At 71.8% G+C, this 219021-nt stretch carries 220 protein-coding genes, 1 tRNA gene and 2 pseudogenes; 91 read left to right on the forward strand and 132 right to left on the reverse strand.

Annotated features, from left to right (window positions below):
- The coding region (locus AB0J72_RS18130; protein WP_363400048.1) for a cellulose binding domain-containing protein at window positions 1-858 on the forward strand (858 nt) is incomplete at its 5' end.
- A gap of 110 nt (window positions 859-968) precedes the next feature.
- Window positions 969-1664, forward strand: coding sequence for a hypothetical protein (locus tag AB0J72_RS18135; protein WP_363400050.1), 696 nt, complete (start codon window positions 969-971; stop codon window positions 1662-1664).
- A 44-nt stretch (window positions 1665-1708) separates the two neighbouring features.
- Here the strand turns inward: AB0J72_RS18135 and AB0J72_RS18140 are convergent, their stop codons facing one another.
- Window positions 1709-2548 carry an immunity 49 family protein gene (locus tag AB0J72_RS18140; protein WP_363400052.1) on the reverse strand — a complete coding sequence of 280 codons (840 nt, stop codon included), beginning with the start codon at window positions 2546-2548 and terminating at the stop codon, window positions 1709-1711.
- Between the two features lie 154 nt (window positions 2549-2702).
- On the opposite strand from AB0J72_RS18140, the gene AB0J72_RS18145 reads away from it, so the two are divergent.
- Window positions 2703-4208 (forward strand): cellulose binding domain-containing protein, encoded by a 1506-nt coding sequence (locus AB0J72_RS18145; protein WP_363400054.1) that lies wholly within the window; start codon window positions 2703-2705, stop codon window positions 4206-4208.
- A gap of 32 nt (window positions 4209-4240) precedes the next feature.
- On the forward strand, window positions 4241-4693 hold the full coding sequence (locus AB0J72_RS18150; RefSeq protein WP_363400056.1) for a tetratricopeptide repeat protein: 453 nt from the start codon (window positions 4241-4243) through the stop codon (window positions 4691-4693).
- An 11-nt stretch (window positions 4694-4704) separates the two neighbouring features.
- Here the strand turns inward: AB0J72_RS18150 and AB0J72_RS18155 are convergent, their stop codons facing one another.
- From AB0J72_RS18155 to AB0J72_RS18165, 3 genes are all read right to left on the reverse strand, one after another.
- Window positions 4705-5493 (reverse strand): oxidoreductase, encoded by a 789-nt coding sequence (locus AB0J72_RS18155; RefSeq protein WP_363400058.1) that lies wholly within the window; start codon window positions 5491-5493, stop codon window positions 4705-4707.
- A 110-nt stretch (window positions 5494-5603) separates the two neighbouring features.
- Window positions 5604-6401, reverse strand: a complete 798-nt coding sequence (locus AB0J72_RS18160) for an alpha/beta hydrolase (protein WP_363400060.1) — start codon at window positions 6399-6401, stop codon at window positions 5604-5606.
- A 10-nt stretch (window positions 6402-6411) separates the two neighbouring features.
- Window positions 6412-6681: a hypothetical protein gene (locus tag AB0J72_RS18165; RefSeq protein WP_363400062.1), complete on the reverse strand. Its 270-nt coding sequence runs from the start codon at window positions 6679-6681 to the stop codon at window positions 6412-6414.
- A 359-nt stretch (window positions 6682-7040) separates the two neighbouring features.
- Between AB0J72_RS18165 and AB0J72_RS18170 the strand changes: the two genes are divergently transcribed.
- Window positions 7041-8297 (forward strand): MFS transporter, encoded by a 1257-nt coding sequence (locus tag AB0J72_RS18170; RefSeq protein WP_363400064.1) that lies wholly within the window; start codon window positions 7041-7043, stop codon window positions 8295-8297.
- A gap of 108 nt (window positions 8298-8405) precedes the next feature.
- Here the strand turns inward: AB0J72_RS18170 and AB0J72_RS18175 are convergent, their stop codons facing one another.
- Window positions 8406-8558, reverse strand: coding sequence for a hypothetical protein (locus AB0J72_RS18175; RefSeq protein WP_363400066.1), 153 nt, complete (start codon window positions 8556-8558; stop codon window positions 8406-8408).
- Between the two features lie 74 nt (window positions 8559-8632).
- Here AB0J72_RS18175 and AB0J72_RS18180 point away from each other — a divergent pair, with 74 nt between their 5' ends.
- The 4 genes from AB0J72_RS18180 to AB0J72_RS18195 all read left to right on the forward strand — a co-directional run bounded on the left by AB0J72_RS18180 (window position 8633) and on the right by AB0J72_RS18195 (window position 16841).
- Window positions 8633-9037, forward strand: coding sequence for a helix-turn-helix domain-containing protein (locus AB0J72_RS18180; RefSeq protein WP_363400068.1), 405 nt, complete (start codon window positions 8633-8635; stop codon window positions 9035-9037).
- 6 nt (window positions 9038-9043) lie between these two features.
- Window positions 9044-10555 (forward strand): hypothetical protein, encoded by a 1512-nt coding sequence (locus tag AB0J72_RS18185; protein WP_363400070.1) that lies wholly within the window; start codon window positions 9044-9046, stop codon window positions 10553-10555.
- Window positions 10556-10800: 245 nt separating this feature from the next.
- Window positions 10801-16161 carry an AAA family ATPase gene (locus AB0J72_RS18190; RefSeq protein ID WP_363400072.1) on the forward strand — a complete coding sequence of 1787 codons (5361 nt, stop codon included), beginning with the start codon at window positions 10801-10803 and terminating at the stop codon, window positions 16159-16161.
- Window positions 16162-16274: 113 nt separating this feature from the next.
- A complete protein-coding gene (locus AB0J72_RS18195) occupies window positions 16275-16841 on the forward strand; it encodes a HEAT repeat domain-containing protein (protein ID WP_363400074.1) in 567 nt (188 codons plus the stop codon).
- A gap of 86 nt (window positions 16842-16927) precedes the next feature.
- Here AB0J72_RS18195 and AB0J72_RS18200 read toward each other — a convergent pair whose 3' ends face one another.
- Together AB0J72_RS18200 and AB0J72_RS18205 are read right to left on the reverse strand one after the other, a co-directional pair.
- Complete coding sequence (locus AB0J72_RS18200; RefSeq protein ID WP_363400076.1) at window positions 16928-17197, reverse strand: transposase; 270 nt, start codon at window positions 17195-17197, stop codon at window positions 16928-16930.
- Window positions 17173-18156 (reverse strand): LysR family transcriptional regulator, encoded by a 984-nt coding sequence (locus tag AB0J72_RS18205; protein WP_363400078.1) that lies wholly within the window; start codon window positions 18154-18156, stop codon window positions 17173-17175. Before AB0J72_RS18205 ends, AB0J72_RS18200 begins: the two co-directional genes overlap by 25 nt.
- Before the next feature lie 93 nt (window positions 18157-18249).
- On the opposite strand from AB0J72_RS18205, the gene AB0J72_RS18210 reads away from it, so the two are divergent.
- The 3 genes from AB0J72_RS18210 (at window position 18250) to AB0J72_RS18220 (ending at window position 19961) form a co-directional block, all read left to right on the forward strand.
- The gene (locus tag AB0J72_RS18210) at window positions 18250-18684 is read left to right on the forward strand and encodes a VOC family protein (RefSeq protein WP_363400080.1); all 435 of its coding nucleotides are present in this window, start codon (window positions 18250-18252) and stop codon (window positions 18682-18684) included.
- Window positions 18685-18856: 172 nt separating this feature from the next.
- A complete protein-coding gene (locus AB0J72_RS18215) occupies window positions 18857-19291 on the forward strand; it encodes a YdeI/OmpD-associated family protein (RefSeq protein ID WP_363400082.1) in 435 nt (144 codons plus the stop codon).
- A 223-nt stretch (window positions 19292-19514) separates the two neighbouring features.
- Window positions 19515-19961: a DUF6082 family protein gene (locus AB0J72_RS18220; protein WP_363400084.1), complete on the forward strand. Its 447-nt coding sequence runs from the start codon at window positions 19515-19517 to the stop codon at window positions 19959-19961.
- A gap of 316 nt (window positions 19962-20277) precedes the next feature.
- Here the strand turns inward: AB0J72_RS18220 and AB0J72_RS18225 are convergent, their stop codons facing one another.
- The 4 genes from AB0J72_RS18225 to AB0J72_RS18240 all read right to left on the reverse strand — a co-directional run bounded on the left by AB0J72_RS18225 (window position 20278) and on the right by AB0J72_RS18240 (window position 25465).
- Window positions 20278-20628: a hypothetical protein gene (locus AB0J72_RS18225; protein WP_363400086.1), complete on the reverse strand. Its 351-nt coding sequence runs from the start codon at window positions 20626-20628 to the stop codon at window positions 20278-20280.
- A gap of 205 nt (window positions 20629-20833) precedes the next feature.
- Window positions 20834-21187 carry a hypothetical protein gene (locus AB0J72_RS18230; protein ID WP_363400088.1) on the reverse strand — a complete coding sequence of 118 codons (354 nt, stop codon included), beginning with the start codon at window positions 21185-21187 and terminating at the stop codon, window positions 20834-20836.
- A gap of 68 nt (window positions 21188-21255) precedes the next feature.
- Window positions 21256-24972, reverse strand: coding sequence for an FHA domain-containing protein (locus tag AB0J72_RS18235; protein WP_363400090.1), 3717 nt, complete (start codon window positions 24970-24972; stop codon window positions 21256-21258).
- A 49-nt stretch (window positions 24973-25021) separates the two neighbouring features.
- A complete protein-coding gene (locus AB0J72_RS18240) occupies window positions 25022-25465 on the reverse strand; it encodes a CBS domain-containing protein (RefSeq protein ID WP_363400092.1) in 444 nt (147 codons plus the stop codon).
- Between the two features lie 186 nt (window positions 25466-25651).
- Here AB0J72_RS18240 and AB0J72_RS18245 point away from each other — a divergent pair, with 186 nt between their 5' ends.
- Entirely contained in the window at window positions 25652-26098 is a 447-nt protein-coding gene (locus AB0J72_RS18245; RefSeq protein ID WP_363400094.1) for a GNAT family N-acetyltransferase, read from the forward strand.
- On the opposite strand, the gene AB0J72_RS18250 is transcribed toward AB0J72_RS18245, so the two are convergent.
- Window positions 26029-26481, reverse strand: coding sequence for a hypothetical protein (locus AB0J72_RS18250; RefSeq protein ID WP_363400096.1), 453 nt, complete (start codon window positions 26479-26481; stop codon window positions 26029-26031). The two genes, AB0J72_RS18245 and AB0J72_RS18250, sit on opposite strands and share 70 nt — an antisense overlap.
- On the opposite strand from AB0J72_RS18250, the pseudogene AB0J72_RS18255 reads away from it, so the two are divergent.
- Window positions 26465-26560 (forward strand): annotated as a pseudogene (locus AB0J72_RS18255) (DNA-binding response regulator); the annotation flags it as partial. The gene AB0J72_RS18250 and the pseudogene AB0J72_RS18255 sit on opposite strands and share 17 nt — an antisense overlap.
- 27 nt (window positions 26561-26587) lie before the next feature.
- Here the strand turns inward: AB0J72_RS18255 and AB0J72_RS18260 are convergent.
- The 6 genes from AB0J72_RS18260 to AB0J72_RS18285 all read right to left on the reverse strand — a co-directional run bounded on the left by AB0J72_RS18260 (window position 26588) and on the right by AB0J72_RS18285 (window position 31408).
- Window positions 26588-27328, reverse strand: coding sequence for an SDR family oxidoreductase (locus AB0J72_RS18260; protein ID WP_363400098.1), 741 nt, complete (start codon window positions 27326-27328; stop codon window positions 26588-26590).
- The gene (locus tag AB0J72_RS18265; RefSeq protein ID WP_363400100.1) at window positions 27325-27990 is read right to left on the reverse strand and encodes a type 1 glutamine amidotransferase domain-containing protein; all 666 of its coding nucleotides are present in this window, start codon (window positions 27988-27990) and stop codon (window positions 27325-27327) included. The genes AB0J72_RS18260 and AB0J72_RS18265 overlap by 4 nt, the downstream gene beginning before the upstream one ends.
- Before the next feature lie 11 nt (window positions 27991-28001).
- Complete coding sequence (locus tag AB0J72_RS18270) at window positions 28002-29042, reverse strand: hypothetical protein (protein WP_344509835.1); 1041 nt, start codon at window positions 29040-29042, stop codon at window positions 28002-28004.
- 33 nt (window positions 29043-29075) lie between these two features.
- Window positions 29076-29504, reverse strand: a complete 429-nt coding sequence (locus AB0J72_RS18275; protein ID WP_354898377.1) for a DJ-1/PfpI family protein — start codon at window positions 29502-29504, stop codon at window positions 29076-29078.
- A gap of 106 nt (window positions 29505-29610) precedes the next feature.
- Window positions 29611-30567 carry an ROK family protein gene (locus AB0J72_RS18280; protein ID WP_363400103.1) on the reverse strand — a complete coding sequence of 319 codons (957 nt, stop codon included), beginning with the start codon at window positions 30565-30567 and terminating at the stop codon, window positions 29611-29613.
- A complete protein-coding gene (locus AB0J72_RS18285; RefSeq protein WP_360572164.1) occupies window positions 30560-31408 on the reverse strand; it encodes a cupin domain-containing protein in 849 nt (282 codons plus the stop codon). Before AB0J72_RS18285 ends, AB0J72_RS18280 begins: the two co-directional genes overlap by 8 nt.
- 139 nt (window positions 31409-31547) lie before the next feature.
- On the opposite strand from AB0J72_RS18285, the gene AB0J72_RS18290 reads away from it, so the two are divergent.
- A complete protein-coding gene (locus tag AB0J72_RS18290) occupies window positions 31548-32303 on the forward strand; it encodes a GntR family transcriptional regulator (protein WP_363400105.1) in 756 nt (251 codons plus the stop codon).
- On the opposite strand, the gene AB0J72_RS18295 is transcribed toward AB0J72_RS18290, so the two are convergent.
- Genes AB0J72_RS18295 through AB0J72_RS18305 form a run of 3 tightly spaced genes read right to left on the reverse strand, consistent with a single transcriptional unit; the run spans window position 32300 to window position 35350 of the window.
- Window positions 32300-33124: a carbohydrate ABC transporter permease gene (locus AB0J72_RS18295; RefSeq protein ID WP_360572160.1), complete on the reverse strand. Its 825-nt coding sequence runs from the start codon at window positions 33122-33124 to the stop codon at window positions 32300-32302. The two genes, AB0J72_RS18290 and AB0J72_RS18295, sit on opposite strands and share 4 nt — an antisense overlap.
- Complete coding sequence (locus AB0J72_RS18300; RefSeq protein ID WP_363400107.1) at window positions 33121-34080, reverse strand: sugar ABC transporter permease; 960 nt, start codon at window positions 34078-34080, stop codon at window positions 33121-33123. The genes AB0J72_RS18295 and AB0J72_RS18300 overlap by 4 nt, the downstream gene beginning before the upstream one ends.
- A 4-nt stretch (window positions 34081-34084) precedes the next feature.
- Window positions 34085-35350 carry an extracellular solute-binding protein gene (locus tag AB0J72_RS18305; protein ID WP_363400109.1) on the reverse strand — a complete coding sequence of 422 codons (1266 nt, stop codon included), beginning with the start codon at window positions 35348-35350 and terminating at the stop codon, window positions 34085-34087.
- 376 nt (window positions 35351-35726) lie between these two features.
- Between AB0J72_RS18305 and AB0J72_RS18310 the strand changes: the two genes are divergently transcribed.
- Window positions 35727-37331, forward strand: a complete 1605-nt coding sequence (locus AB0J72_RS18310) for a hypothetical protein (RefSeq protein ID WP_363400111.1) — start codon at window positions 35727-35729, stop codon at window positions 37329-37331.
- Here the strand turns inward: AB0J72_RS18310 and AB0J72_RS18315 are convergent.
- Complete coding sequence (locus AB0J72_RS18315; protein WP_363400113.1) at window positions 37282-38226, reverse strand: amidohydrolase family protein; 945 nt, start codon at window positions 38224-38226, stop codon at window positions 37282-37284. The genes AB0J72_RS18310 and AB0J72_RS18315 overlap by 50 nt on opposite strands.
- On the reverse strand, window positions 38223-39185 hold the full coding sequence (locus AB0J72_RS18320; RefSeq protein WP_363400115.1) for an acetylxylan esterase: 963 nt from the start codon (window positions 39183-39185) through the stop codon (window positions 38223-38225). The genes AB0J72_RS18315 and AB0J72_RS18320 overlap by 4 nt, the downstream gene beginning before the upstream one ends.
- Before the next feature lie 134 nt (window positions 39186-39319).
- Here AB0J72_RS18320 and AB0J72_RS18325 point away from each other — a divergent pair, with 134 nt between their 5' ends.
- Both AB0J72_RS18325 and AB0J72_RS18330 read left to right on the forward strand, forming a co-directional pair.
- Window positions 39320-40432, forward strand: a complete 1113-nt coding sequence (locus AB0J72_RS18325) for a C45 family peptidase (RefSeq protein WP_363400117.1) — start codon at window positions 39320-39322, stop codon at window positions 40430-40432.
- A gap of 43 nt (window positions 40433-40475) precedes the next feature.
- Window positions 40476-41153 (forward strand): FadR/GntR family transcriptional regulator, encoded by a 678-nt coding sequence (locus AB0J72_RS18330; protein WP_363400119.1) that lies wholly within the window; start codon window positions 40476-40478, stop codon window positions 41151-41153.
- Between the two features lie 58 nt (window positions 41154-41211).
- Here AB0J72_RS18330 and AB0J72_RS18335 read toward each other — a convergent pair whose 3' ends face one another.
- The 5 genes from AB0J72_RS18335 to AB0J72_RS18355 all read right to left on the reverse strand — a co-directional run bounded on the left by AB0J72_RS18335 (window position 41212) and on the right by AB0J72_RS18355 (window position 45877).
- Entirely contained in the window at window positions 41212-41928 is a 717-nt protein-coding gene (locus AB0J72_RS18335; protein ID WP_363400120.1) for a hypothetical protein, read from the reverse strand.
- A 149-nt stretch (window positions 41929-42077) separates the two neighbouring features.
- Entirely contained in the window at window positions 42078-42443 is a 366-nt protein-coding gene (locus tag AB0J72_RS18340; RefSeq protein WP_363400122.1) for a DUF4288 domain-containing protein, read from the reverse strand.
- A 109-nt stretch (window positions 42444-42552) separates the two neighbouring features.
- Window positions 42553-43980 (reverse strand): hypothetical protein, encoded by a 1428-nt coding sequence (locus AB0J72_RS18345; RefSeq protein ID WP_363400124.1) that lies wholly within the window; start codon window positions 43978-43980, stop codon window positions 42553-42555.
- Window positions 43981-44047: 67 nt separating this feature from the next.
- Window positions 44048-44713: a response regulator transcription factor gene (locus AB0J72_RS18350; RefSeq protein WP_360568937.1), complete on the reverse strand. Its 666-nt coding sequence runs from the start codon at window positions 44711-44713 to the stop codon at window positions 44048-44050.
- A 54-nt stretch (window positions 44714-44767) separates the two neighbouring features.
- Window positions 44768-45877 carry a histidine kinase gene (locus AB0J72_RS18355; protein ID WP_363400126.1) on the reverse strand — a complete coding sequence of 370 codons (1110 nt, stop codon included), beginning with the start codon at window positions 45875-45877 and terminating at the stop codon, window positions 44768-44770.
- A 170-nt stretch (window positions 45878-46047) separates the two neighbouring features.
- On the opposite strand from AB0J72_RS18355, the gene AB0J72_RS18360 reads away from it, so the two are divergent.
- The 3 genes from AB0J72_RS18360 to AB0J72_RS18370 all read left to right on the forward strand — a co-directional run bounded on the left by AB0J72_RS18360 (window position 46048) and on the right by AB0J72_RS18370 (window position 47052).
- Window positions 46048-46254 carry a hypothetical protein gene (locus AB0J72_RS18360; protein ID WP_363400128.1) on the forward strand — a complete coding sequence of 69 codons (207 nt, stop codon included), beginning with the start codon at window positions 46048-46050 and terminating at the stop codon, window positions 46252-46254.
- A gap of 203 nt (window positions 46255-46457) precedes the next feature.
- Window positions 46458-46640: a hypothetical protein gene (locus AB0J72_RS18365; protein ID WP_363400129.1), complete on the forward strand. Its 183-nt coding sequence runs from the start codon at window positions 46458-46460 to the stop codon at window positions 46638-46640.
- A gap of 16 nt (window positions 46641-46656) precedes the next feature.
- Window positions 46657-47052: a hypothetical protein gene (locus tag AB0J72_RS18370; protein ID WP_363400131.1), complete on the forward strand. Its 396-nt coding sequence runs from the start codon at window positions 46657-46659 to the stop codon at window positions 47050-47052.
- A 222-nt stretch (window positions 47053-47274) separates the two neighbouring features.
- Here AB0J72_RS18370 and AB0J72_RS18375 read toward each other — a convergent pair whose 3' ends face one another.
- Both AB0J72_RS18375 and AB0J72_RS18380 read right to left on the reverse strand, forming a co-directional pair.
- A complete protein-coding gene (locus AB0J72_RS18375; protein WP_363400133.1) occupies window positions 47275-48030 on the reverse strand; it encodes an SDR family oxidoreductase in 756 nt (251 codons plus the stop codon).
- Between the two features lie 250 nt (window positions 48031-48280).
- Window positions 48281-48736 (reverse strand): helix-turn-helix domain-containing protein, encoded by a 456-nt coding sequence (locus AB0J72_RS18380; protein ID WP_363400135.1) that lies wholly within the window; start codon window positions 48734-48736, stop codon window positions 48281-48283.
- A 74-nt stretch (window positions 48737-48810) separates the two neighbouring features.
- On the opposite strand from AB0J72_RS18380, the gene AB0J72_RS18385 reads away from it, so the two are divergent.
- Entirely contained in the window at window positions 48811-49494 is a 684-nt protein-coding gene (locus AB0J72_RS18385) for a DUF899 domain-containing protein (protein WP_363400137.1), read from the forward strand.
- A complete protein-coding gene (locus AB0J72_RS18390; RefSeq protein ID WP_363400139.1) occupies window positions 49487-49879 on the forward strand; it encodes a PPOX class F420-dependent oxidoreductase in 393 nt (130 codons plus the stop codon). The genes AB0J72_RS18385 and AB0J72_RS18390 overlap by 8 nt, the downstream gene beginning before the upstream one ends.
- A 1-nt stretch (window position 49880) precedes the next feature.
- Here the strand turns inward: AB0J72_RS18390 and AB0J72_RS18395 are convergent, their stop codons facing one another.
- Complete coding sequence (locus tag AB0J72_RS18395) at window positions 49881-50189, reverse strand: hypothetical protein (protein WP_363400141.1); 309 nt, start codon at window positions 50187-50189, stop codon at window positions 49881-49883.
- Window positions 50190-50299: 110 nt separating this feature from the next.
- Between AB0J72_RS18395 and AB0J72_RS18400 the strand changes: the two genes are divergently transcribed.
- Together AB0J72_RS18400 and AB0J72_RS18405 are read left to right on the forward strand one after the other, a co-directional pair.
- On the forward strand, window positions 50300-50974 hold the full coding sequence (locus AB0J72_RS18400; RefSeq protein WP_363400143.1) for a hypothetical protein: 675 nt from the start codon (window positions 50300-50302) through the stop codon (window positions 50972-50974).
- 136 nt (window positions 50975-51110) lie between these two features.
- Window positions 51111-53069, forward strand: coding sequence for a translation factor GTPase family protein (locus AB0J72_RS18405; RefSeq protein WP_363400145.1), 1959 nt, complete (start codon window positions 51111-51113; stop codon window positions 53067-53069).
- Window positions 53070-53094: 25 nt separating this feature from the next.
- Here the strand turns inward: AB0J72_RS18405 and AB0J72_RS18410 are convergent, their stop codons facing one another.
- Complete coding sequence (locus AB0J72_RS18410; RefSeq protein WP_363400147.1) at window positions 53095-53712, reverse strand: hypothetical protein; 618 nt, start codon at window positions 53710-53712, stop codon at window positions 53095-53097.
- A gap of 40 nt (window positions 53713-53752) precedes the next feature.
- Here AB0J72_RS18410 and AB0J72_RS18415 point away from each other — a divergent pair, with 40 nt between their 5' ends.
- Window positions 53753-54511: a class I SAM-dependent methyltransferase gene (locus tag AB0J72_RS18415; protein WP_363400149.1), complete on the forward strand. Its 759-nt coding sequence runs from the start codon at window positions 53753-53755 to the stop codon at window positions 54509-54511.
- A gap of 280 nt (window positions 54512-54791) precedes the next feature.
- Here AB0J72_RS18415 and AB0J72_RS18420 read toward each other — a convergent pair whose 3' ends face one another.
- Window positions 54792-55196, reverse strand: a complete 405-nt coding sequence (locus AB0J72_RS18420) for a hypothetical protein (RefSeq protein WP_363400151.1) — start codon at window positions 55194-55196, stop codon at window positions 54792-54794.
- 216 nt (window positions 55197-55412) lie between these two features.
- Here AB0J72_RS18420 and AB0J72_RS18425 point away from each other — a divergent pair, with 216 nt between their 5' ends.
- Together AB0J72_RS18425 and AB0J72_RS18430 are read left to right on the forward strand one after the other, a co-directional pair.
- On the forward strand, window positions 55413-56000 hold the full coding sequence (locus AB0J72_RS18425) for a hypothetical protein (protein ID WP_363400153.1): 588 nt from the start codon (window positions 55413-55415) through the stop codon (window positions 55998-56000).
- A 30-nt stretch (window positions 56001-56030) separates the two neighbouring features.
- The gene (locus AB0J72_RS18430) at window positions 56031-56615 is read left to right on the forward strand and encodes a hypothetical protein (RefSeq protein ID WP_363400155.1); all 585 of its coding nucleotides are present in this window, start codon (window positions 56031-56033) and stop codon (window positions 56613-56615) included.
- Here AB0J72_RS18430 and AB0J72_RS18435 read toward each other — a convergent pair.
- From AB0J72_RS18435 to AB0J72_RS18445, 3 genes are all read right to left on the reverse strand, one after another.
- Window positions 56519-57142 carry an SMI1/KNR4 family protein gene (locus tag AB0J72_RS18435; RefSeq protein WP_363400157.1) on the reverse strand — a complete coding sequence of 208 codons (624 nt, stop codon included), beginning with the start codon at window positions 57140-57142 and terminating at the stop codon, window positions 56519-56521. The two genes, AB0J72_RS18430 and AB0J72_RS18435, sit on opposite strands and share 97 nt — an antisense overlap.
- Window positions 57143-57189: 47 nt before the next feature.
- Window positions 57190-57645: a hypothetical protein gene (locus AB0J72_RS18440; protein ID WP_363400159.1), complete on the reverse strand. Its 456-nt coding sequence runs from the start codon at window positions 57643-57645 to the stop codon at window positions 57190-57192.
- 531 nt (window positions 57646-58176) lie between these two features.
- Complete coding sequence (locus AB0J72_RS18445; RefSeq protein WP_363400161.1) at window positions 58177-58401, reverse strand: hypothetical protein; 225 nt, start codon at window positions 58399-58401, stop codon at window positions 58177-58179.
- Between the two features lie 129 nt (window positions 58402-58530).
- Here AB0J72_RS18445 and AB0J72_RS18450 point away from each other — a divergent pair, with 129 nt between their 5' ends.
- On the forward strand, window positions 58531-59250 hold the full coding sequence (locus AB0J72_RS18450) for a hypothetical protein (RefSeq protein WP_363400163.1): 720 nt from the start codon (window positions 58531-58533) through the stop codon (window positions 59248-59250).
- 23 nt (window positions 59251-59273) lie between these two features.
- On the opposite strand, the gene AB0J72_RS18455 is transcribed toward AB0J72_RS18450, so the two are convergent.
- The 5 genes from AB0J72_RS18455 to AB0J72_RS18475 all read right to left on the reverse strand — a co-directional run bounded on the left by AB0J72_RS18455 (window position 59274) and on the right by AB0J72_RS18475 (window position 62495).
- Window positions 59274-59573: a hypothetical protein gene (locus tag AB0J72_RS18455; protein WP_363400165.1), complete on the reverse strand. Its 300-nt coding sequence runs from the start codon at window positions 59571-59573 to the stop codon at window positions 59274-59276.
- Between the two features lie 202 nt (window positions 59574-59775).
- The gene (locus tag AB0J72_RS18460) at window positions 59776-60462 is read right to left on the reverse strand and encodes a DUF4304 domain-containing protein (protein ID WP_363400167.1); all 687 of its coding nucleotides are present in this window, start codon (window positions 60460-60462) and stop codon (window positions 59776-59778) included.
- Window positions 60463-60516: 54 nt separating this feature from the next.
- A complete protein-coding gene (locus AB0J72_RS18465) occupies window positions 60517-60963 on the reverse strand; it encodes a hypothetical protein (RefSeq protein ID WP_363400169.1) in 447 nt (148 codons plus the stop codon).
- Between the two features lie 21 nt (window positions 60964-60984).
- Window positions 60985-61887 (reverse strand): SMI1/KNR4 family protein, encoded by a 903-nt coding sequence (locus tag AB0J72_RS18470; protein ID WP_363400171.1) that lies wholly within the window; start codon window positions 61885-61887, stop codon window positions 60985-60987.
- Between the two features lie 92 nt (window positions 61888-61979).
- Complete coding sequence (locus tag AB0J72_RS18475) at window positions 61980-62495, reverse strand: SUKH-4 family immunity protein (protein ID WP_363400173.1); 516 nt, start codon at window positions 62493-62495, stop codon at window positions 61980-61982.
- Between the two features lie 109 nt (window positions 62496-62604).
- Between AB0J72_RS18475 and AB0J72_RS18480 the strand changes: the two genes are divergently transcribed.
- Window positions 62605-63333 (forward strand): hypothetical protein, encoded by a 729-nt coding sequence (locus AB0J72_RS18480; RefSeq protein ID WP_363400175.1) that lies wholly within the window; start codon window positions 62605-62607, stop codon window positions 63331-63333.
- A gap of 9 nt (window positions 63334-63342) precedes the next feature.
- Here AB0J72_RS18480 and AB0J72_RS18485 read toward each other — a convergent pair whose 3' ends face one another.
- The 8 genes from AB0J72_RS18485 to AB0J72_RS18520 all read right to left on the reverse strand — a co-directional run bounded on the left by AB0J72_RS18485 (window position 63343) and on the right by AB0J72_RS18520 (window position 69123).
- Window positions 63343-63558, reverse strand: coding sequence for a hypothetical protein (locus AB0J72_RS18485; RefSeq protein ID WP_363400177.1), 216 nt, complete (start codon window positions 63556-63558; stop codon window positions 63343-63345).
- Window positions 63559-63697: 139 nt separating this feature from the next.
- The gene (locus AB0J72_RS18490; RefSeq protein WP_363400179.1) at window positions 63698-64177 is read right to left on the reverse strand and encodes a nuclear transport factor 2 family protein; all 480 of its coding nucleotides are present in this window, start codon (window positions 64175-64177) and stop codon (window positions 63698-63700) included.
- Window positions 64178-64269: 92 nt separating this feature from the next.
- Window positions 64270-64785 carry an MmcQ/YjbR family DNA-binding protein gene (locus AB0J72_RS18495; protein ID WP_363400181.1) on the reverse strand — a complete coding sequence of 172 codons (516 nt, stop codon included), beginning with the start codon at window positions 64783-64785 and terminating at the stop codon, window positions 64270-64272.
- A 388-nt stretch (window positions 64786-65173) separates the two neighbouring features.
- Window positions 65174-65743, reverse strand: a complete 570-nt coding sequence (locus tag AB0J72_RS18500) for a DUF6461 domain-containing protein (RefSeq protein WP_363400183.1) — start codon at window positions 65741-65743, stop codon at window positions 65174-65176.
- 358 nt (window positions 65744-66101) lie between these two features.
- Window positions 66102-66572: a hypothetical protein gene (locus AB0J72_RS18505; protein WP_363400185.1), complete on the reverse strand. Its 471-nt coding sequence runs from the start codon at window positions 66570-66572 to the stop codon at window positions 66102-66104.
- A 638-nt stretch (window positions 66573-67210) separates the two neighbouring features.
- Window positions 67211-67816 carry a hypothetical protein gene (locus tag AB0J72_RS18510; RefSeq protein ID WP_363400187.1) on the reverse strand — a complete coding sequence of 202 codons (606 nt, stop codon included), beginning with the start codon at window positions 67814-67816 and terminating at the stop codon, window positions 67211-67213.
- Window positions 67817-67965: 149 nt separating this feature from the next.
- The gene (locus AB0J72_RS18515) at window positions 67966-68649 is read right to left on the reverse strand and encodes a DUF6766 family protein (RefSeq protein WP_363400189.1); all 684 of its coding nucleotides are present in this window, start codon (window positions 68647-68649) and stop codon (window positions 67966-67968) included.
- A gap of 81 nt (window positions 68650-68730) precedes the next feature.
- Window positions 68731-69123 carry a hypothetical protein gene (locus AB0J72_RS18520; RefSeq protein ID WP_360572123.1) on the reverse strand — a complete coding sequence of 131 codons (393 nt, stop codon included), beginning with the start codon at window positions 69121-69123 and terminating at the stop codon, window positions 68731-68733.
- Window positions 69124-69189: 66 nt separating this feature from the next.
- On the opposite strand from AB0J72_RS18520, the gene AB0J72_RS18525 reads away from it, so the two are divergent.
- On the forward strand, window positions 69190-69813 hold the full coding sequence (locus AB0J72_RS18525; RefSeq protein ID WP_363400191.1) for an SGNH/GDSL hydrolase family protein: 624 nt from the start codon (window positions 69190-69192) through the stop codon (window positions 69811-69813).
- Window positions 69814-69925: 112 nt separating this feature from the next.
- Here AB0J72_RS18525 and AB0J72_RS18530 read toward each other — a convergent pair whose 3' ends face one another.
- Window positions 69926-70738, reverse strand: coding sequence for a hypothetical protein (locus tag AB0J72_RS18530; RefSeq protein ID WP_363400193.1), 813 nt, complete (start codon window positions 70736-70738; stop codon window positions 69926-69928).
- An 86-nt stretch (window positions 70739-70824) separates the two neighbouring features.
- Here AB0J72_RS18530 and AB0J72_RS18535 point away from each other — a divergent pair, with 86 nt between their 5' ends.
- Window positions 70825-72234 (forward strand): lectin, encoded by a 1410-nt coding sequence (locus AB0J72_RS18535; RefSeq protein ID WP_363400195.1) that lies wholly within the window; start codon window positions 70825-70827, stop codon window positions 72232-72234.
- A 21-nt stretch (window positions 72235-72255) separates the two neighbouring features.
- The gene (locus AB0J72_RS18540) at window positions 72256-73671 is read left to right on the forward strand and encodes a beta-N-acetylhexosaminidase (protein WP_363400197.1); all 1416 of its coding nucleotides are present in this window, start codon (window positions 72256-72258) and stop codon (window positions 73669-73671) included.
- On the opposite strand, the gene AB0J72_RS18545 is transcribed toward AB0J72_RS18540, so the two are convergent.
- The 5 genes from AB0J72_RS18545 to AB0J72_RS18565 all read right to left on the reverse strand — a co-directional run bounded on the left by AB0J72_RS18545 (window position 73634) and on the right by AB0J72_RS18565 (window position 78872).
- Entirely contained in the window at window positions 73634-75847 is a 2214-nt protein-coding gene (locus AB0J72_RS18545; protein WP_363400199.1) for an MMPL family transporter, read from the reverse strand. The genes AB0J72_RS18540 and AB0J72_RS18545 overlap by 38 nt on opposite strands.
- Before the next feature lie 150 nt (window positions 75848-75997).
- Window positions 75998-76663: an alpha/beta hydrolase gene (locus tag AB0J72_RS18550; RefSeq protein ID WP_363400201.1), complete on the reverse strand. Its 666-nt coding sequence runs from the start codon at window positions 76661-76663 to the stop codon at window positions 75998-76000.
- Window positions 76660-77955 carry a phenylacetate--CoA ligase PaaK gene (gene paaK, locus AB0J72_RS18555; protein WP_363400203.1) on the reverse strand — a complete coding sequence of 432 codons (1296 nt, stop codon included), beginning with the start codon at window positions 77953-77955 and terminating at the stop codon, window positions 76660-76662. Before paaK ends, AB0J72_RS18550 begins: the two co-directional genes overlap by 4 nt.
- Window positions 77952-78389, reverse strand: coding sequence for a hydroxyphenylacetyl-CoA thioesterase PaaI (gene paaI / locus AB0J72_RS18560; protein ID WP_363400205.1), 438 nt, complete (start codon window positions 78387-78389; stop codon window positions 77952-77954). The genes paaK and paaI overlap by 4 nt, the downstream gene beginning before the upstream one ends.
- 21 nt (window positions 78390-78410) lie before the next feature.
- On the reverse strand, window positions 78411-78872 hold the full coding sequence (locus AB0J72_RS18565) for a hypothetical protein (RefSeq protein WP_363400207.1): 462 nt from the start codon (window positions 78870-78872) through the stop codon (window positions 78411-78413).
- 81 nt (window positions 78873-78953) lie between these two features.
- Between AB0J72_RS18565 and AB0J72_RS18570 the strand changes: the two genes are divergently transcribed.
- Both AB0J72_RS18570 and AB0J72_RS18575 read left to right on the forward strand, forming a co-directional pair.
- Window positions 78954-79616, forward strand: a complete 663-nt coding sequence (locus tag AB0J72_RS18570) for a TetR/AcrR family transcriptional regulator C-terminal domain-containing protein (protein ID WP_363400209.1) — start codon at window positions 78954-78956, stop codon at window positions 79614-79616.
- A gap of 27 nt (window positions 79617-79643) precedes the next feature.
- Window positions 79644-80108, forward strand: coding sequence for a DinB family protein (locus AB0J72_RS18575; RefSeq protein WP_363400211.1), 465 nt, complete (start codon window positions 79644-79646; stop codon window positions 80106-80108).
- Between the two features lie 9 nt (window positions 80109-80117).
- Here the strand turns inward: AB0J72_RS18575 and AB0J72_RS18580 are convergent, their stop codons facing one another.
- Window positions 80118-80810: a uridine kinase gene (locus AB0J72_RS18580; protein WP_363400213.1), complete on the reverse strand. Its 693-nt coding sequence runs from the start codon at window positions 80808-80810 to the stop codon at window positions 80118-80120.
- Window positions 80811-81145: 335 nt separating this feature from the next.
- Here AB0J72_RS18580 and AB0J72_RS18585 point away from each other — a divergent pair, with 335 nt between their 5' ends.
- Window positions 81146-82468 (forward strand): hypothetical protein, encoded by a 1323-nt coding sequence (locus tag AB0J72_RS18585; protein ID WP_363400215.1) that lies wholly within the window; start codon window positions 81146-81148, stop codon window positions 82466-82468.
- Window positions 82469-82495: 27 nt separating this feature from the next.
- On the opposite strand, the gene AB0J72_RS18590 is transcribed toward AB0J72_RS18585, so the two are convergent.
- On the reverse strand, window positions 82496-82906 hold the full coding sequence (locus tag AB0J72_RS18590; protein ID WP_363400217.1) for an organic hydroperoxide resistance protein: 411 nt from the start codon (window positions 82904-82906) through the stop codon (window positions 82496-82498).
- A 138-nt stretch (window positions 82907-83044) separates the two neighbouring features.
- On the opposite strand from AB0J72_RS18590, the gene AB0J72_RS18595 reads away from it, so the two are divergent.
- The gene (locus AB0J72_RS18595; RefSeq protein WP_363400219.1) at window positions 83045-83959 is read left to right on the forward strand and encodes an AraC family transcriptional regulator; all 915 of its coding nucleotides are present in this window, start codon (window positions 83045-83047) and stop codon (window positions 83957-83959) included.
- Window positions 83960-84039: 80 nt separating this feature from the next.
- Here the strand turns inward: AB0J72_RS18595 and AB0J72_RS18600 are convergent, their stop codons facing one another.
- The 3 genes from AB0J72_RS18600 to AB0J72_RS18610 all read right to left on the reverse strand — a co-directional run bounded on the left by AB0J72_RS18600 (window position 84040) and on the right by AB0J72_RS18610 (window position 86093).
- Window positions 84040-84831 (reverse strand): SMI1/KNR4 family protein, encoded by a 792-nt coding sequence (locus tag AB0J72_RS18600; protein ID WP_363400221.1) that lies wholly within the window; start codon window positions 84829-84831, stop codon window positions 84040-84042.
- 96 nt (window positions 84832-84927) lie between these two features.
- Window positions 84928-85770, reverse strand: coding sequence for an SDR family NAD(P)-dependent oxidoreductase (locus AB0J72_RS18605; protein WP_363400223.1), 843 nt, complete (start codon window positions 85768-85770; stop codon window positions 84928-84930).
- Window positions 85767-86093, reverse strand: coding sequence for a nuclear transport factor 2 family protein (locus AB0J72_RS18610; RefSeq protein ID WP_363400225.1), 327 nt, complete (start codon window positions 86091-86093; stop codon window positions 85767-85769). The genes AB0J72_RS18605 and AB0J72_RS18610 overlap by 4 nt, the downstream gene beginning before the upstream one ends.
- 48 nt (window positions 86094-86141) lie before the next feature.
- On the opposite strand from AB0J72_RS18610, the gene AB0J72_RS18615 reads away from it, so the two are divergent.
- Window positions 86142-86957 (forward strand): MerR family transcriptional regulator, encoded by an 816-nt coding sequence (locus tag AB0J72_RS18615; protein WP_363400227.1) that lies wholly within the window; start codon window positions 86142-86144, stop codon window positions 86955-86957.
- Here the strand turns inward: AB0J72_RS18615 and AB0J72_RS18620 are convergent.
- Window positions 86941-87135, reverse strand: a complete 195-nt coding sequence (locus tag AB0J72_RS18620) for a hypothetical protein (RefSeq protein ID WP_363400229.1) — start codon at window positions 87133-87135, stop codon at window positions 86941-86943. The genes AB0J72_RS18615 and AB0J72_RS18620 overlap by 17 nt on opposite strands.
- 16 nt (window positions 87136-87151) lie before the next feature.
- Here AB0J72_RS18620 and AB0J72_RS18625 point away from each other — a divergent pair, with 16 nt between their 5' ends.
- Entirely contained in the window at window positions 87152-87568 is a 417-nt protein-coding gene (locus tag AB0J72_RS18625; protein WP_363400231.1) for an NUDIX domain-containing protein, read from the forward strand.
- Between the two features lie 30 nt (window positions 87569-87598).
- Window positions 87599-88615, forward strand: a complete 1017-nt coding sequence (locus AB0J72_RS18630) for an endonuclease/exonuclease/phosphatase family protein (protein WP_363400233.1) — start codon at window positions 87599-87601, stop codon at window positions 88613-88615.
- Window positions 88616-88640: 25 nt separating this feature from the next.
- Here AB0J72_RS18630 and AB0J72_RS18635 read toward each other — a convergent pair whose 3' ends face one another.
- A complete protein-coding gene (locus AB0J72_RS18635) occupies window positions 88641-90182 on the reverse strand; it encodes a hypothetical protein (protein WP_363400235.1) in 1542 nt (513 codons plus the stop codon).
- On the reverse strand, window positions 90179-90637 hold the full coding sequence (locus tag AB0J72_RS18640) for a hypothetical protein (RefSeq protein ID WP_363400237.1): 459 nt from the start codon (window positions 90635-90637) through the stop codon (window positions 90179-90181). The genes AB0J72_RS18635 and AB0J72_RS18640 overlap by 4 nt, the downstream gene beginning before the upstream one ends.
- Window positions 90638-90842: 205 nt before the next feature.
- Between AB0J72_RS18640 and AB0J72_RS18645 the strand changes: the two genes are divergently transcribed.
- Window positions 90843-91508 (forward strand): HAD-IA family hydrolase, encoded by a 666-nt coding sequence (locus AB0J72_RS18645; protein ID WP_363400239.1) that lies wholly within the window; start codon window positions 90843-90845, stop codon window positions 91506-91508.
- A 331-nt stretch (window positions 91509-91839) separates the two neighbouring features.
- Here the strand turns inward: AB0J72_RS18645 and AB0J72_RS18650 are convergent, their stop codons facing one another.
- The 3 genes from AB0J72_RS18650 to AB0J72_RS18660 all read right to left on the reverse strand — a co-directional run bounded on the left by AB0J72_RS18650 (window position 91840) and on the right by AB0J72_RS18660 (window position 94145).
- The gene (locus AB0J72_RS18650; protein WP_363400241.1) at window positions 91840-93186 is read right to left on the reverse strand and encodes a hypothetical protein; all 1347 of its coding nucleotides are present in this window, start codon (window positions 93184-93186) and stop codon (window positions 91840-91842) included.
- 63 nt (window positions 93187-93249) lie between these two features.
- Window positions 93250-93591, reverse strand: a complete 342-nt coding sequence (locus AB0J72_RS18655; RefSeq protein WP_363400243.1) for a hypothetical protein — start codon at window positions 93589-93591, stop codon at window positions 93250-93252.
- Between the two features lie 269 nt (window positions 93592-93860).
- A complete protein-coding gene (locus tag AB0J72_RS18660; protein ID WP_363400245.1) occupies window positions 93861-94145 on the reverse strand; it encodes a hypothetical protein in 285 nt (94 codons plus the stop codon).
- 120 nt (window positions 94146-94265) lie between these two features.
- Between AB0J72_RS18660 and AB0J72_RS18665 the strand changes: the two genes are divergently transcribed.
- Both AB0J72_RS18665 and AB0J72_RS18670 read left to right on the forward strand, forming a co-directional pair.
- The gene (locus AB0J72_RS18665) at window positions 94266-94553 is read left to right on the forward strand and encodes a hypothetical protein (protein ID WP_363400247.1); all 288 of its coding nucleotides are present in this window, start codon (window positions 94266-94268) and stop codon (window positions 94551-94553) included.
- Window positions 94554-94620: 67 nt separating this feature from the next.
- Window positions 94621-95310 carry a hypothetical protein gene (locus AB0J72_RS18670; RefSeq protein WP_363400249.1) on the forward strand — a complete coding sequence of 230 codons (690 nt, stop codon included), beginning with the start codon at window positions 94621-94623 and terminating at the stop codon, window positions 95308-95310.
- Between the two features lie 26 nt (window positions 95311-95336).
- Here the strand turns inward: AB0J72_RS18670 and AB0J72_RS18675 are convergent, their stop codons facing one another.
- From AB0J72_RS18675 to AB0J72_RS18685, 3 genes are all read right to left on the reverse strand, one after another.
- Window positions 95337-95681 carry a VOC family protein gene (locus AB0J72_RS18675; RefSeq protein WP_363400251.1) on the reverse strand — a complete coding sequence of 115 codons (345 nt, stop codon included), beginning with the start codon at window positions 95679-95681 and terminating at the stop codon, window positions 95337-95339.
- Between the two features lie 96 nt (window positions 95682-95777).
- Window positions 95778-95963: a hypothetical protein gene (locus tag AB0J72_RS18680; RefSeq protein ID WP_363400253.1), complete on the reverse strand. Its 186-nt coding sequence runs from the start codon at window positions 95961-95963 to the stop codon at window positions 95778-95780.
- A gap of 121 nt (window positions 95964-96084) precedes the next feature.
- On the reverse strand, window positions 96085-97359 hold the full coding sequence (locus tag AB0J72_RS18685; protein WP_363400255.1) for a barstar family protein: 1275 nt from the start codon (window positions 97357-97359) through the stop codon (window positions 96085-96087).
- Window positions 97360-97465: 106 nt separating this feature from the next.
- On the opposite strand from AB0J72_RS18685, the pseudogene AB0J72_RS18690 reads away from it, so the two are divergent.
- A pseudogene (locus AB0J72_RS18690) lies at window positions 97466-97771 on the forward strand (ADP-ribosylglycohydrolase family protein); the annotation flags it as partial.
- Here AB0J72_RS18690 and AB0J72_RS18695 read toward each other — a convergent pair.
- Window positions 97702-98148, reverse strand: coding sequence for a GNAT family N-acetyltransferase (locus AB0J72_RS18695; protein WP_363400257.1), 447 nt, complete (start codon window positions 98146-98148; stop codon window positions 97702-97704). The pseudogene AB0J72_RS18690 and the gene AB0J72_RS18695 overlap by 70 nt on opposite strands.
- 88 nt (window positions 98149-98236) lie before the next feature.
- Here AB0J72_RS18695 and AB0J72_RS18700 point away from each other — a divergent pair, with 88 nt between their 5' ends.
- Both AB0J72_RS18700 and AB0J72_RS18705 read left to right on the forward strand, forming a co-directional pair.
- Window positions 98237-99196, forward strand: a complete 960-nt coding sequence (locus AB0J72_RS18700; RefSeq protein ID WP_363400259.1) for a hypothetical protein — start codon at window positions 98237-98239, stop codon at window positions 99194-99196.
- A 10-nt stretch (window positions 99197-99206) separates the two neighbouring features.
- The gene (locus AB0J72_RS18705) at window positions 99207-100634 is read left to right on the forward strand and encodes a hypothetical protein (protein WP_363400261.1); all 1428 of its coding nucleotides are present in this window, start codon (window positions 99207-99209) and stop codon (window positions 100632-100634) included.
- On the opposite strand, the gene AB0J72_RS18710 is transcribed toward AB0J72_RS18705, so the two are convergent.
- Window positions 100631-100921 (reverse strand): hypothetical protein, encoded by a 291-nt coding sequence (locus AB0J72_RS18710; RefSeq protein ID WP_363400263.1) that lies wholly within the window; start codon window positions 100919-100921, stop codon window positions 100631-100633. The genes AB0J72_RS18705 and AB0J72_RS18710 overlap by 4 nt on opposite strands.
- Before the next feature lie 114 nt (window positions 100922-101035).
- Here AB0J72_RS18710 and AB0J72_RS18715 point away from each other — a divergent pair, with 114 nt between their 5' ends.
- A complete protein-coding gene (locus AB0J72_RS18715; protein WP_363400265.1) occupies window positions 101036-101617 on the forward strand; it encodes a dihydrofolate reductase family protein in 582 nt (193 codons plus the stop codon).
- Window positions 101618-101620: 3 nt separating this feature from the next.
- Here AB0J72_RS18715 and AB0J72_RS18720 read toward each other — a convergent pair whose 3' ends face one another.
- The 5 genes from AB0J72_RS18720 to AB0J72_RS18740 all read right to left on the reverse strand — a co-directional run bounded on the left by AB0J72_RS18720 (window position 101621) and on the right by AB0J72_RS18740 (window position 106586).
- On the reverse strand, window positions 101621-102589 hold the full coding sequence (locus AB0J72_RS18720; protein ID WP_363400267.1) for a hypothetical protein: 969 nt from the start codon (window positions 102587-102589) through the stop codon (window positions 101621-101623).
- A 54-nt stretch (window positions 102590-102643) separates the two neighbouring features.
- Window positions 102644-103519: a hypothetical protein gene (locus AB0J72_RS18725; protein ID WP_363400268.1), complete on the reverse strand. Its 876-nt coding sequence runs from the start codon at window positions 103517-103519 to the stop codon at window positions 102644-102646.
- Window positions 103498-103626 carry a hypothetical protein gene (locus tag AB0J72_RS18730; protein ID WP_363400269.1) on the reverse strand — a complete coding sequence of 43 codons (129 nt, stop codon included), beginning with the start codon at window positions 103624-103626 and terminating at the stop codon, window positions 103498-103500. Before AB0J72_RS18730 ends, AB0J72_RS18725 begins: the two co-directional genes overlap by 22 nt.
- Window positions 103627-103754: 128 nt before the next feature.
- Window positions 103755-106001 carry a catalase gene (locus AB0J72_RS18735; RefSeq protein ID WP_363400271.1) on the reverse strand — a complete coding sequence of 749 codons (2247 nt, stop codon included), beginning with the start codon at window positions 105999-106001 and terminating at the stop codon, window positions 103755-103757.
- Between the two features lie 93 nt (window positions 106002-106094).
- Entirely contained in the window at window positions 106095-106586 is a 492-nt protein-coding gene (locus AB0J72_RS18740) for a quercetin 2,3-dioxygenase (RefSeq protein WP_363400273.1), read from the reverse strand.
- A gap of 58 nt (window positions 106587-106644) precedes the next feature.
- Here AB0J72_RS18740 and AB0J72_RS18745 point away from each other — a divergent pair, with 58 nt between their 5' ends.
- Window positions 106645-107298: a helix-turn-helix domain-containing protein gene (locus AB0J72_RS18745; RefSeq protein ID WP_363400275.1), complete on the forward strand. Its 654-nt coding sequence runs from the start codon at window positions 106645-106647 to the stop codon at window positions 107296-107298.
- Between the two features lie 44 nt (window positions 107299-107342).
- Here AB0J72_RS18745 and AB0J72_RS18750 read toward each other — a convergent pair whose 3' ends face one another.
- Together AB0J72_RS18750 and AB0J72_RS18755 are read right to left on the reverse strand one after the other, a co-directional pair.
- A complete protein-coding gene (locus AB0J72_RS18750) occupies window positions 107343-107942 on the reverse strand; it encodes a sugar O-acetyltransferase (RefSeq protein ID WP_363400277.1) in 600 nt (199 codons plus the stop codon).
- Between the two features lie 5 nt (window positions 107943-107947).
- A complete protein-coding gene (locus AB0J72_RS18755) occupies window positions 107948-111997 on the reverse strand; it encodes a hypothetical protein (protein ID WP_363400279.1) in 4050 nt (1349 codons plus the stop codon).
- 238 nt (window positions 111998-112235) lie between these two features.
- Here AB0J72_RS18755 and AB0J72_RS18760 point away from each other — a divergent pair, with 238 nt between their 5' ends.
- The 4 genes from AB0J72_RS18760 to AB0J72_RS18775 all read left to right on the forward strand — a co-directional run bounded on the left by AB0J72_RS18760 (window position 112236) and on the right by AB0J72_RS18775 (window position 115861).
- A complete protein-coding gene (locus AB0J72_RS18760) occupies window positions 112236-113285 on the forward strand; it encodes an aldo/keto reductase (protein ID WP_363400281.1) in 1050 nt (349 codons plus the stop codon).
- Window positions 113286-113347: 62 nt separating this feature from the next.
- On the forward strand, window positions 113348-114511 hold the full coding sequence (locus AB0J72_RS18765; RefSeq protein WP_363400283.1) for a hypothetical protein: 1164 nt from the start codon (window positions 113348-113350) through the stop codon (window positions 114509-114511).
- The gene (locus AB0J72_RS18770; protein WP_363400285.1) at window positions 114498-115142 is read left to right on the forward strand and encodes a hypothetical protein; all 645 of its coding nucleotides are present in this window, start codon (window positions 114498-114500) and stop codon (window positions 115140-115142) included. Before AB0J72_RS18765 ends, AB0J72_RS18770 begins: the two co-directional genes overlap by 14 nt.
- 47 nt (window positions 115143-115189) lie before the next feature.
- Window positions 115190-115861: a GPP34 family phosphoprotein gene (locus tag AB0J72_RS18775; RefSeq protein WP_363400287.1), complete on the forward strand. Its 672-nt coding sequence runs from the start codon at window positions 115190-115192 to the stop codon at window positions 115859-115861.
- A 67-nt stretch (window positions 115862-115928) separates the two neighbouring features.
- On the opposite strand, the gene AB0J72_RS18780 is transcribed toward AB0J72_RS18775, so the two are convergent.
- Window positions 115929-117188, reverse strand: coding sequence for a hypothetical protein (locus AB0J72_RS18780; protein ID WP_363400289.1), 1260 nt, complete (start codon window positions 117186-117188; stop codon window positions 115929-115931).
- A gap of 53 nt (window positions 117189-117241) precedes the next feature.
- On the reverse strand, window positions 117242-118141 hold the full coding sequence (locus AB0J72_RS18785; RefSeq protein WP_363400291.1) for a septum formation family protein: 900 nt from the start codon (window positions 118139-118141) through the stop codon (window positions 117242-117244).
- Between the two features lie 88 nt (window positions 118142-118229).
- Between AB0J72_RS18785 and AB0J72_RS18790 the strand changes: the two genes are divergently transcribed.
- A complete protein-coding gene (locus AB0J72_RS18790; RefSeq protein ID WP_363400293.1) occupies window positions 118230-118577 on the forward strand; it encodes a hypothetical protein in 348 nt (115 codons plus the stop codon).
- Window positions 118578-118594: 17 nt separating this feature from the next.
- On the opposite strand, the gene AB0J72_RS18795 is transcribed toward AB0J72_RS18790, so the two are convergent.
- The 7 genes from AB0J72_RS18795 to AB0J72_RS18825 all read right to left on the reverse strand — a co-directional run bounded on the left by AB0J72_RS18795 (window position 118595) and on the right by AB0J72_RS18825 (window position 124649).
- Entirely contained in the window at window positions 118595-119041 is a 447-nt protein-coding gene (locus AB0J72_RS18795) for an SMI1/KNR4 family protein (RefSeq protein ID WP_363400295.1), read from the reverse strand.
- 3 nt (window positions 119042-119044) lie between these two features.
- Window positions 119045-119503 carry a hypothetical protein gene (locus tag AB0J72_RS18800; protein WP_363400297.1) on the reverse strand — a complete coding sequence of 153 codons (459 nt, stop codon included), beginning with the start codon at window positions 119501-119503 and terminating at the stop codon, window positions 119045-119047.
- Window positions 119504-119687: 184 nt separating this feature from the next.
- Window positions 119688-120500 carry an LppX_LprAFG lipoprotein gene (locus AB0J72_RS18805; RefSeq protein ID WP_363400299.1) on the reverse strand — a complete coding sequence of 271 codons (813 nt, stop codon included), beginning with the start codon at window positions 120498-120500 and terminating at the stop codon, window positions 119688-119690.
- 213 nt (window positions 120501-120713) lie between these two features.
- Window positions 120714-121280: a putative immunity protein gene (locus AB0J72_RS18810; RefSeq protein WP_363400301.1), complete on the reverse strand. Its 567-nt coding sequence runs from the start codon at window positions 121278-121280 to the stop codon at window positions 120714-120716.
- Window positions 121281-121739: 459 nt separating this feature from the next.
- A complete protein-coding gene (locus AB0J72_RS18815) occupies window positions 121740-122414 on the reverse strand; it encodes a hypothetical protein (RefSeq protein WP_363400303.1) in 675 nt (224 codons plus the stop codon).
- A 205-nt stretch (window positions 122415-122619) separates the two neighbouring features.
- A complete protein-coding gene (locus AB0J72_RS18820) occupies window positions 122620-123129 on the reverse strand; it encodes a hypothetical protein (RefSeq protein WP_363400305.1) in 510 nt (169 codons plus the stop codon).
- 290 nt (window positions 123130-123419) lie between these two features.
- The gene (locus AB0J72_RS18825) at window positions 123420-124649 is read right to left on the reverse strand and encodes an MFS transporter (protein ID WP_363400307.1); all 1230 of its coding nucleotides are present in this window, start codon (window positions 124647-124649) and stop codon (window positions 123420-123422) included.
- Between the two features lie 179 nt (window positions 124650-124828).
- On the opposite strand from AB0J72_RS18825, the gene AB0J72_RS18830 reads away from it, so the two are divergent.
- On the forward strand, window positions 124829-126055 hold the full coding sequence (locus tag AB0J72_RS18830; protein ID WP_363400309.1) for a proprotein convertase P-domain-containing protein: 1227 nt from the start codon (window positions 124829-124831) through the stop codon (window positions 126053-126055).
- A 37-nt stretch (window positions 126056-126092) separates the two neighbouring features.
- Here the strand turns inward: AB0J72_RS18830 and AB0J72_RS18835 are convergent, their stop codons facing one another.
- Both AB0J72_RS18835 and AB0J72_RS18840 read right to left on the reverse strand, forming a co-directional pair.
- Window positions 126093-126947 (reverse strand): DUF4253 domain-containing protein, encoded by an 855-nt coding sequence (locus AB0J72_RS18835; RefSeq protein ID WP_363400311.1) that lies wholly within the window; start codon window positions 126945-126947, stop codon window positions 126093-126095.
- A gap of 81 nt (window positions 126948-127028) precedes the next feature.
- Window positions 127029-129137: an MMPL family transporter gene (locus AB0J72_RS18840; RefSeq protein ID WP_363400313.1), complete on the reverse strand. Its 2109-nt coding sequence runs from the start codon at window positions 129135-129137 to the stop codon at window positions 127029-127031.
- A gap of 134 nt (window positions 129138-129271) precedes the next feature.
- Between AB0J72_RS18840 and AB0J72_RS18845 the strand changes: the two genes are divergently transcribed.
- The 3 genes from AB0J72_RS18845 to AB0J72_RS18855 are packed head-to-tail and all read left to right on the forward strand — an operon-like array spanning window position 129272 to window position 131772.
- The gene (locus AB0J72_RS18845) at window positions 129272-130555 is read left to right on the forward strand and encodes a sensor histidine kinase (RefSeq protein WP_363400315.1); all 1284 of its coding nucleotides are present in this window, start codon (window positions 129272-129274) and stop codon (window positions 130553-130555) included.
- Window positions 130507-131157, forward strand: coding sequence for a response regulator transcription factor (locus tag AB0J72_RS18850; RefSeq protein WP_363400316.1), 651 nt, complete (start codon window positions 130507-130509; stop codon window positions 131155-131157). The genes AB0J72_RS18845 and AB0J72_RS18850 overlap by 49 nt, the downstream gene beginning before the upstream one ends.
- Before the next feature lie 45 nt (window positions 131158-131202).
- Window positions 131203-131772, forward strand: coding sequence for a hypothetical protein (locus AB0J72_RS18855; RefSeq protein WP_363400317.1), 570 nt, complete (start codon window positions 131203-131205; stop codon window positions 131770-131772).
- An 8-nt stretch (window positions 131773-131780) separates the two neighbouring features.
- On the opposite strand, the gene AB0J72_RS18860 is transcribed toward AB0J72_RS18855, so the two are convergent.
- Entirely contained in the window at window positions 131781-132548 is a 768-nt protein-coding gene (locus AB0J72_RS18860; RefSeq protein ID WP_363400319.1) for a helix-turn-helix transcriptional regulator, read from the reverse strand.
- Window positions 132549-132633: 85 nt separating this feature from the next.
- Between AB0J72_RS18860 and AB0J72_RS18865 the strand changes: the two genes are divergently transcribed.
- The gene (locus AB0J72_RS18865) at window positions 132634-133056 is read left to right on the forward strand and encodes a hypothetical protein (protein WP_363400321.1); all 423 of its coding nucleotides are present in this window, start codon (window positions 132634-132636) and stop codon (window positions 133054-133056) included.
- A gap of 114 nt (window positions 133057-133170) precedes the next feature.
- On the opposite strand, the gene AB0J72_RS18870 is transcribed toward AB0J72_RS18865, so the two are convergent.
- On the reverse strand, window positions 133171-133872 hold the full coding sequence (locus AB0J72_RS18870; RefSeq protein ID WP_363400323.1) for a Clp protease N-terminal domain-containing protein: 702 nt from the start codon (window positions 133870-133872) through the stop codon (window positions 133171-133173).
- A gap of 75 nt (window positions 133873-133947) precedes the next feature.
- Between AB0J72_RS18870 and AB0J72_RS18875 the strand changes: the two genes are divergently transcribed.
- Complete coding sequence (locus AB0J72_RS18875) at window positions 133948-135060, forward strand: hypothetical protein (protein WP_363400325.1); 1113 nt, start codon at window positions 133948-133950, stop codon at window positions 135058-135060.
- 7 nt (window positions 135061-135067) lie between these two features.
- On the opposite strand, the gene AB0J72_RS18880 is transcribed toward AB0J72_RS18875, so the two are convergent.
- From AB0J72_RS18880 to AB0J72_RS18935, 12 genes are all read right to left on the reverse strand, one after another.
- Window positions 135068-136642 carry an ABC transporter ATP-binding protein gene (locus AB0J72_RS18880; protein WP_363400459.1) on the reverse strand — a complete coding sequence of 525 codons (1575 nt, stop codon included), beginning with the start codon at window positions 136640-136642 and terminating at the stop codon, window positions 135068-135070.
- Between the two features lie 5 nt (window positions 136643-136647).
- Window positions 136648-139620, reverse strand: coding sequence for a cysteine peptidase family C39 domain-containing protein (locus tag AB0J72_RS18885; RefSeq protein WP_363400327.1), 2973 nt, complete (start codon window positions 139618-139620; stop codon window positions 136648-136650).
- A 2-nt stretch (window positions 139621-139622) separates the two neighbouring features.
- Window positions 139623-140717, reverse strand: coding sequence for a tetratricopeptide repeat protein (locus AB0J72_RS18890; protein ID WP_363400329.1), 1095 nt, complete (start codon window positions 140715-140717; stop codon window positions 139623-139625).
- Between the two features lie 122 nt (window positions 140718-140839).
- Entirely contained in the window at window positions 140840-141190 is a 351-nt protein-coding gene (locus tag AB0J72_RS18895; RefSeq protein WP_363400331.1) for a hypothetical protein, read from the reverse strand.
- 324 nt (window positions 141191-141514) lie between these two features.
- Entirely contained in the window at window positions 141515-142543 is a 1029-nt protein-coding gene (locus AB0J72_RS18900) for a hypothetical protein (RefSeq protein WP_363400333.1), read from the reverse strand.
- A gap of 22 nt (window positions 142544-142565) precedes the next feature.
- Window positions 142566-149519, reverse strand: coding sequence for a polymorphic toxin-type HINT domain-containing protein (locus AB0J72_RS18905; protein WP_363400335.1), 6954 nt, complete (start codon window positions 149517-149519; stop codon window positions 142566-142568).
- A 747-nt stretch (window positions 149520-150266) separates the two neighbouring features.
- The gene (locus AB0J72_RS18910) at window positions 150267-151880 is read right to left on the reverse strand and encodes a hypothetical protein (RefSeq protein WP_363400337.1); all 1614 of its coding nucleotides are present in this window, start codon (window positions 151878-151880) and stop codon (window positions 150267-150269) included.
- A 183-nt stretch (window positions 151881-152063) separates the two neighbouring features.
- Complete coding sequence (locus AB0J72_RS18915) at window positions 152064-153131, reverse strand: hypothetical protein (RefSeq protein WP_363400339.1); 1068 nt, start codon at window positions 153129-153131, stop codon at window positions 152064-152066.
- A 3-nt stretch (window positions 153132-153134) separates the two neighbouring features.
- A complete protein-coding gene (locus AB0J72_RS18920; RefSeq protein WP_363400341.1) occupies window positions 153135-154244 on the reverse strand; it encodes an SPFH domain-containing protein in 1110 nt (369 codons plus the stop codon).
- Window positions 154245-154404: 160 nt separating this feature from the next.
- Window positions 154405-155355 carry a glycosyltransferase family 2 protein gene (locus tag AB0J72_RS18925; protein WP_363400343.1) on the reverse strand — a complete coding sequence of 317 codons (951 nt, stop codon included), beginning with the start codon at window positions 155353-155355 and terminating at the stop codon, window positions 154405-154407.
- A 190-nt stretch (window positions 155356-155545) separates the two neighbouring features.
- The gene (locus tag AB0J72_RS18930; RefSeq protein ID WP_363400345.1) at window positions 155546-156346 is read right to left on the reverse strand and encodes a class I SAM-dependent methyltransferase; all 801 of its coding nucleotides are present in this window, start codon (window positions 156344-156346) and stop codon (window positions 155546-155548) included.
- The gene (locus tag AB0J72_RS18935) at window positions 156343-157479 is read right to left on the reverse strand and encodes a glycosyltransferase (protein WP_363400347.1); all 1137 of its coding nucleotides are present in this window, start codon (window positions 157477-157479) and stop codon (window positions 156343-156345) included. The genes AB0J72_RS18930 and AB0J72_RS18935 overlap by 4 nt, the downstream gene beginning before the upstream one ends.
- Before the next feature lie 94 nt (window positions 157480-157573).
- On the opposite strand from AB0J72_RS18935, the gene AB0J72_RS18940 reads away from it, so the two are divergent.
- On the forward strand, window positions 157574-158572 hold the full coding sequence (locus tag AB0J72_RS18940; RefSeq protein ID WP_363400349.1) for a lysylphosphatidylglycerol synthase domain-containing protein: 999 nt from the start codon (window positions 157574-157576) through the stop codon (window positions 158570-158572).
- Window positions 158573-158590: 18 nt separating this feature from the next.
- On the opposite strand, the gene AB0J72_RS18945 is transcribed toward AB0J72_RS18940, so the two are convergent.
- The 3 genes from AB0J72_RS18945 to AB0J72_RS18955 form a co-directional block, all read right to left on the reverse strand.
- Window positions 158591-160756 (reverse strand): hypothetical protein, encoded by a 2166-nt coding sequence (locus tag AB0J72_RS18945; protein ID WP_363400351.1) that lies wholly within the window; start codon window positions 160754-160756, stop codon window positions 158591-158593.
- 114 nt (window positions 160757-160870) lie between these two features.
- Window positions 160871-162436 carry a hypothetical protein gene (locus AB0J72_RS18950; RefSeq protein WP_363400353.1) on the reverse strand — a complete coding sequence of 522 codons (1566 nt, stop codon included), beginning with the start codon at window positions 162434-162436 and terminating at the stop codon, window positions 160871-160873.
- Window positions 162433-163983, reverse strand: coding sequence for a DUF2079 domain-containing protein (locus tag AB0J72_RS18955; protein WP_363400355.1), 1551 nt, complete (start codon window positions 163981-163983; stop codon window positions 162433-162435). Before AB0J72_RS18955 ends, AB0J72_RS18950 begins: the two co-directional genes overlap by 4 nt.
- Before the next feature lie 125 nt (window positions 163984-164108).
- Between AB0J72_RS18955 and AB0J72_RS18960 the strand changes: the two genes are divergently transcribed.
- The 3 genes from AB0J72_RS18960 to AB0J72_RS18970 all read left to right on the forward strand — a co-directional run bounded on the left by AB0J72_RS18960 (window position 164109) and on the right by AB0J72_RS18970 (window position 165487).
- A complete protein-coding gene (locus tag AB0J72_RS18960; protein ID WP_344500596.1) occupies window positions 164109-164423 on the forward strand; it encodes a PadR family transcriptional regulator in 315 nt (104 codons plus the stop codon).
- Window positions 164420-165274 (forward strand): hypothetical protein, encoded by an 855-nt coding sequence (locus AB0J72_RS18965; protein WP_363400357.1) that lies wholly within the window; start codon window positions 164420-164422, stop codon window positions 165272-165274. The genes AB0J72_RS18960 and AB0J72_RS18965 overlap by 4 nt, the downstream gene beginning before the upstream one ends.
- An 85-nt stretch (window positions 165275-165359) precedes the next feature.
- Window positions 165360-165487: transfer RNA gene (locus tag AB0J72_RS18970), tRNA-OTHER, on the forward strand.
- Between the two features lie 62 nt (window positions 165488-165549).
- On the opposite strand, the gene AB0J72_RS18975 is transcribed toward AB0J72_RS18970, so the two are convergent.
- Window positions 165550-165867, reverse strand: coding sequence for a hypothetical protein (locus AB0J72_RS18975; protein ID WP_363400359.1), 318 nt, complete (start codon window positions 165865-165867; stop codon window positions 165550-165552).
- 162 nt (window positions 165868-166029) lie between these two features.
- On the opposite strand from AB0J72_RS18975, the gene AB0J72_RS18980 reads away from it, so the two are divergent.
- Window positions 166030-166872 carry a MarR family transcriptional regulator gene (locus AB0J72_RS18980; RefSeq protein WP_363400361.1) on the forward strand — a complete coding sequence of 281 codons (843 nt, stop codon included), beginning with the start codon at window positions 166030-166032 and terminating at the stop codon, window positions 166870-166872.
- A gap of 12 nt (window positions 166873-166884) precedes the next feature.
- Here the strand turns inward: AB0J72_RS18980 and AB0J72_RS18985 are convergent, their stop codons facing one another.
- Complete coding sequence (locus tag AB0J72_RS18985; protein ID WP_363400363.1) at window positions 166885-167448, reverse strand: helix-turn-helix domain-containing protein; 564 nt, start codon at window positions 167446-167448, stop codon at window positions 166885-166887.
- A 59-nt stretch (window positions 167449-167507) separates the two neighbouring features.
- On the opposite strand from AB0J72_RS18985, the gene AB0J72_RS18990 reads away from it, so the two are divergent.
- Window positions 167508-167906 carry a nuclear transport factor 2 family protein gene (locus tag AB0J72_RS18990; RefSeq protein WP_363400365.1) on the forward strand — a complete coding sequence of 133 codons (399 nt, stop codon included), beginning with the start codon at window positions 167508-167510 and terminating at the stop codon, window positions 167904-167906.
- A 65-nt stretch (window positions 167907-167971) separates the two neighbouring features.
- Here AB0J72_RS18990 and AB0J72_RS18995 read toward each other — a convergent pair whose 3' ends face one another.
- Both AB0J72_RS18995 and AB0J72_RS19000 read right to left on the reverse strand, forming a co-directional pair.
- Window positions 167972-168319 carry a hypothetical protein gene (locus AB0J72_RS18995; RefSeq protein ID WP_363400367.1) on the reverse strand — a complete coding sequence of 116 codons (348 nt, stop codon included), beginning with the start codon at window positions 168317-168319 and terminating at the stop codon, window positions 167972-167974.
- Complete coding sequence (locus tag AB0J72_RS19000; RefSeq protein ID WP_363400369.1) at window positions 168313-169782, reverse strand: SGNH/GDSL hydrolase family protein; 1470 nt, start codon at window positions 169780-169782, stop codon at window positions 168313-168315. The genes AB0J72_RS18995 and AB0J72_RS19000 overlap by 7 nt, the downstream gene beginning before the upstream one ends.
- A 115-nt stretch (window positions 169783-169897) precedes the next feature.
- On the opposite strand from AB0J72_RS19000, the gene AB0J72_RS19005 reads away from it, so the two are divergent.
- From AB0J72_RS19005 to AB0J72_RS19015, 3 genes are read left to right on the forward strand one after another with little or no spacing between them, the layout of a single operon-like run.
- A complete protein-coding gene (locus tag AB0J72_RS19005; protein ID WP_363400371.1) occupies window positions 169898-171028 on the forward strand; it encodes an ATP-binding protein in 1131 nt (376 codons plus the stop codon).
- Window positions 171025-172170, forward strand: a complete 1146-nt coding sequence (locus AB0J72_RS19010; protein ID WP_363400373.1) for a hypothetical protein — start codon at window positions 171025-171027, stop codon at window positions 172168-172170. The genes AB0J72_RS19005 and AB0J72_RS19010 overlap by 4 nt, the downstream gene beginning before the upstream one ends.
- Entirely contained in the window at window positions 172110-172802 is a 693-nt protein-coding gene (locus AB0J72_RS19015) for a response regulator transcription factor (protein ID WP_363400375.1), read from the forward strand. The genes AB0J72_RS19010 and AB0J72_RS19015 overlap by 61 nt, the downstream gene beginning before the upstream one ends.
- Before the next feature lie 134 nt (window positions 172803-172936).
- Here AB0J72_RS19015 and AB0J72_RS19020 read toward each other — a convergent pair whose 3' ends face one another.
- The 3 genes from AB0J72_RS19020 to AB0J72_RS19030 form a co-directional block, all read right to left on the reverse strand.
- Entirely contained in the window at window positions 172937-173644 is a 708-nt protein-coding gene (locus tag AB0J72_RS19020; RefSeq protein ID WP_363400377.1) for a DUF4386 domain-containing protein, read from the reverse strand.
- Window positions 173645-173742: 98 nt separating this feature from the next.
- Window positions 173743-173967, reverse strand: a complete 225-nt coding sequence (locus AB0J72_RS19025) for a helix-turn-helix transcriptional regulator (protein ID WP_363400379.1) — start codon at window positions 173965-173967, stop codon at window positions 173743-173745.
- Window positions 173968-173969: 2 nt separating this feature from the next.
- Window positions 173970-174389 (reverse strand): hypothetical protein, encoded by a 420-nt coding sequence (locus AB0J72_RS19030; RefSeq protein ID WP_363400381.1) that lies wholly within the window; start codon window positions 174387-174389, stop codon window positions 173970-173972.
- A gap of 138 nt (window positions 174390-174527) precedes the next feature.
- Between AB0J72_RS19030 and AB0J72_RS19035 the strand changes: the two genes are divergently transcribed.
- Both AB0J72_RS19035 and AB0J72_RS19040 read left to right on the forward strand, forming a co-directional pair.
- Window positions 174528-174971: a hypothetical protein gene (locus AB0J72_RS19035; protein ID WP_363400383.1), complete on the forward strand. Its 444-nt coding sequence runs from the start codon at window positions 174528-174530 to the stop codon at window positions 174969-174971.
- A gap of 230 nt (window positions 174972-175201) precedes the next feature.
- Window positions 175202-176689: an arabinofuranosidase catalytic domain-containing protein gene (locus AB0J72_RS19040; RefSeq protein WP_363400385.1), complete on the forward strand. Its 1488-nt coding sequence runs from the start codon at window positions 175202-175204 to the stop codon at window positions 176687-176689.
- 24 nt (window positions 176690-176713) lie between these two features.
- Here AB0J72_RS19040 and AB0J72_RS19045 read toward each other — a convergent pair whose 3' ends face one another.
- Window positions 176714-177628, reverse strand: coding sequence for an SDR family NAD(P)-dependent oxidoreductase (locus AB0J72_RS19045; protein WP_363400387.1), 915 nt, complete (start codon window positions 177626-177628; stop codon window positions 176714-176716).
- A 101-nt stretch (window positions 177629-177729) separates the two neighbouring features.
- Here AB0J72_RS19045 and AB0J72_RS19050 point away from each other — a divergent pair, with 101 nt between their 5' ends.
- The 4 genes from AB0J72_RS19050 (at window position 177730) to AB0J72_RS19065 (ending at window position 180368) form a co-directional block, all read left to right on the forward strand.
- Complete coding sequence (locus tag AB0J72_RS19050) at window positions 177730-178581, forward strand: helix-turn-helix transcriptional regulator (protein WP_363400389.1); 852 nt, start codon at window positions 177730-177732, stop codon at window positions 178579-178581.
- A gap of 25 nt (window positions 178582-178606) precedes the next feature.
- On the forward strand, window positions 178607-178876 hold the full coding sequence (locus AB0J72_RS19055; RefSeq protein WP_363400391.1) for a hypothetical protein: 270 nt from the start codon (window positions 178607-178609) through the stop codon (window positions 178874-178876).
- A gap of 218 nt (window positions 178877-179094) precedes the next feature.
- Window positions 179095-179670 (forward strand): TerD family protein, encoded by a 576-nt coding sequence (locus AB0J72_RS19060; protein ID WP_344500570.1) that lies wholly within the window; start codon window positions 179095-179097, stop codon window positions 179668-179670.
- Between the two features lie 191 nt (window positions 179671-179861).
- A complete protein-coding gene (locus AB0J72_RS19065) occupies window positions 179862-180368 on the forward strand; it encodes a hypothetical protein (RefSeq protein WP_363400393.1) in 507 nt (168 codons plus the stop codon).
- 20 nt (window positions 180369-180388) lie between these two features.
- Here the strand turns inward: AB0J72_RS19065 and AB0J72_RS19070 are convergent, their stop codons facing one another.
- The 5 genes from AB0J72_RS19070 to AB0J72_RS19090 all read right to left on the reverse strand — a co-directional run bounded on the left by AB0J72_RS19070 (window position 180389) and on the right by AB0J72_RS19090 (window position 184458).
- Complete coding sequence (locus AB0J72_RS19070; protein ID WP_363400461.1) at window positions 180389-180952, reverse strand: VTT domain-containing protein; 564 nt, start codon at window positions 180950-180952, stop codon at window positions 180389-180391.
- Between the two features lie 38 nt (window positions 180953-180990).
- Window positions 180991-181515: a phosphatase PAP2 family protein gene (locus tag AB0J72_RS19075; protein WP_363400395.1), complete on the reverse strand. Its 525-nt coding sequence runs from the start codon at window positions 181513-181515 to the stop codon at window positions 180991-180993.
- Window positions 181512-183518, reverse strand: coding sequence for an iron uptake system protein EfeO (efeO, locus tag AB0J72_RS19080; protein WP_363400397.1), 2007 nt, complete (start codon window positions 183516-183518; stop codon window positions 181512-181514). Before efeO ends, AB0J72_RS19075 begins: the two co-directional genes overlap by 4 nt.
- A gap of 85 nt (window positions 183519-183603) precedes the next feature.
- Window positions 183604-184011: a hypothetical protein gene (locus AB0J72_RS19085; RefSeq protein WP_363400399.1), complete on the reverse strand. Its 408-nt coding sequence runs from the start codon at window positions 184009-184011 to the stop codon at window positions 183604-183606.
- A gap of 48 nt (window positions 184012-184059) precedes the next feature.
- The gene (locus AB0J72_RS19090) at window positions 184060-184458 is read right to left on the reverse strand and encodes an alkaline phosphatase family protein (protein WP_363400401.1); all 399 of its coding nucleotides are present in this window, start codon (window positions 184456-184458) and stop codon (window positions 184060-184062) included.
- A 157-nt stretch (window positions 184459-184615) separates the two neighbouring features.
- On the opposite strand from AB0J72_RS19090, the gene AB0J72_RS19095 reads away from it, so the two are divergent.
- The 7 genes from AB0J72_RS19095 to AB0J72_RS19125 are packed head-to-tail and all read left to right on the forward strand — an operon-like array spanning window position 184616 to window position 190068.
- On the forward strand, window positions 184616-185302 hold the full coding sequence (locus AB0J72_RS19095) for a response regulator transcription factor (RefSeq protein ID WP_363400403.1): 687 nt from the start codon (window positions 184616-184618) through the stop codon (window positions 185300-185302).
- Window positions 185302-186063 (forward strand): phosphatase PAP2 family protein, encoded by a 762-nt coding sequence (locus AB0J72_RS19100; RefSeq protein ID WP_363400405.1) that lies wholly within the window; start codon window positions 185302-185304, stop codon window positions 186061-186063. The genes AB0J72_RS19095 and AB0J72_RS19100 overlap by 1 nt, the downstream gene beginning before the upstream one ends.
- Window positions 185979-187046 (forward strand): glycosyltransferase, encoded by a 1068-nt coding sequence (locus AB0J72_RS19105; RefSeq protein ID WP_363400407.1) that lies wholly within the window; start codon window positions 185979-185981, stop codon window positions 187044-187046. The genes AB0J72_RS19100 and AB0J72_RS19105 overlap by 85 nt, the downstream gene beginning before the upstream one ends.
- Complete coding sequence (locus AB0J72_RS19110; protein ID WP_363400409.1) at window positions 187043-187762, forward strand: polysaccharide deacetylase family protein; 720 nt, start codon at window positions 187043-187045, stop codon at window positions 187760-187762. The genes AB0J72_RS19105 and AB0J72_RS19110 overlap by 4 nt, the downstream gene beginning before the upstream one ends.
- Window positions 187759-188748 carry a UDP-glucose 4-epimerase GalE gene (gene galE, locus AB0J72_RS19115; RefSeq protein ID WP_363400411.1) on the forward strand — a complete coding sequence of 330 codons (990 nt, stop codon included), beginning with the start codon at window positions 187759-187761 and terminating at the stop codon, window positions 188746-188748. The genes AB0J72_RS19110 and galE overlap by 4 nt, the downstream gene beginning before the upstream one ends.
- A gap of 40 nt (window positions 188749-188788) precedes the next feature.
- Entirely contained in the window at window positions 188789-189166 is a 378-nt protein-coding gene (locus AB0J72_RS19120; RefSeq protein ID WP_344500552.1) for a BlaI/MecI/CopY family transcriptional regulator, read from the forward strand.
- Window positions 189163-190068 carry a M48 family metalloprotease gene (locus AB0J72_RS19125; protein WP_363400413.1) on the forward strand — a complete coding sequence of 302 codons (906 nt, stop codon included), beginning with the start codon at window positions 189163-189165 and terminating at the stop codon, window positions 190066-190068. The genes AB0J72_RS19120 and AB0J72_RS19125 overlap by 4 nt, the downstream gene beginning before the upstream one ends.
- Window positions 190069-190174: 106 nt before the next feature.
- On the opposite strand, the gene AB0J72_RS19130 is transcribed toward AB0J72_RS19125, so the two are convergent.
- Together AB0J72_RS19130 and AB0J72_RS19135 are read right to left on the reverse strand one after the other, a co-directional pair.
- A complete protein-coding gene (locus AB0J72_RS19130; RefSeq protein WP_363400415.1) occupies window positions 190175-191560 on the reverse strand; it encodes a HAMP domain-containing sensor histidine kinase in 1386 nt (461 codons plus the stop codon).
- Between the two features lie 57 nt (window positions 191561-191617).
- Entirely contained in the window at window positions 191618-192358 is a 741-nt protein-coding gene (locus AB0J72_RS19135; protein WP_363400417.1) for a methyltransferase domain-containing protein, read from the reverse strand.
- 226 nt (window positions 192359-192584) lie between these two features.
- Between AB0J72_RS19135 and AB0J72_RS19140 the strand changes: the two genes are divergently transcribed.
- From AB0J72_RS19140 to AB0J72_RS19150, 3 genes are all read left to right on the forward strand, one after another.
- Entirely contained in the window at window positions 192585-193745 is a 1161-nt protein-coding gene (locus AB0J72_RS19140) for an alkaline phosphatase PhoX (RefSeq protein ID WP_344500544.1), read from the forward strand.
- 170 nt (window positions 193746-193915) lie between these two features.
- Window positions 193916-194434: a GAF domain-containing protein gene (locus AB0J72_RS19145; protein ID WP_363400419.1), complete on the forward strand. Its 519-nt coding sequence runs from the start codon at window positions 193916-193918 to the stop codon at window positions 194432-194434.
- Window positions 194435-194632: 198 nt separating this feature from the next.
- Window positions 194633-196465 carry a DUF4118 domain-containing protein gene (locus AB0J72_RS19150; RefSeq protein WP_363400421.1) on the forward strand — a complete coding sequence of 611 codons (1833 nt, stop codon included), beginning with the start codon at window positions 194633-194635 and terminating at the stop codon, window positions 196463-196465.
- 84 nt (window positions 196466-196549) lie between these two features.
- On the opposite strand, the gene AB0J72_RS19155 is transcribed toward AB0J72_RS19150, so the two are convergent.
- Complete coding sequence (locus AB0J72_RS19155) at window positions 196550-197683, reverse strand: hypothetical protein (RefSeq protein ID WP_363400423.1); 1134 nt, start codon at window positions 197681-197683, stop codon at window positions 196550-196552.
- Between the two features lie 384 nt (window positions 197684-198067).
- On the opposite strand from AB0J72_RS19155, the gene AB0J72_RS19160 reads away from it, so the two are divergent.
- The gene (locus AB0J72_RS19160; RefSeq protein WP_363400425.1) at window positions 198068-199936 is read left to right on the forward strand and encodes a DUF4118 domain-containing protein; all 1869 of its coding nucleotides are present in this window, start codon (window positions 198068-198070) and stop codon (window positions 199934-199936) included.
- A gap of 41 nt (window positions 199937-199977) precedes the next feature.
- Here the strand turns inward: AB0J72_RS19160 and AB0J72_RS19165 are convergent, their stop codons facing one another.
- Together AB0J72_RS19165 and AB0J72_RS19170 are read right to left on the reverse strand one after the other, a co-directional pair.
- Window positions 199978-202503, reverse strand: a complete 2526-nt coding sequence (locus AB0J72_RS19165; RefSeq protein WP_363400427.1) for a cellulase family glycosylhydrolase — start codon at window positions 202501-202503, stop codon at window positions 199978-199980.
- A 119-nt stretch (window positions 202504-202622) separates the two neighbouring features.
- Complete coding sequence (locus tag AB0J72_RS19170) at window positions 202623-203654, reverse strand: glycosyl hydrolase (protein ID WP_363400429.1); 1032 nt, start codon at window positions 203652-203654, stop codon at window positions 202623-202625.
- 314 nt (window positions 203655-203968) lie between these two features.
- Here AB0J72_RS19170 and AB0J72_RS19175 point away from each other — a divergent pair, with 314 nt between their 5' ends.
- Complete coding sequence (locus tag AB0J72_RS19175; protein WP_363400431.1) at window positions 203969-204709, forward strand: glycoside hydrolase family 16 protein; 741 nt, start codon at window positions 203969-203971, stop codon at window positions 204707-204709.
- 7 nt (window positions 204710-204716) lie between these two features.
- On the opposite strand, the gene AB0J72_RS19180 is transcribed toward AB0J72_RS19175, so the two are convergent.
- On the reverse strand, window positions 204717-205730 hold the full coding sequence (locus AB0J72_RS19180) for a LacI family DNA-binding transcriptional regulator (protein WP_363400433.1): 1014 nt from the start codon (window positions 205728-205730) through the stop codon (window positions 204717-204719).
- A gap of 223 nt (window positions 205731-205953) precedes the next feature.
- On the opposite strand from AB0J72_RS19180, the gene AB0J72_RS19185 reads away from it, so the two are divergent.
- Both AB0J72_RS19185 and AB0J72_RS19190 read left to right on the forward strand, forming a co-directional pair.
- Complete coding sequence (locus tag AB0J72_RS19185) at window positions 205954-207237, forward strand: hypothetical protein (RefSeq protein ID WP_363400435.1); 1284 nt, start codon at window positions 205954-205956, stop codon at window positions 207235-207237.
- Between the two features lie 37 nt (window positions 207238-207274).
- Window positions 207275-208237, forward strand: a complete 963-nt coding sequence (locus AB0J72_RS19190; RefSeq protein ID WP_363400437.1) for a DUF4261 domain-containing protein — start codon at window positions 207275-207277, stop codon at window positions 208235-208237.
- 21 nt (window positions 208238-208258) lie between these two features.
- On the opposite strand, the gene AB0J72_RS19195 is transcribed toward AB0J72_RS19190, so the two are convergent.
- The 3 genes from AB0J72_RS19195 to AB0J72_RS19205 are packed head-to-tail and all read right to left on the reverse strand — an operon-like array spanning window position 208259 to window position 211309.
- Window positions 208259-210022, reverse strand: a complete 1764-nt coding sequence (locus AB0J72_RS19195) for an FtsX-like permease family protein (protein ID WP_363400439.1) — start codon at window positions 210020-210022, stop codon at window positions 208259-208261.
- 1 nt (window position 210023) lies between these two features.
- Window positions 210024-210746, reverse strand: coding sequence for an ABC transporter ATP-binding protein (locus AB0J72_RS19200; RefSeq protein ID WP_363400441.1), 723 nt, complete (start codon window positions 210744-210746; stop codon window positions 210024-210026).
- Complete coding sequence (locus AB0J72_RS19205; RefSeq protein WP_363400443.1) at window positions 210743-211309, reverse strand: PadR family transcriptional regulator; 567 nt, start codon at window positions 211307-211309, stop codon at window positions 210743-210745. The genes AB0J72_RS19200 and AB0J72_RS19205 overlap by 4 nt, the downstream gene beginning before the upstream one ends.
- Before the next feature lie 83 nt (window positions 211310-211392).
- On the opposite strand from AB0J72_RS19205, the gene AB0J72_RS19210 reads away from it, so the two are divergent.
- From AB0J72_RS19210 to AB0J72_RS19220, 3 genes are read left to right on the forward strand one after another with little or no spacing between them, the layout of a single operon-like run.
- A complete protein-coding gene (locus AB0J72_RS19210) occupies window positions 211393-211743 on the forward strand; it encodes a helix-turn-helix transcriptional regulator (protein WP_363400445.1) in 351 nt (116 codons plus the stop codon).
- A gap of 32 nt (window positions 211744-211775) precedes the next feature.
- Window positions 211776-212774, forward strand: coding sequence for a hypothetical protein (locus tag AB0J72_RS19215; RefSeq protein WP_363400447.1), 999 nt, complete (start codon window positions 211776-211778; stop codon window positions 212772-212774).
- Window positions 212775-212820: 46 nt separating this feature from the next.
- A complete protein-coding gene (locus AB0J72_RS19220; protein WP_363400449.1) occupies window positions 212821-213309 on the forward strand; it encodes a hypothetical protein in 489 nt (162 codons plus the stop codon).
- A gap of 60 nt (window positions 213310-213369) precedes the next feature.
- Here the strand turns inward: AB0J72_RS19220 and AB0J72_RS19225 are convergent, their stop codons facing one another.
- The 4 genes from AB0J72_RS19225 to AB0J72_RS19240 all read right to left on the reverse strand — a co-directional run.
- Window positions 213370-213762, reverse strand: coding sequence for a nuclear transport factor 2 family protein (locus AB0J72_RS19225; protein ID WP_363400451.1), 393 nt, complete (start codon window positions 213760-213762; stop codon window positions 213370-213372).
- 443 nt (window positions 213763-214205) lie between these two features.
- Window positions 214206-215675, reverse strand: a complete 1470-nt coding sequence (fumC, locus tag AB0J72_RS19230) for a class II fumarate hydratase (RefSeq protein WP_363400453.1) — start codon at window positions 215673-215675, stop codon at window positions 214206-214208.
- A gap of 4 nt (window positions 215676-215679) precedes the next feature.
- The gene (locus tag AB0J72_RS19235; protein ID WP_363400455.1) at window positions 215680-217395 is read right to left on the reverse strand and encodes an NAD-dependent malic enzyme; all 1716 of its coding nucleotides are present in this window, start codon (window positions 217393-217395) and stop codon (window positions 215680-215682) included.
- An 86-nt stretch (window positions 217396-217481) separates the two neighbouring features.
- Window positions 217482-219021, reverse strand: a 1540-nt coding sequence (locus tag AB0J72_RS19240; RefSeq protein WP_363400457.1) for a hypothetical protein, incomplete at its 5' end; no start/stop codon positions are given.

A 219021-nucleotide genomic window follows, 5' to 3' on the forward strand; every position in this document is an offset into this window, starting at 1 on the left:
ATGTTCAACGAGGGCCAGTTCGCCGCCCAGTACCCGGCCCAGGTCCGGGCGCAGGTCGACGCCGGCATGTGGGTCGGCAACCACAGCTACACCCACCCGCACCTGACCCAGCAGAGCCAGGCCCAGATCGACTCGGAGGTGTCCCGCACCCAGCAGGCCATCGCCAACGCCGGCGGCGGCACCCCGAAGCTCTTCCGGCCGCCGTACGGCGAGACCAACGCCACCGTGCAGTCGGTCCTGTCGCGCTACGGCCTGACCCAGATCATCTGGGACGTCGACTCGCAGGACTGGAACAACGCCAGCGTCGACGCGATCGTGCAGGCCGCCGGGCGGCTCACCAACGGCCAGATCATCCTCATGCACGACTGGCCGGCCAACACGGTCGCCGCCATTCCGCGCATCGCGCAGGGCCTGGCGTCGCGCAACCTGTGCGCGGGCATGATCTCCCCGCAGACCGGCCGGGCGGTCGCCCCGGACGGCGGGACCAACCCGACCACCCCGCCGCCGACCACCCCGGGCGGCGGCACCTCGCAGCCGCCGAGCTCTCCCCCGCCGGCGGGCGGCGCCTGCTCCGCGACCTACGCGGTCACCAGCTCGTGGCAGGGCGGGTTCCAGGCCTCGGTCACGGTGCGCGCCGGGAATGCCGCCATCTCACGGTGGACGGTCAAGTGGACGTTCGCCAACGGCCAGACGATCACACAGCTGTGGAACGGCACGCTGAGCACGTCCGGCTCGGCGATCACCGTGACGAACGTGTCGTACAACGGCACCGTCCCGGCCAACGGCACGACCTCGTTCGGCTTCACCGGCACCTGGAACGGCGCGAACGCCGTACCCACGCTGACCTGCACCGTATAGACGCGACTACCGGGCGGGCGCCGCACCTCGAGGCGCCCGCCTCGGCAGTGGGCCGGGTCTCAGGTCGGTCCAGTTCACCTTGACGATGTGGGCAGTCCGACGGCGATGAGGTGCTGGGGATCTGGAACGATCTTCGCGTGGCCCCTGACATCCGCCGTGCGCCCAGTCTGGACGAGGTTCGGCGCTACCACCTGGACCGCCTCAACCAAGCGTTGCGCCGGCCGAGCATGTGGGGTCGGGAGCTGTCCATCGGCTTGCTCATGGACGACGTCGCCTTTGTCGACGGTACAGGCGAGCTGTGGAAGCAGGAACAGGATGACCTTCGGGTCCGGGGTGCGTTCAACGCCCTTGGTGTGCACGGGGCGTTCACGGCGATCCTGCCCAGCTACCGGGACGACGGTGCGGCGGTGGCCTCGGTCTACGCCGACATAGCGTGGCGACTCGGCTGGCTGACCGTGGATCGAACCCTGCCCGACGACGAACACCAGCAGCTGAGCGCTGAGACTGATCGATGGAGTGGCCGGGACCGGCGACTCGATGAGATCGTCGCCGAACTCGGGCCACCGTCCGTCCTGTTCGGCGGCAGCAACCCGCGTTACGCCAAGACCCTCGCCTACGCCGCCGCGTCCGGCGCCGGAGGCTTGGTCTGCCTGCACTTCGCAAGCACCTACGACTGGAACGCGCCTCAGCCGCAGCCCGAGGCGCAGCCCGTCCTCGTGGCGGCCCGGTATGGCACCGGCGCCTTCGCAGACACGTTCACCTTCACCCCTGCGGGTTCCGCCTACCGCCACGACCGCGAGGTTTAGCAAGCTCCAAGCACCGGCAGCGTAGGCCGCGTCCGCGTGCAGGTCTATCTGGTCCAGTCTCGGGTCAGCACCGACCGGGGCAGGTAGCCGGACTCGATGTCGATGTCCCAGCCGGTGTCGTCGGCGGCCAGGCAGGCCAGCGACAGCGGGCCGACCGGCACCAGGCTCGCCGGACCGGGGTCGGCTGCCTGCGCGGCGGCCCGGTGGCGGTGCAGCAGCTCGGCCAGGTCGCGGTGGAACCCGTCCCGGTCGCGGGCGAGCAGGGACCGCAGCGCGGTCAGCTCGGCGACGAGCACCGCGTCGGCGTCCGGTGCGCCGTGCAACGCACGGTCGAGGACTGCGGCGCCTTCCGCCGGGCGCATGAACTGGTCGTGAAACATCGCCTCGGCCTGCGCCAGGTGCAGCCGCCGGTTCGGCGGGTCGCCGCTGCCTGCGTCCGGCAGCACCCGGCGCGCCTCGGTCAGCGGCACGAACGTGGACGGCCGGCAGATCCATGCCAGCTTCCACGCGGTCAGCCAGTCCATCAGCGCCGGCGGCGGGACCGGCTCCTGATCCGGGCCGTAACTGACGCCGGTGCCGGTGTACGGAACCGTCACCGCCAGCCGTTCACCGGACGGGCGGGCCGCCACCATGACGGCACCGGTCGCCGTCTCACCCGCGGACCGCAACGCCAGCCGGACGTCGAGGTCGGACAGGTCGGGGTCGTCCACGCTGCGGGCGCCGACGTAGTCGAGCAGCACGCCGGTGATGATCGACCAGCCGATGCCGCTGGGCCCGCCCTCCTGCTCGGCGTCGACCAGCGCCGCCACCCGCCGCGGGAAGTCGTCGGTCGCCGCGACGATCCGCTCATCGACGACCGTGTGCCGGTCGATCCGCATCGCCATCGCAACAGTATGGCCGTGAACGTTTCCCGGTGGCGGACCGCGTCGCCGCTGCTGAACGCCGTCCGGATGCACGATCCGGTCCCGGCGGCGTGCGCGGGCGGCGGCATCGGGGCAGCATTCGAAGCGCATCGACAACCATCGAGGAGGAGCGCCCATGCGATCAGCGCGGATGTGGTCCCGTACGACGATCGTCACGGCCGCCACGGTCATCGTCGGGTCGACCGGGGTGCTCGCGACGGCGCTGGCCGCGCACGCCGCCGCCGGATGCCGGGTCAAATACACGGTGACGAGTCAATGGCAGGGCGGCTTCGGCGCGAGCGTGGACGTCACCAACCTCGGTGATCCCGTCACCAGCTGGCGGCTGACCTGGTCGTTCACCGCCGGGCAGACCGTCACGCAGCTGTGGAACGGCACCGTGAGCCAGTCGGGGTCCACGGTGACGGTCACCAACGCCGCGTGGAACGCCGCCCTCGGCACCGGCGCCACCACGAACTTCGGCTTCGGCGGCACCTGGAACAACGCGTCCAACCCGGTGCCGGGGACCTTCGCGCTCAACGGTGTCGCCTGTACCGGAAGCACGTCACAGACGGCATCACCGACCGCCTCCGGCAGTGCCCCGTCGGGAACCGTACTGGACCAGGTCAGCACCGTGGGCCGGGTCCGAGCGGCCGGGACCGCCGCGCAGTTCACCTGGCCCGGCACATACTTCGAGGGCCGGTTCCGCGGCACCGGCGTCGGCCTGGCGCTCAACGACGCCGACAACGACTACGTCGTGCAGGTCGACGGCACCACCGTGGCGAACCTGGTGACGCCGGGCCGGACCACGTACTGGGTGCGCGGCCTGCCGGGCGGCGAGCACACCGTGCGGCTGGCGAAGCGGACCGAGAGCCCGTGGGCCGCGGGCGAGTTCGGTGGCCTGGTCGCCGACACCGGCGGCGCGATCCTGGCGAAGGCCGGCAAGCGCAGCCGGCAGATCGAGTTCATCGGCGACTCGTGGACCGCCGGCTACGGCAACATGTCGACGACCCGCGACTGCGCCGGCAACGGCGGCGTGACCCGCAACTCCAACGCCGACACGTCGTTCGGCGCGCTGACCGCGAAGGGTCTCAACGCCGACTACCAGATCATCGCCTGGTCCGGTATGGGCATGGTCCGCAACTACGGCGGCCAGAACACCGCGTACAACTTCCCGGCGAGCTACTACGACAAGGACCTGCAGGCGCTGTACAACAGCGGCGTGTGGCCGGTGCCGAGCACGTGGCGGCCGCAGGTCGTGGTGGTCGGCCTGGGCATCAACGACTTCTCCACGGCACTGACCTCCGGCGAGAAGTGGTCGACGACCGGTGCGCTCGCCGCCGACTACCGCGCGGCGTACCAGACGTTCATCGACAGGCTGCGCACCCGGTACGGCACGAGCACCCACATCGTGCTCACGTACCCGGACCTGACGTACATGACGACGGCCTTCGCCGACTCGATCCAGCAGATCGTGCAGGCCCGCAACAGCGCCGGCGACGCCCGGGTCTCAGCGCTGTACTACGACAACACCGCCCTGGGCCTGGACCTGCTGGGCTGCGACTGGCACCCGTCCCGGCACGACCACCAGGTCCTCGCCACCGCCCTGTCCCAGCACCTGTCGACCCTCCCCCTGGCCTGGTGACCGACCACTGATAGGGACGTGTGGCAAGGACCGTGTCCGGGGCGCGCGATCGCCTGCTCCAGCCGCAGCGCGTGCCGCCGCAGCTCGACCTGGGGCCGGCCGCCGGGCTCGGCTATGCCTGCGCCGGGGACCACGGCCAGGCGTTGACGAACTGCACGACGGCGCTGGGCCTCTTCGAACGGCTGGGTGACCGGCACGGTCAGGCGGCCACGCTGCACACCATCGGCTACACCCAGCACCGCATCGGCGATCACGGCACCGCCATCGGCTTCTTCACCCGGGCGTTGCAGCTGTGCCGGGAGGTCGGTGACCGGCACGGCGAGGCCGAGACGCTGACCAACCTCGGCGACGCGTGCCAGGCCGCCGCCGACGGTACCGCCGCCACCGAGCACTGGAAGGCGGCCGAGGCGATCCTGGTCGACCTCGGCCACCCCGACCTGGACGGCCTCCGGGCCAAGCTCGCCGCGGCCGGGTCATCGTCGTGACGGCGGTGTGATCACAGGCTGGTGATCAGGCCGCCGTCGATGACGACGTCGGTGCCGGTCACGTTGCCGGCCCGGTCGCTGGCCAGCAGCAGGACCAGGTCGGCGACCTCGTCCGGCCGGGTGAACCGGCCGGTCACCGAGCCGCCGGCGGCCTGTTGCGCCACCGCGTCCGGGTCGAGGCCGGTGGCGCGGGCCACGGTCGCCGCGACGCCGCCGTCCCCGAGCCACAGCGGCGTGCTGACCGGGCCCGGGCTGACGGTGTTCACCCGGATGCCGTGCGGGCCGACCTCCTTCGACAGTGCCTTGGAGAAGCTCAGCAGCGCCGCCTTGGCTGCGCTGTAGTCGATGACCAGCGGGTCGGGCAGCCACGAGTTCACCGAGGCGACGGTCACGATGGTGCCGGTGCCCCGGTCGAGCAGCAGCGGCAGGGCCGCGCGGGTGGTGCGGACCGCGGCCAGGAAGTTGATCGTCAGGGTCGAGGTCCAGTCGTCGTCGGTGACGGACAGGAACCCGCCGGTGCGCGGCTGGACCGCACCGACGTTGTTGACCAGGATGTCCAGGCCGCCGAACGCGGACGCCGCCGCCTGGATCAGCTCGGCCGGCCCGTCCGGCGTGGCCAGGTCCACCGTCACCGGATGCACCAGGCCGCCCGTGGCGAGCTCGGCCAACTCGGCGGTGATGTGGCGGGCGCCCGCCGCTACGCGGGCGCCCTCGCCGGCCAGGGCCTGCGTGATGGCCAGCCCGATGCCCTTGCCGGCTCCGGTGACGACCGCGGCCTTGCCGTTGAGGTGAAGGTCCATGACGAGTCCTCTCGTGGGCGGCCGGGCACCGGCGCGGTGTCCTCGCGCCGGTGCCCGGGCCGGTGGTGCCCGGTGTTCAGGCCAGGAAGGTCAGCGGGCGCCGCGGGCGCTCACAGCGACTGGCCCTTGAGCCAGGCCAGGCTGGCGTCGGCGACGTCGCGCCAGCCACTGTCGATCGTCAGCGAGTGCGCCCGGTCCGGGAACTCGAGGATGTCGGTCACCGCGCTGGAGTGCCGGTACTGCTTGAGGGTGGCGCGGGTGACGGCTTCGGGCACGGTGTGGTCCCGCCCTCCCATGATCAGCAGCAGCGGGCCGCGGGACTCGTTGGCCGTGTTCACCTTGGCCGGTGAGTGCGGGTCGAAGTTGGCCGCGGCCGCCTCGAAGAGCGGCTTGCCCGGTGCCGGAATCGTCCACCGCTCGTACAGCTCGTCGGACTCGGCCTCGGGGACGGCGTTGCCGAACGCGAACCGGAACTGCTCGGCGGTCAGCGAGACGGCCCGGTGCCGGTTGCCGGGGTTCTTGAACACCGGCAACGTGGCGCGCAACGCCGACAGCGGCACCGGCAGCACGCCCTTGATCTGCGCCGCGTCGATCGCGATCGCGGCGGCCGCCTGGTCCCGGCCGAGCAGCTTCTGGGCGATCATGCCGCCGAAGGAGTGTCCGATCAGGATCGGCCTGGTGTCGAGCCCGTCGATGATCTTCGCGTAGTGCTCGACGACGTCGTCGATGCCGTGGTCAGCGACGCCGTCCGGGTTGGCCCGGGTCGCCTCGACCGTGTCCGCGTCGCCGGGCCAGCCCGGCGCGCTCGGCTCGTAGCCCGCGCCGCGGAACAGGTCGATCCACGGCGCCCAGGAGGCGGCGTGCAGCCACAGCCCGTGGATGAAGATGACTGGTGTCGGGGTACTCATGCTGGACTCCTCAGATCTGCTGGGGTGGCGGGCCGACGGCCCGCGGGCTGAACGCTTCGGCGGACGCGATGAGCGCGCCGAGGTCGAACGACGCCGACGCGTCGTCCACGTGCGCGACGGGCGTGCCGTCCGCGCGGAACCACTCGTCGATGCCGGCCGGGGCGTACCCGACCGCCGTCCGGGACCGCCGCTCGGTCATGATGGGCACTCCGTGACTCAGCCGGTTGCCGTGGGGGCCGCGGCCGCCGGCGACACCCGCGGCGGCCAGGGCGGTGCTCACGGTCTTCCCTTTCAACGTAGCGTGCGGGCGGCCGTGAGGATCACGTCCGCGACGGCGGTCGGCTGGGACACCATCACGGCGTGCGAACCGGCCGTCTCGGCGATGTGCGATCCGGCGCGTTGCGCCATGAACCGCTGCGCGACTTCCGGCTGCCCGCCGCGCGCCAGGCAGACACCACGGCCCAGGAGCCCCTACCCGCCGGATGACGCCGGCCGCCTGGTCTGCCTGGCGGGTTCGGCAGGACATTGTCCGCCCGCCCCAGTAGGGTCACCGTTCGTGCGGAACCTCGCGGCCAGCGCACCACGACGGCCGGTCGCCACGGTGCCGGGATGCTGAAGCCGCGTCGCAGTGTCGCCAGCTTGACGAGTCATCCGACCGCCCTCTGGTCGCTGCTGGTCGCTCGCGGGGTGAACGAACTGGGTGCGTTCACCCTGCCGTTCCTCACCGTCATACTGGTGCGATCTCTGCACGTGTCGCCGTCGGCGGCCGGTGCGATCGTCGCCGTCTTCGGCGTCGCCACGATCCCGTCCCGGATCCTCGGCGGCTATCTGGCCGACGCCATCGGCTACCGGGCCACCATCGTCTGCGGGCTCCTCGGCACGGCCGTGGCACAGGTGGGCGTCGCGTTCGCCCGTACCCCGGTGATCGCCGTGCTGGCGGCGCTGCTGCTGGGGTTGTCCTTCGAAATCTACGAGCCGCCCTCGCAGGCCCTGATCACGCTGGTGACCGAAGACGATCAGCGGGCCCGGGCATACGGGCTGCAGTCGGTGGTAATGGGCGTGGCGGCGACGGTCGCCGGCGTCCTGGCGGCCACCGTCGGCCGAATCGAGCTGCGCTGGCTGTTCCTGATCGACGCCACGACCTGCGTGCTGGCGGCCCTCATCATCGGCATCGGGCTGCGCTCGGTCCCGCGGGCCGCTGCCGACGACCCGTCGCCCGAGCCGGCCTCGGCCGCGCGGTCGCCCTGGCGAGACCCGGCGCTGCTGGCCTTACTCGCCGCCGGCACCGTCTTCGCGTGCCTGTTCTTCCAGGTCAACATCGCCCTGCCGCTGACCCTCGCCGGTCGCGGCCTGGACCCGAGCGATGTCGGGCTGCTGATGGTGGTGTCGACGATGGTGACCGCCGGCGGTCAACTGATCCTCGCCCGGCGGGGCGGTCGACCGGACCCCTTCCGGGCGATCGCCCGCGGATACCTCGTCCTGGCCGCCGGTTACCTCGCCATCGGCCTGTCCCGGTCGTTGTGGCAGTTCCTCGGCGCCGCGGCCGTCATCGGCGTCGCGAACCTGGTCCTGATCGGCCAGACCTATGCGCTGGTCGGCGGCATCGCACCCCGGCGCGCGATCGGCCGCTACATGTCGGTGTACGGACTCAGCTGGGGCGCCGCCGCCACGATCGCGCCACTCGGCGGCACCCTCGCGCTCCAGCACTGGGGAATGACGACCACCTGGCTGAGCATCACGGCCGCGTGCGTGACGCTCGCCCTGGCGCAACCGGCGATCGCCCGCGTCGTCCGCCCTCGACTCCCCGCGCCGGACCACAAGGACACGTCGGCCGGCAGCCCGGTCACGTCGACATCCGCAGAGCGTCCGTCGGGGGCGGGACATGGACGGCCATGAGCAGGCTGCGTACGGCGTCGGGATCGCCGGTGATGGTGGAGCCGGCGGCTTCCAGCCCGCGCAGGTGGTCGTCGCCGAAGGTGGCGAGCAGCGCGTCAGTCGTGGTGCTCAGGACGGCGTCCGGCTCCGGTGACGGCAGGTGGGAGACCTCGGCCGGCCCAGCCGGTAGCGCGGCGTGAAGCAGTACAGGGCGAGCATGAACGGCAGGAAGCCGAGCGCCAGATAGGTCCGCCGGCGCTCGCGGACGTGCTGCGGGGTCACCGTGCCGACCCTGCCGGACGCGCGGACGCGTGCCGAACGATTCGAACCGGGTTGAATCCAGGTAGGTTGAGGCCGTGATCCGGCTGACGTTCGGCGTCGAGACGTTGAGCCGGACCCGGCTGTCGGTGTCGCCGGCGATGGAGGCGATGCAGTGGCTGCGGCTGGCGGCCACGGGCCGGTCGCACCCGGCGTTCGGCGCGCCCGGCCCCGCCGCCCGCGATGTGCTCGGGCACCCCGACGTGGCGCTGCGCGCGGTCCTGCTCACCGACCTGGACGTGGCCCGCTCCACCGCCGAGCTCGCCACCCGCCACGCGCTGGCCGCCAGCACGGTCTCGTACCACCTGCGGGCCCTGCACCGCGCCGCGCTCGTCACCAGGCACCGCGACGGCCGGCACGTGCTGTACCGGCGAACCGAACGCGCGGCGCGCCTGCTGGAACTTCCGCCCGACGGGAACGACCCTCGCGCGGATCGCGTCTGATCGCCCATGAGGAACGTTTCGGTGACGCTGGCGTGGCTGACACATCCCGTGTCCGCCGTCGCGGTGCTCGTGCTGCTGGTGAACGACCACCTCCTCAAGGCGGCCGCGCCGGGCGTGGTGACCGGCAAGCTCAGCGACGTCGCCGGTCTGGTCTTCGCCCCGGCACTGGTCGCGGCTCTGTGCTGCCTGCTGGTCCCCCGCCTTCCGGCGCGATGGGCGGCGGCCGGTTCGACGGTACTGGTGGGCGCGGCCTTCGCCGTGGTCAAGGCGGTGCCCGGCGGTGCCGATGTCGCGTCGGCGGCGTGGAGCGTGATCCGCCCGTCGACGATCCTCGCCGACCCCACCGACCTGCTCGCGCTGCCCGCGCTCGGGATTGCCTGGTGGGTCCGGGGCCGGACGCAGACGCCGTTGGTGTCCGCGCCGGTCGCGCGCGGTGTCCGTGCCGCCGTGGTGCTGCCGTTCGCGGTGCTGGGTGTCGCCGCGACGAGCGCGCCGGACTACCCGGCGGTGGACCGGGTCGTGGTCGTCGACGGGCAGGTGCGGGCGATGCTGTACAACGCCTTCCACGGCCTTCCCGACGGCGACGGTGACCTCCACGACGCCGCGGCGACCGTCGACGGCGCGACCTGGACCGCCCTCAAGGCGCCCATCACGCCGGACCTCCCGCCACGCGCCACGAACGCGTGCGTGCCGGACCGGCCGGACGTGTGCTACAGGGTCGTGCCCGGCCGGCTCGCCGTCGAGGAGAGCACCGACGCCGGGCGGACCTGGCGGATGTCGTGGCAGGTGACGGAGGGGCGGCGCACGTTCCTCGCCCGGAGCGACAGCGACCTGCGCTCACCCCGCGAACACCTCAGCGCCGCGGAGGTCGCGATCCTGCCCGTCGCCGGCGGCTACCGCGTGTTCGTCGCCAACCGGCGCGACGGCGTCGCGGTCCGGCAGCCGGACGGGGCATGGCAGCGCATCGGCCTGTCGTACGCCGGCAAGACCTGGCCGCCGGCGCCGCTCACCGCTCCCGGCAAACACATCTGGGCCGAGTACGCTCTCGCCGTGGCGATCGGGGCCGCGCTGTACGTCCTGGGCCTGCTGCCGGCCCTGTCCCGGCGGCGGGTGCTGGCCGGCTTCGCGGCGGGCACGACCGTCCTCGGCGCGATCGTCGTCGCGCTCGCCCAGCTGGTGGACTCGTTCCTGGGTATCGCGTTCACCCTCGTCGGCATGGGCGTCGGCGGCGCCGGCCTCGTGTGGTGGATCTCCACCGTCGTCGGCGACCCACGACCGCGGCCGTGGCTGTGGCCCACGCAGGCGGCGCTGGCGGCAGCCGCCACCGCGGGCGTCATCGCGACGTTCTACGGCTGGTCGGCGGGCCACCCCGACGCATACTCCACGGCGGCCGGCATCGCCGGCGCGGTGACCGGCGCCGCCGTGGCAGGCACCGTCGTCCTCGTCCTGTTCGGCCGTGGCCCGGCGGCCCGGCCCGAGCCCGAGCCCGAGTACGAGTGGACCATCAACGGCGGCTGACGTCAGCGCACGGGCCGCGGCCGGCGGTTTCGCCCATCGCGTCCGCGTGAATAGTCAGCTTCGCCCGTGAACAGGAGCTAAGTACGCTTTTAGGTGGATCGGATCGTGCGCGGAGGTGTCAGATGCAGAACGGCGGGATGCTGCGTGGCCGCGATCCACCCGGTCAGATCGAAGTACTGTACGAAAGCGAGCACACGCGGGTCACTCGGCTGTCCGTCGCCGGGCGCACGGTCATCCGTAAGGAATTGTCGGGACCGGACGCGCACCGGCGGGTGCGGCACGAGGTGGCGATCCTGGGGCGGCTGCGCGGCGTGGCGGGTGTCCCGCAGTTGGTGGAGGCACCTCGGTGCCCGGGGTCGATCGTGGTGGAGGATGTCGCCGGCACCAGCCTGGCCGGGTCGGCGAAGCCGCTGGCGGCGGATGGCCTGATCAGGCTCGCGGTGAAGCTGGCCCGGACGGTGGCGGGGATGCACCGCCGGGGCGTGATGCACCGCGACATCACGCCGGCGAACATCGTGGTGTCCGGCGACGGCGCCCCCTGCCTGGTGGACTTCGCGCTGGCGACGTCGATCGCCCAGCTGCGCCCCGGGTTCACGCACCACACCGAGATCGCGGGGACGTTGGCGTATCTGGCGCCGGAGCAGACCGGGCGTACCGGACGCCCTGTGGATCAGCGGGCCGATCTGTACGCATTGGGCGCGACACTGTATGAACTGGCGACGGGCACGCCGCCGTTCGGCTGGGGCGACCCGCTCCGGCTCACCCACGATCATCTGGCCCGGGTGCCGGTGCCGCCGGCACAGGTGAACCGGACCGTCCCGGCGCCGCTGTCCGAGATCATCATGCATCTGCTGGCGAAGGAGCCGGACAAGCGGTACCAGACCGCGGAGGGCGTGCTCTACGACCTGGAGCGGCTACGGGACGCCGGCCCGCGCGCGGCGACGATACGGGTCGGCGAGCGCGACGTTCCGCCGCGGCTGTTGCCGCCGTCACGGCTGGTGTGGCGCGATGCGGAAGTGGCGATGCTGACGGCGGCGTTCGAGGAGGCGCTGTCGGGCCGGTGTCATGGTGTGCTGATCAGCGGGGCGCCAGGGGTGGGAAAGACGGTGCTGGTCGACGAACTGCGGCCGGTGGTGACCGGCCGGGACGGCTGGTTCGTGGCGGGCAAGTTCGACCAGTACCGGCGGGACCTGGAATTCGACGCCGTGTACCAGGGGTTGAGGGCGGTGGGCCGGCTGTTGCTGGCCGAGTCGGAGGACGAGCTGGCCGAGGTCCGCGAGCGGATCCTGGCGGCGGCCGGCGCGAACGCGGGCCTGCTGACCGCGGTGGTGCCGGAGTTCGCGGCAATGCTGCGGGTGCCGCCCGATCCGGGGGATCCGCTGACCGCGCAGGCGCGGGCACAGCGGGTGGCGTTCGACGTGTTGCGCGCGGTCGCCTCACGGAAACGGCCCGTGGTGATGTTCGTCGACGACCTGCAGTGGGCGGGGCGGACGGCGTTGGGCTTCGTGGACCTGGTGCTGAGCGCGGAGCCGGTCGACGGCCTGCTGCTGGTGGCCGCCTACCGCGAAGGCGACGTGGACGCGATGCATCCGTTGGCGGCCGCGCGGACCCGGTGGTGTGACCGGCCGGAGGTGCGGGACCTGCGGCTGGCCAACCTGCCGGTCGCCGGCACGATCGCCATGGTGGCGGAGATGCTCCACGTGGACAGGGCCGCGGCGGCAAGCCTGGGCGAAGCGATCAGTCCGCACACGTCCGGTAATCCGTACGAGACGGTCGAGGTGCTCAACACGCTGCGCCGTGACGGTGTGCTGGCGGCGGGGGCCACGTGGCGGTGGGATGTGGCGCATGTGCGCGCTCACCTGAGCCGGCCGGACGCTGCGGGATTGCCGGCGGCGCGGGTCGATGCCATGCCGGCGCAGACGCGGCTGATGGTGGAGGCGATGGCGTGCCTCGGTGGGCGAGCCGAGCTGGGCGTGCTGCAGACCGCCGTCGGCGAGCCGGCGGAGGTGGTGGAACAGCGACTCGCGCCCGCCCTCGACGAGGGGGTGCTGGTGCTGGAGCCCGGGGTGCGGGAGGCGGTGCTGTTTCACCACGACCGGATCCGTGAGGCGGTCCTCCGCGGGGTGGAACCGCGCCGGCGGCGCGGCCTGCAGTTGGCGATGGCGCGGCGGCTGGCGGCGGAGGCGGAGTTGTTCGCGGTCGCGGCGGAACAGTACCTGCCGGTGGTCGACGCGGTCGACGACCCCGCGGAACGGCGCCGAGCGGTGGAGCTGTTCCGGCGGGCCGCCGAACAGTCGACGATGATCGGGGAATACTCGCTGGTGAACGCGCTGCTGACGGCCGCGCTGCGGCTGATCGGCCCGGACGAGACCGCCACGCTCGTCGAGGTGCACACCGGCCGGCACGCCGCCCTGTACGGCCTGGGGCTCCTGGACGAGGCGGACGAGGAGTTCCGCACGATCGAAGGGCTGTGCCCCACCGCCTTGGAATGCGCGCCCGCCATGGCGGTGCAGGTGCGCGGCCTGACCCACCGCAACCGCTACGTCGAGGCGATCGGGCTCGGCCTGGAGTCACTGCGTGAGCTGGACAGCGCCGTGCCGGCTCCGGACCGGCTCCCGGCCGAACTCGACCGCCAGTTCGACCTCATGTACCGGTGGCTGGAGCACGAGGACGCCGTGGACGAGCTGGACCGGCCGGAGGTCACCGAGCCGGTGCTGCTCGCGGTGGCCCGTCTGATCAACGCGATCCTGCCGGCGGTCTACTTCGCCGCCGACCACGCCAGGCTCGCCTGGCTGAGCCTGGAAGCGCTGCGGATCTGGATCGAGCACGGCCCCGCCGGCCCCCTCCTCGGCCCGGCGAGCCACGTCGGCTTCGCCGCCGTGTCGGTGCGCGGCGACTACGCCGCCGCATACCGGGCGATGCATCGAATCCTGGCACTGGGCGAGGCCCGCGGCTACGAGCCCGACACCTCGCAGGTGCGCTTCCTGACCACGCTGCTGAGCTGCTGGTTCGAGCCGATCGAGAACGGTGTCCGCGCGAGCCGGCGGGCCCGTGAAGGCCTGATCGCGGGGGGTGATCTGGCCAACGCCGGATACACCTACTACCTGGACATGGTCGGTCTGCTGGACTGCGTGCCGTCGCTGGACGTCTACGTCGCCGAGGTGGAGGCAGGGCTTGCCTTCGTGCGGCAGACCGGCGACGAGCACATCGGCGAATCGTACGACAGCTACCGGCGGCTGGCCGGTGTGCTGTGCGGCGAAAGCGCCACCATCGCCGGTGCGACGTCCCCCACCGACAGGTACGCCGAGAGCCCGTGGGCGCTGTTCCACCTCCAGGTCACCCGCGCGATCGCCGCCGCCATCCTCGATGACCTGGTCGGCCTGACCCGGTGCACCGCGGCGGCGATGCCCTTGCTGTCGGCGGCGGCCACCTTCTACCCGACCGCCGCGGCGCACGTGCTGCGTGGACTGGCCCTCGCCGGGCAGGCCCGAGCCGGCCACACCGGCGAGCGCGACGGTCTACTGTCCGAACTGGACGAGGTGACGCACTGGCTGGCAGCACGCGCCGCAGACGCGCCGGCCAACTTCCTGCACTGGCTGCGGTTGCTCGAGGCCGAGCGGGCCTGGGCCGTCGGCGACTTCGGTGCCGCCGTCCACGGCTTCGACGCCGCCCGGCACGAGGTCGCCCGCCACGTGCGACCGTGGCATCAGGCCCTGATCACCGAACACGCGGCCCGCTTCTACCTCGCTCACGGCGTCGAACAGGCCGGCTTCGAACTGCTCGCCGCGGCCCGTCAGGAGTACCTCGCCTGGGGCGCGACCGCGAAGGTCGACCAACTGGACTGGGCCTACCCGGCGCTGCGACCACACGACGAGCCGATCGACAAGCACAACACCCGCCACCCCGGCGACCTCCTCCAGCGTCGCCCCACCATGACGACCGGCACCGTCGACCTGCTCGGCATCCTGTCCGCGTCGCAGGCGCTGAGCTCCGAGACCAGCACCGAAGGCCTGTACTCCCGCCTGGTCCAGGTGCTCTCCGCGATGACCGGCGCCACCGCGGTGCACCTGCTGCTGTGGAGCGACGACCGGGACGAATGGATCCTGCCCGCACCCGGGGATGTCTGCAGCATCATCCCGGTCAGCGGCGCCGGCTATGAGCACACGGTGCCGATGTCCGTGCTGCGATACACCGAGCGGATGCGCGAGCTGCTGGTCGTGGGCGATGCCACCCGCGACGACCGCTTCGCCCGGGACCCGTACTTCACCGACCTCGGCTCCTGCTCCCTGCTGGCCGTGCCCATCCTCAACCGCGGCATGCTGCGGGCGGTGCTGCTGCTCGAGAACCGCCTCATCCACGGCGCGTTCACCGCCGAACGGCTCGACTGCGTCAGACTCATCGCCGGTCAGCTCGCCGTGTCACTCGACAACGCCCACCTGTACACGGCCTTCCGCCGGATCGCCGACGAGCAGGCGGCGTTGCGGCGGGTGGCGACGCTGGTCGCCCGCGGGGCGGCGCCCGACCGCGTGTTCGCCGCGGTGGCCGACGAGGTCGGCGCGCTCTTCCACGCCGACGGCACGTCGATCCTCCGATTCGAGCCGGACGGGGAGGCGACGGTGCTGGGAGGCTACGGACTCAAGCAGACCGAACCGGGTTGGCGCGGCAAGCCCGACCCCCGCACCGCCATGGCGACGGTACAGGCCACCGGCCACTCCGCCCGCCGCGACGTGGACACACCGACGCCGGCGGCGCTGCCCGGGATCGAGCCCGACATCTGCTCCATGGTCGCCAGTCCGATCGAGGTCGAGGGGCGGCTCTGGGGCGTCATGCGCGTCGGGTCGCGCCGCCAACGGCTGCCCCACGACACCGAGCAGCGGCTGGCCGACTTCACCGGGCTCATCGCGACCGCCGTCGCCAACGCCGAGAGCCGGACCGAGCTCACCGCGTCACGCGCGCGGATCGTCGCCGCCGCCGACCAGACCCGCCGGCGCATCGAGCGCGACCTGCACGACGGAGCCCAGCAGCGGCTGATCTCCCTGGCCCTGCAGCTCCGCACCGCGCAGGCGGCGCTGCCACCCGAGCTCGACACGCTCGCCGAACAACTCGACCGCGCCGTCGCCGGGGCGACGAGCGCCGTGGACGAGCTCCGCAAGATCTCCCGCGGCATCCACCCGGCCATCCTGACCGAATCCGGCCTCGGCCCGGCGCTGCGCACGCTCGCCCGCCACGCACCGATCCCCGTCGACCTCGACATCCGCATGGAGGGACGGCTGCCCGAGCACATCGAGGTCAGCGCGTACTACATCATCGCCGAGGCAGTCACCAACACGGCCAAACACGCGAGCGCCTCAGCCGTCACCGTCACCGTCGAAACCGACACCACCGACCGCGTCCTGCGCATCGTGGTCCGCGACGACGGCGTCGGCGGCGCCGACTTCACCCGCGGCACCGGCCTGGTCGGCCTCAACGACCGCGCCGAAGCGCTCGGCGGCCGGATCGTGCTCCACAGCCCACGCGGGGCCGGGACCACCCTGCGCGCGGAGCTCCCGCTCGCCCCTGCCGGATGGGACGTCGGCCGCCGATCCGCGTGCAGCCGACCTGGATGATTGGCTTCGCCGGTGAGGGGACTGTCAAGTTTCGCAAGTGGGTCTCCACCAACCTCCTCAAGAGTTCGTACCATCCACATGGCAAGGGTTTCCAACGATGGGGCGGTGATGTCGTGACCGAGTCTCAGGCACCTGATTCGCCGCTGCACCTGTCGACGGCGGAGCTGTTCGCCGCGGCGGAGGCCGAGGTCCGCGACGACGATCCGGAGTGGCACTGGAAGCACCTGGTGGCGCTGCACGAACGCGCCACGCCCGAGGTGTTCCGGACCGCCTGGACGCTCGCGGGCGACGCGAACCCACGCCGTCGGGAGCTGGGTGTGCGCGTCATGCGGGAGGCCGGCCGTGACGACCCGGCCGCCGCTGATCTGCGCCGCGGGAACTGGCCGGTGCTGCTCGACCTCCTCGACCGCGAGACGCATCCGGACGTGCTGCCGTGGGTCGTGTCGGCGACCGGCTACAACGAGGTGCCGGGCGCGTTGCCGGCGGTGCTGCGGCTGGCCGGCCACCCCGACGCGGAGGTCCGGTTCCGAGTGGCGGCGAGCATTCCGAGCCTCGTGGATCCGACGGCGCCGGAGGAGGCGGCACTCGCGGCGCTGCGGGTGCTCGCCGAGGACGCCGACGAGGACGTGCGCGGGTATGCCCGCTACGGTCTGGTCGAGGAGCTCGGCGCCGACATCTGACGACGGACGGGCGCCCCGGCCGGGGCGCCGGTGGCTCCGTCCGTGAGAACGGGGTTCTGTCCCGTGAAGAGTGATTGATCTTCGTTTCAGTGGTTCAGCAGGACTCGCTTGCGGAGCAGGTCGAAGCCGGCCCGGCCATACATCTGTCGCTTGAGCATCTTGATCCGATTGACGTTGCCTTCGACCGGCCCGGAGTTGAAGGGCAGGCTCAGTCCGGCGGCCACCGCCTCGAGGTCGCAGGTCACTCCGTTGACGAAACGGTTGATTCCGGGGAGGTCGGCCTCTTCGGCGCGGGTGAGCCATTCACCGAGGCGGTGGCCGTGCCGCTGGGTCATGATCGCGGCGAACGATCGCACCAGCTCGCAGGCGGCCCGTAGTTCGGGGCAGTTGCTGAGGATGACGGCCAGGCGGTTGAAACAGTGCTTTTCGCTCGCGGGTTGGTGGCGTCCTGGGCGGTCTGTTCGAAGGCGCGGATCAGGGGCGATTCGGTGGCTGTCCGCCAGATCGGCGCATATTGGAGGGTGTGCGTGTCCGAGATGGGCACGTAGGTGATGCCAGGCCGAGGGTGTGACGTGACCGCGTGTTGTCCGACGAGTGCAACGATCTCGCCGCCGGCGATCGCTGTGAGCGCTTCTTCGAGGGAGGCGACGACCTGCCCGCGGTGGATCGGCCGGCCGGCCGGTGTGGTGCGGGGTGTGTGCGCGTCCGTCCAGTAGTCCGGGACCGGGTTCTCTGTCACCGGGACGGTGAGGTCGGCGAGATCTTCGATCTCGGCCGTGTCCCGGGCGGCCAGTGGGTGCGTGGAGGCCACGGCGAGCACGAGCGGCTCCGTGTAGACCACCGGCCCGACGGTGAGGTCGGGCTCGCGCACCGGGAGCCAGAGCAGCGCGATGTCGACGTGGCCGGTGCGCAGCGGTCCGAACGGATCGTTGAAGGTGATCTCCCGGATGCGCAGCTCACACTGTGGATGCCGCTGCCGGAACGTGTCGATGACCGGCGCGATCTTCTCACGGTGATTTACGAACGTGCCCAGCGAGAGGGTGCCGGCCGGGCCGCGCGCGGTCGCGGCTGCGGTGTCGATGCCGTTGCGGATGAGCTGGTACGCGGTTTGCAGGTCGGCATGGAGTTGCTGGCCGATCGGGGTCAGCGCCACGTGGTGCGGTGAGCGGTCGAACAGCGGCGCGCCGACGCGGCGTTCCTGCTTCTTGATCGCCTGGCTGACCCTGGCCGGGGTTACCCGCAGCCGTTGGGCGGTGCGCCCGAAATGCAGTTCCTCGGCCAGCGTCAGGAAGATCTCGATGTCGCGCAGTTCCATAGCCGCCACCTTGTCGATGTTTAGCTTCGGGTTAACGTACCTTGCCGAGATCGGCGTTGCCGCCTGCTGGGGTTCACACCAGGCTTGGCAACTGTGAATCTTGAAACCCAAAGCATGAAAGCGCATGTCAGCTCGATCCTCCTGGGCGTCCAAGACCTGGGCAGGTCGAAGCAGTTCTACACAGAGGGGCTCGGCTGGAAGATCAAGGACGACTACGGAGTCTCCGTGTTCTTCGAATCGGACGGAGGCTCTCTTGTCGGCTTCTACGGCCGCGAAGGCCTGGCTGACTTGGCGGGCACGAGCCCGGCAGGCAGCGGCTTCAGCGGACTGGTCCTCACCTACGTCGTGCGTAGTGAGGCGCGAGTGGACGAGATCATCGCGGAGGCCGAGAAGGCCGGCGCGACAATCCTCAAGCCCGCCGCCGCCCTGCAGTGGGGTGGGTACGGCGGCTCCTTTGCGGACCCGGACGGCTACATCTGGAGTCTGGGCTACAGCGCCCAGGCAACGGACCAGCCCTACGCGGAGTAGCCGCCGGGGTAAGCCGCTTGCGTGTGTGTAAGGGGCCATTGCCGGATACACGGCTACGAGGAGAATGTCACACCTTCGCCTACGGACCCACGGGCCCCCACGCACAGTTCCTGGCCTCGCCACCCCGGCGAGGCCAGGAACCCCAGAGTTAGCAAGGTGGAGGGAGTACATCATGGAATTTAAAGCCCGCGTCGAGCCTCCGGAGCCCATGAGAGGGCTGGAAATTCCGCAAGAGATCGTGGAGGCGCTCGGCGCAGGCGGACGGCCGCCGGTGACGATCACGATCAACGGACATTCATGGAAGAGCAGAGTCGCTATCATGCGCGGCCGGCACCTGCTCGGCCTGAGCAACGCCAATCGGCAAGCCGCCGGTGTCGTGACCGGCGACGAGGTCACGGTCGAGGTAGAACTTGATACCGAGCCCCGTGTCGTGATCGAGCCCCCGGACTTCGCCGGTGCCCTGGATGCCGACCCGGTTGCCCGGGCCGCCTACGACCGTCTCGCTTACAGCCACAAGCGCGAGCACGTGCGCGCTATCGAGAGCGCGAAGAAGCCCGAAACGCGCACACGGCGGATCGAGAAGGCCATCACAACGCTGCGGGACTGACGACCCACATGTCGCCGCTTCCGTCCGAGGCGGCGTTGCGAGACCTGCTCGAGGACTGAGCGCGCGGTCCCGCTTCGCGGCCCAACGATCATCATGGATCACTCTTCATGGGACAGAACCGAGAACGGGGCTCACATGTGCGCGACTTCCAGGCCCAGGTGGACGGGTCTCCCTTGATCAATGCGATAGAGATCGGCGTGACACGGCTTGAGAGACTGGGACTATGACGGTCGAGGGTTTATCGGCACTTATCGCGTCCCTTGCCCTGCTTGGGGTGGTCATCTCGCTATTTCTGCAAGCGCGGCAGCTCAGGATCATGCGGCTACAATCTGTAAGGTCGATGCAGTTCGAGCTCGAACGCATCGTGCTCGCCGATCCAGATGTCTACCCAAGCCACCTCACCGATGGGAACTCCGACGTGCTCCGGCGTCGGATGTTTATGCAGATGTGGTTGAAGTATGTCGAGCTCGGTTACCACGTGGGCGAATTCGATGATGCGAGCGTTAGGGCAAACGCGCGGAAAATCTTCGGCGACAGCACCTATCTAGAGCACTGGCGGCGCGCCCAGGAGGCGGAGCCGTCCCGGCAAAGTACCAACAAGGCTAGCCGATTTCGCGTTTTGCTTACAGAAGAGGCCGAGCGTTCACGGCTCATGCCGCCGCCTGGATGAATGGCACGTGATGCGGCGGCACAGCACACTGTTCGGTGTGCGCTTGTGCTGCGGGTCGTGCTTGATCACGTATCCGCTCATGCGGCTGTCAGCGACGGCCGCCCTCGGCGTGGCGCACGGTTAGCCCTCGCCGCCGTGTGCGCCAGCGATCCGCCCGGGCGGCGCCGCATCGATCGCTGTTGACGCCGCGTGCCGAGACATTCTCAAGAATTCGTGGAGCGCGCCTGATCCGGTTTCCGCATCTGCCACCGAGGGCACGTGGCACGCCTTGATCACGTGCGCGCTCATTGCCGCAAGGCGGGCGGTACTGTCGCGCTCAAACGTGACGGACGAGGCCTTCAACGATGCGAACGGACTGGGCGACGATCATCATCGGTACGGTCCCGGCGGATGTCTCTGCGTCCCAGGCGTAAAGCTCGTGTCCGGCCTCGTTGATGACCTGTTGAGCGAACTCGTGCTCGGCGGGTGTCGCCGGCCGGAAAGTCGGGTGGTGGAACGTGTCGGCGGTGGCGGCCCATGCGACATCGATGAACGAGACCTCGACACTGTGGTGGTAGGTCAGGTCATTGTCCGCGACGAGCCGCAACGTCGAGGAATCCCAAAGGTCCACCCGCCAGTCCCACCACCGGCCGGTCAGGTCCATCAGTTCACGCACATGACGGATCATGCCTCAGACAGGATCGGCCGCATCCGCTCATGCCGCGATCCATGGCCTTGCGCGGACTGCGCCAGAACGCCTTAGTCACGGGGCCTAGGTCTGCCGCCGGCACCGGGGCATCAGCAAGCCGATGCCAACCTTGCGAGCAGCACGGGGCGAGCGGCAGTGCCGGGAGCCTGAACGTTCGTGTCTTCGGCATCCGGGGATCCGTCGCCTATCCCGAGCTGCCCTTGTCGCCGCTGGGCGAGTCGAACGGCGGCTCACCGAGCGCGTGTGCGAGCCGGCTGACCACCTCGTCGGGCGTGAAGTCCCATCCCGTCAGGCGCGGGCCGCTCCAGTTGATGCCGATCCGGAAGTTGTCCTTCGCGAGGTCTGGCAGCTCTCTGGTCCGCCAGGTCTCCAGTGCCATCGACACCGGACGGAACTCCGACGACCAGTATGGGAACGCCCGCTCACCCGTGGACAACAGCGGCGCGGGGCTCCCCTGGTCGTCCCGGACCCACCAGACCGTCCGATGCCGAGCGACCTCGCGGAAGAACGCCGCCGCTTGTGCCCCGCTCGCCCTCACCGGTGTCCCTCCTCGCCGGTTTCACGATAATGCTCAAGCCAACGAGCGAAGCGGTCGGCGTCCTGTGGTCACAGGGCTTTCGGGGCGGGGGTGAGTGGGGGGCCGCCGTGGCCGGGTAGGCCGCGGTCGGGTGGGATCGTCTCCTCGGACGGTGCGGCGGTGATGCCGTGGCCGCGGGTCTGGCCGGACAGGCGCCGGTAGTAGGCCGCGATCACGTCCAGCGGCGCGCGGGCGGCCTGTAGCAGGTCGGCGGCGGCGTGCTCGACGACGTCGGCCTCGTGTGTCTCGAAGGCCCGTACGCCGGTGAGCAGGGCGGTCTTCACGTCGCGCAGCAGTTGGACGTCGGCGTGGGCGTAGGTGTGGCACAGGGCCGTGACCCGCCGGTGGTCCTCGCCGGTCAGCAGCAGCTCGCGTACCGTGGGGCCGCTGTGACGGACCAGCCCGGCGTGGGTGGTGCCGGACAGGGCGGCCAGGGCGGCGTCGTACGCGCGGACGTCCTGGGCCGGGTCGCAGAAGCCGGCCGTCTGCTGCCACAGGGTCCGCAGGTCCTCCTGGAGCAGCCCGTCGAGGTAGCTGACGAGGAACCGCCGATGCGCCTCCAGCACGTACTGGGCCTTGAACGGGGTCAGCTCGGCCGGGTCCTCGCCGGCCGTTGCGGTGGCGGTGGCGAAGCCGTAGTCGGCGCTGAGGGCGTTCTCCATGCCGACGACGAGGTACACGAGGCGCACCCAGGACCGGAAGAGCTCCTCCAGGGGCAGCGAGCGCAGCCCATCCTCGGTCAGCACGACGCCCCAGCGGGAGCCGAAGCGCAGCCGGCGCAGGTGGCCGATGTGGTACATCGCGAGCTGCGCGTCGATCTCGGCGTGGGTGTGGTGCAGCACCTTGCGGTAGGCGGCGGTGGCGTCGAGGCCGGCGTGGTTGCGGATGATGTGCGGTCCGCCGACGTGCAGGTGCAGGAACTCGCCGACGTCGAACACGGCGCCGCCGATCGCCATCCAGTAGCCGGCCTCCGGGGTGTTGCGCCGGGCGAGGTCCGACACGTCGAAGCGGGGGCCCTGCTGGGCGTGGCCGAGGTACGTGGTGAAGACGTCCTCGCCGAGCCGGCCCTCGGCGACGAGGCGGCGCAGGAACTCCCGCCCGTCGCCGGGCATGATGCCGATCAGCGCCCGCACGACGGCGGCCGCGAAGTCCGCGCTGCCGCAGATGTAGACGTGCGCTCCGCCGCCGCCCTCGTCCGCCGGGCGCAGCAGCTCCTGGAGTGCCTCGGCGTCGGCTCGCACGGCGTCGTCGACCCGGTGCCGCTCACCGGCTCCGGCGACGTGGCGCCGTCCGTCGAAGGTGACGGCGGCGTCGGCGCGGGAGAACGCGACGTGCAGCCGCAGCCGGTCGGCCGCGGCCGCCGCGTCGAGCCCGTCGTGCTCGACGAACTCCGAAGGGGTCCGCAGGCCCCAGTAGAGCCGGTCGGCCGCGGCGCCGGTGCGGGCGGCGACGAACGCGAGGAACGGGGCGATGCCCGAGCCGGCCGCGAACATGAGCACCGGCCGCGCCGGGTCGGCCGGCAGCCGGAACCGGGGCGTGGGCACGATGCGCAGCGACACCTTCGCCCGGCCTTCCACGCTCGCCCGGCGCAGGAAGTGGGAGGCGGCGCCGCGCCGGTTCCGCGGGTACGACCACGGGGTGCGGGCCGACGCGTACTCCAGCCCGCCGACGACCAGGTGCAGCGCGGTGACGGGGCCGACGGGCGGCGGAGCAGAGGCGATGGAGTACAGCCGCAACGGCTCGGGCGGGATCACCGCGCAGAACGCGTCGGGCTCGCCCGGGTCCGCCTTCCAGAGCCGGGTGACGTCCCAGCCGCCGGCGTGCAGCAGGTTGAGCACGTCCCAGAGCTCCCACTGGTCCTCCATGCGGGCGTCCACGACCCGCCCCCAGGAGCCGACGGCGCTCAGCCGGGCGAGCCGCTTGGCCACGCCCCGGCCGATCGGGCGCAGCTGGGCGAAGCGCAGCAGGGTGCGCAGCGGCAGCACGTCGACGTCGCCGTCGTAGCCGGCCCGGGCGGCCACCGCCGCCTGCCAGGCCGGGGTCAGCCGGACCAGCTCGTCGCCGCCGGCCTGCAGCGCGGCGACCGTGCGGGTGACGAGGTCATCGTCGTGCTCGGCGAGGATGCCGACCCGGTCGCCGGGCTGGTGCTGCACGCCCTGGCCGGTCACGTCGAGCTCCAGGTAGCAGGTCCACGCGCCGTGCTCGGCGGTGACGACCCGGCCGCGGCGGGCGGTGCCGAACACCACCGGCGGCCCGACCGGCGGGCGCCGCTCGTCGCGGACCACGGCCAGCTCGGCGTCGACCCGGTCCCAGGTGCGGTCCTTGAACAGGCCCGTGAACCGGGCGCCGGTCGTGACCTGACGGCCGACCTTGAACGCCACCTCGAGGAAGCCGTAGGCCTTGATGCGGTGCAGCCCCATCCAGCCCCGGTCGCCGGCGTACGCGTCGAGGACCGCGTTGTAGACGCCGCGCAGCGCCTGGTTGCGGGTCTGCTCGACGTACTGCCGCACGGACACCTCGCGCAGCGCCGCCACCAGCTCGCGCCAGTGCCGCGGGAAGAACCCGGCCAGGTAGGTGCTCTGCTGGCCGACCAGCGAGCCGTAGGCGCGCCGCTCCAGGAACGCGTCGATGGCGTGGAAGTGCGGCTGCGCGGTGCCGCTGGGGCTCGGGGCGCCGTCGAAGATCGGCACGCCCGCGGTGCCGACCGTCTTGGCCCACAGCACCTGGTCGAGCGGGTGCCGGCCGCGCGGGTTCGGGTCGATCTGCGGATAGACGGCCTCGGTGACGTGGCGCAACCCGCCGAGCATGCCCAGCAGCGCGCGCTCCAGCCGGGCTGGGTCGTCGGCGGCCACGGCCTCCTGCGCGTCGAGCATCGCCGCCAGCACCGGGGTCAGCCCCATCGCGAACTCGGTGGTGACCAGGTAGAAGACCCGCTCGGCGGCGTTGTCCCAGGTCGGGACGAGCAGGTCGAGGTTGTCCAGGGCCCGCGGGCCAGACGGGTCCTTCAGCCTCCAGTTGTAGAAGAAGAGGTCGATGTACGACACGGCCGGCATCGCCTTGCCCAGCCGCCGCGACACCGTCGTCCACGGCCGCAGCAACGACTCCGGCAGCGCCTTGGGCGGGTCGACCGCCATGTACTGGTAGGCGTGCGCGAACACCCCGAGCAGGGTCGAGGCGCGCAGCAGGTACCGGTCCGGCAGCGCCTCGGGCCGCGCGTCGAGCACCGGCAGCGCGTCGAACGCCCGGCGCAGCGCCAGCCGGCGGAACAGCTCCGGCAGCCGGCCCGTCATGTCGTCCCAGGCCCGGTGCGACTCGGGGAACGCGGTGAGCGGCGGCTCGACCGGCAGGAAACCGTGCGCGAGGGACAGGAACCCGTCCAGCTCGTGCCCCACCCGCCGGTTGTGCGCCTCGGCGTTGTCGACGACCGCCCTGGCGGGGATCGTGGGCGGGCCGACCAGCCGGAGCGAGGTCCGCTCCCCCGGGTCGATGAACGCCGTCGCCTCAGGATCGATGAAGAGCCAGTGGATCTGGTACCGCCCGATGCGCAGCACCTCACCGGCGGCCAACGCCCGGCGGGTCACCCGCTCCTCACCGGCGAACGTCCCGTTGGTGCTGCCCAGGTCGGTCACCTGCAGCGTGTCGCCGGCCGCCTCCAGCCTGGCGTGGCGCCGCGACACGTCCCGGTCGTCGAGGACCACCGAGGCCACCTTGCCGTCGCGGCCGAGCGTGGCCGGCAGCGCGCACACCCGTTCGGTGCGTTCCCCGGTGTGCCGGTCGACGAGGACCAGCCGGACGTCAGGAATGGTAGATCACCGCTCGGCAGAGGTCGGCCCGCGACAGCGTGCCGACGAGCTTCCCGCCGTCGACGACGGGCAGGCGCCGGATCCCGCGGTCGACCATGACCACGGCCGCCCGGGCCAGCTCGTCGCCAGGCCGTACGGTGGCGATATCGCGCGCGACGAGGGGGTCGACGATCCGCTCGGCCAGCGCCCGCCCCTTCTCCAGGAACAGCCGGAACGCGTCGTCGAGGCTGCCCCCTCCCCCGGCGACCTCGTCGAAGCTCGGCAGCATCGCGCGGACGAGCTCGTCCTCGCCGACCGAACCGACGAACCGGCCGTCGTGGTCGAGCACCATGAGCTGGCCGACCTCCGACACGCTGACCAGCTCCGCCGCCCGCCGGATGGTGGCCCCGAGCCGGATGTACGCCGGAAACGCTGACATCACGTCGCTGACCAGCACGCCGCCTCCCGCGTGATCTGTCTCCTGCCAGTGAATGTAGCCCCGCTCCCCGTCCTCCCATGATTGGACGAACGGCTCTCAATGCCGGCCGCTGAGGCGGGTTGAGTGACGTGGTGGCGCACTCGTCAGCCGCGCGGCGACGGCGGTCTTCCGCGGGGCGGGCCGGCGAGGAGGCATGATGGATCGATGGCGACGATCAGGCGGCTCCAGGACGTCGATGCGCCCGCTGTAGCGGCGATCATCGAGCGCTGCCTCCGCGAGGTCAACAGTCGCGACTACCCGATCGAGATCATCGAGCGGATGTGCGGGCACTTCACCGAGCACCGCGTCAGGGAGCTCGCCACGCAGCGGGAGGTGTACGTCGCTGAGGCGGACGGGATCGTCGGGACGGTCTCCCGCGACGGCAACAAGGTCTACACCATGTTCGTGCACCCGAGCGTCGCCGGTCGCGGCATCGGACGGCAACTCATGCGCCACATCGAGGCGCTGGCCGTGGCCGACGGCTACGACCACATGGAGACCGGCGCGAGCATCACCGCACACGACTTCTACCGCCGGCTCGGCTACGTCGACGTCCGCTCCACCGACACGGACTTCGGGCTCAACTTCATCCTGCGCCGGAACCTGCCCTGACCCGAGCCGGCGAACCGGTCGGCGTTCCCGCGTTCGGCGGTACGGCGGCGGTACGCCCACATGGCCAGCCCCAGCGTCACGCCCCACGGCAGCCAGACGAGGTTGCCGGCCGCCCACACCGCCCGCGGCACGGCGTACACGAGCGGAAGCGCCGCGGCGAGCAACGTCACCGGCCGCCCCCACGTCGGTACCGCGGGCGACCGGGGACGACGGGCCGCCGCCGCCCACAGCACGCCTCCCGCCGCGAACCATGCCTGCGCGGCCGCGGCCGCCTCCATCCGGTCCGGCCGCAGCATCAGCAGCTCCCCGGCCGCGAGCAGCAGACGGCCGTCGGGCACGAGCAGCAGGAGCACGACGGCGGCGGGCCGGGTCGTCGTGGTCACCACGTTCGACCTCGACGAGTACGTGCACGCCGCGCTGCGCCACGGCGCGTCCGGGTTCCTGCTCAAACGGTCGGGCCCGACACTGATGAGCTGCCGAGATGAGTGCTCAGGCGGAGAGCAGGCCGCCATCGATGATCACGGACTGTCCCGTCAGATAGGCCGAGCCCGGACCGAGCAGGTACACGATGAGGGCGGCCACCTCCTCCGGATCGCCCTGCCGGCCCAGCGGCACCCGCGCGACGATGCCGTTCAGGGCGGCGTCGGTGTCGGCCTGGGCGTCCCAGTACGGATCGTTGAACGGGGTGTCGATCCACCCAGGACACACGCTGTTGACGCGAACTCCGCGACCCGCGAGCTCGACCGCCAACGAGCGAGTCAGGCTGATGAGCGCACCCTTGGACGCGGCATAGGCGAACGTGCCGGGGCTGCCGCGGTGGGCCGCGGTCGAGCCCGTGAACACGATGCTTCCGCGGGTGTCCGCCAGCGCCGCCACGGCCGCCTGGGCCAGCAGGTAGGGCGCCCGCACGTTCACCGCCATGGTCGCTTCCCACGCCTCGAACGCGAAGGCCTCCAGGGGAGCGACGACGTGCAGACCGGCGGTCACGACAACGTGGTCGAGCCGCTCGAACGCCTCCAGGGCGGCGTCCACGGCGGCCTTCGGCGCGTGCCGGTCGGCCAGGTCGTGGTGCCCCACGACGATCCGCCCCGGGGCCTCCTGCGCCGCCACTTCCCGGGCCGCCGAGTCATTGACGTCGGCCAGGTAGACGTCGGTCCCGGCGGCGCGCAGGGCCCGCACGGTTGCCCGTCCGATGCCGGTGGCGCCGCCGGCGACCAGCGCGACGGTCACTCGCCCGCCACCGCGTACGCCCGATAGTTGGCCGATCCCGGCCCGGCCGCACGGTTCTTCACCACGGCGGCCGCGCGGTAGACCGCCGAGCTCGGCGTGGCATCGCGGACGACGGCCGGGACGTCACCGCCCTTCGCGTCGCTGTCGGCCAGGGCGTCGAGGATCCGGGTGAGGAACTGGGGCAGGTCGTTGGGCAGCTGCGAGGTGATGAGGTTGCCGTCGACCACGACGGCCTCATTGCGCCAGTCGCCGCCGGCGTGAATCACGTCGTCCTTGATGACGGGGACCGACGTGACGGCCCGCCCCTTCACGATGTCCGCCGTCGCCAGCAGCCATCCCGCGTGGCAGATCGCCGCGACCGGGGCGGCCCGGTCGTTCAGGGCGCGGACGAACTCGACGAAGCGCGGTTCCCGGCGCAGGTACTCGGGCGAGAACCCGCCGGGCACGATCACCGCGTCGAAGTCGTCGGGCGACACGTCCGCGATGCCGACCTCGGCCACCGCCGGGTAGCCCAGCTTGCTGGCGTACACCTCGCCCGCGCGGGAGCCCACGATCGTGACCCGTACACCGGCCTCCCGCAGCCGCAGGACCGGATACCACAGCTCCAGCTCCTGGTACAGGTTCTCGGCCAGGACGGCGACTCGAGCCTTCTGCAGTTCCATTCAGTCCTCCGTCAGACCGCAATCGACAGGATGCGTCGGGGGTTGTGAATCATGATCTGGTCGAGCTGCTCGTCGGTGACGCCCTTGGCTTTCAGGCGCGGCACCCAGCTGGTGAACATGTAGTTGAGGTTGACCTTCTCGTTCTCCAGCTGCGGGTCGGTCTCGGTGACCGTGGCCCGGGGGTTGAAGAACCACCGGTCGAACGACAGGACGATGCGGTTCAGGTAGCCGTCCTCGATGAGCTCGATGAGGGCGTTGGCCATCGCCTCGTCCAGCTCTTCCGCGCTGCCGACGCGCCAGGGAATGCCGATGTGGTCCAGCTGGACGTTCGCGCCCATCTTGAGGACCTCGCGCATCATGTTGACCTGCGGCGGCACGAAGGCGTGGCCGATGATCACCTTGGAGAGGTCCATGCCGACCTCGTCGAGGATCTCGAGCTGCTCGCGTCCCGGGTTCGTGACCTCGAAGTCCATCGGGTCGATGTGGGTGTTGATGCCGCAGCCGGTCGCCATGGCCGCCTTGCCGGCCGCCCGGATCAGGCGGTCCTCCACCTCGTGGACGTGGCGGCCGTACGCGCCCACCGGGCTCGGCTTGGGAAAGACGCTCTCCTGACCAGTGGCGATCTTGATGGCGCCGGCCTTGTACGGCGTCTGCTGCCAGGCGAACACCATGCCCTCGGTGAGGTCACGCACGAAGAAGTCGGTCAGCTCCTCGACGGTCTGCCGGCGCCAGTAGTACGGCACGCCCATGCGTTCCGGGAAGAACCCGGTGATCGCCACGACGTTGATGCCGGTGCGCTTGGCGACGTCCACCATGAACTGCGGGTGGCGGCCGACCTCGGCCGGGGTCATGTCGATGAGGGTGTTGTAGCCGTTGGGGATCATGCCGGTGACGATCTGGTCGCTGACCCGCTCGACGGCGGCGGGGTGGTCGAACACGGTCCGGTGGTCCAGTTCGGCCCCGGGGTAGCCGTAGAGCAGGTGCTCGTGGGTGAGGATGCGGCCCGACTCCTCGGCCGGGACGTCACCGAGCACGGTACGGAAGATCTGCATGACGAACGCTCCTTCGACGTCGGCGAGCGGGGCTCAGCCGGCCAGCTCGGTCCGCAGCCGGGTGAACAGGGAGGGAAGGGCGTCGGCGTCCACCGCGACGCGGTCGGGATCGACGTCGAGGACGAGCTCCCGGACCAGGTGGGCGCCGGAGCCGCTGGCGAAGATGGGCACCTCAGCGGCGCGCAACCGGCGCAGGAGCGCCACCTGCTCGTCGCTGGCCGCCGGGCGGCCGGTCACCGTCCCCGGCACGACCAGTGCGTCCACGTCCTCGGACACGACCTCGCCCGGGACCGTGTCCCCGAGGATCGGGTAGCCCAGGTGGCTCTCACACGGGCCGTCCCCCGGACCGACGACCTTGACCTCCGCCCCCTCCTCCCGGGCGCGCAGGACCGGGTACCAGAACTCGAGCTCCTGGTAGCCGTCGAACGCGAAGACGACGATCGAACGGTTGGACAACGTCATGGGGATTGACCTGGCCTCTCAAGAGAACTGGTCTAGTACATGAACCAGTTGCAGTTTGCCACACGATGGATCGGCTGGGAAGTTCGTCAGGAGCCGGGCTGAGCCACTACAAAGCCGCGGTGAGCCTGTCGAGTGCGTGCGACGCCGCCCCGAGCAGTGCCGCCTCCTCGTCGTCGCCCACGTGGTGCAGCTCCGTGCGGGCCCAGCGCGGCCGGGCGCGGTCCCAGTAAGTTCGCACCGCCCGGCCGAACCACGTGTCCGGGGCCAGGGGCGCCCCGGCAAGGACGATGCGCTGCGGATCGTGCGTCGCGACGATCGTGCGCAGGCCGGCGGACAGGGCGAACGCGGACCGGTCGAGCACGCCGGCCGCCTGGCCGTCGCCGCTCTCGGCGGCGTCCTGCAGGTCTCCCGCATGCAGGGCGCGTCCGAGCAGTGCGCGGGCGGCGAGCGGAGGACTCAACCCGTCCTCCGCGAGCGCGACCGCGGCTTCGGCCAGGACCCGTCCGGAGACCAGCGCCTCGAGGCAGCCAGTGCCGCCGCAGGGGCAGCGGGGGCCGTACACATCGACCACCACATGGCCGAAGTCGCCGGCACTGCCGAGCCCGGGGTCCAGCGAGCCGTCCCTGATCACCGCTCCGCCGATGCCGGTGCCCATGGTCAGAACGGCGGTCGTGCCGTGCGGCCAGCGCGCCGCCACACCCAGCGCGGTCGCCTGCGCGTCGTTGAGCAGATAGGTGGGCAGCGGCAGGTGCGGGCGCAGTGCCGCCGCGACGTCGGTCCCGTCGGTGAAACCGAGGTTGACGGCGGTGCCGACGATGCCTTCCTGCACCACGCCCGCGAGTCCCACGCCCACCGCCGCCGGAGGCTGGCCCAGGCCCGCGGTGGTGCGCAGGACCATCTCGGCGACGGTGGCGTACTGCTCGGCCAGGCTCGCCGGCTTGGCGCGGCGGTCCTTGCGCACGATCCGGCCGCCGGACACGGCGGCCGCCCGGATCCAGGTCCCACCCCAGTCGACGGCGGCCACGATGGTGTCGTGACCGCCCCCGACCGCGATGTCAGGCAACGCAGCCCGGCCGGTACTCGCCGGCCACCGAGAAGAGGCACGTGGCGGGCTCGTGGCTCATGTTGTAGAACGAGTGCGGCGTGCCGGCCGGGATCCGCACACCGTCCCAGGCGTCCAGCTCGACCCACTTCTTCGTGCCGGTCAGCTCGACGTGCAGGTTGCCCGACTCCACGAAGATCACCTTGTCGGCGCCGTGGCTGTACACGTCGCTGCGCTGGCCGCCCAGGAACGACATCTTCCCGCCGGTGAGGTGCTCGGTGCTGGCCAGGATGCCCACGAGGATCTCGCGGCCCCGCGTGGTGCCCTCCATCCGCCAGAGGATGTCGGCCTCCCGGATCATCCAGGTGGTCCGCTCGCGCGGAAGGTCGCGGGCCATCGGCCAGTTGCCGAGCAGCTCGTCCTGGCCCTGCTTCGGCGGGCCGTCGAGCGGGGGCTGGGCGCGCGCGTAGGCGCCACCCGTTCCGGCCTTGGGGGCCGGCTGGAAGAACTCCAGCATCCGCAGCTGCGTGTTGCTGTGGTTCCACTGGTAGTGCCAGGTGTCCTTGCGGAAGAAGATGGCCTCGCCGGGGTTGACCACGAAGACCTCGCCGGTGACCGGGTTGCTCTGGACCATGCGCCCTTCGAGCACGTAGAAGAGCTCGTCGGCGCCGAACACCGTGGGGTGCTCCGGCGAGGAGATCGCAGAGCCGTTCGGCGGCATGCCCACAATATTGAGGTTCATCGTTGCGTCGTCGGCGTAGAACCAGTCGCACAGCCGTCCGGTGGTCTCGTCGCCCCACGTGCGCCGCTCGAGGTCCCGGTATCGAAGGACCTGCGGCTCACGGATGCTCTCGTCTGTCATGTCGCCCTCTCGTGACACCAACTGGTCTGTATTCTAGACCAGTCTGGTGGACCGGGTCGTGCGTGTCAATCGGATCCGCCATGCGCGGCAAGGGCGCTAGGATGCAGCGCACACACGAACCAAGCGAGGAGTGGCAGCCGTGGCGAAGGCACTCGACCTCAAGGTCTCCCCGGCCCGGGTGGAGGGCCGCAACAACGCGGTCGAGGCTTACCGCGCCCTCCAGGAAGCGCTGACCGTGGGGCAGTTCCCGGCCGGCAGCCGGCTGCCCGGCGAGCGCACCCTGGCCGCCGAGCTCGGGGTCAGCCGGGCCACGCTGCGGCAGGTGCTCAGCGCCCTGGCCGATGCCGGGCGGATCCTGCCGTCGCCGCAGCGCGGCTGGTTCGTCGGCGAGAACCGGCTCGTGCACGAGCCCAACCGGCTGCGCGGGCTCAGCGAGGTCGCGCGCGAGCGCGGCATGGAGGCGACGTCCCGGGTCGTGCGGGCCACGGTCCGCCCGGCCACCCTGGCCGAGGCGGAGGTCCTGGGCATCGACGCCGCCCAGCCGGTGGTCGACCTGCGCCGGGTCAGGTTCCTGGACGGCTCGCCGCTCAGCGTCGACCACTCGTGCCTCGATGCCGCCCGGGTGCCCGGCATCGAGGACGTCGACTTCACCGGCCAGTCGCTCTACGACGTGCTGCGCGACCGGTATGACATCGCGGCCAGCCGGTGCGACTACGAGCTCGCGGCGGAGGCGGTCAAGGCGCGCGAGGCCAAGGTGCTCGGCCTCGAGCCCGGTGATCCGGTGCTGGTCGGCTACCAGAAGACCTTCGACCAGCACGATCAGTGCTTCGACGTGGGCCGCCAGCTGTACCGCGGGGACTCCTACCGGTTCCAGGCGTCCCTGTTCCGCTTCTAGCCCTTCATCGCGCCCGATGCCATTCCCTGCATCAGCCGCTTCTGCACGACGAGGAAGAAGATCACCACGGGGATCGTGAAGATCACGCTCGCCGCCATCACTCCGCCCCAGTCGGTGTAGTAGCTGGAGAAGTACTGCTGCAGGGCGACGGGGAGCGTTTCGATCGCGGGCCGCTGCATGTACGTCGCCGAGAACATGAGCTCGTTCCACGACGTGATGAACGCGTAGACGGAGCTCGCGGCCAGCCCCGGCCAGGCCAGCGGGAACACGATCGACCAGACGGCGCGTAGCCGGCTCGCCCCGTCGACCAGAGCGGCCTCTTCCAGCTCGTACGGGATCTCCACGACGAACGAGCGCAGCATGAACGTACACAGGCCCACGGTCAGAGCCAGGTGGCTCAGGGTCAGCCCCTGGAACGTGTTGAGCAGGCCGGCGTTGCGGAACAGCGTGAACAACGGGATGACGAGGATGGTCTGCGGCAGCAACTGCGTGACGAGGATGACGACCGTGAGGATGTGCCGGGTCCGCAGCCGGTAGCGGGCCAGGGCGTAGCCCGCCAGCAGGGCGATCAGGCCGGTCAGCACCGTCGTCGCCACGGCGACGATGAGGGAGTTGCGGAACTGGGTGGGGATGTTGCCGTCGAGCAGGTGCGTGTACCGCTCCACGGTCGGCGACGTGACGATGAACCGCGGGGTGCGGGTGAACAGCTCGCTGTCGGGCTTGACCGACGTGACCAGCATCCAGAAGAACGGGAACAGGCTGCTCACCACGATCACGGCAACGAGCAGGAACAGCGCACCACGGCGCAACAGCGACGTCATCGAACGTCCTCTCGGTTCAGCCGGACGTACAGCACGCTCACCGCGGCCAGCATGAGGAACAGGACCACGGCCATGGCCGCGGCGGAGCCCTGGTCGAGCTGGGCGAACGCCTCGAGCCAGGTCAGCAGGGACAACACCTCGGTCGAGTGGTCCGGGCCGCCGGCCGGTGTGGTCATCACCAGGAAGTGGTCGAAGGACTGATACGCCCAGATGGTCGAGATCGTGGTCATCACGACCAGCAGCGGACGGATCATCGGCAGCCGGATCCGTCGCAGGATCTGCCATGCGCTGGCGCCGTCGACCCGGGCCGCCTCCACCACTTCACCGTGGGTGCCACGCAGCCCGGCGAACAGGGAGACCGCCACGAAGGGGACCGAGTGCCAGACGACGGCGACCGTGATGGCCACCATGGCCGGTGTACCCGTGCTGAACCAGGAGTAGCCCTTGAAGGAGTCGAGGCCGAACCAGTTGACCAGCAGCCAGTTGACCACGCCGTACTGGTCGTCGAACAGCCACTTCCAGACGATGCCCGATGCGACCCGCGGCATGGCCCACGGGAGCAGCACGATGACGCTGAGCACCCTGGCCGCGCGGGGTGCGGAGTCGAGGACCAGGGCGATGGCCAGGCTCAGCAGGATCGTGGTGACGACCACCGCGGCCGCGAACAGGGTCGTGCGCAGCAGCGCGGCGGTGTAGTTCGGGTCGGCGAAGATGTCGCGGTAGTTCTGCAGCCCGACGAACGGTCCACTCTGCAGGTACTCACCGTCGAAGAACGACAGCCAGATCGTGCGCGCCACGGGGTATCCGACCACGCCGACGATCACCGCGAGCAGGGGCGCCAGGAAGGCCCACGGCAGGAATCGTTTCTCGAAGCTCTGCTGCCTGTGCGGCAAGCGCGGCGCGCGCAGCGCCCTCGGGATGGCCGAGGACGCCGCGCGACGGATCGTGGTCTTCACATTCTCAACCAATTGCCTGGTTCACCTGGTCCGCGAGTTCCTTCATGGCGACGTCGGCCGTCTTCTTGCCGCTCATGATCGATTGCATGGCGTTCACGATGGAGTTGGCCCCCTCGACCTTGCCCCAGGTGGCCACCGGCGGAATCGAACGGGTGTGGTCGGCCTGTTCGGCGTACGCCTTGAACAGAGAGGCGGAGAACGACCCGGTGGCCTTCTCCTGGGCCAGCGCGTCGTTCGTCGCCGGGAGCAGGCCCAGGTTCGAGGTGACCGGCACGAGGTTCTCCTTGGTCATCATGAACTTCACGAAGTCGTTCGCCACCGCCTTGTTGTTGCACTCGCGGAACACGGCGAGGTTGCTGCCGCCGGCGAACGTGTCGTTGTTCCCGCCCGGGCCCTTGGGCAGGACGGCCGTGCCCAGCTTGCCCTCCAGATCGGGGCTCTGCTTGAGAATGGTCCGCAGATCCCACGATCCGCCGACCATCATCGCCGTCTGGCCCAGGCCCATGGACTTGTCGACGTCGGCCGCGGTCCAGGCCGATGCGCCGGCGGGCGACAGGCGATCCTTGGTCAGCAGGTCGGAGTAGAACTGGAACGCCTGGACGGACTGCGCCGAGCCGGCCTCGGAGACCCACTTGTCGCCGCTCTGCTTGGCGATCTCCCCGCCCCAGTTCCAGATCAGCGGCAGGTAGTACCAGTGCGCGCCGCCGATGATGCCGAACCCGTTGACGCCCTGGTGCTTCGCCTGGATGGCGAGAGCGTCCTCGCGCAGCTCCTGCCAGGTGGCGGGGGCCGCGGTCTTACCGATCGCCTCGAGCATGTCCTTGCGGTAGATCAGGGCGCGGACACCGGTGTCGTAGGGAACGGCGTACGACTTGCCCTTGAAGATGGTCGACTCGATCATGCCGGGCACGTAGGTGCCCTGCAGCGTCTTGGGGTCGTTGGCGTAGACCTCGAGGGCGTTGAGTGCCGCAAACTCGGGGGTCCAGGTGTTGCCGATGAGCGCGACACAGGGAACGCTGCCGCCGGCGATCGAGGTCAGGTACGTCTGGTGTGCGTCTTTACCGAGGAACCGGAGGTTCACCTTGGTCCCCGGGTGTGCGGCGGCGTAGTCGTCCGCCAGCTTCTGCATGATTGGCTGCTGGGCGTCCCCGATGGGGTCGCCCATCCAGAAGTCGATGCTTCCCTTGATCTCGCCCGAACTGTTCGCGCCCGAGTCGCTTGCTCCACCACAGGCCGCGAGGGTCAGGGCCCCCGCCAGCCCGATGGCCACGGCGAGACGGCCGCGCCATAACTTCCTTGCACGCATCGCTGCTCTCCTCTGCTGGGGACCGAAGACCTGCCAAGCGCGGGGTACGCGGTGCCTCCGGACCTGTCAACCTGCCCGGCTGTCTGACAGCCGGATAAGTTGTCCCTCAGGGTGCACCGTGGTGAGGTGGATCGCAAGGGCCTCCGCTCGGTTCGTTACGAAGTTTCCTTGCGCCCGGAGCCCCCAGTTTGGTACACACGCGGGAGTGATCAGTTTAGTATCACCGCTGGTCAGAGCGGTGTCGGACGGCCGCAAGGCGGCTCGAAAGGATGCACATGTAGTAACACGACTCAGTATCTTGACCTTGTGCTAGCAGGTCAAGAATGGTTTGGTCGTAGGCATGTTCCTGCGGTTCACCTCGCGGACCAACGCCGACGGCGCGGTGGTGCGCTATGTCGCCCTGGCCCACAACCGGCGGGTGGACGGGCAGATCAAGCCGGACGTACTGATGAACCTGGGCCGGGAGGACCAGGTTGACGTGGCCGGGCTGCAGCGGCTGGCCGCGTCGATCAGCAGGCACTTCGGCGGCGACGATCCGGCCGGTGCCGCGTCGGCGGGTGCGGCCGCCAGGGCCGCGTCGCTGGAGGTCGTCGATGTCCGGACCATCGGAGCCACCTGGCTGCTCGACGCGCTGTGGCACCGCCTCGACGTGGGCGCGGCAGTGCGTGCGGCCACCGGCGCGCGGCGGTTCACCGCCAACCTGGAACGGGTGTTGTTCGCGCTGGTCGCCCACCGGGCGGTGGCTCCGATGAGCGGGCTGCCGGCCACGGAATGGGTGCGCGAGGAGGCCGCCGTGCCGGGACTGTCCACGATGGACGATGAACACGTCCGCCGGGCGATGGATCTGCTCGTGGACGCGGGCACGCAGGCGCGGGTGCAGGAGTCGCTGTTCCTCGCCGTGACCGACCGGCTCGAACCGTTGTTCTTCGACACCGTCGAGTTCGCCTGCGACGACGGGGAGCGGATCGTCATCGGCCTGGCCGCGACCAAGGAAGGCATCCCGGTCCGCTGCTGGTGCTGGCCGGGTGGCGCCGGTGCCGGCTCCGTCCCGGCCGAGGTCCGCGACGACCTGCTGGACCGGCATCCGGGCCGGGTCATCACCGTGGTCGAGCGCGGCTTCTCCGGCGCGGACGACCTGGCCGGTCTGGGCCGCGCCGGCGATCACTACATGGCCGGGATGCGTATGTGCGACGGCAACCGCCTCGTCGAGGCGGTGTTGTCCCGCTCGGGCCGCTACCGGTACGTCCGCGACGATCTGCGCGTGCGAGAGGTCCGCATCGAGGGTCAGGACGCCCGGTTCGTCGTCTGCCACGACCCGGATCAGGCACAGCGCGACCGCCGGCAGCGCGACGAGGCAATCGTCCACGTCCAAGCCGAACTGGCCCGGATCGCCGACCAGTGCGCCGGAGACGAAGCCGGCCGCGTGCGGGCCGAGTGCGCGCTACGCGACCACCCCACCCTCGGCCGCTGGCTGATCCGGCGGCCCGACGGACGCCTGAAGGTGGACCTGGCGAAGGTCAAGACCGAGGCCAGGCTCGACGGCAAGTACCTCATCGCCACCTCCGACCCGCACGTCAGCGCCGAAGACGTCGCCTTGGGCTACAAGAACCTCCTGGAAGCTCGTGACCTCAAGGCGCGGCTGCTGCCCGGAGCGGCCGCCCACCACTCGGGAGACCGCATCCGCGCGCACGTGCTGATCTGGTGGCTGGCCCTGCTGCTGACCCGCGTCGCCGAGCAGTCCTGCGGTCAAACCTGGCGGACCATCAACCGGCAGCTCGGGCGGGTGGCCCAGGTGACCCTCACCGGTCCGGCCGGCACCGTCACCCAGACCACGCCGCTGAGCCCCGAGCAGGCGGCCATCTACCGGGCGCTGACCATCCAGCCGCCGGCCCGGGTCACCGCGTCCGCCCCCGGTCGCCGACGAGCTCGCGGGCATTCTCGGTGAGCACGGCCGAACGATGCTTGTCGCCGAGATACTCGCGCAGGAGGGCGAAGCGCTCGGCCACCTCGTCGAGCGACGAGAACGGGAAGTCCGTTCCCAGCACGACCCGCGAGTCGTCGACGAAGGACAGCAGCGCGCCCAGGTCGGCGGCGGTGTGAGACAGGGCGGTGTCATAGCGGAACGCCGCCAGCGCGCGCAGGACGCCCTGCCCGGCGACGGCCGCGAGCTCCGGCATGCCTTCGGCCAGCACCATGCGCGGAGCGACGACCGGCATCGCGCCACCGCAGTGCGAGAAGACCCACCGGATCCGCGGAAATCGGCGCGGCACATCGGTGAGGAGCAGGTTCGTGATGAGGCGCGTCGAGTCGAAGAGATACTCCAGGACCGACGGCCGGATGGGGATCTCACCCTCGGGCCACCACGCGGGCAGCACCGGGTGCACGTGGATGAAGGCACCCCGGTCGTTCAGGGTCTCCAGCAGGCCGTCGAATTTGGGATGGCCGACGTACGACCCGGCGTAGCTGGTGAGCAGGCCGACGCCGACGAACTCCGGCCGGTCGAACACCCGCTCGATCTCGGTGAGCGCGGCGTCGACCGAGGGCAGCGGCAGGCAGGCAACCGCCGCGAACCGCCCGTCGCCGTCGCGGACCACCTCGGTGAGCTCGTCGTTGGTGTCCCGGCACAGGTCCGTGGTGAAGCTCTGATCGCCGAAGTAGAACCCGGGTGAGGCGACGGACAGCACGGCCAGGTCGATGCCCAGCCGATCCATCATCCGGACCGAGTCCGCCGGCTCCCACACCGGAAACGGTGCGCCCGGCTGAGCCTGGATTCCCAGCGCCGTCAACCGGCTGACGTAGGACGCCAATGGCGCGTGGTGATGAAAGTCGACGATGGTCATGACACCAGCTCTCGGACGGCACGGATGGTTCGCAACAGGTCTTCGGGCCCGCCCGCCTCGTGGCCGTTGAACTGCCACACGGTCATCTCCTTGGGCCCGGCATAGGCATTGTATGCAGCGAAAACGGTGGAAGGCGGGCTCACGACGTCATGCAGGGCGACGCAGAACCGGCCGGGACAGGTGGCTCGCCGGGCGAAGGACACGGCGTCGAAATAGGCGAGGGTCTCGAAGGCGCGCTCCACCGAACCGCGGTGGGCGGCCAGCCATTTGACGATCTCCCCATGGGGACTGTGGTCCGTCACCTCGACCGCGCGCCGGAAGGCGGACAGGAACGGCACGTGCGGCATCGCCAGGCGGACATCGTCCCGCAGGCCGGCCGCCACGAGTGCCATGGCACCCCCCTGGCTGCGTCCCGTCACCGTGATCCGGTCGCGCGCCACGGCCTCGTGGGTCGTCACGGCATCGACGAACCGGTACGCGTCGGTGAACAGGCGGCGGTAGTAGTACCGCTCGGGATCGAGGATGTCGCGGGTCATGAACCCCGGCGCGGACGGGCCCGCCCCGTGCGGGTCCGCGGTGTGGCCGGCCCGCAGGGCGCTGCCCTGGCCGCGGGAGTCCATGACGGCGTGCGCGAAGCCGGCACTGGCGTAGGCGAGCGACTCGACCGGGTGCCCACGTCCGCTGCCGTAGCCCAGGTACTCCACCACGAGCGGCAGGGGGCCGGTTCGCTCGTGCGGCAGCAGCAGCCACCCCCGTACGTCGTCCCCGGCGTATCCGCCGAAGGTGACGTCGTACACGTCAACGGTCCGGACCAGGGCGTCCACCCGCTCGAACCGCGGATTGAGGGGATGTGCGCCCTGTTCGTGCAGGGTCCGGCTCCAGAAGGCGTCGAAGTCCCCGGGCTCGGGGTGCGGGTACTCGTACCGCACCAGTTGATCGAGGGGGAGGTCCACCCGCATATTGCATGACTCCTGTCTGACAGCCCGACAGGAGTCTAAGCAACTGCGACCCCGGCGGGGAAGGGACAACCTGTCATGCAACCTGATAGCCTGCCAGGCGAGTGAAGCCAGGAGCTACAGGTGGAGGAGCGGGCATGGCGCGGACAGTCGCCTCCGGCTACGACGTCATTGCCGTCGCCGGTGACCCGGAAGAGCGGGGATACCAGTACGGCCTCGCGGCGAAGACCCGGATCGAGCACGCGTTGCGGACCTATGCCGACGTGTTCCGGCACTACGCATCGTGGGACTGGGCCACGGTGCGGCGACACGGACTCCGGTTCGCCGGTCCCATCGAGGACTTCTCGCCGGCGTCCGCGCGGGAGATCCGGGCGATCGCCCGCGGGGCCGGCGTCGAGGTGGCCGACATCCTGGCCCTGAACACCCGCAGCGAGATCATGTTCGCCGCTCCCGGACGAGCCCGGGCGTTGGCGTCCACCGAGTGCACGTCATTCGCGCTCACCCCCGAGCGCACGACCTCCGGTGCCGCGCTGATGGGGCAGAACTGGGACTGGATCGAGGGGGCCCGGGAAACCGCGATCGTCCTGCAGGTGCGCCGGGACGACGGGCCGGACTTCGTCACGGTGGTCGAGGCCGGGATGCTGGCGAAGGTCGGGATCAACTCCAGCGGGGTCGGCCTGTGCACCAACACCCTCATCTCGGACGGGGACGAGGGCCGGTTCGGCGTTCCGTACCACGTGCTGCTGCGATCGGTGCTCGACAGCGACAGTGGTGCGGAGGCCGCCCAGCGGATTCAATCCACATCGCGGGCAAACTCCGCAAACTACCTCATCGCGGACGCAGGCGGGTTCTGCGCGGACATAGAGACCGGACCGGGCGACGGCCCGTGCGGCGTGATCACTCCCGTCGACGGCGCAATCACGCACGCCAACCACTTCCTGGTCGACGGTCTCACGGGGGTGGACCGCTATCTCGAGCGCAAGGCGCACACGCGCAACCGGCTGCACCACCTGACCGCGCGCGTGCAGCAACACGACACGCACACGATCGGGAGCCTGCAGGAGGCGCTGGCCGACCACGCGGACGCACCGCACAGCGTGTGCCAGCACCCGGACGCGGCCCAGCCCGTGGCCGAGCGCACCTGCACCATCGCGGGGATCGTGATGGACCTGTCGGCTCGCTCGCTGGTGTACGCCGCCGGCAGCCCGTGCGAGTCGACCTGGTCAGCGCCGGTGCGCATCGATGCCTAGTTCTGACCGACCGGCTGCCCGACAGGCTGTTAACCTGGCAGCCGTGAAGGTGATCCCTGTCGCGCAGCGCACCGCCGCGGAACACGTGCGATCGCAACTCGTCGAACTCATCGAGTCGGGTGAGTTCGCGGTGGGTCAGCGGCTGCCCTCCGAGGCCGAGCTGTCCAAGTCGTTCGCGGTCAGCCGCTCGGTGATCCGTGAGGCACTGCACAGCGTGAACGCGCTCGGCCTCACCCGTTCGTACGCCGGCAAGGGCACCTTCGTCGACGCGCAGTTCGCGCCGTCCCAACTGCTCACCGGCAAGTACCTCCCCCGCGACCTGCACGAGGTCCGCCGGACGCTGGAGGTGCCCTTGGCCGCTCTCGCGGCCGAGCGCCGTTCGCGGACCGACCTCAAGACGATGACCGCGCTGCTCGTGCGGTTCCGTGAGGAGCAGGACCCCTCCATCCGCGTCGGCATCGATGCCGACTTCCACGTGGCCATCGCCACCGCGACCGCCAACCCGCTGTTTCCCCGGCTGGTCTCGGAGCTCCGCTCGGTCCTGCAGGAGCAGGCCATCGCCGCGGCCGCCGTACCGGGCCGGGCGACCCAGGCGGCCGACGAGCACGACGCCATCCTCGCCGCCATCTCGAAGCGCGACGCCACCGCGGCGGCCGACGCGATGAAGCTCCACCTGGCCGCCGTGGAGGACACCGTAACCAAGCCCGGACGCCGGAAATAGCAGCGCACCAAGGGCGTGTTTGAGAAGTGGGTCTATTGTCGTCGGGCCGGCGCCAGCGTCATCGGACCTTGTCCCAGAATTGCCACTCCTTGCCGTCGTGGTCGGGACACTGTTGCCTGAGCTGCTGGCTGGCCAGCGAAGGTGCGCTGCGTTCAGGCCCGACCGGAGTGAAGTGCAACTCGAACGTCCGACCGCAGCTCCCACATGGGATCATGATGTTCATGGCGGTGCGGTTCCAGACCTTGCGCTCCACGTCGGGCGGGATCCAGGGGCTTGGCTCGGTGGCCCAGCCGGCGTCGTAACGCTGCACCGCTTCGACGAACTCCGCGGGCGGCCGGTAGGCGTGAGCGGAGACGTAATGCCAGATCAGCGCTGGCGCCGCGAACATCACGCCCGGCCGGGCCGGCACCCTGATCTCGCGGAACGCAAGCCAGGGTCGGCCGGCTGGCCGCGGATCGGCGATGGCATTCGCGTCAGACGGGCAGAACTCACAGTCGTGGAGGCCGCGCGTCTCGTTGACGGATGGGTTGCCGATGACATCGAGCAACGCGCTGGCGAACCAGTCCGGGACCGGGTCTGTGTCGAACGGCTGCGAGGCGTCCAGCCAGCCGACGTTGAGCCGCTCGTACCGCGGCCGGTAGCGCAGCGTGCCCCAGTCGTGTTTGACGGTGTCGTGGTCGAAGTGCGAGTACGCGTAGGGCGTCAGGTCCGCGAAGTAGGTCACCGAGGCAAGATATGGCGTCGGGTGCGACAAGCAGCCGATGAGGTCGGTCATGCGGTCGAGACCTGCACGTCGGTCAGGCCCGATGAGCAACGCCGCAGTCGGGACGTCCGGCTACCTTGGCGGCATCGACGCCGGCGGTTACACCCGACGACAAACAGACCCACTTCTCAAACCCGCTCTAAGACGTCGGGATCGGTTGCTTACATGGCGGTGTACGGCGTCGACCGTTCGGGCGTGAAGGTGTGGTCCCAGACGTAGGGCGATGCGTCCTGCTCTTCGCCGGGCCACCAGAACACCTCGGCGCCGTCCAGGTCGTCGCCGATCATGTTGAGCGACTCGACCTCGACCAGTGCGACGCGGATGCGGACGCCGTGCGCGTTGACGTAGGTCTGTTCGGCGGCACGCCCGAGCTCCAACGCTCGGGCAAGCGCGCCCGCGTGATCGGTGGCCTTGAACGTGTAGACAGAGACGCTCGGCAGGTAGTAGCCGGCGTCTTCCGTGTAGTGGGCGAACCGTGCCGTCGCGCTGAACCACACCGGCGGCGAGCCGGCACCGCGTCCGTCCATGCCGGCGATCATCCACACCGGCGGCGAGGAACACCAGCCGTTTCACGCACACCGCCGCCACCGCGCGCACACTCGCCGCCGAGCAGTAGGGGCGCGGCGGCGCTGGTGTTCACGAGTGAGGCTCGGTGACGTCGTGGGCGGGGAGGCGCTTCGCGGCCGCGACGCCGGCGATGACGGTGAGCGCCGTGACCACGGTGAGGTACGCGCGGTCCGGCAGGGTGTCGGCGTTGCCGATCAGGCCGAAGACGGTGTGACCGGCCAGTGCCCCGGTGCACGCCGCCACGGTGTGGTGGGAGGTCCAGCCGCCGGCCGCGGACCAGCGGCGCAGCGCGACGAACATGGCGGCGGCCACCACGGCCGCGCCGCACATCGGCAGCAGCGCCCAGGCGCCGTGGGTGAACAGCGGCTGCCGTGCTCCCGCGAACGGCCAGATCGCGCCGAGGAACACCAGCGTCGTCACCGCCGTGAGCGCGCCCAGGACCGCGGGCGGGGGTGGCGTGGCGGGACGCGCGGGGCGGACCCGCACCCGCAGGGCGAGCAGCGTCAGCACGGCGATCGCGGCGGCGACGCCCACGACGGCGGGCAGCGGCATGATGTACCCCGGATCCTCGCTCGGCGGCACCGCGACCCGCAGCAGCGCGGCGCCGAGCAGGGTGACGACGCCGGCCGCGATGACGCCGCCGCGGCGCAGGTACGGCGCCGTGCCGTGGCGGGCGAAGCACAGCTCGGTGAGCGCGACCGGGACCGCGATGCTGAAGGCCGCGTGGTAGACGAGGTTCAGCTCCGCGTACGCGGTGTTGATGCCGAACAGCCGCGGCGCCCAGTCGGCGGCGTTGTACAGGTGCGGGCTGGTCAGGCTCTGCAGGGCCAGGCCCTCCTCGAGCAGGCCGTACGCGACGCCCATGAGCAGCAGGTGCGGGTAGCCGCCGCCCGTATGGCGGACCACCTCGCGCACGAACAGGGCGCCGGCGCTGTAGACGGGGGCGAAGACCAGCCAGGCCCAGGCCAGCCGCAGCGGCACCGTGCCCAGCGTGACCTCGGCGGCGACCGGGGCGAGGACGGCCAGCAGCAGCGCGGCGCGGCGGTTGCGCGGGCGCGGGTCGGGCACCGGCGGGAACGCGGCGCGGACCACCGGCCGGTTGACGGCGGCGATGAGCGCGGCGAGGACGGCGAGCTGGACGCCCTGCACGGCGCGCAGCCACGCCGGGTACTCGGCCGACACGAGCAGCCAGCCGACGGCGACGAAACCCAGGACCGACACGATGCGGACCCGGCGGTAGGCGCGGCGCGCGCCGGCCAGCAGCTGACGGGCCACCCACACGTACAGTCCGGCGACGACGAGGATCGGGATCGGCCGCGTCCACAGGGTGCGGGCGAGCTCGGCCCGGTCCGCGTGCGGGTGCCGGCTCTCCTGGTACGCCAGGACGTCGCCGCGGAAGAGCAGGGTCAGCGCCGCGAAGGCCAGACCGAGCGCGAGACCGGCGACGAGCAGGCCGACGACGACACGAACGGCCCGGCGTTGCTGCGGTGTCATCATGGCACCGACGCTAGGAACATGGCGGCGGCCGCACCTCCATCCGCCGACTGGTCCCGCGTCTCCGACTTCAGGCGGAGGGCCGGGGCCGGACCAGTCCGAGGTCGTATGCGAGCACGACGGCCTGGACCCGGTCGCGGACGCCGAGCTTGCGCAGGATCGACGACACGTGGGTCTTGACCGTCGCCTCGGTCACCACCAGCCGCTCGGCGATCTCGGCGTTGGTGGCGCCGCGGGCGAGCAGCATCAGCACCTCCCGTTCCCGCTCGGTGAGCTGCTCCAACGCGCCGTGCGGGGCCGGCGGCGTCACGTCGGTGGCCGCGAACCGGTCCAGCAGCCGCCTGGTCGCGCTCGGCGCCAGCAGGGCGTCGCCGCGGGCCACGACCCGGATCGCCTCGACCAGGTCGGCCGGGCGGACGTCCTTGAGCAGGAACCCGCTGGCGCCGGCCCGCAGCGCCGCGTACAGCGCCTCGTCGAGGTCGTACGTGGTGAGGATGATGACCCGTGGGGCGCCGGGCCGGCCGGTCAGCCGCTCGGTGGCCGCGACGCCGTCGAGCCCGGGCATCCGCACGTCCATGAGGACCACGTCGGGCCGAGTCTGCTCGACCAGCCGGATCGCGTGTTCGCCGTCGGAGGCCTCGCCGACCACCTCGAGGTCGTCGCGGGCCTCGAGGATCATCCGGAAGCCGGAGCGCACGAGCGCCTGGTCGTCGGCGATCAGCACCCTGATCGTCATGTCGTCACCTCCGCTCCGCGATGCCGCAATCGTGCCGTATCGTCCGCGCCGCGCTCATCGGGCCTGCTCCCCCGTCGGCAGCCGCGCCGTCACCTCGAACCCGCCGCCGGGCGCCGGCCCGGCCCGCAGCGTGCCGCCGAGCAGCGCGGCGCGCTCCCGCATGCCGGGGATGCCCTGTCCGGCGCCGGTGCCGGGGCCGCCGCGGCCGTCGTCGCGGACCTCGACGGACACCTCGGAAGGTCCGCTGCGGATCACCACCTCGGCCCTGCCCGCGCCGGAATGCCGGAGCGCGTTGGTGAGCGCCTCCTGGACGATCCGGTATGCCGACAGCTGCACGGTCAGCGGCACGTCCACGGCGTCGATGTTCTCCCGGTGTACCGTCACCGGCAGCCCGGCGGCGCTCACCGTCTCGGCGAGCCGCTCGACGTCGCCGAGGCCCGGCTGCGGCGCCGCCTGCGCCCCGGCGTCGCCCTCGTCGTCGGCCCGCACGGAGCGCAGGAACCAGCGCAGCTCGGCGAGGGCCTCGCGCCCGGCCTGCTCGGTGCGCCGCAGCGCCTCGCGGGCCCGCGCCGGGTCGACGTCGAACACGTCGTCGGCCGCGGCCGCCTGCACGACCATGACCGACACGGTGTGGGAGAGCACGTCGTGCAGCTCACGCGCGATCCGGGCCCGCTCCTCCAGCACGGCCTGCCGCCGCTCGGCGAGCCGCCGCGCGCCGCGGGCCCGCACCAGCGCGCCCCAGCTCCAGGCGAGCACGACGCCGCCGAGCCACAGCCCGGCCATCGTCCAGCGCCCCCGCGCGACGGCCGGCCCGCAGGCGGCGAGCACCGCGAGGCCAAGCCCCCAGAGCGTCTCGGTGGCGGGCCGCAGCCACGCGTACGTGCACACCGCGACGAACGCGAGGCCCGGGCCCGCGCCGGGGTACAGCACCTGCAGCCCGGCGGCGGCCGCGAGCACGACGGCGGTCCCGAGCCGGTGCCGGACCCCGAGCCACCAGAACCCGGCGGCCTGGGCGAGCACGAGCAGCACCGTTACGGTCCGCCCGGCGGCCCCGGTCACGACCAGCGGTGCGGGCGTGAGCAGCGGCGCCGACACGACGACGGCGCCCACGGCGGCGGCGACCCGCCAGCGCCGCGAGAAGCGCGCCGTGTAACCGTCCCCCATGCCGCCGTACGTTACCCGCGGTCCCGCTTGCGCGGGCTGCTCCGACTGCCGGGCCTCATCCTGAAGTCGTAGACGCAAGACCCGTCTCGAGACGGGTGTGCCCGGTCCCGCGAATTCGTACGGTTGATGCATGACCGCTGCGAAGTGGTCGTTCACGAGGGGGGATTTCGATGAGGACGAACGAGAACGCGTGGAGCGGGACCGTCGCGAAGAAGTCGCGCGCGCTGCTCGACGGCTCCAACCTCTACCGGCGCCTGAAGGTCCGGCTCGACGACGGGACACACCTGGATGTCAAGGTCGACCGGGAGCTGTGGAGCCAGCTCGAGGTCGGCGACCGGGTCGTGAAGGCCGAAGGCGGGCAGCCACGCCGCGGCTGACCGGTCCACGGAAGTTGCTTGCGGTCTATGTAGGGTGGTCTCGACCGAATGGTGCTGAATGCCATGCGGAGAGCCGAAAAAGCACGAAATGTTCAGAGGACGGATCCTGCAGGCAGGCATCGCGATCTGCGTCGTTGCCGTCGCCGTCCTCGGGTCGGGCTCCGCCGCCAGCGCGGCCCCGAATCGACTACAAGTACGCACCCGTGACCGGCAACGGCAGCTGGTGCGGTGGGACCACGGGCAAGTGGTTCACGATCGGCACCTTCACCCTGGACGCGAGCACGACCCCCGGCGGCATCACCAACGTCCAGATCATGGTCGTCGACCAGACCCACAAGGGCTCGGTGATCGTCGACTGCTACCGCAGCGCCTCACTGTGCCTTTGAGCAGTACCGTGCTGTGGTGATGGAGTCGGTCCCGGAGCTTGTCGCGCTGCCTCAGCCGAGGGCGCTCACCGAGGCGGAGCGGGCCCTGGTGGTCCGGCTGGTGGAGTTCGCCGGTGTCGCTGAGCTCGGCGAGCAGGTCGCGACGGTGCGCGTGGTCTCCGTCTGCCGGTGTGGCTGCGGGTCGGTGGGGCTGCGCAGCGACGGGCCGCCCGTTCCCGCGGCCGTGGTCGCCCGGCTGAGCGCCAACGGGCGCGACGACTACTTCGCCGTGTCGGCGTCCGGCGGGGGCGACGTCAGCGTCGTGCTGCACGTCGGCAGCGGGCTGGTCGTCGAGCTGGAGCTCTTCGCGGGCGAAGGCGTCCAGGTCGCCCCGCCGCGCGCCGACGGACTGACCGGCCTCTGGATCGGCTGACCCGGACGCCCGCGGGTGGGTCACCGGGCTGCGCCCGGGCCCGGAAGGACGCCGACGTCGGTGGCTCGTGTCGGCGTGCCGCAGTGGGAGGTGGGCGGTGCCGGTTCGTCAGAGCGAACCCTTGTCCGCGGTTCCGGCCGGGTGCGGCGCGGGGACCTGCACGTCGAGCTTTCCATGGAGCCTGCCCTGGAGCGCCGCGGGCAGGCCTGCGTTCCGCGGCGGTCAGAAGACGAACTGTTGCCCGCCGTCGATGTCGTACGTGGCGCCGGTGAGGGCGGTGTTGGTCATGATGTGGACGGCGAGCGCGGCGACGTCTCCGGGCCCCACGACGCGGCCGATCGGCAGCGTCGCCCGCAGTTCGTCTCGGCGTTCGTCGAGGCGGTCTCCGAGCAGGGACGCCGACAACGGGGTATCGACGAAGCCGGCGGCGATGAGGTTGACCCGGACCGGCGCGAGCTCCAGCGCGAGGGCAGCGACGAGCGGCGGCAGTGCGGCGCCGGCCGCGGAGGCGATGCCCAGCGCGGGACGCACGCGCCGGGCGCCGGTGCCGCCCATGAGCAGCAGCGTGCCGCCGGGGCGGACCCTGCCGGCGGCGTGGCGCGCGACCTCGACCGCCAGCACCGCGTGCCCGCTGATCGCCTCGCGTACCTGAGCCGCGTCCATCTCGAGCAGCGGCCCGTAGTGCGGGCCGCCGGCGGTGACCATCACGTGGTCGATCGTGGTCGGCAGGTCCTGGAAGAACGTGGCCAGCAGCGTCGTGTCGGTCGCGTCGAACACCGCCGTGCGCTGCGCGCCGACGTCCCCGGCCGCCTGCGCGAGCCGGTCAGCGCTGCGACCGGTGAGAACGATCTCGGCGCCCTCGGCCCGGGCCCGCCGAGCGGTCTCGAGACCGATGCCCGCGCTGCCGCCGATCACCACGACGGTCTGGTCTGCCAGCGCGAGCTCGCCCGGACGGGCAACCGCAGGGGTCGCGTTCACGTCGGCAGTTCGTCGAACCAGGCCCGTGAGCGGCAGGTACGGCGCTCCGCATCCAGACCGTTGACGGGGCGGTCCGGTCCGATGCGGACGCCTGCCGTCACGTCGGTAGTACTCAGAACAGCCTCCCTGAGCGGTGCACGGGACTTCCTCGACGGCGTCGCGGACGACCCTCAACATCCCACACGCGGCGGATCGGAACGTCCGGCCCGGGAAGGCCCGGGAAGGTTCGCCCGGCACGGGTGGGAGCGGCTCACCCGGCGGCGCCCGGGCCCGGGAGGACGTCGACGTCGGTGGCTCGCATCGGGGTGCCGCAGTGGGAGCAGCGCAGTTCGGCGTGGGCGATCTCGCCGCACGCGTGGTGGCGGTACAGGACCGGCGGGCCGGCGTCGCCGGCGGTCCAGCGGTCGCCCCAGCCGACCATGACGAGCAGCAGGTCGCACAGCTCCTGGCCCTTCGTGGTCAGCACGTACTCGTGCCGGGGCGGGCGGTCGGAGTACTGCCGGCGGGCCAGCACGTCCTGCTCGACCAGCCAGGCGAGGCGCTGCGTGAGGACCTTGCGGGAGATGCCGAGGTCGTCGTGCAGCTGGTCGAAGCGGTTGATGCCGACGTACACGTCGCGCAGGATCAGCGGCGACCACGGCTCGCCGATCACGTCGAGGGTGCGGGCGATGGAGCACGCCATGCCGGCGAACTGGGTGCGCTGCATTCCACCACTATAGGTTCCCTCAGGAGACTCTGTGCGATAGAGTTCCCTCAGGAAACCTACTGAGGGAGGTCGTCATGCCCCTGCCCGCGGTCGTCACGCCGGCGGAGTGGCAGTCAGCGCGCGACGCGCTGCTGGTCAAGGAGAAGGAGCTCACCCGCGCCCTCGACCGGCTCGCCGCCGAGCGCCGGCGGCTGCCGATGGTGCGCCTCGGCACGCAGTACCGGTTCGTCGCGCCGGACGGCACCGAGGCGAGCCTGACCGACCTGTTCGCCGGCCGGCGGCAGCTCGTCATCTACCACTTCATGCTGGCGCCCGGCCAGGACTGGCTGTGCACCGGTTGTAGCACGTTCACCGACAACCTCGCCCCGCACGCGCAGGCGCACCTCGCCGCCCGCGACACCCGGCTCATCCTCATGGCCCGCGCGCCGCAGGCGGAGATCGAGCCGGTCCGGCGCAGGATGGAGTGGACGGTCCCGTGGTACTCCAGCCACGGCAACGACTTCCACGCCGACCTGGGCATCGAGGGCTTCGCCCTCAGCGTCCTGCTGCGCGACGGGGACGAGGTGTTCCGTACCTATGCGACCACCGGCCGCGGCGTGGACCGGCTGCGCCTGGACTTCAACCTGCTCGACCTCACGCCGTTCGGGCGGCAGGAGACCTGGGAGGACTCGCCGGACGGCTGGCCGCAGACCGAGACCATGCGCTGGCTGCGCCCACACGACGAATACGACAACGAAGACGGAGACCACCATGCCTGAGCTCGACGCCGACGTAGCCCGCCTGGTCGAGGACGTCAACTACGCCCACATCGCGACGCTGCTGCCCGACGGCTCGCCGCACTCGGTGCCGGTCTGGATCGACCGGGAGGGCGACCGGCTAGCCGTCCTCACCGGGCCGGGGTCGCGCAAGGCCCGCAACGTCGCCCGGGACCCGCGGGTCGCCATCTCCATCATCGACCACGCCCAGCCGTACGCGACCGCGCTGATCCGCGGCCGCGTCACGGAGATCCTCGACGGCGACGACGCGTGGCGGGTGATCGACCGCATCGCCGTCAAGTACACGGGCGCGCCCTACCCGCTGCGCAGCGACCGGGTGGTGCTGCTCATCGAGCCCGACCGCGCCCAGGCACCGTCGTTCGGGTAGGTCAGCGGGTGTCGACCCAGACGCGCACGATGGTGTGGCTCGCGCAGCTGGTGTAGGACACGGCACCCACCGGCGCCCAGTTGCCCTGGCAGATGATGCCGCCGGCGCCGGGCATGAAGTGCTGCTGCAGCATCGAGACGCGGTGTTCGCCGGCACCGCCGGTGCACAGGCTCTGCGCCCAGTTGGACCCGTACGTGACGGTGCAGTCGGTCGGGGCGGCGCTCGCCGCGGCGCCGGTGGCGGCGAGCGTGCCCGCCGTGAGCAGTGCGCTGAGGGTGACCGCGGTCGCGAGCCGTGCCTTGGTGCCCATACCCACCTCATCTACTGTTAGGAATGTTAACGGTCGGACTGTAACGTCTCCGTCACGCCCCGTCTAGACTCATCCATATCAATGTGCGGCGGCGTGTCATGATCGTCCGCATGAGCGAATGGGCCTACAACGACCGCCCCGCCGGCGTCCGGTTCCTGCCCGACGAGGTCGACGAACCCGAGCGCGGCGAGATCGAGGACGAGATCTGGTCCTGGATCGTGCAGGGCCGGGACGACGCCGCCGGGTTCGTCGACTACTTCGACGACGACGAGCGGCGCGCGGGCCTCACCGACGACCAGCTCGCGGCCGCCTACGAGCAGGCCGTCTACGCGCGGCTGGACCAGCAGCGGCAGTGGGGCCCCGTGCGCAGCAACCTGACCGCCGCGTTCACCGAGCTCAACCAGCTCGGCGTCGTCGCGCGGGAGAACTTCAGCTGCTGCGGCACCTGCGCGTCCGGCGAGATCGACGACGAGCGGGACGACTCCCGGCACTGGCACGGCTACCTCTGGTACCACCAGCAGGACGCCGAATCCCTCGCCGCCAGCGCCACCGGCGCGGTCTACCTCGGCTACGGCGCCTACCCGCCCGAGGACTTCGACGAGGACGCCTACGAGGCCCTGCCGAAGGCCGAGCGGGAGGCCCAGTACCGGGCGGACCTGGAACGCTTCCTGGACGACCTGGTCTTCCCGGTGCTGCGCAGGCACGGCATGCACGTCGAGTGGAACCGCAAGCAGTCCACCCGCATCCTGCTCACCGGCGCCCAGTGGTACGCCCCGCTGGATTGAGCTAAACCGGTTGCGGCAGCACCGTGGCCGGGCCAGGGTGGGAAGAAGATCCGAGAGCGAAGGAGTCAGGGGATGCGAGCTGCGTCTGTGTTCACCCAGATGGCCATCACCGCCTATCTCGAGGACCTGACGCCCCTTGCGCATCCTGAATCTCGGCATCCTGGCGCACGTCGACGCCGGTAAGACCAGCCTCACCGAGCGGCTCCTGCACGCCGCCGGCGTCATCGACGAGCCCGGCTCCGTCGACGACGGCAACACGCAGACCGACACGCTCGCGCTGGAGCGCCGGCGCGGCATCACCATCAAGTCGGCGGTGGTGTCGTTCACCGTCGGCGACGTCACCGTCAACCTCATCGACACGCCCGGCCACCCGGACTTCATCGCCGAGGTCGAGCGCGTCCTGCACGTCCTCGACGGTGCGGTGCTCGTCGTGTCCGCGGTCGAGGGCGTCCAGGCGCAGACCCGCATCCTCATGCGGACCCTGCGCCGGCTGCGGATCCCCACGATCGTCTTCGTCAACAAGATCGACCGTGGCGGCGCGCGCGGCGACACCGTCCTGCGCGAGCTCGCCCGCCGGCTCACCCCGGCGATCGTGCCGATGGGCGCCCCGGCCGGGCTGGGCACCCGGGCGGCGGACTTCGTGCCGGCGCCGCCGCCGCTCGACGTCCTCGCGGAGCACGACGACGACCTGTTGTCGGCATTCGTCGACGGTACGGCGGTGCCACGCGACCGCGTCCTGCACGCGCTGACCACGCAGACCCGCCGGTCCGAGGTCCACCCCGTCTACTTCGGCTCGGCGGTCACCGGTGCCGGCCTCGACGCGCTCACCGCCGGCATCGTGACGCACCTGCCCGCGGCCGAGGGCGACCTCGACGCGGCGGCGTCGGCCAGCGTCTTCAAGGTGGAACGCGGCCCGGCCGGGGAGAAGATCGCATACGTGCGGATGTTCGCGGGCACCATCCGCGCCCGGGAACGCGTACACCTGCCGAACGGAGACCAGAAAGTCACCGGCATCGCCGTGTTCGACGACGGCGGCGCGGCCGATGCAGAGACCCTCACGGCCGGACGGATCGGCAAGGTTTGGGGCCTCGGCGCCGCGCGCATCGGCGACCAGATCGGCGAGCCGCACGGGGCGGCAGCGCACCACTTCGCGCCGCCGAGCCTGGAATCGGTCGTCGCGCCGGTGCGTGCCGGTGACCGGGGCGCGCTGTACGCGGCGCTCACCCAGCTCGCCGAGCAGGACCCGCTCATCGACGTCCGCCACGACGACGTGCGCGGCGAGACGTCGGTGTCGCTGTACGGCGAGGTCCAGAAGGAGGTCATCCAGTCGACCCTCGCCGAGGAGTACGGCATCGACGTCACCTTCCGGGACACCACGACGATCTGCGTGGAGCGGCCCGCCGGCACCGGCGAGGCACTGGAGATCGGGCAGAAGGACGGCAACCCGTTCCTCGCCACGATCGGCCTGCGCGTCGAACCGGCGCCACCGGGTGCCGGCGTCACGTTCCGGCTGGAGGTCGAGGCGGGCGCGATGCCGGCGGCGTTCTTCACCGCGGTGCAGGAGACCGTCACCGCCACGCTCCAGCAGGGTCTGCACGGCTGGCAGGTCGCCGACTGCACGGTCACGATGACCCGCTCCGGTTACTGGCCCCGGCAGAGCCACGCCCACCAGCAGTTCGACAAGAGCATGTCGAGCACCGGGCACGACTTCCGCAGCCTCACCCCGCTGGTCCTCATGGCCGCACTGCGGCGGGCCGGCACCGTGGTGCACGAGCCGGTGCACCGCTTCCGCCTGGAGGCCCCGGCCGACCAGCTCGGCGCGCTGCTGCCCGTCCTGTCCCGCCTGCACGCGGTGCCGGCGAGCACCGTCACGCAGGGCGCGACCTGCGTCCTGGAGGGCGGCATCCCGGCGGCCGCGGTGCACGAGCTGCAGGTCCGGCTGCCCGGCCTGACCCGCGGCGAAGGCGTGCTGGAGTCCGCGTTCGACCGCTACGAACCCGTGCCGGGCCCGCCGCCGGCCCGCGCCCGGACCGACCACAACCCGCTCGACCGCTTGGCGTACCTGTTGCGAGTCGTGCGCCGGGTCCCGGCGTGAGTCAGTGTCAGTGTCAGTGTCAGTGTCAGTGGAACACGATCGGGTGGCCGGACGCGATGCTGACGCGGCACGCCTCGTGCAGCGTCAGCCACACCATCTGTTCGGTCTCGAACGGGTCGCCCTCGGCGCCGAGCCGGTCGGCCTCCGCGTCGCTCAGCGAACCGTCCTCGTCGAGCTGGACGCCGATCCGCGGGGCGACCCGGCGCAGCTCGTCGAGCAGGCCGTGGCTGGAGCCGACGATGCCGCCACCCGGGCCATCGTCGAGGAAGACGGGATCCGCGAACGGCACCGGGACGTAGAAACCTTCACAGTCCGAGTGGCACAGCAGGTGCGAGTCGAGCATCGACGCGGCGTCGTCGACGAACCCGTCCGCGTCCTTGAGATCGCCGTCGACGACCGGCGTCACCGGCTGCCCCTCGACGTGCAGCGCGTAGGCCCGCCGCAGGTAGTGCAGGCACGAGTACGGGAAGCTGCCCACGTGCGGCCGGGCCAACCCGGTCGGCGGCGCCCCGTCCGGCGGCGTCCACGCGTGCCCCTCCGCGGCGAGCGCGGCGGCGAGCCCCTCGAACTGCCGCCGGTAGTGCTCCTCCCCCTCCTCGTCGTAGCCGATGCACGGGTTGCCGACAGTCACCGCAAGTCCCATGCCCGCGATCATAGAGCCGCGCTGTGTGAGGATGGCGGGCATGGTGGTGCGCGCGTTGCGGTTCGGGTCGATTGCGGAGACCTACGAGCGGTTCCGGCCGGAGTACCCGTCAGAGCTGGCCGACCTGATCCTCACGTACGCCGGCAGACCCGTCCGCACCGTCCTGGAGATCGGCGCCGGGACGGGCAAGGCCACCCGCTGGTTCGCCCGCCCGGGCGTGACGGTCACGGCGACCGACCCCGACCCCGCCATGCTCGCCGAGCTGCGCAAGCACGTGCCGGCGGACGTCCGCACCGTCCAAGCCGCGTTCGAGGACCTTTCGCTGGACTCGCGGCACGACCTCGTCTTCGCCGGCGCCGCCCTGCACTGGACGGCACCGGAGGGCCGCTGGTCGCGGATGGCCGACCTGGTGGAGCCGGGCGGCGTCTTCGCGAACTTCGGCGGCCCGGTCCAGCTCTCCGACCCCGCCGTGGAGGCCGCGGTACAAGCCGCCCGCGCCCCCTTCCTCGACACCGACGAGATCCCGTCCCCGGACGGAACACCCCCGGAGCAGGCCATGCAGTGGCCCGGCACGGAGCTGCAGCGCTCGGAATGGTTCCACGACGTGCGCCAGGCACAGCTCCCCCGCCGCCTCACGATGACCGCCACCGACTACGTCGGCTACCTGTCCACCGTCTCGGCGTACCTGGAACTCCCCGAGCAGCCCCGCCAGCAGGTGTACGACCGGATCCTCCGCACCCTGCCCCCCACGGTCGAGATCACCGCCGACATCATCGCCCACCTCGCCCGCCGCCGCTGACCTCCACCTCCCACTGGATGTGTCGCGGCCGCCCTGTCCTCGCGGGTGTGACGGAGCAGATGTGGCACGGGAACCCGGACACCTCACTGGTCATCCGCACCGGATTCGCGCACGAGCACGAGTGGCTGCGGATCCAACCGGCGATCACTGAACCTCAGAGCTGTGGGCCGTCCGGAACAACCTCCCGATCGCGAACATGAGCTGGGACGACTTCGCCGACAACATCGACGCCGACGGCATCTACCGCGGCGCCGGGTAGCCCTTCAAACACACGGGCACGTCAGCCAGCACCGTTGTACTTCCACACCACTGCCACATCAGGCTTCATGCGCACCCACAGTGTCGAGGCCGGCGAGCCCTCCGGGAAGTCCAGACGCAGCAGTTCGCGACCATGGATGCGCTCGACCCCGACACTGCGTACTCCACGAAGATCCAGGTCAAGCAGCTCGGCGCCGCTGGGAGCGACACACAGCCGGAGCCGGACGATCTCGTATCCGGGATTGATGTCCATCTCGATGTCGTAGCCGCTCCGCGTGGTCCGGAACGTCACGGCCGTAGACGGCCACAGCTCGCGCCAGTCGAATTCATAGCCGGCCGCACGCTCGTCCTCGGCGTACCGATAGACCGGCTCGGCCTCGAACAGCCAGATCAACTCTTCGTAGCTGGGGACCGGCTCCATCACCATCAAACGATGATCACACGCCACCGGCCACGATCCGGCGCCTTCAAGAGCAGGCGTCCGGTTCGCACATGTGCTGATCAGGGTCGGCGTGGCGCGGCGGCTCGGTAAGGTACGCCCAATGCTCGAGTCGCGACGGCGTTCAAGCCCGCCCAGACCCAGCACTGGGTCGCGGAGATCATCGAGCGGCGCGTCACCGACCCCACCCAGCTGCCCACGGACATGGCCGTACTCCCCGCCGACCCCAGCGAGTGGCAGGTGTGGCTGGCGGAGTCCGCGCAGCGGGTCGCGAGCGCCTGCTCCGACGACGCGCTCGACGCCCCGGTGTTCAACGCCGCGGCAGACGAGCGGTCCGGGACACAGTTCTGGCTGTCCAGCGTCCTCAACGAGACGGTCGTCCACGGCTTCGACGCAGCCAACGCGGCGAACCGACCCGCCGACATCGACCCCGACATCGCCGCCGCGCTCATCAGCAACCACCTCGCCATGCTCACCTCCCCCACGTGGGCGATGCAGCGCTCCGAGTCCGCCCACGCCATCCGCGGCACCGGCCAGACCCTGCAGTGGCTGGCCACCGACACCCCGGCCGACACCGGCGCCTGGCTCATCGAACGACGCCCCGACGGCGCGACCTGGCAGCCCGGAACCCACCAGGCCGACGTGACGATGACCGGCCCGGCGGGATCGCTACTGCTGACCTTGACCCGACGACTCCCCCTCACCGACCACGAATCCACCGGCATCACCATCGACGGCGACACCGTCCTCGCCCAGCACTGGCTCGACAACACCGCCCACGCCGCCGACTGACCGGTGTGCGCCCCCGTGCTTCATGTCCGGGTGGACGACGCGGAGCAGTGGTTCCGGCGAGGCGGCGAGCTTGCCTACGACGGCGGCCCAGCCGAGGCCGAAGCGCTGGCGCTGCTGAGCGCGGCGGTCGCGGCAGGCCACGGACCGGCCCTCGTCCGGCTGGCCACGTTCCTGCTCCACCAGTACTCGGAAGCCGACCCCGCGTCCCACGCGAAGGCAATGCGGCTGCTGGACGAGGCAGTAGCGGCCGATGTACCCGGCGCCCGGAACATGCTCGGCGTCACGCTCTGGGACGACGGCGCGCTAGACAATGCCGAGGAATCCCTGCGGGCCGCAGTCGCCGACGGCGACCCGGACGCACCGGTGAACCTGGCCGGACTACTGCACCAGAAGGGCAACGACGCCGCGGCGTTCACACTGCTGAGGCAAGCGGCAGAGCGCGGCGACGGCCCGGCGTACTGGATCGTGATGCGGCTCCTGCCACGACACAGCCGGGCCGCACAGGAGATAACCACGGCCTACGAGTCGGCGACCTCCCCGGAGGACCGGCCGGTGTGCGTCCTGTTCCCCGCCGACGCGTGGCAGCTCGACGCCTCGGTACTACCGGTCGAATAACTGCCGTCCCGGCGCTTCCAATGCCGTGGGCCAGACAGCACAGGCAGTCGTCCGACAACGGAACCGATCGCAGGTGGACGCACTTCTCCACAACCGCGGGAACGGTCGTCACGTAAGCGGAAACCGGAACACGGTGCCGATGCCAGGTCGAGCAGGATGACGCTGAGGCTCGAGTCAGCCGCGCCGATGACGAGGTACCGGTCGCGGGCGAGCCCGAACTGCCAGCCGCTGCCCTCGTCGTACGCCTCGACGAGCACCCATGCCTGCTCGGTCGCCGGCCCGTCGAGCAACTCGGCGATCCCGAACAGGTCCGTCGCCCCGTCGAGTCCGACCCATCCATCGCAGTACGTCAGAAACTGCGCGTACGACATCGGGAGATCGACGCGTCGCCTGAGCGCAGCCAGTGCCGACGGGTTCGCGCCCGGGTTGGGACCGCCGTGTCGGAAGATTTCGTGCACGTCTGCCCGTTGCACATCGCGTCCGACCGCTGCCGCCCGTTCCACCACATCCCGGAACCCGACCTCCACGCTGCCTCCATCTGTCCACAGTGTGCCGAACCCGTCGCCGCTCGCGCTCACCAAGGCCAGTCGGCTTGCAGGTCTCCGGGCTCTTCGCCGGGCCAGACGACGAACGCCGCCGTAGCGGACTCGTCGCACACCAGCTGCGGGCTCGCCAGCGCCGCCAGGGCACACGCCGCCCTCAGTACGGCAGCGGGGTTCGGCTTCCGGAACGTCACCGTCTCCACCGCCGCATCCGCCGTGACGGCCGGCAGACTGCTGCTCTGGCCGACCGTGTACACGCTGACCTCACCCAGATCCAACGCTCCGTCACCGGCACAGACAGCAGTCCCCGGACACTCCGGCAACCGTGAACCGGCGGGTTCATCAACGACCTCGAACCAGTCTGGCAGGATCACGATGGCCGGATCACCGGCCGTCTCATCGAAGAGTCCGACCTGCCTGCCGTACGTGCGCGACTGGCGGATGCCGCTGCCGCAACAGCCATCCCGGTGTACGCCGAGCAACGCCACCCCCTGATGACGGCCGTACTTCCCGACTCCGACGGAGTCCTGCGCGCCCGCTGGACTGCATAGCCGGCAAGGAATGGATGCGCGCATCTGCCGCCGCCCGCTCACTGCCGTGCGCCCGCGTCTGGGCTACAGCTGAGGCACGACGCGCAGCACCGCGCCGGTCTCCGGGTCGATGACCACGAGAAGGCCGCCGCCGCGGGCGTAGGCCGGGTCGGAGAGCAGCACCTCAGCTTCCGCCGGGCTCCGTGTGATCCGCGCATCGGCGAGTGAGCTCCGCCCCCGCGCAGCGGCGGCCGTCCGCGCGGCCGCGATGATCTCGTCGTCGGTCAGGCCCGGGCCGCGGAGCGGAGGGCTCGACGTATCAGAGTGATCAGCCCTCGGGCCTGGGTGGCCCGCCGAAGGGGTCGCGCTTTCATCGCTCACGGTCCGAGAGTGCCATAGCCAGCGATGCACGCGTCGCCTTCGGCCGTCGCTTTGGAATGGGGTGCTGGTCGATCCCGGTGGCTTGCGCGCCCTGGGTGGTGCAGGCTGTCAACGCCTGTTGTTGCGGCGTACCAGGAAGACGACAACGCCGACAACGACTGCGATGCAGCACAGCGTGCTGGTCAGGCGGCCAAGGGAGTACGCGATGTCTTCCGCTGCGTCTCTGGACGCTTGCGTCCCGGAGTCCGCCCAGGCGGGAGCACCGGCGGCGGCCGAGGCGACGACACCGGTGGCGGCGGCGCAGATGCGCGCGGACAGGACTCGAAGGCTCACGATTCGGCAGCGTAGATCATCATCATCGTTGCCACAATCAACTTGCCAAGCCAGGCGTCCGGGTAGCCGCGATGAGCTCGACTACCACCGTCTCGAGGGCACTTCGCTATCGGTCGGGCGCTACGTAGCATGTTCGGCGTGCTGAAGAGGGCTGCGCAGCCGACCGGGCTCGACGCCATCTTGGCGCAGGCGGGTGCGCTGTTGATGTCGTTCAACGGCCCGGTGTGCGACCTGTGGGCCGTCGCGCGGCAGGCGTCGGCGGCCGATCGTTTGCGCCGGGCGGTTGAGGAACGTGGCTTTGCTGTGGACGGATCGCTGCGCGAGTCGGACGATCCGATGCCGCTGCTGCAGTACGCGCTGACTCGCGACGATCCGGGCCTGCACTTGGCCGCTGACGACCTCATGACAAGTGTGGAATGGGAAGCGGTGCCGAACGCAGTGCCTACGCCCGGTGGGCACGAGACGATCCGGGCGGCGCACGCGGCAGGCAAACCGGTGGCGATCGCCAGCGACGCCTCGCAGATGGCCATCGACGGGTACCTGAAACGGCACGACTTGGCGGTGCTGGTGACCGCTGTCGGGCGGTACAACTTCGCACCGGGGAAGTTCAAGCCCGCGACCTGGTCCGCCGCGTTCGCTGCGGCGCGTCTCAAGGTCGACACGCACGCGTGTGTCTTCATCGCCGCCACAACGCTGGACGTGCAGATGGCCAGGGCGCTGCGCATGCCGAGCATCGGCCTCGTGACACCGCGGACAGCGGGCGCAGCGCTTCGGGACGCCGGCGCCGACCTGGTGCTGGACACGGACGGCATGTACCTCATCGCTGAGTCACTGCTGCGTTCAGCCTGAACGGCTGTCGTTGGGTTTCGACGTCAGCCGTCGAAGGTGTCGGCGGCTCCGGGACGGATGCCGAGCCTGCGCTGGGCCTCCTGCAACGACAACATCCGTGCCCCGTCAGGGATGTCGAGCTTCGTCTCGACCAGTACGGCGTTCTCGGCGTAGAAGGTCTCGTCGAACGGGGCGAGGCCGGCCGCGGCGCAGTACTCGGCCAGCGTCGCGCTGATGAACCGGTCCTTGACCCGTCGGGCACTGTAGGCGTCCGGACGCTCGTACGGCTTGACTGTCCCGAGCGCGTTGAACTCCCACCGGGTCCCGTTGTGCGACACCATCACCGACCGGACCATGTTGCTGAAGCCACCTCGCCCAGCGGCAGCCGCAGCAAGCCGAACGTCGACGTGACCGGCGCGAACCGCTCCGACAGCAGGGTGAGCATCGCACTGCTCCTTCTGCTGTTGCTGCTCAGGATGCGTTTCCCGTGCGGAATTCCTCGGTCCGACAGCGTCTTGTCGGATTGCACATTGTAACGGTTCCCATTCAGCGTGTATTGCCAGGGCGCACGGACGGCGGGCTGTTGGTGATCAGGAGGTCCAGGAGTGCGTCGCGTGCCTTGATCCGATCGGCGGGCAGGCTGCGGACGATGTTGATCGCCTCGGCGATCTCCGGGCTTGGGCCCTCGTCGAGCATGGGCATCGTGATGGCGACCTTGCGGGGCAGGCCGTGCCAGACGGCGACGCGCCAGTCCTGGGCCTCGGCGCGAAGCGTGGCGATGAGTGTCTCGCGCTGCTGGAGGGCGACGAGCTCCGGGATCACGACGGTGGTCAGCTCTTCGCGCAGCACGTCGACGCATACGTCGGCTGAGGCGGCGTCCCGGACCACCCAGCCATCGCGCCCGAGGACCGGATGCAGCCAGCCGGCATGTCTGCGCTCCGGATGGCATTGCTTGTCGAACAGGCCGTCGTGGAAGCCCGGCGTCTTCGGTGCCTTGTCGAGCAGGAATCGGGTGCTGAACTGCCACCACGGCTGCGGCACCAACGCCAGGTTCACATCGAAGCGAACCTCGTCGGCGGTGTTCCACCGCGAACGTGCGAGATTCACCACCGCGACATCGCCTCGGCCGGACCGCAGGCACCAGGTGGGCGCCGTACCGGTGAATCCCGCGCCGCGCAATGTGGGGCCGACGCTGTCACGCAGCATCGCGCGGAAGGACTCCTGTGCAGTCACCTGGCAAGCATGGCAGTGACCCGGATACCCCGACCGCGCCCGCCACGCGAACCGCTATCGGCGGTTCCACCACCGCCGTCTGGGCGGCTCGGCCTCGCCGCCTGAGGCGACCAGGGACCGCGCCGTGGACTTGCTGATGACGAGACTGACTTCCTCAGTGGCGCTGTTGACCAGGATGCCCTCACAGTCGGCATCGGTTGCGGCCATCTGCAGGACGACCGCGCCGGACACGCCGACGTTGAAGCGCGGACCGAAGTTGCGCAGGGCTGCCTCGGGGTCGGCAAACGTCAGAATGCGCGCCTTACCGTCACCGTGGGTGGTCTGACCCGCGCCCAGATCGCTGCCTGCCACGAGGCGACCGGAGGCGTCCAACACCGGTGTGCCGTTGGTTACGATGCCGACCGTACTGGTGCGAAAGAGCGTGACGAACCGCTCGTAACTCTCCGGACTGCGGGTAGCGGCATGCTCGCCCATGATGTCCGACAACGGACTGTCGCTCATGGCCGGTTACCGTACCCGGCCTCAATCCGAACGCCGCCCCCGCACCGTGACCGACGCAGCATCCGGCGATCGATCGGGCGGGTCGGACCAAACCGGTTCGAGCCGCCCTTGTACGCCGTAGAACAGGTAGGGCCGAAGCTCGGCGGATTGCTCGAGCAGGCGGTGGAGTGCGTACGGGCGGCCGCCCTGTACGGCAAGAATCGGCTGGCCGGCCAGCAGTTCGCGAAGGGGGCCGATCCGCCATGTGACGGCGAGCAGCTTCCTGAGCTGGATCAGGGTCGCGACGGAGTCGGGCGGCACCTGGTCGACGTAGATGTCGGCGGTCTCGGGCAGGTCAGGGGTGAACCCGGCCGGCGGAGCGTGGCAGTCACAGTCAGCGAGTTCCTCGACGTTGGTTCGCCCTCGGCAGGCCTGCGCCAGGTCATCGGCCACGGGCCAGCACTCCGGCGGGTAGCCCTCCTCGTGGGTGGCCCAGCCGAGATTGCCCGCGTGCGCGGCGACCACTGGGTACTCGCCGTCGGCGTTGGCGGGCTCGCGCATGTCGAACAGGTAGAACACGCCGCCGCCGTTGAACGCGAACGGCAGCGCCCCCGGCATGTACTCCGGAAGGTGGTAGGCCAGCGTCATCGCCCGTACTCCGCTTGGGCCATCGACCGGGAACACCTGCAACCACCGCTCACCGTTGCCGAAGTCGCCGCCGCCCGACCACGCCAGCAGGGCGAGGTAACTGGGCGGCAGCGGCCGTTCGGGCAGCCGCCACCGGCCGGCGTCGATCGGCCGGTACGAGGCGTGCTTCGGGCCGCCGGGCGGCGACACGGCGACGTCGGCGATCTCCTGCTCGGTGGGCGGCCGGCGCACCTCGGTCACGAAGTCGGCAAGCTGCCGCTGCGTAGCTCCCGGCCGAGTATTCCGGTACTCGAACACCGACGACCAATCCACAGCGCCAGATCATGCCGCACGGCCGCCACCCGCGCCCACGTCGTAGCAAATCGTGCGACGCCCGGCGCGGCGGCTCGTCACAGCACCCCGTCGTCGACCTGTTCCAGGACGAGCGACCACCACCCGGCCTCGACGGCGCGTCCGTCGATCTCCCTCAGGGTCTTCTTGAGCCGCTTGACTCGGGCAGCACGGTTGTCCGGCCTGCCGACGGCCGGCTTGATCTCACCACGCCGGAACGCGGCGAGCTTCTCAGCCATCTGCTCGGCCGTGTACGTCGCCGGCGGCGGATCATCGTTGGCCGCGAAGAACTCGCCGAACAGGTCGAGGAACCGGCGCAGCGCGTCAACGGAGGAGTTCATCGGCACCCGGCTGCGCCGAAGCGGGGAGTACGACCACACCGCGCCACCGCTGTCGAGCCCGACCAGTTCGGTGGTGGGGTCCCACACGTAGCCGATGACCGACAGCCGCTCGCCGTCCACGATCACCTCAGCCGGCGTGGCCGTGGTGTCCAGCACGACACCGAGCGTGGCGTCACTCGATCCCATGACCACCCCCGCGGCGAAGACTACAACGCCGTGCATGCGCGCGCTCATGCCGATGACAGGATGTTCCGATGATCGCCGTCGCCTACCTCGCCGTTGACAGCCCTGTTCGGCACCGCCTGACGTAACGTAGATCGTGCTGGTAAGCGATGATCACAGGGTGGCCATTCCATCAGCACTACGCGAGTCATTGCATGAACCAGTGTTCTGGGCGCGGTACACCTTCGCCCATGAGGACGGCCCAGGAGCCGATCGGCTCGGCGACATCGAAGACCTGCTCGACGACGAGGACGAGCCGGAGGCGGACGATGAAGCACGCGATGTGGAGTTCGCCGTCGGCGGCGGCTACCGCATACTGCTGACCGTCGAGAGTCAGATCGACCACTACAGCCTGGGAATGGTCGCCCCGGACTCGGCCGATACCGCTGAACTGGGCTGGGACGACCTGGCACACTGGCACCCATACGCGCTCCGCTGGTCCGAACTCGACCTGATCTGCCGGGCGATCGCAGCCCTCGACCCGCAACTGCCGCACCCCGGGGCACCGCTTGCGCTGCTGTGCCGATTCGCCGCGGTCTTCGAGGACGACGACGTGGACCACGCCGTCACCACCGTAGACGCGGCGTACGCCTCGCTACGCCCGCAACAATGGGACGGCTACTGGCCGCGTGGCACCGACTGGCTCGACCGGGCGGACTTCCGCGGTCAAAACGTGGTCTGGCAACGTGACCGCGCTGGCAACTTGTGGGCCCGTCAGGAAGATGACCACGAGGCGGACTTCTACACCACCCGCGTGGAACCGGCAGCCGGTACAGAGCACTTTCCGTACGCCCAGCTACAGGCCCTGCTCGCCGCCGCAGCCGCCACGGTGAAGATCAGCACAACCTGATCAACACGATCACCAGTCCGTCAGGCGCCGAGGCGCGAATACGCACGCATCTGCCGCGATGCGGATCGCTGCAATGCGTGACGGCTCTTCCGGCGGCAGGTCGTGTCCGTGGAGCGTGTCCGGGGCCTGCTGTGGCCCGCTGCGCGGGTAAATGACGATATGACGTTGCAAATGGTTGTACAGGTCCCTATGGGTATCAGCGACGATGACCTCGGTGTTCGGCATCGCCTGGAGGAGGAACTCGACCGAACGTTCGGCGGCCGGTCAGCCCCGTCACTGCGGGTAGCAGGCTCGGGGAGGGCCAGGCTTCCTGTCCTGCTGCTGATCGGATTGGCCCGACCGTAACGCGTTGCCAGGGTGATGGTCAGGCCGGGATTCGCTCGGCAAACCCTGCGCGGGACTGCGGCGCCGGGAAGGGAACCGCGAAGTACTGGGTCTCGTGCGCGACCCGGCCGTCGGTGAACTCCATGATGCTCACCGAGTAGGTGGGCGCGCCGTCGTAGGTGATGACGCATTCGCTCACCCACAGGTCGCCGCTGCCGCTGATACGCAGCACGGTGAAGTGACGGTCAGCGGGATGGGCGCCGCGCTGAGCGGCGATCGTGGTGCGGCCGCGGAACCGTTCGCCCGATTGGGGGTAGTCCAGGATCGCGTCCTCGGCGTAGAGGGCGTGCTCCGCCGCGAGCTCGGCCGCCTCTGACGCCCGCCAATGCTCCTCGATCGCAGCGCGGGTCCGCTGGTCGGCAATCATGGCTTCGGCCCTCCTCCTGGTGCTGATCGTCGCGGCGCTCTTCCCACAGCCGTGACGCTCAACCCGTTTCTGCTGATCACGTTTTCTGCTCATGCCGCTGATCCTGCGCGGCGGCAGGATGGTGAGGCCGCAGTGAGTGACGGGAGTGGCGACCGCCGAGGCCTCCTGTCCTGCTGAGCTTCAGTTCACTCGCTCATGCCTTCTCGAGACCGATGCGGGGCTCCGATCTGATCGGGACATTGCAGGTGGTGATGGCTTGCTGTCCTCTCATCCGTGCTGCGGATCAGCTGCTCGGCGGAGGGGGCGACTCGGGCGACGAGGAACTTCGGGGCCATCTCGCAGTAGCTGTCGGTGATCAGTTCGGCGATCTCTGTCCAGTCGGTGCGGTCGCCGAGGATGGCAGCGGCGACGTTGCGGCCCCATGGGGCCCGAAAGAACGGGAAGCCGCGGGCGGTCAGGCCGAGCAGGTCGTCGATCGGTACGCGAAACGTCATCACGGTCGGTGCCTCACCGGCGATCAGATGCTGGGCGTAGAGCGGAAAACGTTCCGGGTCCGGCGTGTAGACGTGGGCGACTGTCCGCGTGCGGATCCGCCAGCGGACGCCGATCCAGGCCGGTTCCTCGTATGTGTCGGGCAACCGTCGGCAGATCGGTCGCAGCCGGTCCAGGATCTCCGGCGGCACGTCTCCAGGGCCGGACATAGGCAGACAATAGACGGTTGGCAGCAGACTTCGTGCGCCGGTCGCTCATCGTCTGATGTCTCACGTGATCCTGACAGAGAGGGGACGGCGTGACCGCGCTCAGAGCCCACTCCCAGCCGTTGACTCCATGTACTGTCCGGCCAGTCTCAGCCTTCAGACTTCAGGCGCTGGGTCGGCCGCTACGCAAGCTTGATCGGCTGCGCGGACATGCCGCAGCGGGCGCGCGGCGGCCGGCCACAGCTCGTCACCGACGGTGATCGTCTCGTCGATGTCGAGGCTTCCTGTCCTGCCGATGACCGCACACTCGATCATTCGGCCGAGCAGCGACCCCACCGGAGTTGGCGGCGAGGTACGCGACAGCGACCAGGACCCGCGCGTGCGGACGTGACTACTCCTTCGCTAGCAGCAGGACAGTGAACGTGCCAGCAAGAAACTCATCGGTCAGCCGGACACCTGTGAGTATTTCGGCCAGCGCGAGCGCAGGCGCATACCAGTCCTGATCCCCCAGTTCCAGGGCTTCGACGACCTGCACCACGCCGACGGGCAGGCCGTCGTCGCTGGGATTGTTGAGATCCAGCCAGAACGCCGTCTCACCGGCGACCGCCACGGTGAAGGTGGCCGGTCCGGCGATGCTCCAGAACACGTTGACGGCCCGTACGCCCGCCACGGCGTGCAGCACGGGTGCGGATTCGCCGCGATAGCCGCTGACTGGCTCGATGACCACGATCCACTCGCCTACCTCGCGGACCAGGACGGTGTCCATGCCCGGTCGTTCGACCAGCACGACGTCGATCGCCTCATCGATAGCCCGGATCGCCGCGTCCGCCGGATCGCCGCCAAACGCGCGAAGGACGGCCTCACGGTTCGAGCCCTCGACGTAGGTGACGCCCATGCCCTCGTTCAACTGCGGCCATGACTCGAGCAATGCCGCGTAGTGGGCAACAACTTCGCCGTACACACCGGCAACATACCTGTCCCAGCTCTCGTCCGGGATTGTCCGACCTCCGCCGAAGTCGGAAGTGTTCGCGAAGAGTCGCGTCGAACAAGGTCAGACGGCCGCATCTGCCGCCGCGTGCGCGCCGGCGGCTTGATCACGTTTCCGGACATGCCGCCGTCAGTGCGTAGCTTGTAGTACATCGCCACGAGGAGTGCCATCGTGGAGAGTGGCTGGTGCGCGGTCGATCAAGGGTCCCGCCGCGGCGGCGCCGCCAACACCGTCAACAGGGCGTGGTCAACGACGCTCGGCCCAGGGTCCGGAGGGCGCCGGTGCAGTTCGGTGGCGGGCGCTCTGGGCCGGGTGCGGCGGAGTCTGCCGGTCACCGGCCCGGGGATCGCAGACGTCCGGCGCGGGTCTTCGCGAGGTTGCGGACCCGCTTCGTGCGGCCGGCCTCGCCCAGCACCGCCAGTACCGCGGCTGAGTCGGCCTCCTCGACCACTTTGCGCTGGAGCCAGTTGGACGCGGCCGCCAACGCCTCGCGATCCACCGGCTCGCCGGACTGCAGCGCCTTGAACAGGGCCCACTCCTGCACCCGCCGCGCGATGAACCCGTCGGCGCCCACCGCGTCCACCACCGGCTCCGCCCACGCTGCGAACGACGCCGCCGAGGTCAGCCCTTCGGCCCGGCTGTCCACAAGAGACATCAGCACCGACTCCGCCATGAGCCGGTCAGGATCGGCGAGCAGGGCTACGAGCAGCGCCGGGTCGTCATCGGGCCCGCTCTCCCGCACGGCAGCGCTGAGCTGGTGGAATCGGGCGCGCCCGTCGGCCGGATCGTCGTTGGAGGTCACCCGGCGAGGGTACCGGCGCTTGAACACTGCCCCGCCCCCGCTTCCGGGGCGGGTGCAGCGCGGTCGCCCGCGCCGCAGCGGCGCACTCCGGCACCCGGCGTGCGAATCCAGACCTGACCCCGCTCGCGGGTCACGCGCCGCGCAGCCAAGCCCCTCCGCCACCCCGTCTTCCACAGGACGGCCGGCATGCCCCCGAGCACCAACACCATGATCGGATGCGCGGACATGCCGCTGGTCTCGCGCGTCGAGGTCCCGTGGATGTAGCGCGCTATCAGGAAGTTCCCAGCTTTGCCAGTCCGCTGTGCACAGCAATTGGTGGTTTCGTTTCAAGCGCGCGGATGTGCACGGTGCAATCGCGCTCCACATGGACTGCGAAGGGAGGGAAGTCATGCCAGTCTCTCGCGAGATGTGGCGAACGGTCCGGTACGCCCTAGGAAGCAATAGCCGGACCGTCCGCCTCTGCGTGATCGTCATCGTCGTAGTTGTTGCCTACGTCGTGATCGGTCATCACTAGGGTTGAACGTTAGCGGGTTTGGCTGAGAAGGAGCTGGCAGGCGGTATAAACGTCCCTTGGCCGCCTGCCATGCACCCTGAATCGACCACTGCACAGCCGATCTTGGCTCCCGCTCAAGCCGCGATTACGCTGCTCGAGTGTCATCAATCCCTGCCCCATCACGGCGTCGCCTGGCCGGGCTCGTCAGCATGTCGGTGATGGCGTTCGGTGTGGCGGGATGCGCGTCGCAGCCACAGGCCGATCCGGCATCGTCGCCGCCGTGGTCGCCGCTGTCGGTGGCCTCGAGACCGGTACTGTCACCGACCCCGAGCGTTAGCGGCCCGACGGCCGGACCGAAGCTGGTGATCCGGTCGATCCGCGCGGTGCCCGAGCGGGTCGGCCTGCCCTGCAACGCATCGCAACCACCGGCGGGACCTGAGGTCACCGTAGTCGTCGACGCGCTCGACACCCCACCCGAGAAGCTCATCATCCGGCTCGGGTACGACGCTGGGCCTCCCTCGCCGTACCAAGGGGATGTCCGGATGCCGTACGACGCCGCCCGCAAGGCGTTCGTGTACACATTGCCGCCCGTCACCCGGCACACGGTCGGCCCAGCGGCGATACGCATCGGCCTCTTGGTGTTGGCGGAGCACCCCACACGTCCCAGTGCTGCGGCACTGCCAGAGAGCGAGGAGATCCCGTTCGACTTCATCTGCATCGACCCGTCGACGGTGCCACGAACAGCGACCAACTCACCACCACGGCTCCCTGGCCGGAACGGCGCCGCTCGTGGTTCGTCTCGCTCAGGCTGTTGGCGGCAGTGTGGTCAGCGTTCGTGTGGAAGGCGACATCGACCCCGTCCTGGCGGCACGGGTTGAAACGCTGTTCGACCTGCTGTGATCAGCCTTCGATGCCGGTGGAGGTGTGGGAGGCGCCTACGGGTTTGGACTCTGGGGAGCCTCGTTGGCGTAGGTAGATGGAGAGGATGACCATCGAGAAGACGGCGAGGAGCTCGGACTGCCAGTTTTGCAGGGTGCGGTTCCAGAAGTCGGGTTCGGTCAGGTAGGCGGCCCAGGAGACGGGGGGCTGGCGGTGGCTGAGTTGGCGTTCGTTGAAGGCGGCCACGCCGGCGATCGACTGGGCGAGCCACGACAGCGCGAAGACGCCGCCCATGACGAGGCCGAGGGAGTTGGACAGCAGGCGCAGGCGCCAGCCGGACGCGCGGGCCCAGGCGGGTGAGTCGGCGCGGGCGAAGGCGCCGACGAGCTGGTCCTTGTCGGACTCGGTGCCGGGCTGGTCGAGCGGCTTGGACTCGGGGGATCCCTTCTGCAGCAGCCAGACCGTCGCCAGGATGTACAGCGAGAACTGCAGGTACTCCGACTGCCAGTTCTCCGCGACGTCCACGGCGAAGTCCGCCGACGTCAGGTACCGGCCGAGGGAGACCGGCAGGAGACCATCCGTGACCTGCTGCTGGTTGAAGTCGGCGTGCCCGGCGAGGCCCTGGCCGACCAGGGCGAGGACGAACAGGACGCCGAACACCACGCCGAGCGCGTGCTCTCGCAGGACCCGCCGTGCCCCGCTCACCGGTGCAGCAGCCCGATCGTGATGACGAAGGCGAGACCGGCGCCGACGACCGTCAGGCACAGCACGAACATCAGCCGCATCTCAGTCTCCTTCCACGGCGCACTGGTACGGACGTTCGCCGCGCGACTGGCAGCCCGCCGCCACGACCCGCCAGCCGCCCGGGAACACCGCCAGGAACTCGGTGTCGCCGGCGTGGACGACGCGGGCCCATTGCCCGTACACGTCGACGTGGCGCACCGCGTCGGGGGCGGGCAGGTCCTGGTCGAGGATCGCGGCGGCGCACGGGGCGTCCGCGGACCGCTCCAGAGCGCTGACGGTCCCGGGCGCGAGCAGCCGGCAGGCGGTGGCGCCGTCGCCGTCGCGGACCGCCGTCAGCAGCCGGGTCGCCGTGGCCGAGGCGGCGTCGCGCCGGCCGCCGTCGCCGCAGCCCGCGGCCAGGAGACCCACGAGGACCAGCACCACAGCGATCCGCACGCTGTCCGTAGTGCCCCGATGTGGGAGGTCGCACACATCGTGCGGGGCGGATGAGATCATGGCGCGATGATGTTCGAGGCTGGGCAGCGCATCGTGTTCATCGGCGACAGCATCACCGACTGCGGGCGGCGGGACGTGCGGGCGCCCTACGGTGACGGGTACATGAGCCTGGTGCGGGCGTTCGTCACGGCCCGCTTCCCCGGTACCCCGCTGACCTGGGTCAACCGTGGGGTCAGCGGCAACACGGTCCGGGACCTCGCCGCTCGCTGGGACCGCGACGCGATCGGCGAGCGGCCCGACTGGCTGGTCGTGATGATCGGCATCAACGACGTGTGGCGGGCGTTCGCCGGGCGGCCGCACGAGGCGGTACCGCTGGAGGAGTACGAGGCGACCCTGCGCACCCTGCTGCGGAGCGCGGTCGACGCGACCGGCTGCCGGTTGCTGCTCGCCGACCCGTACCTCATCGAACCCGACCGCACGGAGCCGCAGCGCGCCGAGAGCGACCGCTACGCCGCGGTGATGGCGAGGCTCGCGGCGGAGTTCGGGGCGCCGCACGTGGCGACGCAGCGCGCGTTCGACGCCGTCCTCGAGGTGTCGCCGCCGGACCAGTGGGCCGACGACCGCATCCACCCGGGCCTGCCCGGCCACGCCGCCATCGCCGACGCCTTTCTGCGCGTGATCACCGACTGAGCCGGCCGAGCGGCTGAAAGGCCGAACGGCTGAAAAGGCCGAACGGCCGAAACGGCTGAACGGCTGAACGGCTGAACGGCTGAACGACTGAACGGCTGAAACGGCCGACCCGCTACCGGACCCGTCCCGGATCGGCCAGGAACTCGGTGATGGCCCGCCCCGGCACGTCCGTCACCCCGAACTCCCAGGGCGCCGCGTCGAGCTTGCGCTGCACCGCCGCCCGGATCGCTCCGGCGTCCTCCCCGTCCGGCGAGGCGAGCCGCTCGTAGGCGTCGTCGTCGGCGGCGCGCAGCACCGCCCGCAGGTCGGGCAGGCCCAGGTAGTCCTCGGCGGCGTCGAGGCGGTCCGGCGGGAACTCGGCCAGCACCGCGTCCAGACCACCGCTCATGGCGCGCTCGTGCAGCCGCCGCAGCCACGCCAGGTGCCGCAGCCCGACAGGTCCGGTTGCCGCCGCCGGTTCATCGACAGGCAGCGAACCGGCCGCGTCCCACAGCGCCTCGACGAGGTCCCTCAACAGATACCCGCGCCGGTCGCCGACCCACGCCGGCGCGGGCCGCCAGCGCCGGGTGGCGCGCAGGTGGTCGAACCCCGCGCCGACGGTGACCGTCTCCAGGGCGTCGACCGCGAACCGGCACGGCAGGATCGACGCGAGCGGCACCACCCCCGGCGTCCCGGTCAGCGACACCCAAGCCAGGGTGGGATCGTCGGAGTCGACCAGGTCGTGCCACCGCCCGCCGTCCAGCAGCGCGACCTGGCAGTGGTCGGCGTCGATGACCGACACGACCACCGCGACCCTTCGTTCGTCGTCGCGCCAGGTGTACGAGGGGTCGTCGCCGGGGTCCGCCGACATCAGGATCCGCTGCACGTCACCCGCCGCGGCGGCCTCCAGCGTGCGGGTCAGCCCGAAGATCCTTCGCTCGATCACGCGCAACTGTAGCCGGTTGACTTAACCCGTTTTAGCTGACTTACTCGGTTCAGTTCGCACCGACCGCCAGCGGAAGGAACCCCCTCATGCGACTTGCCGCGTTCGCGGTGTCGGCCGTCGTCGTCTGGGCGGCGGCCTCGGCCGTGCCCGCCGCGGCGGCGCCGACGCCCAGTGGCACCGCCACCGTCGCCGACGTCGTCACCTACCTGCAGAGCATCACCGGCCGCAACATCCTGTCCGGCCAGCAGGACGGGCCCAGCTCGGCACCGAACACCTGGCAGCAGAAGGTGCACGACATCACCGGCGAATACCCGGGGTCGTGGGCCGGCGACTTCGCCTTCGAGCAGAACGACATCAACGCCCGGCCGGCCGTCATCGCCCAGGCGAAGGCGGTGTGGGCGGCCGGCTCCATCCCCGCCCTGGTCTGGCACATGTGCCCGCCGACGGTCGCGCAGTCCTGCCACTGGGACTACGGCACCGGCGCCATCATGAGCAGGCTCAGCGACGCGCAGTGGAACGAGCTCATCACCAACGGCACCGCTCTGAACACCGCCTTCAAGCGCCGCCTCGACGAGGCCGTGCCCTACCTGCAGGACCTCAAGAACAGCGGGATCCCGGTGCTGTTCCGCCCGCAGCACGAGATGAACGAGGGCTGGTCGTGGTGGGGCGGGCGCCCCGGCGCGAACGGCAGCCGCAAGCTGTTCCAGATCACCCACGACTACCTGTCCGGCACCAAGGGCCTGAACAACCTCGTCTGGGTCTGGAACCTCAAGGACATCGCGGGCGGCGAGAGCCACGTCGCCGACTACTGGCCCGGAGCGTCCTATGTGGACCTCGCGACGCTCGACGCGTGGGTCAACAAGCAGCCGACGCAGGCCTGGTACAACGCCATGCTGGGCATCGCCGGCGGCAAGCCGATCGGCCTGTCGGAGGTCGGCTCCGTGCCCACGCCGGAGACCATCACCGCCCAGCCGCGCTGGACGTTCTTCAGCGTCTGGATCGGCTGGCTCACCGACCCGGCGTGGAACAGCAACGACGCCGTCAAGCGCACCTACTACGACCCGCGCGTGCTCAACCGCGGCGAGATCCACATCGGCGGCGGCACCGACCCCGCGCCCGGCACGGGACCAATCACCGGCCTGGCCGGCAAGTGCCTGGACGTCGCCGCCGCCGGCACCGCGAACGGCACGAGGATCCAGCTGTACAGCTGCAACGGCACCAACGCCCAGCGCTGGACCGTCGGCACGGACGGCACACTGCGGGCGCTCGGCAAGTGCCTGGACGTGACCGGCGGCACCGCCGCGGACGGCACGAAGGTCCAGCTGTGGGACTGCAACGGCAACGGCCACCAGCGCTGGACCCGGGACGGCCGGCGCCTCGTCAACCCCGACACCGGCAGGTGCCTGGACGTCGCCGGCCAGTCCACCGCCGACGGTGCCCAGATCCAGATCTGGACCTGCAACGGCCAGACCAACCAGAACTGGACCCTGCCGTAAGAGGAGCGTTACCGTGCATCGATGGATGCGATCATTCCCGCGCCGGTGTACGTCGAGCCGGCGCCGGCGGAGAGCTTCACGCTGACGTCCGCGACCGTGGTGTCCGCGACCGGTGCCGGCGTGCCGGTCGCGGAGCACCTCGCGGCGCAGCTGGACATCGCGGTCGCCGAAGGAGCGGGCGGGGCCATCGCGCTGACGCTCGACGAGGCCGCCGCGACGCACCCGGAGGGCTACCGCCTGCGCGTCGGCAAGGAGCGGGTGACGCTGGCGGCGGGGACGCCGGCCGGGCTGTTCGCCGGGGCGCAGACCCTGCTGCAGCTGCACTCGGACCGGGTCATCGCCGGTGGGGAGGTGCGGGACGAGCCGCGGTTCGCGCACCGCGGGGCGATGCTCGACATGTCGCGGCACTTCTACCCGGTGGCGGAGGTCAAGCGGTTCGTCGACCAGCTGGCGCGGTTCAAGCTCAACGTCCTGCACCTGCACCTCACCGACGACCAGGGCTGGCGCATCGAGATCCGTAGCTGGCCGCGGCTGGCGGCGGTCGGCGGTGCCACCCAGGTCGGCGGCGGGGCCGGCGGGTACTACACGCAGGACGAGTACCGGGACCTGGTCGCGTACGCGGCGGCGCGGCACATCACCGTCGTGCCCGAGATCGACGTGCCGGGGCACACGACCGCGGCGCTCGCGTCCTACCCGGAGCTCAACGCCGACGGGGTGGCGCCGGCGGTGTTCACCGAGCGGGGCAACGCGACCGGGTTCAGCTCCCTCGCCACCGGCAAGGAGGTCACGTACCGGTTCATGGGTGACGTGCTGCGGGAGGTGGCCGCCCTGACGCCGGGCGAGTACCTGCACCTCGGTACCGACGAAACCCACGCGACACCGGAGGACGAACGGCTGCGGTTCCTGGACCGGGTGCTGCCGATGGTCGCGGACCTCGGCAAGTCCGTGATGGGGTGGCACGAGATCCTGCGCTCGCCGGGTCTTCCGGTGTCGACGGTGCCGCAGTACTGGGGGCGCGCGTCCAGCGACCCGGCGATGGCGGCCGCCGTGGCGCGCGGGCAGCGGGTCGTGCTGTCACCGGCGCACCGGGTGTACCTCGACATGAAGTACGAGCCCGGCATGGAGATCGGTTACGACTGGGCGGGCTGCATCGACGTCGCCGACGTGTACGGCTGGGATCCCGGCACCTACATGGAGGGTGTGCCGGAGGCGGCGGTGCTCGGGATCGAGGCGCCGCTGTGGTCGGAGACGCTGCGCTCCTACGCCGACGTCGAGGCAATGGCGTTCCCGCGCCTGGCGGCGGTCGCCGAGCTGGGCTGGTCGCCGCGGTCGGCGCACGACTGGGACTCCTTCGCCCGCCGGCTCGCCGCGTACGGGCCGCGCTGGGACGCCGACGGCGTCAACTACCACCGTTCCGCGCAGATCCCCTGGCGCTGACCGGCTCCGGCGCCTTCTTGATCACGACGACCGGTCGCACCAGGGTCGCGCCTTCGACGTCGACGTTCGGCAGCAGCCGTTGCAGCGGCCTCGGCAGCCACCAGGCGCTGCGGCCGAGGATGTGCAGCACCGCCGGGACGAGGGTCATGCGGACGATGAACGCGTCGACGGCGACGCCGACGGCGAGGGAGAAGCCGATGGCCTTGATGATGACGTCGCCGCCGAAGATGAACGCGGTGAAGACGGCGGCCATGATGAGGCCGGCGGCGGTGACGACGCGGGCGCTGTCGCGCATGCCGTCGCCGATGGCGCGGCGGGCGTCGCCGTGATGGGTGAAGGCCTCCTTGATGCGGGAGACGAGGAACACCTCGTAGTCCATCGCCAGCCCGAACAGGATGCCGATGACGAGGACGGGCAGGAAGCTCAGGATCGGCGCGGGCGCCTGCACGCCGAACACGCCGCCGGCGTGCCCCTGCTGGAACACCCAGGTGACCGCGCCCAGTGACGCGCCGAGGGACAGCAGGAACCCGGCGACCGCCTTCACCGGCACCAGGACCGACCGGAACACCAGCAGCAACAGCAGCAGCGCGAGCACGACGATCAGCACCAGGAACGGGGCCAGGGCGGCGCTGAGCTTGTCGGAGACGTCGTTGTTGACGGCGGTGGTGCCGGTGACGTACGCGGTGATCCCGGCCTGCTGCCTGGCCTGCTCGCCGGCGGCGCGGATGCGCCGGACGAGGTCCTTGGTCTGCTGCGAGTCGGGCCCGGACTTCGGGATCACCGACAGGATCACCACGTCCCCGGCCTGGTTCGTCGCGGCCGGGACGGCGACGGCGACGTCAGGGTCGGCGCGCAGCAGCGGCGCGGCCTGCTCGCCGATGGCCTTCATGTCGGTGCGGCCCGGCCCGTGCAGCACGAGGGTGAGCGGCGCGTTGAACCCCGGCCCGAAGCCCTTGGCGAGCAGGTCGTAGGCGCGGCGTTCGGTGGTGCCGGTGGACTTGGTGCCGTCGGACGGCAGCCCGAGACGCATGTCGAGCACGGGCAGCGCCATACCGCCGACGACGGCGAGGCACGCGACGACGGTCAGCCACGGCCGGGCGGTCACGATCCGCGCCCACCGCGCGCCGAACGGGTTGGCCCTCGGCTCGGCCCGCCGGTTGAGCGCCCTGATGCGGCTGGCGGTGATCCGGTGGCCGGCGACGGCGAGGACGGCGGGCGTGAGCGTGACGGCGAGGACGACGGTGACGGCGACGGTGGCCGCGGCGCACAGGCCCATGACGGTCAGGAACGGGATACCGGCCACGGCGAGGCCGCACAGCGCGATGATGACGGTGACACCGGCGAAGATCACGGCGCTGCCGGCGGTGGCGGTCGCGGTGGCGATCGACTCCTCCACCTGCATGCCGTCGCGCAGCTGCTGGCGGTGCCGAGCCACGATGAACAGCGCGTAGTCGATGCCGACCGCCAGGCCCAGCATCGTGGCGAGGGCGGGCGCGGTCGAGTTCAGCTCCACGAACCCGGTCACGACCTGGATGCCGAGCATCCCGATGCCGACGCCGACGCCGGCGTTGAGCAGCGGCATCCCGGCGATGACCAGCCCGCCGAGGGTCAGCGCCAGCACCAGGTACGCGATGATCACCCCGTACAGCTCGCTGCTGGCGCCGTGCGCCTCGGTGGTGGACACGACACCGCCGGAGAACTCCACCCGCAGCCCGGCCGCCCGGGCCGGGCCCGCCAGCCGCTGCAGGGCGTCCTTCGCCTCCTGCGTGACCTCCGAGACGGGCACGGCGTACTGGACGTCGGCGAACGCGATCCGCTTGTCCGCGCTCAGCGTCGCCTCGTTGAACCCGGTCACCGCGATGACCTGCGGCGCCTTCGCCAGCGCGACGAGCGCGTCGGCCGCGCGGGCGGTGTACTCGGCCTCGTCGAGCGTGTGCCCCGGCGGGGCGGCCACCACGATCCGTGCGCTGGCGCCGCCGGTGCCGGGGAACTTCTTCGACAGCAGCTCGATCGCCCGCTGCGACTCCGTGCCGGGGATGCTGATCGCGGACGTCGTCGGCTTGGCCAGCAGCGTCGCCGACACCGCGATGGCGACCAGGACCGCCGCCCAGACCCCCAGCACGACCCAGCGACGGCGCGCCACGACGACGCCGAGACGGTACAGCAACGTCGCCATACGTCCGCTCCCTCGAACCGGCGGGGCGGCCATCGGAACCGGCCGTACGTGCGGCGGCGACGGTCGTCCGCATGGGTGTTCGCGCCTTGATCCTATGGGCGTGCCTCACCGGGCAGGACCGGAACGGCGAATGCGCACCCGGGCCGGCGGTCAGCTCCTGCCGCTGAGCGCGGATCCCATGGCGACGATGCGGTCGGCGACCGCTCGCGGGTCGACGAGCTGGTGCAGGTGCTGGCCCGGGAGGTGCTCGACGAGCCAGCCCCGGTCCTGGGCCTGCGCCGCGGCCGGCGCGTAGTGCTCGGAGAACCGGAGATACCCGCACGGCACCGCGTCCCAGCCGGCCGGGACGGGAAGCCGCTGCTCGTAGTACCAGAGCGGAATCCGCGGCTGCTCGGCCTCGACCGCGCGCCTGATCAGCGGGTCCGGGACGAGCTCGGCGAAGTCGGCGCCGGGCCACCACGTCGTCCACGGTGGGAGCAGGCCGTCGACGACCCTGTCCCGCAGCCGGTCCAGCACGCCGGGCGCGACGATGCCCGTGGTCGGGCCGGTGCGGGCGGGCAGCGACGCGTCCACGAACACGCACGCCGCGACCCGCCGCGGCAGCGCGCCGACCACGGCCGGCATGAAGTAGCCGGCGTTGCTGTGCGCCACGAGGATCACCGGGCCTTCCCCGGCCGAGGCGACGACCCGCTCCACGATGGCCTGACCGGACGGGGGCACCTCGTGCAACGCCGGCACCGCCGCGTCGAGCAGCGCCGCCACCGGCGCCCACGACGCGGGCCCCAGCAGCGGGCTGTGCATCAGGACGTACTTCATCGCGGGCGGTTGTCGAGGATGCGCTTCGCCTTGCCGATCGAGCGCTCCAGCCCGCCGGGCGGCAGCACCTGCACCCGCACCGTGACGCCGACGTTGTGCTTCACCAGCGCGACGAGCTGCGCGGCGAGGGAGTCGTCGATGGGCTCGGTGCGGGCCTCCACGCGGACGGTCAGCTCGTCGAGGCGGCCGGGCCGGTCGATGACGCAGACGTAGTGCGGGGCGAGGCCCGGCACCCGCAGGATCAGCTCCTCGATCTGGGTCGGGAACACGTTGACGCCCCGCAGGATCATCATGTCGTCGGAGCGGCCGGTGACCTTCTCCATCCGGCGCATCGTCCGGGCGGTGCCGGGCAGCAGGCGGCTCAGGTCGCGGGTGCGGTACCGGATGATCGGCAGCGCCTCCTTGGTCAGCGACGTGAAGACCAGCTCGCCGCGCTCACCGTCGGGCAGCACGTGGTCGAACACGGGATCGACGATCTCGGGGTAGAAGTGGTCCTCCCAGACGTGCAGGCCGTCCTTCGTCTCCACGCACTCCTGCGCGACCCCGGGACCGATCACCTCCGACAGCCCGTAGATGTCCACGGCGTGCATGTCGAGCCGCTCCTCGACCTCGCGGCGCATGTCCTCGGTCCACGGCTCCGCGCCGAAGATGCCGACCTGCAGGCTCAGCCCCTTCGGGTCCACGCCCTGCCGGTCGAGCTCGTCGAGGATCGTCAGCATGTAGGACGGGGTGACCATGATGATGTCGGGCTCGAAGTCGACGATGAGCCGCACCTGCCGCTCGGTCATGCCGCCGGACACCGGGATGACGGCGCAGCCGAGCCGCTCGGCGCCGTAGTGCGCGCCGAGCCCGCCGGTGAACAGGCCGTAGCCGTACGCGACGTGGACCCGGTGGCCGGGGCGCCCGCCGGCCGCGCGGATCGAGCGGGCCATCACGTCGGACCACATGTCCACGTCGGCCTTCGTGTAGCCGACGACCGTGGGCTGCCCGGTGGTGCCGCTGGATGCGTGGATGCGGGCGATGCGCTCCCTGGGGACCGCGAACATCCCGAAGGGATAGCTCTCCCTGAGGTCCTGTTTCGTCGTGTACGGGTAACGCGCCAGGTCCTCGAGCGAGCGGCAGTCGTCCGGGTGTACGCCGGCCTCGTCGAACTTGCGCTTGTAGAGGGGCACGTTGTCGTACGCGTGCCGCAGCGTCCACTGGAGCCGCTCCAGCTGCAGGGCGCGCAGCTCGTCGACGGACGCGGTCTCGATCGGCTCCAGGTCGCCGGGGCGCGGGCTCAGGTCTCTCACGCTCGTTCCTGCCCTTCCAGGATGCGGCGGCCGAGTGCTCTGCTGCGGCCGCGGAACTCGGCGATGACCGACCCGTCGGCGGTGCGCACGGTGACGTCGTACAGGCCGCTGCGCCCCTGCCGGACCCGCTCCTGCGCGACGGCGGTCAGGTCGTCGCCGGGCTTCGCGGGCGCGACGAACGTGACGTCGAAGCCGCCGGCCACGGTCACCTCGTCGTAGGTGTTGCAGGCGATCGCGAACGCGCTGTCGGCGAGGCTCGCGATGAGCCCGCCGTGACAGATGCCGTGGCCGTTGGCCATGTCGTCGCGGACGCGCATCTCGATCGTCGCCCGGCCGGGCGAGACGTCGCCGAGCCGCATGCCGAGCGCGCGGCTCGCCTCGTCGCCGTCCCACACGGTCCGCGCGCAGCGGCGGGCCACTTCCTCGGGGTCCATGCACCTTGCATACCCGGGTTTTCACACCGCCGCAAAGGTACAGACGGCCGCGGCGAGCATCAGGGTGTGCAGGATCATGTGCTCCAGGTTGGGCCGGGGCCGGTCGCCGATGCGGGGCAGAACGGTGACGGTGCGGGCGTACGTGCGGGCGTGCAGCTCCGCCCAGGTGACGCCGGCGCCGGCGGTCGCCCACGGTGCGGTGCGGCCGGCGAGGTACGGCATCCACCACAGGATCAGCCCGCCGGCAGCGGAGAGCGCGGCGAGGGTGCCGGCGGCGTAGCCGAGGACCGGCAGGTTCAGCGCCTTCCCGAGCCCGAGCAGCACCGCGGGCAGCGCCATCACCGGCGCGTTGATCGCGACCTCGGTGCGCTGCTCCTCGCGCTTCGCGTCGCGGACGTTGTTGAACGGGTACAGGTCGACCAGCGTCGTCACCAGGAAGTAGGCGACCGCGGCCAGGATCAGGGACACAGCGAGAACCAGCACGCCAGCCTCCATGTTTACGGTGTAAGCATCCCGTCGTCTGGTAGTTTTGCTTACGCCGTAAACATCGTCAAGGGAGTACGCGTGCCGAAGGCCGGGCTGAGCCGGGAGCGGGTCCTCGACGCCGCGCTGGACTACGTCGACACCCACGGCCTGCCGGCGCTGTCGATGCGCAAGCTGGGCGCGCATCTCGGCGTGGAGGCGATGTCGCTCTACCGGCACGTACCGAACAAGGACGCGCTGCTCGACGGCCTGGTCGACCGGGTGATGGAGCACGCCTTCGCCGGACTGTCCGTGGACTTCGACGACTGGGTGCCGTGGATGCGGTCCTTCGCGCACTCGCTGCGGGGCGCGCTGCTCGCCCACCCCGGCGTGCTCCCCCTCGCCGCGACCCGCCCGGTGAACTCCCCCGACGCCCTGCGCATGTCGGAACGCTGGCTGGCCGCGATGCGCAGGGCCGGCCTGCCCCTCGGCCGCGCCATGGACGTCGTGAATGTCGTGGCCACGTTCACGATCGGACACACCCTCGCCGAGGCCGGCCGCACCCCCGGCCACGAGGACTCCGACCCCAACCTCGACGAGCACGCCGACGACCTCGACCCGGACGAGTTCCCGAACCTCCTGGAGGTCATCACCACCCGCGCCGGCCTGGACTTCGACCACCGCTTCACCGAGGCCGTCGACATCCTCCTCGCCGGCTACGCGGCCCTGCCGCCTGTTGCGGATCCGCACGTTCCTTCGCCGTGACGCAACCCCGGCGGCGATGCTGGGCCCGTGCCCCGAAACGACACCGGTCCCCCGCAAACCGCCCCCGACGAGAAGTCCGTCCTGCTGGGCTTCCTCAACTACCTCCGCGACGCGATCACGGCCAAGGTCTCCGACGCCCCCGAGCCACACGTCCGCACCGCGGGCGTGCCCTCCGGCACCAACCTGCTCGGCCTCGCCAAGCACCTCGCGCACGTGGAGCGGTACTACTTCTTCGGCGACCGCATCACCAGCCTCCGCCGCACCATGCGGCCCACCACCAAGGACACCGTCGAGAGCATCCTCACCGACTACCGGCAGACCATCACCCGCGCCAACGAACTCGTCGCTTCGCGCGACGATCTCACCGAGCCACTACGCGGCGGCGGCCCGTCCCTGCGCTGGATCCTGGTCCACCTCATCGAGGAAACCGCCCGCCACGCCGGCCATGCCGACATCCTCCGCGAACACCTCGACGGCACCACCGGCCGCTGACGCTGCAGGTCACCCCTGTTCGGCTCTGCTCCTCGGCATGATGCGGGGGTCGTCGAAGCTCCGGTTGTCGATGACGATGTCGGCCTGTTCGGCGGGGCGGATCTCGGCCAGGTACAGCTGCTCGCCGGGGATGTAGTAGGTGCGGTACCGCTCGGCGGCGGCCTCCGCCGAGTCCATCCACGCCTGGTCCCGGGCCGTGCCGCGGGCCAGTACATCCGCCACGTCGATGTGGAGGTAGACCCGCAGGTCCCAGTGCCGCGCCAGGGCCGGCTTCTGCAGGAAGCCGCCGTCCACGATGAGGATCGCGTCGTCGGAGGTCACCTGGACGCCGGAGTCGACGGGCATGCGGCCGCTGACATCCATGATCTGGGTGCGGTAGCGGCGGTCGCCGCCGGGACCGAGCGGCACCAGCAGCTCGTCGCGGATGGCGTCGACGTCGTACATCTCGAAGTAGTAGCTCTCCGGCGAGCCGGACGGATACCGCGTACGCAGGTCGACATGCCGTTTGAAGTGGTCGGCCCCGACCCGGAGCACGGGCCGCGCCGTCCTCCCCCGCACGGCGGCGGCCACCTCGTCGGCCAGCGTCGTCTTGCCGGCAGCGGAGTGACCGTCGATCCCCACCCGCGTCGGGTGCTCCAGTCGCAGCGCAAGGATCCGGTCCGCCAACCCGTCGATCACCTGCCGCCGTGCCGCGCTACGCAAGCTGGTACGTGAAACGGTCGGTCCGGCCATCCGCAGCGTCCTGGGCAGCGGCCCTCGCAAGACGCCCTCAACTTCCACGCGCACCAGCCCACGGTAACGGATCGCAGCCGGTTGTCTTCGTGTCGCTGCGAAGGCGCACCACCGAGCCGGTCGTCGGACGTGGCTGGCACTTCCCGCGCGATGGCATCCGCTGCGGTTACCCGGGGACGCGCCGAGGTTGGTGCTGTCAACAGCATACCGCGGACATCGTCACCGGTCATTCGGTCATTCAGGCCTGTTGACCTGGGGTTTCATCCGCCTAAGCTCGCCGAGCAACCCAGGTGGAAGGAGAGCGGATGACCGCTGGTGGTCAGGACACCGTGAGCTATGAACTCGAGACGTGGGCACGCACGGTCCTGATTGGATCGCGCCGGCCCAGCTCCTACGAGAGGGTCAAGGCGTACCGGATTCTGAACCGGGCCAACCACCGCGCCTACCAGGCCCACCTGGCGAAGGCGCTGCTCGACCTCAGCTACCAGGGCGGCCGCGATGCCTCGCCGCAGACCCGGCTGGCGTTGCTGGAGGAGGCAGCCGACACCGCCCGAACCGTGCGACGCGACGAACCACGGCGCGGCGAACTTGTCGTGCGGATCCTCGACTCGTACCAGCGCGCCCTGTATGAGCTGGGCCGCCGCGCTGAAGGGCTCGCGGTCCGCGAGGAGATGGCCACGGCGAACCGCCTGGCGTTCGCGGCCGGGGAACGCGGCTCGGTCGAACGGGGACTGCGTGCCTGGGCGCACGGGCTGGCCGAGGAAGGCCGGCACGCCGACGCGGCGGCCGCCCTCACCGAGCTCCTCGACGTCACTGTGCCGGAGTACACCTGGAGCGCCTGCACCTGGGACCGGCTGAGCCTGACCGCCGAACTGGACGCCGCCGGCCCCACAGACGCCGCGGTCAAGACACTGAGCGCGATCCTCGACGAGGACCGCGCCAAACTGGCCGCGGACAAGACCTCGCTCAGCGGCGTTTTCCACACCCTGATCTGGCACGCGCTGCTCCTCGACCGCGCGGGCCGCGCCGACGACGCCGACGCGGCCCGCCGCGAGGCACTCGGCCTGCTCCGCCGGCTGGCCGCCACCGGAGAACCCAAGAGCTGGAGCGGGTACCAGTACTCCTACGCCGGCGTGCTACTGGCCGTCCAGGCCGGCAACGCCGAGCCGCACACAGCCGGCCGGCCCCGACCCGCCTTCGGCGTCGACCCCGACGAATGGTCGCCCGACCTGCGGGAGCGCTACTTCGACGAAGCCGGGATCGCCCGGCGCGAGGCACCCGCCTCCGACCGACCCGGCACCCTGCTCGACACGGCCCGCCGCGAACACCGCCTGCCCGAACTCGCCGCGCTGCGACGCCGGCTGGCCATCCGCACCGGCGTGTACTGGCTGTGGCGCCACGGCCACCGCTTCCTCGAACCGGCCCTGCCCGCCTTCAACGACAGTGTCGAGGCCGCTCGCCGCCTCCACACCGAAACCACCGCGACCGGCCGCCCGTTGCTCATCCACGCTCTGACCGACCGGGCGATGATCCTCACCGCCGGACACCGCTACCCCGACGCCCTCCACGATTACCACGAAGCACTGACGCTGCACTCCAGGAGGACCCTGTCGTCCCGGGCCGATTGAACATCCCGCAAACCCGGCGGGCGGCGGTCACCCGGCGAGCAGTTCGACTGGGATGTTGCCGCGTGTGGCGTGGGAGTACGGGCATACCTGGTGAGTGGCCTCGATGAGTTCGCGACCGGCTTCCCGGGGCAGGCTTTCCGGCAGCTTCGTCCGCAGGGCGACTTCGAGACGGAAGCCGCCCTGCCCGTTCGGGATGAGGCCGACCTCAGCGGTGACCGACATGCCGGAGACGTCGATCTTCTTCTTCTGCGCCACCAGCTGCATCGAGGTGGCGAAGCAGGCGGCGTACCCGGCCGCGAACAACTGTTCGGGGTTGGTGCCGTCGCCGGTGCCGCCCAACTCCTTCTGGAGGGCGAGCGTGACGTCCAACTTGCCGTCCGAGCTGAAGGCGCGGCCGTCGCGGCCGGTGGCGGTCGCGACGGCGGTGTAGTGGCTCATGTGCTGCTCCTCTGGTAGGCAGACCGATCGGTTGACTGCATTCACCGTATGGAGATCAAAGACTGCTCTCCATGGCTCTAGGTCTTCGATCCATGTCTGATCGTCTCGATCGGTGCCGTCGGACGATACGATCCGGAGATGGACGTACTCAGTGACGCCATCCGGGTCATGCGCACGGGGCGGCCACATTCCGCCGAGATCCGCAAACGTGTCCCGTGGGGAGTGCGGGCGGAGCCGTTCTCCGGGGCCGGCTTTCACGTGGTGCTGGAAGGGACGTGCTGGCTGATCCCGCCGGAGGGCCCGGCGATCGCGCTGGGTCCGGGCGATGTGGTGTGCCTGCCGCACGGTTGCGGGCACGCGCTGGCCGACAGCCTGTCCAGGCCGCTGGCGGGCGCACCCTCGGCCGCCCTGCCGGAGGTGGTGCCGAGCGCCGACGACGGCGAAGGCGCCGCCACGATCCTGCTGTGCGGCGCCTACACGCTCGACCAGACCCGGCCGCATCCGCTGTTCCAGGAACTGCCCGAGGTGATTCACCTGCCGGCTCGCCTCGGCCACCGCTCGCCGCTGCACACTGCCGTCAACCTGCTCGGCGACGAGATCGCCAACCCCGGCCACGGGACCGAAGCCGTCGTTTCGGCGCTGCTGGACATGATGCTGCTCTACATCCTGCGGGCCTGGCTCGCCGACCAGACCGAGGGCGGCCCGGCCACCGGTTGGGCCGCGACGCTGGCCGATCCCGCGATCACCGCGGCGCTGCGCCACATCCACCAGGAACCCGCCCGGCAGTGGACGGTCGAAGCGCTGGGCGCGAAGGCCGGGCTGTCGCGGGCGGCGTTCTCCCGCCGGTTCACCTCACTGGTCGGCACACCGCCGCTCGGCTACCTGACCTGGTGGCGGATGACCTTGGCAGCGCGGCTGCTGCGCGACAGCGACAAGTCGCTGCAGACCATAGCGCAGGGCGCCGGATACACCTCCGAGTTCGCCTTCGCCAAGGCGTTCAAACGGGAGCAAGGCTTGGCCCCTGGCCAGTACCGCCAGCACTCGCGAAGGTAATCCCCGTCCGCCGCCCGGCCGGGGACGGTGGTTCGACACCCCGAGCCCCCGAGCCGTGCCGTGTGCGGCGACGAGATGGGTCAGGCTTCCAGGCGATGGCCGATGCGGTCGAGGGTCCCCTCGCCCCAGTACGTGCTGAGCTGCGTCGCCAGGCCGGTGGATGCCCGCACGGTGGTGACGAGGTCGACGAGCAGGTCGTCGCTGGCCGCCCACAGGTAGCACTGGCCGGTTGCGCCCCACGCGTCCTTCTCCAGCAGGACCCGCTGGTCGTCGGCGCTTCCGGCGTACCGGTACCGCTGGCTGTTGCTGTCCGCGGGCCGCTCCTCCAGCCGTGTGCCGAGACCCGCCCAGGCGGCCGGGTCGAAGCTCGTGACCGGTGCCCGGAGCGTCCGTTCGCCGCACATCGCCTGGTGGTCCCAGATCCGGGTGTACACCAGATCCGAGAACGAAGCCGAGAGCATCGTCCACTCGTCGGTGGGCTCCAGGTCGTCGAACGAGATCATCACGGGCGGGTCGTCGCTGCCGTCGAGCATGACCGCCCAGTAGCAGACTCCCTGGTTCTCGATCATGAACGGCAGCAGCTGACGGTCGGCGACCAGATCCCAATCGCGTTCCTGGTCCGGCTCGCCGTCGGGCCAGTACTGCTCCATCCGGCCCAGCTCGTGGGCCGCGTACACGCGGTCCTCGTTGCTGAAGGCGCGCAGCGTCTCCTGGCCGGCAGCGAGTGAGTACCACTCCCGCACCGATGCGGGCAGCGGGAAGCCGCGCACAGCGGCGAACCGGTCGACGGCCGCGACGGCGTCGGGTGAAATCTCCGCGGTCCGCCCGGCCAGGGCCAGCGAACGCGCGTGAAACTGCAGCTGGGACAGCATATGTGGGAAGCTCCTGAATGCCTTGTGTACGTTGACTCGACGCGATCTTGAAACGCGCGGTGCATCGTACAAAGGCGGTTCAAGGCAGGCCCCGCCTCACGTTCCCGGCGGGAAGTCGGCGGCGCGGGAGGCCGCTTCGGACCGGGAGATGTCGGTCAGCGCCGCGCGCAGCGTCGACGTCACCGCGTCGTACGCGTCGCTGCCCAGCACCAGCCGGTGCGGAGGAGGGTCCTCGGCCATCGCGGCGATGACCGCACGGGCGCCGCGCAGCGGGTCGCCGGGCTGCGAGCCGTCCTGGTCGATCATCGCGGACCGCACGTCCTGCAGCATCCGGCGGTAGGCCGGAACGGTCTCGGTGAGCGGCTCGTCAGCGAACCCGGCATAGGCGTGTGTACGGAACGCTCCGGGCTCGACTGCCAGGACGCGGATGCCCAGCGGGGCGACCTCCTCGCGCAGGACCGCCGTCACCGCCTCGACCGCGTGCTTCGCGGCGCTGTAGTAGCCGAACCCGGTCACACCGCGCACGCCGGCGACCGAGGACATGTTGACGATCCACCCGCGGCGCCGCTCCCGCATGCCGGGCAGCACCGCACGGGTCACCGCGAGCAGCGCGAAGAAGTTCAGGTCGAACGTGCGGCGCACCGCATCCTCGGCCGTGCCTTCGATCGAGCCGTACCATCCGCGCCCGGCGTTGTTGACCAGCACATCGATCCCGCCCATGCGCCGCTCGGCCTCGGCCACAGCGGCGCGGACCTGCGCCGCGTCGGTGACGTCCAGCGGCAGCACCCGCACGCGGTCGCCGTACGGCCGCGCCCACTCCCGCAGCTCCTCGGGGCGCCGCGCGGTCAGCACCACCCGGTCTCCTGTTTCGAGCGCGGCGTCGGCGTACGCCTGACCGAAGCCGCCCGGTGTCCCGCCGGTGACGAACCACGTCCTCACGGCTCGATCACCAGCCGGACGATGGCGGCGCCGCGCAGGGTGAACCGGTAGTGCAGGTCGACCACCCCGCCCGGGAAGTCGCCTTCCAGGTGCTGCACCACGTCGTAGCGCTCCTCGCCCAACCGGGTGACGGAGATGAGTTCGGTGGTGTACGTGTACTCGGACGCCGCACCGGCCAGCCACTCGCGGATCTCATCCGTACCGTGATGGCTGCGGCCTTCGTCGATCACGGTGGCGTCGGGCGTGTACGACGCGATCGCCCTGTCGACGTCCCGGGCGTTGTGGGCGGTCAGGTATGTCGTGATCGCTGGGGGAAGGTTCATGAGACCAACGGTGGAGTCTCCCGCAGGGAGAGGGTCAACACTGGAGGCATGCGCCAAGGGCTGACCATCGGGGAGTTCGCCACGCTGACCCACCTGAGCGTGCGGACGCTGCGCCGGTACCACGAAGCCGGCCTGCTCGAGCCGGCCACCGTCGACCCGTTCACCGGTTACCGCTACTACTCCACCGAGCAGATCCCCTCCGCGCAGGTCATCCACCGCTTGCGCGAGCTCGACGTGCCGCTCGCCGACGTGCGGTCCATCCTCTCCTCCGGCGACCCGCAACGGCGCTCGGACCTCATCGCCGAGCACCTGCGCCGGCTGGAGGCGGAGCTCGACCGGACCCGGGCCGCCGTCGTGTCGCTGCGCCGCCTGCTTCGCCCCGACCCGGAGGATCTCCAGGTCGAGCTGCGCTCCGTGCCCGCCCGTACCGTCGCCGCCGTCCGCGGCCATGTCACCCTGGAGGACTCGGCCAGCTGGTACGACGCCGCGATGGCCGAGCTCGACGCCGCGTTCGGCCCGTCCGAGCGCACCGGCCCACCCGGCGGCCGTTACGCCAACGAGCTGTTCACCGCCGGCACCGGGACGATGACGGTGTACCGCCCGGTCCGCGAACCCCGCGCGACCGGCCGCATCGAGATCATCGAGCTGCCACCCGTCGACGTCGCCGTGGCCGTGCACTCCGGCAGTCACGACGACATCGACGTGACCTACGGCCGATTGGGATCATGGGTGGTCGAACACGCCCTGGCCGTCGACGGCCCGGTCGACGAGACCTACGTGGTCGGCCCCCGCGACACCCCGACGCCCGCCGCCTGGCGCACCGAAATCGGCTGGCCGGTGTTCCGCCTCACCCCAGGGGGCTGAGCTCGCCCCGGCGCGCCAGCGCGGCCTCGATCAGTTCGCGTCGCTGCTCGCCGACCGGGAGCGGATCCTCGGGCCGGATCACCCGGAGACACGGGCGGCGCGGGAGCAGCTCGCCGGGTTTGCCGACGACGGCACCGAGCGACAGAACGCCAGCGCAACCGCCGCCGCGGATCCGCACGGGTCAGAATGTGCCGATGACGATCTCCGCTGACGACTCCGGTCGGGTCCAGATTGTTGCGGCCGTTCTTCGCGACGGCGATCGGGTGTTGCTGTGCCATCGAAACCCGGGACGCCGTTGGTACCCCGACGTGTGGGACCTGCCGGGCGGCCATGTCGACGAGGGCGAGGAGCCGAAGGAGAGCCTTGTCCGCGAGCTTCGGGAGGAGCTGGGGATCACGGCACCGGAGCCGTCCAGCCCGCCGATGCACGAGATCCGGACCGCGACGTTCGACATGCAGATCTGGTTGGTCGACAGGTGGACCGGAACACCCGTCAACGCCGCGCCGGACGAACACGACGCTATGGCGTGGTTCGAGACGTCCGACCTCGGCGGCCTGCGGCTCGCCCACGAGTCGTACCTCTCGATGCTCACCGCCGTGCTCGCCACGTGACGACTTGCCCGGTCCCCTACCCTTAGCGGGATGATCAGCACCGAGGAACCTCTGCCGGACACGTCGCCTGCTGCGACCCTACGGCGGCGGCGGTGGCTGACCGTGCTGCTGTGGCTGCTCATCGCGCCGTTCGCGGTATGGGTGGCGGTGCGGGTGTTCGGTCTGGAGAACGGCTACCCGACCATCCAGCTCATCGCCTTCACCCCGTACGTCGCGGTGGTCTCGCTGGTGCCGCTGGCGCTCGCGGCGCTGACGAAACGGATCTGGGCGGCGGTCGCGGCGGCGGGGGTGGTGGTCGCATTCGCCGCGTGCGTCCTGCCGCGCTGGATCGCCGCCACCGACGCCGGGGCTCAGACAGGGCCGACGCTGCGGGTGATGACCGTCAACATGCTCTACGGCCAGGCCGACCCCGGCCAGATCGTGCGCCTCGTCCGCGACGGCGCCGTCGACCTGCTCGCCGTCCAGGAGTACACCGCGGAAGGGCGTGCCGCACTGCATGCGGCCGGGCTGGAGGAGACGCTGCCGGACGCGGTCACCTATCCGCGGGCCGACGCGGGCGGCTCGGCCGTCTACAGCCGCTTCCCGCTCGCCGACAAGGGGTACCGACAGCTCGACGGCGGCTTCATGCAGGCGCACGCCAGCGTGCAGGTGCCGGGCGCCCCGGAGGTGTACGTCGAGTCGGCGCACCCGTGTGCGCCGATGGGCCGCGTGTCGGACGCCTGTTGGCTGGCCGATCTCGCGGCGCAGCCGGCGGCGGCCCCGAGCGGGCCGGTCAACGTGCTCATGGGCGACTTCAACTCGACCCTCGACCACAAGGCGTTCCGCCGCGTGGTGGCAAAGGGGTACCACGACGCCGCCGACACCGCCGGCGCCGGTCTCTCCGCGTCGTGGCCCTACGACAACCGGTGGTACTTCCCGAGCGTGACGCTCGATCACATCCTCGCCGACAAGCGCGTCGGTGTCCGGAAGGTCGTGATCCATCGCGTCGCGGGGAGCGACCACCGGGCCGTGTACGCCGAACTCGTGCTCCCGAAGGCCGGCGGCTGACCCGCGCGGAAGTTCCCGGTGGTGTTCACGAGAGCGGGACCCACGACGTCACGAACTGGTCGAAGAAGGTCCGGATTGTTGTCGGGTCGATTCGGGCGATGTGCTCGAGCGGGGTTGTCCAGTGCCCGACTGCGAGCGCTTCTGCGATCAACCTTCGGGCGCGGCCGGGTTCAACAACTGCGGCAAGGTAGGTCAACGCCTTCGCCTGCGACAGCGAATCGGCGATGGACTGAGCGGTCTGTTCGGCTTGCGCTGCCAGGGCCGTGGCGCGCTCATGGTCGCCGGCGGCGGTCACAGCGGCGACCAGGTCGGTCAGCGCCTTCGCCCGCCGACTGGAGCCCGCGACCGCTCGGGCGATCTTCTCGGCTCGCTTGATGTCACCGGAGGTCGCGACCGCCTTGGCGACGTCGGTCAACGCGGCTGCCCGCCAGTATGAGTCGGTGACGGACCGGGCGATCTTCTCGGCTCGGTCGTGATCGCCGATGACGGCGAGCGCCGTGGCCACCTCGGTCGGCGCAGGTACCTTGCGATCTTCGCTGGTGATGGAGCGGATTGTCTGTTCGGCTTCGATTGCTAGCGCGTTGGCCCGGTTGAGGTCGCCGGCTGCGGCGATCGCGGTTGCCAGATCAGTCAGTGCCTGTGCCTGCGCTTCCTGATCGGCGAGGGAGCGGGCGATCTCGGCGGCGCGCTCGTGGTCACCGGCGGCGGTGACTGCGGTGGCGAGCCCCTTCAACGCCTGCGTCCGCTCGTCCGCATTGATGATGGAGCCGGCCGCCTGTTCGGCTTGGGATGCCAGCGCCATTGCCTTGTCACGGTCGCCGGCCGCGCTGAACACGGTGACCAGGCTGGTCAGCTCCCGCGCCTGCTGTTCAGGGTCGCGAGCGGAGGAAAACGCGAGGTGTTCGGCCTGGAGTGCGAGGCGTTCGGCTCGGTCGTGGTCACCCACTGCGGTGGCCGCGGTGGCCAAGTTGATCAACCGGGAAGGCCCGAAGAGTGAGTCGGCCCCGGAGTGGGCGATCTGTTCGGCTTCAGCTGCCATGTCCTGGGCACGGTTGTGGTCGCTGGCGCTCACGGCGCCGGCCAGGTCGGTCAACGCTGTCGCCCGCGAACTCGGACTGGCGATGGAACGGGCGATCTGTTCGGCTTGGGCCGCCAGCGCGTTCGCCCGACCGTGGTCGCCTACGGATGCGACCGCGGCGACGAGGCCGGTCAGCGCTTTCGCCCGCGCGTCCCGCCCGGTGATGGACTGGGCGAGCGCTTCAGCGCGGTCGGGTTGGCCGAGCGCGACCCAGACCGCCGGAAGATTGGTGGGGATGTCGGCATTACGGTCGGCGAGTCGGTCCCGGTGCCAGGAGAGGCGTAGCGCGGCCAGCAGGTCGGGTGGCGGCTGTGCGACCAGTACGGAGAAGGCGGTGGCGATGTCGGTGAGGGCCGCGGTGTCAGCGCCGGTGATGCCGAGGAGCCGATCTTGGCGCGTGATGTCGGCGACAAGGGTGACCAACCGGGGAAGATCGCCGAGTTCGGCGAGCAATCGGGTGTAGCCGTTGAGGAGATATTCAGGTGTCACGGACGGCCAATGCCGGGGTCGCGTAGGGGGTGCCAGTCGGGGACGTCGTCCGGGACAGGTGGGTTGGGACGGCCAGCGACGATGATCCGCATGCCCGCGGGTGGGTTGGCAGGTAGAAGCGCGGCGATGCTGTGGGCGTCGGGTCCGAGGGTGACGCCGCGGTCTTCGTCGAGACCGTCCACGACCAGAACGAGACGCCCGCCGGCGGAGTGGCAGCTGGCGGCGGCTTGGGCGAGAAGGTCGTGCAGGTGCGCTTCGCGATTGGCTTCGTTCATCGTGCCGGGCAGGTCCTGCCCGATCAGGGCGGCCAGTTGCTCGAGGAGGACGGTGGTGAACGCTTCCCGGGTGTCCTGCCCAGCCAGCCGGGCTGTGATGAAGAACGATGTCGACGTTGAATCGCCCGGCAGCGGGCCGCCGGTCAGGCCCAGACGAGGGGGTCGTGCCGGACGACGCACTCACCGACACCACACCTCCCGCCACTCGCATCCCCGTCTGATTCTGACGGACGATGAGCCCAATCAGCCAAGGTCACGAGCGCGCACAACCGCACGGCTCGATGCGCCCGCCGGTCACCACGAAGCGTGACGGTCTTCGAGCCGGTTGCCGCGCAAGACCAGCGGCGGGTCAGTGCGCCACGGTCGAACAAGGGATGATCAGTGGATGGACGTCCAGATGCCGCCGAATACGATGAGCGGACAAGTACAAGGCGCTGCCGTGCTGTTCGACGTCGACGGCGTGCTGGTCGACTCCTACGCCGCATACCGGCGGATATGGACTCGCTGGGCCTTGCACCGCGGCCTGGACCCGACGACCGTCTGGTCTCACACCCACGGCATGCGGGCGGTCGACACCATCGCCGCCGTCGCACCCCGCCTCGACGCCGAAGCTGAGTACCGACTCGTACGTGACTTCATGGCCGAGGAAGGCGACGCGTTCCCGGTCTACCCTGATGCCGCAGCGGTCCTGCAGATGCTTCACGCTGAACGGTGGGGCGTGGTCACCTCCGGCCGTGCCCAGACTGTCCGGCAGCGGCTCCGCGCCGGCGGGCTGCCCGATCCTCCGATTCTGGTGGACAACACCCACGTCACGCGCGGCAAACCCCACCCGGAAGGCTACCTCCGCGCAGCCGAACTGCTCCGGACGCCAGCCGAGCGGTGCTTGGTCATCGAGGACGCTCCCGCCGGAGTCGAAGCGGCCCGGACCGCAGCGATGACCGTGATCGGGCTGACCACCACCCATTCCGCCGATCAATTGACCCACGCCCACCACGTCGTCAGCAGCCTCACCGACGCGAAGCCACTCATTCAAGAATGGCTTCGCCGTTGACACCTGGCGGGTGACTGCAACGACGGCCGCAAGCCGCGATCACGTCGTCAGCGAGCGTAGGAGTGCGGTCCGCCGAGCCACCGGCTGAGGTATTGCGGCTTACGACCGTGCTCGCGGCAGGCGTGGTCGAAGCGGTCTCCCGGGCGAGCCCAATGCCGCGGGTGATAGTCCGGCTCGCCCTCCAACCGCCAGCCGCCCGGCACGACCTGGACCGAATCAACGGAGAAGCTCAGACGCTCGCTACGCACAAGCGGCATTCTGCACCGCCGGACCGCCGCCACGAAGCGCGACGATCTCCATGTCGGCGCCGCGGCGTGAGTTGCGTACGTGATCAAACAATTCCGGCGTCCGGGTCGCGTCGGTCAGCCTCGCGCTTCAGGTCGTCGTTCGACCAGATGCCGGAGGTATGTCCGGTGAGTGTCCACCGCAGATGGTGCCGATTCCATGGCTCGGGCTCGGTCATCAGCATGGCTTCGAGGATCGGATGCAGGTGGGTGAGCCCGAAGGTGCGAACCGCCAGCACGGCGCGGGAGCGGACCACCTTGTCCGGGTCATCGAGCAGCCGCCCGATCGCCGTCCGGCACCGGTCTGCCGGGGCGCCGCGAAGGTGAAACGCCAGCAGGGTGGCCGCCGTGCGGCGCCGCTCGACGTCCGTGCCGTACAGGTCCGGTTCGAGGTCATCGAGGGTGAGCCGGTCGAGATGGGCCAGAGCTTCGACCGCGATGCCCGCGCTCGACCGCGCGTACCGAGACACGTCATCGGTTGAGACGGTCCACAGGCCGTGGCGGTTCACCCGTCCCTGAGCGGCCGCAACGATGATTGCGCGGACAAACGCGTCCGGGTCGCTTGCGGCGGCGTGTCGCAGTGCGTCCCGCCCGGCGAAGCCAAGCGAGGGCAACTCCCACAGCCACTGCGCTGCTCGGGCCCGCCGGTGCGCCGCCGGGTCGCGGTCGAGGATCGCCACGAGTTCGGCCTCGCCACCGGGCGGCTTCTCGCCGAACCAGTAGCCTTGGATGCCCTCGTCGACCTCGTCCAGCCACCGCTCGTACCAGCACAGGAAGTCCGGGTCGTCGACGACGTAGGGTCCGATCTCGTAGTCGGAATCGACGTTGACCAGCCGCCCGTGCGCCGGCCCGGTCACGACCAGGCGGGTCTGCAACTGCCCGCCGCACACCAGCAGAGTGCCCGGCAGCCACATCCAGCCGGGCCCCGGTGGATCCTCGTACAGCTCCTCGGACCATCCGGGGTACCGCGGGCCCGGCAGATACGGACACGCACGCGTCAAGTGCCCCGGCGAACAGCCCGACCCGCAGTCGACCGCGCAGACGTCGGCGAGCGGCAACAACCCGGCGCCAGGCCCCGCCCCGCCGTCGCCGGCCTCGATCACGAAGCGCCGGTAAGGCTCAGGCAGCCGGACCCCGTGCCTCGTCTCGAACTCGGCGACGACCGACTCCGCCGCCGGCCGCTGGAGCCGGAATCGATGACGCGCCACACCGTACTCACCGGCCAGGTCATCCCGGCAGGCCAACGCCGCCAGCCGCTCCGCAACACCCGCCAGCCGAACCGCGATGTCGTCCGCCACGACCGGGGAGCCTACCGCCATCACCGCCGCGCGCTCGTCGCTGTTACGTGCCGCGCGGATCGCAGCAGATGTGCGCGTTTCAGCCAATCTGATCATCGGCCGCGCGTTCGATCAACTGCCCATCGCATTGATCCCTGTGCAACGCCGGGTCGTGCAGCCCTACCGCTCGGTCCGCAGCCCAAGCGCGCTGTGCAGTAGAGCACCGGCCGGCACGTTCGTTTGGCCAGACGCCTCCATCACGAGCGCAACCAGTTCAGCGCGCAGGTCCGCCGCCGGCTCGCCCAGCACGATTGCGCTCAGGACGAGTTCGAGCATCACCCGGTCGTGCCGATCAGAGCGGCGCCGATGGCGAGCGGGTTCTGACTCCACCGCAGCCGTGCAGATCCGCCACCCGCCGTCATCTACCGCCGCGAACGACGCCTCGTAGATCCCATTGCCAGTCCAGCTGCGATGCAGGAACGCCGTCTGGCCCTCAACGAACACGTTCCACTTCTCATCCATGTCCCGTGCCGCGTAACCCAGGTTGATCCGCGCCCACTCGTCTCACGCCAAACCCGCGCAGGCAGCTCGGCCATTGGCATTGGGGCAATCATCGGAACTACACGGTTCAGCGAGCTTCGAGACACACCAGAGGGATCAGCCACCAAGAGATCCTACGAGCCCGGCCACCTTCGTGACCTCCCTGCCGGTCACCGACTGTGACGCTTCCGGCGAGCCAACACCCGAACGGCGGCAGATCCGGATGCCCCGACGGTGTTGCGCGGCCTCGGTCAGGACCGCGGTCGCGGAGCGCCCCGCTCCCACCAGTCGTGGGGCGGCTGCGCTCTGATGATCTCCGCGGCGATCTCCACCTGACCGTAGTTGCAGTACTTCCAGAGCTCCTTTGCCGCTCGCGAGTACTGGAACAGCACTTGGTCAACCTCGAAGGCGTCGAGCTCTCCGGCACGGTAGCGGTCGACAGCCTCACCAACGCGGGCAACAAGCTCGCTCAACTCGGTCTCGTGGTACGCAGCAACCACTTCGCGTGCCGCCCGTCGCTCGGCCTTGTCAGACACGGACACGAGACTACTCAGCGTCGCGGGCACAGGCGCTCTACCAACCGGGACCGCCCGGATCGCGGCAGATGGGGATGCCCGACCTGGTCGTTCAGAAGCCTGCGATGCGAGCATCGTCACGTGAACGATGAGCAGGCGCGCGTAGTCGCGCGTGGCGGGAACGTCGCGGTGACTTGGCTGGATGGCCGCGCTTTTCCTGGGATCCATGTACAGGGCGACACCTTTGCCGAGCTGCATCGACAGCTTGCCGATGCGGCTGGCCGCTTGCGCCACGCCGCAGGCGACAGCGAAGCATTAGACGATCTCGACTACGCGGTCGAGGAGATGACCAACATGCTGCGCTTCTACGAATCGGCACTTACGGCGCGGGACATCCAACGGCCGTACCACCGGAATGATGCCGGCTGAGGTCCGCTCACAACACTGCACCCCCCGCGCGCTCATCGGCAGATGCGCGCGGCCATAGGATGCGGTTGTGGTGTCGCTGCTGTCGTTGTCGATGGAGAAAGCGCTGCATGCGCGGGCTCGCGAGCAGGTGCGGGTGATCGTGCGGATCGACGGCGTCGACGTCAGCCACGCCAACGGCGATGACGGCCCGGACCCGTGGCATGCGCTTGTACCAGTGAACCGCTTCGTGGCGACCGGCGAGTTCACGACCGCGACGCTTGCCTGCTGCCCGAGCTGTGGCCCGGACTGCTGCGCGATCGAGGCGCGGGTTCGCCGCGAGGGCGACGTGGTGCGCTGGGAGGTGGGTGATCGGCGCGGCGTTCGTTATGTGGGCGAGCGGCGCACGATCCTATTCGATGCCGCGGCGTACGACGCCGAGGTTGCCCGCATCGAGGCCGACCGCAGCTGGGAGACGGCGATGCACCGGGCCGGGCGGCTCATCCTCGCCGGCGTTGCCCTGCCGTCAGGGGTCGAGGGCGTATGGGTCCGCATGATCGGCACCGGGGAACTCGAGGTGTGGCTCGAGGAGCCGGACGAGTACCAGATCTGGGTGGACGCCCCGTGGGACCCGCAGCGGCCCGACGAGAGCGCCGCCGCGGTGCGGGCGATGCTCGCCGGACCGGCTGCCGACTGGCCCGCGCGGTGGCACAGCATGATCGTGGACCACGAGGGCCCGCCGGCGTACGCCGGTCCGTCCTGGCGGCACGTCGAGTTGTAACGGAACAGCGCGATCAGCGCCCGGCTTCAGCCGCCGTACGGCACGGTGATGATCTCGAGGTTGTGCCCGTCGGCGTCCTGCCAGTACAGCCCGCGGCCGCCGTCGTTGGTGTTGATCCTGCCAGGCTGCCGGTGGAAGGGATCCGCCGAGTACGCCAGTCCGTGCGCCTGGATGCGGGCGAGGATCTCGTCGAACTCCGGCTCCGACACGAGGAACGCGTAGTGCTGGGGACGAATGTCACCGTCGTCCTGCACGAAGTCGAGTGAGCAGTCGTTGGCGAGCTCGACGACCAGGAACGGACCGTACGGAACCGGCTCCGCGAGGCCCAGCAGCTCGGCGAGGAGCCGAGCGGAACGCCCCCGGTCACGCACGTGCACGATGGTGTGATTGAGCCGGACCGCCATAACGTACAGGCTACGGAAGTCCTTGGCAGGCCGAGGCCCGATGGGGTGGGCGACCTGTTGCCGTCAGCGGAGTCGTGCGTTGTGGGACTGCACGAACGGGGCTACGACAGGGTCGTTGAGCAGCAGGAAGTCCACCATCTCCCAGAACTCCGGCAGCAGCGGGCTGTTCAGCGCCGCCGGCCGGTCCAGCTTCGTGCCGAACAGCGGATCATCGCCGAACACGTCGCCGCCGGTGGTCAGCGAACACATCGGTTGGTCATGGCCCTCGACCGCTCCCCATCGGCAGCCGAACGTGACGTGGTGCTCCGACAGGGTCGCACGAGTGGAGCGTGTCATGGGTGCGCAGCGGTTGCCGGTGTCGGCCTGCGGCTCACCGCAAGTCGATCTCAACCTGGTGCGCCGTGAGCATGTCCAGCAGATACTCCAAGGTCACCGCCGGACCCAGCCGGCGCCGGTCGTAGCCGACGACGAGGTGCGCGCGGGCGACGGCGGAGTCGTGCCACACCAGACGAAACGGTGCCCGCGCGCCGAACGTCCCGCGCAGGCAGTCGTCGAGGGCGTCGAGGTTCCACCCGAAGTATCCACCCGGGCCGTTGATCGCCTCGCCGATCGCGCAGTAGAACCCCTCGATGTCGGTCACGAACCGGCCGTCGAGGTCGTACGTGGTGCCGGCCGGCCGGTCCGGCGCACCGGACCGGTGGGCGAGCGCCACGCCGGCCCAGTGATGGCGCAGCTCCCGGTCGTAGCCGGCCCACAGATTCTTCCCGTCGGGCCGTCCGGTGTGCCAATGCTCCAGGATGCCGAGGATCCCCGCAGGCAGCGGCTCCCCCGGATCACGGTCGACCGTCACGTCGACGAGCCCGGCACCGAGCCGTGACGGCCCGCTCGCGATGACCGTTCCGGACACCACGGCACCGATGACCTCATCGGCCGAACCGTCGGCGGCGACCACGTGCACGTCGGCGCGGATGCGACGGCGACGCAGACTTGCCTTGGTCGACTGGCCGAGCGCACCGAGCGCGGTCAGCAGCGGAGGTTCCGGCCGGCAGCCGAGCAGCCGCACCTGCGGTACGGGTGGTGCGGCCCGATCGCGGAACACTCCGGCGACGTCCCGACATGTGCCGTAGGGCTCCTCGTCCAAGCCCTGGAGCAGGAATTCGGCTACCCCGCCGGGACGTACCACGGCGTCCGTGCGGTCGTAGACATGAACGAACCCGCTGAGATCGATGTCCACGGTTCCCGGCACGGCGATGTTCGGTCGTTGCGCGAGCACGACGACGTCGCCGAGGTCCTCGCCCCACCATTCCGGCGGCGTGCCCGACGGTGACGGAGGCGCCGCGATGCAGACGTCGCCCAGCCATGCCTGATCGGTGCCGAGTGCCTCGGTCGGCAGCCGATCGAGGAGGTCGGCAAGCGCGCCGCCAGGGGTACAGCCGACGAGCGTGAACCGCTCCCGGGGACGGGGCGGCAGGTCCACGAACAGTCCGTCGATCTCCGCGCACAGTGCCAGCGGGAGGTCGTCCTCGTAGGAGCCCTCGGAGCCGACGTCGCCGAGAAGCAGCCAGCGCGGGCCGACCAGACGCTCCCACGTCCACCGCCGCTGCTCGGGCGGCAGGGCCGCCTCGGGACCGGCGCTCATCGTCATTGCCGAGACCCTACCCGCCGGAGACGCCGCGACGGGGTCGCGCGGGTGCCTGGCTGGTGCGGTACCTGCGGACCGGTGACCCACGCGCCGGTGGCGCCGGCGTGGGCGGGCCGGGAACGGGTCGCTGACGCGCTGCATCCCGACCGCGGTGGCGATCGCCAATCAGGGCCGCAGGGTCCGGGAGTCGATGGAGATCTCGGCCGTCACCCACGACGACCCGCGGCGCATCCGCCATCCCCGCCGCGTAGATGTCGTTGCTGCAGTTCGGCGACGAGTTCGGCACCGCCGCCGACTCGTTGTGCGGCCGGTGACGGTACCGCGGCGGGAGGTGGACGGCGGCCGTCAGGGCAGGACTCGGCGCAGGATGTGGTTCAGGCCGAAGTCCGTCTCGATGGAGCGGACGTCGACGTAGCCGAGCCGGCGGTAGAAGTCGTGGGCGGTGATGCTCGCGCTGGTCTCCATGTGGTCGTAGCCGTCGGTCGCGGCCAGCGCCTCGATGTGGTGCAGCAGGAGCCGTCCGATGCCGCGGCCGGCGGACGTCGGGTGCACGAACATGCTGTGGACCTTGTTGCCGGCGCGGGAGATCGTGCCGGTGATCCCGTCTGTTTCGGCGACGAACATCTGCCGTTGCGCGGCGAGTTCCTGGACGCGTTGCGCGGTGAAGTGGGCGCACATCCGGTCGATGATCTCGCTCGGGTAGTCGCGGCTGTTGACCTCGCGCAGGCAGCGTTCGATGATGCCGGCCACGGCGTGGGCGTCGGCATTGTCGAACCGTCGAATCGTCACCATCGATCCATCGTGCCAGCATCAGGCGGCGGCACGCCCGGGCGACGTACCGGTGTGACCCGGTGCCACGGTCGGGTGCACTGTAGTCGGTATGAGCGAGGTTGAGCGTGACGGCCGGGCCGAGCGTTGCCGGGTGGTGGCCGACGGCGTGGCGGCGCTCGCGCGCGAGCTGGCTCGCCTGGTTGATCTGCCGACGAGCGAGGAGCTTGACGGCGTGCTGGCCGGCGCCCAGGAGCGGCCCGACGATGTGTGGGTGGGCGTCCACACCAACTGGACGACCGCCACCGTGTCCGTCGTGGTCGCCGACCTCGGCTGCCCGCGAGACCTCGACCCCGACGACTTCGCCGATGACGATGCCTACGAGGCCGCCGTCAATCAGCTGTACGACGACGCCGAGGCGATGGTCGGCATCGTCGCCGACCGGCTCGGGCTGGGGCCCGCCGACCCCCTCGCGCTGGATCCGTGCGCCGACCACAGCACCCGGGTACGGCTGATGGCGGGGCACTGGGCGGTGACCGTGGCGGCGGTGCAGGAGGACACCGACCTGCCGCTGACGGTCGAGGTCGACCTGACGTACGGCGCCGACCTGCCCGGCCGGCTGGCCCAGCTGGCCGGACCCGCGCCCCGCCCCGGACCGGTCGACTGGCCGGCGGTGTCGGCCCGGATCGGCGTCGAGCTGCCGGACGACTACCGCTGGCTCATCGAGCAGTACGGTCCCGGCACGTTCGACGGGTACCTGACGCTCACCCCGCCCGAGGCGTTGCCCGTTCCGGCGCCGGGCCCGCTCGTCGGTGTGCTGCGGGTCGAGTCGGCGCGGACGCTGCCGGTCGCCACGACCACCAACGGGGCGGTGGTGTCGCTGCTCGCGGATCCGTACTGGGACGGCGCCTGGCAGGGCCTGCGGATCGCCAGTCCGGACACGGCACCGTGGGACGTCGACACCGGCCTGCTGTACTTCCTGGTGCTGGTCCTGTCCGGCCGGTACCCGGTGCCGCAGTTCCCGAGCGCGTCCCCGCGGCGCGACGACGGCGAGGAAGCCACCGGGCAGTAGGGTTCGGCGCATGTCCAAGCTGGCCGGGAGTCTGTCGGCGGTGTTCGCCGGGTACGCCGAGTTCTGGCTCGGGGTGACGCGGCCGGTGCCGGCGTTCCGGGTCGAGGTGAACGGGCCGGACCTGGAGCTCACGGTCGACGTCGACGGGGCCGAGCGGCGCGTGGTCGGGCGGCTGTCCGCCTACGCGGTGCTGGCGCACCGGTTCTGGGCCGCGGTCCTGCCGCCGCCGGTGGTCATCCCGTCGCTGATCCGCGAGGGCAACGAGGGACGCGACTGGGCGCAGTTCGACGACGAGTACGCCGGAGCGCCGCTGCGCGAGGCCGCGGCCTGCCTGGAAGCGGCGGGCGAGCGGACCGAGGCGGCCCTCGTCCATCGGCTCCTGGCAGCCACCGACGGCGACTGGGGTGTCCCGCCGTGGACGAGCGACAAGGAGTACACCGGTCACCACCAGGTGCCATCATCGCTGCTGGCGGAGGTCCAGCGCCGCAGCCCCGTCGTGGAGCGGATCGCCGGCCGCAGGTCCTGGAACGCCACCAGTACCGTCAAGGCGCTGCAGGCCGGTGTCGGGGTGAGCGACCCGTTCGACCGGCTGGCCCTCGCGCACCTGTCCGCGCACGCGATCGGCGAGTGGATGTGGTCCGAGGGGCTCAAGCACGACGAGGCGCTCCGGTTCCTGCTGGCGTCGACGACCGACCCCGACGCCGCCGGCATGGTGGCGCTCGGCGGGGCCGAGGACATGGCGCTGGCGCTGGCCCGGCAGCGGGCGTACGCAGAGGCGATCCCGTGGCTGACCGCCTGCGTCGACGGCGGCGTCCGGGTGGCCGAGCTGGCCGCGGCCCGGCACGAGTGCCGGCTGGCGGTCGGCGACCCTGCCGCCGACGACGACTGGGCTCTGGTCGAACGGACCATCGGCGCGCCGGACGCCAAACGGAACCGTGGCGGGCCGTACTGGAACGACGTCCGGTTCGCGGGCGGTCTCGCCGCCAGGCGCGCGGTGGCCCTGGCCCGGGCCGCGGAGGCCACCGCGCTGCGGGCCGCCGGTGAGGATCTGTGGCTCGTCGAGCAGGTCCGCCGGTACGGACGCGACACCGCACGCAAAGGCATCGAACGGCTGCTCAAGAAGCGGGCCTACACGCCCGGCGACGACGAGGCCGCCGCGCTGCGCGCCCGCGCCCAGGACCTGAGCGAGCGGGCGTTGCGCACGGCCGGGCCGGAGGCGGCGGACACGACCCCCACCACCGTGGACGGCGGCAAGGACCGGGAGCGTTTCTTCCGCGCCAACGCGCTGTTCGGCTCGGTCGGCCGGGCCCGCGAGGCGCTCGGCGACCGCGACGGCGCGCTCGCCGCGTACACCGCGGCCCGCGACATCGCGCTCGCCTCCGGCATCACCGGCGACTGGTGGGAAGGCGACGTCCAGCGGGTCGGAACCGCGGCCTAAGGAGCGTCGCCGACGTCCACCACCTCGCCTTCGTACGTCCACACCGCCGGAGGCAGGCCGAACGCGCGGCGGGCGGCCCGCACGGCCAGGCTGGCGCCACCGCCGGTCACCGCGCCGATGCCGAACGGCGCCACCCGGCCGAGCACGATGATGCCCTGCTTCGTCCCGTACCTCGTGATGAAGTTCCTGCCCAGGATCCTGTTGATCTGCCGCAGCGTCTCGGTCGGCACCTTGGCGACGACCTGACGCCCCCAGTGCTGTCCCGTGCGCTCGGCGACTTCGGGCACGCGCGCTCCGGCGGAAATATCCTGGTGCGGTGTGTCGGATCGGGTGGCGGCCGTTCGTAGACATGAGTGAGGGCGGCCGACAGAGGGCCGCCGCACGAACCGAAGGGAACCGACATGACCGCGGTCTACACCTGGGACGTCTTCTCCACGCTCGACGGCTACGGCTCCTACGCCGAGCCCGGCGACTGGGGTGGCTACTGGAGCAAGCAGGGCCCCGAGCTGCTCGCGCACCGCGCCGCGCTGTTCGACACCCCGCAGCGGATGGTCTTCGGCGCCACCACCTTCCGGGAGAACGCCGAGATCATGACCTCCGGCATCGACCCCCACACGCTCGACGAATGGAACGTCCGCACGATGCGGATGCCGGCGACGGTGATCTCCTCCACGTTGCGGGACACGCTCGGCTGGCCCGACGCGACCATCGTCAGCGGCGACGCGGTGGACATCGTCAAGCGGCTCAAGGAGGAGTCCGATGTACCGCTGCGCTCGCAGGCCAGCCTGTCGCTGAACTGGGCGCTGATGGCCGCCGGCCTGGTCGACCGCGTGCAGGTGACCATCTTCCCGGTCATCTCCGGCCTGACCGGCACCAGCCCGATCCTCAAGGGCGCCGCCGACTTCGACCTCGAGCTGCTCGAGAGCCGGACCCTCGACGGGCGCACCCAGGAGCTCGTGTACCGGCCGACCCGCCGGCGGTGAGGTTCAGCGCAGCTGCGGCAGGAAGCGGTGCCGGGCGAGCGCCGCCGTCGTCTCGGCCGCGAGAGCGGCGACGAAGGCGGTGATCGCCAGGATGACGACCCAGGCCCAGATCCGGGCTCCCGGCAGGTGGCCGTAGGCGATCCAGTGCAGCGCGAAGGTGGCGACCGCCGCGTACGGGAACGCGTAGGCCCAGAACCCGGAGCTGAAGCGCAGGTGGCGGTACACGCCGATGAGCCGGAGCTGGACGAGGGCTGCCAGGAGCGTGTAGCCGGCGAGCCCGAAGGCCACGGCGTCGACCGTGCCGTGCGTGATGGCCAGGTACGCCAGGCCGGCGAGGGCGGGCGGCGCCGCCAGGATCGCCAGGGTGGGTTGCAGCTGCGGGGGAAGCGGCCCGCGGAAGTACAGGCGGGCCAGGATCATCGACTCGATGACGAGCCACGACACGAGCCCGAGGCCGAAGAACACCCGGGCGAGGCCCGGCCAGCCGGCGAGCGCCGCGCCGATCGTGGCGATGAGCCCTCCGGCGACCGTGGGCAGCACGTACCCGGGGTGCAGCTTGTCCATGTCGAGGCCGCCGGCGATCCACTGTCCGGTCATCCACCCGGCCAGCACGACCGTGATGATGGCGAACACCCCGAACAGCCACTGACCCGCCCCGCGGTCGTGCCGCATCAGGCCGATGGACAGCAGCATGCCGACGATCGGGATCATCGAGATGAACGGTCCCAGCACCGGGTCGGCCATTTCGGCGGTCCAGCCGCCGGCTCGCCGCGACACCTGCGTGACGTAGCCGACGAGCAGCGTCAGCCAGACCGCGGCCGCCAGGATGCACAGGATGTCGGACACGAGGGCGGGCGCGAATCCGAGCACCGCGGCGTAGCCCCAGCATCCGGCCAGGCCTGTCAGCCCGTACGCGATGCCGAACAGGTTCGGTGTGATGCCGACGCGTGGCTCACTCGTCCGTGCGTTCACCGCGGCACGCTACCCGCCGATCCGGCCGTTATGCCGGTGCCGTGATTCCCGGCGTCAGTCGCAGCCGCCGGTTGCCAGCGTGCCCGCGACCCGGCCGCCGATTCGTTCGGGGAGGCCGGTGACCGCTCCGACGACGCACACTCCGCGGACCGGGACCGCGTAGAACAGGGAGTCCTGGGGCGCTGGATCGCCGTCACGGGCCGGGCGGACGACCGCGCCGGTGAACCCTGCGTCGGCGAGCCGGGCGAGCAGCACCGCCGGGTCGGGCAGGACCCGGTCGCACTGCCTTCTGGCCGGTCCGCCGGGCGTCTCCTGCACCGCACGGCACGTCGGCTCGGGGTTGAGCAGGTCGTCGATGCGCCCCACCACGGCGCTGAGGTCGGCGCGGGCCTCGTCGGTCACGGCCGCGCGCCAGCCGTCGTCCTTGGCGACGCGGGCGCAGTAGCCGGCGTCGGCGCCCTGCGGCACGTTGCATGCGAACAGCCGCGGCTTCGCCGCCGGCCCCTGCACCGGCGCAGGGGCTGGTCCGATCCGCTCGATCACCAGCGCCGTGACAGCGAGCGCGGCGAAGGTCAGCACGAACGCACCCACCCCGAGAACCGCCCGCCGATGCGACACCCGGTCATCGTGCCACCGATCCCCGACGCTCACTGCCCGCGCGGCGTCTCCCGCATGATCCACTGAGCGAGCACGGTGAGTCTCGCCCGTACGTCGTCGGAGCTCCAGGCCCTTGCCTTGCACCGGGCCGCAGCTGAGGTGGAGCTGCTCGGCGAACGAGTCGCGGACGGCCTGCGCCGCCGTGTCGGCCAGTTCGACCGCGTCCGCCCAGATCGGCAGGGGGCGCGCCCGCCGGAGCTCGATCGCGCGCAGCGTGATGACGAGCAGCTCCGCCGCGGCGCACGACTGGGTCACTGCCGCGCCGACGCCCATGTGCGCGCGACCTGCACGGTCAGCCCGATCGCGCAGATGACCAGGGAGACCAGGAAGAACAGCCGCAGTGCACGCATCAGGTCCCGCTGGACGAAGGACCGCAGCACCGCAGGAACCATGCCGCTGTGATCGGCGGCGGGCGCCGGGAGGTGAGCCGGAGCCGGTTGCGGGCCGGTTGTCACCGCGACCGCTGAGGACCCGCTCGCGGCACGGGTCCTCAGCGGCGGTACGGGGGTCAGACGATCGTGGCCGGGAACCGCTCCCAGACCCGGTGCGCGCCCATCAGCCGCAGCACGTCCGCGAAGACCTCGTCGGCGGCGTCGCCGGTGACGACGCCCGGCGAGCCGGTGACGCCGGTCGCGGCCAGCACGGTGGTGCCCGCGCCCCAGGCGCCGATCGCCTTGGCGTGCCGCCAGCACTCCTCGACCAGCAGCAGGACCCGCGGGTCGACGGCGGCGGGCTTGGCGTCGCGGGACGGGGGTGCGTCGGGTGCGGGGACGGGTGCGGCGGCGAGCAGCAGGGCGTCGAACTCGATCGACCGGCCGGTGGCGAACGTCCGCTGGACCGGCAGCCCGTCGGCCATCCCGCCGTGCGGCGCGATCAGCAGTGGCACCATGCCGGCGGCGAACACGGCCTCGCGGAGGGGGCGTACATGGGCCATGTCGCCCTCAGGGTCGACGACGACGCCGACGGTGCGGCCGTCCGGCGGCCACGTGTGCCCCACCTGTGACAGCGCCGGGCTCGGCGTCACCGCGGCCACGGGCGCGGCCGGCTGCGGTGCGGGCAGGCCCAGCCCGGCGGCCACCTGCGCGCACAGCACCGGGTCGATGTTCGCGAGGGCCTGCAGCTGCCGTTCCTTGATCGCCTGCTCGTAGCACTTGCCGAGCTCGAAGGTGTACGCGCGGACGATGTGCTCCTGCTCCACCGGCGACATGCTGGCCCAGAACAGCCGGGCCTGGCTGAAGTGGTCGTCGAACGACGCCGGGTTGGCGCGGATCTTCGGCGCCTCCGCGACGGTCACCGGGGCGTCGTGGTAGGCGTGCTCGGCGTCTCCGGCGACGAAGGGGTTACCTCCGTCGAGGGAGTTCGGCCGGTACGGTGCGACCCCCGCGTGCACGGCCTGCTGGTGGAAGCCGTCGCGGAGCATGTCGTTGACCGGCGCGTGCGGCCGGTTGACCGGGATCTGCGCGAAGTTCGGGCCGGCGAGCCGGGTGATCTGCGTGTCGAGGTAGGAGAACAGCCGCGCCTGCAGCAGCGGGTCGTTGGTGACGTCGATGCCGGGCGGCAGGTGGCCCGGGTGGAACGCGACCTGCTCGACCTCGGCGAAGAAGTCCCGAGGTGTCTGGTTGAGGACCATCTTCCCGACCGGCTGCACCGGTGCGAGCTCCTCCGGCACGATCTTTGTCGGGTCGAGCAGGTCGATCCCGGCGAACGTCTCCTCCGGCGTGTCCGGGAACACCTGGACGCCCAGCTCCCACTCGGGGTAGGCGCCGGACTCGATCGCGTCGTACAGGTCGCGGCGGTGGAAGTCGGGGTCCATGCCGCTGAGCATCTGCGCCTCCTCCCACACCAGGGAGTGCACGCCGAGCTTCGGCTTCCAGTGGAACTTCGCCAGTACTGTGTCACCGGCGTCGTTGACCAGCCGGAACGTGTGGATGCCGAAGCCTTCCATCATCCGGAACGAGCGGGCGATGCCCCGGTCGGACATGTTCCACATGACGTGGTGCTGGGCCTCGGTGTGCAGGGACACGAAGTCCCAGAACGTGTCGTGCGCGCTCTGCGCCTGCGGGATCTCGCGGTCGGGGTGCGGCTTGCCGGCGTGGATGATGTCGGGGAACTTGATGCCGTCCTGGATGAAGAAGACCGGCATGTTGTTGCCGACCAGGTCGAACGTGCCCTCCTCGGTGTAGAACTTCGTCGCGAAGCCCCTCGTGTCGCGCACGGTGTCGGCGGAGCCGCGGGACCCCAGTACCGTGGAGAACCGCACGAAGACGTCGGTCTCCTTGCCCTTCTTGAGGAAGCCGGCCCGCGTCAACGAGTCCGCGGTGCCGTAGCCGGTGAAGACGCCGTGCGCGCCGGCGCCGCGCGCGTGCACCACCCGCTCCGGGATCCGCTCGTGGTCGAAGTGCGTGATCTTCTCGCGGAGGTGGTGGTCCTGCAGCAGGGTCGGCCCGCGCGGCCCGGCCTTGAGCGAGTGGTCGGTGTCGCGCAGCCGCACGCCCTGCGCCGTGGTCAGGTATGCGCCCTGCTGTCCGTTCGCCGCGGCCGGCGCGCCGGTCTTCTCCCCCGTCGGCGTCCGCGGGTCGGGGCCGCCCTGGTCCTGTTTCGCCGGCAGCGGCGGCGCCGGTGTCGTCGGCTCCTCGATCGTCGGCGTCCCGCTGCCCGGTGACCCGGGCACGTCGGGCGTCAGCAGGTCGGCCACTTTCTCTGCGGCGGCTTCGACGGCGTGCTTGACGGCCTTCGCGGGCTTGCTGGTGGCCATGGCGGGTACCTCCATGAAGTGGACTCATGCAGGCTTTCCGCGCTACCCGTGGCAGGTCCGGACAAACTTCTCCGCCCAGCGTTCGGTGTGGGCTCAGTGCCCGGGTGGGGGTCCGAGGAGTTCGATCGCGTGCTGGGCCGCGGCGTGGCCGAGGGCGACGGGATCGATCGGTCCGGGGTCGGGCAGCCCGGGTGCCCGGGCCGGCTCGCCGACCGCCGCGGCGAACCGGTCGAACCCCGACGGCGTGGTGATCTGCAGGGTGCGCAGGGGTTCGTCGGCGCCGACGACGAACGAGTGCGGCAGTCCCGTCGGCAGCAGGACGAAGTCACCCGGGCCGGCGGACAGCACCTGCCCGTCGCAGTGGAACTGCGCCGTGCCGGACAGCACGTAGAACAGCTCGTCCTCCTCCAGGTGCCGGTGCAGCGGTGGCGCGAAGCCGGGCGGATTGACGAACTCGACGACGGTGAGACGCCCCCGCGTCTGCGCACCGGTCGCCTTGACCGTCACCAGGCTGCCGAGGAACCACAGCGCCTCACCCTCGCCGTCGCGCCGCACGTACGGGCGGACCGGTTCCGTGTCTGACATGCCCCACCTCATTCGCCATACCGCTGTCTAATGAATACGTTGCTAGTATGGCGGAACCATGAGTGATGTCAACGGCAAACCGCGGCGGCGGTACCAGTCGTCCGTCCGCGAGGAGGGCGCCCAGCGGACCCGCCGGGCGATCGTGGCCGCGGCCGGCGAGCTGTTCGTCGAGCGCGGGTACGTCGTCACCTCGCTGGCCGAGATCGGCGCCGCCGCCGGGGTCGCCCGGCCGACCGTCTTCGCCGCCTTCGGCTCCAAGCCCGCACTCCTCAAGCAGGTGCTCGACCAGGCGCTCGCCGGCGACGACGAGCCCGTGGCCGTCGCCGACAGGCCGTGGTTCCGCCCCGTCTGGGACGCCACCACGCCCGGCGCGGCCCTCGACGCCTACGCCGACGCGTGCGTCGTCATCGCCCGCCGCGCCGCCCTGCTGTTCGAGACCGTCCGCAGGGCGGCCGACGACGCGCCGGAGGTCGCCGAGCTGTGGGACACCCTGCAGCGCAACCGCCGGGCGGGCGCGGCGATGGTGGTCCGGCACGTCCAGACGCTCGGCGACCTCGCCCCGCCACTCGACACAGAAGCCGCGACCGACGTGCTGTGGATCTACAACGACCCGGGCCACCACGCGGCGCTGGTGTCACAGCGCGGCTGGACCGAGGACGCGTTCCGCCGCTGGCTGGCCACCAGCATGCGCCGCGCGCTCCTGCCCACCTGAACGCTCCTGCCGGGGCGAGCGCTCCCGGCTTGTCCCGGCGGTGCTCAGTGCGTGGGGACGTAGCCGGTGCGGTCCGCGTCGGTGATCTGGCGCAGCACCCGGGCGGGGTTGCCCACGGCGAGCGCGCCGGCGGGCACGTCCCGGGTGACGACGCTGCCCCCGCCGACGACGGCGCCGTGGCCGACGGTCACACCCGGCAGGATCGTCACGCCACCGGCGATCCACACGCCGTCGCCGATCGTGATCGGCCTCGCCCGGCAGCCGCCGGCCTTGCGCTCGGCGAGGTCCAGAGCGTGGTCGGCGGTGTAGATGCCCACCTTCGGGCCGAGTAGCACGTCGTCACCGATCGTGATGGGTGCGCCGTCGAGCATCACACAGTCGAAGTTGGCGAAGAACCTCGCGCCGACGTGGATGTTCGTGCCGAACTCGCACCGGAACGTCGGCTCGAACTGCGCGCCCTCGCCGACGGTGCCCAGCACCTCGCGGAGCAGGGCCTCCCGTTCGGCCTGCGGTCGCCCGTACGCGGCGTTGTAGGCGTTGGTCGCCAGCACCGCCCGCTGCCGGGCGCCGATCAGCTCGGCGGTGAGGTCGTCGTACATCGCGCCGGTGGCGATGTGCGCGAACTGCTCGGAAAGGCTCGCCATGGGGGTCAGCCTCCCGGACACGGGTTGACGTAGGCCAGCCGTGGCACGAGCGCCCTCCACTCGTGCGGCGACAACGGCTTCTGGACGAGCCGGCACGCGGCAACCACCAGGTCACCGGCGACGTGCCGCAGGGTCGGTGTCGTGCCTGGCTGGGCCGGGTGCTTCCAGACGGCGATCCAGTCACCGACGCGCCCGTTCGTCCGGTAGACGCGAACCTCCCGGTAGTCGTCGCGCTTGCCCATCGGCTGGACCTCGCCGGTCGAGACGTCCACCGCCTGTATCTTGCCCGCCACGGCCACGGATGCCCATCGCCCGTCTTCGGTGAGGTTGACCGTCGACGCCAAGGGACCGCCGAGCGCGACGACCCGCTGCTGCCCCGTGGCCAGCTGCACGATCCGGATGCTGCCGTCCCGCTGGCCGAGCACGGCGACCTCGGCGCCGACCGCGACCGAGGTGTACTGGTCGCCGGGCCCGACGTACACCGGTGGCAGGTCCTGGTTCCACACCGACCAGCGCCCGGCGTCGTCCGCGAGCACGTCACCATTCTTCACCAGCTCGCCGGTGGCGGTGACCCGCAGCGGATCCTGGGTCAGGTCCAGCAGCCTCACGGTGTCGCCGGTCTCGGACCCGAGCACCCCCCATCGTTCGTTGAGATGGTCGATCTGGTCCACGCCGGTCGCCACGGTCCGCCAGGCCGGCGGGTCCGCGCCGAAGTCGACCACCGCGGCGACACCACCGCTGAGGACGACGGCGCGGTCGTCGTGACCGGGCACGGTCAGGGCGTCGTCGTACTCGATCGAGCGGGCGGGCGTCGTGCCCACATCGACCAGGCGGTCGCCGACGAAGACCAGCCGCGGCCCGGAGACGGTGACAGTGGCGTCGGTGTCCGCGTCGCCCACGTAACGCGGGCGACCCGGGTCGGCGGGGTCCCAGAGCGTGACGGCGCCGGTCGCCGACGTGGTCACCAGGACCTTGTCGCTGGAGGCGGCGTCGAGCTTGGCGGCGGGGTCGGCGAGCGTCGCCACCCGGGGTGGCTCGGTCGCGAGGTCGATGACGCGGACGTGGGTGCCGTCCCGGCCGGCGGCGTACACCCACCGGGCGGCGTCGCTCGCCGTCTCCGTCACGTCGGTCGCCAGGAGCACCTCGCGCGCCGGCCAGGCGCGGGCGTCGAATGCGGTCAGCCGCCCGTCCGGGTACCGGCACAGCAGCCAGCCACCCGGGCCGACGCTCAGGTCGGCGTCGTCGTCGATGTGGGCGGACCTCAACCGTGGATCCGACAGTTGCCACACCAGGCGGGGCGACCCGTCCGACTCCGCCCAGACGTCGTAGCTGTACAGGCCCGACAGCGCGCCCGTGTCACCCAGCGGGACCGGACCGGCCGCCGCAGTGTCGGCAGGTCCCCAGGCGGTGCCACGGCCGTCGGCGTCGTTGAACATCAGCCACTGGTCGCCTTCGACGATCTCGTTGGCCGCATGCCGCCACGTCAGCACCTCGCCGGTGGCGAGCAGGTCCAGGACGGAGCCGAGATCGACCCTTGACGAGCCGTCGGAGTCCAGCTTCGCCGCGGCGGCGCGCAGCCGCATCGCCGTCATCGGATCGGACTCCTGCAGGGTGTCCGCCTTGTCGATGAGCTCGGCCGCGTCGTCGCTCCTCTCCGCCGCGATCGCCGCCTCGAGACGGTCGCGGGCCACCGGGAACGACACCGTCACCAGCAGCGCCGGCAGCACGATCATGGCCACGGCCGTGACGCCGAGGCGGGCGGCCCGCCGCGGCGGCGGGCGCTCACCGCGCAGGATCGCGCCGACCTCCGCGCCGGTCTCGACCAGTCGTCCGTAGCGGCCGGGGCGGTGCCCGGCGGCGAGGCGCTCCAGCAGGCGGGCGTGGCGGAACTGGTACACCGAACCCAGCTGCCGCAGGATCGCCCGTTCGTGCGCGTCCTCGAGGAAGGTGAACAGCCGCCACGGCAGCCGCCGCCACAGCACCAGCCACCCGTGCGCGATCATGTACGACACGCTCGGCGCGCCGGAGCCGAGCAGCACCGCGCCGAACGCGACCAGCGCCGCCCACGGCCCCGCCTCCAGCGGGGAGTCGGTCGACATCCCGGCGAACTGGACCAGCGATCCGCTGCTCATGCCGGACGTGACCGTCGTGAGCAGCGCGTCGCCGAGGCCCGCGGCCACCGCGCAGCTCAACGCGGTGACGGTCAGGCTGATCAGGTCGCCGCGCAGCACCGTGCGCGGGGTGAGCGGGGTGTCGGCCTCGACCGGCGTGGCGAACCACCGCCCGACGCCGACCGGCAGGCCGACGGTCGCGCCGACGACGAGCACCGTCAGCAGCGCGGCGATGAGGCCGCTGCGCAGGTCGCGCTCGGACACCCCGGCGACCACGCCCAGCGTGAGCCCGGCGGGCAGCCCGAACGCCAGGCCCATGCCGAGCCCGGAGACCAGCCGCGGCACCAGCAGGCCGGGGCGGGGCGCCGCCCGGTTCGGCGTGGAGCCCCGGCCCAGCGCCAGGCCCTGCAGCACCACGCTGAGCGCCATGCCGAGGCCGGTACCGAAGACCAGCAGCTGGATGAGCTGGTAGAGCAGGCCGATCCCGCCGGAGGTGGCGCGGCCGGCGAAGTACCAGCCGGTCGCCGCGCAGACGACGAGCGCGCCGGCGAGCCCGTCGCGGGCCGCCGCGCCGACGAGCGCCGTCCAGCGCCGCCGGCCGGTCGCGGGCGTGTTGGTGGCGCTCATGCCGCGGGCCGCGTTGAGCCCGGCCACCGTGCCGGCCGCGAGCCCGATCCCGGCGCCGAACAGGGCGTCCGGCGCGGCGCCGTACCCGAAGGGCTGCACGTACGCCGTGGCGGCGGCACCCACCGCCGCGATCACGGCCGCGACGGACCAGACGACCACCCCGGTCGGCACCGCCCGCGCCAGGTGCCACCAGGCGAGGTTCGGCGTCGCGAGCCGCTCCTGCAGGTGCGCCGCCAGGAACGACAGCGCCCGCTCGGCGACCGGCAGGCGGCCGGCCGGGTACACCGTTGGCAGAAGCCGGTCGAGCAGGTGCTGCTGGATCGCGGGGACGTCGGGCAGCGCGCACAGCTCCGCCGGAGTGGTGTGCGGCCGCTCGTACACGGCCCGGGCGAGCGCGGTCATCAGCGGCGTCGACAGGGCGGTGGCGAGCGGACCCGCCGGCTCCTGCCGCATCCGCTCCACCACCTCGCGCCAGCGGTCGGCGTCGACCTGCTCGCCGGTGATGAACGCGATCGAGTCGCTGACCCGGATGGGCCTGATGACCGCCAGCGCGGCGAGCCGCAGCGGCGCGACGTCGGCGAGCGCGGCGTTGAACTCGGCCCGCCGGCAGGTGACCACCGTCTGCAGCCCGCCGACCCCGGCGACGTCGTTGAGCGCGTCGAACACGTCCGGCAGCAGCCCGGCGGGCATCTCGTCCAGCCCGTCCAGCACCGGCAGGACCAGCCGCTCGGCCACCAGGCGCGCGGCGGCGTCCGAGCCGTACCGTGCGGCGTCGGCGAGCTCCGGGTAGTCCTCGACCAGCCGCCGCGCGATCCACTCGTGCAGCGTCTCCTGGTCGGCGCGCCAGGCGGCGAGGCTCAGCAGGACCGGCACGGGCCGCTGCACGGACACCGGGTCGTCGTCCCGGTCGGCCGCGGCCAGCACGAACAGCATCGCCACGGTCGACTTGCCGGCACCCGGCTCGCCGAGGATGACCAGCTGACGGTGCTGCAGCCGGCGGAACGCGTCCACCAGCGCGGCGGCCGGCTCCCGTCCGGTCGTCTCGTCGACGAGGTTGCCGGGCGTGATGGTCAGCGACGCCGGCCGGCCGGGCACGGCGTTCTCCCAGCGCAGCTGCAGCGGCCGCGGGTGGCGCAGCCGGCGGTCTCCGACCTCGTCGTGCCACTGCTGGAGGATCTGCCGGCGCAGGAACCTGGCCGCCTCCAGCAGGCGTTGATGATCGGTCGTGCCCGGCTCGGTCGCCGTGACGGACTGACGCCAGGCGATCGCCGCGAACACGAGCTGCCCGAGACCCGCGACCAGGCCGATCGTGTCCACCGCGCGACCGAACGGCTGCAGCCCCCACCCGACGGTGATCGACCCTGTGACGACAGCGACGGTCGCCAGCCACCGCCAGCGCGGACGCGGCACTCGCCGTGGACGGGATGCGGACACGGCGTCATCATGTCGCACCCCGGCGACCCCGGCCACCCAACATCATCTCGGGACACCCGTGAACGACGTCGATGGTTTCGCGGTTGACCTGGAGTCCACTCCAGGTCTTAGGGTGCGCGGCATGCGATACCGCGCTCTCGGCCGGACCGGCATGCAGGTCAGCGTCCAGTGTCTCGGCACCATGATGTTCGGCGCCGTCGGCAACCCCGACCACGACGACTGCGTGCGGATCATCCACGCCGCACTCGATCAGGGGATCAACTTCGTCGACACCGCCGACATGTACTCCGCCGGGGAGTCGGAGGAGATCGTCGGCGAGGCGCTGCAGGGGCGGCGGGACGACGTCGTGCTCGCCACGAAGGTGCACTTCCCGATGGGTGAGGGGCCGAACCGGGGCGGCAACTCGCGGCGCTGGATCGTGCGGGAGGTCGAGGACAGCCTGCGGCGGCTGCGGACCGACTGGATCGACCTGTACCAGGTGCACCGGCCCGACCCGACCACCGACGTCGAGGAGACCCTGTCGGTCCTCACCGACCTCGTGCGGCAGGGCAAGATCCGGGCGTTCGGCTGCTCGACGTTCCCCGCCGAGGAGATCGTCGAGGCGCACCACGTCGCGGAACGCCGGGCGCTGCACCGGTTCCGGACCGAGCAGCCGCCGTACTCGTTGCTGGCCCGCGGCGTCGAGAAGGACGTCCTGCCGGTCGCCGCCCGGCACGGGATGGGCGTGCTCACCTGGAGCCCGCTCGCGTCCGGGTTCCTGACCGGCCGCTACCGCAAGGGCGACCCGATCGACCTGTCCGCCGGGCGGGCCGCCCTGAACCCGGCGCGGTTCGACCCGTCGCTGCCGGAGAACGCCCGCAAGCTCGACGTGGTGGAGCAGCTCGTCGCGGTCGCCGAGGACCTCGGCTGCACGCTGCCGGAGCTGGCGCAGGCGTTCCCGGTCGCGCACCCCGCGGTCACGTCCGTCATCATCGGCCCGCGCACCATGGCCCAGCTGGACGCCTCGCTGAAGGGCGCCGGCCTGACCCTCGACGACGACGCCCTCGACCGCATCGACGAGATCGTGCCGCCGGGCACCGACCTGTACCGGGCGGACGGCGCGTGGCGGCCGCGGTCGCTGACGGACCCGGTCCTGCGCCGCCGCCCCGTCGCCGAGCGCGCCGCGGCGTAAACGGGCGGCGAGCGGGAGGGCGAACCCGTTAGTCTGGCCGGCTGCCGTACGGAAGGCCGAGCGTGACGACTGACCCAGTATCCCTCCCGCAGTTCTGGCAACTCAGGTGGCGGGACGTCGATCCCGCCGCGCGTCCCGTGGTCGACCCGGCCGGTGTCGCGGACCTGGTGCGGGCGCTGCCGCCGGCCGCCGACGTCCCGCCGGCCGGCACCGACTGGCGGCTGGTCGACATCTGGTACGACCGGATGACGCGGGCGCTGGTCGAGCACCTGGGCGACTGGGTGGTGTGCTGGTGGTACACCGTCGCGATGGAGGACGTCCAGGGTCGCGGGCCCGTTCCGGTCTGGCGGGCGGAGCGTCCCGCGGTGACGGCCCCGACCCCGGAGGAGACGCTGTCCCGCCTCGCCGACGCCGTGGTGGCCTGGCACGAGCTGCTGGTCGAGCTCGCGACCGACGCCCGCGGCCGCTTCGCGGCGGCTGCCCCGGCACAGGTGGACGGCACCGGCGAGCCGCCGGCCTGGCAGGCCGTTCGAGGCGACATCCAGGTCATCCGGTACACCGTGCCCACGGACGGCCCGCTGCCCTATCCGTGGCAGCTGATCTGGGCGGACACCGACGTCCAGGATCGGCCCTTCGATCCGGGCACGGTCCGGGCGGTGGTGGACGACCTTGTCGCGGCGATCGGGTTTCCGGGCGCCGACAGGCAGCTCAGAAACCTGTGGCTGGACAGCGTGTCGTCCGGGCTTGCCGCCCGGTACGGGCGGTGGGCGGTGGGTTGGCGCTGGTCGGTCGGCGAGGGCGACCTCGACGGTGGCCCGGTCGGCTCCTGGTGCTGCGTCCGGCACTCGGTCACCACCCCCGAAGCGACCGTTGCCGCGATCTCGGCGGCTCTGATCGAGTGGCGCGCCTGGCTGGACGACCTGGCGGAGCGGTTCGACCGGTTCCTGCCGCACCTCGGCGACGACATCGACGGATGGGAGCGTGCGGTCGCGCACCTGGTGACCGCCGTCGGTGACCGCACGCAGTACGAGTCCGGCTGGTACGGCTGCTGCACAACGGTGCTGTGGTGGTTCCTCGAAGCGGCCGGCATCGAGTCGGCCCGGCGGACGGAGCTGATCGAACACGCGGTCGGCGGCCGGTTCCGCAGCTGGGTGGAGCCGAAGCGAGCGGTCGTGCTGTCGGTCGCCGAGGACCTGGCCCAGCGGGTGGCCGTTGACCGAACCTGATCACCTGACGGTGTGGCTCCGGTTGCGGGAGACCGTCGGCTGGCGGGAGCTCGTCCCGCACCCGGAGCTGCCGGTGCCGGCGATCCGTGACGGCTTCGCCGGCTGGGCCGCCGGCTCCGGCTCGCGGCGGCAGTGCCTGTTGCTGACCGCGTACGACGACGTGCGGCGCGAGGCCGCCGCCGGCGCCGATCTCACCCCGGACCTCCTGGCCCGCTGGAACCGGACCGTCCGTGGGGTCCCGGTCGCCACGTTCCGCCGGGCGCCGGCGCACGCGAAGAACGGCCGGGAACGGTACGGGCTGCACGCCGACACCGAGCACCGGTTCGCCGCCTGCCTGGCGCAGACCGCCGACCGGGACACACCGGTGACGGCCCGGGCCGCCCGCGCCTACCTCGACGTCGCCTTCTTCCACCCGTACGACGACGGCAACGCCCGCCTCGCCGGGCTGGTGCTCCAGTTCGTGCTGCTCCGCGAGGGCGTCGAACTCGACGAGGTCGCGCCGATCCTGACGACGGTGCGCCGCGCCGACGACGCCGAGGGAGCGGCCGACCTGGCCCGGCTGGTCCACGGCATCGCCGCGGCCACCCGTCGCCGCTGGCTGCGGGCGAACGGAGCTCCTCCCGCGTCATGACGCCGCCGCGCGCTGCACGGGATGCGCGGACGGCCTACGGTGGGATCATGAGCGACGGTCTCGCGGATCACTTCCTGCTGCTGGCTCTCGACGACGAGGGCAACCACCTGGTCGGCGACCCGGCGCTCGACTACGGGCTCGCCGGGGCGGTGCTGCTCGACCTGATGCTGGCCGGGCGGATCGACCTCACCGGCGACCAGGTCGTGGTCACCGACGCCACGCCGACCGGGGACCCGGTCGCGGACGCGGCCCTGGACCGTGTCGTGTTGGAGAAGAAGCCGCGCAAGCCCGACGCCTGGATCCAGCCGCTGGCCGACGGGCTGCGCGGGCGGCTGCTCGACCGGCAGGTCGAGGCCGGGGTGCTGCGCCGCGCGCAGGACCGGGTCCTGTGGGTGTTTCCCCGCACCCGGTACGCGTCGGCGACCGGCACCGAGCCCGCCGCCGAGACCGCGGTCCGGCGGGACCTCGCCGCCGCCCTCGACGGTGCCGGTCCGGTGCCCGATCGGACGGCGGCGCTGCTCGGGCTCGTGCAGGCGGTCGGCCTCGCGGTGAAGCTGTTCCCCGGCCGGGACAAGAAGGAGCTGAAGGCGCGCATCGACGCGATCGGCAAGGGCAACTGGGCCGCCGACGCCGTCCAGGAGGCCGTCGCCCGTATTCAGGCCCTCATCGCCTCGATGGCCGCCGTCTCCATCGCCACCACGGTCATCACCACCAGCTGATCAGGCGCCACCGCGGTCAGGTGCCACTGCGGTCAGGTGCCACTGCGGTCAGGTGCCACCGGCTGGGTCAGGCGCCGCCGGCTGGTCGGGATCGGCGGCGTTTGCGGAGGCGTACCAGGGCCGGGATCCACAGGGCGGTGCCGAGGACCGCGAGCAGGGTGAGCAGGGGCAGCCGCCACCACCAGTGGATGGTCGCCGGCGGCGCGGACGGCGCCTGGGCGACCCACGGCCGGGCGGTCTTCGACCAGGCGAGGAACGCGTCGCCGACCGGGACGAGGCCGAGGGCGTACCGCTTGGTCCACGGCGTGCCGAGCGGCAGGCCGGCCAGCTCGCCGTAGTTGGCCAGGGCCGCGGCGAGCGGGGCGTCGTGCTGCACCTGGGCAGCGCCGATGGTCACCACGGTCGCGGAGAGGCTGACGCCGAGCGGGAGCGGCCCCGAGTCGACGTCCGCCGGGCCGTCCAGACCGGCCGGGTACTCGCGCACGGCGGGGCCGAGGCCGAGCGGGCGCACGATGTACTGGTCGCGGAAGCGCAGGTACTGCTCGCGGGCGAACGCCGGGTCGATGTCGCCGAGGAACCGGTGGATGATGCTCTGCGACGTCGCGCGGGCCACCTCGAGCGGCTCGCCGGTGGCGGGGTCGGCGCGGTGCGGGAGCAGGCCGGTCCTCGGGTCGAGCCGCTCACGGGCGCCGGCGACCCAGCGGGTGACGGTCGCGCCGTACCGTGGCGGCAACAGCGCATCGTGCAGCCGTAGCGACGCGATGGCGACGGTCGAGTCCACCGGCCACGCCTGCCCCGGATACGCCTGCAGGAACGGCGACGCCGACGCGTCGAACGCGGCGCCGAGCGCCTCGGCCGCCGCCGCGAACCGCTCCTGCTCCCCCGGGTCGCGCTGCCCCGCGGGTTGCAGGCTCAGCACGCCGCCGAGCAGCCAGTTGCTCCAGCCCTGGTAGAAGACACCGTACGGCGGGGTGAGGCTCTCGCTGAACGGTGCCTTGCCGGCGGGCTCGTCCAGGTGCCGCCACGCCCAGCGGGCCTCGCGAAGCGCCGTCGCCCGTTCGCCCGCGGGGCCGCGCATGCCGAGCTCGACCCAGGTCAGGCCGTACAGCGCGTGCAGGAAGAAGTACCCCTCCGGGTACAGCTGCTGCGCGTCCTCGCCGGCGCCGTCGTCGAGCGCGGCGCGCAGGAACGCCAGCTGCCGCCGTACCCCGGACGGCTCGCCACCGGTGCCGCCGGTGGCGGGCGCGACCAGCCGGACCGCACCCACCAGCGCACACACGCTGACGACCACCGCGACGGTACGGCGCACCCACCGCAGCCAAAACATCCGCTGATCTTAGGAGGCGCTGTCCATGCTTTTCGCCCCCGAACGACACGCGGTCAGGCGGGCAGGTCGCCGGCCCCGCGGATCGAGGCGGTGACCGGGTGCGGCAGGAACACCCAGCAGCGGCCGTAGCGGTCGCCGCCGGGCCACGTCGACGGTTCGCCGGTCGGCAGGAACCCGATGGTGACGGCGCGGCGGCGCATCAGGTCGCCGGGCATCGCGGTGTACGCGAGGGCGCGGTCCCGGCACTGGTCGCCGAACGCCGCGTCGCGGGCCGCCGGGGTCTCCGGGAACGCGGACGCCGCAGACTCGGCCACACCGGCGAACTCCATGTCGTGCGGCTCCGTGCACGGGGTCGGTTTCGTGCCGGCCCACTCGTCGCCGGCGACGAACCTGACGGCGCAGCCCAGGGTCAGGTCGCTGAACGGTTCGTGACCGGCCGGGTCGCGGTGCACCGAGCCTTGACGGTCCCGGACGCTGTCGATGTCCCCGCCGAGCGCCACCACGTCGCAGCGGTACCAGCGGGCGCCCGCCTGCCACTGCTCCGCCGTCGGGGCGAACAGCAGCAGCGACACGTCCAGCGTCCGCCAGTCCGCGCCGAGGTACTCCCCGGCCGTCCGCCCGCACCCGGCGAACTCGCCCGTGAGCTCGGCCCGCTGCGGCGGCGCGGCACGGCGGGCGAGGACCTTCGACACGCGCCCGACGGCGACGGTCTCCAGCTGGTGCGGTACCTCGCAGGCCACGCTCTCGGTCGGGGTCGCCTCGGCGGTGAGCACGACGTGCAGCCCCTGCCCCTGCCAGCACGCACCCACGACCGGATCCGGCCCGCCGCGCGGCGGTGCGGGCTCGGCGGCGGGCTTGAGGACCAGCGACAGCAGGACCGCGGCAAGCGGCAGCCCGAACATGACCACGTGCCGCCACCGCCGTGCCAGAACCTGCCGCCACCGCTGCACCATCGGCAGACTCTAACGACCCTCCCCACCGGCCGACCCCAGCGGTCTCAGTCTCATAGACTCGGCCGCACACTGACACTGGGGTGGAGGCGTGTTGGACGAGCTTCCGGTGCCGGACCGTTTCCGGCCGGCGCTGACCGCGATCGTCGACCGGCTCGTCGCAGGCGACTACGCCGGTGTCGCACGGGACCACAGCCCCTATCGCGACGACCCGGACCACGACCTCGGCCTCTGGGCACGGGAGTACCCGGCCACGTTCGTACCGCTGCCGCCCGCCGCCTGGGAGCACGCCACCGCGCTCCAGCTCGACGCCGGCTGGGCCGTGGACGTGTCCTTGTGGTCCCGCGAGGAGGGCCTGAGCGACATGACCCTCAGCACCTTCATCCGCGAGCACGACGGCGAGATCCAGGTCGACGTCACCGACCTCCACGTGCTCTGACCACGGCGCCCGAACCGTCAACCGCGGATCAGCAGCGACCGCAGGAACGTCCAGAGGCTGTCCGCCTCGACGGCCTCGATCCCGTCGGCATCGGCCATCGTGTCGACGAAGGCGACCTGGCCGGCAAGCTCTCCACGGGTCAGCAGCACGTACACGTTGCCGCATCCGTCTCCGGCCACGGGCAGCCAGCCGAACTCCCGCCACCGCGGATACAACGCCAGGCGCTCAGCGATGTCGAGGGACGCCCGATCGGGCCGCGCGCCGTACACTCCGCCGGCGCAGATCGCTTCCCCCTTGCACACCCGCAGCCAGTCGACAAGCACCGCGGGCAGCGGACCGCCCAGGCGCCGCTCCAGGTCGGCAAGCTCCTGCTCGTCGGCACCACCAGGGAACGGCTGCTCAGGCGCCCGCTGCACCCCTGCCAGCAGCCGCAACACGTCCTGCCGAGCCTCCCGGTCGTCCACCAGCTACATCGACCACCACACGTACATGCGCTGGTCAGGCCCGTGGACGCAGCGCGCCAGATCGCGAAGGCCCTCGACGGTGGAGTCGAGGCCGTGCGGCTCCCACGGCCCGAGCCACTCCTCCGAGGTCGCCCAACGCTCGGCGACCGGAGCGATCCGTTCGTCCGGCAGTGTTGCCAGGGCCCGGACGAAACCGTCCGCGATCTGCACGAGGCCGAACGAGCCCTCCTCCCCATCGCTCACCTTCAACACTTCACCGACGGCGTAGTACCGGTCGAAGTCGATCGGCAGCACATCCTTCTCCGACGCAGGCAGGTCCTCGATGATGCCCCACAGCTGGCTGCCGAGAATGCCGGGCTCGACCCACTTCATCAAGAGTTTCGGCAGTTCCGTGCCACCGGGACCCCACTCGACGAGGGTCATGGCCCGGTCGCGAACCGCAACGAAGTAGTCGGTGTTCATGCCCACGACGCTGAAGATACGCAACGTGCGCCACCGCACCGGCGAGCGGCGGCGGCCGACCGGCTGTGTGCGGCGATCGAGGGACGCGGACGAGCCGAGGCCCCTGCTGCAATACGCGCGTTGACCTGCCGATGACAGCGGCAGGGCCGCTACCGATCGTCGCGGTGGCGGCCCTGCCTGCGGGTCAGGCGAACTGGGCGAGCAGCGCCGCCGGGGCGGGTTGCGTTTCCGTGGCGGCGGGCTTGCTGATCGTGACCGGCTTGCCGAAGTCGGCGAACGTCGACGTCACCGTTGACGGCGGGACCTGGCCGGCGCCGGGCATCTTCACCGTCAGCGAGGTGACGTAGCCTTCGGCGTTGACCGTCGCCTCGAACGGCACCGACTTCGCCGCGTCGCCCATCTGCTGGAGCATGGCGGCGGCTGCTGCTGCCGGGATGTTGCGCTTGGTCGCGTCGATCGTGCCCTTGTACGTGCCCGTGCCGGTGCGCTCGGCCGACACGATCGTGTCAGCGAGGCCCTTGACGTTGGCCGGGTCGTCCGGGCTGCCGAGGCCCAGCTTGCTCAGCGACGTCTTGGTGCCGTCGATGTACATCCACTTCTTCGGGTCGACGCCCGGAATCGGCAGGCTCAGCTTCAGGTACAGGTCGGTGCCGGCGACGATGACCTCGCCGTTGAGCTGCTGCCCCTGCGCGGTGATGGTCATCGTGCCGCTGTTGGCCTTCTTGGCAGGGTCGCTGGAGCCCGTCAACTTGCTGCTGGCCACCGCGCCTGTGTCGGTCGTCGTCGTGTACGTCACGGCGACGCCGCTCAGTTTGCTGAACGCGCTGGTCAGCTCTGCGCGCGCGTCGGCCGTCGGTGACGCCGCAGCACTGGTCGACCCGTTGGCCGCCGGCGCGGCGCCGCCGTTGTCGTTCTGGTTCTTGTCGCCGCAGGCCGCGGTGACGGTGAGTGCGCCGGACAGCGCCAAAGCGAGCAGGACGTTCCTGCTGAACTTCATCAGTCTCCTCCCGTTGGGCGGCCCCGTGCCGCCCCGGCGAGGATAGTCACGGCGCCGGCGGGCTCCCGTACCCGGTGCTGGAAGCCAACCCGGCCTTGATGACCGTGGTCGGAGCCGCCTGATCGTCGGCCTCGGCCGCTTCATCGACTACGGCCCCTGACCGTCACAGCCACAATTCCGCCGGTGCTGGTTCGGAGGTCGTGGCTGGAGTCCTCAGTGCGGCGACGGGGCAGCCGGCTGGCGCAGGGCGTGGTCCAGTGCGCTCATCAGCTGGGCGACACGGTTGCTGCCGGTCGGGGCTGGCGGGTAGCGGCGGAGCACGTCGATGAGCGGCGGTGTCGCGCGGTGCCGTGACCGTTCCAGCAGGGTGTCCCCGATCTTGGGGTCTCCGCCCGCCAGCATCTCCCCGATGCGGGCGGCGCTCGCGGAGGCTCGCAGGATGTGGCCGACCTGGCTGGCCTGGGCGATGGGGTGCAGGTATGCGGCCGAGGCGGCGTCGCCGGCGGATCGCGCGGCCAGTCGCGCGGCTTCGGAGGGTGCGGACCGGGCGGCTCGATGAGCGTCGAGGGAGGTGACGCGCTGCAACTTCGTCCTGTTGGCGCCGTTGATGAACACCCAGGCCGCGTCGATCGCCGCGCGGGGGCGAGGATCGTCCGGAACGGCTTGCTCGAAGACCGGCAGGACGTCCTCGGCGTGCCCGACCACGTACCGCGCGACGACGCGCAGCTCGTCCATCGTCAGGTCGAAGTCTCCGGACACGGTGTGCGTGCTCTGTGCCATGTCCATGAATCGTATCCTTGAACAGCCGGTCGAGGCTCTGCGACCAGCTCTCCGCTTGCCTGCGTCGGAAACCCTCAACGGTCCTGGGAAGTGGCGGTCCTTCGTCCGTGAGGAGCTGGGTTCTGGCGCGTCTTCCGGATGCGTTCACTCATCAGGCAAGATCAGTTTGTGCTGGTTGAGGTGAGCGACGCGGTCCGCACGCGGGATGGCGTGTCGGTGGTGTGCCAAGTTCCGTCCGACCAGGTCGAGATCTACCCCTACAACCTGTAGCCGGCGAGCAGGTCGAACTTGGCTCGGCCGGCGTAGATTGCGGCTGTGCGACGCCGTAGCGACCTCATCCACTGGCCGCCTCCCGAGCTCGTGGACGCCGCACCCGAGGCCATCGTCGACGAGGCACTTCGCTACCGACCGATGGCGCTGTAAGACCTGCTCACCGGGCAGCCGACCACGCCCTGTCGGCTAGCTCCAATCCCCCGGCGCCTCAACGAGCTTGCAGCGGAGCGCGTCGCGGATCAGCGAAGCGTCCTCGCTGAACGGGCTGCTGAGATCCCAGTACTCGTGGCTGAGCGCGTCATCCTGTTCGAGGCGGCCGATCAGGTCAGCGATCTCGTCCAGCTCGAAGTAGGTGGCGGCCGCGATGAACGCGGCGATCTGCTCGGCGGTGCACACATCCAGTGGCCAGGCGGCGCCGTTGGCCATCGCCCCGTTGTGGAACCACATCAAGTACGACAGATGCACCAGGCCGACTGGATCCTCCGGCGGCGGCGCCCACGGTTCCATGTCGAGAGCACGGTCGAAGATCGCATCGACACGGTCACGGTCGAGGTATTCGCCGGCGCCCCACCGCCAATCCAGCGAGTGCACCCAGCGGTGGTCCGCACCGGGCGTGCGCAGAATCTCCAGACCACGGGCACGGGGCAGGACGTTGGTTCCGGACTCGACCAGATGAAGATCCCGGCCACGGACGCACCGCTCGACCCGGCAGTGGTCGGGGTCACTGACCCACACCATCACCCCGTCGTGCTCGAAGACCGGCTTGGTCCCCGGGTCGACTGCCGCGTAGACCGCCTCGAGATCGGCGGGATCGATGACACGCTGCCGTTCGCGAGCCTTGTACAGCCGCAGTCTGATCACGTCTCCAGTGTGCAGGCACGGTCCGGCACGGCGGTGGGTCCGCGTGGCATCCTCTTTGGGTGATCATCAGCGCCTTGACTGGTACCTGCTGACCGCCCGGGGCAGCGACGCCTCAGCGTTCTACGAGAAGAACGGCTTCAGGCCGGCTCCGCGGATGGCAGTGTTCGTCCGTCCTTGAAGGCGTCCACGCCCGCGTCCGCTGCGCCTACGTGCGAAGCTGCGAGTAGCCGCATCCGACACTCAGCACCAGCACCACCGACTGCCCACTGGTCACGGCCGTGACCTGGTCTCGGGAAAGGTGGAAGCTCGGCAGCGGCGCTCGCCCCTGCGCGAACCGCGTCAGCAGCACGCCGCATCGCGAACCGCCGGCGACATCGACGTTGCCCACACCGTGTGCGATCTGTTCGTACAGTCCCTGACTGCGGTCGTTGGCGCTCTGCAGATCGATCGGGCCGGCATAGTACGTGAGAATGCTCGGCATGCGGTCCGACGGACCGACCAGCACCACTTCCACGTGACCCTGCAGATACTGACGATCCGACTGGGTGAAGCCTGCGATCGAAGTTCTGTCGGCGGTCCAGTTCGCGGCCCGGCAGTCGCCTTGCACGCACCAGTTCCACGGCCGCAGGTACAGCACAACGCCGATGCCGAGCACCGCGGCAGCGGCGACGACGAGGGCGACGAGGCGGTACCGCCGACTCATGAACAGGTCCAAGAATCGGACTTGCAGAGGCTCCAGTTCGGGTGGCCGCCGACCTTCCACTCAGGCGGCAACGGCGGTGTGATCACCGCGCAATCGTAGGCGTGCGAAGATCCGGGGCGTGGTCCTCGACTTCGAGGTCACGCAAGGGTCGCTCATCGCGTACTTCTCCGGTGGTGCGACCGTACGCCGGCTTGTCCAATGCCGAGCGGCTCGGTGAGCTGACGGACCAGTACTGGGCCGCCGCCGACGAGGGGACCTGGTGGGGAGACAAGCTCGACGCGTACCTGCGGCTGCAATCCCGCTCAGTTCTGGGTCGGGAAGTCGCGCAGGGTGCGGGTCTCGGTGGTGAGCAGGGGCAGCGGGGCTACGACGTACAGGGCGGCGAGCGCCCACATCGCGGACCGGATGCCGAGCGTCGAGGCCAGCAGGCCGGCGGTCGCCGCGCCGAACGGGACGGTCCCGAAGACGAAGATGCGGGAAGCGGCGGTGACCCGGCCGAGCAGGTGCGCGGGGACGAAGCTGCCGCGGAAGGTCATGGTCATGACGTTTGACATGGTGGCTCCGGCCAGGGCGATGAAGGAGCCCGCCGCGAACAGTGTGAGGCGCCAGCCGTGGCCGCCGAGCGGCAGCAGCAGGACGAAGGGGGCGGCCGCGAGGTTCGCCAGCAGGTAGGTGCGGGCGCTGCCGAAGCGGCGGGACGCGCGGGAGGCGAGGGCGGCGCCGAGGATGGCGCCGAGGCTGCCGACGCCGATCACGAGGCCCGCCGTCCCCGGTGGGGTGCCTTCGGCGCTGACCAGGAAGACGACGCGCAGCGCGGTGATGCCCAGCATCGCGAAGTTGGTCACCGCCGCGACCACCAGCATGGCCTGCAGGAGGCGTCCCCGCATGATGAAGCCGATGCCCTCGGCGATCTGGCGCAGCATGCCCGGGCGGTCGCCCGCGGCGGGGCGCGGCTCCGGGTCGGGGCGCAGGCCGAGCAGGCAGGCCGCCGACACCAGGAAGGTGCCGGCGTCGATGAGGATCCCGCTGACCGGGCCGGCCGCCTGGGCCAGCAGGCCGCCGAGGCCCGGTCCGACGACGAGGGCGACCGACGCGCTGGTCTGCAGCTTGGCGTTGCCTTCCATGAGGTCGTCCGCGCCGACGAGATGGGGCAGGAAGGCGTTGAACGCCACGTTGGCGAAGACCCCGGCGGTCCCGGCGAGCAGCGCGGCCACCAGCAGGACGGGCATGGTCAGTACATCGGTCCAGGCCGCGATCGGGACGGCTGCGAGCACCGCCGCGGAGGCGACGTCGGCGATCAGCAGGGTGCGCCGGCGCGGCCACCGGTCGACCCAGACGCCGACCGGCAGCCCGATCAGCAGCCAGGGCAGCCAGGTGGCGGCCGTGAGCAGGGCGACCATGGCCGGACCGGCCTGCAGGGTCGTGACGGCCACCAGCGGGAGCGCCACCGTCGTCATCGCGGAGCCGACCGCGCTGGTGGACTGCCCGGTCCACAGCAGGGCGAAGTTCCGCGTCCGCAGCAGGCCGCCCACAGCTCTCCGCCGCGGGGATCGTCCGCTCGCCGGCCGTACCGACGCCGGAAACGACTTCATGGGCGGATCGGTCGATACGTCAGACCGTCGATCATCTGGGCAGCGTCACACGACCGGCCTGAGGACGTCGACTGGTTTTGCAGCCAGCCACGCGCGGCGGTAGCTGGTACATCTTCTGGATGCGACCCGACGGCGAATCGTTCCCCGAGGCGCTGCGGGCCGCGATCGTGGCCCGGGCCGCCGCGCTGCGACCGGCCGGCCTGGCCGGCTGGGGCGCCGACCCGCGCACCGGCACCGTCGAGGTCCGCACCCAGGGCACCGGCGACGCGTTCACCGCGTGGGCCGCGGCGCTCAGCCCGGCCGTCCGGATCGTCACGAACGTGCCCGCGCAACGGCAGCAGGCGGGCAGCATCCGCGGCGGGGACAAGTGGATCCCGGGCACGGAGGGCGCGTGCTCGATCGGGTTCTCGGCGACCGGCAACGGGGGCGGCCGGCACTTCCTGACCGCGGGCCACTGCACCAACGACGTGAACCAGGCCGCGTACGGCAAGGACGGCACCGCCGTCGGCACGTCCAACAGCGGCGGCACCCACAGCGTCAACAGCCGCGAAGGCGACTTCGGGCTGGTCGACGTCACCGCATCCGGCTGGACGCTGAGCCCAGTCGTGTACGCGTGGGGCACCGCGACCGACGTCACCGTCACCGGCTCGACCGAACCGGTGACCGGCATGTCCGTGTGCCGGTCGGGGCAGACCTCGGGCTGGCGCTGCGGCCGGGTCACCGCCGTGGACCAGAGCATCGACTACGGCAACGTCATCATCGACGGCCTCTTCACCACCGACGCCTGCTCCCAGGGCGGCGACTCCGGCGGTTCGTACGTCACCGGCACCCTCGCCGTCGGCCTGCACTCCGGCGGCGGCAACCCCTGCGGCCAGTCGAACCCGAACACCACCGCCCAGCCGGTCAACGAGGCCCTCGCCAAGTGGGGGCTGACCCTGACCACGAGCGGCGGCAACCCCTCCCCCACCCCGTCGTCGCCCTCGCCGTCCACCCCGCCGACCGGGGACCGGACCTTCAGCAACGACACCGACTTCGCGATCCTCGACAACCAGCGGATCTACAGTCCGGTCACCTCCACCGCCACCGGCGCGGCGGCCTCCCCGGCCCGGGTCACGGTGACGATCCGGCACAGCTGCGCCGAGGACGTCGGCATCTCCCTCGTCTCGCCGAACGGCACCATCTACGCGGTGAAGTACTCCGGCGGGTACTCCTGCACGCCGATCAGCGCCCCGGCCGGCTACCAGGTGCTGGTCTCCGGACCGGCGGCGGGACGGTGGCAGCTGCGGGTCACCGACTACGGCTACGGCGACACCGGCACCCTGGACCGCTGGTCCATCACCCTCTGAGACACGGCAGCTCGTGACTCCCCCGCCGGCGAACGCGTCAGGGTCGGTTGTGCACGAACCACGCGTCGCCGGCGGCCAGGGCGACGGCGACCTCCCACCGGCTCAGGTCGAGGTTGCCGGCGAGCCCCTTGAGCTGACCGGCCGCGGTCCACGCCTCGTCACCCGCGGCCGGGCGGCGACCCACCTGGAACTGCAGCATGGTGCCCCACGACGCGACCAACCGGGCATCCCACCGGTCATGCCACTGCGCGAGGACCTCGGCGAGCTTGTACTGGTACTCCCGGGTCTCCGCCCCGTAGAAGTCGACCCAGTACCCCGAGCTGCGGACGTCGCCGGTGGGCAGCAGCATGAGCAGGACGCTGTCGGGCGTGTACCAGTAGCCGGTCTGCGTCACGAACCGCACGCTGTCCAGCACCCGGGCGTGCAGGTCGGGGTCGGCGAGCACCCGGTCGTACAGCGCCCGCTCCAGCGCCGGCCGCGGCACCGGCAGCGCCACGTCCGACACCAGGCCCGTCAGGTCGACGCCGGCGATGCACCGCGCGTAGTACTCGAGCTCGCCCTCAACGACTTCGTCGTCTTCGCCGTAGTGGCGGTACGCCAGCCACGGCTCGGACGCCCGGGCCGCCTCGGCGAACGCGCGCAGCTCCGGCTCCGACGGGCCCGGCTCGCTCTCGGACGACATGCGCATCGAATCGTCGAAGTCGTCGGTGACCAGGACCGGCCGGCGCCCGGTGACCGGCACCAGCGCCTCGGCCGCCCGCCACGCCTCGCGCAGCCGGTCAGGATCGACGTCGGCGACGATGACGGTGCCCGCCGGGCCGTGCCCGACCGGCAGCCCGGCCAGCGGCGTACCGACGAAAGCCGCCGCAATCAGGTCGAGGTCATTCAACACGGTGACAGTCTCTCCGATGCGGCGGCATTGAGGTGCCCGGGCTGCCCCGTGGCAGCCCGGGCGGACCAGGGCGAGGAGCGGTCAGTGCACCGGCACGGCCGGCTGGTCGGCGTGCGCCGGAGGGTGGGAGCCGGTGCGGGACAGGCGGCCGGGCCACCAGACGGAGCGTCCGATGTGGAGGGTCAGGGCGGGCACGAGCAGACTGCGCACCAGGAGCGTGTCGATGAGGACGCCGGCGGTGACGATGACGCCGATCTGGGCCGAGGGCACCATCGGCAGGATGGTCAGGGCCGCGAACGTGGCGGCGAGGACCACGCCGGCGCTGGTGATGACGCCGCCGGTGACCGTCAGGGCGTGCAGGACGCCCGCGCGGTGGCCGAGCTGGGCGGTCTCCTCGCGGGCCCGGGTCATCAGGAAGATGGTGTAGTCGACGCCGAGGGCCACGATGAACAGGAACGTCTGCAGGGGCACCGCGCTCCACAGCCGCGGGTGGCCCATCGCGTCGAGGATGAAGCCCGCCGCGCCGAGCGCCGCCGCGTAGGACAGCACGACGCTCGCCAGCAGCACCAGCGGCGCCACGACGGCGCGGAGCAGGAACATCAGGACCAGCAGGATGACGGCGAGGACGAGCGGGATGACGACGAGGTTGTCGCGGCTGGTGACCGCATCGCCGTCGGCCTCGTACGCGGTGTCGCCGCCGACGATCGCCTCCGACGACGGCACGCCCCGCACGGCGGCCCGCAACCGCTCCAAGGACGCCAACGCGGAGTCGCTGGTCGGTTCGGCGGTGAACGTCGCCTCGATGCGCACCCAGCGCCCGTCCGCGGAGCGCGTCGGTGCGCCGACGGTCGCCACGCCGTCGACGGCGCGGGCCGCCTCGAGCACGGGTGCTTCGGAAGCGGCCGTGGCGAGGACGACGGCGGGTGCGAGGGTGCCGCCGGGGTAGTGCCGTTCGATGAGCCGCTGCCCGGTGATCGAGCCGACCTCCTTGGTGAAGGTCTCCGCGCCCGGCAGGCCGATGCTCAGGTTCGTGACGCCGAACGTCAGCGCGGCCAGCACCGCCGCGGTCGCGAGCCAGACCGTGCGGGGGCGGGCGCCGACGACGCGGGCGATCCGCGCCCAGACGCCGTGGTCGGCGGCGACGTCCTGGTTCGCGATCCCCGGCGTGTACCGCGGGACGAACGGCCAGAACACCCACCGGCCGAACAGCACCAGCACCGCCGGCAGCAGGGTCGTCATCGCGCACAGGGTCGCGACGACCGCGACGGCACCGACCGGTCCGAGGCCGTGCGTGGCGGGCTGGTCGGCGGCGAGCAGGCACAGCAGGCCGATCGCGACCGTCGCCGCCGACGCGCAGATCGCCGGGAACGAGCGGCGCAGCGCGATCGCCATCGCCTCGTGCCGGTTCTCGTGCCGGCGGAGCTCCTCGCGGTACCGGGCGATGATGAGCAGCGCGTAGTCGACGCCGACGCCGATGGCGAGGATCGTCATGATGTTCTGGCTCTGCAGGTCGACGGCGAGCCCGGCGTGCTTGGCGAGCAGGTAGACGACGCCGCCCGCGACCTGGCTGGCGACCGCCGCGGTCAGCAGCGGGATCAGCCACAGCACCGGGCTGCGGTACGTGAGCAGGAGCAGCAACGCGACCGCGCCGACGGTGGCGAGCAGGAGGGTGATGTCGAGCCCTTCGAACGCGTCGGCGAAGTCGTCCTCCGCGCCGGCGGATCCGGTCAGCGCGACCTGCAGCCCGTCCGGGCGCTGCGCGGCGAGGCGTTCCTTCACCGGGGCGACCGCGGCGGTCTGCTCCTCGTCGGTACCGGCGAGCGCGAACGACAGCAGCAGCGCCTTGCCGTCCGCGGCGGGCACCGGCTCCGGCACCGTCCCACCGGCGGCGTGCGCGGCGAACGCGGCCCGGTCCCCGGCGACCTTCGCCCGGTCGGCGTCGGTGAGCCCGGACTCGCGGACGTACACGGCGACGGCGACGAGCGTGTCCGGCTCGGGGAACGCGGCCTCGGCGAGGGCGGCGGCGCGGCTGGCCTCCGCGGACGCGGGCAGCGAGCCGAGGGAGTCGTTGTCCTGCACGTCGGTGAGCTTCAGCGCGAGCGGGCCCAGCACCGACGCGATGACGACCCAGAGGGCCAGCATGAGCAGTTTCGTACGGCGGCCGGACGGCAGCCTGGACAGCGTGGACATCGCGGGTTCCTCCCTGGAGTGGCGATGCCTTCGATCCAACGCACCGCGCGCCGCGTGGGCAGGAGTGGCACGTCCCGAACCGTGGTGGTGATAGCACCACCGCCACCGCGGGGCGCGTGGGCGAGAATGGGACCGTGCCTGCATCCGATCGCGTCAAACGCGGACTGCTGGCGGGATTGCGCAGCATCCTGCTGGCGATCGGCACGCTGTCCACGAACATCGCCCTGCTCGTGCTCTTCGTCGTGTCGGTCGTGCTCACGGTCGCCGGCGTCGGCATCTTCCTCGTGCCGCTCGCCGCGGTCGGCGTCCGCGCGGTCACCGACCTGCACCGCCGGCTGCTGACGGAGTGGACCGGTGTCGTGATTCCGCGTCCGTACCGGCAGCGCCCCGCCGACGCCGGCCTGTGGCGCCTGTACCGCTGGGTGATGACGGACCCCGCGACGTGGCGGGACCTGCTGTGGCTGGTGCTGTCCGTGCAGGTGGTGGGGCTGCTGCTGATCGCGCCGCCGGCCCTGATCGCCAGCGGCGTCGAGGGCGTGCTCGGCGTGCCGGTGCTGCTGTACTTCGTGATGGACTGGTACGGCTACGGCGTCTTCTGGCCCATGGACAACCTCGCGAAGGCGCTGGCGAGCTGGCCGCAGGGGGTCGGCATCCTGGCCGCCGGGCTGGCCCTCACCCCGTACACGCTGCGCTGGTATGCACAGTTCACCCAGTGGTTCCTGGCGCCGACGCGGGCGGCCGCGCTCGCCCAGCGGGTCGACCGGCTCACCCAGACCCGCACCGACACCGTCGACGCGCAGGCGACCGAGCTGCGGCGGATCGAGCGGGACCTGCACGACGGCGCGCAGGCGCGGCTCGTCGCGGTCAGCATGAAGCTGGGCCTCGCCGAGGAGCTGATGGCCCGCGACCCGGAGGCGGCGATGCGGCTCATGGCGCAGGCCCGCGAGCACAGCGGCCTGGCCCTGGCGGAGCTGCGCGACCTGGTCCGCGGCATCCACCCGCCGGTCCTCGCCGAGCGCGGCCTCGACGGCGCCGTCCGCGCGCTCGCGATCAGCGCGCCGCTGCCCGTCGACGCCGACGTCGACCTGCCGGGCCGCCCGCCGCCGCCGGTGGAGTCGGCGGCCTACTTCGCGGTCGCCGAGGCCCTGACCAACATCGCGAAGCACAGCGGCGCGTCCGGCGCGAGGATCCGCCTGTCGTACCGGCGCGACCGCATCCTCATCGAGGTCAGCGACGACGGCCGGGGTGGCGCCGACCCTGCCGCCGGCAGCGGGCTGAGGGGGATCGAGCGACGCCTCGCCGCGTTTGATGGCACCATGTCCGTGGCCAGTCCGCCCGGCGGACCCACCACCGTGACGATGGAGCTGCCGTGCGCGTTGTCATCGCCGAGGACCTCGCCCTCCTCCGGGACGGCTTGATCCACATCCTGCAGGCGTTCGACTTCGAGGTCGTCGCGGCCGTCGACAACGGCCCGTCGCTGCTGCCCGCGCTGCTGGAGCACCGGCCCGACGTGGCGGTCGTCGACGTGCGGCTGCCGCCCACCTTCACCGACGAGGGGCTGCAGGCCTCGATCGCGGCCCGTGCCGAGGTCCCCGGGATGCCGATCCTCGTGCTCTCGCAGCACGTCGAGCAGCTGTACGCGCGGGAGCTGCTCGCCTCGGGCGCCGGCGGCGTCGGCTACCTGCTGAAGGACCGGGTGTCCAACGTGGGCCAGTTCATCGACGGGGTCCGCCGCGTCGCGGAGGGCGGCACCGTCATGGATCCGGAGGTGATCGCGCTGCTGCTGGCCCGCCGCCCCGCCGACCGGATCGCCGACACGCTCACCGCCCGCGAGCGCGAGGTCCTCGGCCTGATGGCGGAGGGCCGCTCCAACGCGGCGATCGCCGGCCGCCTGTTCGTGACGGAGAAGGCCGTCAGCAAGCACATCAACAACATCTTCAGCAAGCTCGGCCTCCCCCCGTCGGGCGACGACAACCGCCGCGTCATGGCCGTGCTCACGTACCTCGACCAGCTCGCCTGACGCAACTAATCTATATCTGGGGTGATGCTCTGCGGGGGAGGCGGCATGCGGTTCTATCGCGGTCCACGGTCGTTGCGCGGTCTGTTCTGGTTCTTCGGTGTCTGGATCACGCTCGCGACCGTCCTGTTCGGGCTGGGCCTGTGGCTGACGTGGGAGGACACTCACGGCGGCGAGGCCATCGCGACCGTCCAGCGGGTCGACCGGAACCCGACCCTCCCGAGTGAGTTCGCCGCGATCGACGACGCCGCATGGTCGAACACCGATCAACAGCAGTGGCAGTACACGTCGGTCTTCGTGCTGCCCGACGGCACCCGTTGTGAGACGACCGCCCGGCTGTTCCCGGACGACCGGTGGGTCGAGGTCGGCGATGCCACCGAGGTGCACTACTCGCGCTGGCAGCCGTGCTCGAACGTGCAGCGGGCCGACCGGCGGCGCCCCGACATGTCCACCGTGCTCGGCGGGGGCGCCAGCATGCTGGGCATCAGCCTGGTCGTCTTCGTCATGACGATCGCGTTCGTCCGCGTCCTCCCCGCCAGAGCGGCGGCCGGGGTGACCGGTCCCGAGGATCACGGGCCGGCCCAGTCCGCGCGGCGGCTGCCGGGCTGGCGCCCCTGACGGCCGCCCTATCTCGCGGCCGCCAGGTCGTTGAGTGCGGCGGCGGTCGCGTCGTCGGCCGGCAGGAACGCTTCCAGCCGCAGCTCCGCCACCGTCACGTCGGTCGCGGTGCCGAAGTGGGTGAGGGTGGTGACGAGCCGCAGCTCGTGACCGGCCGTTCGCAGCCGTAGCGGCACGGCGAACCCGAGGTGGTCCTGCGGCACCTGCCGTGGCGGCGCGTAGCCGGCGAGCTCTTCGGCGAGGCGGGCGAGCCGGTCGCTCGGGTTGCGTTCGCTCTCCGCCCGGACCCGGTCGATGACGTGCCACGCCCACTGGGCCAGGTTCACGATCCGCGGCGCCAGCCCTTCCGGGTGCAGGAGGATCCGCGGTACTGACACCGGCGCCGCCAGCAGCGACGGGGTGACGCCGCGGGTGATGGCGTCGAATCCGGCGTTGGCGGCGACGAGGTCGCCGTGCCGGTCCACGACGACCGCCGGGTACGGCAGGTGCCCGTGCAGCACCCGGTCGAGCGCCGCCCGGACCGTCCTGAGCTCGGGCCCGTCGAGGTCGCCGTGCGGGTACGCGGGCGCGAACCCCGCGGCGAGCAGCAGCTCGTTGCGCTCCCGGATCGGCACCTCCAGGGACTCCGCCAGCCGGATGATCATCGAGCGTCCGGGTGCCGACCGCCCGCTCTCGATGAAGCTGACGTGCCGCTGGGTGGTCCCGGCCCGCGCCGCCAGCTCCAGCTGGCTGACCCGCCGCCGGGTCCGCCACGTCCGCAACGCTTCGGCGATCATGCCTTCTGTCTACCGGTTCGCCGGCCGCCTGACGATTCCCTGCGGGGAATTGCCGGGCGCCCGTGGACGCAGCACAGTTCGGCGCATGGCCGATCACGATCTGCAGCAGCTCATCGACCGTTACGTCGCCGTGTGGGGCGAGCCCGACCCGGCCCGCCGCCGCGCCGCCGTCCGCGACCTGTGGACCGGCGACGCCGTGCACGTCCTGCAACCGCCGCTGGAGATGCGCCAGGCGGCCGCCGATCTCGGTTTCGGGCGGCTCGCGCTGGAGGCCCGCGGCCACGACGCGCTCGAGTCCCGGGTGTCTCGCGCGTACGAGGAGTTCGTCGCCCCCGGTGGCTACGTCTTCCGCGCCCGGGGCGACGCCGACCGCCTCCACGACGTGGTCAAGTTCCACTGGGAGATGGTGCCCACCGGCGGGGGCGCCCCCGCCGGCGTCGGCCTGGAGATCCTCGTCCTCTCCCCCGACGGCCGGATCGCCGCCGACTACCAGTTCATCGAGGCCTGAACCGTCCCGCGCGGCCGCGCTGGACGGACGGTCCTGGGCGGCCGCGATGGACAGGCTGTCCTGGGCGGCCGCGATGGACAGGCTGTCCCGCGCGGCCGTGATGGACTGACTGTCCTACGCGGCCGCGATGGACGCTTCCGCCGCGGCCTTGTCGACGCCCAGGCCGGCGAGGACGCCCGTGCCGTCCTCGAGCTCGAGCAGCGCGAGCAGGATGTGCTCGGTGCCCACGTGGTTGTGGTTCATCCGTAGGGCCTCCCGGAAGGTCAGCTCCAGGCCCTTCTTGGCGTGCGCGTCGAACGGGATGAGCGCGGGCACGGCATCGGCGGCCGGCGGCAGGGTCGCGGCGGCGGTCTCCCGGACGGCGTCCAGCGACACGCCCTGGGCGACGATCGTCTGGGCGCCGAGCGCGGTCGGGTCGGCGACCAGGCCGAGCAGCAGGTGCCCGACGCTGATGTGGTCGTTGCCTCGCGTACGGGCCTCCTCCTGCGACGCGACGACGACCTTCCGGGCCCGGTCGGTGAAGCGGCTGAAGCCCTGGCTGGCGTCGAGGTCGGGCGCCTCGCCCTTGGCGACGAACCGCTTCTGGGCGGCCTGCTTGGTGACGCCCATGCTGCGGCCGATGTCCGTCCAGGAGGCGCCGGAGCGGCGGGCCTGGTCCACGAAGTGCCCGATCAGGTGGTCCGCCACGTCGCCGAGGTGGTCGGCGGCCAGCACCGCGCTGCTGAGCTGGTCGAGGGCCTCGGGGTGCGTCTTCTTGATCGCTTCGATCAGGTCGTCGAGCCGGATCTGGCTGGTCACGGGTTCAGGTGTCGTCATGCGTCAACCATAGGTTGACGATCGAGTTTGCGTCAACCCGACGTTGACGATCCTGATGGCCACTAGACTGCCGGAGTGACCGAAGCTGGCAGGCAGACGGGGAGCTACACGGACAGCTGGCACCGGCAACCGCTGCCCCCGCCGCTGGACGGCGCTCCGTGGCCGACGTCGGCGCAGTGGTCGGCGATCGCCGCCGTGTGGCTGCTCGCCGCATGGACCGGCGAGGCGACGCCGGGCTGGCGCGGCGAGTGCGTCACCGGCACCGCGCCCAGCCGGGACGCCGAGCAGTGGCCGCAGCCGCCCGCGCTGGAGTCGCTTCAGGCCATCGGCGGCTTCCCCACCGAGCCCGTGGCGGCCGAGGTCCTGATCAGCCTGGTCCAGCCGGCCCCCGGCCGCCCGTTCGACTCCGCCCGCCCCGAGACCGACGTGGCCGCCGACGTCGCCGCGCTGCTGGCCGCCCGGATCCCCGCGGCCGACCACCGGGCCGCCGTGCTGCTGGAGTACCTCGCCGGGCGGCTGACCGGGCCCTACACCGACCTGCTGCGCGTCTCGACCGGCGACGACGACCTGCACCTGCTGCACCGCGACCCGTCGCACGGCCGGACGCTGTGCCTGACCGTGTCCCCCGCGGCCACGACCGAGCCGCCGCCGGTGCTCGCCGCCGACGGCGCGGACGGTCCGCTGCGCACCCGGCTCGCGTGCCTGCTGACGCTGCTGAGCGCCGAGCTGTGGGTGAACAACAACAACCCCGTGACGTTCCGGGTGTGGATCGGCCCGCGCGACACCGCCGACCCCGTCGCCGACGCCGCCTCCTGGTGGACCCGCACCCGCGAGGAACCACCCGACGAGCCGCCGCACCTGCACCCGGTCACCGTCGAGGAGCTCGACCTCGGCGTGTACACCATCGTGCGCAGCTCGTTGCGCGACCTGTTCGACGACGACTGGGACGGCGCCGACGAGTGGCCGCACGTCCCCCAGGACCACCTCACCCGGCACCTGTACCGCGACCTGCTCGACCTCCTGCTGACCCGCACCGCCGGCCGGGACACCCCGCCGGACGTCCTGTACACCGGCTACCTGCCGATCACCGGCCGCCCCGACGACTCCGAGGACGACGACTTCCTGGGCACCGTCATCTTCGTCGGCCCCACCGACGTCGCCGTCCTCGACCTCGACCTCAACTGCTGACCGCGGCTCACTGGCGGATGACCAGCAGCGTCCTCGCACGCTCCCGGGCGACCGCGAGCGCCCGCTCCAAGGTGTGCGGGTCCAGCGCGCCGAACGTCTCGTCGAGCACCAGCACCTCCGGCTCCTGCAGGAGCGCCCGGGCCAGGAACACCAGCGACCGCTCGCCGTGAGACAGCTGCCAGCCGGTCTCGCCGACGATCTGCGCGAGCCCGGACGGCATCCGGTCGAGCAGGTCGCCGAGGCCGAGGGCGCGGCAGACCGCATCGGCGTCGGCGAGGTCGCCGGGCGTGGCCGGCCAGCCACGCCCGATGAGCAGGTTGAGCGCGAGCGGGCCGAGCATCAGGTGGTTGTGGTCCGGCTGTGGGACGGTCAGCACCCGGCGGCGCCACCCGGCGGCACCGACCTCGGCCAGCGTCGCGCCGTGCAGGCGCAGGACGCCGCTGGACGGGGCGCGCTGCCCGCCGAGCAGTCCGGCGAGGGTCGACTTGCCGCTGCCGGACGCGCCCTCCAGCAGGATCCGGTCGCCGGCGCCGACCCGCAGCGTGACCCGTTGCAGGGCCGGCCGCTCGCGCCCGGGATAGGTGTAGCCGACGTCCTCCGCCTCCAGCAGCGGGACACCGTCCATCCCGTCCGTCCCGTCCGTCCCGTCCGTCCCGCCCGTCCCGCCCGTCCCGCCCGTCCCGCCCGTCCCGCCCGTCCTGTCCGGCCACAGTGGACCGTCCTCTGTGGAGCTGCCGGGCAGCAGCGGGCGCAGCGCGTCCCAGGCGCACCTGGCGTCGGCGAGCCCGGCCAGGCCGCCCACCAGCCGGCTCAGCGCGCCGAAGGTGAACAGCACGCCGCCCGCCGCGGCGGCCACGCTCACCCGATCTGCGCCCTGCGCGGCCCGCGCCGCGAGCAGCAGGACGCCGGTCAGCGCCCAGCCGCGCGGCACCAGCGCGGTGAGCGCCGTCCAGCTGCGGTCCATCCGGCGGGCCAATGTGTCGTACAGGTCGTGGGTGTCGTCGCCGGGCGGGTCGTCGGGCTGCTGCACGGCCCGCGTCCGGTGCCCGGCGACCTGCTCGGCGAGCGTGTTGCCCAGCGCCAGCCGGACCGCGCTCCAGCGGCGTCGGCGCTGCTCGTACCGGCGCAGCAGCACCGCCGCGACCACCAGCCAGGCGGCCAGCAGCAGACCCGCGACCGGCCCGAGCGCGGCGGTGAGCAGCACACCGGCGAGCACCAACTCCAGCCCGCCGGCCAGCCCGGCCAGCGCACCGCCGACCGCGAGGTCCTCCAGGCTCTCCGCCTCCAGGACCCGGCCGAGGAGATGGCCGGTGCCCTCACGCCGTACGTGGGACTCGTCGAGCGCCAGTGCGCCCCGCAGCAGCCGGCCGCGCAACCGGCGACCGACCGCCGTCGCCAGCTCGCCCTGCAGCCGGACCGACACCGCCCGGCAGAGCAGGCTCCCGGCGAGTGCGGCGGCCCAGAGCGCGATGCTACGGCCGGTGACGTCGCCGTCCAGCGCGGCGCCGCCGAGCACCAGCCAGGAGCCGAGGAACAGTCCGTACTGCGCGGCGTGGCAGATCGCGAACGCGACCGCGAGCATCCGGATCACGCGTCCACCTCCACCGCGACGGTGCCGCCGGCGACCCGCACGCGCCGCCACGACGGGTCCGCGAACCGCGCGTCGACGGCGGCCTCCGCGTCCAGCAACGCGCGGAACCGGGACGCCGGATCGGCTGCGAGCGCCGAGGGGATGCCGTCCTCGGCGATCCGTCCACCGTCGACCACCAGGACCCGCGGGAAGGTCAGCGTGTCGGCGACGTCGTGGGTGATGAACAGCAGGGTCGCGCCCGGCCACCAGCCGCGGGCCCGGGCCAGCAGCTGCCGGCGGCGGTCCCGGCTCAGCCCGCGGAACGGCTCGTCGAGCAGGATCAGCCGCCGGTCCGGCTGGTTGCGGGCGCGACCGAGCCGGACCCGCTGCGCCTCGCCGCCGGACAGCAGCCCGCCGCGCTCGCCGAGCACCCGGAAGAGTCCCGAGCCGAGCCCCGGACCGTGCCCCGAGCCGAGCCCCGGACCGGGCCTCGGACCGTGCCCTCGACCGGGCTCCGCGTCGAGCGCGTCGATGACCGGCTCGAGGTCGGCGTCGACGACCACGCCGGACAGCGGCGCCACCGGGTCGCCGCCGTAGCGGAGGTTGTCGGCGAGGGAGGCGTTCCACAGCGTCACGCCCGGCTCGACCCATGCGGTCACCCGGCGCAGCGCGGCCGCGTCCAGCGCGACGCCGTCGACCTCCACGACCCCGACCGCAGCGGTGTGCCAGCCGAGCAGGAGCCCGGCGAGCGTCGACTTGCCCGAGCCGGACCGGCCGACGACGGCGATCTGCGCGCCCGCGGGCACGTCGAGGTCCGTCACGCTCAGGATCGGCCGCCCGCCGGCGACCACCTCGACGTCGCGGAGCCGGAGCCGTGTTCCCCCGGAGCGCGGACGGCCCGCAGTGGCCGGCGGCTCAGCGGGGACCGGCGGCTCGGCAGTGGCCGGCGGCTCGGCAGTGGCCGGCGGCTCGGCAGTGGTCGGCGGTTCGGCGCGCATCCGCCGCGAAGCGGGCCCGCGGGTGGCGGCGGGTGAAGGCGGATCGGCCGGGGAAGGCGGCTCGGTGGTGGTCGCGAAGGGCTCGACGAGGCGCAGGATGACGCTGCGCAGGCCGGGAAACCGTCGCGCCAGCACCGCCAGCTGCTGGCCCAGCGCCGGGATCGCCGCCGCCCAGTACACCAGGAGCAGCAGCGCGGCGGGGTCGGTGACCCGGCTGCTCGCCCCGGCCAGCAGCCACGCGACGCAGCCCAGCCCGATCGCGCCCTGGACCAGGTCGGCGGCGGAGGCGGTGCGGTGCACGGCGCGGACGGCGGCGGCCCACGGGCCGAGCATCCGATCGTGCATGCCCTGCACCACCGCCTCGGCCCGGTGCGCGCGGATCGCGGTCAGGCCGGTGAGCGCGTCGAGGTAGCAGCGGGCGATCGCCCCGACGTGGCTGCGCATCCGCAGGTCGCGCTCCGCCTGCGCGGGCAGGAACAGCCAGCCGGCGAGCGTGCCGAGCACCGCCGCGCACGCGGCCGGCAGGGCGCTGCGCGGGTCGACGAGCCCGATGACGACCGGGAGCAGGAGCAGCAGGGTGCCCGTGCGGGCGGCGTCGACGACGAGCGCCGGCAGCTCCCGCAGGCGGTGCAGCCGGTGTGCCCGCTCGGCCAGGTCGGACAGGGGACGGCTGCGGATGTACCGGTCGGGCAGGCGCGGCAGGCGGCCGGCAAGCGCGGTCCGCAAGCCCTGTTCGAGGCGACGGCCGGCGGCGGCGACCTGACCGGCCACGACGCCGTCCAGCGCGAGCAACGCCACCGCGAGCGCGACGAGCGCCGGCACGACCCGGCCCGGGTCCGCGGAGAGCAGCGCGCGCACGAGCACCACCTCGGCGAGGACGCCGGCCGCCGCGAGGACGGCACCGGCGGCGACCGCGGCGAGCCGGAGACGACCGAGGCCGCGCAGCCGCTCCCACAGGAAGCGCGACGGCGCGGGGTCCGGTCCGGCGAGCGCGGCACGCAGGTCCGGCGGCAGCGCGGCCGGGTCCGGAGGGTTGCCGGCCCGGCCGCGCACGGCAACAAGTACCGCGCCGCGGATCGTGACCGTGCCGGCACCGCGGACCACGACCGTGCCCGTCTCGTCCAGCTCCGGCTCCAGCTCCAGCTCCGGCTCTGGCTCCGGCTCTGGCTCCGACGAGGGCTCCGACGAGGGCTCCGACGAGGGCTCCGACGAGCGCTCCGGCTCCGACGACGGCTCCGACGAGCGCTCCGGCTCCGACGACGGCTCCGACGAGCGCTCCGGCTCCGACGAGCGCTCCAGCGAGGGCTCAGGCGATGGCGCCGGACGGGCGAACCAGTGCTCGTCGGCGATCGACGCCGGATCGTCGGCGAGCGCCCGCAGCGCCGCCTCACCGCGCAGGCCGGTCGCCACGGCCTGGCGGGTGGCCGCGTCCAGCGCGGCGAGCGGCTGCCAGCCGTCCCGGGCCGCATAGTCGTCCAGGACGGTCCCGGGCACGCGCACGCGCGACAGCAGCGCCCGTAACGGGTCGGCGAACGCGGCCGACCGGATCCAGCGCTCGAACGCGTCGGCCGGGACGCCGAACTCGTGCAGGTACAGCTCGTCGCGCCGGAACGCCGCGGCGGGCACCCAGCGGCGGCCGACCGCCGGGTCCATGATCTGCAGCAGCCCGCCGTGCCGCCGCCAGACGACGACGAAGTGCGTGAGACCGTCGGGGTTGCGGCTGACGACGATCGCCGGCAGCGCGCCCGCGGCGTCGAGCTCGAGATGGTCGGCCGGCAGCATCACCTGCTGGACCTGTAGGCCGAGCTGCGCGGCCGCGTCCTCCAGCGCGTCGATCGAGGTGCCGTCGACGTCGGTCTGGCAGGCGTCGCGCAGGCGGGCATAGCCGGCCCGGATGCCGAACCCGGCGAGCAGGCTGGTCAGCGTCGCCGGGCCGCAGTCCATCGTGGAGGTCTGGACCACCTCGGGCGCCAGGAGCCTGCGCGTCGGCATGCTCAGCCCTGCCCGGCTGGTCGCAACGACGCGAGGTTGGTCTCGGCGGCGCGGCGGGCCGGATGCTCAGCGTCGACCGCCGCGGTGAGGATCCGCAGCGCCTCGGTGGCCAGTTCGGTCGCGTGCCGCAGGTCCCCCGCGTCGGCGACGAGGACCGCGAGGTTGTTGAGCGTGAACGCGAGCTCCGGATGGTCCGGACCCAGCGTCGCGCGTTTGCCGGTGAGGGCCCGCCGGTACAGCGCGCCGGCCTCGTCGACCCGCCCCTGCGCGGCGAGGACCGCCGCGAGGTTGTGCTGGTTGACGACGACGTCGTAGTGCTCGGGGCCGTACCGGTCGGTGAAGTATCCGACCGCGTCCAGCAGCAGCGGCTCGGCCTCGGCCGGTTTGCCCGCAGCGTGCAGGATCACGCCGAGGTGCGCGGCGTCGGCGACCACGGCAGGGTGATCCGCCGGGTACGCGCGACGGTGCAGGCGCAGCGAGCGGCGCGCGTGCGACTCGGCCTCCGCGGGCCGCCCCCGGCTGTGCTCCAGCCCGGCGAGGTTGTGGCACAGGCCGGCGAGCGCCGGATGGTCCGCGCCGTGCCGGGCCGTGAGGGCCGCCTCCACCTCCCGGTAGTGCCGCTCGGCGTCCGCGAGGCGCCCGGCGAACTTGTAGAGCACGCCGAGTTCGTTGTGGACGGAGGCGAGCGCGACGTCGTCGTAGGCCTGCGACGCCTGCGCCGCGTGCAGCGCGCTGAGCAGCAGCGGCTCGGCCTCGGCGTACCGGGCCTGGCGCCGCAGCGAGCCGGCCAGCCCGACCCGGGCCGCGACGAGCAGCCGCAGCAGGTCGCCGTGGCCGTGCGGCAGCGCCTCCATCACCCTGACGGCCCGGCGGTGGTGCTCCTCGGCGGCGGTGTGCCGGCCCAGCTCGTCCTCGGCGGTCGCCAGCAGCGTCAGTACATTGGCGACATCGGGATGCCCGGGACCGCAGTGCGCCTCGAACGCGGCGAGCGCGCCCCGGCACAGCCGCACCGTCTCCGGGAACCGTTGCAGGGCCATCGCGGACAGCGCCCGGTCGTGCAGTGCGACCGCCTCGTCGAGCGGGTCCGTGATCGTCATGGTCGGGCGTGTCTCCGTGCTGTGGCCCGGCAGGATCCGGGCTGGGGTACGGGCTGGTGGGCACGGGCCGGGGTCCCGGCGCCGGCCGGGACGGTGCCCGCCCCGGCCGGCGGTCTTCGGTCCTACGCCTGGCTGTGGTCGGATGCGCCCGGTGCCGTGCTGCGGACGGTCAGCGCCTCGCTGTGCTGCGAGTGGAATCCGCCGGCCGCGACGCTCGTGCGCACCACGAGCGCCTCGCTGTGCTGTGTGTGGAAGCCGCCGGCCGGCAGCCCGGTGCGGACGGTCAGGGCGGTGCTGTGGTTCAGGATCCGGATCCCGCCGGCCTTGACGGCGCTGCGGACGGCCAGCGCCTCGGTGTGGTTGGCGATACGGATCCCGGCGGTGATGCTGGTCCTGGTGGTGAGGGCCTCCGGCTGGACCGGCGGGCGCCGGTCCGTCTCGCCGCCGGTCTTCTTCGACGTCTGCTCAGACATGCTCACTTCCTTCTGCTCGGATCACACGGGCCGCCGGCGGCGCGTGGCGTCCCGGTCCCCGGGTCGGAGCACGTCCCGCCGGTCGGGTGACACGAGGGTAGAAGCGCTGTTCCGGCGCGAATTGTCGGCAAGAAGACCGCCGAAAAGTGGCCGGGGTCACACCGGTGAAGCCCTCTGCCCCGAATGTGCGTGACCGTCTCCGGGCCGTTGTTCGCACTGATGCTGAGGTCACAGGCACCGCAGGAATCGATCACACCCGGTGTCAAGCGGCCGGGTCCACTGTCACCTTTCCGCCACACACGAGCGCGTCTGCGCAGGGACCTGTCAGGCGGCGTCGCGCAGGACCTCGGACGGGTCGGTGTGCAGGGCGCGCAGCAGGGTCCAGGCGGCGTTGTCGGGGACGGTCAGGGCGGCGCTGAGCAGGTGGGCGCTGCCGGCCGGGAGGCCGGCCGCGGCCGCGGTGGTGCGGGCCTGCTCCGCCGCGGCGGCCGCGGCGGTGGACCAGGGTGGGTTGTTCGGGTTGGTGCGCCAGGCTCTGCGCCGGGCCGGCCCGGCGACGGCGGGGTCGTCGGTGTCGGCGGTGGTGGTCGCGGCCAGGGCGGCATCTGCCGAGGTGAGGCCGCGGACCGTCAGGAGGCTGCGGTGGGCCTGCACGGGTCGCAGCCGGCGGGCGGCCAGCTCGTCCTCGAAGGCGGCGACGGCAAGCACCAGGTCGGCGGTCGTCACCCGGTCGCGGCCGAGGCGCACCGCCTGCCGGATCGCTTCGAGCTCCAGGTTCGCCAGGATGACGTCGGCGCCTGCGGTCAGTGACGTGTAGGCCGACACCCATCGGGCCGGGGGTTTCTGCTGTGGCTGCGGGTCGGGGGTGACATACCGCCAGTGCAGCAGGTAGTCGGTCAACGGACGCAGCGGCCGGTCGTCGTCCTTCGGCCAGGCGATACCGCCGGTGCCGGGCAGGGCGGAGTAGCCGTCGAACAGCAGCGCGGCGAGGTCGCCGGTGCCGACGGCGGGCCGGGCGGGCGGGACCATGTCGATCGCGCGACGGATGGCGGCCGGCACGTCGTCACCCCAGTGGATGGCGTCGCCGGGGCGCCGGCGGCCCGGCGACCTGAACGCCTCCCAGCGCGCCTGCCGGAGGGTGGCGGCGACCTCGAACCCGGCCCAGCCGCCGGGCCGGTCCACGAGGGGACCGGCGCCGGCGAGCCTGCCCGGGACGAAGTTCGGGATCCTGCGCCGCATGCTTTCCTGGATGTCGTCAGCGCCGATCGTCGCCTGCTGCCGGCTCTTCGCGACCTGGCAGGCACCGACCAGGATCCGGTACAGGCCCTGAGCTACGAACACATGCTGTCCCACGGACGACATCTCTCCTACCCAGCTATTTCGGGTGCCGGATCGCTCGATAGCCCTTCACGTAACCATACGCGAACATGACTCCCCGGCCGCCCCACAGGACGTACCCGCTGAAGGGCTCCTTGATCAGGCCGATCGACGCGCCGAACCGGTCGGTGAAGTTGCTCTGCATCTGGTAGCCGGTGTTCACGCCGTTGCGGTGGGCCAGCGAGCGGTCGAACCAGTTGAGCGGGCGGTGGCTCCGGACGCCGTTGTCGATCTCCCACTTGCGGTGCTTGCCGACGTGGTCGTTCGGTTCGGCCTCGTCGTCCGAGGCGTGCCGCGGCTGGTACTCCTCGGGCTCGCCGTCGCCGGCGCCTTCCTCCTCGTCGTCCCCGCAGTTGTGGACGAGGACCGGCTTGCCGCCGGCAAGCACGTAGTACGTGTGGAGCTGCGCGACGGTGAGGTCGTGCATGTACTTCGCGCCGGTCCACACAACGGAGCCGATGACGACGGTCGTGGAGCCGTTCGGCGCGACCAGCCGGTCGCCCGCCGCCAGGTCGCCCGCGCGCTGCCACTGGTCGAGCGACTCGTTCCAGAACGGGTGGTTGGCGGTCGTCTCCAGGGTGGCTGCACCCTCGCCGTCCACCACATCGACGGTGGCGAACTCCTTGTCGAGGTTGAGGTGGGTGACCTCGACGGTCTCGGCGCGTGTCTCGCCGGTCTCCGGGTCGGTGGCCAGGACCTCGTCGCCGATCCGGACGTCCTTGATGGCCTTGACGGTGCCGCCCGCCATGAGGACCTTGGTGTCCGGGTCGAAGCTGTGCTTGCACGAGTCGCCCGAATCATCGTCGGTCTTGCCCGGCTTCTCGGGGTCCTTCGAGTCGTCGGTGCCGTCCCCGTCACGCTTGGGCTTGTCGGTGTTCTTGTCGGACCCTGGAACGCCGGAGTCGTTGTCGGGTGGCGAGCCGTTGCTGCCGCCGTTGCCGTCGTGATGGTCGTGGTGTGAGGGTCCGGTGTCGATGCCGGGGATCTTGACGTGGAACTTCTCGGCCAACCGTTTGGCGAGGCCGGCGGCCTTGGCGGACACGCCGCCCGCGCCGCCGGTCAGGGCGGACATCGCCATCTCGACCACGAGCTCGCCGATGGTCACGCCGCACTCGTAGGCGCTGGCGTCACCGCCGATGCACGAGGCGATCTGGTCGCAGATCCCGCTCAGCGCGCAGGCCCAGCCCATGAGCCAGTTGCCGGTCTTCTCCTCCCACTTCTTCGCGTCCCCCTCCATGGCCTTCCAGGCACCCTTGGGGTCCTTGAACATCTGCTTGAGGCCGCGGTACATGGCGAGGATGTTGATGGCGTTCCACATGCCCTTGAACAGGCCGCGGAGGAAGTCGCCGGCGTCGGACTTCAGGCCGCTCGGGTCCGACCACGTGGTCGGGTTGTTGTTCGAGTACGAGTAGCCGTGCAGCTGTTGCGGGTCGTTGAAGTCGACGATCGGGTCGACGGAGATGAACCGCCCGGTGTTCGGGTCGTACTCGCGGGCGCCGAGGTGCACCAGGCCGGTCGGGTCGGTGTCGCCGCCGACGAAGCCCTTCTTGTTCGGCCACGTCACCGCGGCGCCACGGGCTTCGCCGTAGGGCGTCTGGCGGCGGCGGGTCACAGTCTGCGCGGCGTCGGCGCTGATCGCGACGGTGCCGGTGCCCTGCTGGTCACCGCAGAGCCAGGCGATCCCGCTGCCGGTCCGCTGCCCCACGACCTGACCGTTGAACATGTAGTAGCGGGTGGCGGACAGGGAGGCGCCGGTGAGCCGGAGCTCCATCCCGCCGAGGTACAGCGTGGCGCCGGTGCCGTCCTTGGCCAGCAGCCGGTTGCCGGTCCCGTCGTAGATGTACGACGTGGTGCCGGTCGGGTCGGTCACCGAGCTGAGGTGCCCCTCGGCGTCCCACTGCAGCGTCTGCTGCCCGTTCGGGCCCGGCCGGGAGACGGTGTTGCCCGTCTTGTCGTACTCGAAGGTCGAGGTCTTGAGGACCTGCCCGGCGGAGTTCTTGAGCGTGGAACCCTTCAACAGGTGCGGCTGCGTACCGGCGACGCCCTGGTTCGGGTACGTGTAGTCGGTCGTCTGCAGCCCGGTCGGAGTGAGGCGGTCGATCTCCTTCAGCCTGGAACCGGTGCGCCCCTTGGGGTCGGTTGCGGTGCCGAAGTCCCACTCCTGCCAGTACGGTGCCGGACCGCCCATCGTGGTGGACGCGGGCGCGGTGGAGCAGTCGCCGCTCTGCGGGGTCCACGCCTGCTTGAGCCGGCGGACGTGGTCGTACTCAAAGCACTGCGTGTCCCGCTGCCCGTTGAGCGGGTTGTCGTCGACCTTCTTCAGGTTGCCGGCCGGGTCGTAGGTAAACGCCGCGTCGGCGACGTACGCGGAGCCGACCGACTTGATGACCGCCTGCCGCTTCACCCGACGCGTGACGTCGTCGTACTCCGTCTTGCTCTGCACGAACGGCGCCCCGGTCAGCGCCGTGGACCGGATCACCGAGCTCGACTCACCGAACTCCGTGTAGGTGGCGTCGGTGACGTAGTGCGTGACGTCGCCGTAGTTCGTGGTCAGCGCCTTCGGCAGAGCGGAGGTGCTGTCGTACTCGTACGTCAGCGTCTCGCCGGCGAGGTTGCCCGTCGTCGGCAGCACCACCGTGTTCGGGCTGCCGTCGACCTTGTACGTCATGCGCACCGAGTACGACGTACCCAGCAGACCCTCGGAGGTCGGGATCGTCACCCGCGTCTGAGTCGGCCGGTACAACGTGTCGGCGGTGATGAGCTCGCTCTTGTACTCATTGGTGCCGACGAACCGGGACACCGACTTCGTCAGGCCCTTCGCGGGCAGGTCGTAGACCGTCTTCGTCCGCAGCGCTCCGGTGATGCTGCCGTCGCGGGTCGTCTCCGGCCGGCCGAGGTCGTCGTAGGTGAAGGCCAGGATGCGGTTCTCGGCGTCCTTGCTGGTCTCCACCTCGTCCCAGGCGTTGTACGTCAGCTCGACCGCGCCCTTGTCGGGATCCACGGTCTTCTTGAGCCGGCCGAGGTCGTCGTACTCGTAGGACCACACGTTGCCGGACGCGTCGGTGACCTTCTCCAGCTGGCCGGTCTTGTTGTACCCGTAGCTGAGCTCGTCGTAGGTGCCGGTCGGGGTGCCGCCGTGGTACTGCCGCAGCTTCGTGGTCTGTCCGCGGTTGTCGGTGAACGTCGCACCCGCGGTCCCGCCCAGCGGCGGCGTGACCGTCGTGTAGTCGCCGTAGTAGTTCACGAGCGTGCCCCACTTGCGCACGTTCTCGGAGTACAGCGCGGTCTCCGTCGTGCGGCCCAGCGTGTCGAACGTGACCCGGGTCTGCGCCGGCACGTCGAGATCCGCCGGCTGGTGCAGGGTCGTGCCGGCCGTGCCGGTGGTGTCGTAGGCCTGGTTGGTCTTCCACACCCGGCCGAACGAGTCGTAGAAGTTGGTGTCGGCGATGATCCTGCCGCCACCGACCGCCTGGGTCTGCTTCTGCCGGGGTCGCAGCAGCCCGTCGTACAGGTCGAACAGCGACTGGTAGTTGCCGTTGGCGTCCTGGGCGCGGGTCTCGACGGCGTTCACCGAGGTTTTGCTGATCGTGTACCGGTATTCGACGCTGGGCGTGTTCAGGTTGCTGGCCTGCGCCCGGTCGGCGTACCACACCTTCGTGCGGCGCCCGAGCCCGTCGTACTGCGCCGAGGTGATCCGGCTGTTGATGTCGGACTCGGTGAGCACGTCGCCGTGCGCCGGGTCGATGGTGACCGTCGTGTCCCACAGCTTCGGGTTGGTGGTCGTCATCCCGACCAGCGGACCGCCAGAAGCGGGTGAGTACGCGGTCTTCGTCAGCCGACCGGCGATGTCGGTCGAGTCGGTCGTCCGGCCGTGCGGGTCGTGCTTGTACGTGCCGACGGTCTGGAACTGGACGTTGCCGCCGTTCCAGGCGCTCATCCGCTCGATCTTCGTGACCAGACCCGTGGTCGGCGTCGCGCCGTACGCGAGGTTGTCGTACGTGAACCGCATGTCGGAGATGACCTGATCCGCCGCGGACGGCGCGGCCGCCGAGCAGTCACCGGCCCAGGACCGCACCCGCTTCACCGAGTGCAGGAGCCACACGTTCGGGTCGGTGTTCGGCAGGTACTCCTGCAGCGTGCACTTGTCGTCGGTGGTGTCGGCGGGGTTGCCGAGGTCCTTCACCTTCAGCGGCACACCCCGCTGGTCGTTCTCCGTGACCGTCTCGAACCGGCGCCACTGGTTGTTGCTGATCGAGGCCCGGGTCGCGGTCTTCTCGGTCCCCGCGTACCGGGACTCGGTGACGACGCCGTTGACCGTCCGGCTCGCGGCGGCGTTCGTCGACCGCCACGGGGTCGTCACCGTGCCGGTGTTGACCGCCCCGTCCAGGTAGACGAGCTGCTCACGAGGCGAACCGGCGTACTGCTCGTAGTCCGGGAACGGGCCACCCTCCAGGCCTTCCACGTTGACCGTGCGGGTGCCGGATGCTGTCTTGTCGCCGTGCATGCCGCGGAAGTACAGGGTCTTCATCACCTGCTGCTTCGCGCCTTCACCGAACTTCGTCTTCACGTACGGGTAGCCACGCCACTGGCCCCACGACTTGTACTTCGCCTGGACCAGACCGTCCTCGCCGTCCCAGTGCCACAACGGCAGGTTCTGCGGGTTCTCGTACTCGTAGAACGTCTTCGTCGCGCTGCCACCGGCCGTCAGGTCGATCTGCTGCACCGAGTCCACGACGTACGTGTGGAAGTAGTCGGTGCGCGGCTGCGTGTACCCCTGCGGCACCCACTTCACCGGGTAACACCGCAACGTGTTGCTGTCCAACGCGTTCACGTTCGGCAGCCGGCCCGGGTTCACGCAGTCGGGGTCGCTGTAATCAACAGCGATCTCCGCACCCGCCTCGGTCCGGATCGACGTGATCCGCCACCAGTTCATCGCCGGCGCGAAGTCCGACCACACCGCATCCACGCGGTTGGGGAGCTGGATGCCCTCGAACGTCACCTCGGGCAGCGTCACCGCGGCGCCGTTCAAACCCTTGTGGGTGATGCCTTCCAGCCACAGACCCGCCCGGGTGCCGTCGCCCGGGTCGGGGAACGACTGCCGCAGGACCCACTGGTCGACGTCCTGGTAGCCGGACCCCTTCCACACCTTCGTGGTGACGCTGGTGAGCCGCTTGCTGCTCCAGAACGACGGCCCCGACTGCCAGCAGGTGCCGGTCGAGGCACAGTTCTGGTCCCACGGCGTGTCCGGCCAGTTGGTCTTGTCCTTGGTACCGCAGTTCGCCGTCACACACCGGTCGGAGACACCGAAGTGCACCTGCGCCGGAGCCGCCGTCGCCGTGTACACCGTGTCCGTGCCGCTGCGGTTGTCGGTGCCGTAGTCGATCCGCACCGGGTACGCGTCACGGTGGTAGACGACCGGCGAGTTCTCCTGCTTGTTTTTCGCGTAGTAGTTCGTGTCCCGCGCGTACCACAGCGACGCCGTGTTCCCGTACACGTCCTCGATGTAGTCGAGGTTCCACCGGTACGCCTGCGTACAGAACGACGCCGCGAACGTCGCACCCTTGCACGGCTCCGTCGCGTGGTTGCCCGCGACCGGGACCGCCTGCACCGAGTTCGTCTCCGGCTTGTTCGCCGTCCAACCCGGCAACCGGTTCCGGCCGAACCAGTACTTCGTCCCGTCCGCCCCGGTGACCTTCCAGTACTCGCCGTTGTCGTCACCGTTCGACGCGCCCGTTACCTTCTCGATCCGGGAGCCGTCGTCCTGCACGGGATGCCACAGGCCGCTGCCGTCCTTCAACAGCTCGCCACCGCCGCCGTTGAGCGACATCACCGCGTTGTCGGTCGCCCAGCACAGGTCACCGGTGTCCTCGGTGTTGTTCGCCTTGCTGCCCTTGTCATCGGCCTTGTCATCCGCACAGCCGACGTACCGGCGCTCGATGAACCCGGTGTCGTAGGAGAACCCCTCACCGACCCAGCCCGGCTGGTTGTTCGACGCCGCGTGCCGGCCGTCCACCGACTGCGACGCGTACGACAGACCCACCGTGGGAGCCGGGCCGCCGACGGCCGGCGGCACCCGCATCGGATACGACCAGGAGAACCCGCCCGCCGACCCACCGTGCGACCACGTCGACGACGGCGCGAGGGTCGTGGCACCGAAGTCACCGGCACCGCCCGACGGCCCCGCCGCCAGGGCCACCGTGACACTGCCCGAGGTCAGCTTGGACGCCGCCGCGGTCGTGACGGCCGCCGGCAGCGTCACCTCACCGGATACCGTCTTGGACTTGATGTTGTTGTCGGACTTCACCGGAATCGGCCGGCACGCCGCGTCATCCGGCGTCGTCTGGTGGCACTCCGGGACGACGAGCAGCCGCAGCCGGCTCCCCCAGTCCGCACCGAACGCCGACTCGAACGCCGCGTAGCTCGTCTCCAGCTTCACCGTGCCGGTGGTCGCCGCGTTGTCCGTGCGCGCGACCCGGAACATCACACCCTGCACGCCCGCAGCGCGCACCTCGTCCTGCGACAACGTCTGCACCCGGACCCGCTCAGGCCCCTTCGCGCCCGCGACCACCCGCAACGGCGACCCCGGCACCGACACCGCCGTCTCCGCCGGCGACGCGCTACCGGAGGCCCGCAGCTGGGTCCGTGCCGCGGCGATGTTCACCTCCGCGGTCGCAGCGGCCGGCCACTGCACCGAGCCGACCGACGCGCGACGCGCGGCCGCGGAAGCGGTGCCCGGCTGCGGCTGCTTCACCGCCACCGTGCCACCAGGCACGTCCTTGTAACGCTGCGCCGCCTCGGGCTTCGTCACCTTCGGGGCCGCCTGCACGGGCGGCACCACGAGGTTGGTGGCGGCCAGCGACAGGATCGCCGACGCGGCGACCACGCGCGTCACCCGCCCGAACAGCCGGCGGGACCGGCGTGGCAGCAGTGGCAGACCAGGGCTGAAGGACACAGTTCCTCCGCAGCAATGGGTGAGCGGCCACCGTCCACAAGAGACGGCAGCCGGACGAAGTCGAACGACAGCAGATGAAGAAAGAGGAATCCGGCCGGCCTACGCCGGCATACCGAGCATCCGCGGACTCATGTCGGCCGCTGTCTCGTGCGCAGCGCGCACCCATCACTGAACATGTGAAGCCTCCCCGTCAGGCCCATGCAGTCGCACCGGGGTCAATACCCGGGCAGGGCGAAATCTAGGGGCTCGCATCCACCGAAGTCAAGGTCTCACCTTGCGTACACGCCACAGGCACCACCAACCGGACATTCCTCCGGTGTCATCCCGAACCCACGGCGGTCGATTGACAGGGCGGTCGACCTGCCCCTACGTTTCGCTCACATCACTCTCGCGGGGGCCACAGTGATCAGACCTCATCGTGCCGTGCATCGACACGGCTCCTCCAAGCTCATGCGCCTGCTCGTAGGCCGGACCTAGCCGAAGCCATCGTGTTTGGCGTTGGCCCTCCCGCCGACGGACGTCCAGGCCGGCGTCTCGGCTGCCCTTCAGATACGCAGGTTGGCGCATTGCGCAGATACCGCTGACATGTCCACGAGGTCTCCGGAACCTGGTGCGTCTTTGGTCGATACACCAGATGCCGGAGACCTCAATCGATATAGATCGCCGCCACACCGACACACGGCCAGCGATCGACAACCACTTACCAAACACGCCTCAGGTTGCGAACAAAACTTCGGCAATCTGGTTTCAGGTTAGAAGGGAAACTCCGAGGGCGGCGAGGATGGACGGGGTTTCCGTCCACAGCATGTGGTTGTACCCGCCGGTGACCTCGCCCCATCCGGCGCTGTTGATGCCACGACTCTCCAAGGCTCCATTGCTGTACAGCGCCCAGACCGGCCCACCGCTGTCCCCGTGGTCCACCACGGCGCATGCGTCGCACGCGTATCCCTCGACTCCGACGCGGGTCTTGCCTGAGTCGTCGGTCCACTGGACGGCCTCGTTCGAGACGTAGAACGAGCAGACCATGTTCGAGGTGTAGCCGCTGTGGCAGAGATACTCGCCGTCCCACGAGTAGTCGTACCCGGTGAAGAAGTCAACAGTGGTGTCGTTCAACCACACGCCAGCAGACGCGTCGGTTTCGATGAGTTCGGCGTCGTGCAGCACGTCGATGTGGCGCACCCACCCGATCTGATCACCGCCGCCATCCTCCACTCCCGTGCCGATGCTGGTGAAACAGTGCTCGGCGGTGGCCAAGAACTCTTTGCCCGCACCGTTGCGGACGCCGAACGCCGACGTGCAGTTGTAGCCCGAGAATTCCCAGTCCCAGCGGATCGGTCCCCCGCCGTAGTACGGCGCGGAGTCGTTGGCCCGGGAAGTTGAGTAGACCTTGTCGCCGGTCACGAAGGTGAGGTGCGCTGCCGCCACGGCGGTTCTGTTCAGCCCGCTGCTTTGCGCGGCCAGCGTGGTGGCTCGGCCAGGGTCGCTGGCGCGGATCTCCAGGCCGCTGCCGTCACTGCGCAGCACGATGGAGTGGACCTCCACACCTTGCGCCTTCCAGGACTTGGCGGACTCCCACACCGCCATGCCTGCGGTATCCATCGCCTGCCGCGAGTACCGGCTCCGCTCGATGACCACGGGAACCTTCCCGGCGGCCGGATCAGACACGCGAGCCAGACCTTCCTGAACCATGCGGGCAGCCAGCTTCTCGTCTGTTGCGTAGAGCAGGACGCGGCCACCCTCGTGGTCGATCTTGAGGCCCGCAAACGTCTCCGCGTACCTCTCCCGCCCGATCTTCCCGATGCTCTTGGCTGCAGCGGTGACCGGATCGGCCGCAGGCAACCGCCGTGGCGCCTTGCTGGTTCGTCCCTCGCCGATTCTCTTTGCGGGCTCGCCCGGGGCGGCACTCGCCGCACTCGACCCGATAAGCGCTGTCGACACGAGTCCGATCACGACCAGTGCGGCTGTCGCTGACTTCAGTCGGCGGTATTGCATGATCCATCCTCCCCCATAGATGAAGATCGTGGTACTGAGGCTAGATTCGGCAGCCTGCCGGGCGTGACATCCGGGCGGAACGAATCGGAGTATGAACAAGTTGGCGGATAGGATTGCCAGGTGGTTCGTTCGCTTGATACAGAAGAAGAAGCGATAAAATAGACGCATGCGTATCGACACGCGTCGGCCGGGGGCGCGGTGGCTCATCGCCGGTGCTGTCCTCGTGGCGGTCGTCGTCGCGGCGATGCTGGTCGTCGCTTTACGATCCGGCCCACGCAAGCTGCCCGAGCCCACGATCCTGCGGTACTGCTCCGAGCCGGCCAGTCGCCCGCCGGCGAGTCGCTGCGCCAGCCCGCAAACCACCGGCACCTTGCGATTGCACGACTCGGCCCAGGCGGGTCCGCTGTGGCTTGGCGTCAGTGACCTACGAGCACCTCATGCGCGAATCGGGCTCTGGTTCCAAGGGGGAGCCACAACCCCTTGATTCCCAGGACATGGGGCGGTGGCGCCGACCCATGTCCTGGAACGCACTGCCGGCAGGACGCCGTCGCGCTATCGGCGCAGGACGAAGAAGGCCACGATGGCGGCGATGAGCAGGACCGCGGCGGTGATGGCGGCGGCGATCTTCGCGGTGCTGTAGGGGCGTTCGCCGGCTACCTCGCCCGTGCGGCCGTTGACCTGGATGTTGTAGGTCTTGCCGGCGTAGATGTAGCAGGCGAGCCAGACCGGCAGGAGCATCAGCTTGAAGGTCAGGTCGTGGTACTCGGTGTCGACGTGGTCGACGCGCTGCTCGTCGCCGCCGATGTCGTGGCGGCAGTCCTGCTCGATGACCGGGGCGATCTTCCGCTTCGCCTGGTCCAGGCCGGTTTCGGGTTCGACGTCGTAGCGGAGCGTCTCGTGGCCCGCCAGGTACTGGGCGTGGAAGGGCTGGGCGTCGGGCAGCGGCCACGGCTCCAGGGCGTCGAGGTGCTCCTGGGTGACCTTGGTCGTGCCGGTCACGAGCACGTCGTCGAAGGTGCGCCCGACGGTGCCGCTCGCGTGGTGCCACCGGGTCTTGCGCACCTGGCGGGTCTTCGTCTCGCCGTTCTCGGTGTAGGTCTCCGTGACCCAGTAGTGCTCACCGCGCTGGCCCTGGTAGTGCGAGACGGTCCGGGTGTCGTAGGTCCAGTGTGGCAGGTAGGTGCTCTTCGCGGACTCGGCCTCGGTGACCTTCTTCAGCCCGTTGGGCGCGAACCAGCGCGACGCCGCCCACGTGCGCAGCTGCGCACGCAGCTGCTGTTTGGTGAGGGCGAACGGCAGGACCGCCTCGGGCACGACCTGGTCGCCGGGGTTGACCTCGGCGACGACGGCCGCGCCGCAGAACCGGCAGCGGTCGGAGATCGCGTCGGACTCGGTCGCCGCACCGCAGTTCTGGCACTTGAAGACGTGCTTGGCCAGCAGCGCGATCGGCTTGCGGGGCAGGCCGGCGAACTGGTTCCAGTCGTGCTCGGCGATCTGGCGGGTGGCGGGGGCGATCTGGGTCTCGTGCCCGCAGTACGGGCACCGCAGCGCGGTGGTGCCGGGCGCGAACTCGACGTTCGCGCCGCACCCGGCGCACGGGTACTGCGTCTGTGTGATCACGGCTCAGCCCTGCGGCGGCAGCGGCGGCGGGACGGCGGCGAAGAGCGCGCCGAGCTCGGCGACCTGACCGGCGGGGGTCCACTGCGCCATGCCGTTCTTCCAGACCAGGGTGGTGCGGCTGACGGTGCCCGACCGGACCTGCGCGCCGAGCGCGTCGAGGTCGAACGGGCCCGCCTGCTGGCCGTTGACGCCGGCGAACCACTGGTCCTGCTGCGGCAGTGGCGGTGGGCCGGCCGGCGGCGGAGGGGACGACACCGGCTGGTTGAGCGCGTTCGCCATCCGCTGCCCGGCGGCCATGCCCAGGCCGAGGCCGAAGCCCTCGCCGGCGCCGCCGCCCGGGTTGTTGGCGGCGTCCTCCATGGCGTTGGCGGCCTGGAACGTCGTGTAGGCGTTCAGGTTGCCGACCACGCCCATGGAGGTGCGCTTGTCGATGGCCTCCTCGACCTCCGGCGGCAGGGAGATGTTCTCGATGATGAACTTCGGGATCTGCACGCCGTAGCCGGTCAGCTCCTCGGTCAGCACCCCGGCGAGCTTCTGCCCGATGACCAGCTGCTGCGCGGCCAGGTCGAGCGCCGGCACCTGCGCCGCCGCGAGGGCGCTGCCGAGGTGGCCGACGATGAGCTGGCGCAGGAACTCCTGCACCTCCTCGGTGCGGAACTGCGGGTCGGTGCCGACCAGCTCCCGCAGCAGCTTCGCCGCGTCGACGACCCGCAGCGAGTAGGCGCCGAACGCCCGCAGCCGGACCATCCCGAACTCGGCGTCACGCATCATCACCGGGTTCTGCGTGCCCCACTTGAAGTCGGTGAACTGCCGCGTGTTGACGAAGTAGACCTCGGCCTTCCACGGCGAGTCGAACCCGTACTTCCAGCCCTTGAGCGTGGTCAGGATCGGCAGGTTCTGCGTCTGCAGCGTGTACGTGCCGGGCGTGAAGACGTCGGCGACCTGGCCCTCGTTGACGAACACGGCCGTCTGCGACTCGCGCACGATCAGCTTGGCGCCCATCTTGATCTCGTTCTGGTACCTCGGGAAGCGCCAGACGATCGTGTCACGACTGTCATCGAGCCACTCGATGATGTCGATGAACTCGCCCCGTAGCTTCTCCACCAAACCCATGACGCGCGCTCCTTACTCCGCATGCACCGTTCGCACCGCGGCCAGACCATAGAGAATCCCATGATCCCGGACAAGCGCCACAGAGACTGTGTCGGCTTGTCGGCACTCACCGCCGACATCTGGCCCCCAGCCATCCGGCACGGCCGGCCCGGCGGTAAGCCTACGGCTCGGGCCGGGACCGCACGATCAGGTCGGCGAGCAGGGCCAGCGACCCGATGATCAGCCCGGTCAGGAAGATCATGACGGTGTTGTTCGCGAGCCTGATGGGGTGGACCGCGAGATCGTAGGTGCTCTTGACGACGCCGATCGTGACGAGCCACAGCGCGAGCGGCATGAGGGCCTTGAGCGGATCGAAGTACATCACCATCCGCAGGACCTGGAGGATGTACCGGTAGGCGTCGGCGATGAACCGGAACTTCGACGTGCCCGCGCGCTTCGCGTATTCGATCGGCACGTAGAGGATGTGATGCTGGTTGGACAGGAACGCCAGCGTGATGGTGGTGACGCAGGAGAATCCCGGGGGCAGCAGCCGCAGGTAGGGCTGCGCGACCTCGCGGCGGAAGGCCCGCATCCCGGAGTTGAGGTCGGGGATCGACTGGCTGGTGAGCCACTCGGCGATCTTGCGGATGACCCACTTCGCCGGGACCCGCAGCAGCTTGTGGCTGCCCTCCTCGGTGGTGCGCGCGCCGACGACCTGGTCGATGCTCGGGTCGTCGTGCAGCAGGCGGACGAGCTCGGGAATCCGGGCGTTGGGGTAGGTGAGGTCCGCGTCGGTCCAGACCACGATGGCGCCCGCGGCCATCCGGGACCCGAGCCGGCGGACGGTGCCCGATCCGCCGTTGCGGTGCAGCGCGACGACCTTCAGGTGCGGGAATGACGGCTCGGCCGCGCGGAGCACCTCGAGGGTGGCGTCGGTCGACGCGTCGTCGATCGCCAGCAGCTCGTAGGTGTAGCCGGACTCGTCGAGCGCGGCGCAGATCCGTTCGATCTCCTGGCGCACGTGCGCCTGCTCGTTGTAGCACGGCAGCACGACCGTGACGTCGAGGCTGCTGCTGGAACGGGCCGGCACGCTCCCGCCGCCCGCGATCGGGACCTGTTCTGTCAACGTCACTGCTGCCTCACTCGTGGACGGTGGTGCCGGCACAGCGTGCCGTCTTGCGTTCGGGTGCTCGCGCCGGGGCTACGGCAGAGGGGGTGACCGTCACAGTAGGCCGCTCCGGTGCCGGTCGCGAATTAGGGCGGCCCCGGTGAGGCGTATCACTCGCCCCGCCCTTGCCGGGGCGGCCGCACGCGGCGACGGTCTACGGTCCCGCCGGCCGGCGGGCCGCGGCGACCAGGCCGGGCCCGGTCTTCGGGAAGGCCCGTTGCAGCAGGCGGAAGGGTGCGGAGCCGCACCGGTTCAACGCGCCGCGCAGGCCGGACGAGGGCTGCAGGAGCCGCCCGGATCCGGCGCTGCGCTGCTGCGGTGACGTCGTGCCGGCCGCCCGGAGCCGTCTGCGGGCGATCACGTTCCGGCCGCCTTCCAGCACGTAACCCAGCGGCATCCCGTAGTGACGGATCCGGACGTCGACGAGTCCGGCGGCGGTCAGCAGGCCGTGCAGTGGTCCGGGGTCGTACCGGCGGAAGTGGCCGACGAGCTCGTCCGCGGCGGCGTACCGGCGCTGGTACGCGGGCACGGACAGCAGCAGCAGGCCGCCGGGCCGCACCCGCTCGACCCAGGCGGCCAGCGCCGCGGTGTCGTCGTCGAGGTGCTCCAGCACTTCGAACGCGCACACGACGTCGAACTGGCCGGGCTCCAGCAGCTCGAGGCGGGCGTTGCGGACCTCTCCCCCGCCGGCGTGGCGCAGCCGCTGCTCCGCCACCGTGAACGACGCCTGGTCGGGTTCGATGCCGAGGTACCGGTACCGCTGGGCGAGCCTGGCGCCGAAGCCACCCTGCCCGCACCCGATCTCCAGCACGTCCGTCGCGCCGGAGGACGGGAACAGGTGCATGACGGCGTCATGGCGGAGCCAGCCGTTCGGCGACAGCGGCGCGACGGCGTCCATCCGCCAGGCCGACATCGGCGCCCGCGGCGGCCCGGGCCGGGGATGCGGGTTGCTCATCGACGCCCCCTGGACGCGAGCCGCCCGGCACCGGCGGGCTCGCCGGCGCCGCCGTCACCGAGCCGCTCCCACAGCGGCGTCACGACGTGCTCGGGGGTGAACCGGGCCTCGGCGAGACCGCGGGCGGCCTGCCGCAGCCGGGCCGTCTCGGACCGGTCCGTGGCGAGCCGTCGCAGCGTCGTGGCCAGCGCGTGCGGGTCGCCGGCCGGGACCAGCAGCGCGGCGTCGCCGAGGGCGCGCCGCTGCGGCGGGGAGTCGGACGTGACCACGGCGCAGCCGGCGGCCGCACCCTGGAACACCTTGTTGGGCACCACCCGCATCGCCTTGTCGCTGGTGCCGAAGATGCCGAGGCACACGTCGTGCCCGGCGACGAGCGCGGGAAGGTCGCCGGCCGGCACCCAGGGCAGCCACGCGACGTCGGCGCCCTCGGCGGCGTGCCGGGTCGCCGCCTCGTCCTGCCCCTGCCCGACCATGGTGAAGGTGACGCCCTCCCCCGCCAGCAGGCGGGCCGCTTCGCCGATGACCGTGGCGCCCTGCAGCGGCGTGTAGAGGCCGAAGAACACCACCCGCAACGCACCACTGTCCGCGGCGTGTTCGCGGCCTGCCTCGAACCATGCCGAGGGAGCGCCGACGGCGACCGCGACGCTCCGGGCATGGTGCCGCGGCGGGAGCGCGGCACGGTGTTCGTCGGTGTCGACGACGATGAGGTCGGCGCGGCGCAGCGCGGCCCGGTCGACGGCGGCAAGCAGGCGGCGGCGCAGCCGGCCCCCGAGGCGGCGGTCCGCGGCGGTGTCCCCGGCGCCGGTCATGTGGTCCAGCACGATCGGCACCCGCCGGAACAGCAGCCGCGCCAGGTGGACGTCCAGCAGCCCGAGATACCCGACGACGACGGCGTCGACGGCGCCGACGCGGCGGGCCGCCCGCGCCAGCGAGACCCAGCGCCGGGCCACCGTGAGGACCAGGCCGGGCAGGCGCCACGGCTGCGCCACCGCCGCCACGCGAGCGGCGGTGCCGACACCGAGCGGGGCGTTGCACTCCACGACGTCGGCGCCGTGACCGCGAAGCCCTTCGGCGAGCACACCGACGCGTGGGTGCATCGCCGTGTCGTACGTGCCGAAGAACAGGACCCGCATGGCGCCCTAGCCTAGGTCATCGCCCGCGGCGGCCTCGGCGCACGTCAGCGGGGACTCCGGCGGCGGCCCGTCGCCCGGAGGGTAGGCTCGCCCGGTGCCTGATCCCGTAGCCGAAGCCGGGCAGCCACCCGCGAAGGCCGGCACGCGCAGGCGCATCGCGTCGTTCGTCGGGCGAGGGCTCACCAACCGCTGGACCAAGTGGTCGTTGCTCGGTGTCGCGGTGGTCGGCGGCGGTGTCGCCGTGGCGCGGCAGCGCGCCGACGTCGGCGCCGCGGTGACGCAGATCGGTGCCGGGGCGACCGCCGCCGCGGCCGCGCTCGTCGCCGTCGGGCTCCTGGCCACGATGCAGGTCTGGCGGACGCTGCTGGGCGGGCTCGGCTCGCCGTTGCCGGTCACGGCGGCGGCCCGGGTCTTCTTCGTCGGGCAGCTCGGCAAGTACCTGCCCGGGTCGATGTGGCCGGTGGTCGCCCAGATGGAGCTCGCCCACGCCCACCAGGTGCCGCGCAGCCGCACCGCGACCGCCGCCGTCCTGACGATGGCCGTGTCGCTCGGTGCCGGCCTGGTCACCGCCGCGGTCGTGCTCGCGGCGGGTGCCGGGGCGGTGACCGAGCGGTACTGGTGGGCGCTGCTCGGCGTGCCGGTCCTCGGTCTGCTGCTGCGCCCGAAGGTCGTCAACGCCGTCGTCGGGATGGCGCTGCGGGTGCTGCGCCGCCCGCCGCTGCCCCAGCCGCTGTCCGGCCGGACGATCGTCGTGTCGCTGGCCTGGGCGGTGGCGTCGTGGCTGCTGCTCGGCGCGCACGCGTGGCTGCTGAGCTGGCCGCTCACCGGCAGCCCGGGTGGGGTCGCGGCGCTGGCGGTCGGCGGTTTCACGCTGGCCTGGTGCCTGGGGTTCCTGGCGGTGGTCACGCCCGCCGGGGCCGGCGTCCGCGACGTGCTGCTGGTCGCGATCCTCGGCGCGCAGCTCAGCACCGGACAGGCGACCGCCGTCGCGGTGCTGTCCAGGGGGCTGCTGACCGCCGGTGACCTGGTCCTGGCCGGGGTGACGGCCGTCGCCGCCTACCTGGCGGTGCGCGCCCCCGGCCGGTCACGGTGAGCGACGCGGCGACCGGGGTCAGGGGCGGACCAGCCAGCACTCCAGCCGCCGCGGGTCGGTCCCGGTCGGGCGCCACGTGAGCACGTGCTGGTCCTCGTGGGTGTCCAGGTAGACGATCCGCTCCAGCGGCAGCCCGTAGGGCAGCAGCGTCAGCGTCGACGACGACATCAGCACCGGCACCTGGCCGGCCGCGCGGATGCCGGCGACGACCTCCTGCATGCGCTCCACCGTCGGGTTCTCCAGGGCCGCCACGGGCAGGCCGCACTGGTTGCGGATCGTGGGTGACCACTGCGTGTCCATCATGACGACCGAATCCGTCGGCCGCAGCGCCCGGCACACCGCGGCCGCGGCGTCCGGCTCGCCCACCTCGGTGCGGTTCGGCCCGAGCCGCGCGGTGACCACCAGCGCCGGCGCGGCGATCGCCAGCAGCACGACCAGCCGGGCGAGCGCACCCGTCGGTGTCGGCGCGAGCAGGCGTCCGGCCGCACGCCACCCGCCGGTCGCGGCCGCCCGGACGCGGCCGGTCCCGCCCGAGCGGATCAGCGCGGCAAGGGTCCAGGTGGCGAACAGCGCCACGGCGGGCAGCACCTCGACGACCAGCCGGCGGTCCGCCCACGGATGGTCGGGGGTGATCGCGGGGCGCAGCAGGGACGCCACCCCGGATCCGCCGTACACCAGCAGGATCGGCAGGAAGCGCCAGCCACGGCCGCGGGTGACGGCGTACACGACCCCGGCGGCGCCGATCCAGGCCAGCACCAGCACCGGCCAGCCCGTGTACCACGAGACCCAGGACACCGTCTGCTCCGCGTAGCTGCGGGTGCCGTCGACCGGAAGCCCGAACTGCTCCTGATGCGACGCGACGTACTCGATCGTGTTGGCCGCGGTGATGGAGCGGTCGACGTACAGCAGCGGCCGCACGGCAAGGAGCAGCCCCAGCACGAGGGTGCCGGCCGCGGCGACCGGCGGCGCCCAGCGCCACCAGCGCAAGGTCCGCACGTCACGGTGCCAGCGCCGCAGGAACAGCGCCAGCCCGGCGGTCACGACGGGCGACAGCACCAGGACCACGATCATGAGCCGGACCGACGACCAGTTGACCAGCACATACGGCCAGGTCACGAACCGGCAGTCGAGGAACCCCAGGCCGCCGCCGACCACGGCACCGGCGGCGAACGGCCAGACCCCACCCCGCCGGCGCAGCCACCACCAGCCGATCGCGGGGATCATGAGGGCGAAGTCCACCCCCATGTCGAGGCGGACCAGCTCACCGGCGGACAGCAGCAGACCTGACAGCGCCATCGACCAGCCGACGTCCCGGCGCGTCTCGGCGCTCCTCGCCGGCCCGTCCGCGCTCACCCCTGCGTTCCAGGCGCCGGCGGCCAGGCACAGCCCGGCGGCGAGCATGAGACACGCCAGCGGTTCGGAGTACGTCGTCTGGCTCACCCGCAGCATCGGCCACGCCGAGCCCAGCAGCAGCGCGGCCACCGGCGCCCACCGCGCCCCGAACAGGCGGCCGGCCAGCCCGCCGACGGCGAGCAGGGCCGCGCCGCCGACCAGCGCCGGCAGCACGAACATCCCCTGCCAACCGGCGACCCAGTGGGCGGCGGCGAGCATCGTCGGCCAGCCCGTCATGAACTGCGGCACGATCAGGCCGTCCTGCACGTAGAAGCCGGGGTGCGCGAACGTCAGCTGCGCCGCCGCGGCCCCGAAGGCGTCGACCGGCACCGGGGTGGTCAGGCCCGGATGGTCGCTCAGCCAGAGCCCGACCTGGGCATAGGTGCCGGCGTCACGGTGCAGCACCGCCTGCTGGCTGGATCTCACCGCGGCGAACCCGGCGAACCCGACGGCGATCGCCGACGTCGCGACGACCGCCGACCACGGCGCGGTGAACGACCCGGCGCCGCTGCGCCGCGGCAACCGCGTCGCCCACCGCACCAGCGGGATCGCCAGCACCACCGCGGCCGGCACCACGATGCCCGGGCGGAAGTGTCCCGTCGCGGCGAGCGGCACCGCGACCAGCAGCCATGCCGTCACCGCCACCGCGGGCACCACGGCCAGCAACAGCAGCAGCCGCCCCGCCCGGGCGCTGTCCGCCGAGGTGGCCTCGAGCAGACGACGGACTGCGGGGGCACGACGCGAAGGCGGGGCAGCGGGCTGCCCCGGCACGGTCGCCGCGGTAAACGACACGATGAACCAGACTCCACATCCTCGACCGGCACGGATCACCACGGCGCCCGATGTCCGGGACCGGCGATCCGCCGCGGAGAGCATAGTCGGGCCAGCTGGGAACCGCCCCGGACGTCAGCGCCCCGTCTGGTGACCGGGTGCCTGGCCCACCGTCAGCGTCGCCAGTGGCTCGGGGCCGACCGTGACCTCGTCCACGACGCCGCCGGCCAGGGCGGCCTGCCAGGCGGCCCGTTCATCGGCGTTGACGTGGCTGCGCACGAGCCAGATCCGCCCACCCGCGCCGGCCAGCCGTTCTGCGGCGGCGACGAGGTCGGCGACCGCGGCGGTGTCGCGTCCGGTCGCGACGAGGATCCGGCTGCCCGCGGTGTACGAGACGTACCATCCGGTGGCCATCGGGCCACCACGCCGCAGCAGCGGCGGGTCTTCGGTCCAGTAGTACGCGAAGCCGAACTGACCGGACATGTTCACGGCGATCACGTCGCCGGGCCGGCGGTGCGACGCGACGTACGCCACCTGGGCACGGACGTCCTCGCCGGGGTCGCCGGGGGCCGGCGGGCGCAGCAGCGCGCCGCTGTTCGCGATCGCGTACGCCGACACCGTGGTGACGACCAGGACCGCCGCCACCACGCTCCGTGTCCGTGCCCGGGTCCGTGCCGGCAGGTGGCCGGTCAGGTCGGCCGCCGTCCGCACCAGGCCGGTCCCGGCCACGGCCGCCGCGACGACCAGCAGGAAGTGCGACGTGCGCTGGTCCAGCAGCGGGTACACGCCGGCCAGCGCCGCCGCGACGACGATCACCGGGATCAGCAGCAGCGCCAGCGCTGTCGCCGGCCGGCGCAGCCGCGCGACCGCCACCACGCCCACCGCAGCCGCGGCGGCCACCAGCTGCCACGGGGCGCCCAACGCCGGCGTCAGCTCCGCCAGCCGGGTGCCGAGGTAGGACGGGAGCCCGCCGACCGTCGGGAAGTACCCCGACCAGTAGCCGGCCAGCGCGTCATTGCGGTTCGGCCGGTCGAGCACCACGTACACGAGCAACGCCGCCGCCGCGGTCCCGGCGCTGACCAGGGCGGTGTCCCGCAGCCGGCCCCGGGGCGCGCCGACGGCCGACGTGAGCAGGACCGCGCCGAGCACCGCCGCGCCGATGAGCGCCGCGGGATGGCTGAACAGCATCCCGGCCACCACGCCCGCACCGAGCAGGACCAGGCGGCGCCGGGACCAGGCCGATTCCAGCCACGCGGTCATCGCCAGCAGCAGCAACGCGACCGCGCCTTCGGCCGTGTACTGCTTCAGGTCGTGGCGCACCAGCTGCGCCGGGATCAGCAGCGTCGCGGCGCCCGCGGCGAGCCCGGCGGCGACGGCCCAGCCGCGGCCCGGCCAGCCGAGGCAGCGCCCGAAGGCGTAGCCGGCCAGCACCGACCCGGCGAGGAACAGCAGCGGGATCAGCCGCTGGAGCTGCCCGCCGCCCGGCACCGACCAGACCAGGAGCGTCCATCCGAGCGGTGTCGACGCCGTCACCCACGGCAGGTCCGCCAGCGGCGCCTTGGCCGCCAGCGCCACCCACGACTCGTCCAGCCAGTAGGGAGCGTCCAGCGCCGGGCCGATCCGGTGCACCACGGGCACGGCCGCCAGCAGCGCGCCAACGGCGACGGCGTCCGCGCGTCGCGCCGCTCCCGCGTCGGTCACGATCCGCCGCACGGTGGTGCGGGCGGGGCCGTCAGCTGAGGCAGCGCATCCGGATTGTGCAGCACGACGAAGTCACGCTCCCGGAAGACGACCCGGTAGCCGCTGCCCTGCAGCAGGTCGACCCGCGCGCGCTGGTCGTCGAGGCCGCAGAACGGGAACTGCGGGCGGGCGACGTCGGCGACCACCCACGGGGCCCAGCGGGGAGTCCGGTCCCACAGCAGCACCTGGGTGCGGCCGCTCAGGCGTGGCCCGAGACTGGAGGCGGTCTCGACCAGCGCCCCGTCCGGGACCTGCGCGGCCGCGTGCTCCATCGCCCGCATGTCGTCGGTCCACCGCCACTGCGACGGCCGGGCCAGCTGACCGAACGCCGAGCCGGGCAGCGCCAGCACCGCCGCGACGACCACCACGGCCGTCCAGACGGCGCCGAACCGGCGCATCCGCCGGTGCCGCGCGATCCGGGCCGCCCCGTCGACACCCGCGCACAGCAGCGGGATCACCACGAACGCGTTGTAGTGCGCCCCGGTGTCCCACCAGCCCGGCGACTCCGACAGCATCCGCTCGGCGATCAGCGGCAGCGTCACCGCCAGATACGGTGAGACCAGCGGCGTCAGTCCGGCGACCACCAGCAGCATCAGCATCGTGTGGGTCTTCGTCGCCGGGTTGAAGAAGGTGTACAGCGCATCGCCCGGCTGGCTGGCCACGTGCCACAGCACGGCCGGGACGGTCGGCCCGAAGTGGTCGTACGACCAGTAGTAGTCCGACCGGCCGCCGAACGCGGGGATGATGACCTGGGTGGCCAGGACCGTGTACGCCGGCCCGCCGAGGAGGCAGCCGAGGCCGAGGAGCACGTCGCCGCGCCGGCGCGGCCGGCCACGCTGCGGCAGCAGCAGGCACACCCCCACCCCGGCCAGCGCCAGCCCCATGTCCTCCTTCACGAGCAGCAGCGTCGCGCAGGCCAGCGCCACGTGCCGCCGCCGCCCGCGGCCGTGCCGGTACGCGGACAGCTGGTCGAACAGCACGGCGAACAGCAGCGGGGCGAACGCGACCTCGTGGAAGTCGAACCCGACGGCGCCCGCCACCGGCCACGACAGCGCATACGCCACCGCCACCCCGTAGGCGGCCGTGACCCCCAGCTCACGGTGCGTGAACCGCCACAGCGGCACGACCGCGCCGGCCAGCAGGACGGCCTGGGCCACCAGCAGCGTGCGAGGGTCGTCGTACACCAGGTACAGGGGCGCGAGCAGCACCAGCAGCGGCGACACGTGGTCACCGAGCACGCTGAAGTGCGGCCCGAACCCGTTGTGCACGCCCTTGACGATCGCCACCGGTAGATGCCCCTGGGCGTAGGCGCGCACCGCCTGGTCGAAGATCACCAGGTCGTACGTGGCCGAGCGCCACGTGCGGAACCGGTTGAGGGCGAGCACCGAATAGCACAGCGCCGCCGCGACCACGATCGCGGCGACGGCGACACGGTGCGACGGCCCGACGGCCCGCCGTGCCGGGACCACGGCGTCGCTGACCGCCGTGGCCGCCCCGGAGCTGGTCACGGTCGCATCAGCCCGGCCACCGTCATGGCGGTCAGCGTAGCTCCCGGGCTTCCGCCCGGAGGCGTGGAGTTGACGGCCACTACTACGTCCTGCGATGCTACGTCCCACGTAGTAGTGGAGGTGGCATGTCCGGACTCACCGAGTTCGGCCGGTTCTCGGAGCCGGCGTTGCTCGTGCTCGTCAGCCTCGCCGAAGGTCCCAAGCACGGGTATGCGATGCAGGACGACATCGCCGCCATCACCGGCGACCGTCCCGGCCCCGGCACGCTGTACGGGGCGATCCGCCGCCTCGAGGACCTGGCGCTCATCGAGGCCCTCCCGGAGCGGGAGCGCCGCAAGCCCTACCAGCTCACCGCCGCCGGCCGGGCCGCGCTGCAGGCGGAGCTGTCGCGCATGCGGGCCGTCGCCGGCACCGGCCTGCGCCGGTTGGCCCTGTCGTGAACCGCGCGGTCCGGCTGGTCATCGCCCTGTACCCGCGCCACGTCCGGGACCGGTACGGCCCGGAGATCGCCGACCTGCTCAGCCACTCGCGGCGGCCGCTGCGCGACCTGGCCGACGTGGCACGCTGCGCGCTCGCCGAACGCGTGCGGGCGCTCACGTATGCGCGGCTACGTCCCCACCTGCACGCGACCACCGGCCTGGTCGCCGCACCCGTGGCCTTCGCCGGCGCCTTCCTCGTCTTCTACACCCTCTGCGCGTGGCTGTTCGCCGCCGGCGCCGCCGTCACCGGCGCATCGCTCACCGCCGGCTCCGCGCGCCTCGTGCCGGCGGCCGCGGCCCTGCCGGTCGCCGCCGGGGCGGTCTGGCTGGCCGGCCACGCGCGGCTGCCGTTCACATCGGCGCTCGCGCCGGCCGGGCTGACCCTCGGCGCCCTGCCGGTGATGCTGCTCGTCACCGACCGCGGCAGCTGGCCCGTGACCGCCGCCGTCGGCGCCTGGGGCCTGACGACGTGCGCACTGTCCACAGTGGCCACCGCCCTGACCCGCCGGGGGCACCGCCGCCGCGCGGTGCTCACCATGGCGTTCGGCGGCCTCGTGGCCTGCGAGCTGGCGGTCGCCGTGTACAGCCTGCCGGTGTCCGGCTCGCTGAGCACGGCCGTCGCCGCCTACCCGGTCACCTCCCTCGGCATCGACCCGTCCGTGATGGGCGACCCGACCGGCCGCGTGGCCGACGCGATGACGATCCTGCCCGCGCTGCTCACCGCCTGCACCGCCTACGCCCTCGGCCTGGTCACCACCACCACCCGACCCGACACCTCGACGCCCGCTCCCACACCGCAGGGAACCACCTGAGCCACACGAAGCCCGACGCCCCCTTCCCCGTCGCCGTCGAGAAAACTCGGCTGCGCGGCCGGCGAGATCGCACCAAACTGTGCCCGGACCGGTGGCAGAGCCGGGCTATTGCAGCGCTCAGAGTCGAATGCCGGGCACGCCCGGGCGGCTCGAAGGCGCGTGGGGTAGCTGGCGTGCCAAGCCCCACCGGGGGTTCAAATCCCCTCCGGTCCGACAGCGCCCTGACCGTGCGACGCGTCCAGCGGCGCTCGCGTTCGGTCCGCCTCCCACTGCGGTCAGCACAACGGCGATCGGTACAGGACCTCGACGTACATGATCTCGTCGCGGACGACGTCGAGGATGAGGTAGCCCGGCCACGGTGCGTCGAGGCAGACGTTGCGGTGGCCGACGCCGTAGGCGCCGGCCGGCTTTGCGGCGGTGTAGAAGCCTTGGCAGAAGTCATCACCGCAACCACAGACTTCGACGACGCGCAGCCGGTCGACCTGATCGGTCAATCGGTCCTCGCGCTCGGCGGCCAGTGCTGCGGCGAACTCGGCCGTGAAGACCGGCCACGTGGCGCGCAGGAGCGGTGCTTCAACTGCCCGGTCGTCCACGAGGAGGAGGCTACCCGCCGGTTGAGTCGAAGCAGGGGCGGGCCGGAACGATTTTGCAGAGAATCCGGGAGGGGCTGTCGGATCGGGGCGGGGCCGTTCGTAGCAGAGGTGAGTGGCCCCGATCGCGGGGGCGCCGTTCTCGATCACAGGAGATGTTCCGAGATGCAGTCCTTGGTTCCCGTGGCCAGTGACACCGCCCGCCGTCTGCACCAGCTCGTTGAGCCGATCCACCTGGTCACGTACTTCGCCGACGAGCCGGACGTCGCCCTCTTGGCGCTCGGGCTCCGCAACACCTGGGACGCCTACTTCGCCGGGCGGGCCGCGCCGCTGGGCCGGGTCCCGGCCGAGGTGGTCGACGCCGTCTTCTACAACTTCGCCGCCGGCGAGGTCGCCCGGCACATCCCGCGCGTCTGGGACATCACGACCCCCGAGGCGGCGGCCGCCGCCCGCCAGCAGGGCAGCGCCGCGGCGCTGCGGCGGATCCTCGGTGATCTCGCCGACTCCGACACGGTCGTGCGCGCCGCCGACCTGGCCACCAAGGCGGCGACCAGCGCCCCGACGGAAGGACGGGTCCTGTACGCCGCGCTGCGGACGCTGCCGGTGCCCGAGGAGCCCGTGGCCCGGCTCTGGCACGCGGCCACCCTGCTGCGCGAGCACCGCGGGGACGGTCACAACGCCGCCCTGGTCGCCGCCGGCATCGGCGGGACGGAGGCCCACGTGCTGCACGCGCTGTCGGAGGGCATGCCTGCGGAGAAGTACGGCAGGGTCCACCACCTGCCCGCGGATCAGCTGGCCGCGGTCGTGGACGGGATGCGCGTCCGTGGCCTCGTCGACGGCTGCGGCTCGCTCAGCGACGCCGGCCGCAAGACGAAGGAGCAGATCGAGGCGGTCACCGACGACCTCGCCTCGGCGGCGTTGGCCATTCTGGAGCCGGGCGAGCGCGACCAGCTCATCGCCGACCTCGAACCCATCGTCGCGGTGCTCGACGCCGCCGGCTCGCGATAGCCGGCGCGACGCTCACCCGTCGTGCCGGGCGGTCAGACCGTCACGGAGCACCGCGACCAGGCGGCGTGCGTTCTGGGCGTCGGTGGTGAGCGCCGCGCCGCTGGCGAGGGCCAGCACGTCGGTGGCGGTGACGTCCGGCCGGAGCGCCGGTTGAGCGCGCCGTACCAGGGCGGTGGCCGTGGTGGTGATGGCGGCGTGCCACTCCTCGAACATCGGTGTGCGGCGGCCGTCCGGGACGTCGGTGGCCGCCAAGGCGAGCGGGCGCTTGGTCGCCACGTGAGCGACGAACGCGTCGAGCCAGGTGAAGAGCGCCTCGACCGGTGCGGGGGCGGCGAGGAGCTGGTCGCCGTGCTCGCACAGCGCCGTCACCTCGTCGGTGTACAGGGCGGCGAGCAGCTCGGCGCGGGTCGGGAAGTGCCGGTACAGCGTCGCGTTGCCGACGCCCGCCCGCCGGGCGACGTCGTCGAGGGCGACCTCGCTGCCGACCTCGGCCACGAGTTCGCGAGCGGCGGTGAGCAGGCGTTCTCTGTTGCGTTGTGCGTCGGATCGAGGCCGGCGCTTGCTATCCGGGGACATCCCCGAATATGGTACGGCAAATAAACGGGGACAGCCCCACTTCAGCGGAGGGGTGCGCGATGCTGAGCACCGAGGACCGGTTCGCCATCGAGGACGTCATCAACCTGCACGGGCACCTGGCCGACCGCGGCGACTTCGCCGGCATGCCCGACCTGTTCATCGAGGACGTCACGTACGACGTCAGCGCCCTCGGCGGCGGCGTGCTCGCCGGGCTGGCCGGCGCGCGGGATGCCGCACTCGCGCTCGGTGCGGCGAACCCCCTGGCTCACCACGTCACGAACATCGTCCTCGACGAAGCGCCGGACGGAACTGTCCAGGCGCTGTCCAAGTACCTCGGCGTCATGACGGACGGGTCCGTCGCGAGCGGAACCTACGAGGACACCCTCCGGCACGGCGACGACGGCTGGAGGATCACGCACCGGGTCGTCCGCCCCCGCCGCGTCCCCCTGCAACCATGACGATGCCCGCCGGACGGGGTGCGGTGCCGAGGCCGCGTCGGGACGGGTCGCGGCACCGCGCCGTTTCAGCAGGTCTTCTGTGAGCGGTAGCCCCACATCCGCGAAGCCATGTTGTATGCCTGAGCGGCCTGCAGCCGGGCCGAGGCGGCGGCCGGGCTGTCGCCGTCGCTGATCCGCTCCGCCGACTCCGCGATGCTGGTGTACTTGTTGGCCAGGTACTCCAGTGCGGGGCAGCTGAGCTGGCTGTAGTCGATCTGCTGGCCGTTCTGCAGGGCGGAGTACGCCTGCGGGCCGGTCATGCTCGTCTGCTGTTGCTGCGCGGGCCGGGCCGGGCGCGGCGCGGGCTGCGGGGACGAGCAGCCGGACAGCAGGGTCGCGACGACGACCAGACCTGACAGGCACCTTCTCACCATGACGGCACCTCCGGGCGGGCGGCGTCGGCCAGGAGCTGCTGACCGTACGCGGTGGGATGGAAGCTGCCCTTCGTGTTGGGCCCGTGGATGTACCGGTGCATGGCCGGCCGCGCCGAGCCGGCGGCGCAGATCTCGTGCCCGTCGAACGCGTCGTAGGTGTCGACGTAGTGGAACCCGTGCGCGGCCGCGGCGACGGCGATGACCGCGTCGAACGCCGCGATCTCGGCGTTGATCCACCGCATGTCGGACTGGCGGAACGTCTGCGCCAACAGGCCGGTCAGGCAATGCTTCGGCGGATCGACCGGGAAGAACCTCGGGTAGCCGAGAACGACCACCTTGGCGTGGTTCGCCTTCTCGGCGATGGTGGTGAACAGGGCGGGCAGCAGCTGATCCGCGAGCCGCTGCCGGGCCGCCGCGACCAGCGGGCTCTTCTCCTCCTCGCACGTCCGTGTGCCCGGCAGGCGTAGCACGCAGTACGTGAGCACATCGGCGAACCCGAGGTCGTTGCCGCCGATGGTGAGCGTGACGAGCCCGATGCCGTGGCGGGTCGCGTCGTCGGACAACCAGCTCAGCTGCTTCGGCTCGGTCCAGCGGCCGGTGGTGGTCATGTTGTCCACGACCGCGCCGCTGCACGCGTGGAACTCGAACGGGGTGCCCGCCGGCAGGCTGGTGCGCAGCAGGTTCGGGTATGCCCGGCTCGACCGGTGGCACTCGTTGACCCCCGGGACCGCCGTCCCGAGCTGGTACGGCCGGTTGCTCTCGCCGGAGGAGAACGAGTCGCCGAGCGCCACGAACGTGCGTGCCGGGCAGCCGTCGTTGTCGACGAACCCGGGCTTGTCCGGGCAGCGGTCGAACGCGTCGGTCACGGTGTCGTGGTCGCGGTCGGATGCCGACGGGCCGACCTCGATCTCGATCCAGTCGATGCCGATCCAGTCGTCGCCGGTCACCGGTCCGTTGGTGGTCGTGTTGGCCATGCTCACGGTCGGGGTGTCGCCGGCGGCCACGCCGATGATCGGGAAGTCGGCGACGGCCCAGTTGGTGAACTGCCCCGCGAAGGGGGCGCCGTGGTCGACCCCGAGCGTGGCGACCGGGCCGTCGTGCAGGGACAGCCCGTCGACGGCGAGGCTCGCGGTGAACTCGCCCGCCGGGCGCTCGAAGGTGTCTTCGAGCACGAGGCTGACGCGCACGCGCCGCAGGCTGCGGTGATCGGCCGGGATGCCGGCGGCGGCCAGGTCGAACGTCCAGCTGTCGGACTCGGCTCCGTAGAGGACGTCGGCGGCGGCGTCGGCGACGCCGTAGTTGGAGTATCCGGAGAGTTCCTTGTGGAGGGTGTACGTGCCGGGACCGCCGCCGACCGTCGGCGGCGGGTCGGTGTGGTACTGGCTGGCGGCGTGCGCGGCCGCTGGAGCGAAGGTGAGGATGAGTGCGGTCAGCGCGGCGACAGACGGCCATCGCGGTCGCATCGTCGGCTCCTTTCGTCGGGTTGTCCTCATTGGACGGTTTGGCTGCGACGCACGCATGAGGGTCAATCGGGTGTCAGCCGAACGGAGGTCGCGACAGCCTCTGGGGCATGGTGGTATGGCGCATGTGACCCATCCCGCGATGGCCGCCCTGGACCGGGTGACCGCGTTGTGCGGCGCGGCGATGCGTTCCACCGTGGCCGTGGTCGGCGGCATCGCCGCCCTGGTCAGCGCGGAGCAGTCGCAGCGTGGCCTGGTGACCGCGGTCGTCGTGGTGAGCGTGTGCTGGTCGGCGCTGTTCGCGGTGATCGCGTTGCGGCGTGGGCTGCTGGCGTGGCTGATGATCGGCGACCTGGTGCTGACCTGCGCCCTGTGCCTCGCGCAGGGCCGGCTCGTCGCGGCCGCGATCCTGCCGGGCGGGCTCAGCTGGATCGCGGGGTTGGCGACCATGAGCATCGTCATCGCCAACTTCGCGTGGCGCCCGCGGGTGGCCGCGCCCGCCGGGCTGGTCGTCGCGGCGAGCCACCTGGCCGGGGCGCAGCTCGCGCACGCCGGCGACGGCGGCTACGTCTCCGCGGGGATCCAGGTCGTGCAGGTCGTCGCGACCGGCGCGCTGATGAGCGTGCTGCGCCGGGCGGCGCACGACGCCGACGCGAGCCTGGCCCGCAGCCGGGAGGCGCAGCGGACCACGGAGGCGCTGCGGGCGCGCCGGGCCGAGGAGCGGGAGCAGAACCGGCGCATGCACGACACGGTGCTGGCCACGCTCACCATCGTCGGTACGGGAGCGCTGGCGGAGTCGTCGGCCGTCCTCCGCGAGCGGGCGGCGGCGGACCTGACGGTGATCGCGCAGGTCGGTCCGCCGGTCGCCGCGGCCGTGCCGGTCGCGCTGCACGGTCACCTGCGGGCCACGGTGGGCGCGGCGGGGCTGCCGGTCCGCTGGCTGCTGGCCGACTGCGAGGTCCCGGCGCCGGTGGCGGCGGCGTTGTGCGGTGCCGCGCTGGAGGCCGTGTCGAACGTGGTGCGCCACGTGGGCGCGACGGCCACGGCCGAGGTCCGGTTGTCGGAACGCGCCGACCAGGTGCTCGTCGAGATCGCGGACAACGGCCCGGGGTTCGACCGGAAGGCGGTGCCGGCTCACCGCTACGGCATCCGGGAGGCGATCATCGGCCGGATGCGGGCCGTCGGCGGCGATGCCGACGTCCGTACGGGTCCGGACGGGACGACGGTGAGCCTGCTGTGGGCGCGGTGACCGAGCCCGCCGTGGACGCACCGGTCGGCCCGGAGCAGGTCGCCGGCCGGTACTCCCGCGGTGCGACCGTCGCCGCCGTGGTGATCGCGCTGTGCTGGCACGCCGGGTTCGACCTTCCCTCGACGGCGGGCGGCTGGGGCCAGTACCGGTGGCCTTGGGCGGTCGCCGCGGCGTGGGCCGTCTACGTGGTGGTGGGCGCGGTCGGCGGCTACATGCTGCTGCGCCGGATCCGTTCGGCCGCGACGGCCTGGGTGCTCGCCGCGACCGCGCTGGCCGTGTCGGTCACGGTCGTCGCCGCCTGCCGGCCGGAGGCCGTCGACACCCCCGCCAACTGGGCGACCGGTTCGGTGGGCTGGCTCGCCGTGATCGTGCTGTGGTTCCGGCCGGCCCGGGAGCTGGTCGCGTTCCTGCTGGTCAATGCGTTGGTGATGCTGTCGGCGCTGGTGGTCGAGCAGGCGCTGACGCCGGTGGCGTTCGCCCGCTTCAGCATGGCGGTGCTCGGCAGCGTGACCCTTCAGCTCGGCTACAGCATCAGTACGCACAGCTTCGACATCGCCGCGGGCTGGGCCGTTGCCAGCTCGGCGCAGACGGCGCAGGCCATGGCCCGACGGGCCGCGATCGAGGCGGTGGCGCTCGCCCGGGCCGAGCGGCAGGAGGCGCTCCGGCTGGTGAGCGCGCAGCTGCTGGCCGACCTCGCGGCGGGCGCCGACCCTGCCGATCCGGCGCTGCGGCACCGGTGCGCCGTCGGGGCGGCCCGGCTGCGGCGGCTGCTGGCCGAGACCGACGACGTGCCCGACCCGTTCCTGCACGAGCTGCGCGCGTGCGCCGACGTGGCCGAGCGCCGTGGCGTGCTGGTCGCGATGGTGGCCGTCGGCGCGCTGCCCGATCTGCCGCTGCCGGTACGGCGGGTGCTGATGGACTCGCCGATCGAGGTGCTCAGCGCGGCGGCGACGAACGCCCGCGTCACGGTCGTCGGTGGGGACGACGCGGTCGTGGTCAGCGTCATCGCCGACGCGCCGGAGCTCGCGCTCACGACGCATCCAGACATCGGTACCGCCACCTATCGCCAAGGGAACCTGCTGTGGATCGAGACCCGCTGGCCCGCAGAATCACCGTCGCCATCGTCGAAGACCAGCCCGTAGCCGTCCAGGGCATCACGTCATGGATCCAGGCCGACCCGCAGCGACGCATCGAGCTTGTCGCGGCGGGCCCGGACCTGCCCTCGGTGCTGTCAGGCCCCGGCCGCGACGCCGACGTGCTGCTGCTCGACCTCGAACTCGGCGGCGTGATGGTCACCGACCAGGTCGCCGGCATCTGCGCCGACGGGATGCGGGTGGTCGTCTTCTCCAACCACGACGACACCGCCACCATCAACACGGTGCTCGAGGCCGGCGCCGCAACGTTCATCGCCAAACACGAGAGCGGCGAGCACTGCGTGGAGACGATCGTGGCCGTGGCCACGGACCGGCCGTACGTGACGCCGTCGGTCGCCGGCGCGCTGCTGGCCAACAACGACCGGCAGCGTCCACAGCTGTCCGAGCAGGAGCGCACGGCACTGCTGCTGTGGTTCCAGTCGATGTCGAAGGCGTCGGTCGCCAGCCGCATGGGCATAAGCGAGACGACGGTGAAGCAGTACATCGACCGGGCCCGGGTGAAGTTCGCCAAGGTCGGCCGCCCGGCCGCCACGAAGACCGCCCTGCTGGCCCGCGCCATCGAGGACGGCCTCATCCGGGCGGACGACGTGGGCGAGTACCGGTCCCGCGCCCGTCAGTGAAGCCCGGCCGGTCCAGCAGGTCCGACCCGTCATACCCCAGTCCTGGCCCCTCCGGATCGTCGGGACCGCGGTCGTCATAGCCGGGCAGCATCTCCACAGCCGACCTGTATACACGACCGCATCTGGTCAGGTCTTCAGGTCGCCGCTGGCGTCGGGGTGGGAACGGTTGGCGGCGCTTCGAAGAGTGCGTGGCGGCGTACGCCGTGGATGAGCAGGTAGCCGACCATCCAGAACTCGCCGATGGACGCGGGGTACGCGAGTGCCTCGGCGACGACCTGCGCGTCCGGGGCGAGGTACCTGATGAACGCGCTGAGCACGTAACCGGCACCGCCACCGACGAGGACCCAGCCCAGGGCGCGGGGCATCCAGCCCGATCGCAGCACGCACCAGCCCATGGGGATGAGCCACAGGCCGAAGAACAGGGCTCCCACGCCCCACAGGTTGTCGCTGACCAGGTACAGGACCTGGACGTTGGCCGCCGCGTCGCCGACCGGGTCGGCCGACACCCCGACCGCCGTGGCCAGCATCGCCGCGCTCGCGAGGCCCACGACCGCGTTGACCAGGCCGAAGGCGGCGATCCCGCTCGCGGCGACGGGGTCCGCGGTGCGGAACAGGCGGGCGAACCAGACGGCGGCGAGGGTCTGGGTGACGACCATGCCCAGCTCCAGGGCGACGCCGGCGCGGGCGAGCGACTCGTGCGCGACCAGGTTGGCCAGCGTCGCGCTGGGGTCGTCGGCCGCGAAGAGTTGCGGGCGGACGATGAGGAACCCGAGTATGCCGGTGATGGCGTTACCGAGGTAGAACAGTCCGGTCAGGCGGGCGGTACGGGTCAACGCGTGCATCGTGGCTCCTTCTCGGTCCGGGCGAGGCCCTTGGTTTCGGGTGCGTGGAACCGGGCCGCGAGGCGGTTGCCTCGCGCGCCGTGTCACGTTGTGGGGGTCTACTCCTGGGTGTCGGGATATCCGAAGACGTCGTCGAGCGGCACCCGGAACACCCGCGCGATCTGGAAGGCCACCTCCAACGACGGCGAGTAGCGACCCTGCTCGATGGCGATGATGGTCTGGCGGGTCACGCCGATGCGGTCGGCCAGCTCCGCCTGGGTCATCTCCCCGTGAGCGAAGCGCAGCGCCCGGATCGAGTTGGTGACCCTGGTCGGCTTGCCCACGGCTACCAGCCCCGCCGGTACGCGACGAGCTTCACCACCGCCGAGGCCAGCGCCGCCAGGACGAACGCCAGATAGAGCGCGTGGGCGATCCAGAAGTGCTCGACCTCCGCCATCGCCAGGACCAGCGGCACGATCGCGGCGATGCTCATGACGTAGAACCCGACGTACTCGCCCCGCCGATTGATCTCCCGGTCGCGCTCGTCGGTCCGGCCCGCGTCCTTGAGCGAGACCATGGCGGCCACGATGGCCAGGACGATGCCCGCCCCGATCCCGACGCCGATCGCGGTGAGCATCGGCCCCACGTACGCGATCCCCGCCACGTCCGCGCCAGGAACCTTGGACAGGACGGTCGCCAGGTAGACGACCGGGACGACGACACCGACCACGGCGGAAATCCAGGTGCGCTTCTCCTCGGAGGACATGCCCCGCTCCCATGTTAAGAAAACTTGACATCCCGAAGGTAAAGCGGACCTGACATGGTGTCAAGAATCTTTGACACAACCGGACGGCTCGAACACGTTCGATCGCGGGGCAGCCGGCCGTTTGCCTAGGCTGGCCGGATGGCCGTGCCGCAACGCATCCCGATCGCCCATGAAGCGGACCACCGCACCGACACCATCGGGCGCTACGCGGGCGGCGAGTTCTACGCGGCCGTGCACGGCGCCAACCGTGACGTCGACGACCCGGCCGAGAGCGTCGGGTGGTACGCCTACGTCCACCGCTTCGACCACAACGGCCGGCACGAGGCATCCACCATTCGCAGGATCGCCCTGAGCCGGTACCTCACCGACCCGGACGCCGCCGCCCGGATCCTCACGGCGCTCCTGGACGAGCTCGACGCGCCACGGTTCGGCGACATCGCCATCCAGCCGTTCCGCCTCACGTACGACGGCGTCCTGTTCGGCCTGATCGACGAGTCCGACCCCGACCGCGGCGACTGGGCCGAGCTCTACCCCGACCGGCTCGGCTTCAACCCGCCGTGGGACGGCAACTACAGCACCTGACCAGCCGCGCAAGGCACCCTCACCGCCTGGGACCGCCCGCGGCCGCTGGCTGCGCAGACCGGTGCGCCCTGCGCGGCCGCGCCGACGGTGTCCCCACTTGACATCGTCAATGTTAGCGATAACACTCAGCCTCGAAACGCCAGGGGCCCCTGGGTCGGATTCGAATGTGATCGCTCACATGCAGGCAGCGTCCGCCAGTACGGCTGCCGACACCCCGGGAAAGGTGCACCATGCATCTCAGGTCTCTGCGGCGCACGGCACTCGCCGCCGCCGCTGCCACGGCGATCGTCGCCGCGGCGCTGGTCGCACTGTCGACCACGGCGGCGCAGGCGGCCGGCACGGGCCCCTGCGACATCTACGCCGGCGGCGGCACCCCCTGCGTCGCCGCGCACAGCACCACCCGCGCGCTGTTCGGCTCCTACGGCGGCTCGCTGTACCAGGTGCGGCGCTGGTCCGACGGCGCGACGTCGAACATCGGCGTGCTCAGCGCCGGCGGCTACGCCAACGCCGCCGCGCAGGACTCGTTCTGCAACGGCACGTACTGCACGATCGTGCGCATCTACGACCAGACGCCGCGGCACAACGACCTCACGATCGCTCCCGGCGGCGGCGCCAACCCGACCGCCGACCAGGGCGCGAACGCGGCGGCGCTGCCCGTCACCGCCGGCGGGCACAAGGTGTACGGCGTGTACATCTCGGCCGGCAACGGGTACCGCAACAACAACACCAACGGCGTCGCCACCGGCAGCCAGCCCGAGGGCATGTACATGGTGACCGAGGGCACCCACGTCAACGACCGGTGCTGCTTCGACTACGGCAACGCCGAGACGAACAACCTCGACACCGGCAACGGCGACATGGACGCCATCTACTTCGGCAACCTGTGCTGGTTCTCCCCCTGCTCGGCCGGGCCGCGGGTCGCCGCGGACCTGGAGAACGGGCTCTTCGCCGGCGGCAACGGGTCCTGGACGGCCAACACCGGCCGTAACAGCGCGTTCGTGACCGCGATGCTGAAGAACAACGGCACCACGACGTACGCCATCAAGGACGGCAACGCGCAGTCCGGCAGCCTCGCCACGCGGTACAACGGCGGGCTGCCGACCCAGTCCGGCTACCGCCCGATGACCAAGCAGGGCGCCATCATCCTGGGCATCGGCGGCGACAACAGCAACGGCTCCGTCGGCTCGTTCTTCGAGGGCGTCATGACCAGCGGCTACCCGAGCGACGCCACGGAGAACTCGGTCCAGTCCAACATCGTCGCCGTCGGGTACGGCAAGAGCGTCACGTTCCCCGTCAACGGCGCCACGTACCGGCTGACCAACCTCGCCAGCGGCAAGGTCCTCGACGCCGTCAACTGCGGCACCGCCAACGGCACCCAGATCGACGTGTGGCAGGCGCTGGGCAACACGTGCCAGCAGTGGCGCTTCAACAGCGTCGGCCCCAACAAGTGGACGATCACCAACGTCAACGCCAACAAGGTCCTCGACGCCGTCAACTGCGGCCTGGCGCTCGGCACCGCCACCAACCTGTGGCAGTCGCTGGGCAACACCTGCCAGCAGTGGGCGGTCATCCCCGCCGGCAACGGCCGCTACGAGCTCGTCGTCGAGAACAGCGGCATGGTCCTCGACGACCAGAACTGCGGCACCGCCAACGGCACCAAGGTGCAGCTGTGGATGTGGCTCAACAACACCTGCCAGCTCTGGCAGATCGCGGCGTAACGCACGCGGTGGGTGGCGCGGTCGTCAGGCGGCCGCGCCGCTCGCGGCGAGCAGCTCCGCGGTGGCGGTCCACAGGCGGCGCTCCCGCTCGCGGTCGTGGGCGACCGGGCGGACCTCGGCCAGCCGGTCCTTCACCACGAACGCGCCGTCACGCAGGTGCGCCCACCGCTCGTCCAGCGCCACGGAGGCGAGCATCGGGCCGGAGCGGCGCGGGGTGGACACGAACGGCAGGCGGCCCAGCCCGCGGCCGACCGCCTGCAGCGCCCGCGGGGCACCGCGGCTCAGGGCGGTGCCGGGCATCCAGCCGGGCTCGAACACCGACACGGCCACCCCTGGGGCGTGCCGTTGCAGCTCGTGGGCGTAGTACAGGATCGCCAGCTTGGCGGTGCTGTAGGCGACTCCCGATGCGGTCATGTCCGGCTTCGTGCCGGCGGGCGCCGGTCGGGCCAGCTCCACGGGGTCGCGCCACCGCGCTTCCGGCACATTGAGCACCCGTCGCCAGAAGTTGGCGCTGTACGTGTTGGAGCCGAGCAGCACGATCCGGGCCGGCTCCGCCAGCGAGCCGAGCAGGTCCGCGATGAGCTGGGCGTGCGCGAGGTGGTTCACGGCGAAGGTCAGCTCGTAGCCGTCGGCGGAGGCGGCCCGCGTGTCGGCCGACATGTGGCCCGCGTTGGCGATCAGCGCGCCGATGGGGCGCACCGTCCCGGCGGCGACGAGGTGCCGGACGGTGGCCGCCGCTGCCCGTACATCGGCCAACCGCGACAGGTCGCAGCCGATCTCATGGACGGTGGCGCCACGCGCCCGCGCCTCGTCGGCGACCTCGCGCAGCGCGGGCCCGGCCCGGCCGACCAGCAGGAGTTCGGCGCCCGGCCGGTCGGCCACGGCGAGGGTGGTGGCGCGGCCCAGACCTCGGGTCGGGCCGGTGATGAGCGTTGTCATGCTCCGAGCGTGGCCGCCCGGGACGCCGTCAGGCAGTCGTCGCGTTGTCGTAGGACTGCCAGGGCCAGGACACGCCCGCCGGCCCGGTGGAGACTGGGCGGGTGGAACAGTGGGAGTTCGGCCGGGCGGTGCGCCGCTGGCGTGACCGGGTCGCGCCGGAGACCGCCGGCCTGCCGGTCGGCCGGCGCCGCCGCGCCGCGGGACTGCGCCGCGAGGAGCTCGCCGGGCTCGCGGGGATCTCCGCGGACTACCTGACCCGGCTGGAGCAGGGGCGGGCGACCGCACCGTCGGTACAGGTGGTGCAGGCCCTCGCGCGGGCGCTGCGCCTGTCCGGTGCCGACCGGGACCTGCTCTACCGGCTCGCCGGCCACGCCCCGCCCGGCGCCGACGTCGTGCCGTCGCACATCCCGCCGAGCGTGCAGCGGCTGCTCGACCGGCTCGCGCACACCCCGGTCGTCGTGTACGACGCCACCTGGACGCTGGTGGTCGCGAACGCGCCGTACGACGCGCTCATGGGCGAGACGTCGGGCTGGCGCGGCCTGGAACGCAACGCCGTCTGGCGCAACCTCGCCGGCTTCCCGACCCGTGTCGTCCACACCGCGCAGGAGCAGGCCCGTCACACGGCGCTGCTGGTGGCGGACCTGCGCCAGACCGCGTCGCGGTATCCGGCGGACCGTTCGCTGCGCCGGCTGATCGACGACCTCGCGGCCGCGAGCCCGCGCTTCACCGAGCTGTGGGAGGGCGAGGCGCCCGCACCGCCGTCGGAGCCGTCGCGGCACAAGACCGTCGAGCACCCGGCCGTCGGCCGGATCACCCTGGACTGCGACACGCTCGTCGTCACCGCCGACGACCTGCGCATCACCGTCTACACGGCCGAGCCGGGCACCGACGACGCCGACCGGCTCGCCCTCGCCGTCGTGCTCGGCACGCAGACCCTGACCGGTTCCTCGTGACGGCGCTCCGATGGACAATGCCGCCATGCAGATTTACCGGGGTGTGTCGGCGTTCCACCTGACGGCGGTCAACGAGGGCGTCGACGTGGTCGAGCAGGCGCTGCTGGCCGCCGGGATGACGTTCACCCGGACCGCGGTGACCGTCGGCTGGCCGGGCGGCCGCGGAGAGGGCGCCGAGTTCGTCTTCGTGCTGCCCGGCACCAACCAGCGCCCCGGCCTCGACCTCGTCCAGCACCTGCGGTCCACCGGCATGTGGCTGCTGATTCGTAAGGTCGACGGCACGACGCCAGGGTGACGATGCAAAAATTGGCCGTGTCTCGTCGTGACTCACAGCGAACGTCCAGGGTCGCGGAGCATGATGGACCGGCGAGCGGTGACTGCATCCTCGCTGGGGGGTCTGTGCTGCACCCGGCCTGGCCGGCGTCGCAGGACAGTTCGGCGTCACCTGTAGCACCGTCTGCAAACGTCAGCCGGCGCGGACCGCACTCGTGCCGGCATCGATCTGGAGGATTCATGGGAGTCAGCCTCAGCAAGGGCGGCAATGTCAGTCTGACCAAGGCCGCGCCCGGCCTGGCCGCGGTCAACGTGGGTCTGGGCTGGGACGTGCGCACCACCACCGGCGCGGACTTCGACCTGGACGCCAGCGCGCTGCTCGTGGGCGCGGACGGCAAGGTCCTGTCCGACCAGCATTTTGTGTTCTTCAACAACCTCAAGTCGCCCGACGGCACGGTCGAGCACACCGGTGACAACCTGACCGGTGAGGGCGAGGGTGACGACGAGATGATCAAGGTGAACCTCGCCGGGGTCGCCCCCGAGGTTGACAAGATCGTCTTCCCGGTGTCCATCCACGACGCCGACGCCCGCAACCAGTCCTTCGGGCAGGTCACCAACGCGTTCATCCGGGTGGTCAACTCCGCCGACAACAACGAGCTGGCCCGGTACGACCTGAGCGAGGACTACTCGACGGAGACCGCGCTGGTCTTCGGCGAGCTGTACCGCAACGGCGGCGAGTGGAAGTTCCGCGCCGTCGGGCAGGGCTACGCGTCCGGCCTGGCCGGCATCGCGAAGGACTACGGCGTCAACGTGTAACCAGGCGTAACCAGACCGGCGGGCCCTCCGATCCTGGACGGGCCCGCCGTGCTGTGCGTGAGCTGGGCGGCAAGATCGCGTACGTGACATTGACCGGTTCGTGACTGCCCGCGCCCCGGGCGGCCGCCAATCATCGGCGAGGAACACGACGGAGCTTCGCCCACTGGCACCGACCGATCAAGGAACGACAGATGCGCACCGCACAGATGCTCGCCCTCCTCGCGGCCGCCGCGGCCGTGCTGTCCATGACCGCCTGCGGCGGCGAGGACCCGGCACCGGCCACCGCCCAGACCGGCGCCGGCGCGGCCGGTGGCGGCACGCTGAGCTACGACGCCGTCGCCAAGCTGGCCAGTGAACGGCTGACGAAGGACCCGAACTGCCCGATCGGCAAGTGGGACGACAACTCCACCGGCCTGGACGAGGCCTTCAGGGCCGACGGCGTGTTCTTCAAGCAGTTCGACTGCTACAAGACCGCCGACGAGCTGCTGCCCAACCGGATCCAGCAGGTCATCTTCGTCGAGTTCAAGACGCCGGAGCGCGCCGCGGCGTACGCGGACGACCAGTCGTCGCTGTACCCGTCGCTCGTGGCCGGCACGAAGGTCGTCGTCGCCGGGAGCGGCCTCGAGACCATCGACATGAAGGCCTTCCTGGCCGAGGCGCAGAAGGGTGCCGGCGGCGCCGGCAAGATCGTCGGCTGAGCCGGCAGGGCGCGGACCGCTCATCGGCGGCGCGCGCGGGCCCGCAGGAGCTCGACCGCGATCGGCACCACCGACAGCACGACGACGCCGATGAGGATCAGCTCGATGTTGGACTTCACGAACGCGATCCGCCCCAGGAAGTAGCCCAGCACCGTGACGCCGGTGCCCCACAGCGCGCCGCCGACGGCGTTGTACAGCACGAACGTGCGGTAGTGCATGCCGCTGGTGCCGGCGACGATCGGGGTGAACGTCCGCACCACCGGCACGAAGCGGGCCAGCACGATCGACCGGGCACCGTAGCGGGCGAAGAACTCCTGTGCCTTGGCGAGGTGCTCCTGCTTGAACAGCCTCGAGTTCGGCCGCCGGAACAGCGCGGAGCCGACCCGCCGGCCGAACAGGTAGCCGAACTGGTCGCCGGCGAACGCGGCGACCGACACCAGCAGGCACACCAGCCACAGCGGCTGGTGCAGGTAGCGGCCGTCGGCGACGAGCAGCCCGGTGGTGAACAGCAGCGAGTCGCCGGGCAGGAAGAACCCGATCAGCAGGCCGGACTCGGCGAAGACGATCGCCAGGATGCCGAGCATCCCGAAGGTGGAGATGAGCCATTCGGGGTCCAGGAACTTCACGCGGTCTTCCTAACGACGGTTGCGGCCGGAGCTGATGCGACGAGGGCGACCGCCGCGGCGGCGATGCCGAGTGCGGCGAGGATGTCGCCCGGGTAGTGCACGCCTACCCAGATCCGGGCCACCCCGACCGCCGTGGCGGCGGCCAGCAGGGCGACGCCCGCGCCGCGGTGCAGGAACACCCCGACGGCCAGGGCGATCGCGAACGCGGCGGTGGCGTGGTCGCTGGGCAGTGACACCCCGCCGGCGTGCGCGACGAGCTGGTGCACCTGGTGCGTCTGGAACGGGCGCAGCTGCCCGTTCAGGTGGTTCAGCAGCTGCGCGCCGAGGAACGCCACCAGCAGCGCGGCGAACACGAACGCGACCGGTCCGCGCCGCCCGCGCCGCAGCGCCCACACGACGACCGCGGCGAACGCCGCGAACACGACGTAGATGAACGGGCCGGCGAGGAACTCCATGACGTCGTCGACCCCGTCGACCCGGCCGGCGTGGTCGTTGATCAGCTGGAACAGTCGGTAGTTCATCCTGGCCAAGGTAGGGATCCGAACCTGAGAATCCGATGAAGGCGCCACCGGCGCGCGACGACCGGGGCGACCGCGCTGACCTGCTCCCCGAGCGCGTTGACCGTGCCGGCGAGCAGTTGCACCTGTCCCGGTTGCAGCGTGGTGTACGGCGTGAACCCGTCGCCCACGCGGTACTTCGCCAGTTCGGCGTCGACGGCCGCGAACCGTTCGTCCAGCCGCGGCCCGAGGTCCGGCCGCCGGGCGTCCAGGACCGGGCGGAGCGCGGCGAGCGCCGCCCAGGCGCCGTCGACGTTCGCGGCGAAGTCCCACAGGTCGGTGTGGGAGTAGCGGTCCTCCTCGCCGGTGACCTTCTTCGTGGCGACCTCGTCCAGGAGGCTCTTGGCGCCGTTGGCGAGCTCCAGCGCGGTGTAGGTGACGCCGTCGAGGCGCTGCCGCAGGCTCCGCACGTCGGCGAGGAGACGGTCGGCGACCGGCGCGACCGGGGCGAGGTCGTCGCCGCTCCACAGCTGCCGTTCGATGCGGTGGTAGCCGGTCCACTCGGCGCCGGGGTCGAGGTCGCCGTCGCGGGCGTCGATGCCGGGGTCGAGGTCGCCGAAGGACTCCGCGACCGTCTCGATCCGCTCGTAGTAGGTCCGCGCGACCGGGAAGCGGGCCTGGGCGGCGGCGCGGTCGCCGGCCTTGACCGCGGCGACGAACTGGGTGGTCTGCTCGACGAACGCGTCGGCCTGGCTCAGGACGTACCGGCGGTAGCCCGCGGCGGCCGTCGCGAGCGCAGCGTCGTCGGTGGCGGCGGGCGCGGCGGAGCCGGTGACGGTGAGCGGGCCGCGGATGCCGGCGCCGACCATGCCGGGCTTGCACGCGACGGTGTACGCCCCTGGCGCCAGGTCGACGTGCAGCTCGCGCCGCACGCCGGGGGCGACGTTCTCGACCTCGCCGACGATGCGGTCGCCGGTGCCGTACACGTAGAACTCGGTGATCGTCGTGCCCGTGTTGCTGACGGTGAAGGTGCGCTGCCCCGGCGGTGCGTGGTCGGCGCTGAGCTGGCAGGTGGTGTCGGTCGCGGTGACGGTGATCGCGGCGCTGTCCGCGGCCGGGGCGGCGGACCGGCCGCCGCAGCCGCCGGGCGTGAGGCCGAGCGCGACCACCGTGCCGGCCGCGACGATCGCGTTGGCGCGCACGGCCGGCGCGGTGCGCGGCGCGGGCCGGAAGAACAGGGCGAGCATGACGCCCGCGAACAGCAGCCAGGCGGCGATCTCCAGCACGCTGGCGCGGGGCGTGAGGTTGACGGTGCCGGCGAGGAGGGTGGCGTACCAGGAGGTGGGCTCGATCGTCGTGGTCAGGTCGAAGGCGGTCTGGTTGCCGCCCGGCAGCACGCCGGCGCTCTGCAGGCCGTGCACGCCGTACTTGAGGATCCCGGCCGCGACGAGGATGAGCAGCGCGCCGGTCCAGGTGAAGAACCGGCCGAGGTTGATCCGGACGGTGGCCGTCGTGATGACCCAGCCGAGCCCGACGGCGGACGCGATCCCGGACAGCATGCCGAGCAGCGGGGCGGCGGAGTCGGTGGCGCCCTCGGCGGCCGCGAAGACCAGCAGGACCATCTCCACGCCTTCGCGGAGCACCGCGAAGAACGCCATGGTGACGACGGCCCCGCCGCCCATCGCCAGCGCGGTCTCCAGGCGGCCGGTCAGCTCGCCCTTCAGGGTGCGGGCGGTGCGCCGCATCCAGAAGATCATCCAGGTGACGAGGGCGACCGCGACGAGCGACGTGACCGCCTCGAACAGCTCCATGCGCACGCCGCCGCCGAGCCGGCCGGCGACGGTGGTGAGCAGCACGCCGACGCCGGCGGAGACGACGACGGCCGCGCCGACGCCGGCCCACACGTGCCGCAGGCGGTCCCGGCGTGCCGCCTGCGTCAGGAACGCCACCAGGATGCTGATCACCAGCGCCGCCTCGAGCCCGTCGCGCAGGCCGATGAGGTAGCTGGCGAAGAAGACCGTTCCCACGAGCGCTCCAAGCGTAGGCTTACCTAACGCCGCCAATCTCCTACAAGTTGTAGGAATACGCAAGCGGAGCGACCGCGGCGGCCGTTCAGGGCGTCGGGCTGGCGGTCGGTGACCCGCCGGCAGGGGGCACGGACGGGGAGGCGGTGGCCGCCGGCCCGTCGTCGTCGCGCTCGCCGCCCTCGTCCCGGTCGGCCTGCTCGCCGCGGTCCCGGCGGTCGCCGTGGTCGGCGTGCTCCCCGTGCCGGTCGCCGCCGCCCTCGCCGTGCAGGCCGACGATCGCGGCTCCGGCGACCGCGCCCAGGGCGGCACACGGAACCACCGCCAGGACCAGGGTCGCCGCGACGGCCACCACGGCGGCACGGCCCGGCGTGGCGACGAGCCCCGACCACCGGGACCGGGTCGCCGCCGAGGCCGGCTCCGGACCGGGCCACAGAGGTTGGCCGTTCTCGATCTCGGACAGGTCCGGAGCTGCGGGTTCGCGTTCAGCACTCATGCCGGCGAAGGTAGGGCGGCGAACCTGAGAATTCGATGAACGCCGTGCTCAGCGCAGCGGGAGCGGAGCGCGTCCGGCGGACTCGCCGAGCGGCGGCAGCCCGTACCACTCCTGGATGGTGCGCAGGATCGAGTAGTGGTCGATCCGCTCCGGCCGGTCCCCCGCGGCGACGTGCTCGCCCAGCACCACGGTCGGGATGTGGTTGCCGTCGGTGCGGTCGTCCTCGTCGAAGGTGAGCACCAGCAGGCTGTTGTGCCGTTCGGCCCAGCCGATGTACCCGTCGAGCACCGCCCGCAGCCAGGCGTCGGCGTCGCTCTTCGGGCAGTCGTGCATGTCGTGGCAGAGGCCGGGGATGACGGGATCGGCCGCGGGGCTGGCCCGCACGGCGGCGGCGCCGAGCAGGGTGAGACACGAGGCGGCGACGCCCAGGACTGAGTTCCAACGCATACCTACAGCCTGTAGGAGTAAGCTGGCGTCCCGGACGAGCAACCCGCCGGTGTCAGCCTTCAGGTGGCTTTCAGCATCGCCGCCCTACAGTCCGGTCATGCTGAGCACGGCCGGCGAACTGGGGCTCGGTACGGTCGGACCGAGCGTGGGAGGCGGAATGCGGCTGCTGCTGGTCGAGGACGAGGTCGGGCTGGCCGAGACGATCCGGGACGGCCTGCGCATCGAGGGCTTCACCACCGACGTGATGTTCAACGGTGTGGACGGGCTGTGGGCGGCCACCGAGTCGCCCAACGGCGCCTACGACGCGGTCGTGCTGGACATCATGCTGCCTGGGCTGAGCGGCTACGAGGTGTGCCGGCAGCTGCGGCAGCGTGACGTGTGGACGCCGGTGCTGATGCTGACCGCGAAGGACGGCGACTACGACGAGGCCGACGGGCTCGACCTCGGCGCCGACGACTACCTCACCAAACCGTTCTCGTTCGTGGTGCTCGTCGCCCGGCTGCGGGCCCTGATCCGCCGCGGCGCGCCGCAACGGCCGGTCGTGCTCAGCGCCGGCGACCTGCGCCTCGACCCGGCACGGCGGCGGGTGACCCGCGGCGACGACGAGATCCCGGTCACGCCGCGGGAGTTCGCGCTGCTGGAGTTCATGATGAGACACGCCGGCGACGTGGTCACCAAGACCGCCATCATCGAGAACGTGTGGGACGCCGCGTTCGACGGCGACCCGAACATCATCGAGGTCTACGTCGGCTACATCCGCAAGAAGATCGACCATCCGTACGGGCGGTCCGCGATCCGCACCGTCCGGGGCGCCGGCTACCGCATGGACCCGGACGGCGGCTGATGCGTCGCGTCCCGGTGCTCTGCGCGGCCGCGCTGGGCCTGCTCACCGTCCTCGTCGTCGTCCGGTTCGGCCCGCTGGTCCGCCTCGACTCCGCGGTCAGCGAGACGGCCCGCCACGCCGCCCTGCGGCACGACGGCTGGCGCGCGGCGATGTCGGCGATCACCCACAGCGCCGACAGCCTGGTGCTGGTGCCGGCCGGGCTGCTGCTCGCCGTGGTCCTGCTGTGGAAGCGGTGGCGGACCGGCCTGTGGTTCCTGCTCGGCACCGCCACGGCCGCCACCGTCGTCCGGCTCACCGTCCTGACCCTGGTGCACCGGCCGCGCCCGATCGACCGGCTCACCCCGACCGCCGGATGGTCGTTCCCGTCCGGGCACACCACGTCGTCGGCGGTGACCGCCGGCGTCCTGATCGTGCTCGGGTGCGCCGTCCTGACCGCCCGCCGGTCGCGCCGCGTCCTCGTCGCCGTCGCCGGCACCTGGGCCGTGCTCGTCGGCGTCAGCCGGGTCGCGCTGCTCGCGCACTGGCCCAGCGACGTCCTCGGCGGCTGGCTCCTCGCCACCGCCGTCACCGTCGCCCTCGCCCGCCGTCTGCGGGTTCAGCGTTCCTTCAGGACCGCGCGGCCACCATCCCCTCAGCGTGACGACGGCCGGACGCACCGGCCGGAGGGGAGCCCGGAATGCACCATCCAGCGGCACGACAGCGCATCGTCGTCGTCTCCGCCAGCTTCGGCGCCGGACACGACGGCGCCGCCGCCGAACTGACCCGCCGCCTGCGCGCCGACGGGCGCCAGGTCGACCGGCACGACTTCGTCGACCTGGTGCCGCGGCGGGCCGGGGTGCTGCTGCGCGGCCTGTACCGGCGGCAGCTGACCACACTCCCCCGCACCTGGGGCTGGCTGCTCGCCCTCGCCGGCTCGCAGCGGCTCACGGGCGGTGCCGCCGCGCTCACCGCCGCCACCGACGCCGCGATGCTCGCCGCCGTCGGTGCGGACGCCGCCATGGTCGTGTCCACCTACCCGCTCGCCGGCCAGGTCCTCGGCCGGTTGCGGCAGCAGGGGCGGCTCACCGCGCCGGCGGTCACGTACCTCACCGACCTGTCCGTCCATCCGCTGTGGGTCGCCGCCGGCGTCGACGTCCACCTCGCCCTGCACGACGACGCCGCCCGGCAGGCGAAGGAGCTCGGCGCGACCGACGTCCGCGTGGTGGCCCCGGCCGTCGCGCCGGCGTTCACCGACCCGGTCCCCGCCGGTGACCTGGCCGCCGCGCGCACCCGGTGGGGGCTGCCTGACGCGCCGCTCGCGCTCGTCGTCGCCGGCGCGTGGGGCGTCGGCGACGTGGAACGCACCGCTGCGGACATCGCCGCGACCGGCGTCGCCGTCCCCGTCGTCGCCTGCGGCCGCAACGACGTGCTGCGGCGGCGCCTGCACCGGTCCGGGCGCACGATCGCGCTCGGCTGGGTCGAGGACATGGCCACGCTGATGCGGGCCTGCCAGGTCGTCGTCCAGAACGCCGGCGGCCTGTCGTCGCTGGAGGCGCTCACGGCCGGAGTGCCCGTCGTGACCTACCGGTGCCTGCCCGGCCACGGCGCCACCAACGCCGGCGCGCTCGACCGCATCGGCTGGGTCCCGTGGATCCGGCACCGCCGTGACCTCGCCGCCGGTCTGCGGGCCGCACTGTACGGGCAGCGCGGCTTCACGCGCGCCGCCACCCCGCCCGAGTCCGTCGCCCACCTGGTCGCGGCATGAGACGCGCCCTCGCCGCCGGCCTCCTCGCCGCCACCGCGGTCCACGCCGCGCCCGCGGTCACCGCGTTCGCCCCGGCGCGGCGCGCGCTGCTGCCGGAGCTGACCGGCACCGGACGGCGCGACCATGTGGCGCTCACCTTCGACGACGGGCCCGACCCCGCCTCGACCCCGCACTTCCTGCGGCTGCTCGCCGCGCACGACATCCGGGCGACGTTCTTCGTGCTCGGCGCGATGCTCGACCGCCATCCCGCGCTGGGGCGGGACATGCTGGCCGCCGGCCACGAGCTCGCTGTGCACGGCTGGACGCACCGGTGCCTGCTGTGGCGCACGCCCCGCGGCACCTACGACGATCTCGCCCGGGCCCGCGACCTCGTCGCGTCGCTGGGCGACGACCGGCCGCGCTGGTTCCGGCCACCGTACGGCGTCCTGACCACCGGCGCGCTCGTCGCCGGCCGGCGGCTCGGCCTGCAACCGAAGCTGTGGACGGCGTGGGGCCGCGACTGGGAGGCCCGCGCCACGCCGACCTCGATCACCCGGACCGTGACCAGCACCCTGATCGGCGGTGGCACGGTCCTGCTGCACGACAGCGACTGCACGTCCGCCGCCGGGTCGTGGCAGCGGACCCTCGCCGCGCTGCCCCGCATCATCGGCTGGGCTCAGGACCGCGGCCTGCGCCTCGGCACCCTCGCGGCGCATCAGCAGGCGGTGCCGCGATGACGTGGCTCGTCACCGGCGGCGCCGGATACATCGGCGCGCACGTCGTCGCGGCCCTGCTGGCGGCCGGGGAGCCGGTCGTCGCCCTCGACGACCTGTCCACCGGCGACCCCGCCCGCCTTCCCGCCGCGGTGCCGCTCGTCGTCGCCGACGCCGGTGACCCGGTGCTGCTGCGGGCGACGCTCGAGCGGCACCGCGTCACCGGGGTCATGCACCTGGCGGGCAGCAAGTCCGTGCCGGAGTCGGTGCGCCGTCCCATCTGGTATCACCAGCAGAACGTCGGACTCGTCGCCGCACTGCTCGCCGCGATGGTCGACACCGGTGTGCAACGGCTGGTGTTCTCGTCGTCGGCCGCCGTGTACGGCGTGCCCGGCACCGCGACCGTCGCGGAGGACGCGCCGGCCCGGCCGGTCAACCCGTACGGACAGACGAAACTCGTCGCGGAGGACCTCGTGGCCGCCGCGGGCCGGGCGCACGACCTGTCCTGGATCGCGCTGCGCTACTTCAACGCCGTCGGCGCGGGCGCCCCGCACCTCGGCGACCGCGGCGCCACGAACCTGCTGCCGCTCACGTTCGCGGCGCAGGAGACCGGGGTGCCGTTGACCATCGCCGGCACCGCGCTGCCGACCGCGGACGGCACCGGCGTGCGCGACTACGTGCACGTGGCGGATCTCGCCGAGGCGCACCGGCTCGCCGCCCGCCACCTCACCCGCGGTCACCGTGCCGCGGTGTACAACGCCGGGGCCGGTCGCGGGCACTCGGTGCTGGACGTCGTGCGGGCCGTCGCCGCGGTCACCGGCGCGCCGGTCCCGGTCCGGTCCGGCCCGCCACGCCCGGGTGACCCGCCGGAGGTCGTCGCCGCGATCGACCGCATCCGTGCCGACCTGCGCTGGCGGCCCCGGCACACGCTGCTGGACGCCGTCACCTCGGCCTGGCAGGCCCGCGCCGCCACGCTCACCGCCGCCGGCGGGCGCGGACAGCACGGGTAGCGCGCGGGCCGCCGGGCAGGTCACGGATATGGTGGTGATCGTGGCTGACTCCAACGCGCGCCGCGCGCCGGGCTCACTGGAGGCTCAGGCGATGGCCGCGCTGTGGGCCGCCGGCGAGCCGCTGTCCCCGGCCCAGCTGCAGGCCGCGCTCGACGCCGGCCTGGCGTACAACACCGTGCAGACGATCCTCGTGCGGCTGCACGACAAGGGTCTGCTGGAGCGCCGCCCGGCCGGGCGCGGGCGGGGGCACGTGTACTGGCCGGCCCGGGACGCGGCGACGGCGGCGGCCCAGCAGATGCGGGCGGTGCTGGACGGGCCGACGGACCGGCAGGCGGTGCTGCGCCGGTTCACCGACGACCTCGCCGAGGACGACCTGGCGACGCTGCGCGCGCTGCTGCGGCAGGAGCCGCCGGCGTGACCGTCGCCGTCTACCTGCCGCTCCTGCTGCCGGCCCTCCTCGCGGTCGCCGCGCGTGCGCTGGCCGCCGCGGCCGCGCCGGAGTGGACGGCCCGGGCTCTCGCCGCCGCTGCCGCACTTGCGGCCACCGTCAGCACCGGCAGCCTGGCGCTGCTGGCGCTGACGCTGCTCGACGACCTGCCCGTGCTGGAGGCCCGGGAGCACGCGGCCGCCTACCCGCTGCCCGAGCCGGTCCCGGGCGTGGTGGCGCTGGCCGCGGCGGCCGCCCTGGTCTGGGTCGGCCGGCGCTGCGTGGCGCACCTGCGGCAGGCGCGGGCCGTCACCCGGGACCTGCTCGCCGCCGGGGTGCCGCACGACGGGCTGCTCGTCGCCGACCTTCCCGAGCCGCACGCCGTGGCTGTGCCGGCGGGCGCCGGGCGGGCCGGGCACGTGCTCGTGACCGCGGGCCTGCTGCGGCTGCTGGACCGCACCGAACGCGCCGCGGTCCTCGCCCACGAGCACGCGCACCTGCGCCACCGCCATCACCGGACGGTCGCGTTCGCCACCGCCGCCGCGGCCGCCAACCCGCTGCTGCGGCCCGTCGCCCGGGTCGTCGCGCTGCTCGTGGAGCGCAGCGCGGACGAGACGGCCGCGGCCACGGTCGGGGACCGTCACGTCGTGGCCCGGGCCATCGCGAAGGTCGCCCTGGCCGGCGGGCGGCGTCCCGCCGGTGGGCTCGCGGCCGGCGGGTCCGACGTCGTGCGCCGCGTCCAGGCGCTCACCCGGCCGGCCGCCGGCCGTTTCCGCGCCGCGGGCCGCTTCCGGGCCGCCATGGCCGCGAGCGCGGCGGTCGTGGCCGTCTGTGTGGCGGCGGGCAGCGCCGCGGCCGCCGACTTCGTCGCCGTAGCCCGCGCCTGGCTGTAGTGGCCGCGGGTCGCATGACGGCCGGGCTGGTGATCGCTCGTTGCGCGTCGCCCGCCGCGCGTCGCCCGTCGCCCGGTGCGTGAGTGTCCGGTGCGTGAGTGTCCGGTCAGCCGGGCGCCATGGGCAGCCGGATCCGCAGCAGCGCGCCGCCGTCGGGCCCCTCCTCGACGGTGAGCGTGCCGCCGTGCGCGGCGACGACGTCGCGGGCGATCGGCAGCCCGAGGCCCGTGCCACCGGCCTGGCGGGAGCGGTCGTCGTCGAGGCGCACGAACCGGCCGAAGACCCGCTCCCGCTCGGCCGCCGGGATGCCGGGTCCGTCGTCGGCGACGGTCAGCTCGGCCGTGCCGCCGGCCGCGCTCAGGCCGATCTCGACGCGGCCGCGGGCGTGCCGGGCGGCGTTGTCGAGCAGGTTGCGCAGGACCCGCTGGAGGTGGTGCGGGTCGCCGTCGACGCGGACGGGGCTGACCCGCGCCTCCACCCGCAGGCCCGGGTGGCCCGCGCTGAGCCGGTCGCGTTCGGTGTAGACGATGTCGTCGAGGTCGACGTCCTCCCGGCGCAGCTGCGGACCGGACTCGTCGATGCGGGCGAGCAGCAGCAGGTCGGCGATGAGCCGGGCCATCCGGCCGCTCTCGTGCCGCATCCGGGTGACGTGGACACCGGCGGCCGGCGGCAGGTCGGCGGCGGCCAGCAGGTCGAGGCCGGCGTGGATGGTCGACAGCGGGCTGCGCAGTTCGTGGCTGGCGTCGGCGACGAACCGGCGCTGGGCGTCGGAGGCCGACTCGATCCGGTCCAGCATCGTGTTCATCGTCGTGGCGAGCGCGGCGATCTCGTCGGCGGTGGCCGGCACCGGCAGCCGGGTGTGCAGGTTGCGGGCGGTGATCGTGTCGGCCTGGCGGCGCATCGCGTCGACCGGGCGCAGCGTACGGCCGACGAACAGGAACGTGGCCGCGCCGACGACGAGGGTGAGCAACGGCATCCCCACGGCGAGCGCGCCGATGACCGCCTCGGTCCCGTCGTTGACCTCGTCGAGCGACTGCGCGACCAGGACCGTCCGCGGCCCGTCGGGGGTGCTGACCCCGACCGCCACGATCCGGAAGTGATCGTCGCGGGCGAGCTCGAGCCCGCGCTGCTCGCGCAGCGTCTGCCCCGGCTGGGGTCGCAGCGGGGAGATCGCGCCGACCCCGGCGACGGCGGCCGACGCCGCGACGACCCGCCCACCGCCGTCGACGACCTGGACGACGGTGCGGTCCCGCGCGGTCGGCCGCAGCGTGGCAGCGAGCCCGGCCCCGTCGCCGGTGCCGAGCGCCGCGGCGACCTGGGTGGCGCGCTGGCCGATCGCCTGGTCGATGTTGTCGGTGAGGATGAACCGGGCGGCGACCACGAGCGTCGCCCCGCTGGCGAGCGCCGCGACGGCGACGACGGCCGCCGCGGCGAGCGCGGACCGCATCCGCACCCCGAACCGCCCCGTCAACCGCCCCCACCACCTGGTCATACTCCTGAACCTAGCGGTGGCGACCTGAAGCGGCGCTGAAGACGCCCGCGGGCGTGGTTACCCGCGGCGCCCGACGTAGACGACGTTGACGGCGAACTCGTCCGCGCCGGGCAGCTTCCCCGCGACGGCGTCGAAGGCGTGCGCCGCACGGTTGAGCCCGGGCCGCTCGTACCAGCCTTTGCTCAGCATCGCGAACCCGCGCCGCTGCACGACCTCGAACCCGTGCGACCGCAGCAACCCGTACATCTGCCGGTGGGACAGCTCGGCGAACCACGGGTTGTCCGCCTGCCGGCGGGCCCGCAGGTGACGCACCGACCGGGCGTTGCCGTGGTTCTCGACGACGAGCAGCCCCGCCTCCGCGGTCGGCAGCGCCTCGGCGGCGAACGACAGGGCCCGGTGCCGGACGTCGTCGTCGACGTTGAGCATCAACCGGAACATGGTCACGACCGCCGGACCGGGTGTCGGCACCGGCGACGGTACGGGCCCGTCGGCCGCCACCTGGTGAAACGCGGCGTTGACGCCGAGCTCGGCGGCCTTGGCCATCATGTCGGCGGAGGTGTCGTAGCCGTGCGCCTCGTGGACCAGGCCGTGCAGGGCGCGGATCGCCCGCCCGGTCCCGCAGGCGAAGTCGTGCTGGGTCGGCCGCCAGGTCCGGAACGTCCGCCGCACCAGCGCCCGCAGGTACGCGCGTTGCCGGTCGCCGACATGCGACGCGTACGTGCCCGGCGCGTACGTGGCGTGCTCGTACTTGTCGACCGCGTCGGCGTTCTGGAACACCTTCGTGTAGCCGTTGGTCATGCGTACCGCCTTCCCCTTCACCTACAACGAGTAGGAGATGGCGGGGACACCCACTCGCACGGCCGTTGGCCCGAACGGAGGACACCCGCCGCCGAGCAGACACCACGCGGACAGGACCGCGGCTCGTGGCCGCGTGATGTTCAGACGGTCATAGACTCACGTTCATCGATGACATGGGCCGGTCCGGAAGGGTCGGACTCCTTGGTTCCGCAACCTGGGAGGGCTCATGGATCGTCGTACGTTGCTGCGCGCCACCGTCGCTGGGGCCGGCGGGCTGGCGCTGCCCTTCACCGCGTGGTCGGCGGCGTACGCCGCACCCGCGCAGAACGCCGCCGGGCCGTACGGGGCGCTGCAGGCCGCCGACGCCAACGGTATCCAGCTGCCCGCCGGGTTCACGAGCTCGGTCGTCGCCCGGTCCCGGCAGACGGTGCCCGGCACCTCGTACGTGTGGCACGACGCGCCCGACGGCGGCGCCGTCATCCCCAACGGCACCGGGTGGATCTACGTGTCCAACGCCGAGACCAGCTCGGGCTCCGGCGGCGGCGCGTCGCGGCTGGTCTTCGACGCCAGTGGCGCCGTGGTCGGGGCGTCGCGGATTCTCTCCGGTACCAACAACAACTGCGCCGGCGGGAAGACGCCGTGGAACACGTGGCTGTCGTGCGAGGAGATCAGCCTCGGCCGGGTCTGGGAGACCTACCCGCTCGGCGGCACCGCCGTGGCCCGTCCGGCGATGGGCCGGTTCAAGCACGAGGCCGCCGCGGCCGACCCGGTACGCCGCGTCATCTACCTGACCGAGGACGAGACCAACGGCAAGTTCTACCGCTTCGTGCCGACCACCTGGGGCGACCTGTCGTCGGGCACCCTGCAGGTGCTGGTGGCCGGCAGCGCCACGTCCGGCTCGTTCACCTGGGCGAACGTCCCCGACCCGGACGGCTCCCCCACCGCCACCCGCAGCCAGGTCTCCGGCGCGAAGTCGTTCAACGGCGGCGAGGGCTGCCACTACGCCGACGACACCGTCTGGTTCACCACCAAGGGTGACAACCGTGTGTGGCAGGTCAACCTCGCCGGCGGCACGTACGAGCTGGCCTACGACGACAACCTGGTCAGCCCCGGCACCGCACCGCTCACCGGCGTCGACAACGTCACCGGGTCGACCGCCGGGGACCTGTACGTCGCCGAGGACGGCGGCAACATGGAGATCTGCCTCATCACGCCGGACGACAAGATCTCCGTCTTCCTGCGCATCACCGGGCAGAGCTCGTCGGAGATCACCGGACCGGCGTTCACCCCGGCCGGCAACCGCCTCTACTTCTCGTCCCAGCGCGGCACGACCGGCGCGTCGTCGGGCGGCATCACGTACTGCGTCACCGGCCCGTTCCGCACCTGATCCACCCACCACGGCAGCGCCGGGCGAGGCATCCCGCACCGCCACGCCCGGCGCTGCCGCCACCGAACCACCCGCCCGACGTTTGTCGACGCGGCCGGAGCGTCGAATACTGGGAGTAAGGGTGTCAACCTCCAGGGCGTGCGACGTCGTGACCGGAAGGACCATCGATCATGGATGCGTCCGAGCTACTGAACACCGCGGTGGCCGATCTGGCCCTGGTGCAGGACGTCGAGCAGGCTCAACAGATCATCCGGGGCGCCGCGAGGCGCCTGGCGAACGCCCACGGCTCCACCGTGGTGCTGCTGGATGACGGATACTGCTTCTACGCCGACGAGGACGCGGTGAGCCCGCTGTGGAAAGGGCAACGATTCCCCGTGCGGCAGTGCATCAGCGGGTGGTCGATGCTCAACCGTGAACCGGCCATCGTGCCGGACATCCAGTTCGACGAGCGGGTGCCGCAGGAGGCGTACCGGCCGACGTTCGTGAAGAGCCTCGTCATCGTCCCGATGCGCGTGGAGGATCCGCTGGGGGCGATCGGCGCCTACTGGATCCAGCCGCACCGGGTCACCGACGAGGAACTGGTCCGGCTCGAGGCACTGGCCGCGGCCGCCGGCGCGGCATTGACCCGTCTCATGGCCCCGGAGACGGCCGAGCTGGTGAGCGCAGAAGCAGCCGGCGCCCTTGCGTAGCGCGACACATCATCATGCGGTCCGGCTCGTCAGCACGGGCCGGGACGAACGGCGGACTGCGCGAGTCCGCCGCGCGATCGCCGGGCCGCCGGCCCGATCACTCCACTGCCGTGCGGTAAAATTCTCGTTCAGGAACTGTGTCAGCACGACCGCGATGGCGGGCGTCGTGTTGACGGCGAGGCGAAAGAACGATCGCCGGTGTCGGACTACCTGGTGCCGTTGCTGCTGAGAACGAAGCCGCCGCCCGCCTGGCTCGGGCTGGTCGTCGCCTTCGCGTGCGTCGCGGCGGAGACCCTCGTGATGTTCCCCCTCCAGGACGGCTCTCCGACCGCCGCCACCGGCGTGGTGTACCTCTGCGGCGTCCTGGTCGTCTCGATGGTGTGGAAGCCGTGGCTCAGCATCCTGACGGCCGTCGCCAGCGCCCTCGCCTTCAACTACGTTCACGTCCAGCCGTACTGGAGGCTGGATTTCACCGCGCGCCGGGACCTGCTGACCGTCGTGGTGTTCATCGCGGCCGGGCTGGCGGTCGGCCACCTGGCGGATCTCGCGCGCGCCCGCGCCGCCGAGGCGGCCGAACGCCGCCAGGAAGCCACCCTCGCCACCGGGCTGGCCAAGCGCATGCTGTGCGCAGCCGATCTGAGTTCGGCGCTCGGCTCGGCGTCGCAGCGGCTCGCGCAAGCGCTCGAACTACGGTCCGCGGTGATCGAGCTCGACGTGGTTCCCGGAGACGGGCAGCGGGCCGCGCTCCCGCTGTGTGACGGTGCGACCCGCCTGGGCACCCTGCTGGTTCCGGCCGACCTCCCCGAGCGGACGCTGGAGCGCCTGCGGCAACGCGTGGTGCCGATGCTGGAGTGGCTGCTGTACGCGGCGCGTGACCACGACACGATCGTCGACTCGCTGAACGCGAGCCGGAAGGTCGCCCTGCTCGTGGACGAACAGGTCGCGTGGCGGCGCGTGGCCATGCTGGTCGCGCGGGGGTCCGCACTCACCGACGTGTTCGACGCGATGACGGAGGAGCTCTGCCGGGCCTTCGGTGACGTCCGCACGGCGCTGATGCGGTACGAGCCGAACCGCACCGCCACCTGCCTCGCCGGCATGAGCGAGCTGGGCGGCCCGACGTCGATCCCGCTCGAAGAAGACGGCATCGTCGGGACGGTGCTGCGCACGCGGCGTCCGGCCCGGATCGACAGCTACGACGGTGCCGCCGGTCCGGCTGCGACGGCCGAACGCGGGCTGGGCATCCGCGCGGCGGTCGGCGTGCCCGTCATGGTCAACGGGTGTATCTGGGGCATGCTCGCTGTCTTGTCCTACACGGCCCAGGCGATACCGCCCGCGGCCGACCGGCGCCTGGCCGACTTCAGCAACCTCATCGCGAGCACGATCGCCAACGCCGAGCATCGCGCGCAGCTCGCCGCATCCCGTGCCCGCATCGTCGCCGCCGCCGACAACACCCGGCGGCAGTTCGAACGGGCCCTGCACGACGGCGCGCTGCAGCGGGTCGTCTCGCTCGGGCTCGAGCTCAGCATGACCGAGGCGGCGATGCCGCCGGAGCTGAACAGGTACAAGGCGCAGCTGTCACACACCGCGCAGGGCCTGAACGGCGTGTTCGAGAGCCTGCAGGAGGTCTCGCGGGGCATCCATCCGGCGATCATGTGCACGGGCGGGCTCGGCGCCTCGATCAAGTCGCTCGCCCGCCGGAGCGCGATCCCGGTGGACCTGAACCTGAACATCGACCGGCGGCTGCCCGACCACACCGAGGTGGCCGTGTACTACATCGTGTCCGAGGCGCTCGCCAACGCCGTCAAGCACGCCAAGGCGACCATGGTGCACGTCAACGCCGAGGCGGAGAACGCGGTGTTCCGGCTCTCGGTGCAGGATGACGGCGTCGGCGGAGCCAGCCTCGGCAAGGGGTCCGGACTGATCGGCCTGCAGGACCGCGTCGAGGCCCTCGGCGGCCACATGGAAGTCGTGAGCCCGGTCAGGCACGGCACAGCGCTCCTGGTCAAGATCCCTCTCGACGAGGTGTCGTAGCCGTTCACCGCCGGCCCGGCGCTCCGCGAGCGCGACCCGCAACGCCCGCTCAGGTCGGCACTGAGCGGACGCCGCGGACCCTGATCACTGCGGGAAGTCGCCGGGGTCGACCGAGTCGGTGTCGGCGTTGCCGCCGACGCTGGCCTTGAGGGTGATCTCCCAGGTGGTGTACTGCCTGCTCGTGGTCTTGAACTCGAAGAGGTCCTCGAACTTCTCGAACTCGCAGGAGCGGGTGAACCCGGCGACGCCCGCGTCCCAGTCGACGCCGGTGGCCATGTACACCTGGTAGTTGCCGTCCTTGACCTTCTTGACCTTGTACGTCTTGCCGGCCGAGACGTAGACCGTCCAGGCCGCGACCTTGCCGCCGTTCGGGACGAGGCTCACGACGACGTCGGTCGTGCTGCCGCTGTTGTTGATCGTGAATTCGCCGGAACCGTTGAGGGTCCCCTTCTTCACCATGGTGCCGTTCCCCAGCGTGCGGGTCTGCTGGGCGACCGGCGCCGGCAGCCACGCACCGAACTTGAAGGCGGTCCCGAAGGCCTTGACCGCGTCCCGGAGGTAGGTCGCCGCCGGCAAGCCGCTCACCTGGGCGACCGCCGCGGAACCGGCGCAGATCTCGCCGTTCTTCGCGTCTCCGGTCAGCGCCACGAAGTCGCTGCCCAACGCGTCGAACGCCCGCTTGAGCTGCTCGTGGCCGGCGGCCGCCTCGTTCGGCGGGGTGACGGACGTGAACCGGGGCGCGCTCGTCTTGACCGCATCGGCCAGGGCCTGCGCGGCCTCGACCGTCGCCGCCTGGTTCTTCGCCGCGGCGACCTTCTGCCACGCCGGGGCCATCACCGCGTCGGCGTCGGTCAGGAGCGTCTGGTACGCGGTGGCGGTCAACGGCTCCGGTGCCTTGCTCGGCGTCGGGCTCGCCGATGCGCCGCCGCCGGCACCCGATGAGGTCCGTTTCTGCTCGGGGTCACCGCCGACGAAGGCCGCGGCCACACCGACACCGCACACGAGCAGGAGCACGGCGGCGACGACGCCGATGATCAGCTTGTTCCTCGACCCCGTGGACGCGCCCCGGTCACCGCTGGGCCACCCCGCGCCCGGGCCGCCGATGACGGGACCGGTGGGCGGCGCGTTCCAGCCGGGTCCACCCTGGGGCGGCATCCCGGACGCGTCCGGCATCCCGTACGCGGGCATGCCGGAGGTCGGCGGTCCGTACGCGGGCATGCCAGAGGTGGGCGCTCCATACGCGGGCATACCGGAAGTGGGTGGACCGTACGCGGGCATACCGGAGGCCGGCGCACCGTACGCGGGCATACCGGAAGTGGGTGCGCCATATGCGGGCATACCGGGGGCGGGCGCCCCATATGCCGGCATACCGGAGGCGGGTGTCGCGGAGGTAGGCATGCCGGACGTGGGAATGCCGGAGGTCGGCATGCCCGACGCGGGAGCGTCAGGTGCGCCCCACGCAGGGAAGTCCGGGTTCGGCCCGGTGGGAGAGGGCGGCGTTGTCACGCGTGCACCGTACCGGTTCAGCTGCATGTGCAGGTGCCCCGACCGGCAGTTGAAGATCACTCTGGCGGACCCCGGCGCCACGACGGCGAGCATCCGATGCGCTGTGGTCGGACTAGACTGATGTCAGTGCAGATCGGTGCGCTGACTCGGCTGGTGCGACCGACACCCCCGCCCCGCGGGCTGGGGATCGCGGTCGCCGCCGCGCTGATCGTGGTCGAAACCCTGCTGGTCTATCCGCTCCGGCTGGCCATGGAGCCGTACTTCCCGGGCATGATCTACATCGTCGGCGTGCTCGTCACCTCGATGATCTGGGGCATGTGGCTCGGGATGATCACCGCCCTGGTGAGCACCCTGGCGTTCATCTACTTCCACGTCCAGCCCTTCGAGAGTTTCGCCGCCTCGGACATGCGGCAGGTCGTCGACCTGGCGGTCCTGCTCATCGTCGCGGTGGCCACGAGCGCGGTGGCGGACCTGTCCCGGGTGCGCGCCATCCAGGCAGAGGAGTCAGATCTCACCGCCGAGCTGGCCAGGCTGCTGCTGTACGCCGACGACCTCCCCGCGGTGCTGCCCGCCGTCGCACAGCGCATCGCGCGATCCCTCCAGCTGCCGGAAGCCGCGATCCACCTCGCGGCCGTCCCCGGCGATGACCGGCACGCGGCGTTTCCCCTGTACATCGACGATGCCCAGCGCGCGACCCTGGTGGTGCCCGCCGAGACGCCCAAGCTGACGATCCAACGGCTGCGGGACAGCATTGTCCCGTCGTTGACACCCCTGCTGCACACCAGCTGGGAACGTGCGGCCGTGCTGAGCTCCCTCGAGACGAGCCGGGAGCAGCTGCGCCGGCTCGCCGCCGAACAGGCCGCGCTGGGGCGGGTGGCGAAGCTCGTGGCCGGCGGCAGTCCTCCGGCCGAGGTCTTCGACGCGATCACCACCGAGCTGCACGGACTGATGAGCGAATACAGCACGTGGCTGTGCCGCTACGAAGCCGACGGCTCGGCCAGCGTCGTCGCGACCAACCTCACCGATGAGCTCACGACCGACGTGCGCTGGCCCATCGATGGCGAGAACGTCCTGGTCAAGGTGCGGGAAACGGGGTGCGCCGCCAGGGTGGACAGCTTCAACGACGCGGCCGGCCCCGTCGCCGCGCACGCCCGTGACCTGGGTATCCATTCCGTGGTCGGGGTGCCGATCGTGGTCGACGGGCGGCTGTGGGGCGTGGCGGGCGTGGCGTGGGTCCGGTCCGAGCCGCTGCCGCCCGGCACCGAGGCACGCGTCGCGGAGTTCACCGACCTCGCCGCCACCGCCATCGCCAACGCCGACGGCAAGGCCGAGCTCTCCGCGTCCCGGGCCAGACTCGTCGCCGCCGCGGACCAGGCCCGCCAGCGCATCGAACGCAACCTGCACGACGGCGCGATGCAGCACTTCCTCGCCGTCGCGATGCAGCTCGGTGCCACGGAGGCCATCCTGCCGCCGGAACTGACGGAGGCCAGGTCGGAACTGGCGCACGCCCGGCGCGGTCTGAACAGCGCCATGGACAACCTGCGCGAGATCTCGCGGGGCATCCATCCGACGTTGCTCGCCTCGGACGGTCTGCCGACCGCGCTCAGGGCACTCGCCCGCAGATCCCCGGTGCCGGTCGACCTCGACGTCCACACCGACCAGCGCATGCCTCCGGTGGTCGAGACGGCCGCGTACTACATCGTTTCCGAAGCGCTGACCAACGCGGTCAAACACGCGCACGCCACGGTCGTGCACGTGCAGGCGACCCGGAACGACCTGCTGCACCTGTCGATCTACGACGACGGCATCGGCGGCGCCGACCCGCACCGCGGCACCGGCCTCACCGGCCTCCAGGACCGGGTCGAGGCGCTCGGCGGGCACCTCACCATCACCAGCCCGGCCGACGGCGGCACCCGGCTGTCGGCCACCATCCCGACCGATTCCTTCCCCATGCATGTCTCCTGAGCCGGCGGACCGCGGCGGGCTGGAGCCGGCCTGGCCCTTCGTCAGGCGGCCGCGATGGAGTAGGCGCCGCTCGCGCAGCCGGTGATGCGCCAGCCGCCCGGCACCCGCTCGGCCGACGCGTCGCGGACGTTCGTGGTGCGCAGGCTCGGCTCGGCCGCGCCGGGGAACCAGACGTCGAACTGGCAGTTCGCCGGGTCGGGCGGGGCGGTCGCGGCGATCCGCAGGTCGGTGCCGCGCGGGCCCGCCGTCAGTGACGCCAGCCGGCCCGGGATGGCCCGGGGGTAGGCGCGCGACAGCGGTTCGGCGAAGGGTGCCGGCGGTGGGGTCGATTCGCCCGTACGGCAGTCGACCGCGACCAGGTTGCCGGAGGTGGCCGCGTCGGCGCCGGTCTCCGGCGAGCCGCAGCCCTGCCGCCAGACCCAGAACGCGCCGCCGATGCCGAGCTTGTCCTGGGCGGCGGCGAACCGCTGTACCTTGGCGCCGTCCGTCGCGGGTTCGCCGAACCAGCCCCATTCGCCGGGCCACAGCGCGGCACCGTAGGCGGCGGCCGCGCGGGCCGACACGGTGAGGTTCCGCTCGATCGACGCGATCGTCAGGCCCAGGCTCTGATCCATGCTGATGGACTCGCTGTACGGGTGCGGGGCGAACACCAGCTGCCGGTCCGCGGTGAACCCAGGTGGCGGGGTCACGTCGAAGCCGAGACCGGACCACAGCACGCTCGGCTGGAAGAAGACGACGTGGGGAAACCCGCCGGCGGCGCCCTCGGCCGCGCGGATCGCGGTGATGGCGGCGTCGTAGAACCGGCCCAGCAGCAGCCCCGAGCTGGTCGGCGGGTTGGGCCCGATGCCCGGCTCGTTGAGCAGGTCGTATCCGGCGACGGCGGGTTCTCCGGCGAAGGCGCCGGCGACGAACGCCCAGGCGCGGACGAGCTCGGTCTGGATGCCGTCGCGGTCGGCGTACAGGTTGCCGTACGCCGTCGCCACCGCGGGCGCGAGGTCCCGGGCCAGGAACTGGCAGTGTGCCGTGCCGTCGGTGATCGTCGCCCAGGCCGGCGCGCCGTCCCAGCCGGTGGTCGGGGTGGTGCCGCCACCGCACCGCTCGGAGGGCCGCGCGAGGGCGTTGCCCCACGCGTCCTGGTGCATGTCCAGCACGGTGTAGATCCCGTGCGCCTTGGCGCCGGCGACCGCCGCCTGGATCTCGCGGAGGTACGACTGGTCGAACCTGCCCCGCTCGGGCTCCAGCCGCGACCACGACATGCCGAGCCGGATCACGTTGACGCCCATCGCCGCCATCTGGGCGAAGTCGTCATCGGTCAGCGGCCGCGTCGCCGGCACCGCCGGATCGCGCAGGTAGTAGTCGATCAACTGGTTCACGTTGACGCCCCGCAGGATCACCTGCCGGCCGGTGACGTCGCCGATCGTGGCCATCCCGCCACGCCGGGGCGCCGGGTGGACCACGAGCCGCTGCATGCCGCCGGTCCCCGCGACCGCGGCGACGGACGGCGGTCCGGGCTGCACCGGTGCGCCGATGGCCGGCGCGAGCGCGAGGATCAGCACCCCGACCGCCACGAGGACCACCAGCCGCGGTCGCGTGCCGCGACGCAGCAGCAGCACGGACGGCCACCGCGAGCCGATCCCGGCCACGACGAGCGCCGCGGCCAGGCCGATGGCCGCGCCGTAGCTGAGCCCCGTCGCGACGCTGATCAGCGCGGTGCTGATCCACCAGCTGTCCGGCCCGGCTCCGGAGAGGTGGTCCGACAGCGGCGCGGTCGCCGCGCCGACGACCCCGAGGCCGAAGCCGGCGACCACGGAGGCCAGCCACACGGTCACGCCGCCGCCGGGCAGCCGGCGTCCAAGGGCCCGCACGACCGCCGCGACGACGGCGAGGAACACGGCCATGCCGAGGAGGAACCCGAGCACGCCGTTGGCGGCGGTCGGAGCGACGAGGAACCCCGCGAACGCGTACCCGACTGGGCCGCCGCGCCACCACTGCGCCGCCGGACCCACCGCGGCGAGCGCGGCCACGGCGAACACCACGAGCACAGGCGCGAGGACCGGCCGCGCCGCCGGGGACTCGTCCCGGGAACGGGCGGCCGGGCCGACTCGGTAGACGAGCGCGGCGCAGGCCGCCACCACCGCGCCGACGACGACGTACTTCAGTGCCGCGAAGCCGCTCGTGCTCACCGCGTACCGCAGCGCCGAACCGACGGAAAGATGCCGCCCCAACACGGGAATCACCGACACGAAGCCGCTCGCGGCGCTCGCCCAGACGCTCGCGCCGACGGTCGCGACCCAGGCGGCGACGAACACCCACCGGGCCGCCAACCGCCCGCCGGCGAGCAGGACCGGGACCGCCGCGCCGGCCAGCAGGACCGGAAGCCCGACCACGAGCGGCGCCCAGCGGTAGGCGCTGCCGGTGCCGGCGAGGGGCAGCCCTCGGCCGCCGACCGGCGCGAGCAGACCCGAGGGATCCGTCGCGGCGCCGACCGCGACGACGGCGACGAGCAGGGCGACAACGGTCGCGGCGGCGCAGGCCTGCGGCGCGGCCCAGATCCGTCGGAGGGTCATGAGGGCGAGTTGGCTGTCATAGTGAACGCGATTCTTACTCGCGTTCGGCGGTTTGTCAGCCCCCTCCGGCCACGTCTGCGGTCGGTGTGGCGGCGGGTGCGGCACCCGCCGCCATCAGCTCACCTTCTGTAGTGCGCGGCGATGCGGGCCAGCTCCGCTCCCCGCCCCTTCATGTACCGCTGCCCGACCCAGGACGTGAAGGCGGCGAGCGCGGCCGGCGACGAGCCCGGCGACCACGCCTCCTCCTTGGTCAGGTCGAAGTAGGTGAGCAGCTTGAGGTCGGGGTACGCGCCGGTGCGCAGCGTCGCGTTCATGTTCCTCAGCCACTGCGCCTTGTCGCCGCCGTCCTCGGTCGACGCGAACTCGGCGATCGTCACCGGCCGGTTCGGCGCGACGGCGCGGGCCTTGGCGTACGCGGCGGCGAACGTCTCGTCGAAGGTGGTCCAGTGATCGCCGGCCGGGTCCCACGACGGGCCGAATCCCCAGTTGTAGCCGTCGATGCCGACCCAGTCGACGTACGCGTCGCCGGGGTAGGCGGCGGCCGGGTCGTTGTAGGGCGCATCCGGTGACGAGCCGTTGTTGTAGGCCCACACCCACTGCACGTTGCGCGCGCCGGCGGCCACGACGAGGTCGTGCACGTGGCGGTACGCCCGCACGTACTGGGCCGGGTCGGCGTTGTTGTTGGCGATGCCCCACGGATACCAGTTGCCGTTGAACTCGTGGCCCCAGCGGACCAGGATCGGCATGCGCACGGCGGCGAACTCCTTGGCGCGCGCCGTGATGTAGCCGTCCCACGAACCGTCGATGATGTCCTGCAGGTGGATCTGCGCGGGGTCGTTCGGGCCGAGGGCGGTGTCCCAGGGCTCCCAGGTGTAGTGCGGCATGATGCCGTGCCGCCAGAGCGTCCTGGCCTCCGCCACCGGGAAGGGGCGACCGCTCGCCCAGCTGTCGAACCACATCACGCTGGCGGGCGTGACGCCGTACAGGCTTCTGACGTTGGCGGCGATCGTGGTGGGGTCCTCCTCCCGGAACATGCCCAGGTACCGCGTCGGCGCCGCGTCCCGGCCGGCTCCGGCCGCGGCGGTGCCGGCGCCGGACACCACCAACGCGACGGCGGCGGCCGCCGCGCACAGCAGTGTTCGCATCCGCATGTTGCCTCCCAATCGATGTTGAGAGCGCTCTCTCGTCGGGCCGTCGATAGACGCCGACAATTGGTAGCGCTTCCAGTTTCAAGCTAGCGGCGGGCGGTCGTGACGTAAAGAGGCAGGGCTCGATCCTTGACAACAGCGCCGCAGGGTCACACGCTTTCATCGACGTAGCCGGGTCAGATCGACTGGAAGCGCTTCCGGTCTCCCCCAACCTGCCGGCACCGCGTCCGGGATCCCGCCAAATCCCCGTTCGTCGTGCGTGAGCAGCGGCTCCGCACGGCTTGTAGGACTGGAGACCTCACATGTTGCGGACTCGATTGACCGCGTTGGTCCTCGCCACCCTCGGCCTCACGGCCGTGCTGAGCGTGCCCAACGCGGAGGCAGCCATCGGACCCAGCTTCGTGGACAACCTGAACTCGTTCGACACCGGTCGCTGGCACAAGGCCGACGGCTACAGCAACGGCAGCATGTTCAACGCCGGCTGGCGCGCCGACCACGTCTGGTTCAGCGGCGGCGTCATGGGCATCAACCTGGACACCGCGTCCTGCCCGGGCGGCTGCTCCGGCAAGCCCTACGCCTCCGGCGAATACCGCAGCAACGACCTGTTCACGTACGGGCGCTTCGAGGCGCGGCTGAAGGCCGTCAAGAACCCCGGCACGGTGACCTCGTTCTTCACCTACACCGGGCCCAGCGACGGGCAGCCGTGGGACGAGATCGACGTGGAGATCCTCGGCAAGAACACCAACCAGCTGCAGACCAACTACTTCACCGGCGGTGTCGGCGGGCACGAGACCGTCATCAACCTCGGGTTCGACGCCTCGGCCGGCTACCACGACTACGCCTTCGAGTGGTGGAACGGCGGCACCATCAACTGGTTCGTCGACGGCCGGCTCGTCCACCAGGAGAACGGCTCGCGCGGGGCGCTGCCCACCCACCCGCAGCGCATCATGATGAACCTGTGGCCCGGTGTCGGCGTCGACGGCTGGCTGCAGCCGTTCAGGTACCCGGGCAGGACCCTGACCGCCACCTACGACTGGGTGAAGTACACCCGGTACTGAACCGGCGTCAGGCCGACTCGCGCACGACGAGCTTCGCGGGCAGGATCAGCGACGCCGGCTGGGCGCCGTCCAGCAGTTCGACCAGCATCCGGGCCGCCTCGCGGCCCAGCGACTGCACCGGCTGGTGCATGGTGGTGAGCGTCGGGTCGGTGTGCAGCGCGATGGGCATGTCGTCGAAGCCCACCACGGCGACGTCGCCGGGCACCGCGCGGCCGGCGTCGCGCAGCACCCGCAAGGCCCCGGCCGCCATGTTGTCGTTGGCGGCGACCACGGCGTCGAGGTCCGGATGCGCGTGCAGCAGCGCGCGCATCGCCCCGGCGCCGCTCGCCTCCAGGAAGTCGCCGGGAGCGGTCGCGTACGGCTCGAGGCCGGCCAGGAGCAGCGCCTCCGCATAGCCGCGAAGGCGCTCCCGGCCCACGGCGGTGTCCTCCGGACCGGTGATCATCGCGATGCGACGGCGCCCGGCGCGCAGGAGATGCTCGGTCGCGGCCCGCGAACCGCCGGCGTTGTCGACGTCGACGTAGTAGGGCGGCGTCCCGTGTACCGGCAGGCCGATGAACACCGTCGGCAGGCCCGACTTCGTGGCGATGTCGATCATGGGGTCGGCGCCGCGCGTCGCGACCAGCATCACGCCGTCGGCCCCCCGGGTCTGCAGGAAGTTCCGCAGCCGCCGCTGGCCGTGGTCGTTCGTGGCCAGGCTGAGCATGAGGTGCAGGTCGGTCTTCTCCAACGCGGCGGACGCGCCGACGATGACCTGCGCGAAGAACGGGTCACCGAACACCTCGGGCCCGTCGCCGGAGACCGCCAGCACCACCACGCCGGTCTGGCGGGTGGCCAGCGCCCGCGCGCTGCGGTTGGGGGTGAACCCGAGCTCCCGGATCGCCTTCTCGACGGCGTCCCGCTTGGCGCGGCTCACGTTGGGCCCGTTGTTGATCACCCGGGAGGCGACGGTGCGGGACACCCGGGCGCGCTCGGCGACCTCATCGAGGGTCGGCGGTCGAGACGGGACCGGTGACGGCATGCGTGGTCCCTCCGCTCACGGTCCAGCCATGGTAGGTAGCCCCGTACGAACCTGTAAAGTTCCCCGGCCCGCACCCGACGGGCTCCAGCTGTGACGGCAGGCAAGGACGGTTGATCATGGCATTCGCAAGGGCCGCGCGGGGTGGTACAACGTCGCCATGAATGCCACGCGTCCCGGGCCCTGCCCATCCCGCGCGCCGATGATCGGAGGTGCAGTCGCCTTCGTGGTCATTGTCGCGCTCCAGGCTTGGGCGGATGTACCCCGGGACTGGGCCGTCCCGCTCGCCTTGGCGCTCTACGGGGTGGTGGTCACCGTTGCCCTCGTGTTGCTCGTCCGCGCCGCGCGGGCTTCGCGACGTGACGACCCGTCGGCGTGGCTGGTTCTCACGCGCGGCGGCTTCGCGGTGCGGCCGGCGATGCCGCTCGGGCCGGCCGTCGGCATGCTGGCCGTGTGCCTTGCCCTGCTGGCCGGTCCGGCCGTCGGCGAGTGGCGTGCTGTGATCCAGGCGCCGCCGACCGTCGTGGTCGACGCCGCGTTCGCGTTCGTCATGAGCGCACCGGTGCTGCTGGGCGTGGTTGTTGCGGCGTTGATGGTGCCCGTTGCCTGGCGCGGTTACGCGGTCGAGCTGACCCCGGCCGGGATCCGATCGCGCGGCCCCCTGCACCGACGCGTGCTGCCGTGGCAGGCCCTCGCCGCGCAGGCCGGGCATCAGGCCGGGCGCGTCTGGCTCGTCGTGGACCGGCCGGAACTGGTGCTCCAGCGGGGTGTGCCGGTCCTGGACTCGCGGGAACGGCCGACGCTGTCCTCTAGGCGGGCGGCGCCTGCGTTGGCGGAGGCGATCGCCTGGTACCTGGCGCATCCCGGTGAGCGGGCCGGCATCGGCACCCCGGCCGGGTTTGACCGGCTGCGGGCGCGCCTCGAGTCGGCGGCACCGCAACAGCCCGCGCCACCACCTCCCGCCGGGGCGGCGCTGGGGAGGTCCGGCCGCATCAGCGCGATCGTGCGGCTGGTCCATGCCGCGGCCGCGATCGCCGCCGTTACCGCGGCCGCGGATCTGAGCATCGCGATCGTCTTCCGCGACCGCCTCCTCGCAGCCGAGCACGCCATCGCCGCGTCGGATCCGGTGCCGCCGGAGGGTGAGCTGTTGTTCACCACCGACACGGTGGGGTTCGCGACGGGTGCGGCGACGGTCGCGCTGATCGTCACGCTGGTCCTGGCAACGGCCGGGGTCGCGTTGGTCCACAAGGTGCGGGCCGGCTCCGGGCCCGCACAGACCGGGCTGACCATCCTGTCGGGCGTTGTGGCGGTCATGGCGCTGTGTTCCGGCACGATGTCGGTCCTACCCCTGGCGGCGGAACCCGTGGCAGGCACCGGCCTGAACGTCTGGGCGGCGTTCCGGCTGATCGAGAGCCTGTCGCTGACCGGGTTGGCGCTGTTGGTCCTCGTCCTGCTCGTCGGCTCCAAACCCGGTGCCCCCTTACGCCCGGACGCACAGAGCTGGGCATGATCCGAGAGCCTGGCGCCGGGGTACTACTCTCCGCCGCATGTCTGATGATCATGCGTACGGTGTGACGCTCTTCGTCCCGGGTACAGCGGCGACGATGGCGCAGTGGCAGGACTCGCTCGGACGTTCCGGGCTGACGCTGGACGGCCAGTCGCTCACATCGCAGCGCCTCGGCTTCCGCGCGCCGGTGGACTGGGTGGAGAACGACGGCTCGTTCGGCCAGGCGTTCGGCTACGGCACGATGTCGGCGCAGGAGCAGTCCGCCATCGCCGCGGCCGGCAGCGCTCTGGTCCTGGATCTGCCGGTGTACCTCGGTGCGGCGGCGGACGAGGTCGCGACGCTGATCGCCGCGCTGGGCGACGCCGGAGCGCTGGGCGTGCGGCTGGAGCAGTCGAAGCTGGGCTGGTCCGTCCCGCACTGGCTGGAGAGTCTCGAGGGCGGCGACCCGTGGCTGCTCTACCGGTGCGCCGTCGTGGTGCTGCAGGACGGCGGTGTGTCGCGAACCTGCGGCATGCACGCGTTCGGGCTGCCGGACGCGCAGGTCGAGGCCCCACCGGCCGAGGCCAACCGGCTCCTCGGCGAGTTCAACGTGTACCAACTGGCGGAAGACCCCGTGCTGGTCAGCGGCGACACCTTCAGGCCCGACCTGGACACCGCTCGCCGCCGCCTCGAGCGCTGGCCCGACGACGGGTATCCGCAGGGCCACCCCTGCAACAACCCCTTCGGCACCTGGCGTCTGGGCTCCGAGGGAGGCGTGGCGGATCCCCGGCGCGAGCTTCGACCCGTATTCATTCCCGCGCTGGCGGCCCTCCTCCACGCCGCCGAGGCGGAGGCCGGCCGGCACCTCAGCCGCGAAGAGGTGGAGCGCGTCACCGGCGAAGGCGTCTGCATGATGATGACCCACGCCGACGCGCAGCAGCTCGACCGCAGCCGCGGCTACGCGGACCTCGAGCCCGACCTCGCCTGGCAGCAGTGGCAGGTCCTGCGCGAGTCCCGAGCCTGACATCGCGGGCGACCTCGGTGGTCAGGTCGGTGCGGACTGGAGGGTTTCCACGACCGGGTGGCGGGTGGCGACGACCGCGGGGACGGCGGTGAGCGCGGCGACGGCGAGCAGGACGCCGAGTGCGGTGGCGAGCAGCCACGGACCGGGTGGGTACTGGACCTCGCCGGTGCTGACGGACGCGACGAGCCCGATGCCGGCCGGGATCCCCGCGGCGACGCCGGGTATGGCGGGAAGCAGCTGCGCTGCCGCCAGGCCCGCGCCGGCCTGCGCGGGCGTGGCACCGAGCGCCCGCGCGACGGCCAGCGGCTGCCGGGCGTCGAGGACCGCGGTCCAGGCGCTCACGACGGCGTTGATGAGCGCGAGCACGCACAGCACGACGGTGAGCAGGAGCGTGGCCTGCTCGCCGCGTTGCCACCGGGGGTCGGCGAGCTCCGTGTAGCCGAGGTCGAAGTGCACCACCCGGGTGTTGACCATGAGGATGGCGACGAGCGCGGTCGTGGTGATCAGGGTGTTCACGGTGACCAGCCGGGCGCGGCCCGGCCGGCGCGCGTTGATGCGCACCCCGATCAGCAGGGCGGTGGGCAGCCGCCGCGACAGCCGGATGCGCCACCGCCGGCGCCGCGGTGGCGCCGCGCCGTCGGCCAGCGCGTGGACGGTGCTGGTGGTGGCGGCGCGTATCACCGGTACCAGGGTCGCCGCCACGGCGATCGTGAGGGCGAGGGCCGTGACGGCGACCGCCGTACGCAGCGCCGGTGGCTGGGCGTTGACGGAGCCGATGAGCCCGGCGCTGGGGCGGATCAGCACGGGCGCGGCGAACCAGCCCGCGGCCAGGCCCGTGGCGGCGGCGGCGAGCCCGATCACGAGGTACTCGGCGAGGTGGACGGCGGCGATCATGGCCGGTCCGGCGCCGGCGGCCTTGAGCAGCCCGACCCGGCGGCGCCGGGTGATGATCCGGCCCGCGACGATGCCGGCGACCCCGGCCAGCGCCAGGCCGCTGAGCAGCCAGCTGCCGACGAGCAGCGTGATCTGCGCGTCGCTGTACAGCCGGCCGTTGAGGTGGCCGATCTCCTGCCAGGTGGTGAGCTGGTCGCCGACGGCGTACGTGGTGCTGGCCGCCGGGTCGGTGAGCTTGAGGTTGAGGGTGTACGACAGCGGCTGACCGCCCGCGAGTTTGGCGATGTCGCTGCCGTCGACCCAGACGAGGCCACCGCGCTCGACCAGGATGCTGCCGGGGTAGTGCCATCCGGCGTACGGGTAGGTCGCCCTGGCGGCGGTGACCGCGGTCCCGGTCACGCGCAGCGGATGGCCGCCGATGTCGACCGTGTCGCCGGTGCGGATGCCGAGGGCGTCGGCGAAGGCGCGCTCGACGACCACGCCGCCGGGGCGTACCCAGGTGCCGCCGGTCACGGCGGGCCGGTCGATCGGTGCGGGTGCGGTGTCGCGGCCCTGGACGACGGCGTGCGCGGACGTGCCGCCGGCCGTCATCGTCAGGTACGCGATCGGGAAGGGGCCGCTGTGACCGGTGACGCCGGCCGCGGTGGTCAGCGGTGCGAGCTCGTCCAGCGCGGCCTGGCCGGTGGCCCGGGGTGTCACGATCACGTCCGGGCCGGCGGTGGCGGTCCGGGTCTGCTGGAACGGCCGTTCGGCGAGCTCGTTGAGGGTGAGGCCGAGGGTCAGCGTGGCGGTGGCGGCGGTGATGGCGACCAGCAGCAGGACGGTCTCGGCCCGGCGGCGGCGCAGGTCCCGCACCAGCAGCCGGCAGACCAGCAGGAGGCGCCCGGACACCTCAGCGCCGCCCGTCGTGGACGGTGCCGGTGACGGTGAGCCGGTTGTCGTCGGCGAACGCCCCGTCGCGCATGGAGATCACCCGGTCGGCGACCGCCGCGATGCGGGCGTCGTGGGTGACCACCACGACGGTCTGCCCCGCGGTGCGCAGCTCCTCGAACAGCCGCAGCACGTCCAGGGTGGCGGCGCTGTCCAGGTTGCCGGTGGGTTCGTCGGCCAGGACGACCAGCGGCTCGTTGCTCAGCGCGCGGGCGATGGCGACCCGCTGGCGCTGGCCACCGGACAGCGCCGAGGGCAGGTGACCGGCGCGGTCGGCGAGCCCGACCCGGTCGAGCAGGTGCAGGGCACGCCGGCGCGCCTCGCGGGGCCGCTGGCCGGCCAGCAGCGCGGCCAGCTCGACGTTCTCCACGGCGGTGAGCTCATCCATCAGGTGGAACGCCTGGAAGACGAACCCGACGCTGTCCCGCCGCAGCCGGGCCAGGGCCCGTTCGCTCATCGTGTCGATCCGGTGGCCGGCCAGCCACACCTGCCCGCCGGTGGGGCGTTGCAGCCCGCCGAGCAGGTGCAGCAGGGTGGACTTGCCGCAGCCGCTGGGGCCCATGATGGCCAGTGCCTGCCCGGCGGGCACGTCCAGGTCGACCTCGTCGACCGCGCGGACCAGCCCGCCGTCCTCGCCGTACCGCCTGGTCAGCCCGCGCGCCCGCAGCACCGTCGATCCGGTCACGCCCCCGCCTTCCGTCCGGTCCGGTCACGCGCGGTCCAGATGCGCTCGCACGCCTCCAGCCACTCCAGGTCGGCCCGCAGCCGCAGCACGACACCCTCCAGCAGCAGCCCGGCGACCGGGTCCACCGACCGGTCCAGCGCGGCCCGCTGCGCGTCGCGGAGCCGGCGCAGCACCTCGCGCCGCTGGGCGTCGACCAGGGCCACGGGATCGGCCAGCCGGGCGGCCGCGGCGGCCACCAGCTTGAGATGGAACTCCGTGAGATCGGGCCTCGGCCAGCTCACCTCGGTCAGCCACGCGCCGACCCGCTGCTGCCCTGCCGGGGTCAGCGCGTGGACCCGGCGGTCGGGCCGGTCCGGCAGGCCCTCGGCCCGCTCCGAGGTCACCAGTCCGGCCTTCGTCAGCCGGGTCAGCGTCACGTAGATCTGCCCGGCGTTCATCGCCTCGCCCAGCGGGCCGAGCGCGTCCCGCATCCGGCTGCGCAGCTCGTAGCCGTGCGCCGGCTCCTTCGCCAGCATGGCCAGCACCACGTCCTGCACCCAGCCGCCCCTCAGGTAGATCGCCAATAGATAACCGCTATCTATGGCGCTGTCAACCTCGGCAGGCGGCGAGGTTCCCCCATACCTTCGCAGCCGATATATTGAACCGCGTGGAAACCCCACTGCGTGAACCGACATTCCTGATCCTCACCGCCCTCGCCGGCGAGCCGATGCACGGCTACGGCCTGATCGCCGAGGTGGCCCGGCTGTCCGACGGCCGCATCTCGCTGCGCCCCGGCACGCTGTACGGCGCGCTGGACCGGCTGGTCGACGCGGGCCTCGTAGGCGTCGACCATGAGGAGATCGTCGACGGCCGGCTACGCCGCTACTACCGGCTCACCGAGCCGGGCGGCGACCTGCTGGCCGCGGAGACCGAACGCATGCGCCGCAACGTCAAGGCGGCAACCACCCGGCTGCGCGCCCTCAAGGCCGCGCCCCGTCTGAGTCGAGGACTCGCATGAGCCCGCCGGAAAGCCGTCCGGACCGCCCTGCGGTGACCGATCTCGAACGGCGCTATGCACGCTGGACGGCGCTGTTCTATCCGGCCGACTACCGGCGGGAGCGCGGCTCTGAGCTGGTGGACACCTACCTGTCCCTGGCCGAGCCCGGCCGCAGGAGGCCGTCGCCGGCCGACATCGCCGATCTCGCGGCCGGTGGGCTGCGCCGGCACCTCCGGACCGCACCCGGCGTCACTGCCGGCTTCCGGCTCGCCGGCCTGCTCGCCCTGACGACGGCCGCCGCGTTCGCGAGTGCGTGGGCGGTGCTCGAGGTGATGGCACCCATCAAGTTCTGGTCTCGGTACACCGGGCCTGTCATGTCCCTCGGGATGGCGGCGTGGGCGGTCTGGCTGCTGGCCGCTGTCGTGCACCTTGTCGCTCCCGGCCGGTGGTACCGCCGCGCGGCGGTCATCGCCGTGCTGGTCACCGCGGCTGTCGTGCCGGCCGGGATGCTGACCGGACTGTTCCGCCCGCCGCTGATCGTGCTGGTGCCTCAGCTCGTCCTCGGCATCGTCGCGCTCGGCGCCGACGCAGGGCGCCGCTGGTGGGTCCGGCTGGCGCCGCTCGCCGCCGCGGCATCGGCCGTACCGGTCACCCTGGTCACCGAGGCACGCCTGGACTTCTACGGCGGCTACTACCTGCCCGCCGTGGAAGCGTTGCCGGCCGCCGGGGTGACGCTGCTCATCGGTGCGACACTGCTCGCGCTCGGCTTTGCCGCCCGGCACGACCTCCGCGGCGCCTGGGCGCTGCTGTTCCTGCTCACGCCGATCGGCATGCTCGCGCTGAACCCGATCGGCGCGATGCTGGATGACTCCGGCCCCGGACGGCCCCAAGTCCCGGTGTGGTCGTCCATGGCCACCGCCGCGGTACTGGTCGCCGTGGTGGGACCAGTACTGCTGACCTTGGCCCTCGCCGCTCAAGGCCGGCGCTCGACAGGTGACCGGCCGCTGCCGGCCCACTGCCCAACTTGCGGCGCCCCGTCAAACTCCGCGTAGTGCGCCACCGCCGGTCGGATGCACACAGATGGAAAGGACGCACGGCGTGGAGGAATGGGAGTTCGACGACGACGTCATGGAGCGGTTGACGGCGTCCGACGGGTTGACCGTCGAAGCACCCACGTTTCGGCCGGAGCTGGCAACGGCGGTGGTGACGGCACTGCGCGCCGACTACGACATCGACGTCGTGGTGGGCTGCCTGTCGCTGGGAACGCTGCCGACCCTGCTCGAGACCGCAACGGCCGAGCCCGACGAGGAAGCCCGTGAACTGCTCGACGAGGTCATCGAGCAGCTGCTGTCGGCCCAGCCCGGCGAGGGCGGTGCCGCGGTCCGGCAATGGGCGGCGGCCGGCGATCCGCGGGTGCGCGCCGCCGGGCACCTCGGCCTCGGCCGCTTCCGCGCCGCCGGCGGCGACTCCTGGCTCGTCGGCCGCTGGCGCGACGAGGACGAGGCGCTCGTTGAGCACGGGCTCGCCGACCCCGATCCGGCCGTCCGGGCGGCCGCCCGCACCGCATACCTGGCCGCCGACGAGTGAGCGGGCCTTGGGCCAGCACCTTTACGCGGGATGTCCGCGTACCTGACCTCGGTGGTGCGTCTATCCGGCGGTGGCCTCGCGCTGGATCTGCTCGAACTGGGCGGCCATCGCGGCGGCCAAGGCCTGTGCGGCGGACAACGGGCGAACCATGACCGTCAACTCGTCGATCAGGCCGCGCTCGTCCAGGTGCAGGAAGTCGCAGCCCTCGACGGCGACGTCGCCGATCCGCGCCGCGAACACCAGCGCGTGGTCGCGACCGCCCTCGTCGCCGAACTCACGGAGGTACCGGAAGTCCTCGAAGACCCGCAGTACGCCGCGCAGGATCGCAGCGGTGATGGCCTTACCCGGGTAGGGTTTGAACGCCACGGGACTGCGAAACACCACATCGTCGGCCAGGGTCGCCGCGATGGCATCGGGGTCACGGGCCTCAACCGCAGCACGAAAGTCGATCACCGCGCCAGCATACGGTCCGGTCCTGTCCTTGCTCGAGCGCTTCGGGAGGAGCTGGGCATCGACGTCGCGGTGCCGGCGGGTCCGCCAGTCGTGAGCCGCGGCTCGGTGTGTCGTTCGGCGTGCCTCCGGGAAACGGAAGCAGGCCCGTGACGTGATCACCGCGTTGCAGCGGAAGCTGCTGCCGGCCGACACCCCCGCGTGACCCGCACCGCACGTCCCACAGCGCCGCGAAGTCTGGGTGCACAACGCGAGGCCGCGGTCCGTCCCCGCCGAGCAACGACTGGCCCGCGGCGGCGCCCGTCTCCCCCACCGTCAACGCGCCCGCGCCGCAGCCGCGCCGCCCGGCCGAGTCGGCCACCGCGGGCGGAAGCCCCCTCCTGCGCGCCTTCCTGTCCTTCATAGTGGGCATCGGGGTGTCGATCCTGGGCACGTATGGCGGTGGTTCAGCCGGTGTCGGCCGCGCCTGCGTGGGTGAGGTCCTCGGGCACGACGATCCGCTCGTACATCTCGTCGCTGACGCCGCGACGCAGTGCTGCCTCCTTGAGGGACAGGTTGTCGTCGATGGCGAGGTGTGCGATCTCGGACGCCTTGTCGTAGCCGATGACCGGTGACAGGGCGGTGACCATCATGACCGAGCGGTCCACGTTCTGCCGGAGCTGGTCGCGGTCGAGGCGGACGCCTTCGACGAGGAACTCGCGGAAGTGCTCGGCGGCGTCGGCGAGGATGCGGATCGAGTGCAGGACGTTGCTGATGACGACGGGACGGAAGGCGTTGAGCTCGAAGTTGCCCTCGTTGCCGCCGATGGCCACGGCGGTGTCCGACCCGAGCACCTGGACGCACACCATGAGCATCGCTTCGGCCTGGGTCGGGTTGACCTTGCCGGGCATGATCGAGGAGCCGGGCTCGTTGGCCGGCAGGAGCAGCTCGTGCAGGCCGGTGCGCGGTCCGGAGCCGAGCCAGCGGACGTCGTTGGCGAACTTGAACAGCGCCGTGGCGATCCCACGCAGCGCGGCCGACGTGCGCACGAGCGCGTCCAGGGAAGCCTGGGCGGCGAACTTGTTGGGCGCGGTGACGAACGGCCGGCCGGTCAGCTCCGCGATCACCGCGGCGGTGTCCTCGTCGAAGCCGGCCGGGGCGTTGAGGCCGGTGCCGACGGCGGTGCCGCCCATCGCCAGCCGGTACAGGCCGCGCCTGGTCGTGGCGAGGTGTTCGACGGCGTCCTCGAGCTGGGCGGCGTAGCCGGACCACTCCTGGCCGACGGTGAGCGGGGTGGCGTCCTCCAGGTGTGTCCGGCCGATCTTCACGACGTCGGCCCATTCGCGGCTCTTGACCACGGTGGCGTCGTGCAGCCTGGCGAGCGCCGGCAGCAGGTGCTCCTCGATCGCGACGACCGCGGCGATGTGCATGGCGGTGGGGAAGGTGTCGTTGGAGGACTGGCCCATGTTGACGTCGTCGTTCGGGTGTACCGGCGTCTTGCTGCCCAGTTGCCCGCCGACGAGCTGGATCGCGCGGTTGGAGATCACCTCGTTGACGTTCATGTTGGACTGGGTGCCGGAGCCGGTCTGCCAGACGTACAGCGGGAACTCGCTGTCGAGCGCGCCGGTGATCACCTCGTCGGCCACCCGTGCGATCAGGTCGGCCTTCCACTGCGGCATCCGCCCGGCGCGGGCGTTGACGATCGCCGCGGCCTTCTTGACGTAGCCGTAGGCGTGGTAGACCGCCTTGGGCATGCGGTCGTCGCCGATGTCGAAGTGGACCAGGGAGCGCTGGGTCTGCGCCCCCCAGTAGTGGTCGGCCGGGACGGCGACCGGGCCGAGCGAGTCGGTTTCGGTGCGGGTGCCGGTGGCGTCGATGCCGATCGGCACGTCGTGCACCTCGGGCACGCCGCCGCCGGTCGGCTTGGGTTCGGCCATCTCGTCACCCGGCCTTGACCGGACGGTACTCCGGCTGCCACATCGCGTCCCGTACCTGCCGTGCCGGGTCGGTGAGCTCGGCACGGGCCAGACCCTCGTCGGCGGCCCGCTGCGCCACGGCGGCCGCGACGGTGGCCGACACCTCCCGCAGGTTCTCCACGTGCGGCAGCAGCGACGCGCCGGGTGTGCTCACGTCCACCAGGCCGGCGACGGCTTCGGCGGCGGCCGCGAACATCCCGTCGCTGATCCGCTTGGCCCTGGCGACGATGGCGCCGAGGCCGAGCCCGGGGTACAGCAGGGCGTTGTTCGCCTGCCCGATGCCGTACGTGACGCCCTGGTAGGTGACCGGCGGGACCGGGATGCCGGTGGCGATGAGCCCGCGGCCTTCGGTCCACGCGATGAGCTGGTCGGGCATCGCCTCGATGCGTTCCGTCGGGTTGGACAGCGGGAAGATGACGGGCCGGTCCACGTGCCCGGCCATCTCCTTGACGATGGCCTCGGTGAACGCGCCGTGCACGGTCGAGGTGCCGACCAGCATGGTCGGCCTGCCGTTCGCGACGGTCTCCCGCAGGCCGATGCGGCCGCCCCGTCGCCAGGCGGCGACCTCGCCGGCCGGCCGGGCGTACGGGGTCTGGTAGTCGCGCAGGTCGGTCATGTCGTCGGTCAGCAGCCCCTGCTTGTCGACACACCAGATCTGCCGGATCGCGGTGTCCCGGTCCGCGCCGTCGCGGATCATCGCGTCGCGGAGCTGGTCGGCGATGCCGACCCCGGCGGTGCCGGAGCCGAAGATGACGATCCGCTGGTCCCGCATCCGGGTGCCGGCCACCCGCACGGCGCTCAGCGCCGCGGCGAGCACGATCGCGCCGGTGCCCTGCATGTCGTCGTTGAACGTGCACACCCGGTCGCGGTAGCGCTCCAGGATCCGCCGGCCGTTGCTCGGCCCGAAGTCCTCCCAGTGCAGCAGCGCGTTCGGGAACAGCTTGGTCGCCGCCCGCACGTAGGCGTCGATGAACTCGTCGTAGCGCTGCCCGCGCTCCCGGGCGTGCCGGTTGCCGAGGTAGTCCGGATCGTTGAGCAGCTCCTCGTTGTCGGTGCCGACGTCGAGCGCGACCGGGATCACCCGGCCCGGGTCGATGCCGGCGGCGGCGGTGTACACGGCCAGCTTGCCGACCGCGATGTCGATGCCGCCGGAGCCCCAGTCGCCGATCCCCAGGATCTCCTCGGCGTCGGAGGCGACGATCAGGTCCACGTCGTCCGCGCCCAGCCCGGCGTCGGCCAGCGCCTTCTCCACCCGGTCGGGTTCGTCGACCGACAGGTACACCCCACGCGGTCGGCGGTACTCGTGGCTGTACCGCTTGATCGCCTGACCCACGGTCGGGTCGTAGACGACCGGCAGCATCTCGCGCAGGTGCTCGGCCAGCAGCCGGTAGAACAGCACCTCGTCGTTGTCCTGCAACATGGCCAGGAAGATGTTCTTGTGCAGGTCGGAAGGCTGGCGGTGGTACTGCTCGTACACCCGCCGCACCTGGTCGTCCAGGGACAGGACCGCCGGCGGTAGCAGCCCCTCCAGCCCCAGCGCGGTGCGCTCCTCGTGGGTGAAGGCCGTGCCCTTGTTCAGCAAGGGTGTGCCGAGCACCTCCGCGCCACGGGCCGTGGTGACGTATGTGCCGTTCTCCGACCGGAACTTCCGCTTCGCGGCCACCCGCGTGCCTGCGGTCATCGAAACGCCTCCGAGTCTTCTCAGTCACGTTCACAACCGCCGGTCCCACTACCCGCTGTCGGCCGACTACACCTCCGGCCGGGGCGTCACGGCGGGCTGGTCGCGGCGAGGATGGTGTGGCTGTCGCGGAGCAGGGCGAGGTCGAGGGCGACCTGCATGGAGGACCAGCCGTTGAGCGCGGCGCTGTGCCGGAACCGCTCCCGCAGTTCGGCGGCGAGGAGATCGCGCATCGGCCGGGCCGCCGGCCCGATCGTGGCGAGGTGGGCGGCGATCTTCGAGCGGAGTCCCGGCCTGGCGGTCCAGAGCCGGGTGAGGGCCGGCAGCGGGGTCTCGGCGTCGCCGGCGACCCGCCAGAGGGCCTGGGCCGCGGCGACGTGGATGTCGTCGTCGTCGATGTCGATGAGGGCGCGCAGGGATGCTTCGAGGGCGGCCCCGGCCGGGCCGAGCCGGCCGGCCGCTTCGGCGGCGAAATACGAGGCGTCCCACGGGTCGTCGAGGTGGCGGGCGAGCAGCTCGACCGACTGCGTCGCCTCGCCCGTGACCTGCCACAGTGCGACGGCCGCGACGATCCCGCCGTCGCGGTCGAGCGTGGCCCGCAGTGCCGGGACGGCCGCCGCCGCGTCCGGGCCGATGCTGCCGAGCGCGGTGGCGGTCATCAGGTCGATCGGTCCGGCGAGCAGCTCGGGCACGGCCTCGGCGGCCGCCGGGCCGAGCGCCGCGGCGACCTGGGTCAGGACCCTGCGGTGTCCGGCCGCGGCATCGCCGGTCGACCCGGCGCAGCGGCGGCAGACGGTGGGCAGGAGGTCGGGCGCCGTCGTCGCGTACCGGGCCGCGAGCGGGGCGGCGTTGCCCGGCGGGACGTCGCAGTCGACGATCGCCCGGACGGCGGACAGCGCCCGGTCGTCGTCGAGCGCGGCCAGCGCCCAAACGGTCGGGCCGACGGTCGGCTCCCACCCCGGCCAGGTGACGACCCAGGGCGGGGGCCCGTCGCCGTACCGGGACTCGGGGGCGGCGGATGCGACGGCGGCGGCCAGCGCGTCGGCGGCGGGTGCGGCGAGCGCGGCGAGGTGTTGCAGGACGAGTGCGGCCCGGCCGGCCAGGCGACCGTCGGCGAGCTGGGCGCCGACGAGCGTGACGAGGTCGGTGTAGTCGCCGCGCCAGTACCCGATGAGGCCCAGGGCCGGGCGCAGCGCGGCGGATCGCGCCGCCGGCGGGCCGGCCGACAGCAGGCCGGTGAGCAGCGCGACACGGTCCTCGATCCGCTCGGCGAGGGCCAGGCTGAGGTCTTCCACGAGCGCGTCCCGGCTGCCGGCCGGCCGCAAGCCGCTGATGTGCGTCGGCGTCACCACCGAAGAGAGGTCCTGCCAGCGCGACACGTCCAGGGCCGGCAGCGTCTCCGCCACCGCCCGCAGGTCCGCCCGGAGCAGTTCGGCCACGACCGGGATCAGGTCGCTGGCGAGCGCTTCCGGGGCCGTGTCGACGAGGTCGGCGGCCGCGGCGAGCCTGCACCGCACGTCCGCGGCGGACCAGTCTGTGAACCAGTTCGTGAACCAGGTGCCGACCGCGGCCGGGTCGACGCCGGAGACCAGGCCCACGGCGGCGAGCCGGCCAAGGCCCGCGACCGCC

This window comes from Dactylosporangium sp. NPDC049742, assembly GCF_040674675.1.
Classification (GTDB): Bacteria; Actinomycetota; Actinomycetes; order Mycobacteriales; family Micromonosporaceae; genus Dactylosporangium; species Dactylosporangium maewongense.

Coding starts and splice junctions, on each gene's coding strand:
- AB0J72_RS18320 (WP_363400115.1), bottom strand. CDS start 39,185: ATGCGGGTGGACCTCCCCCTCGATCAACTGGTGCGGTACGAGTACCCG.
- AB0J72_RS19035 (WP_363400383.1), top strand. CDS start 174,528: ATGGCCGTGCCGCAACGCATCCCGATCGCCCATGAAGCGGACCACCGC.
- AB0J72_RS18800 (WP_363400297.1), bottom strand. CDS start 119,503: ATGAACACCGACTACTTCGTTGCGGTTCGCGACCGGGCCATGACCCTC.
- AB0J72_RS18700 (WP_363400259.1), top strand. CDS start 98,237: ATGAGCGAGGTTGAGCGTGACGGCCGGGCCGAGCGTTGCCGGGTGGTG.
- AB0J72_RS18185 (WP_363400070.1), top strand. CDS start 9,044: ATGAGGAACGTTTCGGTGACGCTGGCGTGGCTGACACATCCCGTGTCC.
- AB0J72_RS18930 (WP_363400345.1), bottom strand. CDS start 156,346: ATGAGCAACCCGCATCCCCGGCCCGGGCCGCCGCGGGCGCCGATGTCG.
- AB0J72_RS18525 (WP_363400191.1), top strand. CDS start 69,190: ATGATGTTCGAGGCTGGGCAGCGCATCGTGTTCATCGGCGACAGCATC.
- AB0J72_RS19135 (WP_363400417.1), bottom strand. CDS start 192,358: ATGACCAACGGCTACACGAAGGTGTTCCAGAACGCCGACGCGGTCGAC.
- AB0J72_RS18740 (WP_363400273.1), bottom strand. CDS start 106,586: ATGTCAGACACGGAACCGGTCCGCCCGTACGTGCGGCGCGACGGCGAG.
- AB0J72_RS18275 (WP_354898377.1), bottom strand. CDS start 29,504: ATGACGTTGTCCAACCGTTCGATCGTCGTCTTCGCGTTCGACGGCTAC.
- AB0J72_RS18625 (WP_363400231.1), top strand. CDS start 87,152: ATGACGATCTCCGCTGACGACTCCGGTCGGGTCCAGATTGTTGCGGCC.
- AB0J72_RS18590 (WP_363400217.1), bottom strand. CDS start 82,906: ATGAGCCACTACACCGCCGTCGCGACCGCCACCGGCCGCGACGGCCGC.
- AB0J72_RS19190 (WP_363400437.1), top strand. CDS start 207,275: ATGTCTGATGATCATGCGTACGGTGTGACGCTCTTCGTCCCGGGTACA.
- AB0J72_RS18830 (WP_363400309.1), top strand. CDS start 124,829: ATGCGACCCGACGGCGAATCGTTCCCCGAGGCGCTGCGGGCCGCGATC.
- AB0J72_RS18840 (WP_363400313.1), bottom strand. CDS start 129,137: ATGTCCACGCTGTCCAGGCTGCCGTCCGGCCGCCGTACGAAACTGCTC.
- AB0J72_RS19095 (WP_363400403.1), top strand. CDS start 184,616: ATGCGGCTGCTGCTGGTCGAGGACGAGGTCGGGCTGGCCGAGACGATC.
- AB0J72_RS19105 (WP_363400407.1), top strand. CDS start 185,979: ATGCACCATCCAGCGGCACGACAGCGCATCGTCGTCGTCTCCGCCAGC.
- AB0J72_RS18585 (WP_363400215.1), top strand. CDS start 81,146: ATGACCGCTGGTGGTCAGGACACCGTGAGCTATGAACTCGAGACGTGG.
- AB0J72_RS18775 (WP_363400287.1), top strand. CDS start 115,190: ATGAGCGACGGTCTCGCGGATCACTTCCTGCTGCTGGCTCTCGACGAC.
- AB0J72_RS18890 (WP_363400329.1), bottom strand. CDS start 140,717: ATGACGATCACGGACCCGCTCGACGAGGCGGTCGCACTGCACGACCGG.
- AB0J72_RS19155 (WP_363400423.1), bottom strand. CDS start 197,683: ATGCCCGCGTACGGACCGCCGACCTCCGGCATGCCCGCGTACGGGATG.
- AB0J72_RS18140 (WP_363400052.1), bottom strand. CDS start 2,548: ATGGCGATGCGGATCGACCGGCACACGGTCGTCGATGAGCGGATCGTC.
- AB0J72_RS18630 (WP_363400233.1), top strand. CDS start 87,599: ATGATCAGCACCGAGGAACCTCTGCCGGACACGTCGCCTGCTGCGACC.
- AB0J72_RS18485 (WP_363400177.1), bottom strand. CDS start 63,558: ATGCCGAACACCGAGGTCATCGTCGCTGATACCCATAGGGACCTGTAC.
- AB0J72_RS18870 (WP_363400323.1), bottom strand. CDS start 133,872: ATGACGACACCTGAACCCGTGACCAGCCAGATCCGGCTCGACGACCTG.
- AB0J72_RS18745 (WP_363400275.1), top strand. CDS start 106,645: ATGAGTGATGTCAACGGCAAACCGCGGCGGCGGTACCAGTCGTCCGTC.
- AB0J72_RS19160 (WP_363400425.1), top strand. CDS start 198,068: ATGCGCTGTGGTCGGACTAGACTGATGTCAGTGCAGATCGGTGCGCTG.
- AB0J72_RS19130 (WP_363400415.1), bottom strand. CDS start 191,560: ATGACCAGGTGGTGGGGGCGGTTGACGGGGCGGTTCGGGGTGCGGATG.
- AB0J72_RS18855 (WP_363400317.1), top strand. CDS start 131,203: ATGCGGTTCTATCGCGGTCCACGGTCGTTGCGCGGTCTGTTCTGGTTC.
- AB0J72_RS19065 (WP_363400393.1), top strand. CDS start 179,862: ATGCGCACCGCACAGATGCTCGCCCTCCTCGCGGCCGCCGCGGCCGTG.
- AB0J72_RS18545 (WP_363400199.1), bottom strand. CDS start 75,847: ATGGCGACGTTGCTGTACCGTCTCGGCGTCGTCGTGGCGCGCCGTCGC.
- AB0J72_RS18880 (WP_363400459.1), bottom strand. CDS start 136,642: ATGCTCGCGGTCGCGTTCGCGATCTGCCACGCCGCGCAGTACGGACTG.
- AB0J72_RS18920 (WP_363400341.1), bottom strand. CDS start 154,244: ATGGGTTTGGTGGAGAAGCTACGGGGCGAGTTCATCGACATCATCGAG.
- AB0J72_RS19235 (WP_363400455.1), bottom strand. CDS start 217,395: ATGACCGCAGGCACGCGGGTGGCCGCGAAGCGGAAGTTCCGGTCGGAG.
- AB0J72_RS19165 (WP_363400427.1), bottom strand. CDS start 202,503: ATGACCCTCCGACGGATCTGGGCCGCGCCGCAGGCCTGCGCCGCCGCG.
- AB0J72_RS18685 (WP_363400255.1), bottom strand. CDS start 97,359: ATGACGATGAGCGCCGGTCCCGAGGCGGCCCTGCCGCCCGAGCAGCGG.
- AB0J72_RS18145 (WP_363400054.1), top strand. CDS start 2,703: ATGCGATCAGCGCGGATGTGGTCCCGTACGACGATCGTCACGGCCGCC.
- AB0J72_RS18705 (WP_363400261.1), top strand. CDS start 99,207: ATGTCCAAGCTGGCCGGGAGTCTGTCGGCGGTGTTCGCCGGGTACGCC.
- fumC (WP_363400453.1), bottom strand. CDS start 215,675: ATGGCCGAACCCAAGCCGACCGGCGGCGGCGTGCCCGAGGTGCACGAC.
- AB0J72_RS18155 (WP_363400058.1), bottom strand. CDS start 5,493: ATGGACCTTCACCTCAACGGCAAGGCCGCGGTCGTCACCGGAGCCGGC.
- AB0J72_RS18715 (WP_363400265.1), top strand. CDS start 101,036: ATGACCGCGGTCTACACCTGGGACGTCTTCTCCACGCTCGACGGCTAC.
- AB0J72_RS18865 (WP_363400321.1), top strand. CDS start 132,634: ATGGCCGATCACGATCTGCAGCAGCTCATCGACCGTTACGTCGCCGTG.
- AB0J72_RS19180 (WP_363400433.1), bottom strand. CDS start 205,730: ATGCCGTCACCGGTCCCGTCTCGACCGCCGACCCTCGATGAGGTCGCC.
- AB0J72_RS19140 (WP_344500544.1), top strand. CDS start 192,585: ATGGATCGTCGTACGTTGCTGCGCGCCACCGTCGCTGGGGCCGGCGGG.
- AB0J72_RS18390 (WP_363400139.1), top strand. CDS start 49,487: ATGCCTGAGCTCGACGCCGACGTAGCCCGCCTGGTCGAGGACGTCAAC.
- AB0J72_RS18750 (WP_363400277.1), bottom strand. CDS start 107,942: ATGGCGAGCCTTTCCGAGCAGTTCGCGCACATCGCCACCGGCGCGATG.
- AB0J72_RS18350 (WP_360568937.1), bottom strand. CDS start 44,713: ATGACGATCAGGGTGCTGATCGCCGACGACCAGGCGCTCGTGCGCTCC.
- galE (WP_363400411.1), top strand. CDS start 187,759: ATGACGTGGCTCGTCACCGGCGGCGCCGGATACATCGGCGCGCACGTC.
- AB0J72_RS18215 (WP_363400082.1), top strand. CDS start 18,857: ATGGAATTTAAAGCCCGCGTCGAGCCTCCGGAGCCCATGAGAGGGCTG.
- AB0J72_RS18265 (WP_363400100.1), bottom strand. CDS start 27,990: ATGGAACTGCAGAAGGCTCGAGTCGCCGTCCTGGCCGAGAACCTGTAC.
- AB0J72_RS18450 (WP_363400163.1), top strand. CDS start 58,531: ATGTTCGGCGTGCTGAAGAGGGCTGCGCAGCCGACCGGGCTCGACGCC.
- AB0J72_RS18650 (WP_363400241.1), bottom strand. CDS start 93,186: ATGATCAGATTGGCTGAAACGCGCACATCTGCTGCGATCCGCGCGGCA.
- AB0J72_RS19020 (WP_363400377.1), bottom strand. CDS start 173,644: ATGCACGCGTTGACCCGTACCGCCCGCCTGACCGGACTGTTCTACCTC.
- AB0J72_RS18615 (WP_363400227.1), top strand. CDS start 86,142: ATGCGCCAAGGGCTGACCATCGGGGAGTTCGCCACGCTGACCCACCTG.
- AB0J72_RS18735 (WP_363400271.1), bottom strand. CDS start 106,001: ATGGCCACCAGCAAGCCCGCGAAGGCCGTCAAGCACGCCGTCGAAGCC.
- AB0J72_RS18535 (WP_363400195.1), top strand. CDS start 70,825: ATGCGACTTGCCGCGTTCGCGGTGTCGGCCGTCGTCGTCTGGGCGGCG.
- AB0J72_RS18495 (WP_363400181.1), bottom strand. CDS start 64,785: ATGTCCGGCCCTGGAGACGTGCCGCCGGAGATCCTGGACCGGCTGCGA.
- AB0J72_RS18540 (WP_363400197.1), top strand. CDS start 72,256: ATGGATGCGATCATTCCCGCGCCGGTGTACGTCGAGCCGGCGCCGGCG.
- AB0J72_RS18805 (WP_363400299.1), bottom strand. CDS start 120,500: ATGAAGTTCAGCAGGAACGTCCTGCTCGCTTTGGCGCTGTCCGGCGCA.
- AB0J72_RS18610 (WP_363400225.1), bottom strand. CDS start 86,093: ATGAACCTTCCCCCAGCGATCACGACATACCTGACCGCCCACAACGCC.
- AB0J72_RS19085 (WP_363400399.1), bottom strand. CDS start 184,011: ATGAGTGCTGAACGCGAACCCGCAGCTCCGGACCTGTCCGAGATCGAG.
- AB0J72_RS18655 (WP_363400243.1), bottom strand. CDS start 93,591: ATGGATGAGAAGTGGAACGTGTTCGTTGAGGGCCAGACGGCGTTCCTG.
- AB0J72_RS18960 (WP_344500596.1), top strand. CDS start 164,109: ATGTCCGGACTCACCGAGTTCGGCCGGTTCTCGGAGCCGGCGTTGCTC.
- AB0J72_RS18725 (WP_363400268.1), bottom strand. CDS start 103,519: ATGGGCGTCGGCGCGGCAGTGACCCAGTCGTGCGCCGCGGCGGAGCTG.
- AB0J72_RS18780 (WP_363400289.1), bottom strand. CDS start 117,188: ATGTTTTGGCTGCGGTGGGTGCGCCGTACCGTCGCGGTGGTCGTCAGC.
- AB0J72_RS18860 (WP_363400319.1), bottom strand. CDS start 132,548: ATGATCGCCGAAGCGTTGCGGACGTGGCGGACCCGGCGGCGGGTCAGC.
- AB0J72_RS18985 (WP_363400363.1), bottom strand. CDS start 167,448: ATGTCCCCGGATAGCAAGCGCCGGCCTCGATCCGACGCACAACGCAAC.
- AB0J72_RS18380 (WP_363400135.1), bottom strand. CDS start 48,736: ATGCAGCGCACCCAGTTCGCCGGCATGGCGTGCTCCATCGCCCGCACC.
- AB0J72_RS18425 (WP_363400153.1), top strand. CDS start 55,413: ATGGCCGTACTCCCCGCCGACCCCAGCGAGTGGCAGGTGTGGCTGGCG.
- AB0J72_RS18355 (WP_363400126.1), bottom strand. CDS start 45,877: ATGGGGGACGGTTACACGGCGCGCTTCTCGCGGCGCTGGCGGGTCGCC.
- AB0J72_RS18550 (WP_363400201.1), bottom strand. CDS start 76,663: ATGAAGTACGTCCTGATGCACAGCCCGCTGCTGGGGCCCGCGTCGTGG.
- AB0J72_RS18420 (WP_363400151.1), bottom strand. CDS start 55,196: ATGGTGATGGAGCCGGTCCCCAGCTACGAAGAGTTGATCTGGCTGTTC.
- AB0J72_RS18760 (WP_363400281.1), top strand. CDS start 112,236: ATGCGATACCGCGCTCTCGGCCGGACCGGCATGCAGGTCAGCGTCCAG.
- AB0J72_RS19045 (WP_363400387.1), bottom strand. CDS start 177,628: ATGACAACGCTCATCACCGGCCCGACCCGAGGTCTGGGCCGCGCCACC.
- AB0J72_RS19145 (WP_363400419.1), top strand. CDS start 193,916: ATGGATGCGTCCGAGCTACTGAACACCGCGGTGGCCGATCTGGCCCTG.
- AB0J72_RS18935 (WP_363400347.1), bottom strand. CDS start 157,479: ATGCGGGTCCTGTTCTTCGGCACGTACGACACGGCGATGCACCCACGC.
- AB0J72_RS18980 (WP_363400361.1), top strand. CDS start 166,030: ATGCAGTCCTTGGTTCCCGTGGCCAGTGACACCGCCCGCCGTCTGCAC.
- AB0J72_RS18220 (WP_363400084.1), top strand. CDS start 19,515: ATGACGGTCGAGGGTTTATCGGCACTTATCGCGTCCCTTGCCCTGCTT.
- AB0J72_RS18995 (WP_363400367.1), bottom strand. CDS start 168,319: ATGGTGAGAAGGTGCCTGTCAGGTCTGGTCGTCGTCGCGACCCTGCTG.
- AB0J72_RS18160 (WP_363400060.1), bottom strand. CDS start 6,401: ATGAGTACCCCGACACCAGTCATCTTCATCCACGGGCTGTGGCTGCAC.
- AB0J72_RS19100 (WP_363400405.1), top strand. CDS start 185,302: ATGCGTCGCGTCCCGGTGCTCTGCGCGGCCGCGCTGGGCCTGCTCACC.
- AB0J72_RS18310 (WP_363400111.1), top strand. CDS start 35,727: ATGTTCCTGCGGTTCACCTCGCGGACCAACGCCGACGGCGCGGTGGTG.
- AB0J72_RS18295 (WP_360572160.1), bottom strand. CDS start 33,124: ATGACGTCGCTGTTGCGCCGTGGTGCGCTGTTCCTGCTCGTTGCCGTG.
- AB0J72_RS18465 (WP_363400169.1), bottom strand. CDS start 60,963: ATGAGCGACAGTCCGTTGTCGGACATCATGGGCGAGCATGCCGCTACC.
- AB0J72_RS19030 (WP_363400381.1), bottom strand. CDS start 174,389: ATGTCCTCCGAGGAGAAGCGCACCTGGATTTCCGCCGTGGTCGGTGTC.
- AB0J72_RS18385 (WP_363400137.1), top strand. CDS start 48,811: ATGCCCCTGCCCGCGGTCGTCACGCCGGCGGAGTGGCAGTCAGCGCGC.
- AB0J72_RS19070 (WP_363400461.1), bottom strand. CDS start 180,952: ATGCTCGGCATCCTGGCGATCGTCTTCGCCGAGTCCGGCCTGCTGATC.
- AB0J72_RS18490 (WP_363400179.1), bottom strand. CDS start 64,177: ATGAGCAGAAAACGTGATCAGCAGAAACGGGTTGAGCGTCACGGCTGT.
- AB0J72_RS18270 (WP_344509835.1), bottom strand. CDS start 29,042: ATGCAGATCTTCCGTACCGTGCTCGGTGACGTCCCGGCCGAGGAGTCG.
- AB0J72_RS19090 (WP_363400401.1), bottom strand. CDS start 184,458: ATGCGTTGGAACTCAGTCCTGGGCGTCGCCGCCTCGTGTCTCACCCTG.
- AB0J72_RS18325 (WP_363400117.1), top strand. CDS start 39,320: ATGGCGCGGACAGTCGCCTCCGGCTACGACGTCATTGCCGTCGCCGGT.
- paaI (WP_363400205.1), bottom strand. CDS start 78,389: ATGGACCCCGAGGAAGTGGCCCGCCGCTGCGCGCGGACCGTGTGGGAC.
- AB0J72_RS18895 (WP_363400331.1), bottom strand. CDS start 141,190: ATGTCTGAGCAGACGTCGAAGAAGACCGGCGGCGAGACGGACCGGCGC.
- AB0J72_RS18885 (WP_363400327.1), bottom strand. CDS start 139,620: ATGCCGACGCGCAGGCTCCTGGCGCCCGAGGTGGTCCAGACCTCCACG.
- AB0J72_RS18285 (WP_360572164.1), bottom strand. CDS start 31,408: ATGACAGACGAGAGCATCCGTGAGCCGCAGGTCCTTCGATACCGGGAC.
- AB0J72_RS18810 (WP_363400301.1), bottom strand. CDS start 121,280: ATGGCACAGAGCACGCACACCGTGTCCGGAGACTTCGACCTGACGATG.
- AB0J72_RS18400 (WP_363400143.1), top strand. CDS start 50,300: ATGAGCGAATGGGCCTACAACGACCGCCCCGCCGGCGTCCGGTTCCTG.
- AB0J72_RS18315 (WP_363400113.1), bottom strand. CDS start 38,226: ATGACCATCGTCGACTTTCATCACCACGCGCCATTGGCGTCCTACGTC.
- AB0J72_RS19170 (WP_363400429.1), bottom strand. CDS start 203,654: ATGCGGATGCGAACACTGCTGTGCGCGGCGGCCGCCGCCGTCGCGTTG.
- AB0J72_RS18785 (WP_363400291.1), bottom strand. CDS start 118,141: ATGGTGCAGCGGTGGCGGCAGGTTCTGGCACGGCGGTGGCGGCACGTG.
- AB0J72_RS18345 (WP_363400124.1), bottom strand. CDS start 43,980: ATGATGACACCGCAGCAACGCCGGGCCGTTCGTGTCGTCGTCGGCCTG.
- AB0J72_RS19110 (WP_363400409.1), top strand. CDS start 187,043: ATGAGACGCGCCCTCGCCGCCGGCCTCCTCGCCGCCACCGCGGTCCAC.
- AB0J72_RS18475 (WP_363400173.1), bottom strand. CDS start 62,495: ATGAGCGCGCGCATGCACGGCGTTGTAGTCTTCGCCGCGGGGGTGGTC.
- AB0J72_RS18415 (WP_363400149.1), top strand. CDS start 53,753: ATGGTGGTGCGCGCGTTGCGGTTCGGGTCGATTGCGGAGACCTACGAG.
- AB0J72_RS18205 (WP_363400078.1), bottom strand. CDS start 18,156: ATGGAACTGCGCGACATCGAGATCTTCCTGACGCTGGCCGAGGAACTG.
- AB0J72_RS18360 (WP_363400128.1), top strand. CDS start 46,048: ATGAGGACGAACGAGAACGCGTGGAGCGGGACCGTCGCGAAGAAGTCG.
- AB0J72_RS18225 (WP_363400086.1), bottom strand. CDS start 20,628: ATGATCCGTCATGTGCGTGAACTGATGGACCTGACCGGCCGGTGGTGG.
- AB0J72_RS18645 (WP_363400239.1), top strand. CDS start 90,843: ATGGACGTCCAGATGCCGCCGAATACGATGAGCGGACAAGTACAAGGC.
- AB0J72_RS19060 (WP_344500570.1), top strand. CDS start 179,095: ATGGGAGTCAGCCTCAGCAAGGGCGGCAATGTCAGTCTGACCAAGGCC.
- AB0J72_RS18395 (WP_363400141.1), bottom strand. CDS start 50,189: ATGGGCACCAAGGCACGGCTCGCGACCGCGGTCACCCTCAGCGCACTG.
- AB0J72_RS19005 (WP_363400371.1), top strand. CDS start 169,898: ATGGCGCATGTGACCCATCCCGCGATGGCCGCCCTGGACCGGGTGACC.
- AB0J72_RS18410 (WP_363400147.1), bottom strand. CDS start 53,712: ATGGGACTTGCGGTGACTGTCGGCAACCCGTGCATCGGCTACGACGAG.
- AB0J72_RS19075 (WP_363400395.1), bottom strand. CDS start 181,515: ATGAACTACCGACTGTTCCAGCTGATCAACGACCACGCCGGCCGGGTC.
- AB0J72_RS18245 (WP_363400094.1), top strand. CDS start 25,652: ATGGCGACGATCAGGCGGCTCCAGGACGTCGATGCGCCCGCTGTAGCG.
- AB0J72_RS18335 (WP_363400120.1), bottom strand. CDS start 41,928: ATGACCGACCTCATCGGCTGCTTGTCGCACCCGACGCCATATCTTGCC.
- AB0J72_RS18680 (WP_363400253.1), bottom strand. CDS start 95,963: ATGTGTTCGCTGACCACCGGCGGCGACGTGTTCGGCGATGATCCGCTG.
- AB0J72_RS18340 (WP_363400122.1), bottom strand. CDS start 42,443: ATGGACGGACGCGGTGCCGGCTCGCCGCCGGTGTGGTTCAGCGCGACG.
- AB0J72_RS19040 (WP_363400385.1), top strand. CDS start 175,202: ATGCATCTCAGGTCTCTGCGGCGCACGGCACTCGCCGCCGCCGCTGCC.
- AB0J72_RS18695 (WP_363400257.1), bottom strand. CDS start 98,148: ATGGTGACGATTCGACGGTTCGACAATGCCGACGCCCACGCCGTGGCC.
- AB0J72_RS18600 (WP_363400221.1), bottom strand. CDS start 84,831: ATGCTGTCCCAGCTGCAGTTTCACGCGCGTTCGCTGGCCCTGGCCGGG.
- AB0J72_RS18595 (WP_363400219.1), top strand. CDS start 83,045: ATGGACGTACTCAGTGACGCCATCCGGGTCATGCGCACGGGGCGGCCA.
- AB0J72_RS19055 (WP_363400391.1), top strand. CDS start 178,607: ATGCAGATTTACCGGGGTGTGTCGGCGTTCCACCTGACGGCGGTCAAC.
- AB0J72_RS18990 (WP_363400365.1), top strand. CDS start 167,508: ATGCTGAGCACCGAGGACCGGTTCGCCATCGAGGACGTCATCAACCTG.
- AB0J72_RS19000 (WP_363400369.1), bottom strand. CDS start 169,782: ATGCGACCGCGATGGCCGTCTGTCGCCGCGCTGACCGCACTCATCCTC.